General features: G+C 51.7%; 207 protein-coding genes, 1 tRNA gene, 1 pseudogene, 1 riboswitch and 1 other annotated feature (1 of these 211 cut by a window edge). Of the genes and pseudogenes, 112 read left to right on the forward strand and 97 right to left on the reverse strand.

Annotated elements, in window-relative coordinates; genetic code table 11:
* Positions 1-54: 54 nt before the first annotated feature.
* The 3 genes from JQ822_RS13185 to JQ822_RS13195 form a co-directional block, all read right to left on the reverse strand.
* Positions 55-131 (reverse strand) — tRNA-Pro (locus tag JQ822_RS13185).
* A 74-nt stretch (positions 132-205) separates the two neighbouring features.
* Positions 206-1,966, reverse strand: a complete 1,761-nt coding sequence (gene yejM, locus JQ822_RS13190; RefSeq protein ID WP_213133831.1) for an LPS biosynthesis-modulating metalloenzyme YejM — start codon at positions 1,964-1,966, stop codon at positions 206-208.
* Between the two features lie 31 nt (positions 1,967-1,997).
* Positions 1,998-2,225 carry a YejL family protein gene (locus tag JQ822_RS13195; protein WP_003027506.1) on the reverse strand — a complete coding sequence of 76 codons (228 nt, stop codon included), beginning with the start codon at positions 2,223-2,225 and terminating at the stop codon, positions 1,998-2,000.
* Between the two features lie 134 nt (positions 2,226-2,359).
* On the opposite strand from JQ822_RS13195, the gene yejK reads away from it, so the two are divergent.
* Entirely contained in the window at positions 2,360-3,367 is a 1,008-nt protein-coding gene (gene yejK / locus JQ822_RS13200; protein ID WP_135321258.1) for a nucleoid-associated protein YejK, read from the forward strand.
* A gap of 101 nt (positions 3,368-3,468) precedes the next feature.
* On the opposite strand, the gene rplY is transcribed toward yejK, so the two are convergent.
* Together rplY and JQ822_RS13210 are read right to left on the reverse strand one after the other, a co-directional pair.
* Entirely contained in the window at positions 3,469-3,753 is a 285-nt protein-coding gene (gene rplY / locus JQ822_RS13205) for a 50S ribosomal protein L25 (protein WP_045445132.1), read from the reverse strand.
* Between the two features lie 124 nt (positions 3,754-3,877).
* Entirely contained in the window at positions 3,878-5,638 is a 1,761-nt protein-coding gene (locus JQ822_RS13210; protein ID WP_213133832.1) for a DEAD/DEAH box helicase, read from the reverse strand.
* Positions 5,639-5,790: 152 nt separating this feature from the next.
* Between JQ822_RS13210 and rsuA the strand changes: the two genes are divergently transcribed.
* The 3 genes from rsuA (at position 5,791) to JQ822_RS13225 (ending at position 8,382) form a co-directional block, all read left to right on the forward strand.
* Entirely contained in the window at positions 5,791-6,498 is a 708-nt protein-coding gene (rsuA, locus tag JQ822_RS13215) for a 16S rRNA pseudouridine(516) synthase RsuA (protein WP_213133833.1), read from the forward strand.
* Between the two features lie 15 nt (positions 6,499-6,513).
* The gene (locus JQ822_RS13220) at positions 6,514-7,704 is read left to right on the forward strand and encodes a Bcr/CflA family multidrug efflux MFS transporter (RefSeq protein ID WP_213133834.1); all 1,191 of its coding nucleotides are present in this window, start codon (positions 6,514-6,516) and stop codon (positions 7,702-7,704) included.
* A 333-nt stretch (positions 7,705-8,037) separates the two neighbouring features.
* Positions 8,038-8,382 (forward strand): YejG family protein, encoded by a 345-nt coding sequence (locus tag JQ822_RS13225; RefSeq protein WP_029139605.1) that lies wholly within the window; start codon positions 8,038-8,040, stop codon positions 8,380-8,382.
* 3 nt (positions 8,383-8,385) lie between these two features.
* On the opposite strand, the gene yejF is transcribed toward JQ822_RS13225, so the two are convergent.
* From yejF to JQ822_RS13270, 9 genes are all read right to left on the reverse strand, one after another.
* On the reverse strand, positions 8,386-9,975 hold the full coding sequence (gene yejF, locus JQ822_RS13230) for a microcin C ABC transporter ATP-binding protein YejF (RefSeq protein WP_213133835.1): 1,590 nt from the start codon (positions 9,973-9,975) through the stop codon (positions 8,386-8,388).
* A gap of 1 nt (position 9,976) precedes the next feature.
* Positions 9,977-11,002, reverse strand: coding sequence for an ABC transporter permease (locus tag JQ822_RS13235; protein WP_213133836.1), 1,026 nt, complete (start codon positions 11,000-11,002; stop codon positions 9,977-9,979).
* A complete protein-coding gene (locus JQ822_RS13240) occupies positions 11,002-12,096 on the reverse strand; it encodes a microcin C ABC transporter permease YejB (RefSeq protein ID WP_196210400.1) in 1,095 nt (364 codons plus the stop codon). Before JQ822_RS13240 ends, JQ822_RS13235 begins: the two co-directional genes overlap by 1 nt.
* Positions 12,097-13,911, reverse strand: a complete 1,815-nt coding sequence (locus tag JQ822_RS13245) for an extracellular solute-binding protein (RefSeq protein WP_213133837.1) — start codon at positions 13,909-13,911, stop codon at positions 12,097-12,099. It lies immediately after the preceding gene.
* Positions 13,912-14,014: 103 nt separating this feature from the next.
* Complete coding sequence (locus tag JQ822_RS13250; RefSeq protein ID WP_213133838.1) at positions 14,015-15,574, reverse strand: cyclic di-GMP phosphodiesterase; 1,560 nt, start codon at positions 15,572-15,574, stop codon at positions 14,015-14,017.
* A gap of 174 nt (positions 15,575-15,748) precedes the next feature.
* On the reverse strand, positions 15,749-16,318 hold the full coding sequence (gene mepS / locus JQ822_RS13255) for a bifunctional murein DD-endopeptidase/murein LD-carboxypeptidase (protein WP_135321267.1): 570 nt from the start codon (positions 16,316-16,318) through the stop codon (positions 15,749-15,751).
* Positions 16,319-16,731: 413 nt separating this feature from the next.
* Positions 16,732-17,445 carry a phosphatase PAP2 family protein gene (locus JQ822_RS13260; RefSeq protein ID WP_213133839.1) on the reverse strand — a complete coding sequence of 238 codons (714 nt, stop codon included), beginning with the start codon at positions 17,443-17,445 and terminating at the stop codon, positions 16,732-16,734.
* Positions 17,446-17,478: 33 nt separating this feature from the next.
* A complete protein-coding gene (locus tag JQ822_RS13265; protein WP_213133840.1) occupies positions 17,479-18,465 on the reverse strand; it encodes a CobW family GTP-binding protein in 987 nt (328 codons plus the stop codon).
* Positions 18,466-18,584: 119 nt separating this feature from the next.
* On the reverse strand, positions 18,585-20,051 hold the full coding sequence (locus tag JQ822_RS13270; protein ID WP_213133841.1) for a mannitol dehydrogenase family protein: 1,467 nt from the start codon (positions 20,049-20,051) through the stop codon (positions 18,585-18,587).
* Positions 20,052-20,253: 202 nt separating this feature from the next.
* Between JQ822_RS13270 and uxuA the strand changes: the two genes are divergently transcribed.
* Positions 20,254-21,444: a mannonate dehydratase gene (gene uxuA / locus JQ822_RS13275; RefSeq protein WP_213133842.1), complete on the forward strand. Its 1,191-nt coding sequence runs from the start codon at positions 20,254-20,256 to the stop codon at positions 21,442-21,444.
* Between the two features lie 46 nt (positions 21,445-21,490).
* On the opposite strand, the gene pdxR is transcribed toward uxuA, so the two are convergent.
* Complete coding sequence (pdxR, locus tag JQ822_RS13280; protein ID WP_213133843.1) at positions 21,491-22,963, reverse strand: MocR-like pyridoxine biosynthesis transcription factor PdxR; 1,473 nt, start codon at positions 22,961-22,963, stop codon at positions 21,491-21,493.
* 166 nt (positions 22,964-23,129) lie between these two features.
* Between pdxR and torC the strand changes: the two genes are divergently transcribed.
* The 3 genes from torC to torD are packed head-to-tail and all read left to right on the forward strand — an operon-like array spanning position 23,130 to position 27,393.
* Positions 23,130-24,257: a pentaheme c-type cytochrome TorC gene (gene torC, locus JQ822_RS13285; RefSeq protein WP_213133844.1), complete on the forward strand. Its 1,128-nt coding sequence runs from the start codon at positions 23,130-23,132 to the stop codon at positions 24,255-24,257.
* A 15-nt stretch (positions 24,258-24,272) separates the two neighbouring features.
* Positions 24,273-26,771 (forward strand): trimethylamine-N-oxide reductase TorA, encoded by a 2,499-nt coding sequence (torA, locus tag JQ822_RS13290; protein ID WP_213133845.1) that lies wholly within the window; start codon positions 24,273-24,275, stop codon positions 26,769-26,771.
* Positions 26,761-27,393 (forward strand): molecular chaperone TorD, encoded by a 633-nt coding sequence (torD, locus tag JQ822_RS13295; RefSeq protein ID WP_213133846.1) that lies wholly within the window; start codon positions 26,761-26,763, stop codon positions 27,391-27,393. Before torA ends, torD begins: the two co-directional genes overlap by 11 nt.
* A gap of 56 nt (positions 27,394-27,449) precedes the next feature.
* Here the strand turns inward: torD and yeiP are convergent, their stop codons facing one another.
* On the reverse strand, positions 27,450-28,022 hold the full coding sequence (gene yeiP / locus JQ822_RS13300) for an elongation factor P-like protein YeiP (RefSeq protein WP_213133847.1): 573 nt from the start codon (positions 28,020-28,022) through the stop codon (positions 27,450-27,452).
* A gap of 157 nt (positions 28,023-28,179) precedes the next feature.
* On the opposite strand from yeiP, the gene JQ822_RS13305 reads away from it, so the two are divergent.
* Positions 28,180-28,434, forward strand: coding sequence for a YkgJ family cysteine cluster protein (locus JQ822_RS13305; RefSeq protein WP_213133848.1), 255 nt, complete (start codon positions 28,180-28,182; stop codon positions 28,432-28,434).
* On the opposite strand, the gene setB is transcribed toward JQ822_RS13305, so the two are convergent.
* On the reverse strand, positions 28,431-29,612 hold the full coding sequence (gene setB / locus JQ822_RS13310) for a sugar efflux transporter SetB (protein WP_213133849.1): 1,182 nt from the start codon (positions 29,610-29,612) through the stop codon (positions 28,431-28,433). The genes JQ822_RS13305 and setB overlap by 4 nt on opposite strands.
* A gap of 106 nt (positions 29,613-29,718) precedes the next feature.
* The gene (locus tag JQ822_RS13315; protein WP_244848895.1) at positions 29,719-29,940 is read right to left on the reverse strand and encodes a hypothetical protein; all 222 of its coding nucleotides are present in this window, start codon (positions 29,938-29,940) and stop codon (positions 29,719-29,721) included.
* Between the two features lie 39 nt (positions 29,941-29,979).
* Between JQ822_RS13315 and fruB the strand changes: the two genes are divergently transcribed.
* Genes fruB through fruA form a run of 3 tightly spaced genes read left to right on the forward strand, consistent with a single transcriptional unit; the run spans position 29,980 to position 33,753 of the window.
* Positions 29,980-31,110, forward strand: coding sequence for a fused PTS fructose transporter subunit IIA/HPr protein (fruB, locus tag JQ822_RS13320; RefSeq protein WP_213133850.1), 1,131 nt, complete (start codon positions 29,980-29,982; stop codon positions 31,108-31,110).
* Positions 31,110-32,048 carry a 1-phosphofructokinase gene (fruK, locus tag JQ822_RS13325; RefSeq protein ID WP_213133851.1) on the forward strand — a complete coding sequence of 313 codons (939 nt, stop codon included), beginning with the start codon at positions 31,110-31,112 and terminating at the stop codon, positions 32,046-32,048. Before fruB ends, fruK begins: the two co-directional genes overlap by 1 nt.
* A gap of 16 nt (positions 32,049-32,064) precedes the next feature.
* The gene (gene fruA / locus JQ822_RS13330) at positions 32,065-33,753 is read left to right on the forward strand and encodes a PTS fructose transporter subunit IIBC (protein ID WP_213133852.1); all 1,689 of its coding nucleotides are present in this window, start codon (positions 32,065-32,067) and stop codon (positions 33,751-33,753) included.
* A gap of 68 nt (positions 33,754-33,821) precedes the next feature.
* On the opposite strand, the gene JQ822_RS13335 is transcribed toward fruA, so the two are convergent.
* Both JQ822_RS13335 and JQ822_RS13340 read right to left on the reverse strand, forming a co-directional pair.
* Positions 33,822-35,120: an anaerobic C4-dicarboxylate transporter gene (locus tag JQ822_RS13335; protein WP_213133853.1), complete on the reverse strand. Its 1,299-nt coding sequence runs from the start codon at positions 35,118-35,120 to the stop codon at positions 33,822-33,824.
* A 77-nt stretch (positions 35,121-35,197) separates the two neighbouring features.
* Positions 35,198-35,917 carry an aspartate/glutamate racemase family protein gene (locus tag JQ822_RS13340; protein WP_213133854.1) on the reverse strand — a complete coding sequence of 240 codons (720 nt, stop codon included), beginning with the start codon at positions 35,915-35,917 and terminating at the stop codon, positions 35,198-35,200.
* Between the two features lie 352 nt (positions 35,918-36,269).
* On the opposite strand from JQ822_RS13340, the gene hypT reads away from it, so the two are divergent.
* The 4 genes from hypT (at position 36,270) to JQ822_RS13360 (ending at position 40,693) form a co-directional block, all read left to right on the forward strand.
* Positions 36,270-37,181 (forward strand): hypochlorite stress DNA-binding transcriptional regulator HypT, encoded by a 912-nt coding sequence (hypT, locus tag JQ822_RS13345; RefSeq protein ID WP_213133855.1) that lies wholly within the window; start codon positions 36,270-36,272, stop codon positions 37,179-37,181.
* Between the two features lie 300 nt (positions 37,182-37,481).
* Positions 37,482-38,423 carry a pseudouridine kinase gene (locus JQ822_RS13350; RefSeq protein WP_213133856.1) on the forward strand — a complete coding sequence of 314 codons (942 nt, stop codon included), beginning with the start codon at positions 37,482-37,484 and terminating at the stop codon, positions 38,421-38,423.
* The gene (locus tag JQ822_RS13355; RefSeq protein ID WP_213133857.1) at positions 38,411-39,346 is read left to right on the forward strand and encodes a pseudouridine-5'-phosphate glycosidase; all 936 of its coding nucleotides are present in this window, start codon (positions 38,411-38,413) and stop codon (positions 39,344-39,346) included. The genes JQ822_RS13350 and JQ822_RS13355 overlap by 13 nt, the downstream gene beginning before the upstream one ends.
* Positions 39,347-39,442: 96 nt before the next feature.
* Positions 39,443-40,693: a NupC/NupG family nucleoside CNT transporter gene (locus JQ822_RS13360; RefSeq protein ID WP_213133858.1), complete on the forward strand. Its 1,251-nt coding sequence runs from the start codon at positions 39,443-39,445 to the stop codon at positions 40,691-40,693.
* Between the two features lie 47 nt (positions 40,694-40,740).
* On the opposite strand, the gene JQ822_RS13365 is transcribed toward JQ822_RS13360, so the two are convergent.
* The 3 genes from JQ822_RS13365 to JQ822_RS13375 all read right to left on the reverse strand — a co-directional run bounded on the left by JQ822_RS13365 (position 40,741) and on the right by JQ822_RS13375 (position 43,810).
* Positions 40,741-41,829, reverse strand: coding sequence for a sugar kinase (locus JQ822_RS13365; RefSeq protein WP_213133859.1), 1,089 nt, complete (start codon positions 41,827-41,829; stop codon positions 40,741-40,743).
* Between the two features lie 2 nt (positions 41,830-41,831).
* Complete coding sequence (gene nfo / locus JQ822_RS13370) at positions 41,832-42,689, reverse strand: deoxyribonuclease IV (RefSeq protein ID WP_135321288.1); 858 nt, start codon at positions 42,687-42,689, stop codon at positions 41,832-41,834.
* A gap of 71 nt (positions 42,690-42,760) precedes the next feature.
* Complete coding sequence (locus tag JQ822_RS13375; protein WP_213133860.1) at positions 42,761-43,810, reverse strand: YeiH family protein; 1,050 nt, start codon at positions 43,808-43,810, stop codon at positions 42,761-42,763.
* A 190-nt stretch (positions 43,811-44,000) separates the two neighbouring features.
* Here JQ822_RS13375 and yieE point away from each other — a divergent pair, with 190 nt between their 5' ends.
* Both yieE and lysP read left to right on the forward strand, forming a co-directional pair.
* Positions 44,001-44,870: a DNA-binding transcriptional regulator YeiE gene (yieE, locus tag JQ822_RS13380; protein WP_213133861.1), complete on the forward strand. Its 870-nt coding sequence runs from the start codon at positions 44,001-44,003 to the stop codon at positions 44,868-44,870.
* Positions 44,871-45,029: 159 nt separating this feature from the next.
* Positions 45,030-46,505 carry a lysine-specific permease gene (gene lysP / locus JQ822_RS13385; protein ID WP_213133862.1) on the forward strand — a complete coding sequence of 492 codons (1,476 nt, stop codon included), beginning with the start codon at positions 45,030-45,032 and terminating at the stop codon, positions 46,503-46,505.
* Positions 46,506-46,572: 67 nt separating this feature from the next.
* Here lysP and JQ822_RS13390 read toward each other — a convergent pair whose 3' ends face one another.
* The 3 genes from JQ822_RS13390 to serB form a co-directional block, all read right to left on the reverse strand.
* A complete protein-coding gene (locus tag JQ822_RS13390) occupies positions 46,573-48,558 on the reverse strand; it encodes a ligand-gated channel protein (RefSeq protein WP_213133863.1) in 1,986 nt (661 codons plus the stop codon).
* A gap of 415 nt (positions 48,559-48,973) precedes the next feature.
* On the reverse strand, positions 48,974-50,296 hold the full coding sequence (locus tag JQ822_RS13395) for an MFS transporter (protein ID WP_213133864.1): 1,323 nt from the start codon (positions 50,294-50,296) through the stop codon (positions 48,974-48,976).
* A 32-nt stretch (positions 50,297-50,328) separates the two neighbouring features.
* Positions 50,329-51,216 (reverse strand): phosphoserine phosphatase SerB, encoded by an 888-nt coding sequence (serB, locus tag JQ822_RS13400; protein ID WP_213133865.1) that lies wholly within the window; start codon positions 51,214-51,216, stop codon positions 50,329-50,331.
* Positions 51,217-51,439: 223 nt separating this feature from the next.
* Between serB and JQ822_RS13405 the strand changes: the two genes are divergently transcribed.
* Positions 51,440-52,822: an L-serine ammonia-lyase gene (locus JQ822_RS13405; protein ID WP_213133866.1), complete on the forward strand. Its 1,383-nt coding sequence runs from the start codon at positions 51,440-51,442 to the stop codon at positions 52,820-52,822.
* On the forward strand, positions 52,800-53,189 hold the full coding sequence (locus JQ822_RS13410) for a helix-turn-helix domain-containing protein (protein ID WP_213133867.1): 390 nt from the start codon (positions 52,800-52,802) through the stop codon (positions 53,187-53,189). The genes JQ822_RS13405 and JQ822_RS13410 overlap by 23 nt, the downstream gene beginning before the upstream one ends.
* On the opposite strand, the gene fghA is transcribed toward JQ822_RS13410, so the two are convergent.
* The gene (fghA, locus tag JQ822_RS13415) at positions 53,190-54,026 is read right to left on the reverse strand and encodes an S-formylglutathione hydrolase (RefSeq protein ID WP_213133868.1); all 837 of its coding nucleotides are present in this window, start codon (positions 54,024-54,026) and stop codon (positions 53,190-53,192) included.
* Positions 54,027-54,347: 321 nt separating this feature from the next.
* Between fghA and folE the strand changes: the two genes are divergently transcribed.
* The 6 genes from folE to mglC all read left to right on the forward strand — a co-directional run bounded on the left by folE (position 54,348) and on the right by mglC (position 61,268).
* Positions 54,348-55,016 (forward strand): GTP cyclohydrolase I FolE, encoded by a 669-nt coding sequence (folE, locus tag JQ822_RS13420; protein ID WP_003027410.1) that lies wholly within the window; start codon positions 54,348-54,350, stop codon positions 55,014-55,016.
* A 14-nt stretch (positions 55,017-55,030) separates the two neighbouring features.
* A complete protein-coding gene (gene yeiB, locus JQ822_RS13425; RefSeq protein ID WP_213133869.1) occupies positions 55,031-56,188 on the forward strand; it encodes a DUF418 domain-containing protein YeiB in 1,158 nt (385 codons plus the stop codon).
* A 144-nt stretch (positions 56,189-56,332) separates the two neighbouring features.
* Complete coding sequence (gene galS, locus JQ822_RS13430) at positions 56,333-57,355, forward strand: HTH-type transcriptional regulator GalS (protein WP_213133870.1); 1,023 nt, start codon at positions 56,333-56,335, stop codon at positions 57,353-57,355.
* Between the two features lie 296 nt (positions 57,356-57,651).
* The gene (gene mglB / locus JQ822_RS13435) at positions 57,652-58,650 is read left to right on the forward strand and encodes a galactose/glucose ABC transporter substrate-binding protein MglB (protein WP_213133871.1); all 999 of its coding nucleotides are present in this window, start codon (positions 57,652-57,654) and stop codon (positions 58,648-58,650) included.
* A gap of 71 nt (positions 58,651-58,721) precedes the next feature.
* The gene (gene mglA / locus JQ822_RS13440) at positions 58,722-60,242 is read left to right on the forward strand and encodes a galactose/methyl galactoside ABC transporter ATP-binding protein MglA (RefSeq protein ID WP_196210430.1); all 1,521 of its coding nucleotides are present in this window, start codon (positions 58,722-58,724) and stop codon (positions 60,240-60,242) included.
* A 15-nt stretch (positions 60,243-60,257) separates the two neighbouring features.
* Positions 60,258-61,268, forward strand: a complete 1,011-nt coding sequence (gene mglC, locus JQ822_RS13445; protein ID WP_006683806.1) for a galactose/methyl galactoside ABC transporter permease MglC — start codon at positions 60,258-60,260, stop codon at positions 61,266-61,268.
* Positions 61,269-61,328: 60 nt separating this feature from the next.
* Here mglC and preA read toward each other — a convergent pair whose 3' ends face one another.
* The 7 genes from preA to JQ822_RS13480 all read right to left on the reverse strand — a co-directional run bounded on the left by preA (position 61,329) and on the right by JQ822_RS13480 (position 67,287).
* On the reverse strand, positions 61,329-62,564 hold the full coding sequence (gene preA, locus JQ822_RS13450) for an NAD-dependent dihydropyrimidine dehydrogenase subunit PreA (protein WP_213133872.1): 1,236 nt from the start codon (positions 62,562-62,564) through the stop codon (positions 61,329-61,331).
* Positions 62,558-63,799, reverse strand: a complete 1,242-nt coding sequence (locus JQ822_RS13455; protein WP_213133873.1) for an NAD(P)-dependent oxidoreductase — start codon at positions 63,797-63,799, stop codon at positions 62,558-62,560. The genes preA and JQ822_RS13455 overlap by 7 nt, the downstream gene beginning before the upstream one ends.
* Before the next feature lie 235 nt (positions 63,800-64,034).
* On the reverse strand, positions 64,035-64,274 hold the full coding sequence (locus JQ822_RS13460) for a DUF2542 family protein (RefSeq protein ID WP_213133874.1): 240 nt from the start codon (positions 64,272-64,274) through the stop codon (positions 64,035-64,037).
* Between the two features lie 2 nt (positions 64,275-64,276).
* The gene (sanA, locus tag JQ822_RS13465) at positions 64,277-64,996 is read right to left on the reverse strand and encodes an outer membrane permeability protein SanA (protein ID WP_016153714.1); all 720 of its coding nucleotides are present in this window, start codon (positions 64,994-64,996) and stop codon (positions 64,277-64,279) included.
* Positions 64,997-65,163: 167 nt separating this feature from the next.
* Positions 65,164-66,048, reverse strand: a complete 885-nt coding sequence (cdd, locus tag JQ822_RS13470) for a cytidine deaminase (protein ID WP_213133875.1) — start codon at positions 66,046-66,048, stop codon at positions 65,164-65,166.
* 148 nt (positions 66,049-66,196) lie between these two features.
* Positions 66,197-66,892: a CidB/LrgB family autolysis modulator gene (locus JQ822_RS13475; protein ID WP_213133876.1), complete on the reverse strand. Its 696-nt coding sequence runs from the start codon at positions 66,890-66,892 to the stop codon at positions 66,197-66,199.
* Complete coding sequence (locus JQ822_RS13480; RefSeq protein WP_135321303.1) at positions 66,889-67,287, reverse strand: CidA/LrgA family protein; 399 nt, start codon at positions 67,285-67,287, stop codon at positions 66,889-66,891. Before JQ822_RS13480 ends, JQ822_RS13475 begins: the two co-directional genes overlap by 4 nt.
* A 213-nt stretch (positions 67,288-67,500) precedes the next feature.
* Here JQ822_RS13480 and dusC point away from each other — a divergent pair, with 213 nt between their 5' ends.
* A complete protein-coding gene (gene dusC, locus JQ822_RS13485) occupies positions 67,501-68,439 on the forward strand; it encodes a tRNA dihydrouridine(16) synthase DusC (protein WP_213133877.1) in 939 nt (312 codons plus the stop codon).
* Between the two features lie 55 nt (positions 68,440-68,494).
* Here dusC and yohP read toward each other — a convergent pair whose 3' ends face one another.
* Together yohP and JQ822_RS13495 are read right to left on the reverse strand one after the other, a co-directional pair.
* The gene (yohP, locus tag JQ822_RS24565; RefSeq protein ID WP_000698460.1) at positions 68,495-68,578 is read right to left on the reverse strand and encodes a small membrane protein YohP; all 84 of its coding nucleotides are present in this window, start codon (positions 68,576-68,578) and stop codon (positions 68,495-68,497) included.
* A gap of 69 nt (positions 68,579-68,647) precedes the next feature.
* Positions 68,648-69,382, reverse strand: coding sequence for a class I SAM-dependent methyltransferase (locus JQ822_RS13495; RefSeq protein WP_213134083.1), 735 nt, complete (start codon positions 69,380-69,382; stop codon positions 68,648-68,650).
* A 172-nt stretch (positions 69,383-69,554) separates the two neighbouring features.
* On the opposite strand from JQ822_RS13495, the gene mdtQ reads away from it, so the two are divergent.
* A complete protein-coding gene (gene mdtQ, locus JQ822_RS13500) occupies positions 69,555-70,994 on the forward strand; it encodes a multidrug resistance outer membrane protein MdtQ (RefSeq protein ID WP_213133878.1) in 1,440 nt (479 codons plus the stop codon).
* A 24-nt stretch (positions 70,995-71,018) separates the two neighbouring features.
* Here the strand turns inward: mdtQ and JQ822_RS13505 are convergent, their stop codons facing one another.
* Positions 71,019-71,591 (reverse strand): DedA family protein, encoded by a 573-nt coding sequence (locus JQ822_RS13505; RefSeq protein ID WP_213133879.1) that lies wholly within the window; start codon positions 71,589-71,591, stop codon positions 71,019-71,021.
* 163 nt (positions 71,592-71,754) lie between these two features.
* Here JQ822_RS13505 and JQ822_RS13510 point away from each other — a divergent pair, with 163 nt between their 5' ends.
* Positions 71,755-72,342, forward strand: a complete 588-nt coding sequence (locus JQ822_RS13510; RefSeq protein WP_213133880.1) for a Yip1 family protein — start codon at positions 71,755-71,757, stop codon at positions 72,340-72,342.
* 180 nt (positions 72,343-72,522) lie between these two features.
* Positions 72,523-73,470, forward strand: a complete 948-nt coding sequence (gene pbpG, locus JQ822_RS13515) for a D-alanyl-D-alanine endopeptidase (RefSeq protein WP_213133881.1) — start codon at positions 72,523-72,525, stop codon at positions 73,468-73,470.
* 64 nt (positions 73,471-73,534) lie between these two features.
* Here the strand turns inward: pbpG and dld are convergent, their stop codons facing one another.
* Positions 73,535-75,247 carry a D-lactate dehydrogenase gene (gene dld / locus JQ822_RS13520; protein WP_213133882.1) on the reverse strand — a complete coding sequence of 571 codons (1,713 nt, stop codon included), beginning with the start codon at positions 75,245-75,247 and terminating at the stop codon, positions 73,535-73,537.
* A 232-nt stretch (positions 75,248-75,479) separates the two neighbouring features.
* Between dld and bglX the strand changes: the two genes are divergently transcribed.
* The 5 genes from bglX to JQ822_RS13545 all read left to right on the forward strand — a co-directional run bounded on the left by bglX (position 75,480) and on the right by JQ822_RS13545 (position 81,720).
* Positions 75,480-77,777, forward strand: a complete 2,298-nt coding sequence (gene bglX, locus JQ822_RS13525) for a beta-glucosidase BglX (RefSeq protein WP_213133883.1) — start codon at positions 75,480-75,482, stop codon at positions 77,775-77,777.
* A gap of 188 nt (positions 77,778-77,965) precedes the next feature.
* Complete coding sequence (osmF, locus tag JQ822_RS13530; protein ID WP_213133884.1) at positions 77,966-78,883, forward strand: glycine betaine ABC transporter substrate-binding protein OsmF; 918 nt, start codon at positions 77,966-77,968, stop codon at positions 78,881-78,883.
* A gap of 33 nt (positions 78,884-78,916) precedes the next feature.
* Positions 78,917-80,065 (forward strand): ABC transporter permease, encoded by a 1,149-nt coding sequence (locus JQ822_RS13535; protein ID WP_213134084.1) that lies wholly within the window; start codon positions 78,917-78,919, stop codon positions 80,063-80,065.
* Positions 80,058-81,005, forward strand: a complete 948-nt coding sequence (locus tag JQ822_RS13540) for an ABC transporter ATP-binding protein (protein WP_213133885.1) — start codon at positions 80,058-80,060, stop codon at positions 81,003-81,005. Before JQ822_RS13535 ends, JQ822_RS13540 begins: the two co-directional genes overlap by 8 nt.
* Positions 80,989-81,720 carry an ABC transporter permease gene (locus JQ822_RS13545; RefSeq protein ID WP_213133886.1) on the forward strand — a complete coding sequence of 244 codons (732 nt, stop codon included), beginning with the start codon at positions 80,989-80,991 and terminating at the stop codon, positions 81,718-81,720. Before JQ822_RS13540 ends, JQ822_RS13545 begins: the two co-directional genes overlap by 17 nt.
* Here the strand turns inward: JQ822_RS13545 and JQ822_RS13550 are convergent.
* Together JQ822_RS13550 and mlrA are read right to left on the reverse strand one after the other, a co-directional pair.
* Complete coding sequence (locus JQ822_RS13550; protein WP_003027354.1) at positions 81,701-81,808, reverse strand: protein YohO; 108 nt, start codon at positions 81,806-81,808, stop codon at positions 81,701-81,703. The genes JQ822_RS13545 and JQ822_RS13550 overlap by 20 nt on opposite strands.
* Positions 81,809-81,859: 51 nt before the next feature.
* Positions 81,860-82,591: an HTH-type transcriptional regulator MlrA gene (gene mlrA / locus JQ822_RS13555; RefSeq protein ID WP_213133887.1), complete on the reverse strand. Its 732-nt coding sequence runs from the start codon at positions 82,589-82,591 to the stop codon at positions 81,860-81,862.
* A gap of 226 nt (positions 82,592-82,817) precedes the next feature.
* Here mlrA and JQ822_RS13560 point away from each other — a divergent pair, with 226 nt between their 5' ends.
* From JQ822_RS13560 to JQ822_RS13570, 3 genes are read left to right on the forward strand one after another with little or no spacing between them, the layout of a single operon-like run.
* Entirely contained in the window at positions 82,818-84,503 is a 1,686-nt protein-coding gene (locus tag JQ822_RS13560; RefSeq protein WP_213133888.1) for a sensor histidine kinase, read from the forward strand.
* Entirely contained in the window at positions 84,500-85,219 is a 720-nt protein-coding gene (gene btsR / locus JQ822_RS13565; protein ID WP_213133889.1) for a two-component system response regulator BtsR, read from the forward strand. Before JQ822_RS13560 ends, btsR begins: the two co-directional genes overlap by 4 nt.
* A 46-nt stretch (positions 85,220-85,265) precedes the next feature.
* Positions 85,266-85,736 carry a DUF1456 family protein gene (locus JQ822_RS13570; RefSeq protein WP_213133890.1) on the forward strand — a complete coding sequence of 157 codons (471 nt, stop codon included), beginning with the start codon at positions 85,266-85,268 and terminating at the stop codon, positions 85,734-85,736.
* Positions 85,737-85,778: 42 nt separating this feature from the next.
* Here the strand turns inward: JQ822_RS13570 and JQ822_RS13575 are convergent, their stop codons facing one another.
* Together JQ822_RS13575 and metG are read right to left on the reverse strand one after the other, a co-directional pair.
* Positions 85,779-86,237, reverse strand: a complete 459-nt coding sequence (locus JQ822_RS13575) for a YehR family lipoprotein (RefSeq protein WP_213133891.1) — start codon at positions 86,235-86,237, stop codon at positions 85,779-85,781.
* 158 nt (positions 86,238-86,395) lie between these two features.
* Positions 86,396-88,429, reverse strand: coding sequence for a methionine--tRNA ligase (gene metG / locus JQ822_RS13580; protein ID WP_213133892.1), 2,034 nt, complete (start codon positions 88,427-88,429; stop codon positions 86,396-86,398).
* 164 nt (positions 88,430-88,593) lie between these two features.
* On the opposite strand from metG, the gene apbC reads away from it, so the two are divergent.
* The 6 genes from apbC to JQ822_RS13610 all read left to right on the forward strand — a co-directional run bounded on the left by apbC (position 88,594) and on the right by JQ822_RS13610 (position 95,375).
* Positions 88,594-89,703 (forward strand): iron-sulfur cluster carrier protein ApbC, encoded by a 1,110-nt coding sequence (gene apbC / locus JQ822_RS13585; RefSeq protein ID WP_213133893.1) that lies wholly within the window; start codon positions 88,594-88,596, stop codon positions 89,701-89,703.
* Between the two features lie 274 nt (positions 89,704-89,977).
* Entirely contained in the window at positions 89,978-90,259 is a 282-nt protein-coding gene (locus JQ822_RS13590; RefSeq protein ID WP_213133894.1) for a DUF2574 family protein, read from the forward strand.
* A gap of 319 nt (positions 90,260-90,578) precedes the next feature.
* Positions 90,579-91,109: a fimbrial protein YehD gene (gene yehD, locus JQ822_RS13595; RefSeq protein WP_213133895.1), complete on the forward strand. Its 531-nt coding sequence runs from the start codon at positions 90,579-90,581 to the stop codon at positions 91,107-91,109.
* A 62-nt stretch (positions 91,110-91,171) separates the two neighbouring features.
* Positions 91,172-91,852: a fimbrial assembly chaperone gene (locus JQ822_RS13600; protein WP_213133896.1), complete on the forward strand. Its 681-nt coding sequence runs from the start codon at positions 91,172-91,174 to the stop codon at positions 91,850-91,852.
* Between the two features lie 14 nt (positions 91,853-91,866).
* Positions 91,867-94,353: a fimbrial biogenesis outer membrane usher protein gene (locus JQ822_RS13605; RefSeq protein WP_213133897.1), complete on the forward strand. Its 2,487-nt coding sequence runs from the start codon at positions 91,867-91,869 to the stop codon at positions 94,351-94,353.
* Between the two features lie 11 nt (positions 94,354-94,364).
* The gene (locus JQ822_RS13610) at positions 94,365-95,375 is read left to right on the forward strand and encodes a fimbrial protein (RefSeq protein WP_213133898.1); all 1,011 of its coding nucleotides are present in this window, start codon (positions 94,365-94,367) and stop codon (positions 95,373-95,375) included.
* A 60-nt stretch (positions 95,376-95,435) separates the two neighbouring features.
* Here the strand turns inward: JQ822_RS13610 and JQ822_RS13615 are convergent, their stop codons facing one another.
* Positions 95,436-95,768, reverse strand: a complete 333-nt coding sequence (locus tag JQ822_RS13615; RefSeq protein WP_213133899.1) for an RcnB family protein — start codon at positions 95,766-95,768, stop codon at positions 95,436-95,438.
* 204 nt (positions 95,769-95,972) lie between these two features.
* Positions 95,973-96,069, forward strand: a riboswitch (TPP riboswitch).
* Between the two features lie 32 nt (positions 96,070-96,101).
* Between JQ822_RS13615 and thiM the strand changes: the two genes are divergently transcribed.
* The 3 genes from thiM to JQ822_RS13630 are packed head-to-tail and all read left to right on the forward strand — an operon-like array spanning position 96,102 to position 98,486.
* Positions 96,102-96,890 (forward strand): hydroxyethylthiazole kinase, encoded by a 789-nt coding sequence (thiM, locus tag JQ822_RS13620; protein ID WP_213133900.1) that lies wholly within the window; start codon positions 96,102-96,104, stop codon positions 96,888-96,890.
* Positions 96,887-97,687, forward strand: coding sequence for a bifunctional hydroxymethylpyrimidine kinase/phosphomethylpyrimidine kinase (gene thiD / locus JQ822_RS13625; protein ID WP_213133901.1), 801 nt, complete (start codon positions 96,887-96,889; stop codon positions 97,685-97,687). The genes thiM and thiD overlap by 4 nt, the downstream gene beginning before the upstream one ends.
* A gap of 52 nt (positions 97,688-97,739) precedes the next feature.
* Entirely contained in the window at positions 97,740-98,486 is a 747-nt protein-coding gene (locus tag JQ822_RS13630) for a GntR family transcriptional regulator (protein WP_213133902.1), read from the forward strand.
* Here JQ822_RS13630 and JQ822_RS13635 read toward each other — a convergent pair.
* From JQ822_RS13635 to JQ822_RS13645, 3 genes are read right to left on the reverse strand one after another with little or no spacing between them, the layout of a single operon-like run.
* A complete protein-coding gene (locus JQ822_RS13635) occupies positions 98,460-99,425 on the reverse strand; it encodes a PfkB family carbohydrate kinase (RefSeq protein WP_213133903.1) in 966 nt (321 codons plus the stop codon). The two genes, JQ822_RS13630 and JQ822_RS13635, sit on opposite strands and share 27 nt — an antisense overlap.
* The gene (locus JQ822_RS13640) at positions 99,422-100,426 is read right to left on the reverse strand and encodes an ADP-ribosylglycohydrolase family protein (protein ID WP_213133904.1); all 1,005 of its coding nucleotides are present in this window, start codon (positions 100,424-100,426) and stop codon (positions 99,422-99,424) included. Before JQ822_RS13640 ends, JQ822_RS13635 begins: the two co-directional genes overlap by 4 nt.
* Entirely contained in the window at positions 100,423-101,700 is a 1,278-nt protein-coding gene (locus tag JQ822_RS13645) for a nucleoside permease (RefSeq protein WP_213133905.1), read from the reverse strand. The genes JQ822_RS13640 and JQ822_RS13645 overlap by 4 nt, the downstream gene beginning before the upstream one ends.
* A 252-nt stretch (positions 101,701-101,952) precedes the next feature.
* Here JQ822_RS13645 and fbaB point away from each other — a divergent pair, with 252 nt between their 5' ends.
* Positions 101,953-103,005, forward strand: coding sequence for a class I fructose-bisphosphate aldolase (fbaB, locus tag JQ822_RS13650; protein WP_213133906.1), 1,053 nt, complete (start codon positions 101,953-101,955; stop codon positions 103,003-103,005).
* 21 nt (positions 103,006-103,026) lie between these two features.
* Here the strand turns inward: fbaB and yegS are convergent, their stop codons facing one another.
* The 7 genes from yegS to JQ822_RS13685 form a co-directional block, all read right to left on the reverse strand.
* The gene (gene yegS / locus JQ822_RS13655; protein WP_213133907.1) at positions 103,027-103,926 is read right to left on the reverse strand and encodes a lipid kinase YegS; all 900 of its coding nucleotides are present in this window, start codon (positions 103,924-103,926) and stop codon (positions 103,027-103,029) included.
* A gap of 130 nt (positions 103,927-104,056) precedes the next feature.
* Positions 104,057-104,788 carry an arginine ABC transporter substrate-binding protein ArtJ gene (artJ, locus tag JQ822_RS13660; protein ID WP_213133908.1) on the reverse strand — a complete coding sequence of 244 codons (732 nt, stop codon included), beginning with the start codon at positions 104,786-104,788 and terminating at the stop codon, positions 104,057-104,059.
* A 180-nt stretch (positions 104,789-104,968) separates the two neighbouring features.
* A complete protein-coding gene (artM, locus tag JQ822_RS13665) occupies positions 104,969-105,637 on the reverse strand; it encodes an arginine ABC transporter permease ArtM (protein WP_213133909.1) in 669 nt (222 codons plus the stop codon).
* On the reverse strand, positions 105,637-106,353 hold the full coding sequence (artQ, locus tag JQ822_RS13670) for an arginine ABC transporter permease ArtQ (protein ID WP_213133910.1): 717 nt from the start codon (positions 106,351-106,353) through the stop codon (positions 105,637-105,639). The genes artM and artQ overlap by 1 nt, the downstream gene beginning before the upstream one ends.
* Positions 106,354-106,359: 6 nt before the next feature.
* Positions 106,360-107,091 carry an arginine ABC transporter substrate-binding protein ArtI gene (artI, locus tag JQ822_RS13675; protein ID WP_213133911.1) on the reverse strand — a complete coding sequence of 244 codons (732 nt, stop codon included), beginning with the start codon at positions 107,089-107,091 and terminating at the stop codon, positions 106,360-106,362.
* Between the two features lie 16 nt (positions 107,092-107,107).
* Positions 107,108-107,836: an arginine ABC transporter ATP-binding protein ArtP gene (artP, locus tag JQ822_RS13680; RefSeq protein ID WP_213133912.1), complete on the reverse strand. Its 729-nt coding sequence runs from the start codon at positions 107,834-107,836 to the stop codon at positions 107,108-107,110.
* A 227-nt stretch (positions 107,837-108,063) separates the two neighbouring features.
* Entirely contained in the window at positions 108,064-108,579 is a 516-nt protein-coding gene (locus JQ822_RS13685) for a lipoprotein (RefSeq protein WP_213133913.1), read from the reverse strand.
* A 531-nt stretch (positions 108,580-109,110) separates the two neighbouring features.
* On the opposite strand from JQ822_RS13685, the gene cspG reads away from it, so the two are divergent.
* Positions 109,111-109,323: a cold shock protein CspG gene (gene cspG, locus JQ822_RS13690; RefSeq protein WP_046479624.1), complete on the forward strand. Its 213-nt coding sequence runs from the start codon at positions 109,111-109,113 to the stop codon at positions 109,321-109,323.
* Between the two features lie 10 nt (positions 109,324-109,333).
* Positions 109,334-109,522, forward strand: coding sequence for a cold shock small protein YmcF (gene ymcF / locus JQ822_RS13695; RefSeq protein ID WP_096759373.1), 189 nt, complete (start codon positions 109,334-109,336; stop codon positions 109,520-109,522).
* Positions 109,523-109,632: 110 nt separating this feature from the next.
* Here ymcF and JQ822_RS13700 read toward each other — a convergent pair whose 3' ends face one another.
* A complete protein-coding gene (locus JQ822_RS13700) occupies positions 109,633-110,277 on the reverse strand; it encodes a quinolone resistance pentapeptide repeat protein QnrB89 (protein WP_213133914.1) in 645 nt (214 codons plus the stop codon).
* A 67-nt stretch (positions 110,278-110,344) separates the two neighbouring features.
* Entirely contained in the window at positions 110,345-110,659 is a 315-nt protein-coding gene (locus JQ822_RS13705) for a hypothetical protein (RefSeq protein ID WP_213133915.1), read from the reverse strand.
* Between the two features lie 147 nt (positions 110,660-110,806).
* Between JQ822_RS13705 and JQ822_RS13710 the strand changes: the two genes are divergently transcribed.
* Together JQ822_RS13710 and JQ822_RS13715 are read left to right on the forward strand one after the other, a co-directional pair.
* A complete protein-coding gene (locus tag JQ822_RS13710) occupies positions 110,807-111,130 on the forward strand; it encodes a heavy metal-binding domain-containing protein (RefSeq protein WP_001160725.1) in 324 nt (107 codons plus the stop codon).
* Complete coding sequence (locus JQ822_RS13715; RefSeq protein ID WP_213133916.1) at positions 111,127-111,957, forward strand: N-acetylmuramoyl-L-alanine amidase; 831 nt, start codon at positions 111,127-111,129, stop codon at positions 111,955-111,957. Before JQ822_RS13710 ends, JQ822_RS13715 begins: the two co-directional genes overlap by 4 nt.
* Here the strand turns inward: JQ822_RS13715 and JQ822_RS13720 are convergent.
* From JQ822_RS13720 to poxB, 4 genes are all read right to left on the reverse strand, one after another.
* Positions 111,954-112,967: an NAD-dependent epimerase/dehydratase family protein gene (locus tag JQ822_RS13720; RefSeq protein WP_213133917.1), complete on the reverse strand. Its 1,014-nt coding sequence runs from the start codon at positions 112,965-112,967 to the stop codon at positions 111,954-111,956. The two genes, JQ822_RS13715 and JQ822_RS13720, sit on opposite strands and share 4 nt — an antisense overlap.
* A gap of 98 nt (positions 112,968-113,065) precedes the next feature.
* Positions 113,066-114,496: an SDR family oxidoreductase gene (locus JQ822_RS13725; RefSeq protein WP_213133918.1), complete on the reverse strand. Its 1,431-nt coding sequence runs from the start codon at positions 114,494-114,496 to the stop codon at positions 113,066-113,068.
* A 10-nt stretch (positions 114,497-114,506) separates the two neighbouring features.
* A complete protein-coding gene (gene ltaE / locus JQ822_RS13730; RefSeq protein ID WP_213133919.1) occupies positions 114,507-115,508 on the reverse strand; it encodes a low-specificity L-threonine aldolase in 1,002 nt (333 codons plus the stop codon).
* Between the two features lie 36 nt (positions 115,509-115,544).
* Entirely contained in the window at positions 115,545-117,263 is a 1,719-nt protein-coding gene (gene poxB, locus JQ822_RS13735; protein WP_213133920.1) for a ubiquinone-dependent pyruvate dehydrogenase, read from the reverse strand.
* A 152-nt stretch (positions 117,264-117,415) separates the two neighbouring features.
* Here poxB and JQ822_RS13740 point away from each other — a divergent pair, with 152 nt between their 5' ends.
* Positions 117,416-117,850 carry a DoxX family protein gene (locus tag JQ822_RS13740; RefSeq protein WP_213133921.1) on the forward strand — a complete coding sequence of 145 codons (435 nt, stop codon included), beginning with the start codon at positions 117,416-117,418 and terminating at the stop codon, positions 117,848-117,850.
* A gap of 73 nt (positions 117,851-117,923) precedes the next feature.
* Here the strand turns inward: JQ822_RS13740 and JQ822_RS13745 are convergent, their stop codons facing one another.
* The 5 genes from JQ822_RS13745 to aqpZ all read right to left on the reverse strand — a co-directional run bounded on the left by JQ822_RS13745 (position 117,924) and on the right by aqpZ (position 124,359).
* On the reverse strand, positions 117,924-119,540 hold the full coding sequence (locus JQ822_RS13745; RefSeq protein ID WP_213133922.1) for an FAD-NAD(P)-binding protein: 1,617 nt from the start codon (positions 119,538-119,540) through the stop codon (positions 117,924-117,926).
* Positions 119,541-119,705: 165 nt separating this feature from the next.
* Positions 119,706-120,674 carry an NADH oxidoreductase gene (gene hcr / locus JQ822_RS13750; protein WP_213133923.1) on the reverse strand — a complete coding sequence of 323 codons (969 nt, stop codon included), beginning with the start codon at positions 120,672-120,674 and terminating at the stop codon, positions 119,706-119,708.
* Positions 120,675-120,684: 10 nt separating this feature from the next.
* Positions 120,685-122,337 (reverse strand): hydroxylamine reductase, encoded by a 1,653-nt coding sequence (gene hcp / locus JQ822_RS13755; protein ID WP_213133924.1) that lies wholly within the window; start codon positions 122,335-122,337, stop codon positions 120,685-120,687.
* A gap of 155 nt (positions 122,338-122,492) precedes the next feature.
* On the reverse strand, positions 122,493-123,392 hold the full coding sequence (locus tag JQ822_RS13760; protein ID WP_213133925.1) for a lysine exporter LysO family protein: 900 nt from the start codon (positions 123,390-123,392) through the stop codon (positions 122,493-122,495).
* Positions 123,393-123,663: 271 nt separating this feature from the next.
* Complete coding sequence (gene aqpZ, locus JQ822_RS13765; protein ID WP_135321355.1) at positions 123,664-124,359, reverse strand: aquaporin Z; 696 nt, start codon at positions 124,357-124,359, stop codon at positions 123,664-123,666.
* Between the two features lie 372 nt (positions 124,360-124,731).
* Here aqpZ and JQ822_RS13770 point away from each other — a divergent pair, with 372 nt between their 5' ends.
* A complete protein-coding gene (locus tag JQ822_RS13770; protein WP_213133926.1) occupies positions 124,732-126,390 on the forward strand; it encodes an ATP-dependent endonuclease in 1,659 nt (552 codons plus the stop codon).
* Here the strand turns inward: JQ822_RS13770 and JQ822_RS13775 are convergent.
* Positions 126,387-127,334 carry a VirK/YbjX family protein gene (locus JQ822_RS13775; RefSeq protein ID WP_213133927.1) on the reverse strand — a complete coding sequence of 316 codons (948 nt, stop codon included), beginning with the start codon at positions 127,332-127,334 and terminating at the stop codon, positions 126,387-126,389. The two genes, JQ822_RS13770 and JQ822_RS13775, sit on opposite strands and share 4 nt — an antisense overlap.
* 160 nt (positions 127,335-127,494) lie before the next feature.
* On the opposite strand from JQ822_RS13775, the gene macA reads away from it, so the two are divergent.
* Both macA and macB read left to right on the forward strand, forming a co-directional pair.
* Entirely contained in the window at positions 127,495-128,610 is a 1,116-nt protein-coding gene (gene macA, locus JQ822_RS13780; protein WP_213133928.1) for a macrolide transporter subunit MacA, read from the forward strand.
* On the forward strand, positions 128,607-130,553 hold the full coding sequence (gene macB, locus JQ822_RS13785) for a macrolide ABC transporter ATP-binding protein/permease MacB (protein WP_213133929.1): 1,947 nt from the start codon (positions 128,607-128,609) through the stop codon (positions 130,551-130,553). Before macA ends, macB begins: the two co-directional genes overlap by 4 nt.
* An 84-nt stretch (positions 130,554-130,637) precedes the next feature.
* On the opposite strand, the gene cspD is transcribed toward macB, so the two are convergent.
* Positions 130,638-130,862: a cold shock-like protein CspD gene (gene cspD, locus JQ822_RS13790; protein WP_213133930.1), complete on the reverse strand. Its 225-nt coding sequence runs from the start codon at positions 130,860-130,862 to the stop codon at positions 130,638-130,640.
* Positions 130,863-131,184: 322 nt separating this feature from the next.
* On the opposite strand from cspD, the gene clpS reads away from it, so the two are divergent.
* The gene (clpS, locus tag JQ822_RS13795) at positions 131,185-131,505 is read left to right on the forward strand and encodes an ATP-dependent Clp protease adapter ClpS (protein WP_003036810.1); all 321 of its coding nucleotides are present in this window, start codon (positions 131,185-131,187) and stop codon (positions 131,503-131,505) included.
* Positions 131,506-131,535: 30 nt separating this feature from the next.
* The gene (clpA, locus tag JQ822_RS13800) at positions 131,536-133,812 is read left to right on the forward strand and encodes an ATP-dependent Clp protease ATP-binding subunit ClpA (RefSeq protein ID WP_135321361.1); all 2,277 of its coding nucleotides are present in this window, start codon (positions 131,536-131,538) and stop codon (positions 133,810-133,812) included.
* A gap of 247 nt (positions 133,813-134,059) precedes the next feature.
* On the opposite strand, the gene trhP is transcribed toward clpA, so the two are convergent.
* The 8 genes from trhP to JQ822_RS13840 all read right to left on the reverse strand — a co-directional run bounded on the left by trhP (position 134,060) and on the right by JQ822_RS13840 (position 147,029).
* The gene (trhP, locus tag JQ822_RS13805; protein WP_213133931.1) at positions 134,060-135,421 is read right to left on the reverse strand and encodes a prephenate-dependent tRNA uridine(34) hydroxylase TrhP; all 1,362 of its coding nucleotides are present in this window, start codon (positions 135,419-135,421) and stop codon (positions 134,060-134,062) included.
* A 159-nt stretch (positions 135,422-135,580) separates the two neighbouring features.
* Positions 135,581-135,913, reverse strand: a complete 333-nt coding sequence (locus tag JQ822_RS13810) for a YegP family protein (protein ID WP_213133932.1) — start codon at positions 135,911-135,913, stop codon at positions 135,581-135,583.
* A 134-nt stretch (positions 135,914-136,047) separates the two neighbouring features.
* The gene (gene baeR / locus JQ822_RS13815; RefSeq protein WP_213133933.1) at positions 136,048-136,770 is read right to left on the reverse strand and encodes an envelope stress response regulator BaeR; all 723 of its coding nucleotides are present in this window, start codon (positions 136,768-136,770) and stop codon (positions 136,048-136,050) included.
* Positions 136,767-138,170 (reverse strand): envelope stress sensor histidine kinase BaeS, encoded by a 1,404-nt coding sequence (gene baeS, locus JQ822_RS13820; protein ID WP_213133934.1) that lies wholly within the window; start codon positions 138,168-138,170, stop codon positions 136,767-136,769. The genes baeR and baeS overlap by 4 nt, the downstream gene beginning before the upstream one ends.
* The gene (gene mdtD, locus JQ822_RS13825) at positions 138,170-139,582 is read right to left on the reverse strand and encodes an MFS transporter (RefSeq protein ID WP_213133935.1); all 1,413 of its coding nucleotides are present in this window, start codon (positions 139,580-139,582) and stop codon (positions 138,170-138,172) included. Before mdtD ends, baeS begins: the two co-directional genes overlap by 1 nt.
* Entirely contained in the window at positions 139,579-142,659 is a 3,081-nt protein-coding gene (mdtC, locus tag JQ822_RS13830; RefSeq protein ID WP_213133936.1) for a multidrug efflux RND transporter permease subunit MdtC, read from the reverse strand. Before mdtC ends, mdtD begins: the two co-directional genes overlap by 4 nt.
* Positions 142,660-145,782: an MdtB/MuxB family multidrug efflux RND transporter permease subunit gene (locus JQ822_RS13835; protein ID WP_213133937.1), complete on the reverse strand. Its 3,123-nt coding sequence runs from the start codon at positions 145,780-145,782 to the stop codon at positions 142,660-142,662.
* Entirely contained in the window at positions 145,782-147,029 is a 1,248-nt protein-coding gene (locus JQ822_RS13840; protein WP_213133938.1) for an MdtA/MuxA family multidrug efflux RND transporter periplasmic adaptor subunit, read from the reverse strand. Before JQ822_RS13840 ends, JQ822_RS13835 begins: the two co-directional genes overlap by 1 nt.
* 279 nt (positions 147,030-147,308) lie before the next feature.
* Between JQ822_RS13840 and JQ822_RS13845 the strand changes: the two genes are divergently transcribed.
* A complete protein-coding gene (locus tag JQ822_RS13845; protein WP_136345439.1) occupies positions 147,309-147,368 on the forward strand; it encodes a type I toxin-antitoxin system Ibs family toxin in 60 nt (19 codons plus the stop codon).
* Positions 147,369-147,468: 100 nt separating this feature from the next.
* On the opposite strand, the gene yegD is transcribed toward JQ822_RS13845, so the two are convergent.
* On the reverse strand, positions 147,469-148,821 hold the full coding sequence (gene yegD / locus JQ822_RS13850; RefSeq protein WP_213133939.1) for a molecular chaperone: 1,353 nt from the start codon (positions 148,819-148,821) through the stop codon (positions 147,469-147,471).
* Between the two features lie 136 nt (positions 148,822-148,957).
* Here yegD and alkA point away from each other — a divergent pair, with 136 nt between their 5' ends.
* The gene (gene alkA / locus JQ822_RS13855) at positions 148,958-149,827 is read left to right on the forward strand and encodes a DNA-3-methyladenine glycosylase 2 (RefSeq protein ID WP_213133940.1); all 870 of its coding nucleotides are present in this window, start codon (positions 148,958-148,960) and stop codon (positions 149,825-149,827) included.
* Here alkA and JQ822_RS13860 read toward each other — a convergent pair.
* The gene (locus JQ822_RS13860; RefSeq protein ID WP_213133941.1) at positions 149,795-153,124 is read right to left on the reverse strand and encodes a diguanylate cyclase; all 3,330 of its coding nucleotides are present in this window, start codon (positions 153,122-153,124) and stop codon (positions 149,795-149,797) included. The genes alkA and JQ822_RS13860 overlap by 33 nt on opposite strands.
* A gap of 315 nt (positions 153,125-153,439) precedes the next feature.
* Here JQ822_RS13860 and udk point away from each other — a divergent pair, with 315 nt between their 5' ends.
* The 3 genes from udk (at position 153,440) to asmA (ending at position 156,634) form a co-directional block, all read left to right on the forward strand.
* Entirely contained in the window at positions 153,440-154,081 is a 642-nt protein-coding gene (udk, locus tag JQ822_RS13865) for a uridine kinase (RefSeq protein ID WP_005128328.1), read from the forward strand.
* Between the two features lie 91 nt (positions 154,082-154,172).
* Complete coding sequence (gene dcd / locus JQ822_RS13870) at positions 154,173-154,754, forward strand: dCTP deaminase (RefSeq protein ID WP_213133942.1); 582 nt, start codon at positions 154,173-154,175, stop codon at positions 154,752-154,754.
* Positions 154,755-154,780: 26 nt separating this feature from the next.
* The gene (gene asmA, locus JQ822_RS13875; RefSeq protein WP_213133943.1) at positions 154,781-156,634 is read left to right on the forward strand and encodes an outer membrane assembly protein AsmA; all 1,854 of its coding nucleotides are present in this window, start codon (positions 154,781-154,783) and stop codon (positions 156,632-156,634) included.
* Positions 156,635-156,682: 48 nt separating this feature from the next.
* Here asmA and JQ822_RS13880 read toward each other — a convergent pair whose 3' ends face one another.
* Entirely contained in the window at positions 156,683-158,269 is a 1,587-nt protein-coding gene (locus JQ822_RS13880; protein ID WP_213133944.1) for a TerC family protein, read from the reverse strand.
* 654 nt (positions 158,270-158,923) lie between these two features.
* On the opposite strand from JQ822_RS13880, the gene JQ822_RS13885 reads away from it, so the two are divergent.
* The 37 genes from JQ822_RS13885 (at position 158,924) to ugd (ending at position 199,984) form a co-directional block, all read left to right on the forward strand.
* A complete protein-coding gene (locus JQ822_RS13885; protein WP_213133945.1) occupies positions 158,924-160,063 on the forward strand; it encodes a polysaccharide export protein in 1,140 nt (379 codons plus the stop codon).
* 5 nt (positions 160,064-160,068) lie between these two features.
* Positions 160,069-160,518 carry a low molecular weight protein-tyrosine-phosphatase Wzb gene (wzb, locus tag JQ822_RS13890; protein WP_213133946.1) on the forward strand — a complete coding sequence of 150 codons (450 nt, stop codon included), beginning with the start codon at positions 160,069-160,071 and terminating at the stop codon, positions 160,516-160,518.
* The gene (wzc, locus tag JQ822_RS13895) at positions 160,515-162,677 is read left to right on the forward strand and encodes a tyrosine-protein kinase Wzc (RefSeq protein WP_213133947.1); all 2,163 of its coding nucleotides are present in this window, start codon (positions 160,515-160,517) and stop codon (positions 162,675-162,677) included. Before wzb ends, wzc begins: the two co-directional genes overlap by 4 nt.
* A 20-nt stretch (positions 162,678-162,697) precedes the next feature.
* Positions 162,698-163,540: a colanic acid biosynthesis glycosyltransferase WcaA gene (gene wcaA / locus JQ822_RS13900; RefSeq protein ID WP_213133948.1), complete on the forward strand. Its 843-nt coding sequence runs from the start codon at positions 162,698-162,700 to the stop codon at positions 163,538-163,540.
* A gap of 2 nt (positions 163,541-163,542) precedes the next feature.
* Positions 163,543-164,031, forward strand: coding sequence for a colanic acid biosynthesis acetyltransferase WcaB (gene wcaB / locus JQ822_RS13905; RefSeq protein WP_213133949.1), 489 nt, complete (start codon positions 163,543-163,545; stop codon positions 164,029-164,031).
* Positions 164,028-165,245 (forward strand): colanic acid biosynthesis glycosyltransferase WcaC, encoded by a 1,218-nt coding sequence (gene wcaC, locus JQ822_RS13910; RefSeq protein ID WP_213133950.1) that lies wholly within the window; start codon positions 164,028-164,030, stop codon positions 165,243-165,245. The genes wcaB and wcaC overlap by 4 nt, the downstream gene beginning before the upstream one ends.
* A complete protein-coding gene (gene wcaD, locus JQ822_RS13915; RefSeq protein ID WP_213133951.1) occupies positions 165,220-166,437 on the forward strand; it encodes a colanic acid polymerase WcaD in 1,218 nt (405 codons plus the stop codon). The genes wcaC and wcaD overlap by 26 nt, the downstream gene beginning before the upstream one ends.
* A gap of 5 nt (positions 166,438-166,442) precedes the next feature.
* Positions 166,443-167,189, forward strand: a complete 747-nt coding sequence (gene wcaE, locus JQ822_RS13920; protein WP_213133952.1) for a colanic acid biosynthesis glycosyltransferase WcaE — start codon at positions 166,443-166,445, stop codon at positions 167,187-167,189.
* A gap of 9 nt (positions 167,190-167,198) precedes the next feature.
* Positions 167,199-167,753 carry a colanic acid biosynthesis acetyltransferase WcaF gene (wcaF, locus tag JQ822_RS13925; RefSeq protein WP_213133953.1) on the forward strand — a complete coding sequence of 185 codons (555 nt, stop codon included), beginning with the start codon at positions 167,199-167,201 and terminating at the stop codon, positions 167,751-167,753.
* A gap of 24 nt (positions 167,754-167,777) precedes the next feature.
* Entirely contained in the window at positions 167,778-168,899 is a 1,122-nt protein-coding gene (gene gmd / locus JQ822_RS13930) for a GDP-mannose 4,6-dehydratase (RefSeq protein WP_213133954.1), read from the forward strand.
* Between the two features lie 2 nt (positions 168,900-168,901).
* Entirely contained in the window at positions 168,902-169,867 is a 966-nt protein-coding gene (fcl, locus tag JQ822_RS13935; RefSeq protein ID WP_213133955.1) for a GDP-L-fucose synthase, read from the forward strand.
* A gap of 2 nt (positions 169,868-169,869) precedes the next feature.
* Positions 169,870-170,349 (forward strand): GDP-mannose mannosyl hydrolase, encoded by a 480-nt coding sequence (locus JQ822_RS13940; protein ID WP_213133956.1) that lies wholly within the window; start codon positions 169,870-169,872, stop codon positions 170,347-170,349.
* Positions 170,346-171,569 carry a colanic acid biosynthesis fucosyltransferase WcaI gene (gene wcaI, locus JQ822_RS13945; protein WP_213133957.1) on the forward strand — a complete coding sequence of 408 codons (1,224 nt, stop codon included), beginning with the start codon at positions 170,346-170,348 and terminating at the stop codon, positions 171,567-171,569. The genes JQ822_RS13940 and wcaI overlap by 4 nt, the downstream gene beginning before the upstream one ends.
* 3 nt (positions 171,570-171,572) lie before the next feature.
* Complete coding sequence (gene cpsB, locus JQ822_RS13950; RefSeq protein ID WP_213133958.1) at positions 171,573-173,009, forward strand: mannose-1-phosphate guanyltransferase; 1,437 nt, start codon at positions 171,573-171,575, stop codon at positions 173,007-173,009.
* A gap of 126 nt (positions 173,010-173,135) precedes the next feature.
* On the forward strand, positions 173,136-174,506 hold the full coding sequence (gene cpsG, locus JQ822_RS13955) for a colanic acid biosynthesis phosphomannomutase CpsG (protein ID WP_213133959.1): 1,371 nt from the start codon (positions 173,136-173,138) through the stop codon (positions 174,504-174,506).
* 54 nt (positions 174,507-174,560) lie between these two features.
* Positions 174,561-175,955 carry an undecaprenyl-phosphate glucose phosphotransferase gene (gene wcaJ / locus JQ822_RS13960; protein WP_213133960.1) on the forward strand — a complete coding sequence of 465 codons (1,395 nt, stop codon included), beginning with the start codon at positions 174,561-174,563 and terminating at the stop codon, positions 175,953-175,955.
* 2 nt (positions 175,956-175,957) lie between these two features.
* Positions 175,958-177,436 (forward strand): MOP flippase family protein, encoded by a 1,479-nt coding sequence (locus JQ822_RS13965; protein ID WP_213133961.1) that lies wholly within the window; start codon positions 175,958-175,960, stop codon positions 177,434-177,436.
* A 21-nt stretch (positions 177,437-177,457) separates the two neighbouring features.
* Positions 177,458-178,738, forward strand: a complete 1,281-nt coding sequence (wcaK, locus tag JQ822_RS13970) for a colanic acid biosynthesis pyruvyl transferase WcaK (protein WP_213134085.1) — start codon at positions 177,458-177,460, stop codon at positions 178,736-178,738.
* Complete coding sequence (gene wcaL / locus JQ822_RS13975; RefSeq protein ID WP_213133962.1) at positions 178,735-179,955, forward strand: colanic acid biosynthesis glycosyltransferase WcaL; 1,221 nt, start codon at positions 178,735-178,737, stop codon at positions 179,953-179,955. Before wcaK ends, wcaL begins: the two co-directional genes overlap by 4 nt.
* 11 nt (positions 179,956-179,966) lie before the next feature.
* Positions 179,967-181,361, forward strand: a complete 1,395-nt coding sequence (wcaM, locus tag JQ822_RS13980; protein WP_213133963.1) for a colanic acid biosynthesis protein WcaM — start codon at positions 179,967-179,969, stop codon at positions 181,359-181,361.
* Positions 181,362-181,526: 165 nt separating this feature from the next.
* Positions 181,527-182,420 (forward strand): GalU regulator GalF, encoded by an 894-nt coding sequence (gene galF, locus JQ822_RS13985; protein ID WP_213133964.1) that lies wholly within the window; start codon positions 181,527-181,529, stop codon positions 182,418-182,420.
* Between the two features lie 398 nt (positions 182,421-182,818).
* Positions 182,819-183,763 (forward strand): NAD-dependent epimerase/dehydratase family protein, encoded by a 945-nt coding sequence (locus tag JQ822_RS13990; protein ID WP_213133965.1) that lies wholly within the window; start codon positions 182,819-182,821, stop codon positions 183,761-183,763.
* Positions 183,763-184,806 (forward strand): MraY family glycosyltransferase, encoded by a 1,044-nt coding sequence (locus tag JQ822_RS13995; protein WP_213133966.1) that lies wholly within the window; start codon positions 183,763-183,765, stop codon positions 184,804-184,806. Before JQ822_RS13990 ends, JQ822_RS13995 begins: the two co-directional genes overlap by 1 nt.
* Positions 184,799-185,359, forward strand: coding sequence for a PglD-related sugar-binding protein (locus JQ822_RS14000; protein WP_213133967.1), 561 nt, complete (start codon positions 184,799-184,801; stop codon positions 185,357-185,359). Before JQ822_RS13995 ends, JQ822_RS14000 begins: the two co-directional genes overlap by 8 nt.
* A gap of 38 nt (positions 185,360-185,397) precedes the next feature.
* Entirely contained in the window at positions 185,398-187,284 is a 1,887-nt protein-coding gene (locus JQ822_RS14005) for a polysaccharide biosynthesis protein (protein WP_213133968.1), read from the forward strand.
* 106 nt (positions 187,285-187,390) lie between these two features.
* Positions 187,391-188,476 carry a dTDP-glucose 4,6-dehydratase gene (gene rfbB, locus JQ822_RS14010; protein ID WP_213133969.1) on the forward strand — a complete coding sequence of 362 codons (1,086 nt, stop codon included), beginning with the start codon at positions 187,391-187,393 and terminating at the stop codon, positions 188,474-188,476.
* A complete protein-coding gene (rfbA, locus tag JQ822_RS14015) occupies positions 188,476-189,339 on the forward strand; it encodes a glucose-1-phosphate thymidylyltransferase RfbA (protein WP_213133970.1) in 864 nt (287 codons plus the stop codon). Before rfbB ends, rfbA begins: the two co-directional genes overlap by 1 nt.
* A 3-nt stretch (positions 189,340-189,342) precedes the next feature.
* Entirely contained in the window at positions 189,343-189,738 is a 396-nt protein-coding gene (locus JQ822_RS14020; RefSeq protein WP_213133971.1) for a sugar 3,4-ketoisomerase, read from the forward strand.
* Positions 189,738-190,199, forward strand: a complete 462-nt coding sequence (locus tag JQ822_RS14025) for an acyltransferase (protein ID WP_213133972.1) — start codon at positions 189,738-189,740, stop codon at positions 190,197-190,199. Before JQ822_RS14020 ends, JQ822_RS14025 begins: the two co-directional genes overlap by 1 nt.
* On the forward strand, positions 190,199-191,302 hold the full coding sequence (locus JQ822_RS14030; protein ID WP_213133973.1) for a DegT/DnrJ/EryC1/StrS family aminotransferase: 1,104 nt from the start codon (positions 190,199-190,201) through the stop codon (positions 191,300-191,302). The genes JQ822_RS14025 and JQ822_RS14030 overlap by 1 nt, the downstream gene beginning before the upstream one ends.
* Positions 191,303-191,304: 2 nt before the next feature.
* Positions 191,305-192,561: an O-antigen translocase gene (locus tag JQ822_RS14035; protein ID WP_213133974.1), complete on the forward strand. Its 1,257-nt coding sequence runs from the start codon at positions 191,305-191,307 to the stop codon at positions 192,559-192,561.
* A 159-nt stretch (positions 192,562-192,720) separates the two neighbouring features.
* Positions 192,721-193,878: an O-antigen polymerase gene (locus JQ822_RS14040; protein WP_274608456.1), complete on the forward strand. Its 1,158-nt coding sequence runs from the start codon at positions 192,721-192,723 to the stop codon at positions 193,876-193,878.
* On the forward strand, positions 193,862-194,740 hold the full coding sequence (locus JQ822_RS14045) for a glycosyltransferase family 2 protein (RefSeq protein WP_213133976.1): 879 nt from the start codon (positions 193,862-193,864) through the stop codon (positions 194,738-194,740). The genes JQ822_RS14040 and JQ822_RS14045 overlap by 17 nt, the downstream gene beginning before the upstream one ends.
* Complete coding sequence (locus JQ822_RS14050) at positions 194,740-195,408, forward strand: haloacid dehalogenase-like hydrolase (RefSeq protein ID WP_213133977.1); 669 nt, start codon at positions 194,740-194,742, stop codon at positions 195,406-195,408. Before JQ822_RS14045 ends, JQ822_RS14050 begins: the two co-directional genes overlap by 1 nt.
* Positions 195,409-196,191: 783 nt before the next feature.
* Positions 196,192-197,019 (forward strand): glycosyltransferase, encoded by an 828-nt coding sequence (locus tag JQ822_RS14055; protein WP_213133978.1) that lies wholly within the window; start codon positions 196,192-196,194, stop codon positions 197,017-197,019.
* 184 nt (positions 197,020-197,203) lie between these two features.
* Positions 197,204-198,610, forward strand: a complete 1,407-nt coding sequence (gene gndA / locus JQ822_RS14060) for an NADP-dependent phosphogluconate dehydrogenase (protein WP_213133979.1) — start codon at positions 197,204-197,206, stop codon at positions 198,608-198,610.
* A 207-nt stretch (positions 198,611-198,817) separates the two neighbouring features.
* The gene (gene ugd, locus JQ822_RS14065; RefSeq protein ID WP_213133980.1) at positions 198,818-199,984 is read left to right on the forward strand and encodes a UDP-glucose 6-dehydrogenase; all 1,167 of its coding nucleotides are present in this window, start codon (positions 198,818-198,820) and stop codon (positions 199,982-199,984) included.
* Positions 199,985-200,048: 64 nt separating this feature from the next.
* Here the strand turns inward: ugd and JQ822_RS14070 are convergent, their stop codons facing one another.
* A complete protein-coding gene (locus JQ822_RS14070) occupies positions 200,049-201,053 on the reverse strand; it encodes an NAD-dependent epimerase (RefSeq protein ID WP_213133981.1) in 1,005 nt (334 codons plus the stop codon).
* Between the two features lie 351 nt (positions 201,054-201,404).
* Here JQ822_RS14070 and wzzB point away from each other — a divergent pair, with 351 nt between their 5' ends.
* Positions 201,405-202,385, forward strand: a complete 981-nt coding sequence (wzzB, locus tag JQ822_RS14075) for an LPS O-antigen chain length determinant protein WzzB (protein WP_213133982.1) — start codon at positions 201,405-201,407, stop codon at positions 202,383-202,385.
* Between the two features lie 59 nt (positions 202,386-202,444).
* Here the strand turns inward: wzzB and hisIE are convergent, their stop codons facing one another.
* From hisIE to hisL, 9 genes are all read right to left on the reverse strand, one after another.
* Positions 202,445-203,056: a bifunctional phosphoribosyl-AMP cyclohydrolase/phosphoribosyl-ATP diphosphatase HisIE gene (hisIE, locus tag JQ822_RS14080; RefSeq protein ID WP_213133983.1), complete on the reverse strand. Its 612-nt coding sequence runs from the start codon at positions 203,054-203,056 to the stop codon at positions 202,445-202,447.
* Positions 203,050-203,826 carry an imidazole glycerol phosphate synthase subunit HisF gene (hisF, locus tag JQ822_RS14085; RefSeq protein WP_213133984.1) on the reverse strand — a complete coding sequence of 259 codons (777 nt, stop codon included), beginning with the start codon at positions 203,824-203,826 and terminating at the stop codon, positions 203,050-203,052. Before hisF ends, hisIE begins: the two co-directional genes overlap by 7 nt.
* Positions 203,808-204,545, reverse strand: a complete 738-nt coding sequence (hisA, locus tag JQ822_RS14090; protein ID WP_213133985.1) for a 1-(5-phosphoribosyl)-5-[(5-phosphoribosylamino)methylideneamino]imidazole-4-carboxamide isomerase — start codon at positions 204,543-204,545, stop codon at positions 203,808-203,810. The genes hisF and hisA overlap by 19 nt, the downstream gene beginning before the upstream one ends.
* Positions 204,545-205,135 (reverse strand): imidazole glycerol phosphate synthase subunit HisH, encoded by a 591-nt coding sequence (gene hisH / locus JQ822_RS14095; RefSeq protein ID WP_213133986.1) that lies wholly within the window; start codon positions 205,133-205,135, stop codon positions 204,545-204,547. Before hisH ends, hisA begins: the two co-directional genes overlap by 1 nt.
* Positions 205,135-206,202, reverse strand: a complete 1,068-nt coding sequence (gene hisB, locus JQ822_RS14100; protein WP_213133987.1) for a bifunctional histidinol-phosphatase/imidazoleglycerol-phosphate dehydratase HisB — start codon at positions 206,200-206,202, stop codon at positions 205,135-205,137. The genes hisH and hisB overlap by 1 nt, the downstream gene beginning before the upstream one ends.
* A complete protein-coding gene (gene hisC / locus JQ822_RS14105) occupies positions 206,199-207,278 on the reverse strand; it encodes a histidinol-phosphate transaminase (protein ID WP_213133988.1) in 1,080 nt (359 codons plus the stop codon). The genes hisB and hisC overlap by 4 nt, the downstream gene beginning before the upstream one ends.
* On the reverse strand, positions 207,275-208,579 hold the full coding sequence (gene hisD / locus JQ822_RS14110) for a histidinol dehydrogenase (protein ID WP_213133989.1): 1,305 nt from the start codon (positions 208,577-208,579) through the stop codon (positions 207,275-207,277). Before hisD ends, hisC begins: the two co-directional genes overlap by 4 nt.
* A gap of 5 nt (positions 208,580-208,584) precedes the next feature.
* Entirely contained in the window at positions 208,585-209,484 is a 900-nt protein-coding gene (hisG, locus tag JQ822_RS14115) for an ATP phosphoribosyltransferase (protein WP_213133990.1), read from the reverse strand.
* Positions 209,485-209,530: 46 nt separating this feature from the next.
* Positions 209,531-209,653, reverse strand: a sequence feature (His leader region).
* Positions 209,629-209,676 (reverse strand): his operon leader peptide, encoded by a 48-nt coding sequence (hisL, locus tag JQ822_RS14120; RefSeq protein ID WP_100250077.1) that lies wholly within the window; start codon positions 209,674-209,676, stop codon positions 209,629-209,631. (Overlaps the previous feature by 25 nt.)
* 174 nt (positions 209,677-209,850) lie before the next feature.
* On the opposite strand from hisL, the gene JQ822_RS14125 reads away from it, so the two are divergent.
* From JQ822_RS14125 to JQ822_RS14140, 4 genes and pseudogenes are all read left to right on the forward strand, one after another.
* Positions 209,851-210,675 carry an SDR family oxidoreductase gene (locus JQ822_RS14125; RefSeq protein ID WP_213133991.1) on the forward strand — a complete coding sequence of 275 codons (825 nt, stop codon included), beginning with the start codon at positions 209,851-209,853 and terminating at the stop codon, positions 210,673-210,675.
* A gap of 41 nt (positions 210,676-210,716) precedes the next feature.
* Positions 210,717-211,701 (forward strand): annotated as a pseudogene (locus JQ822_RS14130) (LysR family transcriptional regulator).
* A 161-nt stretch (positions 211,702-211,862) separates the two neighbouring features.
* The gene (yoeI, locus tag JQ822_RS14135; RefSeq protein ID WP_135324857.1) at positions 211,863-211,925 is read left to right on the forward strand and encodes a membrane protein YoeI; all 63 of its coding nucleotides are present in this window, start codon (positions 211,863-211,865) and stop codon (positions 211,923-211,925) included.
* Positions 211,915-213,276, forward strand: a complete 1,362-nt coding sequence (locus JQ822_RS14140) for an APC family permease (RefSeq protein WP_181596590.1) — start codon at positions 211,915-211,917, stop codon at positions 213,274-213,276. The genes yoeI and JQ822_RS14140 overlap by 11 nt, the downstream gene beginning before the upstream one ends.
* Before the next feature lie 63 nt (positions 213,277-213,339).
* Here JQ822_RS14140 and sbcB read toward each other — a convergent pair whose 3' ends face one another.
* Positions 213,340-214,764, reverse strand: coding sequence for an exodeoxyribonuclease I (gene sbcB / locus JQ822_RS14145; protein ID WP_213133993.1), 1,425 nt, complete (start codon positions 214,762-214,764; stop codon positions 213,340-213,342).
* 399 nt (positions 214,765-215,163) lie between these two features.
* Between sbcB and phsA the strand changes: the two genes are divergently transcribed.
* The 7 genes from phsA to JQ822_RS14180 all read left to right on the forward strand — a co-directional run bounded on the left by phsA (position 215,164) and on the right by JQ822_RS14180 (position 222,449).
* Positions 215,164-217,437: a thiosulfate reductase PhsA gene (phsA, locus tag JQ822_RS14150; protein WP_213133994.1), complete on the forward strand. Its 2,274-nt coding sequence runs from the start codon at positions 215,164-215,166 to the stop codon at positions 217,435-217,437.
* Positions 217,438-217,451: 14 nt separating this feature from the next.
* Positions 217,452-218,030, forward strand: coding sequence for a thiosulfate reductase electron transport protein PhsB (phsB, locus tag JQ822_RS14155; protein ID WP_213133995.1), 579 nt, complete (start codon positions 217,452-217,454; stop codon positions 218,028-218,030).
* On the forward strand, positions 218,027-218,794 hold the full coding sequence (gene phsC / locus JQ822_RS14160) for a thiosulfate reductase cytochrome B subunit (protein ID WP_213133996.1): 768 nt from the start codon (positions 218,027-218,029) through the stop codon (positions 218,792-218,794). The genes phsB and phsC overlap by 4 nt, the downstream gene beginning before the upstream one ends.
* A gap of 150 nt (positions 218,795-218,944) precedes the next feature.
* Entirely contained in the window at positions 218,945-220,117 is a 1,173-nt protein-coding gene (gene dacD / locus JQ822_RS14165; RefSeq protein ID WP_213134086.1) for a serine-type D-Ala-D-Ala carboxypeptidase DacD, read from the forward strand.
* A 124-nt stretch (positions 220,118-220,241) separates the two neighbouring features.
* Positions 220,242-220,709 carry a DNA gyrase inhibitor SbmC gene (sbmC, locus tag JQ822_RS14170; protein WP_213133997.1) on the forward strand — a complete coding sequence of 156 codons (468 nt, stop codon included), beginning with the start codon at positions 220,242-220,244 and terminating at the stop codon, positions 220,707-220,709.
* A 107-nt stretch (positions 220,710-220,816) separates the two neighbouring features.
* On the forward strand, positions 220,817-221,875 hold the full coding sequence (locus tag JQ822_RS14175) for an FUSC family protein (protein WP_213133998.1): 1,059 nt from the start codon (positions 220,817-220,819) through the stop codon (positions 221,873-221,875).
* Positions 221,876-222,113: 238 nt separating this feature from the next.
* On the forward strand, positions 222,114-222,449 hold the full coding sequence (locus JQ822_RS14180; protein WP_003834176.1) for a DUF496 family protein: 336 nt from the start codon (positions 222,114-222,116) through the stop codon (positions 222,447-222,449).
* Between the two features lie 42 nt (positions 222,450-222,491).
* Here the strand turns inward: JQ822_RS14180 and JQ822_RS14185 are convergent, their stop codons facing one another.
* The 9 genes from JQ822_RS14185 to pduO all read right to left on the reverse strand — a co-directional run.
* Positions 222,492-223,358 carry a GHMP family kinase ATP-binding protein gene (locus tag JQ822_RS14185; RefSeq protein WP_213133999.1) on the reverse strand — a complete coding sequence of 289 codons (867 nt, stop codon included), beginning with the start codon at positions 223,356-223,358 and terminating at the stop codon, positions 222,492-222,494.
* 92 nt (positions 223,359-223,450) lie between these two features.
* Entirely contained in the window at positions 223,451-224,665 is a 1,215-nt protein-coding gene (locus JQ822_RS14190) for an acetate/propionate family kinase (RefSeq protein ID WP_213134000.1), read from the reverse strand.
* A complete protein-coding gene (pduV, locus tag JQ822_RS14195; RefSeq protein ID WP_213134087.1) occupies positions 224,650-225,102 on the reverse strand; it encodes a propanediol utilization protein PduV in 453 nt (150 codons plus the stop codon). Before pduV ends, JQ822_RS14190 begins: the two co-directional genes overlap by 16 nt.
* A gap of 4 nt (positions 225,103-225,106) precedes the next feature.
* Positions 225,107-225,457: a propanediol utilization microcompartment protein PduU gene (gene pduU / locus JQ822_RS14200; RefSeq protein ID WP_181548697.1), complete on the reverse strand. Its 351-nt coding sequence runs from the start codon at positions 225,455-225,457 to the stop codon at positions 225,107-225,109.
* Positions 225,457-226,011, reverse strand: coding sequence for a propanediol utilization microcompartment protein PduT (gene pduT / locus JQ822_RS14205; protein WP_213134001.1), 555 nt, complete (start codon positions 226,009-226,011; stop codon positions 225,457-225,459). The genes pduU and pduT overlap by 1 nt, the downstream gene beginning before the upstream one ends.
* A gap of 2 nt (positions 226,012-226,013) precedes the next feature.
* Positions 226,014-227,369 (reverse strand): cobalamin reductase PduS, encoded by a 1,356-nt coding sequence (pduS, locus tag JQ822_RS14210; RefSeq protein ID WP_213134002.1) that lies wholly within the window; start codon positions 227,367-227,369, stop codon positions 226,014-226,016.
* Positions 227,366-228,478, reverse strand: a complete 1,113-nt coding sequence (locus JQ822_RS14215) for a 1-propanol dehydrogenase PduQ (RefSeq protein WP_213134003.1) — start codon at positions 228,476-228,478, stop codon at positions 227,366-227,368. The genes pduS and JQ822_RS14215 overlap by 4 nt, the downstream gene beginning before the upstream one ends.
* 10 nt (positions 228,479-228,488) lie before the next feature.
* Positions 228,489-229,874, reverse strand: coding sequence for a CoA-acylating propionaldehyde dehydrogenase PduP (pduP, locus tag JQ822_RS14220; protein WP_213134004.1), 1,386 nt, complete (start codon positions 229,872-229,874; stop codon positions 228,489-228,491).
* Positions 229,871-230,686, reverse strand: the 3' portion of a protein-coding gene (gene pduO / locus JQ822_RS14225; protein WP_213134005.1) for a two-domain cob(I)yrinic acid a,c-diamide adenosyltransferase PduO. It continues 192 nt past the right edge of the window; the window shows 816 of its 1,008 coding nt (coding positions 193-1,008); its start codon lies off the right edge, out of view — the gene reads right to left on this strand; its stop codon occupies positions 229,871-229,873. The genes pduP and pduO overlap by 4 nt, the downstream gene beginning before the upstream one ends.

The following is a 230,686-nucleotide window of genomic DNA, read 5'->3' on the forward strand; positions in this document are numbered from 1 at the left end:
ATGCGGGTTTCTAAGGGGTTTCCGTATGTATCCGATACATCCAGAATAAAGATTTGGTCGGCACGAGAGGATTTGAACCTCCGACCCCCGACACCCCATGACGGTGCGCTACCAGGCTGCGCTACGTGCCGACGCTATGGCTGCTAATACTACTGCTTTCCACGGCGAATGCAAGAGAATGCCTTGCTAACTGATTTATAATTAATCAGTTAGCGATAAATCGTTTCTCATCCGTCAGGACCTGTAGCAGCAGACTTAGCTGTGGTTTCTGGTCTTTAATTTTCTCACCGCGCAAATCATAGGTCTGATAACTACCGTTGTTATTGAGCACCAGCGTCATCTCTGGGGTGGTAATCGCCATCGTATTGCTGTCGGCTGCCGTTACCCAATAGTGGCGGCGCGTGGCATTGAACAGATCCTGACCCTGCGAATACTCATTTGCTGGCGTGCTGACGTGGAGCAGACGCTGCATCAGCGTGGTCATCAGGTCAGTATGATCGGTCAGGCTATTGATGCGCTGAGCGGGTGTACCCGGCCAGTGAATCACCAGCGGTACCTGGAGATGGCCGCGCGACCAGTCGAAGCGATTCTCATCCTGCGACAGCGGCACACCCCGGCCGGCGGTAATAATAACCACCGTATTGTTCAGCTTACCGGAGTCTCGCAGGGCGCCCAGGACGCGGTTAATGTTCGCATCTACGTCTTGCGCGGCGATGGCGTAGTGTTTAGCAAAATTCTTCTGGTTGCTGTCATCAATGTTGGTCCCGTTAAAGGAGACCCATGAGAACCAGCGGTTATCTTCCTGCGCGTAGCGGCCCAGCCAGTTGATCCATTGATTCGCCGTTTGCTCATCAGACTGCGTTTGTACGCTCGGCATGGAGAAATCTGACAGCAGCGCCTGACGATATAGTGGGCTGGTAAAGCCATCAGAGGAGAATAACCCCAGTTGATAACCTTGTTGGTTCAGCGCTGAGATCAGTGCAGCAGGCGTTCTGCTCGCCAGAATGCCGTCCATGTAGCTGGGTGACACGCCATAGAACAGGCCAAAAATACCGTTATCAGAGGTATTGCCGGAACTCATATGACGCGTGAAGGAAATATTCTGCCCGGCAAATTCAGCCAGGGCGGGCATCTGTTTTTCAAAGCGCGAGTAGTTCAGGCCGTCTACGGTGATCAGCAGGACGTTCTGACCAGTACCCATATCACGATAGCGCAAATCGCTAAGCGGGTACTGCACAGAGAGCGCTTCCGGATTACCCTGTTCGACCAGGCGGCGCTGATACTCTTGCGCGTCCAGCAAACCATGTTTTTCCAGAAACTTACGCGCGGTCATTGGGTAAGACAGCGGCAGGTTTGCGCGCTGCATGGTGATCGGGCGGTAGAAATTGGCATCCGCCCAGATGTACACCACATGCGAGGCAATGAATGATACGAAAAAGAAGGCGGCTAAGGGTTTCGCGAAATGACGGCGACGCGTCAGACTGCGCAGCTTTTGCCAGCTCCAGGTCGCAAACAGCATTTCTATCAGCAGAATCACCGGCACGCTGATGAACATCAGTTGCCAGTCACGCGCCGTTTCGTTCTGGTCAGGGTTAATGACCAGCTCCCAGACAATGGGATTGAGATGCAGGTGGAAGCGGGTGAAAACCTCGCTGTCTATCAACAGCAGCGTCATACCCACTGTCGCCAGGATGGCTGATAAGAATCGCATCAGCCTCTGGGACATGACGATAAACGTCAGGGGAAACAGGATCAGCAGATAGGCGGCAAACACCAGGAAGCTAAAATGCCCGACAACGCTCAGGTAAGAATAAACACGACCTGCAAGCGTTGTCGGCCAGTCTGCGACAAACAGGTAACGGCTACCAAGCACCATGGCCAACAGAATGTTGAACAGGGCGAACCAGTGCCCCCAGCTAACCATCTGGGAGACTTTCTCACGGTAGCGCTGACGATGAGTTACCATAAACTGTTGTTCGTTTCCCCGGAGCAGGCTCTTAGTGCGCTTGGTCGTCGTTTACCGAAGACTGCAATGCGCGGGCAAATGAATTCGCAATCGCCTGGCGTTGAGCCGGTGCGATGCTTGTATTGATAAGGTTAGTGACCATGTTTCCCAGAACCATCAGGGAAAGATCGGTCGGCGCCTTATGTTTTTCCAGTACGTTGAGCATTTCATTCAGCAATTGTTCAACGTGTTCGTCACTATAGCGGGAAATTTGTGGCATAAATCGAAATCAGTCTGTTCATGAAAGGGCAACATATTACCGTAGCGACAGTTTTTTTTCTGCTTTTTTATCTTCTATTGCGTCACTGCCCGGCAGGTGGTTGAATACCGCCCGGTCTTAAAGGAGAGTTTATCATGAGTCTGGATATCAACCAGATTGCCCTGCACCAGCTTATCAAGCGTGATGAGCAGAACCTTGAGCTGGTCTTGCGCGATTCATTACTGGAACCGACAGCAACCGTTGTCGAGATGATGGCTGAGCTGCATCGGGTATATAGCGCTAAGAATAAAGCGTATGGCCTGTTTAGCGAAGAGAGCGAACTGGCGCAAACGCTACGTTTGCAGCGTCAGGGCGAAGAGGATTTTCTGGCGTTCAGCCGTGCCGCAACGGGGCGTCTGCGCGACGAACTGGCGAAATATCCGTTTGCCGACGGCGGTATTGTGTTGTTCTGCCATTACCGCTATCTGGCGGTAGAGTATTTGCTGGTTGCGGTGCTGAACAATTTAAGCAGTATGCGCGTGAATGAAAACCTGGATATCAACCCAACGCACTATCTGGATATCAATCATGCGGACATCGTGGCGCGTATTGATTTAACCGAATGGGAAACTAACCCGGAGTCCACGCGGTATCTGACTTTCCTGAAAGGGCGGGTAGGGCGCAAAGTTGCCGATTTCTTTATGGATTTCCTCGGTGCCAGCGAAGGACTGAATGCCAAAGCGCAAAACCGTGGCCTGCTGCAGGCGGTCGATGACTTCACCGCCGAAGCTCAGTTGGATAAAGCTGAACGCCAGAATGTGCGTCAGCAGGTATATAGCTACTGCAACGAGCAGCTTCAGGCCGGTGAAGAGATTGAGCTGGAATCCTTGTCAAAAGAGCTTTCTGGCGTCAGCGAAGTTAGCTTCAGTGAATTTACCGCTGATAAAGGCTATGAGCTGGAGGAGACTTTCCCGGCAGATCGCAGCACGCTGCGTCAGTTAACCAAATTTGCCGGAAGCGGCGGTGGGTTAACGATAAACTTCGACGCCATGCTGCTGGGCGAACGTATTTTCTGGGATCCGGCAACGGACACCTTAACCATCAAAGGTACGCCGCCTAACCTGCGCGATCAGCTACAGCGTCGCACGTCGGGCGGGAAGTAAAACGTTAATGCCGGATGGCGGCGTAAAGCCTTATCCGGCCTACAGATAAGCCCCATAAAAAAACCCCGCCGAGGCGGGGTTTTTCTTCAACTTGTTGGCGATTACGCGCGTACGAAGTCGATGTGAGCCAGTTTCGGCTTGAACGGGTGACGCTGTACAGCCTGAGCTTTAACTTTAACTTCTTTACCGTCAACAACGATGGTCAGAACTTCGCTGTAAAATTCAGCTTTAGCTTGCATGTTCATGATTGAATCGTGGTCCAGTTCGATAGCAATCGGGGCTTCTGCGCCACCGTAGATGATTGCCGGGAACTTGTTAGCGGTACGCAGGCGGCGGCTCGCACCCTTACCCTGCTCTTTACGTACTTCAGCGTTGATAGTAAACATTTAAATCTCTCTTTAATAATTCCTGCTACAGGCGACCCAGCAACAGGTAAGTGATCTGCTTTGCGTATGCAAAAGCGGGCGAGATTCTATCCTCAAATGGCGGGTACATCAATCAAAAGTACGATTAACCGCGTAATTCATGTGCCCGTCGGAAGCGACCTTCATAATCGAAGACCTTTTCACGTACCTGCCAGTACTGACCTTTCATGCGTGCGACGACAAAATCGGGATGGCGTAACAGCGCCTGCTGCGCCAGGATATCGGCGGCGGTTATCCAGCGTAAAGGGATCCCAGGCGTTCGGGTGTGCGGACGAATAAACAGTTGTTCAAATGCAGTGCGCTGCGCGGGCGTGTGCAAACGAAAGCGTTCGCTGACGTCGGCCCCATCCTCGTCATAATAGGTAATTTTCAGCCATTCGCCTTTGTCATCCTGACCATGCTGTAACGCCATGCCGCTACAGCGCAGTACCAGCGCATCCTTGAGTCTGAGCGCCGCTTTCAGCATATCGTCCGGGTCCACCAGCACGGTATCGCATTCCCGACAGCGGCGAGCGGCAATGTCGTTTTCTGCATTGCACTGCGGACAGTTTTTAAAACGAAAGCGAAAATCACACTGTTCGCGATGACCGTCGTCATCTTCAAACCATCCCTGGCAGCGGCGACCAAAGTGTTCGATAAGCGTACCATCGGCCGCAGTCTTTCCCCAGAAGGTGTTAGCAAACCCGCAGGCAGGGCAGAATACCTGCACCGGGACGTTGTCGCTTTTCCCTTTTGGCGCGCCGACTTCCGGGGCGTACAGATCGTGAGGATTACCTGCGTAGTCGAGGATCAGGCAATCTGTTTTTCCCGGCGCAAGGCGCAGGCCACGTCCGACGATTTGTTGGTAAAGGCTGACTGACTCGGTAGGACGCAGAATGGCGATGAGATCGACGTGCGGGGCATCGAAGCCGGTCGTCAATACGGCCACGTTGACCAGATAGCGAAAACGCTGGACTTTGAAGTCTTCAATCAACACATCCCGCTCGGCGCCAGGCGTGTCACCGGTGATAAGCGCGGCATCATCAGCAGGCAGCAGGCCAACAATCTCTTTGGCGTGCTCCACGGTAGCGGCGAAAATCATGACGCCTTTTCGCGTCCCGGCAAATTCGACAATCTGGCTGATGATGTGCGGGGTTATGCGCTGCTGTTTTTTCAGCTCATGGTTAAGGTCGGCTTCGCTAAACAAACCATTACTCTGTGCCTGCAGGCGGCTGAAGTCATACTGGACGACCGGCATGTCGAGACGCTCCGGCGGCGTCAGATAGCCGTGCTTAATCATGTAGCGCAGTGGCAACTCGTAAATACAGTCGCGAAATAGCGCTTTTTCATCGCCGCGTACCATGCCGTGATAATGAAAATGGTAAATCCAGCCTTTGCCGAGGCGAAAAGGCGTGGCGGTAAGCCCGAGCAGGCGTAAGTGGGGATTTACTTTGGTCAGGTGAGTCAGGATTTGTTGATACTGGCTGTCTTCGTCGTCGCCAATACGATGACATTCATCGACGATGAGCAGGGAAAATTCTCCCTGAAACGCGTCCAGATTACGTGCTACCGACTGTACGCTACCGAAAACCACTTTCCCGTGGCTCTCTTTTTTCTTCAGACCGGCGGCAAAAATATCGGCCTCCAGCCCCAGTGCGCAGTATTTGGCATGGTTCTGCGCGACCAGTTCTTTTACATGCGCGAGCACTAATACACGTCCACGCGCCACGCGTGCCAGTTCGGCAATGACCAGGCTTTTACCTGCACCGGTTGGCAGAACGATGACCGCGGGCGTGCGGTGGTGGCGAAAATGGTTGAGCGTGGCATCCACGGCTTCTTTTTGGTAAGGACGAAGTGTAAAAGTCATGGTCTCACTATGGTAAGCAATAACAACGAATAGTATGCCACGAATCTTTTTCCCTTGAGGGAAGTTGTTAGCCCGCTATACTGAGCGGAAAACGGCTCCACTTTTCGGGCATAACGCTCGATTTCCGTATTGTTACAGGCAAAATCACACTCATGCGACTTGATAAATTTATCGCTCAGCAACTCGGCGTCAGCCGCGCTATTGCCGGGCGTGAAATCCGTGGTAACCGTGTTACCGTCGATGGCGAAATCGTCAGAAATTCCGCGTTTAAACTGTTACCAGAACATGACGTCGAATACGACGGCAATTCACTGGCTCAGCAAAATGGCCCACGCTATTTTATGCTCAACAAACCTCAGGGCTATGTGTGCTCAACGGACGATCCGGATCATCCGACGGTGCTCTATTTCCTTGATGAGCCTGTGGCGCACAAGCTGCATGCGGCAGGGCGTCTGGATATCGACACCACCGGACTGGTACTGATGACCGACGATGGTCAGTGGTCGCACCGCATCACCTCACCGCGCCACCATTGTGAAAAAACCTATCTGGTGACGCTTGAGTTGCCGGTGGCGGAAGATACCGCCGAACAGTTTACCCGTGGTGTACAGTTGCATAACGAGAAAGATCTGACCAAACCGGCGGTGCTGGAAATAATTACACCTACGCAGGTGCGTTTGACCATCAGCGAAGGGCGCTATCATCAGGTTAAGCGTATGTTTGCCGCCGTGGGCAACCACGTTGTGGAGCTGCACCGTGAGCGAATCGGTGCCATCAAGCTTGATGACTGCCTCGCGCCCGGTGAGTACCGTCCTTTGACCGAAGAAGAAATCGCCAGCGTTAACTTAACCCCGCGTTAATTTCAGGAGCTAAATGTGACCACCCGGCAGAACTCTTCAATTGCCATTGTTTTTATCCTTGGCTTGTTGGCCATGTTAATGCCGTTGTCGATTGATATGTATCTTCCGGCGCTGCCGGTGATCTCCGCTCAGTTTGGTGTGCCTGCGGGTAGTGCGCAAATGACCCTCAGTACTTATATTCTGGGGTTTGCGGTGGGGCAGCTGATCTACGGCCCTATGGCAGACAGCATCGGGCGCAAGCCGGTGATTCTGGGTGGAACGCTGGTGTTTGCAGCGGCGGCAGTCGCCTGCGCGCTGGCGCAAACTATCGATCAATTGATTACTATGCGTTTCTTTCACGGCCTGGCGGCTGCGGCGGCAAGCGTGGTGATCAACGCCCTGATGCGTGATATTTATCCGAAGGAAGAGTTTTCACGCATGATGTCCTTCGTCATGCTGGTCACGACAATTGCGCCGCTGCTGGCGCCGATTGTCGGGGGATGGGTGCTGGTATGGTTTAGCTGGCACTACATCTTTTGGATCCTGGCCGTGGCGGCGATCCTGGCTTCGGTGATGATCTTTACGCTTATCAAAGAGACCTTACCCGTTGAGCGACGTCAGCCGTTTCGTTTGCGTACCACGATAGGCAATTTCGCCTCGCTGTTTCGCCATAAACGCGTATTGAGTTATATGCTGGCCAGCGGGTTTAGCTTTGCCGGAATGTTCTCGTTTCTCAGCGCCGGTCCCTTTGTCTACATTGAGATCAACCATGTTTCGCCGCAGAATTTCGGCTATTACTTTGCGCTGAACATCGTTTTCCTGTTTGTGATGACCATTATCAACAGCCGCTTTGTTCGTCGGGTTGGGGCATTGAATATGTTCCGTACCGGGCTGTGGATCCAGTTTGTGATGGCGGGCTGGATGGTATTTAGCGCGTTGTTCGGGGTGGGTTTCTGGGCACTGGTGGTTGGCGTTGCGGCGTTTGTCGGATGCGTGTCGATGGTGTCATCTAACGCGATGGCGGTGATCCTCGATGAGTTTCCGCATATGGCCGGAACGGCGTCATCGCTGGCGGGAACCTTCCGTTTTGGCATTGGCGCGATTGTTGGCGCACTGCTGTCACTGGCGACCTTTAACTCGGCCTGGCCGATGATCTGGACGATTGCATTTTGTGCGACCTGTTCAATTCTTTTCTATCTCTACGCAAGCCGTGCCAAAAAACGGTGATCTAATACACAACCTGGAGGCCATAAGGCTTCCAGAGTTGATGTACATCAACCTCAAATCTATCATTCTCCCCAGTAATGTTTATTTTATGTAAAATCAATTTATGTAAAAAGTCACATCATTGTAGTTAAAAAGGTTGAGTTAGATCGCAGAAACGCGTACATATAGCCCGGAAAACTGCCAGAACCGTTGAATAAATTTAAATACTGGGTTCGGAAAGCGGCATAAGGACAGGGTGTAAACGTTTACGAACTGTATAAAGACGTATTGTCAATGATGTGTTAATATTGATGTAAAATAATTGTGAAGTGATTGTACTTCCAGGGAAAGAAAGTGATGACATTACAACTCTCAATCGTTCATCGTCTGCCGCAGTGTTATCGCTGGTCGGTGGGTTTCGCAGGTTCAAAAGTTGAACCGATTCCGCAAAATGGTCAGAGCAATGAGAACAGCCTGGTGGCCCTCAAATTGCTCAGCCCGGACGGTGACAGCGCGTGGTCGGTGATGCATAAACTCAGCCAGGCGTTGAGCGACATTGAAGTCCCGTGTTCCGTGCTGGAATGCGAAGGGGAGCCGTGTCTGTTTGTGAACCGTCAGGATGAATTTGCGGCAACCTGCAGACTGAAAAATTTCGGCGTAGCCATCGCAGAACCTTTTTCAAACAACAACCCATTTTGAGCGTCAGCTTAGCGCGAGCAGCTGACGCGTATAGGCCTGCTGTGGCGCGTTAAATACGTGCTCGCATTGCCCCTGCTCCACGACCTCTCCCTGCCGTAGCACAATAACCTGATGGCATAACGCGCGTACCACATGCAAATCGTGGCTGATGAAAATATAAGCCAGGCGATGTTTTTGTTGTAATGACTTAAGCAACGTCAGGATTTGCGCCTGTACGGTTCTGTCGAGTGACGACGTTGGTTCATCCAGAATAATCAGCGATGGTTTTAAAATCAGCGCTCTGGCAATGGCAATACGTTGACGCTGGCCACCGGAAAACTCCGCAGGGTAACGATGCCGCGTTTCGCTATCCAGACCCACTTCTGCCATCACTGCTTTTACCTGCGCTTCGCGTTGTTCGGCGGACAGCGCTGGTTGGTGAACGCGTAATCCCTCTTCAATAATCTGTAACACGCTCAGACGCGGGTTCAGCGACGAGTTAGGGTCCTGAAAGACAACCTGAATGCGGTGGCGCACCGGCAACAGCTGGCGACGGTTTAAGCTATGCAGTACCAGGCCGTCGAATACAATGCGGCCTTGTGAGGCGATGAGCCTCAGCAGCGCCAGACCGGTAGTACTTTTTCCCGAGCCTGATTCGCCGACCAGGCCCAACGTTTCCCCCGGCTTTAACGTAAAGCTGACGTTGTTGACCACTACGTTATGGTCCACCACGCGCTTAAGAAGCCCTTTACGGATGGGAAAAGCGACGCGCAGTTGCTCCACTTCCAGCAAGGGCGATTGTCCGGTGGGTAAAGGCACCGGATCGCCAGAAGGTTCACTGTTTAATAATTTCTGCGTGTAGGGATGCGTTGGCGCAGAGAGCAGCAGCGCGGCACGATTTTGCTCAACGCACTGACCGTTTTGCATCACCGCAACGGTGTCCGCCAGCTTTTTCACGATACTGAGATTATGGGTGATGAACAGCAGGCCCATATTCAGCTCGCGCTGGAGTTCGCGCAGCAGTTGTAAGATTTGCGCCTGCACGGAAACATCCAGCGCGGTGGTGGGTTCGTCAGCGATCAGCAGTTCAGGGCGCGTGAGCAGCGCCATGGCGATCATCACGCGCTGGCGTTCGCCGCCGGAAAGCTGGTGCGGATAATCTGCCAGGCGTTTGGCGGCCTGACGGATCCCGACGCGATCCAGACAGGTTAATATCTCTGCCCGTGCGGCTTCCCGACGCATTCCCCGATGCAGCGACAGCACCTCATAGAGTTGTTTTTCCAGGGTGTGTAGCGGGTTAAGCGATACCATCGGCTCCTGGAAAATCATGGCGATTTTGTTGCCGCGTACGCCGCGTAGCGCTTGTTCGCTGGCATGGAGTAAGGAGTCGCCGTGAAAGCGGATATCACCGGCAAGATAGACCGCAGGAGGTGTGGGCAGCAAACGCAAAATCGAGAGTGCGGTGACGCTTTTTCCCGAGCCAGACTCGCCCACCAGCGCCAGGGTTTGCCCCGCCTCCACGTGCAAAGAAATCGCATTGACCACGGTACGCACGGCTCCCTGCTGGCGAAAACCAACCGATAGATTGTCAATGGCTAACAGAGGTTGCGTCATCTTATACCGCCTTGTTGGGATCAAATGCGTCGCGTACCGCTTCACCAATAAAAATCAGCAGCGATAATAACAGGGCTACCGACACGAAGGCGGTGATCCCAAGCCACGGTGCCTGTAAGTTGTTTTTGCCCTGCAACAGCAACTCTCCCAGCGACGGGGAGCCGAGCGGTAAGCCGAACCCCAGAAAATCCAGCGAGGTGAGTGTGGTGATTGAGCTACATAAAATAAACGGTAAAAAGGTCAGGGTGGCAACCATCGCATTCGGCAGCATGTGGCGCAGGATAATACTGCGATCGCTCACGCCTAGCGCCTGTGCGGCACGAATATAATCAAAGTTTCGCGTACGTAAAAACTCCGCGCGCACCACACCAACCAGGCTCATCCAGCCAAACAGTACCGTAATGGCCAATAGCCACCAGAAGTTGGGTTGGACGACGCTTGAGAGCAAGATTATCAAAAACAGCGTCGGCATGCCGGACCAGACCTCAATGAAACGCTGTCCCCACAGGTCCACTTTTCCGCCGTAATACCCTTGTAGCGCACCGGCCATGACGCCCATGATGCTGGAGCACAGGGTTAACATTAAACCAAACAGGATGGAAATGCGGGTCCCGTAGAGGATGCGCGCCAGTACGTCACCGCCGTTGGCATCCGTCCCCAGCCAGTTTTGTGCAGACGGTGGAGAAGGGAAGGGTGTGTCGGTAGCAAAGTTAATGCTGGTGGCGCCAAAGCGCACTGGCGCCCACAGGATCCACCCCTGGCTTTCAAGACGCTGCTGCAACCACGGATCCTGATAATCAGCTTTGGTGGCTAGCGGGCCGCCGAAGTCGCTTTCACTGTAGTTTTTGACCAATGGGAAATACCAGCTGCCGTCATAGCGCACCAGCAGTGGTTTATCATTGGCAATCAGCTCGGAACACAGGCTGAGACCAAACAGTAGCAAAAAAATCCACAGCGACCAGTAGCCGCGGCGATTATGGCGAAAACGTGCCCAGCGGGCCTGATTGACGGGGCTTAATCGCGACATTAGCGTCCCTCAAAATCAATACGAGGATCGACCAGCGTATAGCTGATATCACTGAGGATATTGAGCAGCAGGCCAATCAGGGTGAAGATATAGAGTGTGCCAAACATCACCGGATAGTCGCGTGACACGGTCGATTCATAGCCCAGCAATCCCAGCCCATTTAGCGAGAACATCACTTCTATCAGCAGTGAGCCGGTAAAAAACATGCTGATAAACGTGGCCGGAAAACCGGCTATCACCAGCAGCATAGCATTGCGAAAAACGTGTTTGCGCAGAATATTTTTCTCACTAACGCCTTTGGCTCGCGCGGTGACGACATACTGTTTGCGAACCTCATCCAGAAAGGAATTTTTGGTTAGCATCGTCAGCGCGGCAAACCCGCCAACCACCGTTGCCAGTACCGGCAGGGTAATATGCCACAGATAGTCGGTGATTTTCTGATACCAGGGCAGGGCGTCAAAATTGGCGGAGACCAGACCACGTAGTGGGAAGAGGTCGTAATAGCTGCCGCCGGCAAAGAAGACGATCAATAAAATGGCAAACAGGAAGGCGGGGATAGCATAGCCGATAATAATGAATGCGCTGCTCCACACGTCAAAGCGGCTGCCGTTATACACCGCTTTGCGGATCCCAAGCGGGATCGACACCAGATAGATGATAAGCGTGCTCCATAATCCCAGCGTGACGGACACGGGCAGGCTGTCTTTGATTAACGTCAGCACCGAGGCGCTGCGAAACAGGCTGTCGCCAAAATCGAAGCGGATGTAGTCCCAGAGCATCTTGAAATACCGTTCGTGAATCGGCTTATCGAAGCCGTAGCGACGGGTGATCTCGGCGATCACTTCCGGATCCAGTCCCCGACCGCCACGATAATTACTGTCGCTAATATTCCCGACGCCGGTTTGCGCGTGGCTGGCACGAACGCCTTCACTGCCTGCGCCCGGCAGTGCCCCGCTTTGCCCGAACTCAATGGCGGCGACGGCCTGTTCGACAGGGCCGCCGGGGGCAATCTGCACAATAAAAAAGTTGATGGTAATGATGGCCCAGAGCGTCGGGATCACCAGCAGCAGACGTCGAATCAGATACGCGCCCATTTATTCTCCCAGTCGTCTGGCGGCGGGAAGTTTTGCCGCTTTGTTGACGTCATACCACCAGTTTTCTATGCCAATGGTATAAATCGGGCGAACGGCTGGCTGCGAAAATTTATCCCACCATGCCAGCCGATCTTCGGCCATAAACCACATCGGCAACATGTAATAATTCCAGGTCAACACCCTGTCCAGCGCCCGCCCCAGCGGGATAAGTTTTTCTTTATTACCCTGTACCGCAATGATCTGGTTAATCAGTTTATCGATGACCGGGCTTTGCACGCCGGGCGCGTTATAGCTGGAATCGATATATTCGGAGGACCACAGTATTTGCAGATCCGAACTTGGCCACGGCATTGCACGATACAGTCTTGGCATCATGTCATAGTCACGGTTGCGCAGGCGGTTAGTGATTTGCGAGTTATCGACCTGGCGGATGTTCATCGTAATACCCAGCCGCTGCAGGTTGTGCTGGAATGGCAACACCCACTGGCTGTTACTGCCAGCTGGAAGCAACAGTTCAAAGGTCAGGGCTTTGCCACTGATGCTGTTGACCCGCTGCTGCCCCTTTAACACCCATCCCGCTTTTTCCAGGAGTGTACTGGCCTTCAGCAGGTTTTCACGATCGTAACCATCGCCTTTTGACGTGGGTGGCTGATAGATTTGGCTGAAGACCTCCGGAGGCAGATCTTTTTTCATCGGAGCAAGTAGCACCAGTTCATCTGCGTCGGGGTAATTTTTGGCGGCATACTCGGTATTCTGGAAATAGCTGTTCGTGCGGCTCCAGGCATTATAAAACAACGCCTTGTTCATCCATTCAAAATCAAAGGCCAGCGTGATTGCTTCACGTACGCGCCGATCGCTGAACACTGGACGCTGAATGTTAAACGCTAACCAGCGCGTATCCTGCGCTGATTCATTTTTTTGTTCTGCTTTGACTATGTAATGTTTAGCGAAGTTCTTGCCGGTGTAACGCGTTGCCCAGTTTTTAGCATCGTTCTCGAGACGCAGGTCAAATGCCCCGGCCTTAAACGCTTCAAAGGCCACGTTATCATCCAGGTAATAGTCGTAGCGGATGGTATCAAAGTTCCAGCGCCCGCGATTAACCGGCAAATTAGCGGCCCAGTAATCTTTGACCCGTGAGTAGACAATATACTGTCCCATTTTCCACTGGGTGATGCGGTAAGGTCCGCTGGCGAGCGGTGGCGATGGTAAAGGATCGCTGAGTTTGTGATCTTTCCAGTATTTCTCTGGCATCACGGGTAATGAAAACAGGCTGAGCATGTCCTCTTTACCTGGCTTGGCTAACTCAATACGTACAGTTAACGGCGCGATCGCTTTGACGGTAGTCCCTTTGTATACCAGACGAAACTGTGGCACACCTTCGGTCATAAATTTGTGGAAGGTAAAGGCGACGTCGCGGGCGGTGATCGGCGACCCATCGTGAAAACGCGCGCGCGGGTTAATAGTGATTTCGACCCATGAATAGTCATCAGCGTAGCGTGCCCTGTCGGCGATGAGCGGGTAATAGCTGCCGGGTTCATCATCGGAAGTGGTAAACAAGGCATCGTAAAGCGATTCGGTGCGAGCGCCGGGGTTGCCGCGCATTGAATAGCGGTTGAAATTATCGAAAGTGCCGATGGATGACAGCGTAATTTGTCCCCCTTTGGGGGCCGCAGGGTTTACATAGTCGAAGTGAGTAAAATTGAACGCGTACTTGGGTTCGCCCAGTACGGAAAACGCATAGCTTTCTTTGATGGACTGAGCCTGAGCGCTAAAACCGATGACGGTGAATAACAGCAGCAGTACGCGAGCGATCATATACAAGTGGTTTCCTTATCTTGTCACTGGCCGGCGGACTTCATGTCCGAGCCCACAAGGATGTGCCGGCTAGTATAGCGCATAGGCGCATCGCACAGTGCGATCACCACTTTGGCATATCGGGTTTAGTCATCCAGCGAACGAAATCAGCCAGCTTTAACGGGCGGCTGATCCAGTACCCCTGGAAAAAATGCACCCCGCGATCGCGTAGCCATCGAGCTTGTTCCAGCGTTTCTACCCCTTCAGCAACCGTCAGCATATTAAGGCGTCTGGAGAGTGTCAACACGGCATCCAGTACCGGCGACGTCAGCGTCTCTGTACCAATGGCATTGATAAAACCGCGATCGATTTTCAGGTAATCGACCGTAAAGCGTTCCAGATAGATAAGTGCACTATGTCCGGTGCCAAAATCATCAATGGCAATTTCGAACCCGGCAGAATGCAGCCATTCAAATAACTTTGTTGCCTCGTGTTGATCGAGCATATCCCGTTCAGTTATTTCCAGCACTATCTGAAAATAGTGTGTGGGTAGAGTGGCGCTCAGAGCCTGAATATCCTCTTTAAAGCTTTCACCGTGCAGGTGCGTTGGCGCGATATTAATCCCCAGTTTTGCGCCTTTGGGGAGCACCTTTTGCAGGGTTGGGGCGTCTCGGGCCACCAGCTTAAAGAGATGCTGCGTGAGCGGCACAATCATTTGCTGTGATTCGGCGTAGTGAATAAATGCATCTGGCGGGATCTCGCCTGTTGTCGGATGACGCCAGCGTAACAGGATTTCTACACCTTTTACCTCCAGTGTTTGCATCTCCACTACCGGCTGATAGACCACATAAAACTGATCGTGTTTGATAGCGGTCAGGATATCTTTTCCGGGACGCAAACGGATAACGTAGATGTAATACCAGAGAAGGAGGGCGGCGATAATCCCCATCATACATCCTAGCATCACGGCATAGCCGACGTCTTTATACGACCATGTATCAGCGTAAAAGCGTACTTCCATCGGGAATTTCGCAAGAGTTGCACTATGCCATGGGGTGTCAGGGAGATCGGTCACGGGGACTAATTGTCTGGAAAATGTCGAGATAGCGGTGTTGTCGACGATGAGTGCCACGCCTTTGAAATCATCCTGTCTGGCGTTATAGAGAAGATAGGGAGCCAGGTTGACATTCAGGGAGGTAAAAACGCCACTGTTTTTCAGTGCCGGATTTCGATACCAAATCATTATTGCCGGTTTATTTGGCATCATTGGCGTGCCGGACTGTAAGTCCATATCGATATTTTTAGTGATATCCAGATTGGGAACCAGCTGCTTGATGGGGGTATCCATTGAACCGGTTGCCGAAGAGCAGAAAGCGATGCCATCTTTTACCAGTAAAAAGGCACGAACGTTCTGACTGAATGCTGCGCTGGAGGTGAGCTGAGCTGAGACTTGCGAACAGTCGTCTTTTATCAGAGGTTGTAGCGTGTTCGTGGTGTTTTCGAGGTCAGCGAAGAAAGTTTCAATATAGTTTTGTATGTTAGATGTTAGCGTTTCGTACTTAGCGTTTCGTTGGTGCCATGACGTGAAAAATTGCAGGCTACTCACGAGTAATGCGACGATTATCCCCGTTAAAACGCAGGTGAGCAGGAGTTTTTGGCCGGAAGAAGAGGTACGTTTGAACATAGGCCCTTAAGTTAACCTGGAGTAACCGCTTAATCTGTAAGAATATAACCTGGAATGACTCATATTGTGAGATTTTTCTTAGTCCGCGACAGAAAGCAGAAAACAAAAAGCACCGCCTAAGCAGTGCTTTTGATTTGTCTCATCAGGATAGCCAAGGGATAGCTGCCAAACGAATTAACTACGGCTCAGAACCCGGCGGGCTTCGTTGTAACGCTTTTTCCAGTAGGGCTCGTTCATACTGGAAATGACAACGCCGCTGCTAGTAGAGGCATGTACGAACTGGTTGTTACCGATATAAATACCGACATGACGGCCCGTAGAGCCAGCACGGAACAGCACCAGATCGCCGGTGCGCAGATTCGTGCGCGAAACGGATTTACCCGTTTCCTGTTGTTCGTAGGTTGAGCGAGGAAGCTCTAAACCAAATTGTTCACGGAATGTACGTTGTACAAAGCTTGAACAATCAATTCCTTTTTTGGTGCTGCCGCCAAGGCGGTAACGCACACCTTTCCAGTCAGCATACTGGTCCATAATACGCGACTTAACATCGATATTACGTACCATGTTTTCAAATTCATCCTGAGAGGCTTGCAGTGAAGAGTTATCTCTATTACCCACAGCATGCGTCTCAGAATGCATATTCTTGGCGGTGTTCGTTGTGCTACATGCAGAAAGCAGAACCGCAACTGCTATCGCGGGTATGCCCCGCAAGATATATCTCAAAATCGGTTGAGATTTGACCATGTTGTTTGTTTTCCCTTGAAGTCCTTAACGATAAATATCGTTATAAAAAATGCCAAACGTGACGAGACTAATTACCCACGCGCGATGAGACAATTCTTTATGGTCAAATCTGTGGCAGAACGCACAAATTTATTCGTAAAGAGAATAATTGTCCCGCGAGGCAAAACGTGTTCGAGATTACCCGATCGCTACAGCCATTGCGAGTGATTTTATGTGATTTCTTATAAGAAAAAGTGATACAGAAAGTGAATAGACGGCATTGGTCAAATTAAGAACAAACAGAGTAAAAATCATGCAATTCATTCATTTAAAACAGGAATAAGATGACAGGAGAATGACAGTTTTAATGATAGATCGTCGACAAACATTATCAGAGAATCAGAAGCATCTCTGATAATGTTAATTGCTATGCGTTATTTGTTTAAAAAATGTTTGTTTTTACCGGGGAGGTAATTTGCAAACAGAGTGACTAATCGGTCGCTTAATGGTGTCATTAGCCACCAGGGCAGGCCAATCAATACGACGGTCAGGGAACCCACCACGATATCGGTAAGCCAGTGAGCACCAATCATTACCCGCGGGAATGCAAAAACCATAGCGATAATAAGGCCGATTATTCCTGCGACTTTTCCGAAATAACGCAGCATAAATGCGGAAAAAATAAGCAGCATCATGCCGTGATCGCCCGGGAAGCTGTCTCTTGACGCATCTTTGGTCGGAATATGCAGCAGCTCACTGACGCGATGAATATTATCAAGCATCAGCGTCGGGCTGGCGCGTTTGACCGGAATTAGCGCCTGGCCCAACTGATTTAATACCACTGCGGTGAGCAACATAACCAGGCCAATAGCCACAATGCGTCGGCGACCTTCCGATGTTTCTTTCAGCCAAAAGTGCAGCATCAGTGCGCCCATTGCCAGCAATGAGCAGCCATCAAATGCCCGGTTATTGGTGATGGCAACAACCCACAGGAACAGCGGGCTTTCGACCAGTTTTTGATTGAAGAAGCGGAAGACGCCCGTATCCAGTGACGACCAGAACCCGTGTCCGGGGGGAATATACCAGGACAGAAACAGCGCCAGGCCTGCAATATTAAGCAGAAGGATAAGAGGGTATCGGGTTTTCATCGTCGTTCACCATTGCCAAAATCGCAGGCAACCTTACGCGTTAACGTCTAAACGAAGCTTCAACAATGCACTCTGTAACGTGTTCCAGTCAGTCTCGGTATTGGAGATAAGCTCAATACGGCTGTCCGGCGGCGCGACGTTTTGCGTTTCAATGTGCCAGTCATCCCCCTGACGGTTGATGCGTACTAATCCTTCTTTGATACGCATAACGCCTTTTACGCGTCCAACCGGGGCGAGGCGCGACCATTCCAGCAGACCGATGGTATCGAACACGGTATCTGCATCAAAAATCCAGCCGCAGGCCTGATGCCCCTGGCCGCTGTTCAGGCTACGACGCCAGCGCTGCTGTGCCGGCAGGCTTAGCGCCGCCAGCCCCTTTTTGTCGGCATGCTGATGGGCGTGCGCAGCGCTTGCGGGAAGCACCGCCAGATTCAGTCGGGGTAAATCCAGTAACTGCCCGTCAATGTGTCCGTGATCGGCGTGAACCAACTGACGGTTAGCACCATAGTTCTGCCACCAGGTTTGCAGGGCATTTTCACTTTCTGTCGTGGCGCGATCGGTTTTGTTGGCGACGATAACGTCGGCGGCGGCCAGCTGATCGCGGAAATTCTCATTGGCCACGCTTTTTTCATCCAGTAGCAGGCGAGGGTCGAGGATACAGAGCGTGGCGCGCAGATCGATCCACGGTTCGTAAACCGGGGCGGTGAGTAAATCCAGAATCTGTTTTGGATGCCCGAGGCCGGTCGGTTCGATCAGTAAACGGTCAGGCTTGCCCTGACGCAGCAGCGTATTGAGGCCCACCTGCATCGGCAAACCGTTAACACAACACATACAGCCACCGGGGATCTCTTTCAGCAACGCGCCGCTGTCGGCCAGCAGGGCGCCGTCAATACCCACTTCGCCAAACTCATTAACCAGCACGGCCCATTTCTCAGCAGGGTCTTTGTTGGCGAGTAAATGAAGAATAGAGGTGGTTTTGCCACTGCCGAGAAAACCGGTGATGAGGTTGGTTTTAGTCACGTTTGCTCCAGAATCATAAAATGCTGTTATAGCGTTCAACAATCCTGGCGAAAAAAGGACAAAAAGAGAAGGGCGGAGAGGACGAAGGCGCGCTTCGTCCCGTTTAATGGCAGAAATCGTTAATTTTTTAACATTTGTATGACGGCCTGATGCGCGCCGTACTGCGCAATACGCTGCCAGGCCTGCTCGATAGCCTCGACGAAGCGCGGGTTCTGCACCAGATCGGTGGCAAAAATCTCGTGCAGGGAAAGCAGGGCGTTGACGCGCTCTGATTCTGTGCTCTGTTCAACAAGAGTGCCAATTTTCTCACTCAGCGGATCGCGTACATCAATGGCTGTTCCTGTATCATCCACGCCGCTCACATAGCGCATCCATCCGGCAACGCCGAGCGCCAGCAGAGGCCAGTCGCTTTGCTGCGCTAAATGCACGCGGATCCCTTCCAGCATTCGCTGCGGTAATTTTTGGCTGCCGTCCATCGCGATTTGCCAGGTCTTGTGCTTCAGCGCCGGATTGGCAAAGCGTTCCAGCAGACTTTCGGCATACTGGGGTAAATCGACGTTAGTGATCCGCAGCGTGGGGGCTTGCTCCGTCATCATCAGGCGGTAAGCTGCTTCACGAAAGGCCTTGTCCTGCATGCAATCGCTGATGTGCTGAAATCCGGCCAGATAGCCAAGATAGGCCAAAAATGAGTGACTGCCGTTCAGCATCCGTAGTTTCATCTGTTCCCACGGCAACACGTCGTCGACCATCTGAACACCGGCGGTTTCCCACTGTGGGCGACCGGCAACAAAATTGTCCTCAATCACCCACTGGATAAACGGCTCGCAGCTGATGCCACAGGGGTCGGCTACGCCCAGTTCATGGGCAATTTCAGCCAGCGACTCCTCGGTCGCGGCAGGGACAATTCTGTCCACCATGGTGCCCGGAAAACTAACGTGCTCTTGTATCCACGTCGCCAGTTCAGATGAGCGTTTATGCGCCATTCCCAGAACCGCATTTTTCACCACATGACCGTTGTCCGGGATGTTATCACATGAGAGCACGGTAAACGGCGGCAGCCCGCGTTCGCGGCGGCGATGCAGGGCTTCGACAATAATACCCGGCGCCGAGTGGGGTTCATCCGGCGAGTGCAAATCATGAACAATGCGCGGGTTGGCGAGATCAAGCGATCCTGTGGCCGGATCAATACAGTAGCCTTTTTCCGTGATGGTTAACGACACAATCGCCACCTGAGGTTCACAGAATTTTTCAATAATGGCTGCCAGCGAATCAAGCCTGGCGTTCAGGCATTCGTTAACGGCACCGATCACGATCGGCTGATTGCCGTTCGGGCCTTTTTCTAACACGGTATACAGATGATCCTGCTCGCGAAGCTGACTCATCAGCCGATCGCCGCTGAACAGGCTAATCTCACAAATCCCCCAGTCTCCTCCCTGCGTATTGAGCACCCTGTCGGTTAACAGCGCCTGATGAGCGCGGTGAAAAGCACCGAAACCAAAATGTACGATCCGCGATTTTAACTGTTGGCGATCGTACTGTGGTATCCGTACATTTTCCGAGAGTGGAGCAGAGGCAATAGTCTTCATTAAATACACCTGATTAACCATTAATTAACAATAGCAGTATAAAGTTATATGACAACAAGTTAAATTGGTGTGCCTCATTTATCCGGGTAATGTGAGCTGGATCAATCAATGATGGGCGTTCTGTTGATCATTAACCCGATGCCTGTATGGTAGTCGTCATTCAGCTAATCTGATTTGGTATAACAACTTGTGAGGTGAAGTAATGGAACAAACCTGGCGTTGGTACGGACCTAACGATCCGGTATCGCTTGATGATGTGCGTCAGGCTGGCGCAACCGGTGTTGTGACCGCCTTGCATCACATTCCCAATGGTGAAGTGTGGCCCGTTGAAGAGATTCAAAAGCGCCAGGCCATTCTGGCTGAAAAGGGGCTGACCTGGTCGGTGGTGGAAAGCATTCCCGTTCATGAAGATATCAAAACGCACTCCGGACAGTATCAAACGTGGATTGCGAATTATCAGCAGAGTCTGCGTAATCTGGCGACCTGCGGCATTGATACCGTGTGTTATAACTTCATGCCAATCCTCGACTGGACGCGTACTGACCTTGAATATCAGCTGCCGGACGGCTCTAAAGCTCTGCGCTTTGATCAGATTGCCTTTGCGGCCTTTGAGCTGCACATCCTGCAACGGCCCGGCGCTGAGGCTGATTACACTGCAGAAGAGCAGCGTCAGGCGCTGGACTATTTCAATGCGATGAGCGAAGCCGGGGTGGAGAAGTTGACCCGCAACATTATCGCCGGTTTGCCAGGGGCTGAAGAAGGTTACACGCTGGACAAATTTCGCGCGCGCCTGGCGGAATATGATGGTGTCAGTAAAGATAACCTGCGTAACAATATGGCCGTATTCCTGCGCGCGATTGTGCCTGTGGCAGAGGAAGTGGGTGTCCGTCTGGCCGTGCATCCTGACGATCCACCGCGCCCGATCCTCGGCTTGCCGCGTATCGTTTCCACCATTGAAGATATGCAGTGGCTGAAAGAAACGGTAGACAGCATCTATAACGGTTTTACTATGTGTACCGGTTCATACGGCGTACGTGCCGACAACGATCTGGTGAAGATGATCGAAACCTTTGGCGATCGTATTCACTTCACGCATTTGCGTTCGACCTGCCGTGAAGATAACCCGAAAACCTTCCATGAAGGCGCTCACCTGCAGGGCGACGTGGATATGGTATCCGTGGTAGCTGCGATCCTGAGTGAAGAACAGCGTCGCAAGAAGGCGGGCGATCTGCGTCCTATCCCGATGCGTCCGGATCATGGGCATCAAATGCTTGACGATCTGCACAAGAAAACCAACCCGGGTTACTCCGCAATTGGCCGTCTGAAGGGGCTGGCAGAAGTTCGTGGCGTTGAGCTGGCGCTGAAACAAACGCAGTTCCGCGATCTGCTGTAATGCAATATACGGGGATTGGGCGAGTGGCCCGATCCCTGTTCAGTCATCAGGGCTGAATTAACGCCTGCTCCAGCACCCGCAACACCTTATTGATTTGCGGTAACTGCAACCCGCCAAAACCGAAAAATATCACCGCGTCGCAGTTCTCCTTGCGCCAGATTTCTTCTGAACCGTTCTCAATGTCCTGCAGCGTATCAAAGCGCACACCTGCCAACAAACAGCGCTGTTGTAGCGTGGTGATGAAGTCGGGCGACCGGTCAATGTGTAACGAAAGGTGTAGGCCCGCCGCGGCGCCACCGATTTTTCCATCGGGAAACAGCGCAGAAAGACCGTCCCGGAGAAGCGCGAGACGCGCCGCGTAACTGCAGGCCAGTTTGCCGAGGTGGGTATAAAACACCTGATTTTGCATTAATTCGGCTAAAAACTGCTGTAATAACCACTGACTGCCGTTGTTGTTTAACGCTTTCATATTTTGCACGGCTGGGAGCAGTTCATCAGGACAAACGAGATAGCCAAGACGCGCCCCCGGCCCCAGTGTTTTTGAGAATGTCCCCATATAGATAACCCGGTCGTGATAATCCATGGCTTTCAGCGCGGGAAGGGGATTCTCACCGTAAGTAAAAACGGCATCGTAATCATCTTCGATAATGTACGCCCCGACACGCTGCGCCCACGTCAGTAATGACAAACGCCGTTCCAGCGAAAGCACGCTCCCCATTGGGTATTGATGCGCGGGCGTCACGTAACAAAGCTGGGTTGCACATTCGGGTAATTGATCGGTGCGCAGGCCCTGGTTATCCACGGCGATTGGCGTAATGTTGGCACCGTAATAATTAAACAGATGCCATGCACCAGAATAACAAGGGGATTCGGTTACAACATGGCACTTTTTTTCCTGGCATGCAGCATGATAAATAATAAATATCTGACTGAGCAGCGATAAACCTTCCTGAATTCCGTTGGTAATGATGATGTTCTCAGCACGCGTATTAATCCCCCGGGATAAATTAAGGTATCGGACCATTTGCTCACGCAATGAAAATAATCCATTTGGTGAATGGTATCGGGTAAATAATTGCTCTTTAAGTACGCTGGGGGCGTTATTCCACTTCCGCCAGCTTGACCAGGGAAAAGCATTGGGATCGGGAACACCCATCCGGCAATAGAACTCCCGCCCCATCTCGCCGTAGACATCGGTAGAGGCCCCTGCGGGTTCAGGTTTCACCGGAGGAGCCCCCTGGACTGTAGGCACATGCGTCGGAGTTGTGCGTACCGGCGCAGTGAATATGACCTCATAGCCGATGCCCTTGCGGCTCTTAATAAACCCTGCCGCCATCAGCTTTTCATACGCCATGACGACCGTAATTTTGGCCACGTTTAGCGCCTGCGCCTGCTCGCGGATGGAGGGGAGTTTGTCCCCGCGCAGCAAATCACCCTGCTGAATAGCCTGAAAATAAAACTGAAAGATCTGCAACTGCAGCGGCATACGACTTTCTCTGTTGAGAGACAGTGTCAGCATGAGAAATTCCTTATTAAAACGATGGCGTCATATTACGAGCTTCTGTTTTTAACTATTTTGATTCGCCTCATAGAGTGAACGCTGTTCCTATACTCTGCCACCGGTGTCTCTATTCTCGCTTTTTAATATCCCTTAGCGTGTCGCTATTAAAATAATGGAGGCAAGTATGTCGTGGATAAGAAAAAACGCACTGTGGTGCGCATTCGGTGGAGCCGTTGCAATGGCCCTCGCCATTTGGGGAACGTGGCAAGGCGTACATTACACCAGCAGTACAGAGTTTTGTGTGTCGTGCCATTCGATGCGCACGGTGGGGGAGGAATATAAGACCAGCGTACATTTTCGTAATGCCTCAGGCGTGCGCGCCGAGTGTCAGGATTGCCATATCCCGCCGGGAGTTATTCCGACGCTTATCCGCAAAACGGAAGCGTTAAACGACCTCTACCATACGTTCATTTCGCCTTCGATCGATACCCCGGAAAAGTTTACCGCAAAGCGGGCGGAACTGGCCCAGCGGGAGTGGGTGCGAATGAGCGCTAACAATTCAGCAGCCTGTAAATCCTGCCACAGCTATGAAGCGATGGATCACGGCAAGCAATCGACGAATGCGGCGGTGCAAATGACCGCGGCGGCGGCGAAGGACAGCAACTGCATTGACTGTCACAAAGGCATTGCCCATCACAAACCCGATATGAGCAGCGGTTTTCGCGACCGGTTTAAGCAATTACAGCGCCAGGGAGAGGCGCCATCGGATGCGACTACGCTGTTTTCATTAAGCGAGAAAGCCCTGACGGCAACGGCAGGGAGCCCGGCAGGGAAAGCACTGCTTTTTCCTGCCACCGGGGTCAGAGTGCTGAAAAAAGAGGGCAGCGATGTGCAACTGGAGATAACGGGCTGGCGTGAAAGCAAAGGCCGTGGGCGGGTGATCACCCAGTATATGGGCAAACGCGTTTTCTCCGCCGTTCTTGATGATTCTCTGATGCCTAACGTAAAAGTCCTGCAAACCCAGGTTGATCCTGATTCCCATCAGGAGTGGCAGCAGGTGAGCGTGACCGCATGGACCTCCGCTCAGGGGCTTATCACCAGCATTGCACCGGTGTGGGAATACTCTGACCAGATGCTGCAATCCACCTGTAGTGCCTGCCACAGCACACCGCCGACTACCCGTTATACCGCCAATGGCTGGATCGCCGGACTAAAAGCAATGTCGACCTATTACCGGCTTAATCCAGTGGAAGAACGCACGTTGTTGAAATACCTCCAGACGCACGCCAGCGATGTGTCTGACCCCAAATAACAGAGAGGATAAAATATGGATATTCATGACTTTAATCCGTCCCGTCGCCGTTTCCTGACCGGTATGCTGGCGGTAGGGGCTGCCAGTGCGCTGGCGCCGAATCCGCTGATATCAAAAGTATGGGCGGCAGGAGAAAACCCCGAGCAGTGGATCCAGTCCGGCTCGCATTATGGCGCTTTTGAAGCCAAAGTCTTCAACGGCGAGTGGACCGAAACCCGCCCGTTTAAACACGACAAATATCCGTGCGATATGCTCAATGCGGTGCGTGAAGTGGTCTACAATCCTTCGCGGGTCCGCTACCCAATGGTTCGCCTGGACTGGTTACGTAAGCGTGAAAACTCAGACCGCAGCCAGCGCGGAGATAACCGTTTTGTGCGGGTCAGTTGGGATCAAGCGCTGGATCTGTTTTATGAAGAACTGGAGCGGGTGCAAAAAAATTACGGATCTTCCGGCGTATTTACCGGGCTGGCCGACTGGCAAATGGTGGGCAAATACCATAAAGCTGGCGGCGCAATGGACAGGGGGCTCGGCCTGCACGGTAGCTATGTTACCACCGTAGGTGACTACTCGGCGGCGGCTGCACAGGTCATTTTGCCGCATGTGATTGGCTCGCTGGAAGTCTATGAACAGCAAACCTCGCTGCCTCTGGTTATCCAGAACACCAATACCATTGTGCTGTGGGGCTGCGATCCGATTAAGAATTTGCAGATCGAATTTCTGGTTCCCGATCACGACGCGTTTGGCTATTGGCAGCAGATTAAAGAGGCGGTCGCACAGGGCAAAATGCGCGTCATCAGCGTTGATCCGGTGCGCAGTAAATCGCAAAACTTTCTGGGCGCTGAGCAACTGGCGCTGCGCCCGCAAACCGATGTCGCCTTGCTGCTGGCGCTCGCACACACGCTGTATGAAGAAAAGTTGTACGACACGGCGTTTATTAACGACTACACCGTCGGCTTCGGGCAGTTTTTACCGTACCTGATGGGAGAGACCGACAAGCAGCCGAAAAATGCCGAGTGGGCGGCGGAAATCTGCGGTCTGACGGCGGAACAGATTCGTGATTTCGCCCGTCTGTTGGTGAAAGGCCGCACGCAATTTATGGGCGGCTGGTGCGTGCAGCGCATGCACCATGGCGAGCAGTATCCCTGGATGCTGGTGGTGCTGGCCAGCATGGTCGGACAAATTGGCTTACCGGGCGGCGGCGTAGGATTTGGCTGGCACTATAACGGCGGCGGTACGGTGACGTCGGCCGGGCCTGTTCTGTCGGGGCTAGGAGGAATTAATAATCCACCAGAGGCGAAGTATAAAGCCGATTTTCGCGGCGTATCGGAGCATATTCCCACCTCGCGCATCGTCGACTGCTTGCTTGAGCCGGGTAAAAAGGTTGCGTTCAACGGCGAAACGTTAACCTGGCCTGATATCAAAATGGCGATTTACAGCGCGGCCAACCCGTTCCACGCTCAGCAAGATCGCAATCGCATGATTGAGGCGTGGAAGAAGCTGGAAACCGTTGTCGTGTTGGATCACCAATGGACCGCATCCTGCCGCTTTGCTGATATCGTCCTACCCGTCACCACGCGCTTTGAGCGTAACGACATTGAGCAGTATGGTACGCATTCGAATAAAGGGCTGATGGCACTGCATCAGGTGGTGAAACCGCAATATGAAGCACGCCACGACTTTGATGTGTTTGCCGGATTGTGTAAGCGCTTTGATAAAGAAGCGGTATACCGTGAAAACCGCGATGAAATGCAGTGGGTACAAGCGCTTTATGACGAAGGCGTGAAGATGGGCGCGTCGCTCGGCGTCACCTTGCCGGATTTTGACACCTTCTGGAAAGGGGACGGATACGTTGAATATCCGGCGGGGCAACCGTGGGTACGTCACGGCGAGTTCCGCGACCAGCCCGATCTTAACCCGTTAGGCACTCCATCAGGGCTCATTGAAATCTACAGTAAGACCATCGCCAGTTTTCAGTATGAAGATTGCCCAGGGCATCCGGTGTGGATGGAGCCGTTTGAACGCAGCCATCAGGGCAAGACAGATAAATACCCGCTGCATCTGCAATCCTGTCACCCGGACAAACGCCTGCACTCGCAGCTGTGCTCAAGCGATGCGTTTCGTAACACCTACGCGGTGGCCGGCAGGGAACCGCTCTATATCTGCGAGCAAGATGCAACCGCACGCGGTTTAAAAGCAGGAGATATCGCCCGCGTGTTTAATGCCCGTGGTCAGGTGCTGGCAGGCGTGGTGATTAGCCCGGATTTCACCCCTGGCGTGATCCGCATTCATGAAGGTGCGTGGTATTCCCCGCAGGAAGGTGGGAAAGCCGGGACGCTATGCACCTATGGCGATCCGAATGTCCTGAGTGCGGATATTGGTACTTCACAACTGGCGCAGGGCCCTTCTGCACATACTGTGCTGGTGGAGGTTGAACGTTATCAGGAGAAGGCCCCGCAGGTTACGGCATTCGGTGGGCCAGAGACCGTTAAAGAGGAGGGGGCCAGTGCTGCATAATCACATTCGTCAGCAGCGGGCAGCGGTGTATCAGTGGTTTTCGCAACTGCTGTTTCGTGAGCTGGACGAGAAGCAATTAGCCAGTCTAGAGGGCGGGGATAGTCGGGAGTGGATTGCATCACTGACGAGGATCCCCGGGCTGACCGCTGACGTCAAAAATTTTGAGTGTAGACTGGTGCAGGCACTGCGGCGTGAAAGCCGACAGTTGGAGCTGGCGGCGGATTTTGCTTCGCTGTTTCTGCTGGCACCTCCGGGCGGTGTTTCTCCTTATGCGGGGCATTACCCGCACACGACGGCACCTGAAGAACGGCAGCAAATGAATGTTCTGCTCGTTGAGCAGGGGCTGACGCCACGGGAAAATGAACCTTCCGATCATATTGCGGTACAACTGGCGTTAATGGCGCGGATGGTTGGCAAAGAGGAGAGTGTCGCCGCGCAATATTACTTTTTGCATCATCACATAACGTGCTGGGCGCCGCTGCTTCGCGACACTTGCCTGGCAAGGGATGAAGGGGGATTTTACCCTCAGGCGGTCAACGTGATAGTGAGTTTTATGCGTGAGGATGAGCAGTATCTGGAGTCACTATTGATGGATGATTTTTATCTCAGTAGCCAGCGCTGAAAATAACAAAGGGACAGTATTTTCTGTCCCTTTTTGATTTGCATCGCGGCAGGAAATTAATCCGCGCGACCCATATAGCGGCGCTCTTCGATATGAATGCGGATTTTCTCACCGGCACTCAGATACTCAGGAACCAGAATAACCAGACCAGTGCTCATGGTCGCCGGTTTGTTACGCGCACTGGCTGATGCACCTTTAATGCCTGGCGCTGTTTCAACGATCTCAAGGTCTACGGTCTGCGGCAGTTCAAGCGCCAGCAGTTGGCCGTCCCAAGTCAGCACTTGCATATCCGGCATCCCGCCTTCCGGAATGAACAGCAGCTCTTCTTCGATCTGGTCTTTGGTGAAGGTATACGGGGTATAGTCTTCTTTATCCATAAAGATATATTCGTTGCCATCGACGTAGGAGAAATCAACGCCACGACGGCTCAGAGTAACGGTATCCACGATATCGTCGCCTTTGAAGCGCTCTTCGACTTTCAGACCGGTACGGACATCAGAAAAACGCATTTTGTACAGCGTTGCTGCACCACGTGCAGACGGTGATTGAATATCGATATCTTTTACAATCAGCAGCTTGCCGTTGTAGTTCAGTACCATACCTTTTTTAATTTCGTTCGCTCTTGGCATCGAAAAAATCCTGTAGTGAGGAGTGTCTAAAATATCGCGTCAAACTACTCGCGCCGGGTCATTCAGGCAAGCGGAATTCACACTTTTGCATGTGCATAAATAGTGTTACTGTTCGCTACCTACACAATCCGCAGGTTTACCTTAAAGAGAATACTGTATGGAATGCCGTCCGGATTGTGGTGCGTGCTGCACTGCGCCTTCTATCTCCAGCCCCATCCCCGGCATGCCTGATGGCAAGCCTGCCAACACGCCATGCGTTCAGCTTGATGACTCCCTGCGCTGCAAAATTTTTGGTTCTGCGCTGCGCCCAAAAGTATGCGCCGGTTTACAGCCCAGCGCGGAAATGTGTGGCCAGACGACACGCCAGGCCATGGTGTACCTTATCGAGCTTGAAGCGCGTACCGCACCTTAAACGTCTTTGATGCGCGCCAGGCAAAATACCGTGGCGATAATCATCACCAGTGCAAACCAGAACACCGCATGATAATTCCAGATTTCAGCGGCGATACCCGCAAGCGATCCGGCAATAATCCAGCCCACGCGGATGGTATTGGTGTACAGGGTGGTTGCAGAACCCGCCTGTCCCGGCATTAAGTCCTGGAAATAGAGCATGCCAATACCGCCGAGGATGCCGATGTAAATTGCGTTCAGCAGCTGTAAGCTGAGCAAAATAACCGGCGAATGTGCCAGCAGCATCCCGGCATAAAAGAAAAATCCGGCGACCACGGCGATTCTCATCAACAGTCGTTTGCCCAGACGCTTAGCGAAGTATCCGGCAATTAACATGGTCGGGATTTCCAGCCCAGCGGCGGTGCCCATCATGATGCCTGCGAGTTTTTCCGGCAGGTGCAGTTCGTTGATGATAAACAGCGGCATATTAATGATGTACAGGCTGTTGGTGCCCCACATTAATGTGCAGATAGCAAACAGCAGCAGCGTATCGCGCCGATTACGACGCGGCGCTTCTATTGCGCCCGTAGCAAGGGACGCATTTTTGTTCATCGACGGTAAGAACAGCCAAACCATGATGCCGCAGACGATAAATGCGACGGCGGCACTCAGGTACATCACGGTAAAGCTGAAACCCATGGCCAGCGCGTAGGCCAGCGGCGGACCAATCACCCATGCCAGCGAAACCTGAGCACGTAAAATGGAGCTGAACATCACGGCTTCCCGGCCCGTGCGATCGGCATGTTCGCGGGCGAGGGCAAACATTTGCGGGTTAGCCGTCGATCCAAAACTACTGAGGAATACGCCAACAAACAGCAAAATAAAATAGTTACGGTTCCAGGCAAACAGCACGCAGGCCAGCATCCCCAGTACGCAGCAAAAAACGATCAGGTTTTTACGATCGCCTTTCTTATCAGAACGTCCAGCTAAAAACTGGCTCACCAGAATGCCGATAACGGCGCTGCCGGTAAAAAAGAAACCGACCATTCCCGGACGGGCATGAACTTCATCAGTCAGAAAAAGGCTGAGCGTAGGGGTCTGCAATGCGCCGGCGATACCCGTAAGAAAAGCGACAAGCAGGAACGCCGAAGACGTTAAATCAAACGACTTGGGGGTGGCGGCTACCGGGGTGTTATGCATGTTTCAATATCTGTGATGTGAAGAGACGCGGAGTTTACGCCGCCAGTCAGAAAATAAACAGGGCGCAAAATCAAAATCGGCATGAAAAATCAAAATAGCATTTCACTCAGGGAATACGGCTGCTGACGTTGCTGAATCTGACAAGCTGACGCCATTTTTGCGTCAGCAGTTTTTTCTCCTTATCTGGGAAAATGTGCGTCATATCTAAATTCAGCAAGTAAGTTGCTAACTTTGCTTGCGTGCTGAAGCAGAAAGAGCAAAACTTCTTGAAACGTTTCAGCGTCATCTCGCCATAACTGATGGGGTCAGGTGATGCCTTTTTTCTCATGTTAGCTGAATCGTTTCAATTCAGCAGGAGAGGAGAACCATGTTCCAGTTATCTGTTCAGGATATTCACCCGGGCGAACAGGCCGGAAACAAAGAAGAGGCCATTCGCCAGGTTGCAGCTGCGCTAGTGCAGGCAGGCAACGTCGCGGAAGGCTATGTTGACGGCATGCTGGCGCGCGAGCAGCAAACGTCTACTTTCCTCGGCAACGGTATTGCTATTCCTCACGGTACGACGGACACGCGTGACCAGGTGCTGAAAACCGGGGTGCAGGTGTTCCAGTTTCCACAGGGTATTACCTGGGGCGAAGGCCAGGTTGCGTATGTGGCTATCGGTATTGCGGCCAGCTCTGATGAGCATCTGGGGTTGTTGCGTCAGCTAACGCACGTACTCAGCGATGATTCGGTGGCTGAACAGCTGAAATCAGCCACTACCGCAGAAGAACTGCGCGCGTTGCTGATGGGCGAGAAGCAAAGCGAACAGCTGAAGCTCGATAACGAAACGTTGTCGCTGGACGTCGTTGCCAACTCGCTGGTGACGCTGCAGGCGCTGAATGCCGCGCGTCTGAAAGAAGCTGGCGCGGTTGATGCCAACTTTGTTGCCAGGGCGATCAATGAACAACCGCTGAACCTCGGTCAGGGGATTTGGCTGAATGATTGTGCGCAAGGCAATCTGCGCAGCGCTGTCGCCGTCAGTCGTGCGGCAACTGCGTTCGACATACAGGGCGAAACAGTCGCGCTCCTGATCACCGTCGCGATGAATGACGATCAGCCAGTGGCGGTGCTCAAGCGCCTTGGCGATTTACTGCTGGAGAATAAAGCTGACCGGTTGCTGAAAGCGGATGCAGCTACCGTACTGGCGCTGCTGACCAGCGATGATGCATTAACTGATGATGTACTGAGCGCAGAGTTTGTCGTGCGCAATGAGCATGGTTTACATGCCCGTCCGGGCACCATGCTGGTGAATACCATTAAACAATTTAACAGTGAAATAACCGTGACAAATCTTGATGGAACCGGAAAACCGGCAAATGGACGCAGTCTGATGAAAGTTGTGGCGCTGGGCGTAAAGAAAGGACATCACCTGCGCTTTACTGCAAAAGGTGAGGATGCTGAACAGGCGCTGAAAGCGATTGGCGACGCCATCGCAGCCGGTCTTGGGGAGGGCGCATAATGAGCAGACGTGTTGCAACCATTACCCTGAACCCGGCCTACGATCTGGTGGGTTTTTGCCCGGAAATTGAACGTGGCGAAGTCAACCTGGTAAAAACGACCGGTCTGCACGCCGCAGGTAAAGGCATCAACGTTGCTAAGGTACTGAAAGATTTGGGTATCGATGTCACGGTAGGTGGTTTTCTGGGGAAAGACAACCAGGATGGCTTTCAGCAACTGTTCAGCGAACTGGGCATTGCGAACCGTTTTCAGGTGGTGCAGGGACGTACGCGTATTAACGTCAAGCTGACTGAAAAAGACGGTGAAGTATCCGACTTCAATTTCTCCGGTTTTGACGTCACCCCGGCAGACTGGGAGCGCTTTGTGAATGACTCCCTGAGCTGGCTGGGTCAGTTCGACATGGTGTGCGTCAGCGGCAGTTTGCCGACCGGCGTGAGCCCGGAAGCGTTCACCGACTGGATGACGCGCCTGCGCAGTCAGTGTCCATGCATTATCTTTGATAGTAGTCGTGAAGCGCTGGTGGCGGGTCTGAAAGCGGCTCCGTGGCTGGTGAAACCAAACCGCCGTGAACTGGAAATTTGGGCGGGTCGTAAGCTGCCGGAGATGAAGGATGTGATTGAAGCGGCGCATGCGCTGCGTGAGCAGGGTATTGCACATGTGGTGATTTCGCTCGGCGCGGAAGGTGCGCTGTGGGTTAACGCTTCAGGCGAATGGATTGCTAAACCGCCGTCAGTTGAGGTGGTCAGCACCGTAGGCGCGGGTGATTCGATGGTTGGCGGCCTGATTTATGGCCTGCTGATGCGTGAGTCCAGCGAACATACCCTGCGTCTGGCGACCGCTGTCGCCGCCCTGGCGGTAAGCCAAAGCAATGTGGGTATTACCGATCGTCCTCAGTTGGCCGCAATGATGGCGCGCGTCGACTTAAAACCGTTTAACTGACAGCAGGAGATGCATAATGAAAACGCTGCTGATTATTGACGCTAATCTCGGCCAGGCTCGTGCTTACATGGCGAAAACCCTGCTTGGAGCGGCGGCGAAAAAAGCGCATCTGGATATTATTGATAATCCGAATGATGCAGAGATGGCGATTGTCCTGGGTGACACCCTCCCTAACGACAGTGCGCTGAACGGCAAAACAGTCTGGCTGGGAGACATCTCTCGTGCGGTGGCGCATCCTGAGCTGTTCCTGAGCGAAGCGAAAGGTCATGCGAAGCCTTACATCGCGCCAGCTGCAGCAGCGTCTGTGGCAAGCAATGGCCCAAAACACGTGGTGGCGGTGACGGCCTGTCCGACCGGCGTGGCACATACGTTTATGGCGGCTGAAGCCATTGAAACTGAAGCCAAAAAACGCGGCTGGTGGGTGAAGGTTGAAACCCGTGGTTCAGTAGGTGCAGGTAATGCCATTACCCCGGAAGAAGTGGCGCAGGCTGATCTGGTGATTGTGGCGGCGGATATTGAAGTGGACCTGGCGAAATTTGCCGGAAAACCGATGTATCGCACATCAACCGGTCTGGCGCTGAAGAAAACCAAGCTGGAACTGGATAAAGCGGTAGACGAAGCGACGCCGTACCAGCCTGCGGGTAAAGGACAGGCTGCGGCGACAGAAGGTAAGAAAGAGAGCGCAGGCGCGTACCGTCACCTGCTGACCGGCGTGTCGTACATGTTGCCGATGGTGGTTGCCGGTGGTCTGTGTATTGCACTGTCTTTTGCGTTTGGTATTAAAGCGTTTGAAGAGCCGGGTACGCTGGCTGCGGCGTTGATGCAGATTGGCGGCGGCTCGGCGTTCGCGCTGATGGTGCCGGTTCTGGCCGGTTACATTGCGTTTTCCATTGCCGACCGTCCCGGCCTGACGCCAGGCCTTATCGGCGGTATGCTGGCAGTGAGTACCGGTTCTGGCTTTATTGGCGGGATTATTGCCGGTTTCCTTGCGGGCTATGTGGCGAAGCTTATCAGCACCAAACTGAAGTTGCCGCAGAGTATGGAAGCGCTGAAGCCGATCCTGATCATTCCGCTGCTCTCAAGCCTGGTGGTTGGCCTGGCCATGATCTACCTGATTGGCAAACCGGTTGCCGGCATTCTGGAAAGTCTGACCCACTGGCTGCAAACCATGGGGACGGCGAACGCGGTACTGCTCGGCGCGATTCTTGGCGGCATGATGTGTACCGACATGGGCGGTCCGGTGAACAAAGCGGCGTATGCGTTCGGCGTGGGCCTGCTCAGTACGCAGACGTATGCACCGATGGCGGCCATTATGGCGGCGGGGATGGTGCCACCGCTGGCGCTGGGTCTGGCAACGCTGGTGGCGCGTCGTAAATTCGACAACGCGCAGCGTGAAGGGGGCAAAGCGGCTCTGGTGCTGGGCCTGTGCTTCATCACCGAAGGGGCGATTCCGTTCGCCGCCCGTGACCCGATGCGCGTTCTGCCATGCTGCATCGTCGGTGGTGCGCTGACAGGTGCACTCTCAATGGCGGTGGGCGCGAAGCTGATGGCACCACACGGCGGTTTGTTCGTGCTGCTGATCCCTGGCGCGATTACGCCGGTGGTGGGATATCTGCTGGCGATTATTGCCGGTACGCTGGTGGCGGGTCTGTCTTATGCCTTCCTGAAACGTCCGGAAGAGGATGCTGTTGCTAAAGCGGCATAATTAAATGTGGATAAAAGGGCAGAGATTTCTCTGCCCTTTTTTTGATTGGCTACACCGTAGTTATTATCTCAAGCAATCATTGGCGCAATGATAAAGCCAAAGGCAACGCCAGCAATGATGCCGCCTAATCCAGGCAATATAAACGGATGGTTTAAGACATATTTGCCCACACGCGTTGTCCCCGTGGTATCGAACTCCATTGCCGCCAGTGACGTGGGATAGGTAGGCAGGACAAACACACCGGTTACTGCCACATAGGAGGCCAAAATAGCCCATGTCGGCATGCCGAGGGCCACGGCGAGTGGGATAATCAGCGGCGTGGTTGCTCCTTGTGAATAGAGGAGCGCGCAGGTACCAAAGAGTACCAGTGCCAGCAGCATAGGATAAGCCCGTAAGATATCCCCCGCGATATCTTTAATCTCCGCCAGGTGAGCGTCAATGAAGGTTGTGCCCAGCGTAACAATCCCCAGAATCACCGCCAGCGAACTCATGCCCGCACGAAAAGTGGATGTCAGCACAATCGAATCTGTGGAGGTTTTGCATAACACCACCATCAGACAAGCGGCAGACAGCATGCAGATAATGATGATATCCCGCGTATTCATCGGGCTACCGACGTCGAATCCGGGGCGTAGCTGAGGACAGGCGGCAAGAATAACGATGGCAACCGTCGCCAGCATAAACAGAGCGACAGAGAGTACGGCGCCAGGCGTCGTACTGTTCTGTCCTTCATATTTACGGACCAGACCTTTTTGCAGACGTTCCAGATACACTTCATCATCCTGAAGCTCGCATCCCTGTCGTGAAGCGATAAATGCGGCGACCATTGCGGCAACGAACGAGGCTGGCAGACATACGGCCATGACCTGAATAAAGCTGACGCCGTTTCCTTCCATGATGGTCAGCATTGCCGCCATAGCGGCACTGATTGGCGAACCGGATATCGCGACCTGGGAGGCCACGACGGAGCCTGCGAGCGTACGGGAGGGGCGGATCCCGGACTCTTTGGCCACTTCTGCAATGACCGGTAGGGTAGAAAAAACAATAAATCCGGTCCCCGCCATAATGGTCATTGACCAGGTAATAATCGGCGCAATGATATTGATATATTTAGGGTTACGCCGCATAAAATTCCCGGCAATACGGACCAGATAGTCCATACCCCCTGCGGCTTGTAGTGTAGAGGCGGCCACGACAACCGTCATAATAATAAGAATGACGTCCACAGGAGGGGAGCCAATGGGGAGACCAAACCCCAGCGTTAGGATTGCCAGCCCCAGACCACCGCATAAGCCGATACCAATTCCGCCGAGTCGAATACCAAAGAATATTGCGCCTAATACTACGATAATTTCTAGCCAAATCATGATGGCCTCCGCCAGACAATTATTGTCATTAAAGGTGTGTGTTTATTAGATGTGATTATTAAATTGGATCGTGATTGTTATTGCGCCAGAAGATGGTGTTTACCTACTCTTTTTTCATACCATTTAATTCCGGCGCGAACTAATGAACCTGTTGAGTCAATATATTTATCAGGTAACTGTTTGACCGCATCAGCAAGAATGACGGGGACTTCCGTACAGCCCAGGACAATGACTTCAGCGCCACGTGAGAAGAGAATTTCAGCCTGTTCATTCATCAATTCATGAGCGCGTTTAATATCACCTGCTTTTAAGCAGTAAATACTTTTCATGACTTTTTCCTGACTTGCGGTATCAGGGCTGATGCAGGATAAGCCAAGCGACTCGATACCTTTTTGGTAGAGTCCCATGTAGAGCGTGGCGTTGGTTGCCAGCAGTCCGATACGGGATTTTCCGCAGTTCTCGACCTCATTCATTGTGGTTTCAACGATGCTAAGCAGGTCGATATGACAGGCATCTTTTAATTCTTTAAACCAAAAATGGGCGGTATTACAAGGGATCACAATACACTCTGCACCGGCGTCTTCGAGTTTATGCAGATAGTCGCGCATCGCCGGAAGCGGGGAACGTCCATGATGCATCAGAGCGTCAGTGCGGTCGGGAATGTCAGGTATAGACGAAATAATTAACGGGATATGTTCCTGATCGCGTTGCGCTGCGGTAAACGTGACAAACTTATTAAAGAGATCAACGGTTGCCGCAGGACCCATACCGCCAAGTACGCCAATTAAACCTTTCACGATTTATACCTCAATTGACTGTTGTTAATATCTGCGAGAGTTTTATTTCTTGCGTTATTGTTTAACAGCAGATACCACCGAAGAGAAATGCAATAATGTTTATGTTGATGCAAAACGTGCATAGCTGCGGTTTTGTTTGTATGCACAGAAAAGCAGTTTACAGCGGGAGGCGCAGCGCCCGGCGAGAAATGAGACGCAGTGACGGGGAGAGAAGCGCAAACTGTTAATGTCGAAAGTGAAGGTGTTATGCAAAAAACGAATCGTTAATTGCTAAGAGTCAATGCTCTTTGCTGATAAATTCAGGCATGATGTTTTATGCTAATCGACATATTTAAACATCGGCGTGACAGAAATGAAAAACATTGAGACAAAATGGTTATATGATTTCCTGACGCTGGAAGCCTGCCGGCATTTTTCCCAGGCCGCCGAGGCGCGCAATATATCCCAACCTGCATTTAGCCGGCGGATCAAGGCGCTCGAGTCAGCCGTTGGCGTGATGTTATTCGATCGTACAACTTCACCGCTACAGTTGACGGAAGAGGGGAAGTTGTTCCATTCGCAGACCCGCAGTCTTCTACAACAACTTGAATGCAATCTGGATGAGCTAAGCGGTCATAACCTGCTTGGCGTGCCGAATATAAAAATAGCCGCAGCACATTCTCTGTCGCTTACCATGTTGCCCAGATTAGTGCATGCGATGGCAGCTTACGGTGAAGAATTCGTTTATCACGTTGAGGCGATTGATGTTGTGCAGGCGGTAAATACCCTGCGAGAAGGAAAAAGTGATTTTATTATCTCATTTCGCGACGAAGACTTGATGCAATCGCCTTTCTGCGGCCTGAAAGTGTTTGAGTCGGAACTGTATCCCGTTTGTGCTGCTGATGAGCTGGGGAACCCTTTATTTGATATCTATCAGCCACAGGTGCCGGTGCTTAACTACACCAGCGCGTCTTATATGGGACGGTTGGTTAATCGGCATCTGGCGGAGGTTGGTGGTATTGCGGCGCGCACGTTATTGATGTCTTCGATGAGTGAATTACTGAAGAATATGGCGCTTGATGGGCATGGTATCGCCTGGCTGCCTGCCTGGTCGATCGCTAATGAACTGCGTGCTAAGCGCCTGGTTTGCCTGGCTACGCCGGAGCTGATGGTGCCAATTCAGGCCTATATTTACCGGATGGATACCCGGTTGAATAAAACGGCCGAACAATTCTGGCGTATCTTGCATAATCATATGCCAGAAGATCTGATTTCACTCGCCTGAAGCGCGCCGGTATATCCGGCGCATCTGAAAAACCTCGGCTATGGCGGAGGATACGTCCTTATCTGCTCAATTTGTGTCCTGGCTCTCAATTTTTTCCTCGCTTGCAAACTGTATCTAAAAAAAATTGTGATTCTGTTCATATCTATTCGCTTTTGATCTTGCGAATGGATTTACTTTGTCAAAAACACGCATATCATGAGCATGTGTTTAAAAACGAACATGTGCTCTAATAACCTCATTTGTGGTGTTGGTTATTTTTAACGAACTCATTTGTGGCATTTTATTGCCAGGGGGCGTGCTGTGCGTGAAAAGGAATACATAGTAACCATTGGTTCGGCCAATATGGATGTTGCCGGGTATTCGCATGCTTCTCTAAATTATGCGGATTCGAATCCTGGAAAGATAAAATTCACCCCGGGTGGCGTGGGGAGAAATATTGCACATAATTTAGCGTTGCTAGGGAAAAACTCATGGCTGCTGACTGCGGTGGGTAACGACTTTTATGGACAGTCATTACTGGCGCAGACCAATCAATCCGGCGTCTATGTTGATAAATGCCTGATTGTGCCAGGGGAAAATACATCAAGTTATTTATCGCTGCTGGATAACACTGGCGAAATGCTGGTTGCTATTAATGATATGAGTATTACCGATCACATTTCAGCCGCGTTTTTGTCGCAACATGTCGATTTTATTCGTGATGCGAAAGTGATCGTTGCCGATTGTAATATCAGTGAAGACGCACTGGCGTGGGTGCTGGAACATGCGGGAGAGGTTCCGGTGTTTGTGGATCCGGTATCAGCATGGAAATGCGTCAAAATTCGCGAACGACTCGGCAGAATTCATACCTTAAAACCTAACCGGCTTGAAGCAGAAACGTTGAGTGGCATTGCACTCTCTGGACGTGAAGACGTCGGGAAAGTGGCCTCATGGTTTCACGAACGCGGCTTAAATCGTCTGGTGCTTAGCATGGGCGGAGACGGTGTTTATTATAGCGATATCAGCGGGAATAGCGGCTGGTCGCTGCCGATTAAAACTAACGTAATTAATGTGACGGGGGCTGGCGACGCGATGATGGCCGGTCTGGCTTCCTGCTGGGTAGACGGCATGCCCTTTATTGATTCGGTTCGATTTGCGCAGGGTTGCTCATCAATGGCGTTGGCCTGTGAATATACCAATAACCCTGATTTATCTGTTGCGAATGTTAGCTCAATAGTGGAGAACACAGAATGTCTGAATTAACTCTTTCCTCTGAATTATTACAAATATCGCCAGAAGTGCAGGAAGCATTAAACAGTAAAAAACCGATTGTAGCACTTGAATCAACTATTATTTCTCACGGTATGCCATTCCCACAAAATGCGCAGACAGCGATTGAAGTAGAAGAAACTATTCGTAAACACGGCGCTGTGCCCGCAACTATCGCCATTATTGGCGGAGTAATGAAAGTTGGCTTGAGTAAAGAAGAAATAGAGCTGTTAGGCCGCGAAGGGCATAACGTGACGAAAGTGAGTCGTCGTGACTTACCGTTTGTGGTTGCCGCAGGAAAAAATGGTGCGACCACCGTTGCCTCTACCATGATTATTGCCGCTCTGGCGGGAATTAAAGTATTTGCGACCGGTGGTATTGGCGGCGTTCACCGTGGAGCTGAGCATACGTTTGATATTTCTGCTGACCTGCAGGAGCTGGCGCATACCAATGTGACGGTCATTTGTGCGGGGGCGAAATCTATTCTCGATCTCGGATTAACCACCGAATATCTGGAAACCTTTGGTGTGCCATTAATTGGTTATCAGACCACAGCGTTGCCGGCATTTTTCTGCCGTACCAGCCCGTTTGAGGTCAGTATCCGTCTGGACAGTGCGAAAGAGATTGCGCGCGCAATGGCGGTGAAGTGGCAAACCGGACTGAACGGCGGTCTGGTTGTCGCAAACCCGATCCCTGAGCAGTTTGCGATGGCAGAAGAGAAAATAAATGCGGCAATCGATCGGGCAGTGAAAGAAGCGCAAGAGCAGGGGGTGGTAGGTAAAGAGAGTACGCCATTCCTGCTGGCTCGGGTGGCGGAACTGACCGGAGGCGACAGCCTGAAATCGAATATTCAGCTGGTGTTCAACAACGCGGTACTGGCTTGCGAGATTGCGAAGGAATATCAGCGCCTCGTCTGACAGAATTTCTCGGGCAGAATGCGGTCGCCCGCGAATATCAAACCTACCAAAACCTGGCGCTAACGCCGGGTTTCCTGGCATGAAGGGAATTTCATTATGGATATAATGAGAAGTGTTGTGGGTATGGTGGTATTACTGGCCATCGCGTTTCTGCTGTCAGTAAATAAAAAACGTATTAGCCTGCGCACCGTTGGGGCCGCACTGGTACTGCAAATCGCAATCGGCGGTATTATGCTGTATTTCCCGCCGGGGAAATGGCTGGTTGAGCAGGCCGCGCTCGGCGTCCACAAGGTGATGTCATATAGTGACGCGGGAAGCGCATTTATCTTTGGTTCGCTGGTAGGGCCAAAAATGGATGTGCTGTTTGACGGTGCCGGGTTTATCTTCGCCTTCCGCGTTCTTCCGGCCATCATCTTTGTCACCGCACTGATCAGTCTGCTCTACTACATTGGCGTGATGGGGCTATTGATCCGCATCCTCGGCGGTATTTTCCAGAAAGCGCTTAACATCAGTAAGATCGAATCATTTGTCGCAGTAACAACGATTTTCCTCGGGCAAAACGAGATCCCGGCGATCGTGAAACCGTTTATTGACCGCCTGAATCGCAATGAGCTGTTTACTGCGATTTGTAGCGGGATGGCTTCTATTGCGGGTTCGATGATGATTGGTTACGCCGGAATGGGTGTACCAATCGATTATCTGCTGGCGGCATCGTTGATGGCAATCCCAGGCGGTATTTTGTTTGCCCGTATGCTGAGTCCGGCAACGGAAGAATCCAGCGTCACCTTTGAGAACCTGTCGTTTACTGAAACGCCGCCGAAAAGCATCATTGAAGCGGCGGCCAGCGGCGCGATGACCGGGTTGAAAATCGCCGCCGGTGTGGCGACGGTGGTGATGGCATTTGTGGCGATAATCGCGCTAATTAATGGCATTATCGGCGGCGTTGGCGGTTGGTTTGGCTTTGGTCACGCCACGCTCGAAGGGATTTTTGGCTATGTATTAGCGCCTCTGGCATGGATCATGGGTGTGGACTGGAGCGATGCGACGCTGGCAGGTAGCCTGATTGGACAGAAGCTGGCGATTAACGAGTTCGTTGCCTATCTCAACTTCTCGCCGTATCTGCAAACCGGTGGGACGCTGGATGTGAAAACTATCGCGATTATTTCGTTTGCCCTGTGCGGTTTTGCCAACTTCGGTTCCATCGGTGTGGTTGTAGGGGCATTTTCCGCCATTGCGCCACAGCGAGCGCCGGAAATCGCGCAGCTTGGGATGCGAGCGTTGGCTGCGGCAACGCTGTCCAACCTGATGAGCGCCACGATTGCCGGATTCTTTATCGGTTTAGCGTAGCCAGTGATATTGCCGGATAGCGGCTGATGCTTTATCCGGCAATATATCTAAGCTGTTTGCAGCAAATACAGTGCGTTATCGGCGGAGAGCGTTGGATTGTTGATACTGACGCTGGCACGCGATAATGCCGCGCAGGCCATCGCGAAATGAGCGCTGTCACGGAACTCGCTGCCTTCAAGAAAGCTGTACAACAATCCCGCCATAAAAGCGTCATCCGCCCCAAAGCTGTCTACCACTGTATGCTCGGGAGGCGTCAGTAAGAATTGTTCTCCATCCTTTTCGCTGCAAAAAACGGATTCATCTTGCAGGCAAACAAAGATTCGTTTTACCCCCTGCTGATGGAGGCTATTTACGGCCAGCAGGCGATCCGCATCAGAATGGATAGGCTGACCCCATAAAATCTCCAGCTCTTTCTGCGTCGGTTTTAGCGTATGAATCCGTGTAAACCAGGTTTTCATTTTTGCCGCTTTGAACTCTGAAACGGTATCGATAAACACTGGAATATCATCGGCTATAGTAAAGACCCACTCAATGGCTTCGGCAGTCAGATTACAATCCGCCAGCACGACACCACAATGGCGGATCAGATCCCGCGAGCCGTTCAACAGTTGCGGGGTCAACTGTTGCAGGATGTGGGTATCATTAATGGCCAGCACGGTCTCTTCCTGCTGAGTGGCGATCGACAGATAGGTTGATGTGTTATGCCCGTGCAGTCGAATACAGCTGGAAACGTTGACGCCTGCCTGGCGCGTCTGTTCCAGCAACGTTTCGCCATAGAAATCACTGCCGACGGCGGAAATTAAATGCACATCACGCCCCAGCAGCGCCAGGTTATGGGCGATGTTGCGGCCTACACCGCCAGCGGAACAGTGAATGCTGCCAGGGTGAGATGCGGCTTGCGGATAATGGATATCGGCGACGCCGCGAATATCCATATTGATAGCCCCAACCACCACGCAATAATCTTGTTCGGTGAGGATATAGCCTTTGCCTTTAATCATTCCTTTGCGCATCAGATCCATAATATGTGCGGCGACGCGCGAACGGCTGATCTGTAAAATATCCGCAATTTCATTTTGCTGAATTAACGGATTGCGACGCAGGATCTTAAGGATCTGCTTTTCCCTGTCGTTCATGATTACGCCACCGCTTTTTCTGTTTGCTGCGCTTTCAGCCAGGCTATCTCTTCCGCCCAGATATCCGGATTAATGGTCTCCAGTACCAGCGGAATGCCGTCAAAACGGTCGTCCTGCATGATCCAACGGAATGCGTCGTGACCGATATTTCCTTCGCCTAAGCTGTGGTGGCGGTCAACGCGGCTGCCAAACGTGCTCTTGGCGTCGTTCAGATGCATCCCACGTAAATAGTTAAAGCCGACAATACGTTCAAACTCGGCAAAGGTCTTTTCGCACTCGGCGGCACTACGCAGATCGTATCCGGCGGCGAAGGCGTGACAGGTATCAATGCAGACGCCGACGCGGGATTTGTCTTCTACGCCATCGATAATGGCGGCCAGATGTTCAAACTTAAATCCAAGGTTACTGCCTTGTCCGGCGGTATTTTCGATGACCGCCGTTACGCCCTGGGTCTGCGCGAGGGCAATGTTGATAGATTCGGCAATGCGCGCCAGGCATTCATCTTCCGGGATTTGCATTAAATGGCTGCCCGGATGAAAGTTAAGCAGGGACAACCCCAGCAATTCGCAACGCTGCATTTCATCAATAAAGGCATCGCGTGATTTTTCCAGCGCGTCGCTAACCGGGTGACCGAGGTTAATCAGGTAGCTGTCGTGAGGCAGGATCTGGGCGGAAGTATAGTGATACTTCTCGCAGGCAGATTTGAAATCATCAATGACTTCGGTGGTCAACGGCGCGGCGCGCCACTGGCGCTGGTTTTTGGTGAACAGGGCGAATGCGGTCGCTTCGATTTCTGCGGCTCGAATAGCGGCGTTAGCCAGACCGCCAGCGGCGCTTACGTGCGCTCCAATATATTTCATAAATTTAACCCGCCATACTCAAATATAAAAGGGGAGAGTATAGCGGGTCAGCGGGGGTTAGTCGTGGTCGATTATGCCATCAGGGCGTGGATGGCAACGTTGATTGCACCACCACCAACAATCAGCCAGGCAAACAGAACCAGCGCCATCAGTAACGGTTTGGCTCCGGCTTTTTTCAGGGCGCTGACGTGAGTGGTCAGCCCAAGTGCAGCCATCGCCATTGCCAGCAGTACGGTATCCAGCGTCACCAGCATGTTCACCACAGACTGCGGCAGCAGGTGGAACGAGTTAAAGATCGCCACCACAATGAACAGGATGGCAAACCACGGAATGGTGATTTTGCTCTTTTCGCCACCGTTAGCCGGAGACAGTTGCTTCACACGTGCAGCCAGGAGAATGAGGAACGGAGCCAGCATCATGACGCGCAGCATTTTGGCAATCACCGCGGCGTTTTCTGCATCCGGGCTAATCGCGTGTCCGGCAGCGACAACCTGTGCGACTTCATGCATGGTTGACCCAATGTAAATCCCGTAGGCTTCCGGGCTAAACCAGTGTGCCAGCAGCGGATACATCGCCGGATACAGGAAGATAGCAATGGTACCGAAGATGACCACGGTGGCGACAGCGACCGTCACCTTGCTGGCCTCTGCTTTCACTACCGGCTCTGTTGCCAGTACCGCCGCGGCACCACAAATGCTGCTCCCGGCACCAATAAGCCAGCTGGTGTGTTTGTCCAGGCCAAACACTTTCTGACCGAGGAAACAGGCAAGCATAAAGGTGCTGGTCAGCGTTAAGGCATCGATCACAATCCCGCTGACGCCAACGTCCGCAATCTGCGCAAAGGTGAGGCGAAAGCCGTAGAGGATTATCCCCAGGCGCAACAAATGTTGTTTGGCAAACAATACGCCGCCGTCACAGCTTTTCCAGATGTGCGGATAGACCGTGTTGCCGAGAACCATCCCCAGTAAAATGGCTAAGGTGAGGGCGCTGAACCCGGCACCCGCGACGGCGGGGATAGAACCACCCCATAACGCGGCCCCGGTGATTACTGCGCTCAGGGCAAGGCCCGGAATAAAATGCCACACTGTACGTCGATGATTCTGTAGGGCGAGTTCGGTCATAACCCCTCCTGTGAATGGAATGATTTCTTGGTGAAAATAGTAAGGTGAAGTGGCTTAAAAATAAAATTGATTATATATTTATAATTAATCTATATAAGTGGTATACCCGTCATACTTCACGTTGCATGTGCGTTGGCTGCAACTCGAATTATTTAGGGTATGAACGCGGGCCATCTGGAGGAAAACGACCATGCATATCACCCTGCGACAACTTGAAGTGTTTGCTGAGGTACTGAAAAGTGGCTCGACGACCCAGGCTTCTGTCATGCTGTCATTGTCGCAATCAGCGGTGAGCGCGGCGCTAACCGATTTGGAAGGGCAGCTTGGCGTGCAACTGTTCGATCGTGTGGGCAAACGTCTGGTGGTGAATGAGCACGGGCGTTTACTCTATCCCCGCGCGCTGGCGCTGCTTGAGCAAACTGCCGAAATTGAACAGCTCTTTCGTGATGATAATGGGGCGATTCGCGTCTTTGCCAGCAGCACCATCGGCAATTACATTTTACCTGCCATGATTGCCCACTATCGACAGGATTTTCCCGATCTGCCGCTGGAGCTAAGCGTGGGCAACAGCCTGGATGTGATTAATGCTGTACTGGATTTTCGGGTCGATATTGGACTAATAGAAGGGCCATGCCACAGCACGGAAATCATCTCTGAACCCTGGCTGGAAGATGAACTGGTGGTGTTTGCTGCGCCGACTTCTCCGCTGGTAAAAGGTCCCGTCACGCTGGAGCAACTGGCCGCTTCACCGTGGATCCTTCGCGAGCGCGGATCCGGTACGCGTGAGCTGGTGGATTACCTGCTGCTGTCTCATTTACCTCGATTTCAGATGGCCATGGAGTTAGGTAACTCTGAGGCCATTAAGCATGCGGTGCGCCATGGATTAGGGATTAGCTGCCTGTCGCGTCGAGTCATTGAAGAACAGTTACAGGCGGGAACGCTGAGTGAAGTGCCCGTACCGTTGCCCCGTTTAGTGCGTACCCTTTGGCGCGTTCATCACCGCCAAAAACATCTCTCAAACGCACTACTGCGCTTTTTACGCTACAGCGACCAGCAGTAGGAGGCGATGTTTTGTCAGGCAACATGCCTGCCATTTTCTGCTTTACTTATAATCCACGGCCAGTCATGAAGGTCTCTTATAACAGCGTATTTGTGCCGGAAGAATGCCGTTTCGTCTGCTACAATCGCGCCTCATTTTTTGGATGGATAGCATTTTCACATGGTTTCCGAAATTAAAACCACAGAAGCGCCCACGCTACGTCGTGAACTGAAGGCGCGCCACCTGACGATGATTGCCATTGGTGGCTCCATCGGTACGGGTCTTTTCGTTGCATCTGGTGCAACCATTTCTGCGGCGGGTCCAGGCGGCGCGCTGTTTTCCTATATTCTGATTGGCCTGATGGTGTACTTCCTGATGACCAGTCTCGGCGAGCTGGCGGCGTATATGCCAGTTTCCGGTTCGTTCTCCACCTACGGTCAGAACTATGTAGAAGAAGGCTTTGGCTTCGCGCTGGGCTGGAACTACTGGTACAACTGGGCTGTAACCATTGCCGTTGACCTTGTGGCTGCGCAGCTGGTGATGAGCTGGTGGTTCCCGGATACGCCAGGCTGGATCTGGAGTGCGCTGTTCCTGTGCGTGATCTTCCTGCTGAACTACATCTCGGTCAGAGGTTTTGGTGAAGCGGAGTACTGGTTCTCTCTTATCAAAGTCACCACCGTCATTATCTTTATTGCGGTTGGCGTGATGATGATTTTTGGTATCTTCAAAGGCGCTCAGCCGGTGGGCTGGAGCAACTGGACCACGGGAGACGCACCTTTTGCCGGCGGCTTTGCTGCCATGATCGGCGTGGCGATGATCGTCGGCTTCTCCTTCCAGGGTACTGAACTTATCGGTATTGCGGCGGGTGAATCTGAAGATCCAGAGAAGAACATTCCGCGTGCGGTGCGTCAGGTGTTCTGGCGAATCCTGCTGTTCTATGTGTTCGCGATTCTGATTATCAGCCTGATTATTCCGTATACCGATCCAAGCCTGCTGCGCAACGATGTGAAAGACATCAGCGTCAGTCCGTTTACGCTGGTCTTCCAGCATGCTGGCCTGCTTTCTGCGGCGGCGGTGATGAACGCTGTGATCCTGACGGCGGTGCTGTCGGCGGGTAACTCCGGTATGTACGCCTCAACGCGTATGCTCTACACCCTGGCATGCGACGGCAAAGCACCGCGTATTTTCGCCAAATTGTCTCGTGGTGGCGTTCCGCGTAATGCGCTGTATGCGACCACGGTGGTGGCAGGTCTGTGCTTCCTGACCTCCATGTTTGGCAACCAGACCGTGTACCTGTGGCTGCTGAACACCTCCGGGATGACGGGCTTTATCGCCTGGCTGGGGATTGCCATCAGTCACTATCGTTTCCGTCGCGGTTACGTGATGCAGGGGCGTGATGTGAACGATCTGCCGTATCGCTCAGGCTTCTTCCCGCTGGGGCCGATCTTTGCGTTCGTGCTGTGCCTGATAATCACCCTGGGTCAAAACTACGAAGCGTTCCTGAGAGACTCCATTGACTGGGGCGGCGTAATGGCTACCTATATTGGTATCCCGCTGTTCCTGATTATCTGGTTCGGCTATAAGCTGACCAAAGGGACGCGTTTCGTGCGTTACAGCGAAATGCAATTCCCGGATCGCGTGAAGAAATCGTCTTAAGAGATTTGGCAAGAAATAACAAAAAACCCCGACATGATAAATGCCGGGGTTTTTTATTGGGCCGAACTTAGAAGTTATATGTCAGGCCAACCGTGTAACGGCGCCCATCAAGTATGGTGTCGTAGGTATCGTAATCGATTTGCTTATCCAGCACGTTGTACACACCGGCGGTGGCGAGCACATCTTTGCTCACGTAGTAACGCACACCGACATCGACCTGGGTATAAGACGGCGTGCCCTGGGCCATCGAGGTACGGCTCAGGTATTCAGATGTTTTCCCGCGCAGATTCAGACGGCTCCAGAAACCGAGATCCTGCGTTGCCTGCCAGTCCAGCGTGGTGTTAAACATATGCTTCGGCATTTTGTTTAACGGCTGACCGGAGAACTGACCGCTTTTCTGCTCAGATTCCGTATAGGTATAGTTCGCCGTCCAGTTGAGATCGGTGGTGATTTTCCAGCCGAAGGTGGATTCTACGCCACGCATATTGGCTTTATCGACGTTAACGCGATCGCTGACGAAATCGTAGTGGGTATTGCCGATGGTGCAGGCCGGATCGGAACTGCTGTTGCAGCGGCGAACTTCGGTTATCTTGTCTTTGAAATCGGTGTTGAACAGCGTTACGCCCGCGTTGAGATCGTTGCCGTTATCCCACAGCAGACCGATTTCTTCGCTCAGGCTCTTCTCCGGTTTCAGATCCGGGTTGCCCACAATGATCCCGTTCAGACGACCGCCGCCGGTCACCTGTCCCCAGTTTGCTGACGACTGGCGCAGATCCGGTGCACGATAGCCCGCAGAGACACCGCCTTTCAACGTCCATTGATCGCTGAGATGCCATACGCCATAGCCGCGCGGCGTCCAGTTATCACCGTAGTTTTCATCTTTATCCATACGCAGACCGCCGGTCAGCGTGAAGGTATCAGTTACCGCCCATTCATCTTCAGCAAACAGCGCCCAGCTCCAGCGGGTCAGCTTATTCAGGCCATCAGCCGCTTGTAGCTGGTTACCGTTATCGCGCAGTTTTTCATAACGGTACTGCCCGCCCGCGGTCAGGGTATGCGCCCCGAGGAAAATCTGGTTCTGATTATTAAAGATGGTGTTGTAGGACTTCATCTGGCGACCCGGATTATCGGTCTCCTCCTGCTGAACATAGCTGGTGGTGTTGAAGTCGTCGTAGTAACCGCTGTGGGTTAATGAATAGGTGGTGTGTACATACTTGTTTTCGCTTTTGCTGTTTGGCTTACAGCTCCCGTTACGACAGGTTTCTTCTGCCATTGATTTGCCGGGCGTACTGTCGCGATCCTGCAGTTCACGTGCGTAATCGAAGTCAATGTCGTTTTTATCATCCGGTGTAAAGTTCAGGGTTAATCCCCCGTTACGCATACGCTGCTCATTGTAGCCATTGACGATTTCATCTTCCGCACGATGAGAGAATAAACCGGTGACTTTTGCGCCGAGTAATCCGTCAATCAGCGGCCCGGACGCATAGGCGTTAGTCTGGTAAATATCACCGGAATCGCGGTCTTCCTGGAAGGTGGCATCACCGTGTAAGGAACCGCTCCAGGCTTTGGTATTTGACACTTTTTTGGTGATCACGTTAATTACGCCGCCCATCGCATCGGAGCCGTAAAGCGATGACATGGGGCCACGGATCACTTCGATACGCTCAATTGATTCCAGCGGCGGTAGCCAGCCTTGTTCAATACCTGAGTTATCGCTGTTAGGGCGTGTGCCTCGTGTGCTGATGCGTTTCCCATTGACCAGGAAGAGCGTGTATTGTGAGGCCATCCCGCGAATGCTGATATCGCTGCTGCTACCGCCGCCTGTGACGACGACGCCAGGGACATCTTTGAGCGCATCGGTGACGTCGCGGTAAGCCTTATCCTCAATTTGCTGCTTGGTGATCACAGAAATAGAGGCGGGGGCGTCCTGAATTTTTTGCTCGAATCCGGTAGCGGTGACCACCACGGTATCCTGGTCAGCGGCATAAACGAGTGATGGGAGGCATGCCGCGCTGACTACGACAGCAATAGCCTTAACGTGAGGTATCGTCATTTGTATCATTCCATTTAAATGAATTTACCCGTCATACTTCAAGTTGTAGATGCGTTGGCTGTTGCAACCTGAACTATTGAGGGTACTGAACTGCGTGTCATGTGAAAGGCCATGACAATTGTATGTATTTGTCTTTTAAGCACTCTTTTCAGTAAAGAAGCGGGGGGATTGTACAAAAGTATGAAATTTTGTAAACACAAATGATAATAGAAATCATTTGTGTTTGATATGATTTTTAAGGAAAAGCTTTTATGGTCAATGAGATAGCGATGAAATAAAAAAGGAGAAAAAGTGAAGAAATGATGGAGAAACAAAGAGGGCTTGCGCCCTCAAGGGTTACTTTATGACCGAGGATTACTACTTCTGAATAGTTAATTAGTAACAGCGGCAGTATTCGCCGCTGTTATATGACGACTTAAAGCCGATGGAATTTGGCAAGTAACGCCAGTGACAGGGTGGTTAACAGAATCGCGATCACGGCATAGATATAGACACCAGACCATTCCCAACTGTTTTTCACTAATATTACCGGTACGCCTGCCATTGCTGCGCCAACATAGCTAAACAATCCCCGGAAGCCAGTGATAGAACCCGCCGCATCTTTGTGTGTAACGTCCAGACAGCCTACTGCAAAAAGCATATGCGGTCCGTACAGGGCGAATCCCATAATCGTGAAAAGTATGGCCGTAATGGTATATGAAGTATCCTGAACCAGCGGGATTAAGGTAATACACACGCACAGCATTAGGGCGAAAATTAAGCCGGTCATCCAGCGATTACTTTTGAACATAAAGTCAGATAAATAACCCGCTAAGAGTCCACCGGCAAGCCCGCCCGCTTCAAACCAGGAGATGATGGAGTTTGCTTTAATAAGACTCCAGCCATGTACTTGCGAATAGTAAATTTGCGGCCAGTCATTGAGGATGGTGCGGGCAATATAGACGGACATATCGCCAACGATAATTATCCAGACCAGCGGATTGATCAGAATATATTTAACGAATATCTGCCAAAAAGTGAGGTTGATCGGGCTGGCTTTGACCTGCGCAAGTTCAGTCGGGTCCTTGCGCCACTCGCCGACGTTGGGCAGGCCTAGCGTTCCAGGGCGGTCTTTAATGGTAAAGAGTGCGATAACCCCCATGAGCAGGGAAATCACCCCCGGAACATAAAAACCCATTTTCCAGCTACCGCTCCAGACAATCGCAAAGCTGGTCAGAAGTGGAGCGAGACTGCCGCCGATATTGTGCGCCGCTTCAACCACAGCCCACCAACGCCCGCGTTCATTCTTGGAAAACCAGGAAGCCATGATTTTCGCCATCGGTGGAAAACTGGTACCCTGGAGAATGGCATTAAGGCTGTACAACACATAAAACGCGGCCACGCTGTCGGAAAAACCAAACAGAATATTAACGATCCCAACGCCAATAAGTACCGGGCCGGTCATCGCTTTAGGGTTGATTTTATCTACCAGCATGCCGCCAACAAACTTCATCGATCCATACAGGATGTAGAAGAGGGAGGACATAATGGCAAAATCTTCTGCTGTCAGAGACGTTTCCGACAGCATTGCAGGCATGGCGGCAGAGAAGTTTTTACGTGTTAAATAAAAGACGGCGTAAGAGATAAAAACTGAGGTGATAATCTCTACACGAAATTTTTTATAGGTATGGTCAATCTCTTTTTTTTCTTTAACAACCGGCTTATCAGTCTGGCTGAAAATAAACGATTTCAAGTTCATTTTAAATATCCCTGCAGATTTTGCTGGTGGAGTTATAATTCATTTTCGATCAAGAAGAGAAGCGATTCGAATCCGTGAAAATTAATCTGGTTTGATATTATATCTCTGACAACCGGCTTGGCTTTCCAGGCAACGCCTGTTCCAGCATGTGTTAGCATGGGAATATCGTTGGCGCCATCACCACAGGCGATAATATGATGCTGTGGTATATGCAGTGTATCGGCAAGCTTGATCAACGTTGTCTTTTTGTGTTCGGCGTTCATGATGGGAAGGGAGATATTATCCGTCAGGGCATTATTTATGACTTCAACGGTGTTGGAAAAAGCATAGTCCAGCTGGTATTTTTCCTGAAGTCGGTGAGTGAAAATATCCAGACCACCGGAAATAATTGCGGTTTTAAAACCTTTCGCCTTGAGGAGCGGCAAAATTGTGGTGATGCCGGGGGAGGCGGTCATACGGTCGCATACCGCATTAAGCACATCGACAGGCGTCCCCTTTAGCATTCCGATACGGCGGGTAAAACTGCTATTGAAATCCAGTTTTCCTTCCATTGCCTGCTGAGTCAGTTCCGCTATCTGCTCAGAGATACCCAGAGTTCGGGCTATTTCATCGACACCTTCTTCCTCAACAAATGTTGAATCCATGTCAAAAGCGACAATTCCGTTCGCTGGGATGATTTGGGGCTTAATGAAAAAATCAAACTGCTGAGCGAATGATGTGGCTCTGAGTTCTATAGATATATCATGTGTGAATATTTCATCAGGTATAGAAAGCTTTAAGTATGTTTTATTGATTGAACTTATATATAACGGTTCCAGAGAGCAGTGATTGTGTTTTGTATTTGTATTGAGAAAAGTATTTTGCAGCCACGCCTGAAGTTTTTCAGGATCTTTTTTGGTGATGAAATAAATAATTGCCATTATGCCACTCCTGTTAACTGGGGGTTATTGTAGTGGAGGGGAGATGGCTATTGAATCCGGCTTAATCACAGATGTGAATGTTAAAGAAAAGATAAAATAGTATTGTTTTTCATACCGAAAAATAAAGGCGTGAGAAAAGTATCATTTTTGATATGCTAATCACGGTCTGCTGTTGTCAGAGGTATACGCTGTTATTTTTAACAGGGAAGTGAGAGATATAAAAATGGAGAGTTGTGTTGATATTTTCAAAATTGTCATTGGTCCTTCCAGTTCAAGAACCGTCGGACCGATGCGTGCTGCGTTTAATTTCATTTCACAATTAAAGCAGCAAGAGACCTTGTCGCTGACGCGGAAGATTGATGTTGAGTTATACGGCGCACTTTCGTTAAGCCGCAAGTGTCATAACGTTGATATCGCGCTTTATCTCGGGTTAATGGGCAATCAGCCGGATGATGTTGATTTACGTCTACAGATGGACGCGATTAAACGTGCGGAACATGAAGGCTCTCTGGTTCTGTCTCCAGGCGTTACCGTAACGATCTCAATTTTGTCTAACCCGCAGCCGCATTCCGGGCATCCTTATGCGATGACCTTTCGCGCCAGAGATGGTTTTTTTACGCTGTATGAAGAAACTTGGTTTTCAACCGGCGCCGGCCAGGTTCGCAAACTCGGCGAGCCGGTCCCGGTGAAACCTGAGCGCATAGCGGCGTTCCCATTTGCCTTTCGCAACGCGGAGCAGTTGCAGACACTGTGCCAGCATAACGGACTATCCGTTGCGGCGTTAATGATGAAAAATGAGCTGCGGGTGCATTCTCAGACCGCATTGCAGGAGCATTTTACGCAGATATGGGCGGCGATGAAGCAGGCGGTCCATCGCGGTCTGCATACTGAGGGGCTGCTGCCTGGGCCGTATCAGGTTCCGCGCAGGGCTTGTGCGTTGCATAAATCACTGGCGATGAAACCTACCGCGAACGATTTTCTTACTCACCTCAACTGGGTGAATGCGTTTGCGATTGCTGTTAGCGAAGAAAACGCGGCAGGCGGGATGGTTGTTACAGCCCCGACCAATGGCGCAAGCGGCATTATCCCGGCGGTGCTCTGCTGGTACGATAAATTTGTCTGCGAACTGGATAGCGCGTCGGTTATCCGTTTTTTCCTCACTGCGGGCGCCGTCGCCCTGTTGTTCAAACAGAATGCATCTATCTTGGGTTCGGAGGTCGGGTGTCAGGGGGAAATCGGCGTGGCGTGCTCAATGGCCGCAGCGGGGTTAGCTGAACTGATGGGCGCTTCTGTTGGACAGGTACTGAACGCCGCAGAAATCGCCATGGAGCACCATCTGGGCCTGACCTGCGATCCGGTCGGTGGGCAGGTACAAATTCCTTGTGTTGAGCGCAACGCCATTTCGTCCGTAAAAGCGATCAACGCCGCGACCATGGCGATGAGTCGTGTCAGTGAGCCGTGTGTTTCACTGGATGAGGTGATTGCCGCTATGTATGAAACGGGTAAGGACATGAGCGCGAAATATCGCGAAACGTATCATGGCTGCCTCGGGAAAATTCAACCGAGAAAAAGGGGAGGGAGGCATGAAATATCACACCATGAATAACGATGAAATTATCCTGTCACTCTGTTCGCGTATTAAGGAGACGCGGATTTCGCTAGCGCTGACGCAACAGCAGCTTGCCGACAATGCGCAGGTAGGGATCGCCACCATTAAACGCGTTGAGAAAGGAAGTGGCCTGAATCTGGATACGCTTATCTCACTGCTTCGGGCGCTGAATAAACTGCATCATCTGGATGCAATCTTATTCGAGTCTGAAATGCGAAATTTTAACGAAGGCCATGAGGGGGGCGAAAATACGGGACGATTGCAGGTACGCCAACAGGCTGCTGATTTAAATCGTAAAGCATCCGCGCCGCAATCCGAGGATATGAGCTACAGCGCGGCGATGGAAAATACGTTGTATTGGTGATTATTTCAGCAAATATTGGGCGTGAAAGCGCAGGTGATCCTCAATAAACGACGCAATAAAGTAATAGCTGTGGTCGTAGCCTGGCTGGATGCGTAACGTCATCGGCCACGCGGTTTGACGTGCCGTTTCAGCCAGCACCGCAGGTTGCAGTTGATCGGCGAGAAACTGATCGCTATCACCCTGATCAATCAGCGTTGGAATCGCATCTTCTGGCTTACTGGCTAACATCAACGCGCAGCTATCCCATTCGGCCCAGGTTGATTTGTCCTCGCCCAGATAGGCGCTAAACGCCTTCTCGCCCCACGGCACACGACAGGGATTTACGATCGGCGCAAAGGCGGAAACGCTGGTGTATTTCCCCGGATTTTTCAACGCCATAATCAGCGCGCCGTGACCGCCCATGGAGTGCCCGCTGATGGCGCAGCGTTCGCTGACGTTAAACTGCGACCGAATAAGCTGCGGCAGCTCATCGCGCAAATAATCATACATGCGAAAATGCGTGGCCCATGGCTGCTGCTTGGCATTGAGATAAAAACCGGCGCCCTGACCCAGGTCGTAGCCGTCGTCGTTGGCCACCTGTTCACCGCGTGGGCTGGTATCCGGCATCACCAGCACAATCCCCAACTCGGCGGCAATACGCTGCGCGCCCGCTTTAGTGGTGAAGTTTTCATCATTACAGGTCAGGCCCGATAACCAGTACAGCACTGGAGGCGGGCTATTATCGCGCGGCGGCGGGAGAAAAATGCTGAAGGTCATGGTGCAATTTAACGTGGCGGAATCATGACGCCAGCGTTGCTGCCAGCCTTCAAAACAGCGGTGCTCTTCGAGCATTTCCATGCGTGGCTCCTTGTTGTGTTGAACCTGAATATGTTTGCGAATTCACCATAATACAGATTATTCATGGCGCTGTGAGTAACTTTCACTTTCGCAATGGGCAAACATACTTCATCATCTACGTAACTTTACCTTAACACTTAAAACCACACGGTCGAACGATGCGTGAAAGCCGCACGCTGAAAGGCGGTGCCAATTTCAATAATTATCGCGGTGAATACTGGATTATGTGCGCCGCCTCACGCACAATGTTCTGGCTGTGACACAGCCTAAAAACTTTGCCCCACGCAGGGCGAAGGCGCCACACCTGCAGGAGAAAAATAAATGTCATCACTCAGTAAAGAAGCGGCCCTGGTTCATGAAGCGCTGGTTGCGCGTGGTCTCGAAACCCCGCTGCGCCCGCCCGTGCAAGAGATGGATAACGAAACGCGCAAACGTCTTATCTCCGGCCATATGACCGAGATTATGCAATTGCTCAATCTCGATTTGAGCGATGACAGCCTGATGGAAACTCCACATCGCATTGCGAAAATGTATGTCGATGAGATTTTCTCTGGCCTCGATTACGCCAATTTCCCGAAAATCACCGTCATTGAAAACAAAATGAAGGTTGACGAGATGGTCACGGTGCGTGATATCACGCTGACCAGCACCTGCGAACATCACTTTGTCACCATCGATGGCAAAGCGACGGTGGCGTACATCCCGAAAGATTCAGTTATTGGTCTGTCAAAGATTAACCGCATTGTGCAATTCTTCGCCCAGCGTCCGCAGGTGCAGGAGCGTCTGACCCAGCAAATTCTTACCGCGCTGCAAACGCTGCTGGGGACGAATAATGTGGCGGTGTCGATTGATGCGGTGCATTACTGCGTGAAAGCGCGCGGCATTCGTGATGCGACCAGTGCGACTACCACCACCTCACTGGGTGGATTATTTAAGTCCAGCCAGAATACGCGTCAGGAATTCCTGCGCGCTGTACGTCACCATAACTGACCAGGACAGGGACCATGGAGCGTAATGTCACGCTGGATTTTATTCGTGGCGTCGCCATCCTCGGTATCCTGCTTCTCAATATCAGCGCCTTTGGTTTGCCAAAGGCGGCATATCTCAATCCGGCCTGGGCTGGCAGCATTACCTTATCGGACGCCTGGACCTGGGCGGTGCTCGATCTCTTCGCGCAGGTAAAATTCCTCACGCTGTTCGCTCTGCTATTTGGCGCGGGCCTGCAAATGCTGCTCCCGCGCGGTAAACGCTGGATCCAGTCGCGACTGACACTGCTGGTCTTATTGGGCTTTATTCACGGCTTACTCTTCTGGGATGGTGATATCCTGCTGGCGTATGGCTTAATCGGCCTGATTTGCTGGCGGCTGATCCGCGATGCTCCCTCGGTAAAAAGTCTGTTTAATACTGGCGTGCTGCTCTATCTGGTGGGTGTTGGCGTACTGCTGTTGCTGGGCGTTATCTCCGGGAGTGAAACCAGCCGGGCCTGGACGCCGGATGCCTCCGCGTTGCTGTATGAAAAATACTGGAAGATTAATGGCGGCATGGAAGCGGTCAGTAATCGCGTGGATATGCTGTCGAACAGTCTGCTGGCGCTGGGGGCGCAGTACGGCTGGCAGCTGGCAGGAATGATGCTGCTTGGTGCGGCATTGATGCGCAGTGGCTGGCTGAAAGGCCAGTACAGCTTGCGGCATTATCGACGTACAGGGTTGCTGCTGGTGGCGACAGGAATAGTCATTAATCTGCCTGCGGTTATGCTGCAGTGGCATCTGGACTGGGCGTATCGCTGGTGTGCCTTCCTGTTACAAGCTCCGCGTGAACTGAGCGCGCCGTTTCAGACCGTCGGCTACGCTGCTTTGATGTTTGGTTTTTGGCCGCAGCTGAGTCGCTTTAAAATGGTTATCGCTATTGCCTGTGTAGGGCGCATGGCGCTGACCAATTATCTGTTGCAGACGCTTATCTGCACCACGCTGTTTTATCAGTTCGGCTTATTTATGCAATTTGACCGGCTGACACTGCTATTTTTCGTAATTCCTGTCTGGGCTGTTAACCTGCTTTTCTCTGTCATTTGGCTACGTTTCTATCGGCAGGGGCCGGTAGAGTGGCTATGGCGTCAATTAACCCTGCGTGCTGCCGGGACATCATTACCGCGAACATCCAGATAACGATCTGGATCACATTCATTAACAAAATGGATGTAACCGTTTTCATTCCTGTGACATGACTCACGCAGTCCTGTACCTCGTGCTGACAAAATAGCCAGACTGGGGTGTCCGTGGGCAACCGCAATCTTAAACAGGGCAGTGAATATGGTAACCATACGTGATGTGGCACGGCAGTCTGGCGTTTCTGTAGCGACGGTTTCCCGGGTACTGAATAACAGTGCGCTGGTGAGTCCTGACACCCGTGAAGCGGTAATGAAGGCAGTGACGTTGTTGGGCTACCGACCCAATGCCAATGCGCAAGCGCTGGCGACGCAGGTGAGCGACACCATTGGGGTCGTGGTGATGGATGTATCCGATGCTTTTTTTGGCGCGCTGGTAAAAGCCGTGGATCTGGTGGCCCAGCAGCATCAGAAATATGTGCTGATTGGCAACAGTTACCACGAAGCTGAAAAAGAACGTCATGCCATTGAAGTCCTGATCCGCCAACGTTGTAATGCCTTGATTGTTCACTCAAAAGCGTTGAGCGATCGCGAGCTCAGTGAGTTTATGGAAAGCATCCCGGGCATGGTGCTCATTAATCGCATCGTCCCGGGTTACGCCCATCGCTGCGTCTGTCTGGACAATATCAGCGGGGCCAAAATGGCGACCCGCATGCTGCTCAATAACGGGCATCAACGTATCGGCTACCTGGCGTCAAGTCACCGTATTGAAGATGATGCGATGCGCAAAGAGGGCTGGATGAGCGCGTTGCAAGAACACGGCATTACGCCAGCGGAAAGCTGGGTGGGTACCGGTGCACCTGATATGCCGGGGGGAGAGTCAGCGATGGTGGAACTGCTGGGGCGCAATTTGCAGCTGACGGCGGTCTTCGCCTACAACGACAATATGGCCGCCGGTGCGCTGACGGCGTTGAAAGACAATGGCATCGCTATTCCATTACATTTGTCTATCATTGGTTTCGATGACATCCCCATTGCCCGTTACACCGACCCTCAGTTGACCACCGTGCGCTATCCTATTGCGTCAATGGCGAAAATGGCGACAGAGCTTGCACTGCAAGGCGCGGCGGGCACGCTGGACCCGGCAGCAACGCACTGTTTTATGCCGACGCTGGTGCGGCGTCATTCTGTGGCGTTGCGGCAGAATGCGGCATCGATCACTAACTGATAATGTCACCTGATGTAACCGCTTTCAATCTGTGAGTAAATTCACAGTATCTTAACAATGCGATAGCTATGATGACACTGTTTGCTGCGCTGTAACTACTATGTAACGGTGAATAATCACTTTCATCGAGGTATAGGCGTCTTAAACAATAATTAAAGCCTGTTTTTGGAGCGTTGCCAGACACGGAAGAAATATTTTTAAAAGTGAGCTTCGGCGTTCAGTAACAGTTAAGTAACGTTCTGCCCCGCCGAGCATTTATCTCAAGTACTACCCTGCATAATAAAACCGGAGATACCATGAATAAGAAGGTGTTGACCCTGTCTGCTGTAATGGCAAGCATGTTATTCGGCGCGGCTGCGCACGCTGCTGATACTCGCATTGGTGTGACGATTTATAAGTATGACGATAACTTTATGTCCGTGGTACGTAAAGCTATCGAAAAAGATGCCAAAGCGGCGCCGGATGTACAGCTGTTGATGAATGACTCCCAGAACGATCAGTCTAAACAAAACGATCAGATTGACGTGCTGCTGGCAAAAGGTGTTAAAGCCCTGGCGATCAACCTGGTTGACCCGGCTGCGGCAGGCACGGTCATTGAGAAAGCACGCGGTCAGAACGTCCCTATCGTATTCTTCAACAAAGAGCCTTCTCGCAAAGCGCTGGACAGCTATGACAAAGCCTTCTATGTCGGTACTGACTCTAAAGAATCCGGTATCATCCAGGGTGATTTGATTGCTAAGCACTGGGCGGCAAACCCGAACTGGGATCTGAACAAAGACGGTAAAATTCAGTTTGTTCTGCTGAAAGGCGAGCCGGGACACCCGGATGCTGAAGCACGTACCACCTACGTGATTAAAGAGCTGAACGACAAAGGCATTAAAACCGAGCAGCTGCAGTTAGACACCGCCATGTGGGACACCGCTCAGGCGAAAGATAAAGTTGATGCGTGGATGTCCGGTCCAAATGCCAACAAAATTGAAGTGGTTATCGCTAACAACGACGCCATGGCGATGGGCGCAGTTGAAGCGCTGAAAGCACACAACAAAACCAGCGTACCGGTATTTGGCGTGGATGCGCTGCCAGAAGCACTGGCACTGGTTAAATCTGGCGCGATGGCCGGTACCGTGCTGAACGATGCTAACAACCAGGCGAAAGCCACCTTCGATCTGGCGAAAAACCTGGCTGCCGGCAAAGGTGCCGCTGATGGTACGACCTGGAAAATCGAGAATAAAATCGTTCGTATTCCTTATGTCGGCGTCGACAAAGATAACCTGGCTGAGTTCACCAACAAGTAATTACTCCGTCTGTGGGCGCAATGTCATTGCGCCCTTAATAACACGCTTTGCAAGGCCAACAAGGTATAATTATGGTCAGCACTAATACTCAGTCGTCAGGCGAATACTTGTTGGAAATGAGCGGCATCAACAAGTCCTTTCCCGGCGTTAAGGCTCTTGATAATGTCAATTTAAAAGTCCGCCCACACTCTATTCATGCCCTGATGGGTGAGAATGGTGCTGGAAAGTCGACATTATTAAAATGTCTTTTTGGGATCTATCAAAAAGATTCCGGCAGTATTTTATTCCAGGGTAAAGAAATCGATTTTCATTCTGCTAAAGAAGCGCTTGAAAACGGTATCTCGATGGTACACCAGGAATTAAACCTGGTCTTACAACGTTCGGTGATGGATAACATGTGGCTGGGACGCTATCCCACCAAAGGCATGTTTGTCGATCAGGACAAAATGTACCGCGACACCAAAGCGATATTTGATGAGCTGGATATTGATATCGATCCGCGTGCGCGCGTCGGTACCTTATCTGTTTCACAAATGCAGATGATAGAAATTGCCAAAGCATTTTCGTATGACGCCAAAATCGTCATCATGGATGAACCGACCTCATCGTTAACCGAGAAAGAGGTTAATCATCTGTTCACCATCATCCGCAAGCTGAAAGAGCGCGGATGCGGCATCGTGTATATTTCTCACAAGATGGAAGAGATCTTTCAGCTGTGCGATGAAATCACCGTACTGCGCGACGGTCAGTGGATTGCCACCCAGCCGCTGGAAGGGCTGGATATGGATAAGATCATCGCCATGATGGTGGGCCGTTCGCTGAACCAACGATTCCCGGACAAAGAGAATACGCCAGGTGAAGTGATTTTGCAGGTGCGTAACCTGACGTCGCTGCGTCAACCGTCGATTCGTGATATCTCTTTTGATCTGCATAAAGGGGAGATCCTCGGGATTGCCGGACTGGTCGGCGCAAAACGGACCGATATCGTGGAAACCCTGTTTGGTATTCGTGAGAAATCATCGGGTACGATTACGCTCCACGGCAAAAAAATTAATAACCACAGTGCAAATGAAGCCATTAACCATGGTTTTGCGTTGGTTACAGAAGAGCGTCGCTCAACCGGTATTTATGCCTATCTGGACATTGGATTTAACTCGTTAATCTCTAATATCCAGAACTATAAAAACAAAGTCGGCCTGTTAGATAATTCCCGCATGAAGAGCGATACCCAATGGGTTATTGACTCAATGAGGGTGAAAACACCGGGCCATCGTACGCAAATAGGTTCCCTTTCCGGCGGTAACCAACAAAAGGTGGTTATTGGTCGTTGGTTGTTAACGCAGCCAGAGATACTGATGCTGGATGAACCCACGCGCGGAATCGACGTCGGTGCGAAATTTGAAATTTATCAGTTAATTGCAGAACTGGCCAAAAAAGAGAAAGGGATAATTATTATTTCCTCTGAAATGCCGGAACTGCTGGGTATTACCGATCGTATTCTGGTTATGAGCAACGGTCTCGTGGCTGGAATTGTTGACACTAAAACAACAACGCAAAACGAAATCCTCCGTCTTGCGTCTTTGCACCTTTAAGATTAGGGGCTCCTCATGAGTGCGTTAAATAAGAAAAGTTTTCTTACTTATCTGAAAGAAGGCGGAATTTACGTTGTTCTTTTAGTTCTGCTGGCCATTATTATTTTCCAGGACCCCACATTCTTAAGTTTACTAAACCTGAGTAACATTCTGACGCAATCCTCGGTGCGTATTATTATCGCGCTGGGCGTCGCTGGGCTGATTGTCACCCAGGGGACTGACCTTTCTGCCGGGCGTCAGGTCGGCCTGGCGGCGGTGGTTGCGGCCACCTTGCTGCAATCGATGGACAACGCCAACAAAGTGTTTCCGGAAATGGCCACCATGCCGATCATCGTGGTGGTGCTGATCGTCTGCGTCATTGGCGCTATTATCGGCCTGGTGAACGGCATCATCATTGCTTACCTGAACGTGACGCCGTTTATCACCACCCTCGGCACGATGATCATCGTTTACGGGATTAACTCCCTGTACTACGACTTTGTCGGTGCATCGCCAATTTCTGGCTTTGACAGTGGATTCTCAACCTTTGCGCAGGGCTTTATTGCGCTGGGCAGCTTCCGACTCTCCTACATCACCTTCTATGCGCTAATTGCGGTAGCCTTTGTCTGGGTACTGTGGAACAAGACCCGCTTTGGTAAAAACATTTTTGCCATCGGCGGTAACCCGGAAGCAGCGAAAGTGTCGGGGGTTAACGTTGCGCTGAATCTGCTGATTATCTATGCACTGTCCGGGGTGTTCTACGCTTTCGGTGGTTTGCTGGAAGCAGGGCGTATCGGCTCGGCGACCAACAACCTCGGCTTTATGTATGAGCTGGATGCGATTGCAGCTTGCGTGGTTGGCGGTGTGTCGTTCAGCGGTGGGGTAGGTACTGTCTTCGGCGTGGTGACCGGTGTGATTATCTTCACCGTCATCAACTACGGTTTAACCTACATCGGCGTGAACCCCTACTGGCAGTACATTATTAAGGGCGGCATCATCATTTTCGCGGTGGCGCTGGATTCTCTGAAATACGCACGTAAGAAATAATGCGATAAAACAAAAATCCCGGTGCAGAGAAATTTGCACCGGGATTTTTTGTTTCTGCTGTTACAGCGTTAACGCGTGCTCTTTCTCACCTGTTTTGAATTTGACCTCGCCTAAATCGATGCAGGCGACCGGGCAAACGTGACCACATAGCAAGCAACCCACGCATTTTTCGGTGTTGCAGTGTGGGGTACGGGTTTGCTCATTCCATTCCATCGCCTGGTGCCCGCCGTCATAACAGGAGATGTAACAGCGTCCGCAGCCGACGCACTTATCGAGGTTGATATGCGGGTAGACGATGTAACTGCGATCAAGTTCCTCGGCGGGGATAATATTGGCATTGGCGAGACCCACCATCTCTTCCAGTGAATCAAACCCCTGGTCGGCAAGATAATGCGACAGCCCGCTGGTCATATCTTCCACAATCCGATAGCCATATTGCATGATCCCGGTGGTGACCTGCAGCGTGGCGGCGCCTAACAGCAAGAACTCGGCGGCGTCTTCCCAGGTTTCAATACCGCCTATGCCGCTAATCGGGAAATCATGCAGTTCCGGGTGCATGCGCAGTTGTTGGATAAAGCGCAGCGCGATAGGTTTTACCGCCTTACCGGAGTAGCCAGAAATGCTGGATTTCCCGTTGACCACTGGCATGCCGATTTTCCGCTTCAGATCGATATTGGTAATGGATTTAACGGTGTTGATGGTGGCGATACCGTCAGCGCCTCCGCGTTTAGCCGCCAGAGCCACTTCACACATATCGCCAATGTTCGGCGTCATTTTGGCTAACATCGGCAGGGAAGAACCGCGTTTTACTGCCCGGCAATATTTTTCGACCAGTTCAGGGCTTTGCCCAACATCGCTGCCCATTGCATGTGATGTCATCTGTGGACACGAGAAGTTGCACTCAATCATATCCGCACCGGCTTCTTCAACCAGACGAGCCAGCTCCTGCCATTGCTGTTCATTTTCTCCCATGATTGATGCAATCAGCACCTTATCCGGGTAATTTTGTTTCAGCTTACGAATAGCGGCCAGGTTTTCTTCCAGCGGATGTTCGGCAATTTGCTCCATGTTTTTAAAGCCAATAAAACCAGTGTCTTCTTTCGTCAGATGGTCAAATCGCGGAGAGACTTCATTGGCAATAAAGAAACCGATGGTTTTAAAAACAATGCCGCCCCAGCCAGTATCGTAGGCTTTGGCGCACATCTCGTAGCAGTTGCCCACCGGAGAAGAAGAGAGGCAAAACGGGTTAGGGAATTTGACGCCGCAAAAGGTAATAGAAAGATCTTTCGTTAACATGAGCAAGCTCCCTCTAAATAGTGATGAATGGCCTGAGCGGCTTCTTTTCCTGTTTTAACAGCGTACACCACGGTTTTATCGCCTTTGACAATATCGCCTGCAGCAAACAGAACCGGATCGATGGTTTGATAATTGTGCGTGTTGATAAGATTGCGTTCTGGCTTTAACGCGGCGAAGTCATCAAGCTGAGCATGCTGACCGACGGCGAGAATAATTTTTTCGGCTTCAAGCGAGAGCTCCCCAGGCAGCCGAACATGCTTAAAGGTGACTTTATTCCCGGCGACAGTTACCGGCGTGAAACCGTCGATGATCGATACGCCTAACGCTTGCGTACTGGTGAACTCTTTTTCACTGGCGGGGAATTCGCTCAGTTCTTCACGTGCGACGCAGGTGACAGACGGGCAGCCAAGGAGTTTCAACGTGCTGGCGACATCCATGGCTACATCACCGCCGCCGATGATTAACGCACTCTGCGGTACGGAAATATCGCCACTGGCCTTACGGGCGCGTTGCAGAAAATCGACCGCAATCTCAACGTTATTCGCCTGGTCAAACATGGGTAGCGTGGAGCCGTAAGACATCCCAACGGTGACCAGCACGGCGCGATTTTCAGCTTTGAGTTGTTCTACAGAGAGTGCGCTACCGACTTCGCAATTGCACTTGATGGTGACACCCATTTCAACGATACGGGCGATCTCGAGATCTAACACGGATTTCGGCAGGCGAAATTCTGGAATGCCATAGCGCAACCAGCCGCCAGGCTGCGCCTGTTTTTCGTAGACAGTGACATCATAACCAAGATTGCTTAGCGTGACGCTGGCCTGCAAGCCTGCCGGGCCTGCGCCGATAATAGCGACCTTACCCAAAGTTTTTGTCGCCGGTGGGTAAATTTTCATTGCGGTCTGCTGTTCAAAATCAGTAATAAAGCGTTGTAGACGCGCAATATCGATAGGTGTATCAATTCCTGAACGCGTACATCCGCGCTGGCATAATTTTTCGGTTGGGCAGACCCGGGCACAAACGGCGCCGAGCGCATTATTTTCACGAATAGTTTCGGCGGCGCCTTTAAAATTGCGGAAATAAATGGAGCGGATAAATTTTCCTGGGTCAGTTTGCGCCGGGCAATCCTGACTACAGGGGGCGTCGTGGCATAATAAACAGCGGGAGGCCTCTTTAATTGCTAATAAAGGAGTAAACGCAGGCGTAAGCTCATCCAGATAATTTTGTTGTGGCATATTTTCTTCCTTAATGCTTGAGTAAATTAAGGTGAACTGTTAATAACAAAATAGAAAAAATACAAAAGGTTATTCTTAAGGCTAAGCATTGCCGGGAGAGTATTCTGTGAAAGGATTCACAAATAGAGGAGGGCAGAAGGGAAATGCTGGCATACAGCATTAATCCCTTATATTGAAATGGTAATTGTTCTCATAATGTTAGCTATTCTCAAACGCTACTATTAATAAATGACCTTTATCGAAAAAAGATTAAATAAATAACCATACCGAAAGATAAACATCCACATCCGGCGTAAACAAGAACGTAGGACCAGAATTGCAGCGGCTCCTGATTACGATAGGCATAAACCGGTTCACGTGCGTTCTTTTTTATTTTATCAACAGCCCCGGAGCGCCAGCCTTTCCAGGCTTCACGGAAACAAAATACAGGGATTAATAGAAAGGCCAAAACGACGAAGAGAGTTTGTACATCCATGCTTATTTTCCTTGTTTTTTTTGTAGTTCAAGTAATTGTTCAGGTGTGACCGCCGGGTAGCCTTGTGCATCGTCCGGGACCTGATGCATGGTAGGAATTGGCACCAGTGGGCCTAAAAAGCGGGGTTCACGTTTGAAAATATAGAGATCGGCGAGTGCGCCAAAACGGGCGCCAAATTCACGGACCCGCACAGTGAGCATATCTTTTGGCGAAGGCACCGCGTAGCACTGGGCCTGAATGCCCATATGCAGCGCAATAAACAAGGCGCGTTCGCAGTGGAATCGCTGAGTAATAATGATGAAATCGTTAGTATCAAATACTTTGCGGGTACGCACAATCGAGTCGAGCGTACGAAACCCGGCGTAATCGAGCACGATGTCAGCCGGATCGACGCCTGCAGCAATCAGATCTTTACGCATCGTCATCGGTTCGTTATAGCTTTGCTGGGCATTGTCGCCACTGAGTAGCAGGTAATTTACTTTACCGCTGTTATACGCGTTTAATGCACCCTGAATACGGTAACGGTAATACTGGTTAATGACGCCGGTGCGATAGTATTTCGCCGTGCCCAGGACCACGCCGACCTGACGGTAAGGTAAATCCTGTAATTCGTCATAGATATAGGGGGCTGTTTTCCAGCTCATCCATCGGTCGAGGCCAAGCACAGTCAACAGCAGCAGGCCTACCAGGACTAACAGGCTGTAAAACACGCGCTTTAACATGCAGAAAACTCGTTATTTGGATGGAATTTCAATCAGGCTACTGTACCCGACGGCGTAGCGCAAGAAACAGCAGTCTGATTGAGGGGATTTTAGACACTCTGCGCATTGCCGGATGGCGTAGTAAACGCCGCATCCGGCCTACGGATTTGCGCCATGTCAGGTGGTAATCAACCGAGCAGTACGCGCTCAATATTATTGCAGCCCAGAGCGTTCAGGGTAGCGGATGTCGCATCCCACTGGATCAACGGCGCATCGGCTTTTTCAGCCAGCACGGCGCGTTGAATGTCCGGGTAATCGTAGCCGTTGAGATTCAACAGGTTTAACGCGCCCTGCAGCGGAGGCAGAGTTGGGTTGAAGGCGGCATTTTCAGCGTAGCTACCGCTGAATATTTTACCGTCTTTGCATTCCAGCGCTACACCGCTTGGGGAGTTACTGTACGGCATATGGCACCGGTTGGCAGCGGCGATCGCCGCCCGGGTCAGCGCATCACCTTGCAGCGTAAAGCCGTGATCCTGCTCATCCATCAATAATGTTTTGATGTCGAGATCTTTCGGGCCAAAAGCGTCCGGCAGGTAGTCACGCAGCGCGTGAGGCTCACGACCCGGTAGGTGAATGCGTAAATCCAGTCCGCTGTTCAGTTCGTTCATGAACTGACGGCAGTGGCCGCAGGGGGTGTAGTTGACGGTAATGGCGGCGAGTTCTTTTTCTCCGCGCAGCCAGGCGTGGCTGATGGCGCTTTGCTCGGCATGAACGGTTTGCTGCATAGTCGCACCAAGGAACTCCATGTTCCCCCCGAAGTACCAGGTGCCGCTGATGCCGCGCGCAATTGCACCAACGTTGAAGCTGGACAGTGGGGTACGTGCGCAGCTCGCCGCCAGCGGCAGCAGAGCGAATGCCAGCGCGTCTTCGTCCAGTCCCGATTCGCGTTTCAGCGAAGAGACCTGCTCAGCAGTCAGCATGGCGGGAAAATGCGCATCCGCCAGAACAGGGGCCAGAGCTGATTGCAAGTTATCCGCGAGTTGAGCAAAAGCAGTTTGAAAACGTGGATGCATGGCGATGCCTCATAACAATGTAATGGGATCGTAGTTTACGGGCCTGCTATGGCTTTATATGTGATCTAAATCTCATTGCGTATGCAACTAATGAAACTTAAATGAAAAATGTGCAACGCATCGCAAATAAATGAGCTAAAAACGGCGATTAACCTACCACGGCCAGAATCACCGGGAACAGGAAGGGGGCCACCAACGAGGTGATGATCCCGCAAATGACCAGCGCCAGAGAACTGAACGCGCCTTCCTGGTAATCGAGCTCCGCGCAGCGCGCTGTGCCCAGGGCGTGCGATGCGGTCCCCATTGCCAGTCCACGCGCCGCCTTGGTACGAATGCGCATAGCATTTAACAGGGTATGACCAAACACCGCGCCAAGGATCCCGACAAAAATAACGCAGACGGCGCTGATAGCCGGGATGCCGCCGATACTGCCACCCACCGCCATGGCGATAGGCGTGGTCACTGATTTCGGCATGATTGATGCGGCAATTTCCGGCGATGCTCCCATCAGCAACGCAATAGTGGTACCGGTGACCATTGCCACAATGCTACCGGCAAAACAGATAGCAATAATGGATTTCCAGCGGGCGCGGATTTGGTGCAGCTGTTCGTACAGCGGGTACGCCAGCGCGACCACGGCGGGTTGCAGCAAATCGTTCAGCACTTCGCTGCCTTTGAAATAGTGATCGTAGGGAATACCGGTCAGGATCAGAAAAGGGATGATAACCACCATGGCAACAAGCAATGGGTTCAGCAGCGGCATTTTAAACCGCGCCGCCAGCTTACGTGCGCCAAAAAATACCGCTAACGTGAGGGGTAACGACCACCAGATATACGACATCATTCTTTCGACCCTTTTTGCCCAACGATTTTGCGTTCACCGTGTACAAGGTGCGAGCTCCAGCTCACCACCAGGAAAACGACCAGCGTACTGATGGTGCAGGACACGACAACCGGCCCAAATTGTGCGCGCAGCAAGTCAAAGTACTGCATGATCCCGACGCCAATCGGCACAAACAGCAGCGCCATGTAGCGAATCAGGACATAACAACCGGGGTTAACCCATTTCGCTGGCAGTATCTGCAATGCCAGCAGTACAAATAGAATCAGCATGCCGATAATGCTGCCCGGGATGGTGATAGGCAGCAGTGAGGCAAGAAAAATACCCGCATAGAGGCAGGCATAAATCAGGACAAACGCGCGTAAATATTGCCAGATAATGTTCAGTGACTTGCTCATAGTAGAAACCCTTGACGAGACTGATTCATCATACAATTAAACTTAAAAACGTGCTACCGATCACATCATGAATTCTAAGCATAGTGGAAATAGATAACTGGAACATCAGGCAATAACCCCAATCAACAGAGCGACCTCTGTGCGCCGTTTGCGGTGCTTTGATCTATCGCACAGAGACGGTACCATAGCGCCTCTTTTTTTGCGGGTGACGATATGCGTGTTTTACTGGCACCGATGGAAGGTGTGCTCGACTCACTGGTGCGCGAGCTGCTGACCGAAGTCAATGATTATGATCTGTGCATCACCGAATTTGTTCGCGTGGTGGATCAACTCCTGCCAGCAAAAGTGTTTCATCGGCTCTGCCCGGAACTGCATAACAACAGCCGCACCCCATCCGGCACGCAGGTGCGTATCCAGTTGCTGGGGCAGCATCCACAATGGCTGGCAGAGAACGCGGCTCGTGCGGTTGAACTGGGATCGTATGGTGTTGACCTGAACTGTGGCTGTCCGTCAAAACTGGTTAACGGCAGCGGCGGTGGCGCGACGCTGCTGAAAGATCCTGAGCTAATCTATCAAGGCGCAAAAGCCATGCGTGAGGCGGTACCTGGCCATCTACCGGTGACGGTGAAAGTGCGCCTGGGCTGGGACAGCAGCGACAGGCGGTTTGAAATTGCCGATGCCGTTCAGCAGGCGGGTGCCAGCGAGCTGGCGGTTCATGGACGTACCAAAGAGCAGGGTTACAAGGCCGAGCATATCAACTGGCGGGCGATTGGCGAGATCCGCCAGCGACTGACTATTCCGGTTATCGCGAATGGTGAAATCTGGGACTGGCAGAGTGCGCAAGATTGTATGGCGGTCACCGGCTGTGACGCGCTGATGATCGGACGCGGGGCGCTAAATATTCCTAACTTGAGCCGGGTGGTGAAATACAACGAACCCCGGATGCCGTGGCCCGACGTGGTGACATTGCTGAAAAAATATACCCGTCTGGAAAAGCAGGGCGATACCGGGTTATATCATGTGGCGCGCATTAAGCAGTGGCTGGGGTATTTGCGTAAAGAGTATGCTGAAGCGACAACGTTGTTTCAGGAAATCCGCGCACTCAATAATTCACCGGATATCGCGCGCGCAATTCAGGCCATTAAGATTTAACCGGCCAGGGTGTTGCAGGCCGGATACGGCGTTAAGCCGCCATCCGGCATTGATGTCAGAAAATCATCTTAAACACGCCGGTTACCACCAACAATCCAATCAGAAAAATAATTAAAATAGCCCACAGCAGAATTTTCATTAGCTTTCCCTTTTTGGTGAGTTCAGATTGAGTATAGGAAACTATTAAAAACTCTGCCTGCAGGCTCAATTATGCAGGCTTACGTGCGCTGAGCAGAAACACCATCGGGCGCTCTTTCTCTTCATCCAGCGCGGGGTTGGTGGCAATCTGTTCGGCAGAAGGTCCCCACTCGTCAAGGCAGACAATCTCAAATCCGGCGCTAATCAACGCGTTGATCCAGGTTGCCAGCTTGCGGTGTTGTTTTTTAACCCCTTCAGCAAACCAGTTGCTGATACGCTCACCTTCTTGCTGATAATGATTCACCGGCCAGGACAGCTGCCCGGTTTTATCTTTTATCCAGCTCTGGGTGAGTGGCGCAGTATAAATAGGGTGTTCTGCAGAAAAGACCAACATTCCGCCCGGTGTTAATGACTGGTAAATCGTTACCAATAATCGCTCTATATCCTGTAAATAGTGCAGGGCGAGCGAGCTGTAAGCCAGGTCAAAGGAATCTGCTGCCAGCGTAAGCGCTTCAAGATCTTCGCGCTGGTACTGAATACCCTCTCCGGGCGTCATGCTGCGAGCCTGGGCTAACATCTTCTCTGAAATATCAAGACCGACGACACTTGTGGCGTGGTTATCGCGCGCGTAGCGGCAAAACCAGCCGTATCCACAACCTAAATCGAGAACACGCTTACCCTGCAACGAAGGGAGCATAGCCTGTAATGCTGGCCATTCGGGGGCGCCGTCGAGTCCTTTTACGGAGCGATCCAGCGTGGCATATCCGGCAAAGAACTCGGGGTCGTCATAGATATTCTGTGACATCATAATGTCTCCATTCATAAATTATTAAAATTATTTAATCTATATTATTTATGTGGTGTATATTTTGCCGATTATATATTTTTATTGCTAAAGATGTATTGCCACGCGTAACTAAAAAAGCATGTGCGACAAGTCGTAATCTCTGCGCATCATTTCTTACCTGTAAACCTCCATGAATCGTAATTCTGTTTTTGCCGCGACGGCATTATTGCCGCTTTTTATTCTGTTGCCCGGTTGTGCTCCGATGCACGATACCCGCCAGTCGCTCTCACAGCAGACGCCTGCTGCAAACGTTGATACCGCGTTACCCGCGGCATTAAAAAATGGCTGGCCGGATAGCCAATGGTGGAAGGCGTATCACGATCCCCAGCTTGATGCGCTGATTGACAGCACGTTAAAGAACTCGCCTGATATGCAGGTTGCAGAGCAGCGTATTCAACTGGCGGAGGCGCAGGCCAGGGCGGTTGAGGCACAGGATGGTCCGCAGATTGATTTTTCGGCGGACGTCGAGCGCCAGAAAATGTCAGCCGAAGGGCTGATGGGACCGTTTGCCATCACCGATCCCGCGGCGGGCACCACCGGACCGTGGTACACCAATGGCACCCTGGGGTTAACCGCGGGCTGGAATCTGGACCTGTGGGGCAAGAACCGGGCGGAGGTGACGGCACGTATTGGCGCCGTTAAAGCGCGCGAAGCCGAACGCGAGCAAACCCGCCAACTGCTGGCGAGCGGTGTCTCCCGTCTGTACTGGGAATGGCAGACGCAGGCGGCGCTGAAAACCGTGCTGACGCAGATTGAAACGGAGCAGCAGAACGTCATTACCGTCGATCGCGAACTGTATCAAAACGGCCTGACGTCCTCGGTAGAAGGCGTTGAGACCGATATCGATTCCAGCAAAACAGAGCAGCAGCTAAACGACGTCAACGGGAAAATGAAGGTGATCGAAGCGCGATTGAGCGCACTGACCAATACGCAATCCACGTCGTTGAAGCTGCATTCCACGGCGATGCCGGCAGTTCAAAGCCAGTTGCCGTCCCAGTTAGGCTATTCGCTGCTGGCCCGTCGACCGGACTTACAGGCAGCACACTGGTATATTGAGTCTTCACTGAGCAGCATCGATGCGGCGAAAGCGGCGTTTTATCCCGACGTCAACCTGATGGCTTTCCTGCAACAGGACGCCTTGCATCTGAGCGATCTGTTTAGTCATTCCGCCCAGCAAATGGGGGTAACCGCCGGGTTAACGCTACCGATTTTCGATAGCGGCAGGCTGAATGCGAATCTCGACATCACCAAAGCGCAGAGCAACCTGACCGTTGCCAATTACAACAAAGCCGTTGTCGAGGCGGTGAATGATGTCGCGCGCACGGCAACGCAGGTGGATACGCTGGCACAGAAAAATCAGCATCAGCAGCAGATAGAACATGACGCGCAGCGCGTAGTTGGGCTTGCGCAGGCGCGGTTTAACGCCGGGATTATCGCAGGTTCCCGCGTTAGCGAGGCCAAAATTCCGGCGCTGCGTGAACAGTGCAACGGCCTGATTCTACAAGGTCAGTGGCTGGATGCATCTATTCAGTTGACCAGCGCGTTGGGTGGTGGATACCACGCTTCGTAATATAACCACCCGGTAGACATTGCACTACCGGGTTGTACTTTCGCTGCTGCGTTTTTTTAACCACCAGCGTGCGCCTACAACCAGCACGATCACCACAACCAGCCATATCCAGTGCTTAATATGCTGATCGAGATTGTGCAACCACGGTGCGATGACTTCTCCCCCGACGTAGCCCAGGGTGGTAAATATCAATGCCCACACCAACGCGCCCAGAATGTTTAATGGCAGAAAAATTTTGGGCGGCAAATGGCTTGCGCCAATCAGTAACGGCCCGATCACGCGAAAACCATACATAAAACGGGTGCCAATCACGAACAGATACGGCCGACGCTGGATCATTTTCTGCGCCCGGCGGATCTTGTCTTGATGTTTTGAGAAACGACGTAAAATTTTTCCGCCGTAACGACGACCAAGCAGATACAGCAACTGATCGCCAATCATGCCACCCAGCGCCACAGAGATAACCACCAGAGGAAACTTGAGTAATCCCTGATGTGCTGCCACGCCGCCCAGCAGGGTAATGGTTTCACCTTCGGCCATACTGCCAATGACCAGTGCGGCATAACCGTAATGTGCAATAAGACTGTTTATATCCATACGTCTGGATGACCTCCTGACGTTAAGCATACACCCTGTGAATCATCAGTGGGGTAAAAGCCCTGAATTAGCGGTTCGTCATTTTTGGTGTTGTACAAAAAATAATCCAAAGCTGGATTATACTTGAACTGTTGAGGTCCGGAGCTGGCAAGAAGGGGGCGGTATGAACCATGTCTGGGGGCTATTTTCCCATCCCAATCGTGAAATGCACGTGATCAACAGCGAAAACGAAAGCGTTTCGCATCACTATACCCACCATGTCCTGCTGATGGCGGCAATCCCGGTTATTTGCGCATTTATTGGTACCACGCAAATCGGCTGGAATTTTGGCGACGGCAACGTATTACAGTTATCCCTGTTGACTGGATTTGTGATGGCAATTCTGTTTTACGGTGTGATGCTGGCAGGCGTGGCCGTTATGGGCAGGGTTATCTGGTGGATGGCGCGTAATTATCCGCAGCGTCCTTCGCTGGCACACTGTATGGTCTTTGCCGGTTATGTTGCCACACCGCTGTTTTTAAGTGGATTAGTGGCGTTGTATCCGCTGGTCTGGCTGTGTGCTTTAGTGGGAACGATCGCGCTGTTTTACACCGGTTATTTGCTCTATCTCGGCATTCCGACTTTCCTCAATATTACCAAAGAGGAAGGGCTGAGCTTTTCCAGCTCAACGCTGGCAATCGGCGTTCTGGTGCTTGAGGTTCTGCTGGCGATTACGGTGATACTGTGGGGGTATGGATACCGATTGTTCTAAGGTAACAACCTGTCTGCACTGCGTTGCTGGTGTAAAAGCCAGCAATGCAGCATTTCGAGATGATTCTCCTGTGGCGGCAACGCTGTCGGGTCGTTATGATGCCTGAGCTAGCTTGAGATTATTCTCTATCTCGGGCGGTGTGCGTTATGACGTGCGTGAACCATTATCAGAAATCTCATCATGCTTAAATTCCGAGTTTCATTATTAAGCCTTGCCCTGGTGCTGGCAGTTCCTTTTGCACCCCAAGCCGTGGCGAAAACGGCGGCTACCGCAGCGGCCTCTCAGCCCGAGATTGCGTCTGGTAGTGCGATGATTGTTGATTTGAATACCAACAAGGTCATCTATTCGAACCATCCGGATCTTGTGCGTCCGATTGCGTCGATCACCAAATTAATGACGGCGATGGTGGTGCTGGATGCACGACTGCCGCTGAACGAAAAGCTGAAAGTGGACATCAGCCAGACGCCGGAGATGAAAGGCATTTACTCTCGTGTGCGACTGAACAGTGAAATCAGCCGTAAAGATATGCTGCTGCTGGCGCTGATGTCATCAGAAAATCGCGCGGCGGCAAGCCTGGCGCATCATTATCCTGGCGGTTATAACGCCTTTATCAACGCGATGAACGCCAAAGCGAAATCACTGGGGATGACCCAGACACGTTTTGTGGAGCCGACTGGGTTATCCATTCATAACGTCTCGACCGCCCGTGATTTAACCAAACTGCTGATTGCCAGCAAACAGTATCCGCTGATTGGTCAGTTAAGTACGACACGTGAGGATATGGCGACCTTTGCCAACCCGGCGTATACGCTGCCGTTCCGTAACACCAACCATCTGGTGTACCGCGATAACTGGAATATTCAGCTCACCAAAACCGGCTTTACCAACGCGGCGGGTCACTGTCTGGTGATGCGCACGGTGATTAACAACAAACCGGTTGCGCTGGTGGTGATGGATGCCTTTGGTAAATACACCCACTTTGCCGATGCCAGCCGTTTACGCACCTGGATCGAAACCGGAAAAGTGATGCCTGTTCCAGCGGCAGCGCTGAGCTATAAAAAGCAAAAAGCCGCACAGATGGCGGCGACGGGTTCGGCGACGGGCGAGCAAACCGCGCAAAACGATTAAACCCTAGACCAGACAAGCGTAGCGCCTCCGGCAACGTACCCGGTGGCGCTTTTGCTTATCGAGCCTACGACTCTTTCCAGAACTTCTGCTTACTGGTCTTGCCGATGCCCGGGTTCATGCTGTTGGTCGGATCGTTTTCGCGATAAAAACGCGTCAATGTTTCCGGCGCTTTGTACAGATGCCCCACGTTATGCTCTGCCGGGTATTGCGCCCCGCGAGCCTGTAACAGTTCCAGCATGTGCTCTTTCAACGCGTGCGCATCCACGCCTTTCTTCACAATGTAATCCTGATGGAAGACGTAGCACATAAAGTGGCCGTAATAGAGCTTATGCACCAACTTACTGTCGATGTCTGCGGGCAGATGCTCATACCATTCGGTGTCGTTACGGCGCAACGCGATATCCAGCGCCAGAATATCTTCGACCTCATCTGCATGGACGGCCTGATAGCGAATGGCTGCGCCAGCCGCCGCAAAACGGTGCAAAAAGGCCTTGCTGCCTTCTTCTGGCGTACAGGCAAAAAAGTCACCTTCGGCGCTTTTGAAAAACTCGGTCAGCCAGCTTTGCGCCTCGGCTACACCGCCACCGGCCATTTTTAACAGCAGGTGGTGTTCGTATTTATCGCGCCAGCTTTTCATCCGTGCCGGTAAATGGCTGGGGAATAAATGACCAAATTTTTGCATTGCGCGGTCGGTGAAGTGCGGGCGGAAAATTTTTACTTTTTCCAGCATCGCGTCGGTGCGACCTTTCAGGGTAAAGAAGAACGGCATTTTGTCGGTGCCGAGCTTGTCGATCATCAAAAACGTATCTTTGCCGTATTGCTCGGCAATGTCGTAAATATCGCGGTGCATATATTCACCGGCGACCGGCAGGTGTTCAAACTTCGCCAGAATATGACGGCGGATCTCCGTCAGCACCTCTGGCTGATTGGTGCCGATATAAAATACCTGCTGATTTTTCTCGGCTTCAAAGGTGTCCAGACGCACCGCAAACACCGCGAGTTTGCCCGCGCAACCGGAGGATTCAAACAGTCGATCCGGATCGGCGTTATAGCGCGCAGGGGTATCGGCTTCAATGTCTCTGACGCGGGTAATGTAATCGTGGTCGTGCGCGTGACGCCCGTCGTGGCGAACATCGTCATCTTTAATGCGTTCGTCATCGAGTTTACTGAGGATCTGCTCCGGAGTCTGGCCCAGTTCGATACCCAGATGGTTGACCAGCTGTAGTTTGCCCTGTTCGTCAATACGCGCAAACAGCGACATCTCGGTGTACGCCGGACCGCGCTGCACCAGCGAGCCGCCGGAGTTGTTGCAAATCCCGCCAATAACAGATGCACCAATGCAGGAGGAACCAATGACCGAATGCGGCTCACGCCCAAATGGCTTAAGTGCTTTTTCCAGTGAATAGAGGGTTGTGCCGGGATAAGCCAGCACCTGTTCGCCTTTGCCTATGACGTGCAGCTTGTCGAGGCGCAGGGTGCTGATAATAACAATCTCGCGATCGTAGTCATTGCCGCTCGGCGTAGAACCTTCGGTCAGTCCGGTATTGGCGGCCTGCATCAGAATAATTTTGTCGGCGATGACGCAGGCGTTCAGGACGCGCCACAGTTCCAGCAGAGATCCAGGAAAGACGACGGCTAATGCGTCGCCCTGACCCGAGCGAAAGCCCTTGCGATAGCGGGCGGTTTTAGACGGATCGGTAAGCAGGTGTGAATGGCCCACCAGACGGGCCAGTTCATTAAGTAACGCTTTATTATCGGTTGTTGTAATGGAAGACATTCTCCACTCCTTGTGGTGGGACAAAATATCAGAAACAAGCATAGCGCCTGGTATGACAATACGCTTTCTCATTCAGGTTGTCTCTGAATTGGCTGTGCTTCATTTATCCCAGTATTGAAAATTAGGAGAATAACCTTAGCTTTCTTTACCTCTCCCGTTTAGGCTTACGGCAAACTGCGGTTTTTGTTATATTTTCGCTGCCTCGTCGGGAATAAATAAAGAGAGAATCAACATGAAATGGCTTTGTTCTGTAGGTATCGCGGTAGGCTTGGCGTTGCAGCCAGCGCTGGCGGACTCCTTGTTTGGTAACCATCCGCTGACCCCTGAGGCGCGGGATGCATTTGTTACCGATTTACTCAAACAGATGACCGTCGATGAGAAGATCGGGCAATTACGTTTGATAAGCGTCGGGCCTGATAACCCGAAAGAAGCCATCCGTGAGATGATCAAAGACGGGCAGGTCGGGGCGATTTTTAACACCGTCACCCGCGAGGATATCCGCAAAATGCAGGATCAGGTGATGGAACTCAGCCGCCTGAAAATTCCTCTTTTCTTCGCCTATGATGTGCTGCACGGCCAGCGTACCGTGTTCCCGATAAGCCTCGGTCTGGCGTCATCGTTTAATCTGGATGCGGTCAGAACGGTGGGGCGTGTCTCTGCCTATGAAGCCGCAGACGATGGCCTGAATATGACCTGGGCACCGATGGTTGATGTCTCCCGCGATCCGCGCTGGGGACGTGCGTCAGAAGGTTTTGGTGAAGATACTTACCTGACCGCCACGATGGGGAAAACCATGGTGGAAGCGATGCAGGGTAAAAGCCCGGCCGACAGATATTCCGTGATGACCAGCGTCAAACACTTCGCGGCCTATGGCGCGGTAGAAGGCGGGAAAGAGTACAACACCGTTGATATGAGTCCGCAGCGTTTGTTTAACGACTATATGCCGCCGTACAAAGCCGGACTGGATGCCGGGAGCGGTGCGGTGATGGTGGGGCTTAACTCGCTGAACGGCACACCTGCGACCTCTGATGCCTGGCTGCTGAAAGATGTGCTGCGCGATGAGTGGGGTTTTAAAGGGATTACCGTGTCCGATCACGGCGCAATTAAAGAGCTGATTAAGCACGGTACCGCCTCGGATCCTGAAGACGCGGTGCGCGTGGCGATCAAATCCGGCATTAACATGAGCATGAGCGATGAGTATTACAGTAAGTATCTGCCGGGTCTGATTAAGTCAGGCAAGGTGACGATGGCTGAACTGGACGATGCTGCGCGTCATGTATTGAACGTAAAATATGATATGGGGCTGTTTAACGATCCGTACAGCCATCTGGGGGCCAAAGAGTCTGACCCGCAGGACACCAACGCGGAAAGCCGTTTACACCGTAAAGACGCGCGTGAAGTCGCACGCGAAAGCCTGGTGCTGCTGAAAAACCGCCTGGAAACGCTGCCGCTGAAGAAATCAGGGACCGTAGCGGTCGTGGGGCCGCTGGCTGACAGCAAGCGTGATGTGATGGGCAGCTGGTCTGCGGCAGGCGTTGCCGATCAGTCGGTGACGGTGCTGACGGGGATTAAAAATGCGCTGGGTGATAAAGGCAAAGTGGTGTACGCCAAAGGGGCGAATATCACCAACGATAAAGGTATTGTTGATTTCCTCAATCTGTATGAAGAGGCGGTGAAAGTTGATCCGCGCTCGCCGCAGGCAATGATTGATGAAGCGGTCAAGGCCGCGCAGCAGTCTGACGTAGTGGTCGCCGTGGTCGGTGAAGCGCAGGGCATGGCGCATGAAGCGTCCAGCCGCACCGATATCACTATTCCGCAAAGCCAGCGTGATCTGATTACCGCGCTGAAAGCCACTGGCAAACCACTGGTGCTGGTGCTGATGAACGGTCGTCCGCTGGCACTGGTGAAAGAAGACCAGCAGGCCGATGCAATTCTGGAAACCTGGTTTGCCGGGACGGAAGGCGGTAACGCCATTGCCGATGTGCTGTTTGGTGATTACAACCCGTCGGGGAAACTGCCGATGTCTTTCCCGCGTTCTGTCGGGCAGATCCCGGTCTATTACAGCCACCTGAATACCGGTCGTCCGTATAACGCCGATAAGCCAAATAAATACACCTCACGCTACTTTGACGAAGCCAACGGTCCGCTGTATCCCTTTGGTTATGGCCTGAGCTACACCACGTTTACGGTTTCTGATGTGAAGCTCTCTGCGCCGACGATGAAACGTGATGGCACCGTCACCGCCAGCGTGCAGGTCACCAACACCGGCAAACGCGAAGGGGCGACGGTGATTCAGATGTATTTACAGGACGTAACCGCGTCTATGAGTCGCCCTGTCAAACAGCTGAAAGGCTTTGAGAAGGTCAATCTCAAACCGGGTGAGACGCAAACCGTCAGTTTCCCGATTGATATTGAGGCGCTGAAATACTGGAACCAGCGTATGCAATACGATGTCGAGCCGGGCAAATTCAACGTCTTTATCGGCGTGGATTCCGCCAGAGTGAAGCAGGGCGAGTTTGAACTGCTGTAATTGATTAGCGACGAAAAAGGCCGGTTTACCGGCCTTTTCTTTTGGTTCTGACCCGATGTTATCGATCGCCCGATAACAGCTAATCATTTCTCTCGTTATCACCCAATTACCAGGTTAAGGCCTAATTTTTCGACTATGCTTTTTCCTCAAGTCTCTGAAAAGGGCAGTAAAAGGATGAGGAGAGCAGCATGATAATCTCAAAGATCTGGACGGGTTCGCTGGCGCTGTTTGCCGCGATGAGCTTACCCCTACAGGCCGCATCACCCGTCACGGTGGGATCAAAAATTGATACTGAAGGGGCGCTGCTCGGCAATATTATCTTGCAGGTGCTCGAAAGCCACGGCGTGAAAACCGTCAACAAAGTTCAGTTGGGAACCACACCTGTCGTGCGCGGGGCCATCACCTCCGGCGAGCTGGATATTTATCCGGAATATACCGGAAACGGGGCGTTCTTCTTTAAAGACGAGAATGACCCGGCATGGAAAAATGCGCAGGCCGGTTATGAAAAAGTCAAAAAACTGGATGCAGAACAGAACAAACTGGTCTGGCTAACGCCTGCGCCTGCCAATAACACCTGGACCATTGCGGTTCGTCAGGATGTAGCCGAAAAGAATAAGCTGGTTTCGTTGGCTGACCTGGGACGCTACCTGAAAGACGGCGGGACGTTCAAACTGGCCGCCTCGGCGGAGTTTATCGAACGTGCGGACGCGCTGCCCGCGTTTGAAAAAGCCTACGATTTTAAGCTCAATCAGAATCAGCTTTTATCACTGGCAGGGGGAGACACCGCGGTGACCATTAAAGCTGCAGCGCAGCAAACTTCGGGTGTCAATGCCGCAATGGCCTACGGCACCGACGGTCCTGTTGCGGCGCTGGGATTGCAAACGCTAAGCGATCCCAAAGGCGTTCAGCCTATCTATGCCCCTGCGCCGGTCGTGCGCGAATCGGTATTGCAGGCCTATCCGCAAATGGCAGAGTGGCTGCAGCCGGTTTTTGCCAGTCTCGATGAAAAAACGCTGCAACAGCTTAATGCCAGTATCGCCGTTGAAGGGCTGGATGCGAAAAAAGTCGCAGCAGATTACCTGAAGCAAAAAGGATGGGTGAAGTAACGGAATTTGCATCAGGTGAGTGTGGTGTCAAAGATGTCTGTCAATCGGGTGCTGCTGCTGCTGGTGGTTTTAACCATGGCTGCGGCGGCGCTGCCTTTCATTAGCTACGCCCCCAATCGACTGGTTTCCGGTGAGGGCCGACAACTCTGGGAACTCTGGCCCGATTTCGTGTGGGGGGTGGCGGCGGTATTTTTGCTGCTGCTTGCTCTGTGTTTTATACCGGGAAACGCAGGCAACGTATTAACCCTGATGGTGGTGCAACTGCTGCTGATTGCGGTGCTGATTGCCGCCGGTAAAACGGCTACCGGGCTTGCGCAGACGGGAAGTCCTCTGGCCAGAACCAGCCTGGGCAGCGGATTCTGGCTTGGGCTGGGATTAATGCTGCTGGCTCTCAGCGACGCGATTCGTCGACTCACCGCAAGGCCACTGTGGCGCTGGTTATTGCATATGCAAATAGCCGCCGTCCCCGTTGCGCTACTGATGACCGGGATGTTCAACGACCTTTCACTGCTCAAAGAGTATACCAATCGCCAGGATGTCTTTGACGACGCGCTGGTGCAACATCTGACTATCTTGTTCGGAACCGTGCTGCCTGCGCTGTTGATTGGCATCCCGCTGGGTATCTGGTGCGCTTTTTCGACGTCTCGCCAGGGGCCGGTATTCGCTGTACTGAACATCATCCAGACCATCCCCTCCGTGGCGCTGTTTGGCCTGCTGATAGCGCCGCTTGCCGGGCTGGTTCAGCATTTTCCCTGGTTAGGTGCACTAGGCGTTGCCGGAACCGGGCTGGCCCCGGCGCTGATTGCGCTGGTGCTGTACGCGCTACTGCCGCTGGTGCGTGGCGTGGTGGCGGGATTGAATCAGGTTCCGCGCGATGTACTGGAAAGCGCCCGGGCAATGGGGATGAGCCCGCGTCAGCGTTTTTGCGCGGTACAGCTCCCGCTGGCATTGCCGGTCTTTTTGCGCAGTTTGCGGGTGGTGATGGTGCAGACGGTGGGGATGGGCGTCATTGCCGCGCTGATTGGCGCGGGAGGATTTGGCGCGCTGGTTTTCCAGGGATTGCTCAGCAGTGCCGTCGATTTAGTATTGCTGGGCGTGGCTCCGGTGGTGGTTCTGGCGGTGCTGATCGATGCCCTGTTTGATTTAGGTTTATCCCTGCTGAAGGTGAACGTTGATGATTGAATTTAACCATGTTAGTAAAACCTTTGCCCAGCAAAACGCGGTCAACGATCTCAACCTGCATTTTCGCGAAGGTAGCTTTTCGGTATTGATTGGGACGTCGGGTTCGGGGAAGTCCACCACGCTAAAAATGATTAACCGCCTGGTGGAGCATGACAGTGGGACGATCCGCTTTGCTGGTGAAGAAATCCGCAGTCTGCCGGTGCTGGAGTTAAGACGGCGGATGGGCTACGCCATTCAGTCTATTGGATTGTTTCCGCACTGGACCGTTGCGCAGAACATTGCCACCGTGCTGAAGTTACAAAAATGGTCGCGATCGCGTATTGATGACCGAACAGATGAACTGATGGCGTTGCTGGGGCTGGAAGAGGGACTGCGTCACCGTTATCCGCATCAGCTCTCCGGTGGGCAACAGCAGCGGGTCGGGGTGGCGCGTGCGCTGGCTGCCGATCCTCAGGTGCTGCTGATGGATGAACCCTTTGGTGCGCTGGATCCGGTTACGCGCAGTGCGTTACAGCAGGAGATGACCCGGATCCACCGCCTGCTGGGGCGTACCATTGTGCTGGTCACCCATGATATCGACGAGGCGCTAAGGCTGGCGGAGCATCTGGTGCTGATGGACGCAGGCCTGGTGGTGCAACAAGGCACGCCGCTATCGATGCTGACCGCTCCGGCGAACGATTTCGTGCAAAATTTCTTTGGCCACAGCGAACTGGGCGTACGGCTGCTGGCACTGCGCACCGTGGGTGATTTTACCCGTCGACATCAGCAATTAGGCGGTGAGCCGCTGGTGGATGATATGACGCTCCGTGACGCGCTCTCCGTTTTTGTGGCGCGAGGTTGCGACGTTTTGCCGGTGGTTGACGCACAGGGGGCGGCTTGCGGAACGCTTCATTTTCAGGATTTACTTTCACCGAGGCCGCACCGTGAAACGTCTGTCTGATCCGCTGCTGTGGTTGGTTATCTGCTTTCTGCTGCTGCTGGCGGGCTTACCGCATAGCCAGGTGCTGTTTAGCGCGTGGTTTCCACAGTTGCCGCGCCCGGTTTATCAGCAGGAGAGTTTTCTGGCGCTGGCGCTGGCCCATTTTAGTCTGGTCGGGGTCTCGAGCCTGGTGGCGGTGATCATTGGCATGGGGGCAGGGATTGCGGTGACCCGTTCATGGGGAACCGAGTTCAGACCATTGGTGGAAACCATTGCCGCGGTGGGGCAAACCTTTCCTCCGGTCGCCGTGCTGGCCATCGCCGTTCCGGTAATGGGATTTGGCCCGGAGCCGGCCATCATTGCGCTGATTTTATACGGCGTGTTACCGATTTTACAGGCGACGCTGGCAGGGCTGGGTGGGGTACCGGCCAGCGTGATGGACATTGCCAGTGGGATGGGAATGAGTCGTGGGCAACGGCTACGTAAAGTGGAGCTGCCGCTGGCCGCTCCGGTCATTGTGGCCGGAATTCGCACGTCGGTGATTATTAATATTGGTACCGCAACGATAGCCTCAACCGTGGGCGCAAACACGCTGGGCACGCCAATTATTATCGGGCTTAGCGGGTTCAATACCGCCTATGTGATACAAGGCGCGCTGCTGGTCGCATTGGCGGCGATCATTGTCGATCGCGGCTTTGAGCGCTTAGCGCAGCGCCTTACCCGGCACGTAAAATAAAGGTATAACCTGCAAGCATTACACCGCCGATACCGCCGATGGCCATCAGCAGGAAGAGGGTGATCACACCGATTTTAGCTGCGCTCATGATGTACTCCTTATGTTAATAGAAGGATTGTACACGTTTGTTAATGAAATATTAAATACCGAGTGGATAAATATCGTGGCCCAGCGCACGCCACTCCGTTAATTGCTGCTGTTGCGTCGGCGTCTGGTTATCGCCACACCAGACCAGTAATGTCCGGCCTTCAAACAGTTCCGGTCTTAGCTGATTTAGCGAGTGGGCCAGCACGTCAATCCGCCACCCCTGCTGGCTGGCGACCCAGCCTTCCAGCCATAGCCGGGTGGTATCGTGAATATTCCAGCCGACGACCAGCGCATCTTTACCCTGTTTCTTACGGGCTGAGGCGAGGCAAATCGCAATGTAGTTAATAAGCACGCCGTCGAGGATACCAAGCAGTGCCTGAAGAATAGGTTGCTGGCATTGCAGGCGTCGGCGCAAAGGAATGAACAGATGGGTGTTAAGCGTTTGCGCGGGATAATCCTGGCCACGCTCTTTGATCCACAGTCTGAGGCTATGCAGATTATTACTTTGCAAATAGCTCAACAGCGTTTCTTGCTGCTCACGCCAGCCGTTGTGTACATCAATGCTCTCGTTGCTGAGCAATGTTTTCACCTTGCTAACTTGAACACCGTTGTTTATCCAGCGTTTTATCTCACGGATCCTGTCGATGTCCGCATCGTTAAACAGACGATGACCGCCGTCTGTACGCTGTGGTTTCAGTAATCCATAACGCCTCTGCCACGCACGTAAAGTGACAGGATTGATATCACAAAGCAAAGCCACTTCACCTATGGTGTAAAGCGCCATTTGTCGTCTCACTCTTGCTCGCGAGGTCCCAGTTTTACTTTAGACGCTCTTTTGCGAACCAGGTAGTTTTGTTTGTTTTTTGCTCAGAGAACGGGTGATTTTGTAATCACACCCACGCTTTTGAGTGATCGTTCTCACAATTTCCTTTTTTTTTGCAACAGTTCAAAGAAAGTTACGCGCAGCCCATGTATGTTACGCGCTTTTAAGAAGACTGTGGTTGGCGGGTATGTACGAGTTTAATCTGGTGTTGCTGCTGCTACAGCAGATGTGCGTGTTTCTCGTTATCGCGTGGCTGATGAGCAAAACGCGTTTATTTATCCCTCTGATGCAGGTAACTATCCGACTGCCGCACAAACTCCTTTGCTACGTCACCTTTTCTATCTTCTGCATTCTCGGCACCTATCTGGGGCTGCATATTGAAGACTCCATTGCCAACACCCGTGCTATTGGCGCGGTGATGGGCGGCTTGCTTGGCGGTCCGGTTGTTGGGGGGCTGGTCGGTCTGACCGGTGGTCTGCATCGTTATTCGATGGGCGGGATGACGGCGCTGAGCTGCATGATCTCAACCATTGTCGAGGGGTTACTCGGAGGACTGGTACACAGCGTACTGACTCGTCGAGGTCGTACCGATAAAGTCTTTAGTCCGTTGACGGCTGGTGCTATCACCTTTTTTGCCGAACTGGTGCAGATGCTGATCATTTTATTGATTGCACGTCCCTTTGATAATGCGCTACATCTGGTGAGCAATATTGCCGCGCCGATGATGGTCACCAATACCGTGGGTGCGGCATTGTTTATGCGCATTTTGCTCGACAAACGGGCCATGTTTGAAAAATACACTTCGGCTTTTTCTGCCACCGCGCTAAAAGTTGCCGCCTCAACGGAAGGGATTTTGCGGCAGGGATTTAACGAGGTTAATAGCATGAAGGTCGCCCAGGTGCTGTACGAGGAGCTGGACATCGGCGCAGTCGCCATCACAGATCGTGATAAGCTGCTGGCTTTCACCGGAATTGGTGACGACCATCATCTGCCCGGTAGGCCGATTTCTTCCTCTTATACCCAAAAGGCGATTGAAACCGGAGAAGTGGTTTATGCTGACGGGAACGAAGTGCCTTACCGTTGCTCGCTGCATCCGCAATGCAAATTAGGTTCGACGCTGGTGATCCCTCTGCGTGGTGAAAACCAGCGGGTGATGGGGACCATTAAACTGTATGAAGCCAAAAACCGCTTGTTTAGCTCGATTAACCGCACGCTTGGCGAAGGGATTGCGCAACTGCTGTCGGCACAGATCCTCGCTGGGCAATATGAGCGCCAAAAAGCGATGCTCACGCAGTCAGAAATTAAGCTCCTGCATGCGCAGGTAAACCCTCACTTTCTGTTTAACGCACTCAATACGATTAAAGCCGTGATCCGCCGCGACAGCGAACAGGCCAGTCAGCTGGTGCAATATCTCTCGACCTTCTTTCGCAAAAATTTAAAACGCCCGTCAGAGATTGTGACGCTGGCCGATGAGATTGAACATGTAAACGCCTACCTGCAAATTGAAAAGGCACGATTCCAGTCGCGTCTGCAGGTCACGTTAACCGTACCGGATGAACTTTCGCATCAGCAACTGCCTGCCTTTACCCTGCAGCCCATCGTGGAGAATGCCATTAAACATGGCACCTCGCAGTTGCTCGACACCGGAGAAGTCTCTATTACTGCTCGACGCGAAGGGCAGTATCTGATGCTGGATATCGAAGATAATGCTGGGCTGTATCTGCCGACAACCGAAGCCAGCGGACTGGGGATGAATCTGGTGGATAAACGACTGCGAGAGCGGTTTGGCGATGATTTTGGCATCACCGTACTGTGTGACCCCGACCACTTTACCCGAATCACTTTACGACTTCCCCTGGAGGAACTGGCATGATCAAAGTGTTGATTGTGGATGACGAACCGTTAGCGCGGGAAAATCTGCGGATCCTGTTGCAGGAGCAAAGCGACATTGAGATTGTGGGGGAATGTTCGAATGCGGTGGAAGCCATCGGCGCGGTACATAAATTACGCCCGGATGTGCTGTTTCTCGATATTCAGATGCCGCGCATTAGCGGCCTGGAAATGGTCGGCATGCTCGATCCAGAACATCGCCCGTATATCGTTTTTCTGACCGCTTTCGATGAGTACGCGGTGAAAGCCTTTGAAGAGCATGCTTTTGATTATTTGCTCAAGCCAATAGAAGAAACCCGGCTGGAGAAAACGCTGGTCCGTTTACGTCAGGAGCGCACGAAGCAGGATGTGTCGGTGTTGCCGGAAAACCAGCAGGCGTTGAAATTTATCCCGTGTTCCGGACATAGTCGCATTTATCTGCTGCAAATGGATGATGTCGCTTTTGTCAGCAGCCGTATGAGCGGCGTCTTTGTCACCAGTAGCGACGGTAAAGAAGGCTTTACCGAGCTTACGCTGAGAACGCTGGAGAGTCGTACACCGCTGTTGCGCTGCCATCGACAATACCTGGTTAACATGGCGCAGTTGCAGGAAATTCGCCTGGAAGATAATGGTCAGGCTGAGCTGATTCTACGTAACGGTCTGACCGTGCCGGTGAGTCGCCGTTATCTTAAAAGCCTAAAAGAGGCGATTGGCCTGTAAAACTGATACACTGCGCGCCATTGCATCATCGACAGTTGAAGGCTCTATGCTAAGTAACGACATTCTTCGTAGCCTGCGCTACACCCTGAAAGCGAACAATAACGACATGGTGCGGATCCTTGCGCTTGCTGACATGGAATCCACCTCCGCAGGTTTCGATACCTGGATGACGAAAGAAGATGAAGACGGGTTTGTTCGCTGCCCGGACATCATTCTCTCCGGTTTTTTAAACGGCCTGATCTACCATTTGCGCGGTAAAGATGATTCGGCGCCTGAACTGGCGCTTGAGCGTCGTGTGAATAACAATACAGTACTGAAAAAGCTGCGTATCGCCTTTTCACTGAAAACCGATGATATTCTGGCTATTATGACCGAGCAGAAATTCCGCGTGTCGATGCCGGAAATTACCGCCATGATGCGCGCGCCGGACCATAAAAACTACCGCGAGTGTGGGGATCAGTTTTTACGCTATTTCCTGCGTGGTTTGACCAGGCGAGTGCACAGCGCGAAAGCGTAAAAAAAGCTGGCGACCACGGATAAAACCGGGTCGCCGGTGTGATTATTTTACTTCTTTAAATCCCGCCGCTTCCATTACCGTTTGCATTTGTTTCATGCTGATATTTTTATCGGCTTCCTCAGAAACCTTCATCCCGGAAATCGCCTGCAACGCTTTCATATCGATTTTTTCCATATCAATGGAAACATTTTCCTGCGCGTAGGTGTCTGCGTAGGTGAGCTTTTCTTCTACGCCAGCAATATTGCGATATTTGGCGCTTAATGCGTCGAATATTTTTGCCGCATCTTCTTTATTGGTGGCGCCCACAGATGCATAGCTGATTTTGCTTTCTGACGTTTGCTTCAGAACTTTGTCGCCCTTATAAGTATAAATAATTGTAATGTCCGCACCGTTAAGGTTGGCGTTGAATTTTTTGGTTTCTTCTTTCTCGCCACATCCTGCCAGGGAAAAAACCAGAACCGACGCTACGGCCACCGTAAATAATTTTTTTAACGCTTTCATGTAAAACTCCATTTTATGATTATCGAATATCAGTGCGGCATAGGATAAGGCGAATACCTGTGACGGAGCAGTCCGGAAATGGAGTAGGGGGAGTATTTCAGATTAGGGAACTCATGCGATAAAAAAGCGCTGCGGTTGCAGCGCTTGAGATGTTTAATTTATTTCACCTGTTGACCCGGTTTTGCGCCTTCGTCAGGGCTTAGCAGGAAGATATCTTTCCCGCCAGGACCTGCCGCCATCACCATCCCTTCAGAAATTCCGAAGCGCATTTTGCGCGGTGCCAGGTTAGCAACCATAATGGTCTGGCGACCAATCAGCACCTGCGGGTCCGGGTAAGCTGAACGGATACCGGAGAAGACATTACGCTTTTCACCGCCCAGATCCAGCGTCAGACGCAGCAGTTTGTCAGAACCTTCCACGAACTCGGCGTTTTCAATCAGCGCTACGCGCAGGTCAACTTTGGCAAAGTCGTCAAAGGTGATGGTTTCCTGAATCGGGTCATCCGCCAGTGGGCCAGTTACCGGTGCGGCAGCGGCTTTCACTTCTTCTTTGGACGCCTCAACCAGCGCTTCAACCTGTTTCATGTCGATGCGATTGTAGAGTGCTTTGAAGGTGTTAACCTTGTGGCCGAGCAGCGGCTGCTGAATGGCATCCCAGGTCAGTTCGCTGTTCAGGAACGCTTCGACACGCTCGCTCAACGTTGGCAGAACTGGCTTCAGGTAGGTCATCAGGACGCGGAACAGGTTGATACCCATGGAGCAAATTGCCTGCAGATCGGCATCACGGCCCTCCTGTTTAGCAACAACCCACGGAGCCTGTTCGTCAACGTAGCGGTTAGCCACGTCGGCCAGTGCCATAATTTCACGAACGGCTTTACCGAATTCACGGTTTTCCCATGCTTCACCAATCACCGCTGCGGCGTCGGTAAAGGTTTTGTACAGCGCCGGGTCGGCCAGTTCAGCCGCCAGCACGCCGTCAAAACGCTTACTGATAAAGCCCGCGTTACGGGAGGCCAGGTTGACCACTTTGTTGACGATATCAGCGTTGACGCGCTGGACAAAATCTTCCAGATTCAGGTCGATGTCATCAATACGTGAAGAAAGCTTCGCCGTGTAATAGTAGCGCAGGCTGTCGGCGTCGAAGTGCTTCAGCCAGGTGCTGGCCTTAATGAAGGTACCGCGAGATTTTGACATCTTCGCACCGTTCACCGTCACATAACCGTGGACGAACAGGTTGGTCGGCTTACGGAAGTTGCTGCCTTCCAGCATGGCAGGCCAGAACAGGCTGTGGAAGTAGACGATATCTTTGCCGATGAAGTGATACAGCTCGGCATAGGAATCTTTCTTCCAGTACTCATCAAAACTGGTGGTGTCGCCGCGCTTGTCGCACAGGTTTTTGAACGAGCCCATGTAGCCAATTGGCGCATCCAGCCAGACGTAGAAGTACTTGCCTGGCGCGTTCGGGATTTCAAAACCGAAGTACGGTGAGTCGCGGGAAATATCCCACTGCTGCAGGCCGGATTCAAACCATTCCTGCATTTTGTTCGCTACTTGCTCCTGCAACGCGCCGCTGCGCGTCCATGCCTGCAGCATTTCGCTAAATGAAGGCAGATCAAAGAAGAAGTGTTCGGAGTCACGCATTACCGGCGTAGCGCCAGAAACTACGGATTTCGGCTCGATAAGTTCGGTTGGGCTGTAGGTCGCGCCACAAACTTCACAGTTATCGCCGTACTGATCCGCAGCCTTACATTTCGGGCAGGTGCCTTTGACGAAACGATCCGGCAGGAACATGCCTTTTTCCGGATCGTACAGCTGGGAGATAGTGCGGTTTTTAATAAAACCGTTCTCCTTCAGGCGCGTGTAAATAAGCTCGGACAACTCACGGTTCTCATCGCTGTGCGTGGAGTGATAGTTGTCGTAGCTGATGTCAAAACCTGCAAAATCAGTCTGATGCTCCTGACTCATTTCACCGATCATCTGCTCAGGTGTAATGCCAAGCTGCTGGGCTTTCAGCATGATTGGCGTACCGTGTGCGTCGTCTGCGCAGATGAAGTTTACCTGGTGGCCGCGCATTCGCTGGTAACGGACCCAGACATCAGCCTGGATGTGCTCCAGCATATGGCCGAGGTGGATAGAGCCGTTGGCGTACGGCAGCGCGCACGTTACCAGAATTTTCTTCGCGACTTGAGTCATAGTGGGCAATTACTTCTTTTGTAGTGAAAAGGGCTTTGATAGTACCAAAATGGTAATTACTGCGCCAAGTGATAAGGGCATTTATCCTTAAATGAATAATTGTCGCGGTTGGAGTAAACTACCCGATGACAATCGTCTTTTCAGAACAACAAAAAGGAGTCGGGATGAACGCACAATCCCAGGCCAAATCACCAGAAACCCTGCGCGCGATGGTCGCCGGGACGCTGGCGAATTTTCAGCATTCAACCCTGAAGCATAATCTGACGACGCTAAAAGCGTTGCATCACGTCGCCTGGATGGATGACACGTTGCACGTTGAGCTGGTGATGCCGTTCGTCTGGCACAGCGCGTTTGAGGTATTAAAAGAGCAATGCAGTGCCGATTTATTGCGCATCACCGGCGCGAAAGCCATTGACTGGAAGCTGTCGCACAATATCGCGACGCTGAAACGCGTGAAAAACCAGCCGGGCATCAACGGTGTGAAAAACATTATCGCCGTCAGCTCGGGTAAAGGTGGCGTAGGGAAATCCTCAACAGCCGTAAACCTGGCGCTGGCGCTCGCCGCGGAAGGGGCGAAGGTGGGTATTCTCGATGCCGATATTTATGGCCCGTCTATTCCAACAATGCTCGGGGCAGAAAATCAGCGTCCAACCTCACCGGACGGCACCCATATGGCGCCGATCATGTCTCACGGTCTGGCAACCAACTCTATTGGTTATCTGGTCACTGATGATAATGCCATGGTGTGGCGTGGCCCGATGGCCAGTAAAGCGCTGTTGCAGATGCTGCAAGAAACCTTATGGCCGGATCTCGATTATCTGGTCCTGGATATGCCGCCCGGCACCGGTGACATCCAGCTGACGCTGGCGCAGAACATTCCGGTAACGGGTGCGGTTGTTGTGACCACTCCGCAGGACATTGCATTGATCGATGCGAAAAAAGGCATTGTGATGTTCGAAAAAGTCGAAGTGCCGGTGCTGGGTATTGTTGAGAATATGAGCATGCATATTTGCAGCAACTGCGGTCATCATGAGCCGATCTTCGGTACCGGTGGTGCGCAGAAGCTGGCCGAGCAATATCGCACTCAGCTGTTGGGACAAATGCCGCTGCATATCTCCCTGCGTGAAGATCTCGATCGCGGTACGCCGACGGTTATCAGTCGTCCAGACAGCGAATTCACGGCAATTTACCGCGACCTGGCGGGACGTGTAGCCGCACAGCTCTACTGGCAGGGGGAAGTTATCCCTGGTGAGATTGCCTTTCGCGCTGTCTAAATAGCCATTTACCGTTTTGTTTTTATTATTCACCGCATCAATACATATTGATGCGGTGAATGGGTTATTCATAAAATACCCTTTCTTTATTGTTTGGTTTTTCTTATCAAAAAGTGCGTTATTCCGAAAATAATCGCCAATGCATCATTTAAATTGATCAAATAAACAAAACCAATCTATTATCTAAATTAGTCATAAGGCTGAATTCAGCCATACTGCTAACTAAAGGCAATCCACATTCTGTTCCACACTGATTACAGGAGTTTTGCCCAAAATGAATAAAAACATACTGTTGGGAATCATAGTTCTGACTTATGGATTAAGTACCTCTCTTTTTGCTTCCGACACCGCAACATTGACTATCGATGGGCGTGTTGCAATGCCGACCTGCAGTACCGATATCATTGACACTCAGTTGCAACTGCGTTGCGGTGCTCGTGTTCAGCAACTGAGTACAACCGCAAACACGATGGCACCCACAAAAGGGGTTGTGACAGAAATCATTGCTATTCCTGATGATGATAGCAGGCGAGTTGTTTTAAACCATTACGACTAAAACATGTGCTGTTAATTTATACGATGTGCTGTTTAATTAATCCTTTCATTGTTTTTTTCATCAATAATTAGTTTGGTGAATGATATGTTTTTCTATATTCCCTCTTTGAATTCCTCTTAATAAAAAAACAGCAATACTCATTCTTCAAAAATATATGTTCATTGTTATGTATTTGTTGTGTTTATATTATATTGGCTAGTTTGTTTTAAATCAATAAAACAACGCGTTTACATTGCGGTAACGTTTTTCATATGAGAATTTAAATACAAGAGATAAACAACTCTTAACAAATGCAAATTACTTTATTAAGGAAGATATTATGAAGCGTTCAATTATTTCTGTTGCTGTACTGTCTGCTGTATTTATGAGCGCTGGAGCTTTCGCTGCTGATTCTGATCAGGGGGAACTTGTTATTACTGGTAAGGTTGTAGGAACCACCTGTAAGTTTACTGGTGATACTACCGCGACCATTGGTATGAACCAAATTGGCGCCGATAGATTAAATGCTTTGAATCCTGGTGGCGTTTATGACGGCTATTCAAATAAAACAACGGTGCCATTGACAGTTGAATGTACAGGTTCTGCAGCACCGAAAATTACTTTTTCAAGCTCTCAATTTGATAGCACTAATAAATATATCACACGAAATACTGCAGTGAGTAATGGCGCTGGTTTTGCCGTCTATTATGGTGATACACAGGTTAATCCTGAGTCCGGTATTCAGTTAGCTAAAACATCCGACAATAAATATGTACTGGACTTTAGTGCACGTTACGCGAAAGTGGGGTCTACCACTGTCACCGGTGGTGACGTTGCCTCTTCGCTGACCATGACCGTTGTTACTGATTAAGATTTATATCCTGTTTGTCGGCGGCTGCGGCCGCCAATTTTTTCTGTAGTAAGGTAATTATAATGAAAAAATTATTAGTATTATTGCTGGCTGGCTCAGTAATGCCAGCGTGGGGAGGCATCTATATTTATGGCACCCGGATCATTTATCCGGCGCAGAAAAAAGAGATTACCGTGCAGATCATGAACGAAGGCAGTCGTGGCGCGCTGGTACAGTCCTGGATAGATGACGGTGATACCAGTCTACCGCCAGAGAAAATTCAGGTTCCGTTTGTGATAACGCCACCAGTGGCGCGTGTTAGCGGTGGTTCCGGTCAGCAGCTAAAAATTAAGCAGCTGGCGAATACGTTGCCGCAAGATCGCGAAAGTCTGTTCTTCCTTAACGTGCTGGATATTCCACCTAATTCCTCGGAATCCGAAGGTAAGAACATTATAAAATTCGCTATGCAAAACCGTATCAAATTTATTTATCGGCCACAGGGTATCACCAGTGTGGATAAAAATAGTTTTTCCCGTCTGAATGTCAGTTATGCCGGAGGTGGTATCAATATTAAAAACAATTCGGCCAACTGGATAACTATTCCTGAACTGGTAGGTAATTCAAAAATTAATAAGGAAACGCTGTTACTTGCACCATGGTCTAACAAAATGATTACTACACCCGCTGTTGTTAATCATTACAACGTTACGCTTATTGATGATCACGGCAACTATTTGAGTGAAAAAATTAAAACTGAAAAATAGCTCAAGGATGGGTTATGTCAAAGATCAATTCGATTACACTGGCTATCTTGTCGGTGCTGGCAACTTCATCATCTGCATGGGCCGAAGAAGAAACGTTTGATACGCACTTTATGATCGGCGGTTTAAATGGTGAAAAAATCTCCCGCTATCAAATTGCTGGTGATAAGCCAATGCCCGGCATGTATGAAATGGATGTTTATCTGAATAACCATTGGCGCGGCCATTATGATATTAATATTAAAGCCGATCCAGATGAGACATGTTTATCCTGGGCACAGTTACAGCAAATTGGTATTCGTACTGACGGTATTAAAGCTGATAAAAGTGTGGATTGTGTGCCGCTACGAGCTGCGGTACAGGGCGGTAGCATTAGTTATGATATCGGGCAATTTGTACTAAATTTAAGCGTACCACAAGCCTATGTGAATGAACATGAGCCGGGTTATATGCCGCCCGAAACCTGGGATCGCGGGATTAATGCGTTCTACACGTCTTATTATGCCAGCCAGTATTACAGTAATTATAAGAATGGTGGCGATGATAAAAGCAATTATGTGAGTCTGAACAGCGGATTGAACTTGCTGGACTGGCAGTTGCATTCGAATGCCAACTATACGAAAGGCAACGAGGGCAGCGGCGAGTGGAAAAGTAATACCGCGTATATGGAACGTGGTATTCCCTCGATCCTTGGTACATTGCGCGCCGGGGATATGTACACCGGAACGGATGTTTTTGACGCGGTACGGTTTCGCGGTGTACGTATCTGGCGCGATATGCAAATGTTACCTAACTCAAAACAACGTTTTACGCCGGTAGTTCGTGGGATAGCGCAGAGCAATGCGCTGGTGTCTATTGAACAAAACGGTTTTATTATTTACCAGAAAGAGGTCTCTCCGGGTCCGTTCGCTATTGATGATTTGCAGCTTGCCGGCGGTGGTGCGGATCTGGACGTCAGTGTGAAAGAAGCCGATGGTTCGATAAGACATTACCTGGTGCCTTATTCCTCGGTACCCAATATGTTGCAGGCGGGTGTAGCAAAATATGATTTTGCCGCCGGACGGAGCAACATTGAAGGTGCGAGCAATCAGTCTGATTTTATACAAGGTAGTTATCAGTATGGGCTGAATAATCTGCTGACGGTGTATGGCGGTTCAATGTTGTCGGATAACTACTCTTCATTTGTACTCGGCACGGGATGGAACACGCCGATTGGTGCGATTTCGGTGGATGGAACGCGCTCGCACAGTGAACAGGATAACGGCGTTTTTGACGGGCAGAGTTATCAGATTGCGTGGAATAAATATGTCGCACAGACTGGAACCCAGTTTGCGCTGGCGGCCTATCGCTACTCTTCGCGGGATTATCGTACCTTCAACGATCACGTGTGGGCGAATAACAAAAATAATTATGACCGTGACGAAAATGATACTTATGACATTGTGGATTATTACCAGAATGACTTCGGTCGTAAGAACAGTTTCTCCCTAAATATCAACCAGACATTGCCTGCTGACTGGGGATTTCTGGCGGTTAGCGGACTGTGGCGCGATTACTGGCAACGTAGCGGGACGGGCAAAGATTATCAGTTGAGTTATTCGAACTCCTGGCAACGTGTCAGCTATACCTTTTCCGTTAGCCAAACGTACGATGAGGATAACCACGAGGATAAGCGTTTTAACCTGTATATCTCTATTCCGTTCTCGTGGGGTGATGGCATTTCTACACAGCGGCGCGATCTGTTTGTCTCTAACTCGACGACGTTCGATGACGACGGTTATCAGTCGAATAACACCAGCTTAAGCGGTGTGGCAGGTAATCGCGATCAATTCAGCTACGGTGCTAACCTCAGCCATCAGCGGCAGGGGAACGAGACAATTGCGGGGGGAAGCCTGGTCTGGCGGGCGCCGATGGCGACGCTCGGCGGCAGTTACAGCCAGTCGAATAAGTATCAACAGGCCAGCGGCAATATTCAGGGCGGTGTAGTGGTGTGGTCTGACGGCGTGGCACTGACTCCCCGGCTTTCAGATACTTTTGCCATTGTTAAAGCGCCAGGATTACAGGGTGCCGCGGTGCAGGGACACCGTTATTTAACAACGGACAGCAAAGGTTACGCTGTTTATGACGGTCTGACGCCGTATCGTGAAAACATGCTGATGCTGGATCTTTCCGACAGTAAAAGCGACGTGGCGTTGCTGGGCAACCGTAAAGGCACAGTACCTTATCGCGGCGCTGTCGTTATGGCAGAGTTTGAAACCGATCGGCGCAAACCCTGGTATTTTCTCGCCCAACGACCGGATGGCGCTCCGTTATCGTTTGGCTATGAGGTGGAAGATAACAGCGGTAATAACGTTGGTCTGGTCGGCCAGGGCAGTCGGTTATTTATTCGCACCAACGACATTCCCGCATCGGTACGCGTTGCGGTCAATAAACAGCAGGGACAATTCTGCACGATTACCTTCGATAAGGCGATTGATGAGAACAAAGTCTATATTTGTCGATAAGGAATTCGTTTATGAAAAAATATTGGTTTTTAATTTTACTGTTGATCCCATTTTGGGGACAGGCTAAATGTACTCCCAAAGGAAGTCCGAGCGCTACACAGCCAATTATATTGGATTTGACCGCTGGATCAACAACGGTGAGTTTTAACCCTAATTTCCAGGGAACGTTTGACTGTAATACTGCTGGCGATAAAATGTATTATGCGACAAAACTAAAGAATTATATTGTTGAAATGAAGGATAGTGCCAGTAGTAAGTCTATCTTTATAAAATTGACACTTACAGGAACAGGGTTTCCAGAAGATACCGGTGGGTCTTTTTTTTCTCCTAGCACCTACATGGTAAATGATATTATTAATAATAAAAAAATGTCTATTGAGGCATCATATGTGGCATCAACCACGTATAGCTCAGATAGCGGTGAAATAGTATATGGTAATTCATTTGGATTATCCCATCCTGCAGTTAATTTTTTATCTGATAATTCCTGTAATTCAAATATTCTAGCATGGTGGATTTGCTCAACATTTGGATTATTAAATAGTGGTAATGCTTATTCACAACATTTGACGTTTACCATCAAGCACAAACCAACGACCTGTCGTTTCTCTCAGGCGATATACGAAATTAAAATGCCAGATACAACGTTAAACGAAATGCTAAGTGCGAGCAATACCAAGTCAGGTTCTACGAATCTGGTACTGAATTGTGAAAGCATCTATAACGTCACTTCAAACCCGGTAAATTTCAAAGTGGCACGCGGTGACTGGGATGGGAGCGGAACGATACTGAAGAATACTGTAACGAATGGTGCAAAAGGGGTGGGATTCCAGATTTATAACGGCACTGCGACCACTCCGTTAAAATTGGGAGACACGCTGATGAATAAGATAGCTAAATTGGCGACAATCAATAATCAGTATACTTTCCCCATCACCGCGAAATATGTTCGTGTAACAGGGGAATCATTACAGCCCGGCGATGTACAAAGTAAAGTGATCTTTGCGGTATCTTATGATTGAATCGACGATGTTTTCCTAAGATTTCACGTACTTTCTTGCTGAAAGTACGTGTTTTTTTTCTTACCGGTGATAAAAAATCTCGCCATCGTAGGCTTTAATGATTTTGCCGTCGGCATCGTTAATCAGCACGTAGGCACCGCCCATATAGGTCCAGTGTGTACCTGCTGCCGGTGCTGGCAGGTTACGTTGATTCCACTGCTTAATCGCATATTCATCGGTACGATACAGCGCCGGGACCGTGTCGCCCGGTTTGAAATGGGTGAAGTCAGCAATAAAGCCGCTCAGCTCATATTTATCGATGCCCTTAGGGGCTGCAATGGCGGCAGGCGCTGCCCAGACGGCGCTGGTCACGAGCAGCAATGCGCCCAGCAATATTTTATTCTTCATACCCATCCTCTCTACTTATTCGGGTCGTCAAAATCAGTCGTGTATCATTTCTGGCTTACAGGACATCTGACAAGCACTTTTTTGTTATTACTCCGCTCATTTCGTAAAAAGTGTAAATGAAGTACAGATATGCGGCAACGTTGGCCTGCAATTTACAACATGGCGTGCAGACAGTATCCTGTCGCTGAAACCGGTGTAACATGTTTCGGTTTTAACGACTCGGGGTGCCCTTCCTGGTGAAGGCTGAGAAATACCCGTACCACCTGATCTGGATAATGCCAGCGTAGGGAAGTCTGACACTGCTCGTGTCCCTTCTTTCACGCGGGCAGGAGCTGAACTATGCAGCCTGACCTGCACAGCCGCGCACTTGCGGCCCACACCTTGCACCAATTTAGAACGCTTTCCCCCCTCACGCATTGTATGACCAATGAGGTCGTGCAGAACTTTACGGCCAATACGCTTCTGGCGTTGGGCGCGTCGCCGGCCATGGTGATTGAGCCTGAAGAGGCCAGCCAGTTTGCGGCTATTGCCAATGCGCTGCTGATTAACGTGGGTACGCTGACCGAGAATCGCGCCATTGCCATGCACACGGCGGTCGTACAGGCGCTGCGGGCTAATACTCCCTGGACGCTCGATCCCGTTGCCGTTGGTGCGCTGGAGTTTCGTCGCCGTTTTTGCCTGGAATTACTCTCGCTACAACCTGCCGCTATTCGCGGTAACGCCTCTGAAATACTCGCTCTGGCAGGGATGACCACGGGTGGTCGTGGTGTGGATACCACTGACTCAGCAGCCGCTGCTCTGCCTGCAGCGCAGGCGCTGGCGCGTCAGGTTGCCACTATCGTGGTAGTGACCGGCGAAGTGGACTATGTCACCGATGGCCAGCGTACCGTCTGCGTGAACGGCGGTGACCCGTTGATGACCCGTGTAGTGGGTACCGGATGCGCGCTATCGGCGGTTGTTGCAGCCAGTTGCGCACTGAAAGGTGACAGGCTGGATAACGTCGCCTCTGCCTGTAGCTGGATGAAACAGGCCGGGCAAATAGCCACGGAGCAATCGACGGGACCGGGCAGCTTTGTCCCGGCATTTCTCGACGCCCTCTATCAACTTAATGCGCAGGAGCAGGCATGAAACGGATTAATGCATTGACGATCGCCGGAACCGATCCCAGCGGTGGGGCGGGTATCCAGGCCGATTTAAAAACCTTCTCGGCGCTGGGCGCTTACGGCTGCTCGGTTATCACGGCGTTAGTGGCACAAAATACGCTCGGGGTGCAGTCGGTGTATCGCATTGAACCTGATTTTGTCGCCGCACAGCTGGACTCCGTGTTCAGTGATGTGCGTATTGACACAACTAAAATCGGCATGCTGGCGGAAACGGATATTGTCGAAGCGGTCGCCGAGCGTTTACGCCGTCATCAGGTACAAAACGTGGTGCTTGATACGGTGATGCTGGCGAAAAGCGGCGACCCGTTGTTGTCTCCCTCGGCGGTTGAAACGCTGCGTACCCGCCTGTTGCCGCAGGTGTCGATTATCACGCCAAACCTGCCGGAAGCCGCTGCGTTGCTTGAAACAACGCATGCCAGAACGGAGCAGGAGATGCTAGAGCAGGGTAGAGCGCTGCGGGCGCTGGGCTGCGAAGCGGTGCTGATGAAAGGTGGTCATCTGGATGACGCGCAAAGCCCGGACTGGTTGTTTACCCGCGACGGCGAGCAGCGCTTTACCGCGCCAAGGGTGATGACCAAAAATACTCACGGCACCGGCTGTACGCTGTCGGCGGCGCTGGCGGCGCTGCGTCCGCGCCATGCAAACTGGGCCGATACGGTACATGAGGCCAAAATGTGGCTGTCGGCGGCGCTGGCACAGGCTGATACCCTGGAAGTGGGCGGGGGGATTGGTCCGGTTCATCATTTCCACGCGTGGTGGTGACGAACATAAATGCGTATACTGGCTGCAGAAACGGCTGCCAGGAAAAAGATAAATGGAACAAGCGCATACCCAGCTTATCGCGCAACTGAATGAACGTATTTCAGCAGCGGATAACACGCCGCTGTACATGAAATTCGCGCAAACGGTCAAAAACGCTGTACGCAGCGGCATCCTGGAGCATGGCAATATTCTGCCTGGCGAGCGCGATCTTAGCCAGTTGACCGGCGTCTCTCGTATTACGGTGCGTAAAGCGATGCAGGCGCTGGAAGAAGAGGGGGTGGTGACTCGCGCCCGCGGTTACGGAACGCAGATCAACAATATCTTCGAGTATTCGCTAAAAGAAGCGCGCGGCTTTTCTCAGCAGGTTGTGTTACGCGGTAAAAAACCGGATACGCTGTGGGTCAATAAGCGCGTGGTGGCGTGCCCGGAAGAAGTGGCCCAGCAGCTGGCGATTGCCGTCGGCAGTGACGTCTTCCTGCTTAAACGTATTCGCTACGTGGATGAAGACGCGGTTTCTATTGAAGAATCCTGGGTCCCCGCACATCTTATTCATGATGTGGATGCCATCGGCGTCTCGCTGTACGACTATTTCCGCAGCCAGCATATTTTCCCGCAGCGCACGCGATCTCGCGTCAGCGCCCGCATGCCGGATGCGGAATTCCAGTCGCATATTCAGATGGACAGCAAAGTACCGGTACTGGTGATCAAGCAGGTTGCGCTTGACCAGCAGCATCGGCCCATTGAATACAGCATCAGCTATTGCCGCAGCGACCTATACGTCTTTGTGTGCGAGGAGTAACGCCTCACGCGAGGGTGCGCAATCACCGCCGCGATGCCCAACCACCCAAGATCCCACCGCGTTACCCAGTAGCACGGCATCGGCCAGCGGCCAGCCTGATGCCAGCCCGGCCAGCATGCCGCCGGCGTGACTGTCCCCTGCGCCAATGGTGTCAACAACAGTCGTTGGAAATGCAGGCACGCGGCCGGACGTGTGTTCGCTGAAATACCATGCGCCGTCTTTATCGTGGCGAACCACAACCGGCGTGGCAAAGCGGGTCACCCACTCGGCGCCAAAACTTTCGACATCCGTGCTTAACCTGAATCGCTCGGCGGCAATTTCCGCCTCCTGGCGATTGAGTGATACCAGCGGGCGGCAGGTCATAATACGGGTCATCAAGACCTCGGAAATGTCACCTATACGTGGTCCAAAATCGATAAACGGCGTTACCTCATCCAGGCCTTCCAGCCACTGTACCAGTAGCTCACCGCACGGTGAGGCCAACTGATAACCTGAAAGGTAGACCAGGCTGTGGCGCGGGATCATTAGCTGAGCCAGCCAGTCGGCGTTCCACTGATTTTCAACGCCGCTAAAGGACATAAAGGTGCGTTCGCCATCCGGTTCGACTAACGCCAGGCACCAGCCGTTATCGCCTTCGGCATTGTCGATCAGACTGCGTAATCCCTCTTTTGCCATCCGGTTGCGGATAATATCGGCCCACACCCCCTGACCTAACGGCAAGGCATTACTGGCGTCAATACCTAAACGTTTAAGCGCGACGGCAATGTTCAGCGCACAACCGCCGACGTTCACACCTTGCTGCTTGAGTTCAATGTCACACCCGCGCCAGGGGAGGGCATACGCATCGGCAATCACATCGATCACCGCCGCGCCCACCACCGTCACCGGCCGCTGCATGTGCAACTGCGGGAGAAGCGCTTGCAGACGCATCGTGTTCATAGCGCCTCCCGCTGCTCGCGCAGGCGCAGTAATCCGCTGGCGTAGCGGTTAAAATCCAGCTGATTGACCGCGTCCAGTTCCTGCTTCAATACTGGGTTAATCGCGCTTACGCCGTGCAACGCGCCGCAAATTGCCGTCGCCATCGCCCCAATGGTATCGGTGTCGCCACCGAGGTTCGCGCACAGAACGGCGCAGCGGTTGGGATCGGTCTGCGCCAGTTCTACCATCGCGATGGCGCAAGGCACCGATTCAATGGTGCTGGTTCCGGCCCCAACGACCTGATACAACTGCTCGCTGGCAGATTCTGCGCCGTTAGCCTCGCGCACGATTTTCAGCGCCAACTCGAGGCGCGCTGAGAGCGAGGCGCTAAAGGTGGTGATCCGTTTTTGCTGCGCATGCCGGGCAATGGCAGGCAGCGCCTCAACAATATCGGACCAATTTGCGCCGTCGACAGCGCGCGACACCGCCCACGCGACAACCACAGCACCGGCTACCGCCAGATCCGATTTATGCGTCGGGCTGGAGGCCAATGCCACGTCATCGATAAAGGCATCGAGATCGCGTGCGGGTAGCAGGCAGCCTAACGGTGAAACGCGCATTGCCGCTCCGTTAGTTACACCATTGTTTTCCAGCTCAGCGACGGGTTTGCCGTCGCGGATGGCGTTTAACGCAATTTTTGAGGTAGGGCCGAGTACGTTTTTATTGAAGGCATCAAAACGTTCGGCCCAGGCCAGAATATTGCGGCCAATAATGTCGGGTACAATTTCTCCGTTACACTCAAGCAGGGCATCCGCCAGACACAGCGCCATGGACGTGTCATCAGTGAACTCCGCTTGGTTAAAATAACAGGCGGCATTATTTTCTGCAGGTCCCGGTAAAAACCGGTCGATCCAACCGAAGTGGGCTTTAACCCGGGTTCTGGGCCATAATTCCGACGGCATGCCCATCGCATCCCCTAACGCCTGCCCATAAAGAGCACCGAGAATACGCTCTGCTTTCATTTTACTTCCCCTTGTTTCAACGCTACATCGCGATCGTCCACCTTAATGGCGGTGATTTCTTTGTCTGATTCGCGAAAGAAAATCATAAACAACACGGCAATGACGGCGATCATGATCGCGCCAAATCCCCACATGCCCGCCCAGTTAAAGGTGAGACCGTTGACTGGCTCTTTATAAGCGAACATTTTCTCCATCATCACCCCGCCCAGGCGGTAACCGAGCAGGCTACCGAATCCCTGACAGCAGAGGGTGATTAAACCTTGTGCGGCAGTACGCATATGTACCGGCGCTTTTTTATCCACATAGATATAAGCCGTGACGTAGTAGAAGTCGTAACTGACGCCGTGCAGCAGAATGCCGAGAAACAGTAGCGCGTAAGTGAAATATTCTTCTGAGCCGCCGTAAACGAAAAAGCCATAGCGGATCGCCGCGGTAATAAGACCAAGTAATAATACCTTTTTAATGCCAAAGCGCTTAGTGAAGAACGGTAGCGCCAGCATAAAGAAGATTTCCGAAAACTGACCCAGCGTCATCCAGCCGGTGGCATTTTTCATCCCGACTTCTGTCAGGTAGCCGTTGGCGAAGATGTAATAGAACGCCAGCGGCATCGCAAACAGGAAAGAGCAGAAGAAAAAGACAAGGAAGTTTTTATCACGCAGCAGGATCAGCGCATCCAGACCCAGCATGACCTTGAAATCCATCTTGCCGGTACTTTTCGGCGGCGTATCCGGTAAAAAGAAGGCGAAGACACCCAGCACGGCTGAACTACCGGCAGCGATCAGCAGCGGGATGTTGGTCGGCGAGATATCGCTGTAGCCCAGCATCTGAGGTAAAAACCCACAGGCTAAACCGGAGGCAATCCAGCCAATGGTGCCCATCACGCGAATGCGCGGGAAATCACGCTCGACGTCCGGGACGTTGGCAAAGGCAATGCTGTTGGTCAGCGCAATGGTTGGCATGTAGGTGAGTGAGTAGGCCAGCAACAGCGGGAAGAAGCCGCTAAATGTGGTCTGCTGCGCGGCGAAAAACATCAGAATTGCGCCGACGAACATCAATACGGCCAGCACTTTTTGCGCGGAGAAAAAACGGTCTGTTAGTGAACCAACGAAAATCGGCGACAGGATCGCGGCGATCGCCGTACAGGCGTACGACCAGCCAATTTCCCCGGCGGTAAATCCGCTTTTACTCAACCATAACCAAAGCGGTACAAACCAGGCGCCCCAGATAAACCACTCCACAAACATCATGAACGACAGCTTTGCTGTAGTTTTCATCTTTAAATCCTTCATGACAGGTAAGGTACGTCGAGATAGTACCACTTGATAATACCTTTGAAATACCTTTGTGTTTTAATTTTGACCGCCGTAACGTTTTTTATGCCTGAATCGAGCCAGCAGAAGTTGCTGAAAAGTGCGCTAAAGATGGAAAAAAAGTGCGGTTGGTACCAGGCTTATGGCTGCCCGCAACAAGGCGGGCCAGGACAATCCACATTCCGGTATCCAATCGGAACTTACGGGAGCATAGCTATGACTGATATTGCGCAGTTGCTTGGCAAAGATGCCGACAACCTTTTACAGCATCGTTGTATGACCATTCCTTCTGACCAACTTTACCTGCCAGGACATGATTACGTCGACCGCGTGATGGTGGATAACAACCGACCGCCAGCCGTACTGCGTAATATGCAGACGCTGTATAACACGGGCCGACTCGCTGGCACGGGATACTTGTCTATCTTACCTGTGGACCAGGGCGTGGAGCATTCCGCCGGGGCTTCGTTTGCGGCTAACCCGCTGTACTTTGATCCGAAAAATATTGTTGAGCTGGCTATCGAAGCGGGCTGTAACTGTGTGGCGTCAACCTATGGCGTGTTGGCTTCCGTTTCCCGCCGCTACGCACACCGTATTCCGTTCCTCGTGAAAATTAACCACAACGAAACGCTCAGCTACCCGAACACATTTGACCAGACGTTGTATGCCAGCGTGGAGCAGGCGTTCAATATGGGCGCGGTGGCGGTCGGGGCGACAATCTATTTCGGTTCTGAGGAATCCCGTCGCCAGATTGAAGAGATTTCTGCGGCGTTTGAACGTGCCCATGAGCTGGGTATGGTGACGGTACTGTGGGCCTATCTGCGCAACTCCGCGTTTAAAAAAGACGGTGTGGATTATCACGTTTCCGCCGACCTCACCGGGCAGGCAAACCATCTGGCGGCCACAATCGGGGCGGATATCGTCAAGCAAAAAATGGCAGAGAATAACGGCGGGTATAATGCGGTTAATTTTGGCTATACCGACGATCGCGTCTACAGCAAGCTGACCAGCGACAACCCGATTGATTTGGTTCGTTATCAGCTGGCTAACTGCTATATGGGTCGTGCCGGATTAATAAACTCTGGCGGTGCTGCAGGGGGCGAAACCGATCTCAGCGATGCGGTTCGTACGGCGGTGATTAACAAGCGTGCTGGTGGTATGGGGCTGATCCTCGGGCGTAAAGCGTTCAAGAAAACCATGGCTGATGGCGTTAAGTTGATTAACGCCGTGCAGGATGTTTATCTGGATAGCAAAGTCACTATTGCCTGAGTCATTGCGGGCGGTTGTGTATTAACGCAACAACGGGCAGCCCGGTGGTAACCGACAGCGCAATGCGGCGGGGAGGATTTCGATGTGAAATTCCTGTCCGCCGAGCGGTTCGCCATCGAGATTAAAGGTGATTTCATGCGGGGCGCGGATATCAAACCATGATGACGCGCCATCAATAATATTAGGATTGTCAGCGGATTGGGTGAGCGCTGAGAGCAGCGCCGGAAGAAGCTCATCGCCGGTAAAAATGCGCAGCTGTAGCAAACCGTCGTTGATAAGCGCCGTGGGGCAAAGCTGCTGTCCGCCGCCCGCCTGACGACCATTACCGATGCCGATCACCAGTGCGTCACCCTGCCAGTGAAAGTTTTCCCCACGAATTTCGCAGCTGTCGGGCTTCAGCGTGTCCATACGCATTAGTCCATGAATAAAGTACGACACGCCACCCAACGCCGCTTTGAGTTTCTCCGGCGTTTCTGTCGTTACCCGCGTACCGAAACCACCCGTCGCCATATTGATAAAACAGGTCTTATCGTTGACCTGTACCATGTCTATCTCAACCGCATTGCCGGCGATGGCCAGCTTCAATGCTTTATCCAGCGTCTCGGGAATACCTGCACTTGTGGCGAAGTCATTGGCGGTCCCCAACGGTAAAATCCCTAGTGCGGGAATATCTTCCCCCTCGCAGTGGATTAGCGCGGTAGAGACTTCGTTGATGGTGCCATCGCCGCCGCCCGCAATGACGGTGGCAACGCCCAACTGTCGGGCCTCATCAACGTAGCGGCGGGCATCGCCTTTTTCCCAGGTGACGCGCACGTGGATTTCCACACCCTCATCGCGAAGCACAGCAATCGCCTCGCGCAGGGGGAGATTATCAGCACTTTTTCCGTTCAGGATCAGTAAGCTGGCAGGGAATGCTATCATCCTATGGCCTCACTTTTATTGTTTTAACAAGTGTATGCCAGGAATGCGTTTATGGCGTAAGAACTGACTGAAAGCGCGGGCGTTAAACGTAAAAAAGCCGCGATAAGCGGCTTTTCAGGTAGGTCAGGAATTACTGCGGGAACCACTGGTCGCTAATTTTCTGGTACGTACCGTCAGCTTTAATGGCGGCCAGCGCGGTATTCAGTTTTTCCAGCAGCGCTTTGTTATCCGGGCGAACGGCAATGCCAAGACCGGTGCCGAAGTATTGCGGATCGGTAACTTTGTCCGTTGCCACGCCTAACTGCGGGTTGGTTTTCAGCCACTCGTTAACTACGGCGGTGTCGCCAAATACACCATCAATACGGCCATTTTTCAGGTCGATAATCGCGTTCTGGTAGCTGTCGTAGGCCACGGTTTTCACTTCAGGATGTTTGTCCTGCAGGTATTTCTGGTGCGTAGTGCCGTTTTCCATACCAATGCGTTTACCTTTCAGGTCGGCAAAGGTTTTATAGGTATCTTTTTTCGCAATGACCAGCGCTGAGTTAGCATAGTAGGGCTGGGTAAAGGAAACCTGTTTGCTACGTTCTGGTGTGATATCCATACCGGAAATCACCGCATCATATTTTTTGAATTTCAGCGCGGGGATTAGACTGTCGAAAGCATGATTAGTAAAAGTACAGTCAGCCTGCATTTGTTTGCACAGCGCCGTTGCCAGGTCGATGTCAAAACCGACGATTTTATTGCTCGCGTCCAGCGATTCAAATGGCGGGTAGGTCGCTGAAACACCGAAATTGATTTTATCAGCAGCTGAGGCGCCAGCGGCGAAAGTTGCAAGTAATGCGGCCAGGACTAACTTTTTCATGGTGGAACTCCCGTCTGTCAATCTTATGATGATTCACCGTGTCTGCGGCGTTGATTTACAATGCCATTTAATGAATTTGTATGCAATAAAAATGATTAAATATTTTTAATGACATAAAAAAAGACGGGCAGTTGTGAGACTTGCCCGTCTTATATTTTTGGGGTTATGCAATTATCCAGCTTAATTGCGGTGTTCAAACGCCAGCGCTTTACGCTCGATTAAGCGCATCATTAACGTCAGCAGTCCGTTAACAATCAGATAAATCACACCCGCCGCGCCGAAGACCATGACGTCATAGGTGCGACCATACAACAGCTGGCTGTAGCCCATGACTTCCATCAGCGTGATGGTGTAGGCCAGGGAGGTACTTTTAAACACCAGTACCACTTCATTGGAATACGAGGAGAGGGCGCGTTTAAAAGCGTACGGCAGCAAAATGGCCAGCGTGTCTTTTTTGCTCATCCCCAGCGCACCGCAGGATTGCCACTGACCTTCCGGGATCGCACGGATAGCACCGTAAAACAGCTGCGTGGTATACGCGGCACTGTTTAACGACAGCGCAATCAAGGCGCACAGCCACGGTTCGGAAAGCAGATGCCACAGTACCGGATACTCCTGCAACGCAGGAAACTGCCCCGGGCCGTAGTAGATCAGGAAGATTTGCACCAACAGAGGCGTACCGGTAAACAGCGTGATATAGGCGCGAACCAGCCACACCAGTACCGGTGTTTTCAGCGTCAGGATGACGGTGAAAATCAGCGCCATGATCAGCGCAACCACGATGGAGGCGACCGTCAGCGTCAGGCTGGTATGCAGCCCTTTCATCAGTTCAGGTAAATACTCAAGCATCAGCCCGGTCTCCGCTCAAAACGTGTCGCGCGCAGGTCAATGCGTTTGAGAATGTACTGACTCACCAGCGTAATCACCAGATAAATGGCCGCTGCCACGATGTACCAGGTAAACGGCTCCTGGGTACGCGTAGCAATGCTTTTGGTTTGCAGCATCAGATCGTTGACGCTGATAAGGCTGACCAGCGCGGTATCTTTCAGCAATACCAGCCACTGGTTGCCCAGACCCGGCAAAGCGTGACGCCACATCTGCGGCATGACCAGGCGAAAGAAGATCGCGGTTTTAGACAGCCCCAGCGCCTGGCCTGATTCCCATTGCCCGAGCGGAACGGCTTTCAGCGCGCCACGCAGCGTTTGCGACGCATAGGCCGCATACAACAATGACAGCGCGATAACCCCGCACAGGAACGGGCTGACGTCGAAGTTTTCGATCTGCATCTGTACCGGGATCTGCACGAACCCAAGATTTACCGTAAACCCGTCCGCCAGCGTCAGCAGCAGCTGTGAAGAACCGAAATAGATAAACAGAACCACCAGAATTTCAGGTAGCCCTCGCAGGAGTGTGACCAGGGCCGAGCCTGTCCATGCCACCAGGCGCCATTTTGCAGACTCCCAGACGGCAAAAAGCATCGCGAGTGCCAGGCCAATGATCAGCGCACAAACGGCAAGGCCGACGGTCATCCCGGCGGCGCTTGCTAAAGGAAAAAATTCATTCATCTAATATTACTTCTGGAACCATTTGTTATAGATGGTTTCGTACGTTCCATCTTTCTTCACTTTTTCCAGCGCAGTGTTGAATTTCTGCTGCAGCTCGGTATTGCCCTGGCGCACCGCGATGCCCAGACCGGTACCGAAGTAATCTTTATCGGTGACTTTATCACCCACGGCGGCCAGTTTCGGATTGTCTTTCAGCCATTCAGTTACGACGGCAGTATCACCGAAGACGCCATCAATACGCCCGTTCTGCAGGTCAAGTTTGGCATTCTGGTAGCTGTCATACGGAACGGTGGTGACTTCCGGATGTTTATCCATGATGAATTTCTGGTGCGTGGTGCCGTTTTGTACGCCGACTTTCTTGCCTTTCAGCTGGTCAATACTGGTGTATTTACCCTGTTGACCAACAAACAGCGCGGAGTTGTCGTAGTAAGGCGTGGTGAACAGCACCTGCTTTTCACGCTCTGGCGTGATGTCCATACCGGCCATCACTGCGTCAAAACGACGGAATTTCAGGCTGGGGATCAGGCTGTCGAAGGCCTGGTTAGTGAAGGTACAGGTAGCGTCGATCTCTTTACACAGCGCGTTCGCCAGATCAACGTCAAAACCCACGATGTTGTTATTGGCATCGATGGATTCAAACGGAGGATAAGACGCTTCGGTTGCGAAACGAACGGTTTGGGCTGCGGTAGCGGAAAGGCTAAAACCTGCGATTAGCGCGGCAATCAGAACTTTTTTCATTGTATTGTCCCGAATCTTAGTGAGAAAGATAGTTTTTAAACGCTTCGGTTTGCGGGTTGGCAAAGCAGCTCGCATCCCCAAACTCGACGATATGACCGTTTTCCATATACACCACACGACTGGCCGTTTTACGAGCCACTTCCACTTCGTGGGTGACGATCACCTGAGTAATTTTGGTTTCTGCCAGCTCACGGATGATGCTGACGATTTGTGCGGTAATTTCCGGGTCAAGGGCTGCAGTCGGTTCATCAAACAGCAGCACCTGCGGCTCCATCATCAACGCACGGGCAATAGCCACACGCTGTTGCTGACCGCCGGAGAGATGCAGTGGGTAACGATCGCTGTAGGGCTTCAGACGCAGACGTTCCAGCAGCTTCTCGGCGCGCGCCAGTGCCTGATCTTTTGTCAGACCCAGCACGCGGCAGGGGGCTTCGATCAGGTTCTGCTGCACCGTAAGATGCGGCCAAAGATTGTATTGCTGAAAGACCATACCCACGTTCTGACGCAGCTCACGAATGGCTTTATCGGACGGAGTTTTCGTGAAGTCGAAACGGTTACCGGCAATAGAGAGCGTGCCCGAACGCGGCATCTCAAGCAGGTTGAGTACGCGCAGCAGCGAGCTTTTCCCGGCTCCGCTTGGGCCAAGTAACACCAGTGTTTCGCCCTGAGGGCAATCCAGCGTGATATCGAACAGCGCCTGATGTGCGCCGTAGAAGCAATTAATGCCGTTTAATTGAATACTCATTGACACTCGTATACTGGCAGTCTGATAGCTATTGAAGCCGCAGATACTACCTTTGACAGAATAGTTATGCAATATTTATGCGTTAAAAGTTAAATGCAAACCGCATTCTTCTCTAAACATAGCACAAAATAGCGGGGCCACCAGCGGGCAAGAATAATTGTCGGCATTCTATGCAGAATGCCAGACAATTTATGGGGGTTATGATTTTAGCGGTTGAATGACGTGGGTTAGCGGTTTTCTACAGACTGGCGCAGCGTCCCGGCTGGCGCGTGTACGCTGCCGCCCAGATAGCGTACATCATCCACGACCCAGCATTGGCCTTCACGGATCATCAGCACTTCGTCACGCCAGCTCTGGTCACCCTGCTTAAGCTCTACGCGTAGCGGAATATTGCGTGCATCACTATTCGGAATAGTTGATGCACTGGCAACGCTGGCGCTGTCCGGCAAGGTAGTGCGACTGGAGAAAGGATCGCTGTTCAGCAGTTCGCGGTGTGAGTTATCGCGGCTGGCATCGGTCAGCAATTTTGCCAGGTCGTCACTTAAGTATGGACGCAGGGCGGTGATGTCGTTGCTACGATGCTGAATGCGATAATCATAAAACTGTTGAGCCACGCTGTCCGGCCCGCCTTCCACGCAGGCGCCGCTACGCGTGCCGTTGTCTTTATAGGCCGGGGTGACGGTGGTACAGGCGCTGAGAAGAAGTGCACAGGGGACCAGCAGAGAGAGTTTCGAGTAGCGCATAATGATTTCCTTATAAGCTTTCTACTAATAGTGTTCTACGGGGGACAATTCTATCCTTTCAATAACTGTATAATCATTCAACAGCTTGTTTTGTCATACATAAATTCGCAGATTGCACCTTTTAGAGCATCTGTGGGTTCTTACTGCTAACCTCGGTTAAGTATATCAAACTGAGACGTGGTGTTGTCGCCATCGATGCTCCCTATAGTGTATAGGCCATCTACGTATCTGCATGCTTATTTACGAGACGATAAAATGTGGGATAACGGATTGCGGCCTGTAGGCATAAAAGTGTCGCGTACGCTATCAGGATATCCGGATGGCTAAAATAAGAGTTGATTAATCCGTATACCCATGCGTTAATAGCGGAGTCGGTTTGAAGAACAGACGATTTACAAAGTAGTTTACTCAAGCAGTTCTCATTTTCAGGTTTATCCAATTATCCCTTCTTTGAGTCTCTCCGCTAAGCACTAAGTCGATTCTGTAATAAAACCAAATATGCCTAAAGGCTCAAATTAAGGAATAAAATAGATGTCTAATAAAATGACTGGTTTAGTTAAGTGGTTCAATCCTGAAAAAGGTTTCGGATTCATCACACCAAAAGATGGTAGCAAAGATGTGTTTGTTCATTTTTCTGCTATTCAAAGTAACGACTTTAAAACGCTGAATGAAAATCAGGAAGTCGAATTTAGTGTGGAGCAGGGACCTAAAGGCCCATCCGCTGTTAATGTTGTGGCGCTCTAAGGTAACTATTATTACTAATCATATTCACTTTCGTTGCCCATGTTGCCATGGGTCACAGTACAGAACATCGAGCTTCGATGTTACTGATGGAAATCCTTTCGGCGCGAAATGTATTTTTTGCAAATCTAAAATGATCACATTTGATAACGTTGCAATGTACATTCGTTCTGGCCAAACGCCATTGGATTTCAGAAAATAAATGTTTAAGGCTCTTTTTGGGGCCTTTTTAACGACTTAGCAGGTACATTTCTATTACAATTAACCCGTTGTTGGGTTCAGTATGTGTATCTATTACCATAAATAAAATAACTAACCAATAATCGCGATCCCAAGGCGCTCCATTATTAATGACGCCTGATAGCTGTCCAACTTGACGCCTTGTAAATCAACTCCACGCACATCTAAATCACCAAGCTCGGAATTTGTGAGATCGCAATGGGTAAAGTTTGCTGCCCGCCAGTCTAATGATGAGAATTCACCTCCTGAGAGGTCTGAACCGCTAAATGTTGCTCCAGGGATCTGAGTGCCAATCCAACGGTTTTCCCACAGTTCACACTTTTCGAGTACGACTTTCGAAAAATTGGCATAGCTCAGATTGGTGTTAGTGATATAAGCACTACAGAACCAGGTGCGTGTTGTTATCATGTTCATAAAACTCGCGCCACGAAAATCAGCACCTTGAGCGCGACAGGCGCGAATTTCTATTCCAAGCGCACTGATATTCCTGAAATCCGCCATGGATAAATCGCAACTTTTGAAAATGGCATCTTTCAGGATGGCGCGGTTGAAATTACATCCCTTTTGGCTTTCGCGGTCATAGAACTGGCAGCCAATAAATTCAGTACCGCTAAGATCTGCGCCCGAAAAATCACAGTTAAAAAACGTGCTGTTTTCAATTCTCGCGCCAGTAAAGCGATTTCTGTCAATTCTTTCGCCATCTAAAGCCAGGGTCATAGTTGTATGCCTGTTTTTTTATACAGTACAACGATACTAAACTGATTTAGCGCCGAGCGTCAAACCTTCAGTCATCTTTTTCAACATCCGCTTCTGGCCTCTGCTCATTGGGCTTGGTTGAGGAAACTTTATATGGGAATATATGCAAGGCATTGGCTGCCATGGGGTAAACACCGAGGCACTCAGTTTTGGTTATAATTTCTTCTTCTGACAGGAAAGAGGAAGGTTCTCGCCCGCCCCACAGGTTAATCCCTTCAGGAATATCGTTTCTGCTGTATTCCTCGGCAATTTCGATGGTTCTGCCATTATTCAGTTCAATGACCACACTTTTCCCGTCGACCGGAATCAAATTTCCATCATTGTCAGTTGTGTAGATCTTCATTACATCTCCTTAACGTGCTGAAAAATAATATGCCTCTGGGCAAACTTAGGTCATTTTGAAAATTATACAATCAGAACCTTTCAATGATAGTGTTTCGGTTCGATAATGCCTTAAGACTGTGTTCTTAGCGCAACAAGGAGATGTACCATGCAGTTTTCGACAACCCCTACGCTGGAAGGGCAGAGCATCGTGGAGTACTGCGGTGTGGTGACCGGCGAAGCCATTTTAGGCGCGAATATTTTCCGCGATTTTTTTGCCGGCATTCGTGACATTGTTGGCGGTCGCTCCGGCGCGTATGAAAAAGAGCTACGCAAAGCCCGTGAAATTGCCTTCCAGGAACTCGGCGAACAGGCGAAGGCGCTGGGCGCGGATGCGGTTGTCGGTATCGATATTGATTACGAAACCGTGGGCAAAGACGGCAGCATGCTGATGGTGAGCGTCAGCGGCACTGCGGTGAAAACTCGCCGATGAAGCGTCTGCTGTGTCTGCTGGCATTTGCCGTGCTACTGACGGGATGTGCCAGCGAAAAAGGGATTGTCGACAAAGACGGGTATCAACTTGATACCCGCCGTCAGGCGCAGGCTGCTTATCCGCGCATTAAAGTGCTGGTTATTCACTACACAGCCGATGATTTTGACTCGTCTCTGGCTACGCTGACCGATAAAAACGTCAGCTCGCACTATCTGATCCCGGCCGTACCGCCGCTGCATGGCGGTAAGCCGCGTATCTGGCAACTGGTTCCGGAAAAAGATCTGGCCTGGCATGCGGGAATTAGCTTCTGGCGCGGTGCCACCCGTATTAACGATACCTCGATTGGCATTGAGCTGGAAAACCGTGGCTGGCAGAAATCAGCGGGCGTGAAATATTTTGCTCCGTTTGAGCCGACGCAGATCCAGGCGTTGATCCCGCTGGCAAAGGATATTATTGCCCGCTACGACATCAAGGCGCAAAACGTGGTGGCTCACGCGGATGTTGCGCCGCAGCGCAAAGACGATCCCGGCCCGCTGTTTCCCTGGCGTGAACTGGCGGCACAGGGCATTGGCGCCTGGCCAGATGCGCAGCGCGTTGCGTTTTATCTCGGCGGACGCACGCCCCATACGCCGGTAGAAACCGCAGCGTTGCTTGATCTGCTGTCGCGCTATGGTTACGAGGTGAAACCGGACATGACGCCGCGTGAACAACAGCGGGTGATTATGGCGTTCCAGATGCACTTCCGCCCGGCGTTGTGGAACGGCGTGGCGGATGCAGAAACTCAGGCGATTGCCGAAGCGTTACTGGAGAAATACGGGCAGGGCTAGCGCGGTAACTTACCGTGGTCGCGCAGCCAGGCCGCGGTACGCTCAATTCCTGCATCCAGCGTCACTACCGGCTGATAGCCCAGCTCTTCCTGGGCGCGGGTGGTATCCAGCGTAAAGTCAAAATTGAGCTTCGACACGCCGTAGTGCGTGAGTTTAGGCTCTTTCGCCGATTTATTCCCCAGACGCTCCATACTGCGGGCAATCATGTCGAGCATCGGATAGGGAACAGAGCGGATGCGGCAATCAATATTGAGCTCGTCAATCAGCTTCTGCACGATGCTACGCAGAGTGCGATGCTCGCCATTGGTGATGTTATACGCGCGACCTGACGGCAGATTGTCACAGGCTTCCTGGCTTGCCAGCCACATCGCGTGAATCGCATTTTCATAATAGGTCATATCGACCAGCGCACTCCCGCCATGTGGGAGCAGGACGCTGCCGTAGTGGTACATCATGTGCGCCAGGCGGGGAATAAAAACCTTATCGTGTGGGCCGAACAGACTTTGCGGGCGTAAAACCGTAAACCGGGTCTGTGGGTTAGCCTGGGCTAACAGCGCAACCACGTCTTCGCCAGCCGCTTTACTGCGGGCGAATTCGTTGGCGAAGCGGTGTGGACGAAAGTCCTCTTTGATATCGCGATGATGGTGATAATCAAAATAGAGCGACGGGGAGGAAATATGAATAAAGTTACGTACACCCCAGGCAACCGCCCATTCACCCAGACGGCGGGTGGCCCGGACGTTAGCCAGATCAAAGGCTTCTTGAGTTCCCCACGGTGAGGTAAAACTGGAACAGTGCCACAGCGTGTCGATGCCTGCGAGCATGACTTTCGCCTGCGAAGAGACCAGTTCGGTCAAATCCGCATGCACAAATTCTGCGCCCATTTTCTCCAGCAGCTTACCCATCGCTTCATTGCGACCGGTGGCTCTGACGCTGATGCCTTTCTTGCGTAAAAACTCAACCGCGTTTCGGCCTAAGCCGCTGGTGGCTCCGGTAACCAGTACCTTCATATCAATCCGCTGTGTTTAATAGAACTTCACGCGCATTCTTCCGTGAAATACGCCTGTATGCAATGGGAAACATGAAAGAATACAGTCTCTTTTTGTCTTTAGTCTGTGATTTGTTCTGCAAGTTTGGCGATACGCTTTGCCATCCCTCTGAAAATAAACAGGTGCGCCGGGATCATCAGCAGCCAGTAGAACAGGCCGGGCATGCCGTGCGGGTGCCACCAGGCGCGCACGTCTATGCGTCGGCGATCGCCTTTATCTTCCAGGGTAAAACTCAGACGACCGAGTCCGGGAGCCTTCATACCAAATAACAACGTCAGCTGCTTTTCCGGCTCGACGATGATGACCTTCCAACTATCCACCGTATCGCCGACTTGTAAAATCGGGCGCTCCGGTCGACCTTTTGCCAGTTTATGCCCCACCAGCAGGTCCATTACTGCGCGTGTCTTCCACAGAATATTGCCAAAGAAATAGCCTTCTTTGCCGCCGAGGCGATTGACCACCTGCCATAAAGACTTCAGGCTGGCGGAGGTATCGACGCTAAATCCGGCCTGTTTGGCGAAATAGCCATATTCCGGCCGCCAGCGGGCAAATGCCTGTGCGTCGTAACCCCATTCGCTTGAGTCGACCAATTTTTCTTCTTCCTTGAGCGTGCTGCGTACCGCATCGTCAAAGACGATGAGCTTTTGGGGTATCAATGCCTTCAGTTCAGTGTCATCGGCCAGCAGGTCGTGTTTCAGGCCCTGTATCAGCGCTTTTGCGGTGGTCGGTGGAACCGAGGTGATCACATTTAAAAACCACACCGAAATCCAGCGGGTCGGAAAGGGGATAGGGATGAGCAGGCGATGCTTGCCGCTGACCGCCATAAAATGTTCGAACTGTTCCTGGTAGCTTAATACCTGCGGGCCTGCCGCTTCGAGTACGCGATGGCCGCTGGCCGGGTGTTCCAGCAGTGCAACTAAATAGTGCAGCAAATTCTCCAGCGCGATAGGCGTGGTGCGTGAACGCACCCAGCGTGGCGGGGTCAGCACCGGCAGGTTGTAGACCATATCACGCATCACCTCAAAGGCTGCAGAGCCTGCCCCGACGATAATACCTGCCCGTAACTCCGTAACCGGCACGCCAGATTCGCGCAGCGTGTCTGCCGTTATCTGGCGGGCGCGCAGGTGATCGGACTGTTCATGTTTAGGGGCTTGCAATGAGCTCAGGAAAATCAGCTGTTTGACTGGCGTGTTCCGTAGCGCATCGCGGACATTCAGCGCCACCTGACGCTCGTGGGCGATAAAATCACCGCCTTCACCCATCCCGTGCACCAGATAATAGACCGTATCAACGCCCGTCAGCAGTGGTGTCAGGTTATCAGGCCAGTTTAAATCGACCTTATAGCAACTGACACCCGGCAGTTGCTGCTTGTCCAGTCGCTCAATGCGACGTGCCGCCGCCAGCACCTGATGCCCCTGCTGGCTGAGCGCCTGTACCAGATGTTGACCAATGTAGCCACTGGCACCAAGTACCAAAATCCGTTGCGGCACGCCTGTCTCCTTATTGGTTTAAGAACGCGCGCCAGTGGGCGGCGACTTCAGCAAGTTGCTCACGTGAGACGTCAAGATGCATCACCAGACGCACAATCGGCGAGGCGTTAATCAGGACGTCTTTAGACTTCATATACTCGCCCAGCGCGGCGGCGTGTTCTTCACCCACGCGGACAAACAGCATATTGGTGTCGTGACGCATAACGTCAGCACCCGCTTCACGCAGTTGCTCTGCCATCCATGCCGCGTTGTCGTGATCGTCTTGCAAACGCGCCACGTTATTTTTTAACGCATACAGCCCGGCTGCTGCCAGAATACCGGCCTGGCGCATACCGCCCCCGGTCATTTTACGCCAGCGAATGGCGCGTTTGATGTAATCATGGCTGCCGACCAGCAGTGAGCCGACCGGTGTCCCCAGACCTTTGGACAGACAAATGGTGAACGAGTCGCAGTATTGCGTGACATCTTTTAACTCACAGCCGTAGGCGACGATGGCGTTAAAAATACGCGCACCGTCGACGTGCAGCGCCAGATTCCTCTCACGGGTGAATTCCCAGGCATCCTTCAAATACTCACGCGGCAGCACTTTGCCGTTATGGGTGTTTTCCAGGCTGAGCAGGCGGGTACGGGCAAAGTGAATATCATCGGCTTTGATTTTTGCGGCGACTTTGTCCAGCGGCAGAGAACCGTCCGGCGCGGCGTCGATAGGCTGCGGCTGAATGCTGCCGAGCACCGCTGCGCCACCGGCTTCGTATAAGTAGTTATGTGCCCCCTGGCCGGCGATGTACTCTTCGCCGCGCTGACAGTGGCTCAGCAACGCTACCAGATTCGCCTGGGTGCCGGTAGGTAAGAAAATAGCCGCTTCTTTGCCAGAAAGCTCAGCGGCATACTGCTGAAGGGCATTGACGGTAGGGTCGTCGCCGTACACATCGTCCCCGACCGGGGCGGCCATCATTTCTTCGAGCATGGCGCGACTCGGACGGGTGACAGTATCACTGCGTAAATCAATCACGGGCATTCCTTGGTAAGTGAGGTAATGCCCTCTGTTTTACCTTAGCCAGTTGGTTTTCGCCAGTTCGATCACTTCATCCCCGCGTCCGCTGATGATGGCGCGTAGCATATACAGGCTGAAACCCTTCGCCTGCTCGAGTTTAATTTGCGGTGGAATGGCGAGCTCTTCTTTCGCCACCACCACGTCGACCAGTACCGGACCATCAATCGACATAGCCCTTTGTAGCGCTTCATCGACCTCTGAGGATTTCTCCACGCGAATGCCCGTAATGCCACAGGCTTCGGCAATCCGTGCGAAGTTGGTGTCATGTAGTTCTGTTCCGTCGGTCAGATACCCTCCGGCTTTCATCTCCATCGCCACAAAACCCAGTACGCTGTTATTGAACACGATGATTTTTACCGGCAACTTCATCTGCACAACCGACAGAAAATCGCCCATCAGCATGCTGAAACCACCGTCGCCGCACATGGCGACCACCTGGCGTTCGGGTTCCGTTGCCTGCGCACCCAGCGCTTGTGGCATGGCGTTAGCCATCGAACCGTGGTTAAACGATCCGAGCAGGCGGCGTTTGCCGTTCATTTTCAGATAGCGTGCCGCCCACACGGTCGGCGTGCCGACATCGCAGGTAAAGATAGCGTCGTCAGCGGCGAAATGGCTGATCTGCTGCGCCAGATACTGTGGATGAATGGCTTTATCGCTGGGTTTGGCTAAATCATCCAGCCCTTTGCGTGCATCACGGTAGTGTTCCAGCGCTTTGTCGAGAAACGTTCGGTCAGTTTTTTCTTCCACCAGCGGCAGCAGGGCGCGAAGCGTGGCTTTAATATCGCCGACCAGCGCCATATCAACTTTACTGTGCGCGCCAATGCTTGCCGGGTTGATATCAATCTGAATAATTTTGGCGTCAGTGGGGTAGAACGGACGATAGGGGAACTGGGTACCAAGCAAAATCAGCGTGTCGGCGTTCATCATGGTATGAAATCCGGATGAAAAACCAATCAGCCCGGTCATGCCCACGTCGTAAGGATTGTCGTACTCGACATGTTCTTTGCCGCGCAGGGCGTGAACAATCGGCGCTTTGATTTTCGCGGCAAACTCCACCAGTTCTTTGTGCGCACCCGCGCAACCGCTGCCGCACATCAGCGCGATATTGCTGGAATAGCGCAGCAGTTGTGCCAGTTTTTTAATCTCTTCTTCCGCCGGGGTGACCACCGGTAATGGCGCGTGATACCAGTGTGTACTGGCGCTTTCCGGTGCGGCTTTCAGCGCAACATCGCCCGGCAATACCACCACGGAAACGCCCCGATTCAGTACCGCTTTGCGCATAGCAATTGCCAGCACCTGTGGGATCTGCTCAGGGCTGGAAACCAGCTCGCAATAGTGGCTACATTCGCGGAACAACTCTTGCGGGTGGGTCTCCTGAAAATAGCCGCTGCCAATCTCACTGGAGGGAATATGTGCGGCAATCGCCAGCACCGGGACGTGGTTGCGGTGGCAATCAAACAGGCCGTTAATCAGGTGCAGGTTTCCCGGTCCGCATGAACCTGCGCAGACAGCCAGTTCGCCCGTCAGTTGCGCTTCTGCGCCCGCGGCGAAGGCGGCAACCTCTTCATGACGGGTCGGCATCCAGTCAATTGTTCCCATGCGATTGAGACTATCGCTGAGACCATTCAGCGAATCACCCGTTACGCCCCAAATGCGTTTTACGCCAGCTTGTTCAAGGGTTTTAGCAATAAAAGCGGCAACCGTTTGTTTCATGGTTTTCCATCTCCTTAAATGTGATACCGCTTACAAGTTTAGATGAAGATAATAGTTATGCTTCTCATTCCCCCTTATTTCCGGCAGGTTTCATTTAACCTGTATAAAGCGTAGTTTGTTATTGGACATGGTGAAACAAGGAATGAATTCAAATGGTTACAAATCTATTAAATGCAGTGAATCGCATGTTGGCGCATGAGGATTTTGGCAAGTTTTTGTTACGCCTTGCCGTTGGGGGGCTGATGCTGTTTCACGGTCTGCATAAACTGTTCGCCGGGATTGATGGCATCAGTGGCATGCTGATAGCGAAAGGTTTCCCAGGCTTTATCGCTTACGGCGTTTTGCTCGGAGAAGTACTGGCGCCGTGCCTGATTATTCTCGGCATTCTGACGCGCCCGGCCGCGTTAGGGCTGGCATTTACGATGGTTGTCGCATGGCTGATGGTCGGGATGGGAGAAACCTGGTCGCTGGATAAAACCGGCGCGTGGGCGATTGAAAGCCTGGTGTACTTTTTTATCGGCGCACTGGCAGTGGCGTTTTTAGGTGCCGGGAAATACGCGCTGGGTGGTCATTCGGCCTGGCGGTAGTGTGCAGTGAACGAGCAATGTGGCGGCGAGTACAGGCCAGATTTTCTGCTCGCCTCTTCACTGGAGACGATCGTTAGTCGATGTCGTCACAGTTCCACAGCTTGCGCCTGCGTCGCACCGCGCCTTGCGTCAACGCGTTCGCCATGGCAGCGCCGATTTCAGCGCTGACCACAAGGCCCTGGATAAAAGGACGGTCGTGCATTAACCACGGTAGCCCGCCAAAGGCGATGCGACCACATGCATTTTCCGGCGCTTGCAGCGTGTAATCGTCGCCAACATCTGGGATCTCATCGCCGCAGGCCAGCAGTTGGCTGCGTAGCGTGGGAAAGGGAATATCTTTGCTTTTCAACGCCCGCTGTCCTCTGGCGTCAATAAACACATCAAATTCGCTGCGCTGGTTGTGGTGGCAGATAACCGTTATATCCTGCTCATTCTGGCGTTGATAATCTGAGCCCAGCGCCAGGATCTTAATTAACCCGGCATCGTGCAGCGCCAGCAGTCGGCGGATGGATTCCGAAGGGATCGCCGCATAGTTATCGATAAACACGCGTCCCAGTCCGCGCTTGAAGCGTTCTTTGTCTGAATCGTCAAGATGAGGCACGACCTGTTCGATAACCTCGTGTAGTCGCAGAAGGGTATAGCGCCACGTGATGGTTCGCTGTTCGCGCTTATTGCGCTCGACTTCCAGCAGGTTGCGTTTTGCCCAGTCAAAAGGATCGTGCTGTATCCTGTCTGCAAAGTAGACCCCGGAAAAAGTATCTGCCGTCAGTGTCTCAAGTGCGACTTGCTGACTCCACTGCGGTGCCGCGTTTTGCAACTGCTTGACGATAAGCTGGAAGATTCGTTCCAATAATCCGTGTTGACCTTGTGCGATGATGTGTTCAATTGCCTGCCCGGTGGCGATATTCAGCGGCTCATAAGGAAGGGGGCAGTAAAAATCGGCTTCCGGCAGCACGCCGGTGCGCGACATCAGGGTCAATTTCAGGTTTTGGCGACCAGGTTTGCACGTAAAATGGAGGGTGTTGTCAGAACCGGTAGTGAAGGCACCATGCTGACTGACCACGGCAACCGCTGCGTCGATTGCGCTTAACGAGGTTCCCAGTATGCCCACTCTACAGGCGTTAATCTGTGCGTCCATCAGACCGGTCCACGGGCTGGGGAAAAACTCCCGTGGTGAGCCGTCGTTTTCAGGCCACAGATGACCCGTGGCGATAACAGCGAAATCCACCTCGACAGGCTTTTGAGCGTGGTTTATCCATAAAGTAACACCCTCCGGGTTTGCGCGCAGGTCGGTGACTTCGCTTGATTCATTAACGGAAACCTCAAAGCCAGATCCACGCGCCTTATCAACAATGGCTAAGAAGCGATCGCGATAATAATCGCCGAGGATCACGCGGGGCAAAAATTGCCGTTCATGAAGAGAAGCGCGCTCAATGCCAAACTGCGCCAGGTAGTCATCGTTTTGATTCTGTAACCACGTCAGATAACTGATATAAATCGGTGGGATCTCAATGCTGGCAATATTTGCCAGCATGTGGGCTGCATTATTGTCGCTGTTGTACGGCATGCCCACGCCTGCCTCTTCAGCTTGCTCGTAGAGCTGCACCGCCAGCGGTTCGCCGCGTTCAACCAGGGCATGAAACGTATAGATTCCAGTGGGTCCGACGCCGACGATGGCCACTTTTTTCATGGGGATCCTTATTTTGCCAGCTCGACGTTGTGGTCTGGGTTTTGGATAAGTTGACGAAGAATAAGTGTGGTCGATAAATCACTGGGGGGAGAGTTTATTTCGGCGAGGCAAAAAAAAGGCCGCCCTGTATAACCAGGCAGCCTTTTCACATCAGAGGCGGAACAACTACGCCAGCACTAAATCACCCTGCGGATGGCAGGAACAGGCCAGTACGTAACCTTCAGCAATTTCTGCGTCCGTCAGCGTCATGGTGCTGCTGACTGTGTAGTTGCCGTCAACCACTTTGGTTTTGCAGCAGCCGCAAACGCCTGCGCGGCAGGCGGCGACAACCGGAACTTTGTTGCTTTCCAGTGCCTCCAGTAGCGTGGTGCCGACCGGCGCGTAGAACTCTTTCGCCGGTTGCAGTTTGGTGAACTTCAGCCCGCTGGTGGCCGCAACGGCAACCGGCGTGAAGAACTGCTCTTTAAAGAAGCGCGTCACGCCAAGCGCTTTCACTTCTTTTTCGACCAGATCCATATACGGCGCCGGGCCACAGGTCATCACGGTGCGCGAGGTCAGGTCCGGTACGCTTTTCAGCAGCTCGGTAGTCAGTCGGCCAGAAACAAAGCCATGGGTGGCATTGTTTTCAGCGACTAACGTCACCGGATACTCACGCCATTCGTCGGCAAAAATGACATCTTGCGGTGAACGGACGTTAAAGATCACCTGCACATCGACCTCTGGACGGTACTTTGCCAACCAGCGACGCATCGACATGATGGGCGTCACGCCACAGCCGGCAGCCAGCATCAGGAACTTGTCTTCCGCTTTATCTTCACAGGTAAATTCACCCATGGCATCGGACAGCCAGATATAGTCGCCGCGTTTCACGTCATGGGTCAGCCACTGTGAACCTGCGCCATCATCAATCCGGCGGATGGTCAGCGTGATGTACTCGCTAACGCCCGGCGTTGAAGAGAGGGTGTAAGCACGTAGCGTCTCTGCTGAATTACGTACACTAACCAGTGCATACTGCCCGGCGCGGTACGGATAATAGTCGTGGCACAGCAACGAAATTGTCCATACATCCGGCGTTTCCTGATGGATGTGATGAACCTGCATCCGCCATGGGCACTGATGGGTTGGCATTGTCATTCTTTACTCCTTACGCGCTCAGCAGCTGCTTCATGTCTTCTTCAACGGTGGTCACGGAACGCAGACCGAATTTCTCGTTGAGAACTGCCAGCAGATCCGGCGTGAAGAAGCCCGGCGCAGTCGGGCCGGTGACGATGTTTTTCACGCCCAGAGACAGCAGGGTCAGCAGAATAACAATCGCTTTCTGTTCGAACCAGGAGAGCACCAGAGACAGCGGCAGATCGTTCACGCCGCAGCCCAGTTTTTCAGCCAGGGTGACGGCCAGGATGATGGCAGAGTAAGCATCGTTACACTGGCCGGCATCGACCAGGCGCGGCAGGCCTTCGATATCGCCGAAATCCAGTTTGTTGAAACGGTATTTACCGCATGCCAGGGTCAGGATCAGGCAGTCGTCCGGTACGCTGGTCGCGAAGTCGGTGAAGTAGTTACGTTCGCCGCGTGCGCCGTCGCAGCCGCCGACCAGGAAGATGTGACGCAGTTTTTCGCGGCTTACCAGGTCGATCAGCGTATCGGCAGCACCCAGCAGCGTCTGACGACCAAAACCTACGGTAATCAGATGTGGGATTTCGCTGTACGGGAAGCCTGCCATTTGCTGTGCCTGAGCGATAACCGGACCGAAGTTGTCGCCTTCGAGGTGGCTCACACCCGGCCAACCGACGATGCTACGCGTCCAGATACGGTCATCATACGCGCCAACGGTTGGGTCGATGATGCAGTTAGAGGTCATCACGATTGGGCCAGGGAAGCGGGCGAACTCAACCTGCTGGTTCTGCCAGCCGCTGCCATAGTTACCAATCAGATGTTTGAACTTACGCAGTTCCGGGTAGCCGTGGGCGGGCAGCATTTCACCGTGGGTATAGACGTTTACGCCAGTGCCTTCGGTCTGCTCCAGGAGGTTGTACAGATCTTTCAGGTCGTGACCAGAAATCAGGATGCATTTGCCTTCGGTCGCTTTGACGTTGACCTGAGTCGGCGTTGGGTGACCGTATTTGGTGGTTTCACCCGCGTCCAGAATGCTCATTACTTTGAAGTTCATCTGGCCGATTTCCATAGAGCACTCCAGCAGAGCGTTCATATCGGAAGGCCAGGTGCCCAGCCATGCCATAATTTTGTGGTATTGCGCGTAGATGTCGTTGTCGTACTGACCAAGAACGTGCGCGTGCTCCATGTAAGCTGCCGCGCCTTTCAGGCCGTACAAGCACAGCAGACGCAGGCCGAGAATGTTCTCGCCGATGGTCGCTTTGTCTTTGTTCGGGGTAAATTCAGCCGCCTGACGCTGCAGGTCGCCCAAATCGTCGCTCACCAGTTGCAGGTCAGCCATTGGGTTATCAACCGTTGCGCTGGCATCAATGTTCAGACACTGCGCTTTCAGTGCGTCACGCATGGCGATAGCTTCACGGGCATAGCCAACAATGCGCGGAGAGTCGAAGTTAACGTTGGTCAGGGTAGAGAAGAATGCGCGCGGGGCAAAGTTATCAATTTCATGATCGATGATACCGTATTCACGCGCTTTAACGGCCCATGCAGACAGACCTTGTAGGGAAGCAATCAGCAGATCCTGCAGATCGGAGGTTTCCGCTGTTTTACCGCACATACCCTGCGCGTAAGAGCAGCCGTTCCCTGCCGGAGTACGGATGGTTTGTTCACATTGCACACAAAACATGGTCACACCTTTTAAAGTTATATTTAATATACATGTTTAAGGTTATGCCTGCGCGCGAAGGGATTAAAGGAATTTCTGCTACAACTTGCAGGGATATTGATTTAGCGCAATTTTGGCGGTAGATGGCTACCGCCAGAGAGGTACGTAGCGGAGTGTCAGGCGGAGAAAAAGGCCATTAACAGAGGCACTAACAGACTAAGAATAAAGCCGTGAACGATGGCTGCAGGCACCATTTCCAGACCGCCACTGCGTTGTAAAACGGGCAGGGTGAAATCCATTGAGGTGGCGCCACAGAGTCCTAATGCGGTGGAGCGGCTGCGACCCACTAAACCTGGAATCAACATAATGGCGACCAGTTCGCGAGCCAGATCGTTAAAGAAAGCCGCGCTACCAATTACTGGCCCGAATGATTCGGTCAACAGAATGCCGGACAGGGAATACCAGCCAAAACCCGAGGCCATCGCCAGTGCGGTTTTCAGCGGCAGACCGAGAATTAGCGCATTGATCACGCCTGCCAGCATTGAGCTTGCTACCACGACGACGGCAACAATCATCCCCCGGCGGTTCAGCACTATTTGTTTTAAGGTCATGCCGCTGTTGCGCAGTTGAATACCCACCAGGAACAGCAAAAAGATCAGCGTATATTCGCTGGCTTCAGTGGCGTGTTGCAAGAATGACATCCCGGTGAGGCCAAGCAGAAAACCCAGCACGACAACGCCGCAAAGCTGTAATGACTCCAGCGCCATGGCAATGCGTGACGGGAGTTTCTCTTGTCGGTGGTTATGTCGCCAGGGAAGCGAACGCTCGAGCCACAGCAGCGCGGCAATATTACACAGCAGAATAACCGTCACGCTGACGGCTGAATAATGAAGTATCGATAACAGATTGCTGGCGAGGTTATCGAGAAACGCCAGGCTGATACCCATAAAAAAGAGAATAAGGTAGACGATCCAGCTCAACAGGCGATTGATGAGTTTTAAGGCGGCCCTGTGCCGAAGCGGAATAAGATAGCCCACAATAAGGGGTACCAGAATGATTAACAGCCCTGAAAACATGAAAACCCGGTCCTTGCTGAGAAGTAAGACGAAATGCGCCAATATACCCTAAATAATTCAAGTTGCAGGAAGGCGGCAAGGGAGTGAATTCCCGGGAGCGTACATAAGTACGAGACTGGGGTGAACGAGCGCAGTCAACGCATCTGCAACTTGAAGTATGACGGGGATACACACTACTCAATGCAAAGAGGAGAGTAAAGTTGCAAATAAAAGGAAATAAAGCGGGGGGAAGAAAAGACCTGATAAACTATCAGGTCTTTTTTGTTATCGATTAATCACGTTTTTCCAGTAGCGTGCGGTAAATCAGGCCACCGAGGATCCCGCCGATAATCGGCATAACCCAGAACAGCCATAGTTGTTGTAACGCCCAACCACCCTGGAAGAGGGCAACCGCGGTGCTACGCGCCGGGTTTACGGAAGTGTTAGTGACCGGAATACTGATCAGGTGAATCAGCGTCAGCGCGAGACCAATAGCGATCGGCGCAAAACCTGCCGGGGCATGTTTATCGGTCGCACCGTGGATCACTAATAAGAAACCTGCGGTCAGTACAATTTCAATAACAATGGCAGAAAGCATGGAATAACCGCCAGGTGAATGTTCACCATAGCCGTTTGATGCAAAACCACTGGCTGTTGCGTCAAAGCCTGCTTTACCGCTGGCGATCAAATACAATACCGCTGCCGCGACAATCCCGCCGATAACCTGGGCAATAACATAGCCAATAACATCTTTGGCCGGGAAACGACCGCCAGCCCATAAGCCGAATGTCACTGCCGGGTTAAAATGGCCCCCTGAAATATGACCAACGGCGAATGCCATAGTCAATACTGTCAGGCCGAATGCCAGCGCAACACCGGCGAAGCCAATCCCTAACTCCGGGAATGCTGCGGCCAGCACGGCACTCCCGCACCCACCAAAAACAAGCCAAAACGTACCGAAGAATTCAGCTGCTAATTTCCTGAACATAACCACCTCAATTAAAAGTTCCGGGTTCGTTTTCCTAATCCGGTATTTCATCGCTAAAAGGGACGATGATTAAAGAGCGTGTATTTTAGAAAAAAATCTCATCCCTTTGCCACTTAAATTAATGAAAAAATTTGATTTAAGGCAATATGATGTGAATCCTTTTTGGCGTTCAGGTGAATAAAGCATAGTTCAATTAGCGAAAAGCAAATGGTTGTCCGCTGTAATAATATCCGGGGTAAATTTTAAGAAGAATATTCTTACTTTTTTTTAGCGCTTATGATTATGTCTTTGCGCTCTCGGGTGTTCTGCACGCCTGGTTGACGTTATACTCCTGATAACTTGAAGGAAAAAGTTAGCATTTCCGGAGGCTATATGATTCTCGAACGCGTTGAGATTGTTGGGTTTCGTGGTATTAATCGGCTGTCGTTGATGCTGGAGCAGAACAACGTGCTGATTGGGGAGAACGCGTGGGGGAAGTCCAGCCTGTTGGATGCGCTAACCCTGCTGTTGTCGCCGGATTCAGACTTGTATCATTTTGACCGCGAAGATTTCTGGTTCCCACCTGGTGATACTCAGGGCCGGGAACATCATCTGCATATTATCCTCACCTTTCGTGAATCTCAGCCGGGTCGTCATCGGGTACGCCGTTATCGGCCGCTGGAAGCCTGCTGGTCGCCGTGCCACGATGACTATCACCGTATTTTTTATCGGCTGGAAGGCGAGTGTGCGGATGACGGTAGCGTCCTGACGCTGCGCAGTTTCCTCGATGGCGAAGGCCGTCCGCTAGCGCTCGACAATATTAACGATCTGGCGTGTCATCTCGTGCGTCTGATGCCGGTGCTGCGGTTGCGTGATGCGCGCTTTATGCGGCGGATCCGTAATGGCACGGTGCCAAATCTGGCGGAAGTCGAAGTGACGGCCCGCCAGCTGGATTTTCTGGCGCGTGAACTGGCAACCCGGCCACAAAATCTGACTGACGGGCAAATTCGTCAGGGGCTGTCGGCGATGGTACAACTGCTGGAGCACTACTTTTCTGAGCAGGGCGCAGGTCAGTCCCGCCATCGCCTGATGCGTCGACGTTCCAATAACGAGCAGCGTAGCTGGCGCTATCTGGACATTATTAACCGTATGATTGATAAGCCTGGAGGACGCACGCATCGTGTGATCCTGCTGGGACTGTTCTCGACGCTGTTGCAGGCCAAAGGTACGCTCAGGCTGGACAAAGATGCGCGTCCGTTGCTACTGGTCGAAGATCCAGAAACGCGTTTGCACCCCATTATGCTGTCGGTCGCCTGGCAGTTGCTGAATCTGTTACCTCTGCAGCGCGTGGCAACCACTAACTCCGGTGAACTGCTGTCGCTCACCCCCGTGGAACACGTTGTCCGTCTGGTGCGTGAATCTTCCCGTGTTGCCGCCTGGCGACTGGGGCCGGGAGGTTTGAGTGCGGAAGACGGGCGGCGTATTGCCTTTCATATCCGCTTTAATCGCGCCTCGTCGTTGTTTGCCCGCTGTTGGCTGCTGGTGGAAGGTGAAACGGAAACCTGGGTTATCAACGAACTGGCCCGTCAGTGCGGGCATCACTTTGACGCCGAAGGGATTAAAGTGATTGAATTTGCCCAGTCTGGCCTTAAGCCGCTGGTGAAGTTCGCCCGGCGAATGGGAATCGAGTGGCATGTGCTGGTCGACGGTGACGAAGCCGGGAAAAAATATGCGGCAACGGTGCGTGGTTTGTTGAATAACGACAGAGAGGAAGAGCGCGATCATTTAACCATGTTGCCCGCGCTGGATATGGAACACTTTATGTACCGGCAGGGGTTCTCAGATGTCTTTCACCGGGTGGCGCAAATCCCGGAAAACGTGCCGATGAATATGCGTAAAATCATCTCGAAGGCGATTCATCGTTCGTCAAAACCTGACCTGGCGATTGAAGTGGCGATGGAAGCAGGGCGGCGTGGCGTCGATGCCGTTCCCACCCTGCTGCGAAAAATGTTCTCGCGCGTGCTGTGGCTGGCACGCGGACGCGCTGATTAGTGGCGGAACATCAGCGACAGCTGTGTGTGGATAGTGTCCAGTAACTGATAGCGGCGGCGGTATTCTGCGCGTTTTTTGCTGGCAATATCCGCCTCGCTTTTTCGCGCCAGCGTGCGCGGAATATGATAGTACCCGTGGCTGTCGCATTCGCCGCCAACCGCTTCCCAAAAAGCATTATAGTCGGAAAGAATAACCTTGTTTTTATCATGGTAACGCGGGCTGCGAAAGATATGCTGTTCATTACTGACAGCCATAACGTGTTCGATATTCAACTGTTCTGCTAAACGGCAAATGGTTTCCATCACCATACGTTTCGGGAAAATTCCGTGGCAGGACTTTGTCGCTTTCTGTATTGCCTCGTGAGGGAGTTGTGAATTGCCCTGTACGCCGCCAATAAAAAGCGTACTTTTCCCATTATATTCGCAGAACGTAAATGTCATTTTAGTCAGGATATCTCCGGCGCCATTCTGCACCATAATGGTGCTTTCTCCTTCTTTATCCAGTACCGGGAACATCATCATGGTGACGGTAAATAACTCGCCGTCTTTGCCTTCAATTTGCGCGAGGCGCAGGCCGTCATTACTTAACAACGCGTGAAATTCAGCAGGTAAGAAGGCATTGCGAATAACATGATAGTGAAAACGCACGGCATTTAAGCGCATCTCACGATCGAAATTTGCGGCAAGGTAAGGACGGTGCAGGCGAACCGGCAGACGGGGCTGGCGGGCGAGCAGGTTTTCAAGATCCGGCCATTGAGCCAGTTCACTCATCCATTCCTGGGTGAGGCGGGGTATCAGTAATGAACGCCAGATAAACTTACGACGAAAACTCCGTTTATCCCAGCATGCTCCGGGTTGTAAATGGCCGGATGCCAGGCCATAAAAAAGGCTAAAACTTGTTGCTGGTTTGGTAGAAAGAAAAGTGCTTTCAGTTAGTTGACTCATAATATAAATCCGATTGATACCCTGGTACTAATTTCAGCACAGCGGATCTTAACCATTCATCAATAACTCTGTTATTCTTGGCGTTTTTCAACGGCTATTTATTTATCGTTGACGTTTAACACTCCACTCTGGTGGACGTATCGGGGACATTGGGACTTTTATGAAGCTCAAGGGAAAAATCAAAAAACGTTATTTTATCTTCGCCGTCATCATCATTGTGGCGATAATTGCACTTTGGCGAACGCTTAATGCGCCATTACCTCAGTATCAAACATTAATTGTTCGGCCGGGCGATCTTCAGCAAAGCGTGCTGGCAACGGGGAAACTGGATGCGCTGCGCAAAGTTGACGTCGGGGCGCAGGTGAGCGGGCAGTTAAAAACGCTGTCAGTGGCCATTGGCGATAAAGTCAAAAAAGATCAGTTGCTCGGCGTTATCGATCCTGAACAGGCGCAGAACCAAATTAAAGAAGTTGAAGCAACGCTGATGGAATTACGCGCCCAACGTATGCAGGCCGAGGCCGAGTGGAAACTGGCGCGGGTGACGCTTTCTCGGCAACAACAGTTGGCGAAAACGCAGGCGGTTTCGCAGCAGGATCTCGACACGGCAGCAACGCAGCTGGCGGTCAAACAGGCTCAAATCGGCACCATTGATGCGCAAATTAAGCGTAATCAAGCCTCTCTCGATACGGCAAAAACAAACCTCGATTACACCCGTATTGTAGCGCCGATGGCCGGTGAAGTGACGCAAATTACTACCCTGCAGGGGCAAACCGTGATTGCCGCCCAGCAGGCACCGAACATTTTGACGCTGGCGGACATGAGTACCATGCTGGTCAAAGCACAGGTTTCCGAAGCCGATGTCATTCATCTGCATCCGGGGCAAAAAGCCTGGTTTACCGTGCTGGGCGATCCGCAGACGCGCTATGAGGGTACGCTCAAAGATGTGCTGCCTACGCCTGAGAAAGTGAACGACGCGATTTTCTACTATGCCCGCTTCGAAGTTCCGAACCCGAAAGGGATCCTGCGACTGGATATGACTGCGCAGGTACATATCCAGCTGACGGATGTCAAAAATGTACTGACGATCCCGCTGTCGGCGCTGGGCGATCCTATTGGCAACAATCGCTATAACGTCAGGTTGCTACGAAACGGCGAAACCCGCGAGCGTGAAGTGTCTATTGGCGCGCGTAACGATACCGATGTGGAGATCGTGAAAGGTCTGGAAGAGGGTGATGAAGTCATCATCAGTGAGGCGAAACCTGGAGCGGCACAATGACGGCATTGCTTGAACTGAGCAATATCCGCCGCAGTTACCCGTCAGGCGAAGGGCAAGTTGAGGTGTTAAAGGACGTATCCTTGAGCATCCATGCCGGCGAAATGGTGGCGATTGTCGGGGCGTCTGGCTCGGGGAAATCGACGCTGATGAACATCCTCGGGTGTCTGGATAAGCCTTCCAGTGGCACGTATCGGGTGGCAGGTCGCGACGTTTCAACGCTCGATAGCGACGCGTTAGCCCAATTGCGGCGCGAGCACTTCGGCTTTATTTTTCAGCGCTATCATTTGCTCTCGCATTTGACGGCGGCGCAAAACGTTGAGGTACCTGCGGTCTACGCCGGAACCGAACGTAAGCAACGCCTGGCTCGGGCGCAGGAATTACTCCAGCGACTGGGACTGGGCGACAGGGTGGACTATCAACCTTCTCAGCTATCCGGTGGGCAGCAGCAGCGCGTCAGTATTGCGCGTGCGCTGATGAACGGTGGACAGGTGATTTTAGCCGATGAACCTACCGGTGCGCTGGACAGCCATTCCGGCGAAGAGGTGATGGCGATTCTGCATCAGTTGCGCGATCGCGGGCATACGGTGATTATTGTCACGCACGACCCGCAGGTTGCGGCGCAGGCCGAGCGGGTGATTGAAATTCGCGATGGCGAGATTGTGCGCAATCCGCCGTCGCAAACAGCCGCGGGGGGACGCGGTATTGCCGAACCCACGGTGAAGACATCTTCTGGCTGGAGCCAGTTTGTCAGTGGTTTTCGCGAGGCGCTGACCATGGCCTGGCTGGCAATGGCCGCCAACAAGATGCGTACGCTGCTTACAATGCTGGGCATCATTATTGGTATTGCGTCGGTGGTGTCGATTGTGGTGGTTGGAGACGCGGCTAAACAGCTGGTGCTGGCCGATATTCGCGCCATCGGGACGAACACCATCGATATCTATCCCGGTAAAGATTTCGGTGACGATGACCCGCAATACCAGCAGGCGCTGAAGTATGACGATTTGACGGCAATTCAGAAGCAACCGTGGGTGAGTTCGGTGACGCCTGCGGTGTCGAAGAATTTACGGCTGCGTTATGGAAATATCGACGTGGCAGCCAGCGCTAACGGCGTGAGTGGGGACTATTTTAACGTCTATGGCATGACGTTCAGTGAAGGCAATACCTTTAACGCCGAGCAGCTCGCTGGCCGGGCGCAGGTAGTGGTTCTGGACAGCAACACCCGACGCCAGCTGTTCCCTAATAAAGCGAAAGTGGTGGGCGAGGTCGTGCTTGTCGGCAATATGCCCGCCACCGTGATTGGCGTGGCGGAAGAGAAGCAGTCGATGTTTGGCAGCAGTAAGATCCTGCGGGTCTGGCTGCCTTACAGCACTATGTCCGGGCGCATTATGGGACAATCCTGGCTGAACTCCATTACCGTGCGCGTGAAGGACGGGTTCGATAGCACCCTGGCGGAGCAGCAGCTTACCCGGCTGCTGTCGTTGCGGCATGGCAAAAAAGACTTCTTCACCTGGAATATGGACGGCGTCCTGAAAACCGCTGAAAAAACCACGCGTACCTTACAGCTGTTTCTGACGCTGGTGGCCGTGATTTCGCTGGTGGTCGGCGGGATTGGCGTGATGAATATCATGCTGGTTTCGGTAACCGAACGAACGCGCGAGATTGGTATTCGTATGGCGGTTGGCGCACGCGCCAGCGACGTGCTGCAGCAGTTTTTGATTGAAGCGGTGCTGGTGTGTCTGGTTGGCGGGGCGTTAGGTATCAGCTTGTCGATGCTGATTGCCTTCACTCTACAGCTTTTTCTGCCCGGTTGGGAAATCGGATTCTCACCTTTCGCGCTGTTGACGGCTTTCCTGTGTTCAACGGCGACCGGAATTTTGTTCGGCTGGCTCCCGGCGCGCAACGCGGCAAGGTTGGATCCGGTTGATGCCCTGGCACGGGAATAACGTGTTGTATTGAAAAAGAAATAAAAATGCCAGCTCGAGGGGCTGGCATTTTGTCTGCGGGATGTACACAATGAAACAGAAGAGTTATGCGACAGCTTCTGCTTCAAGCACAGGCACAATAAGACTGGCGTGATTGCCTTTGGGCCCCTGGTGGACATCAAAATGGACAGATTGTCCGGCTTTTAGTGTTCTGTAACCATCCATCTGAATGGTGGAGTAATGGGCGAAAATATCTTCGCCACCGCCTTCGGGGCAGATGAAACCGAACCCTTTAGCATTGTTGAACCACTTAACAGTACCCGTTTCCATACTTCGACATCCTTCGTAAATCTTATATAAGTAAGATGGAATGAACCGGTGGCGGAGTGGGGGCTGTTCAAAACCTCGCCAACTCTCGAGTCTACAATTTAGAGAAATCAGGCGGGGCGTCAAGCGCCAGGCTTGTGGAATCGGATAAAAATGCATCAAAATTTGAAGCAGTTAACGCTATTGTCGGTTATGTGACAGATGTCTCGGATGACACTGATAGATGATAGTTATCTAATAATTGAGGTAGATTGATTGTGCGCATAGGCTCTTGTCAGCGGCAAGTTATTCTGCCGGTAACCGTAACTGAAGATGACGACTGACAATGGGTAAGACGAACGACTGGCTGGATTTCGATCTGCTGGCGGAAGACAAATTGCGCGACGCGCTAAAACCGCCATCTATGTATAAAGTGATATTAGTCAATGATGATTACACTCCGATGGAGTTTGTTATTGACGTGTTACAAAAATTCTTTTCTTATGATGTAGAACGTGCAACGCAGCTGATGCTTGCCGTTCACTATCAAGGTAAGGCTATCTGCGGCGTATTTACCGCTGAGGTGGCTGAGACCAAAGTGGCGATGGTGAACAAATATGCAAGGGAGAACGAGCATCCGTTGCTGTGTACGCTGGAAAAAGCCTGAATACAGGCATTAATATTGGGGGAGGTGCCTATGCTCAATCAAGAACTGGAACTCAGTTTAAACATGGCTTTCGCCAGAGCGCGCGAGCACCGACATGAGTTTATGACCGTCGAGCACTTGTTACTGGCGTTGCTCAGTAACCCATCGGCCCGCGAAGCGCTGGAAGCGTGTTCTGTGGACCTGGTGGCGCTTCGTCAGGAACTCGAAGCCTTCATTGAACAAACCACTCCCGTATTACCTGAAAGCGAAGAAGAGCGCGACACGCAGCCAACGCTGAGTTTTCAGCGTGTGCTGCAACGTGCTGTCTTCCATGTTCAGTCCTCGGGGCGTAATGAAGTGACTGGCGCCAATGTGCTGGTTGCCATCTTCAGCGAACAAGAGTCTCAGGCGGCTTACCTGCTGCGCAAGCACGAAGTCAGTCGTCTGGATGTGGTGAATTTTATTTCACATGGCACGCGCAAAGACGAACCAAGTCAGTCTTCTGACTCTGGTAATCAGCCAAATAGCGAAGAGCAAGCTGGCGGGGAGGACCGTATGGAGAACTTCACCACTAATCTTAACCAGCTCGCTCGCGTGGGTGGGATTGACCCGCTCATTGGCCGAGAAAAAGAGCTGGAGCGAGCCATTCAGGTACTGTGCCGCCGCCGTAAAAACAACCCGCTGCTGGTGGGTGAGTCTGGTGTCGGTAAAACCGCGATTGCCGAAGGTCTGGCCTGGCGTATTGTCCAGGGCGATGTACCGGAAGTCATGGCCGATTGCACGCTTTACTCACTCGATATCGGCTCGTTGCTGGCGGGCACCAAATACCGCGGTGATTTTGAAAAACGCTTTAAAGCGCTGCTGAAACAGCTGGAACAGGATACCAACAGCATTCTGTTTATCGATGAGATCCACACCATTATCGGTGCGGGTGCGGCATCTGGCGGCCAGGTGGATGCGGCAAACCTGATCAAACCGCTGCTTTCCAGCGGCAAGATCCGCGTGATTGGCTCAACCACCTATCAGGAATTCAGTAATATTTTCGAGAAAGACCGTGCATTAGCGCGTCGCTTCCAGAAAATCGATATTACGGAACCGTCGGTGGAAGAGACCGTGCAGATCATCAACGGGCTGAAACCGAAGTACGAAGCACACCATGACGTTCGCTACACCGCAAAAGCCGTGCGTGCAGCGGTGGAGCTGGCGGTGAAATACATCAACGATCGTCACCTGCCGGACAAAGCGATTGACGTGATCGATGAAGCGGGTGCGCGGGCGCGTCTGATGCCGGTCAGCAAGCGTAAGAAAACCGTTAACGTGGCGGATATCGAATCCGTTGTGGCTCGCATTGCGCGGATCCCCGAGAAGAGCGTTTCGCAAAGCGATCGCGATACGCTGAAAAATCTGGGCAACCGACTGAAAATGCTGGTCTTCGGACAGGATAAAGCCATTGAGGCGCTGACTGAAGCCATCAAAATGAGCCGGGCTGGCCTGGGTCATGAACACAAACCGGTCGGTTCATTCCTGTTTGCCGGCCCGACCGGTGTCGGGAAAACCGAAGTCACGGTGCAGCTGTCCAAAGCGCTGGGCATTGAACTGCTGCGGTTTGATATGTCCGAGTATATGGAACGCCATACCGTCAGTCGTTTGATTGGTGCGCCTCCAGGATACGTCGGTTATGACCAGGGTGGCTTGCTGACGGATGCGGTCATTAAGCATCCGCATGCGGTGCTGTTGCTGGATGAAATTGAAAAAGCGCACCCGGATGTCTTTAACCTGCTGCTGCAGGTGATGGACAACGGTACCTTGACCGACAATAACGGGCGCAAAGCGGATTTCCGCAACGTGGTGCTGGTGATGACCACCAACGCCGGGGTGCGTGAAACCGAGCGTAAATCGATTGGGCTGATTCATCAGGACAACAGTACTGATGCGATGGGCGAAATCAAAAAAGTGTTTACGCCGGAATTCCGTAACCGCCTCGACAACATCATCTGGTTCGATCACCTCTCAACCGAGGTTATCCATCAGGTTGTTGATAAATTTATTGTCGAACTGCAGGTGCAGCTGGATCAGAAAGGCGTCTCTCTGGAAGTGAGTCAGGAAGCCCGTGACTGGCTGGCGGAGAAAGGCTATGACCGTGCAATGGGCGCACGTCCGATGACGCGTGTGGTCCAGGACAACCTGAAAAAACCATTGGCCAACGAGCTGCTGTTTGGCTCACTGGTTGATGGCGGACAGGTGACCGTTGCGCTGGATAAAGAGAAAAATGAGCTGACCTATGGCTTCCAGAGTGCGCAAAAGCACAAGCCAGAAGCTGCACATTAACCTCGTATCACATAACAGACCGGGCGTAATGCCCGGTTTTTTTTCGCCTGATGCCAGAGAACAGGTGAATTACAGGCAAAAAATAAGCCTGCGTAAGGGAGATTACGCAGGCTAAGGAGGTGGTTCCTGGTACAGCTAGCATTTATGGGTTATGTTTTTCAGCGAAACGGATAATACCCTTATTGAGCGAAGCGGTATGTGATCGATTTCTAAGAATCTTCCGAACGCTGAAAATAACCGTAATTCTCTATTTCTCGTGCGGGTTGCGCGTGGACTCACCGGCAAAATTACGCATTAACAAGGCATAATTCAGATCGATATCCTCCGGGACTGGCATCCAGACGGTGTAGCCATCGCCCGGTGCCACCGGCATTGCTTCACCTTTGGCATTTTCCATCTGCTCAAGCGTGAAATTGACGTTACCCTGTGGGGTCATCAGCTCCAGGCTGTCACCGACGGTGAATTTATTCTTCACGATAACAGCGGCCAGTTCACCTTTACGCTCGCCGGTGAATTCACCAACAAACTGCTGGCGCTCCGAAACGGAGAAACCGTATTCGTAGTTCTGATAATCGTCGTGCGTGTGGCGACGCAGGAAACCTTCGGTATAACCACGATGCGCCAGACCTTCCAGCGTTTCCAGCAGCTGTGGATCGAATGGTTTACCGGCTGCGGCATCATCAATCGCTTTACGATACACCTGCGCGGTGCGCGCGCAGTAGTAATAGGACTTGGTGCGGCCTTCGATTTTCAGCGAGTGCACACCCATCTGGGTCAGACGCTCAACGTGGGCAATGGCGCGTAAGTCTTTGGAGTTCATGATGTAGGTGCCGTGCTCGTCTTCAAACGCGGTCATATATTCGCCCGGACGCTGGGCTTCTTCTATCATAAACACTTTGTCCGTCGGCGCGCCAATTCCCAGCGTCGGCTCAACGTTTTGTACCGGGATGGGCTCGTACTTGTGCACGATATTCCCCACCACGTCTTCTTTGCCTTCCTGCACGTTGTATTCCCAGCGGCAGGCATTGGTGCAGGTACCCTGGTTCGGGTCACGCTTGTTGATGTAGCCGGAGAGCAGGCAGCGGCCGGAGTAGGCCATGCACAATGCACCGTGAACGAAGATTTCAAGTTCCATATCCGGTACCTGAGTGCGGATCTCTTCAATTTCTTCCAGCGACAGTTCGCGGGACAGGATCACGCGGGTCAGCCCCATCTGTTTCCAGAACTTCACCGTTGCCCAGTTTACGGCGTTCGCCTGAACGGACAGGTGAATATCCATCTCCGGGAAGTTTTCCCGCACCAGCATAATCAGACCCGGATCGGACATGATTAATGCATCCGGCCCCATTTCCACTACCGGCTTCAGGTCACGAATGAAGGTTTTCAGCTTGGCATTGTGCGGGGCAATGTTGACCACCACATAGAATTTTTTACCCAGTTCATGGGCTTCATTGATGCCGAGCTGTAAGTTTTCATGGTTGAATTCGTTGTTGCGTACGCGCAGGGAGTAACGCGGCTGGCCCGCATAGACGGCATCTGCACCATAGGCAAAAGCGTAACGCATGTTCTTCAGCGTTCCCGCCGGGGAAAGGAGTTCCGGTTTAAACATAATTTTCTCGTTCTGATGACAGGTCAGACTCGCCTCACTTAATGAAGCGGTTAGGGGAGTGCCCCCATATTAAGGGCGGGCATTGTAGCGCTGCGGGGAAGGCAGGTAAAGAAAAACGCCGGGCGACAGCGTTACGTTACCCGGCTGAGCGAGTAATTATCAGGTCTTATCTTTTATCGTCTGACTTACACCATTGGTCTTAACTGAAGCAATACCGGTCTCGCGCGACTGTTCATTCGCATACAATTGGCTGCTACCAATAATCTGGTGGTTTGCAGCTTTCAGATTAAAATGTAATTTGCCATTGGCTGCTGTTTTTTTCTCATAACGCTCGCCCAGAGGGCTGTTAGCCTGGACAGATGCGATCCCTTTTTCTGCAGCGCCTCTTGTCGTGTAAAGCTCACTGGTAAGGATTGTTTCTCCGTTTCCAGCTTTAAGAACAAAGCGGTACTGATCATCGCTACTCTTACTTAATTCAAACCAACCAGCCATATGAACTCCTTGATTAAAAGTTTTATATCAAACAGTTATTGACGACAGTGTTACCACAAAGAGTATGAGCGATATTTGGAGAGTTGCTAGTCACCAGGGCTCCACGAAGCTGCGGGACCCTGGAGGGGGAGTGTTTATGCAATTCGGCAGGCATCGGCTTCCCAGCGATACCCCACACCGTACACCGCGCGGATAAATGACTGCTCGGCGTCCAGTGACTCCAGCTTGCGGCGTAGGTTCTTGATATGGCTGTCGATGGTGCGATCGGTGACGACGCGATAATCATCGTAGAGGTGATTAAGCAACTGTTCGCGGGAGAACACTTTTCCCGGCTCATGCGACAGCGTTTTCAGCAAGCGGAATTCCGCAGGGGTTAAGTCGAGCATCTTCCCACGCCAGGATGCCTGGAAACGGCCTTCATCGACGATGAGCGGGCTGGCGGCATCCAGCTGCTGCAGTTCGCGCAGAGGTTTGCAGCGACGCAGGATCGTCTTCACACGGGCTACAACTTCGCGTGGACTGTAGGGTTTACAAATGTAGTCATCGGCACCGATTTCCAGCCCCAACAGGCGGTCAATCTCTTCGATTTTGGCGGTAACCATCATGATGGGCACTTCCGAGAATCGACGAATTTCCCGGCACAGGGTCAGGCCATCGGTGCCTGGCAGCATCAGATCCAGCAAAATCAGATCGGGTGGCGTCTGGCGCACGTAAGGTAATACCAAATCACCGTGGCTGATGAGCGTCGGGGCATAGCTTGCGGCGCGCAGGTAGTCGATAAGCAGTTGTCCCAGCTTGGGTTCATCTTCCACGATCAGGATCCGCGGCGTGTTTTCATCAATGGGTAACTCAGTCATACATCTCTCTGTAAATCGCGTTCCAGCGGTAACTCTACTGTAATGCTAACCCCGCCAAAAGGCGAATGGGCGGCACGGATATGCCCATTATGCGCCTCGACGATATTGACGCAAATCGCCAGACCCAGGCCGGAGCCTCCGCTGGCGCGGTTCCGGGAACCTTCTGTGCGGTAAAATCGTTCAAACAGCTTTTGTAGCTGGTCGTCACTCACGCCGGGAGCCGAATCCGCGAAGGTTAACAACACCATACGTTCACGTTGTTCAGCGCTGATATGCAGCCCACCGCCGCTGTCGGTATAGCGCAGACTGTTTTCCAGCAGGTTATTAAACAGTTGCATCAGCCGGTCTCTGTCGCCAAACACCGTCATGCTGTCCGGTAGCGAGAGTTGTATCGTGAGTCCGCGGCTGGCAAAGCGTTCACGAAACGCGCCGCTTGCCACTTCCAGCAGGGGGATCAGATCCAACGAGGTTTTTTGGTAGGCCAGGGCGCCTTCATCAGACATGGAGAGCTGATGGAGATCGTCCACCAGCTTGGTCAGCGTGCCCACTTCGGCCTGTAGTGACGTCACGGAATCCGGGGTGAACTGGCGAACACCATCCTGAATCGCTTCCAGCTCACCGCGCAATACCGCCAGCGGCGTGCGCAGTTCGTGAGAAATATCGGCCATAAAATCACGGCGCATCTGCTGGTTCTTTTCCAGCGTACTGGCGAGTTGGTTGAAATCCTGCGCCAGTTTACCCAGCTCATCCGTACTGGTCGGCGCAACGCGGGTGGTGAAATCACCTGCTGCCAGTTTGTGCGTGCCTTCCACCAGCCGTTTGACCGGGGCCAGCAGGCTGCGCGCCAGCGTAAATGTTGCCAGCGCTGCCAGGATCGTGGAGAGCGCAACGATCAGCCAACTCGAACGTCTTTGCTGCATGTCGAAATTAATATCTGTATTACGCGTTAAGCGCTCGACGGGGGAGGCGATCACGGCGCCCACTTCGATCCCATTAACCTTGATTGGGCGGCGTGTGCCGTCGCCGGGTACCGGCCCGCGCGGGCCGACCAGTACGCGGGCGTTTTGGTCGACGACCCAAAACTGGGTGCGCCAGCCGTGCGGCGGCATGCCTGGACCCGCTTTATCATCGTCATTGTCGTGTTCAAAAGATCGCAGAATTTGAAAAACAAACCGGTCATTGTTGCGTAAAAATCGCCAGTTGCCGTGCTGCTGATACTGTTCGCCCAGCGCGTCGCTGAGCATTTGCAGGCGCTGTTCGTTACCGTGCTTGATGTAGTCAATAAATCCGCGTTCGAAGCTGACACGTACGGCCCAGTGCATACTGATCAGCAACACAATGCAGGTGGTGAAAATCGCCAGAAACAGTTTGCCGGTGATACCGGGTCGCCAGAACGTCATCAGTTGCTCCTTTTGCGCCGTGAAATCACCGCGTTGGTTTGCGTGTCGTTCGGCACGCGGGCAAAAATAATGGCAGGCAGCGCAATAATGAGCGCAATACACAGCCAGGTGTACATAAAGACGGTATGCGTGGTGCCGCTGTCGATGGCGATATGCTGTTGACCAAACATGCCCAACAGCAGGCCGGCGATGGTCACCCCGATACTCATCGATAGCTGCATGGTCATCGACAGCAGGCTGTTTCCGCTGCTGGCGAGATCGTCAGGCAGGTCTTTTAACGTCAGGGTATTCATCGATGAAAAACGGGTGGAGTTGACCATTCCTTGTAAGAACAGCACGAAGGGCAGGGCGTAATACCAGCCGAGCAGCGCGGTAGCCATCAGCAGCAGGCTGACCAGCGACAGGCCAAGCGTAGTGGCAACCAGTACCCGACGGTAGCCGAACCGGTTAACGACCTGTACCACAATGCGCTTCATACCCATGCTGCCCAGCACCATCGGGATCATCATCAGTCCGGCATGAAAGGGCGAAAATCCCAGCCCAATCTGCAAAAATACCGGCGTCATAAACGGCAACATACCGCTGCCTATGCGCCCGGCAAAACTGCCAAACAGGCCTAGCGAGAAAGTCGGCGTACGAAACAGATGCAGACTGAACAGTGCGCGCGGGTTGTTTCTGGCGTGCTTGATATATAACAGGATCGCCAGTACGCCACAGATAACCAGCGCCGCCAGCGTAATGTCAGAGATCCCACTGCCTTTGCTGCCATCCAGCGCCAGCGTCAGTACCGCCATGCCAACGGCCAGCAGCATGAATCCTGAAAGATCGAAGCGTCGGGTTTGCATGGTGTAGTTGGGCATCAGCATTAATGTGGCAATTGCCCCGACGATACCAACCGGAATGTTAATCAGGAAAATCCAGTGCCAGGACGCGTACTCTACCAGAATGCCGCCTAACGCCGGACCGAGCAACGGGCCAATTTGACCCGGCAAGGTGACGAAGGTCATCGCCGCCATATACTGCTCGCGTGGGACAATTTTCATCACCGTTAGCCTGCCGACGGGCACCATCATCGCGCCGCCGACGCCCTGTAATACACGGGCCATAATCAGCTCATTGAGCGTGCTGGACCAGGCGCAAAACAGCGATCCCAGCGTGAACAGAATGATGGCGGTGAAGAAAATATTACGCACGCCAATCTTGTCCGCCAGCCAGCCGCTGGCGGGCAGCATCACCGCTACGGTTAATACATATGACACAATGACCATATGCATATGCAATGGGCTTTCCCCGAGGCTTTTGGCCATCGAGGGAAGCGCGGTGTTGACGATGGTGGTATCCAGCGATTGCATAAAAAAGCCAAATGCCACAATCCAAAGCTGCCAGCGGGTGCTGTCGGGAAGTTCTGTCATAATTCTGCTACCGGGTTGCTGTTTTTACGCGAAAAACGCACTCGCAGACGGTCGAAAAAGAGATACACCACCGGTGTGGTGTACAACGTCAGGAGCTGACTCACTACCAGCCCGCCGACAATGGTTATCCCCAACGGCTGGCGCAGTTCAGAGCCATCGCCTGCCGATAACACCAACGGCAGCGCGCCAAAGAGTGCCGCCAGCGTGGTCATCATTATTGGGCGAAAACGCAGCAGGCAGGCCTGGAAAATCGCCTCTTCCGGTGTCAGTTTGCCGTTTCTCTGCGCATCCAGCGCAAAATCGACCATCATGATGGCGTTTTTCTTCACAATGCCAATTAATAGCATGATCCCTATCAGGGCGATTAGGCTGAACGGGGCATTGAACAGCTCCAGCGCCAGCAGCGCACCGACGCCGGCAGAAGGCAGCGTTGAGAGGATGGTCAGCGGATGAACGTAGCTTTCATACAACATGCCCAGCACGATGTAGACCGTCGCGATGGCGGCGATAATCAGGATCACCTGTGAGTTCATGGTGTCCTGAAAAACCTGCGCCGTTCCGGCGAAACTGCCGCGCACCGTTGAGGGAACGCCAAGTTGGGTCATGGTTCTGTTAATGGCTTCTGTTGCCTCAGAAAGCGAAGCACCGGTCGGCAGGTTAAACGATACGGTTGAGGCGGCAGACAGCCCCTGATGGTTCACCGACAGCGGGGCATTCGCCGGTTGCCATTTGGCAAAATACGATAACGGGATAGCCTTTCCGTCGCTATTAATGACGAACATCTTATCCAGCGCGCTGATGTCCTGGGTGTAGCGCGGGTCGACCTCCATCACCACTTTGTACTGGTTCATCGGCTGGTAGATGGTCGATATTTGCCGCTGACCAAAGGCATTATTCAGCAGGCTGTTGGCGGCCTCAACGTCGATCCCCAGACGTGACATGGTGTCACGATCGTAGGTCAGATTCATCTCTGCGCCGTTATCCTGCTGATCGGAATTGACGTCAGCCAGTTGGGGCAGGGCGGCTAGCGCTTTACGGATTTTTGGTTCCCATTCCCGCAGTGCGGCAAGGTCATCCGACAGCAGCGTGTACTGATAGCTGGCGTTGGCCTGACGCCCGCCGACGCGAATATCCTGCACTGCCATCAGAAACAGGTTTGCCCCCGGCTCTTTGGCTAACTTGATGCGCAGCCTGTCGATCACCTGCTGAGCAGTTTGCTGGCGTTCATCACGCGGCTTGAGGGTAATAAACATCATCCCGCTGTTGACGCGGGAGCCGCCGGTAAAACCGGTGACGTTATCCACCGCGGGATCGTCACGAATGATCTTCATAAAGTCCTGCAATTTCCCGCGCATCGCCTGAAACGAAATGCTCTGGTCGGCCTGGATCCCGCCCATCAGTACTCCGGTGTCCTGCTCCGGGAAGAAGGTTTTGGGGATGGAAATATACAGCCAGATATTCAGCGCAATAGTCGCCAGTAACACGACGCCGACCATCCGCGTATGACGTAATACCCACTGCAGTGAGGTGGCGTAACTCTGCTGCAAAGCGACCAGCACCCGGCCAAATCCTCGCTTACGTGACTGCTCACGTGGGGCGCTGGATTTGAGCATCCAGCCGCACATCATTGGCGTGAGCGTCAGTGAGACCAGCAATGAGATACCGATGGCAACCGACAGGGTCACGGCAAATTCGCGCAGTAGTCGACCCGGCAGGCCACCCATGAGCAGCAACGGCAGGAAGACCGCCACCAGCGACAGGCTCATGGAGAGAACCGTAAAGCCCACTTCGCGCGTACCCTGTAACGCCGCCTGGAGTGGCTTCATTCCCGCTTCCAGGTGACGGGATATATTTTCCAGCACCACAATGGCGTCATCGACCACAAACCCCGTGGCAATGGTCAGCGCCATTAACGACAGGTTGTTCAGGCTGAAACCACACAGATACATGGCGGCAAACGTGCCAATCAGCGAGACCGGAACCGCCACGGCGGGGATCAGCGTCGCGCGACCGGAGCGCAGGAAGACAAACACCACCAGGATAACCAGCGCGACGGAGATAACCAGCGTCTGCTCCACTTCCTCCAGCGACGCCCGAATAGTCGGCGAACGATCCTGGGCAATTTGCAAATCGATGGCGGCCGGGATCAGCGTTTGTAATTCCGGCAGTTTGGCCCGAATGCTGTCCACTGTCTGAATAATATTGGCTTCCGGGAGCTTGCGGATTATCAACAGAATGGCAGGTTTAGCGTTGGTCATCCCGGCGTTACGCACGTCCTGCACTGAGTCAGTAACGGACGCAACGTCACCCAGACGCACGGCGGCACCGTTGTTGTAGTGAATTATCAGCGGTTGATATTCAGACGCGGTTTTGAGCTCGTCGTTGGTTTGCACCTGCCAGCGGCGGGTTTTGTCTTCCAGCGCTCCCTGGGGCTGTCGTACGTTGGCGCTATTGATAGCGCGACGTACGTCGTCCAGCGATACGCCCTGGTTAAACAACGCCTGTGGATTCAGGCCAACGCGCACGGCGGGTAAAGAACTGCCGCCAACGTCCACGTCGCCAACGCCGTCAATTTGCGCAATGGTCTGCGCCAGTTGGGTTGAGGCGAAATCGTACAGTTCACCCTGCGAATACGTATCCGACGTGAGCGTCAGGATCATGATCGGCGCATCGGAAGGGTTAGCCTTCCGGTACGTCGGACGGCTGGGCATTCCGCTGGGTAGCAGGCTTTGCGCGGCGTTAATGGCGGCCTGAACGTCCCGCGCTGCGCCGTTGATGTCGCGATCGAAGTTGAACTCAAGGATAATGCGTGTGCTGCCAAGCGAACTGCTTGAAGTCATTTCGTTCACGCCCGCGATGCGCCCGAGTGAGCGTTCCAGCGGTGTTGCGACGGACGACGCCATGGTTTCGGGGGACGCCCCGGGCAGCGATGCGCTCACCATGATCACCGGAAAATCAACCTGCGGTAGCGGGGCGACCGGTAACAGGCGAAAACCCAGAATACCGCACAGGGTAATGGCGACGGAAATAAGGATGGTCGCCACCGGACGATGAATGAAGAGAGCGAAAAATTTCATTTACGCTTCCTCTTCCTGACGTGGGAAGCGGTTTTTCACATACAGCGACAACCGGTCAAACAGCAGGTAAATCACCGGCGTGGTGAACAGTGTGAGCACCTGGCTTACCAGCAGACCGCCGACCATGCCAATCCCTAATGGGCGGCGCAACTCCGCGCCTACGCCGGTACTTAACATCAGCGGCAACGCTCCCAGCAGCGCCGCCAGCGTGGTCATCAGGATCGGGCGAAAACGCAGCAGACACGCCTGGAAAATGGCGTCGCGCGGCGCCATGCCCTGTTCGCGCTCAGCGGCAAGAGCAAAGTCGATCATCATGATGGCGTTTTTCTTGACGATCCCGATCAGCAAAATAATGCCAATGATCGCGATAACGTCCAGTTCACTGCCGGCAATCATCAGCGCCAGCAGCGCCCCAACGCCCGCCGTTGGCAGCGTGGAGAGAATGGTGATGGGGTGAATAAAGCTTTCATACAACACGCCGAGCACGATATACATCGCGACCACTGCCGCCACAATTAGCCAGATGGTGTTGCCCAGTGCAGCCTGGAAGGCCAGCGTACTGCCCTGGAACTGGGTCGTAATACTTGACGGCAGATTTAGTGTTTTTTCGGCCTGCAGAATCGCGTCTACCGCATTGCCCAGCGACTGGTTGTCCGGCACGTTGAACGAGATAGTCGTGACCGGAAACTGATCGAGATGGTTAATTGACAGCGGGGCAAAACGTTGTTCGACGCTGGCGATGGTGCTCAGTGGTACGATCCCGCCGTCGCTGCTGGTCAGGCGAATGGTGTCCAATGCGGAAAGCCCCGGCGTGCTGGCGGTGTCATGTTCCAGCACCACCCGATACTGGTTTGCCTGGGTGTAGATGGTTGAAATCAACCGTTGCCCGAAGGCGTTATACAGCGCGTTATCGACATCTGCCATACTGATGCCTAAACGGCTGGCGCTGTCACGATTAACATTCACATAGGCTACCAGTCCCTGGTCCTGCCAGTCGCTACTGACATCAGAAAGCTGCGGCAACTGCTGCAGTTTTTCCAGCAGTTGCGGAACCCAGGTACTGAGTGCGTCCAGAGAGGTGGCCTGCAGCGTAAACTGGTACTGTGTCCGGCTCACCTGGGTATCAATCGTCAGGTCCTGGGTCGGCTGAAGATAGAGGTCGACGCCGGGAACGTTATCCACCGCGTTCTGCAAACGTTCAATCACTTTTTGCACGCGGTCATCGCGTTCGTCCAGCGGCTTAAGGTTAATTTGCAGGCGCGCGCTGTTTAGCGCCGGGTTGGTGCCGTCAACGCCGACAAACGAAGTCAGGCTTTCCACCGCCGGATCCTTGAGGATCACATCAGAGACCTGGCGCTGGCGCTGAGCCATGCTGGCAAATGAGCTGGACTGCGGCGCCTGCAGCGTACCCTGAATAATGCCGTTGTCCTGGATTGGGAAGAAGCCTTTTGGAATAAAGACCCACAGCATGATGCTGAGCACCAGCGTGCCGAGTGCGACGCCAAGCGTCAGCCACGGGTGGTTAAGCACTTTTGCCAGCCAGTGACCGTATCCGGCGATGACGCGTTCAAACATTCTCTCCGAGGCGCGGGAAAAGCGGTTTTGCTTACGTAATGACGCCTGGCTGAGCATGCGGGCGCACATCATCGGCGTGAGGGTCAGCGACACCACGGCGGAAATCAGAATCGCGACCGCCAGCGTGACGGCGAGCTCACGGAACAATCGCCCGACGATATCGCCCATAAACAGCAGTGGGATCAATACCGCGATCAGGGAAAACGTCAGGGAGATGATGGTAAAACCAATCTCGCCCGCGCCTTTCAGGGCAGCGGTCAGCGGTTTTTCCCCTTTTTCGATATAGCGCGAGATATTCTCGATAACCACAATGGCGTCATCGACCACAAAACCCGTGGCGATGGTGAGCGCCATCAGCGTCAGGTTATTGATGGAAAAATCGAGAAAAACCATCACCGCAAAGGTGCCAATCAGCGACAGCGGCACGGCGACAGCGGGAATAATCGTTGCCGGAATATTGCGCAGGAACAGGTAAATAATCATCACCACCAGCGCAATCGCCAGCATCAGTTCAAACTGGGTGTCTGAAACGGAAGCGCGGATATTGGTCGTGCGATCCGAAAGTACCGTAACATTGACCGATTTTGGCAGGCTTTCCGTCAGTGCCGGTAGCATCTGGCGAATGCTGTCTGCGGTGGAGATGATATTCGCACCGGGCTGGCGCTGAACGTTCATCACAATGGCTTGCTGCTTATTAGCCCACGCGCCCAGCCAGCTGTTTTCCGCCCCTTGTTCGACGGTGGCGACATCGCCAAGGCGCACCGGCGCACCGTTTTTATAAGCAATAATTAACTGTCGATATTCATCGGCAGACTGCATCTGGTCGTTGGCTGACAGGGTGACGGCGCGCGTTGGGCCGTCAAGGCTGCCTTTTGCTGAATTGACGTTGGCACCGGTGATGGCGGTGCGGATGGTTTCGCTGGTCAGTCCCAGTGCAGCAATGGCCTGAGCGTTAAGTTTGACGCGCACGGCCGGACGTTGCCCGCCTGACAGTGTGACCAGACCCACGCCGGAGACCTGAGAAATTTTCTGCGCCACGCGTGTTTCGACCATATCTTCCACCTGCGTCATTGGCAGGGCGGTAGAGGTGACAGCCAGCGTCATGATCGGCGGATCTGCTGGGTTGACTTTGCTGTATACCGGCGGGTTGGGCAGATCGCCCGGTAATAAATTGGTGGCGGCGTTAATCGCGGCCTGGACTTCCTGTTCGGCGACGTCCAGCGGTAGCGTTAGCTGGAACTGCAATGTCACCACCGATGCGCCCCCGGAGCTTTGCGAGGACATCTGTTTCAGGCCTGACATCTGACCGAACTGGCGCTCAAGCGGGGCGGTAACGGCGGAGGTCATTACATCCGGGCTGGCACCAGGGTAGAGCGTCACCACCTGAATGGTCGGGTAATCCACTTCCGGCAACGCCGCGATGGGCAGAAAGCGATAGCCTATAATCCCGGCGAGTAAAATCGCCACCATCAGCAGCGTGGTGGCGACAGGGCGCAGAATAAACAGGCGCGATGGGCCGCCTGTGTTGCCCGGAGGTAACACCTGCATCAGGAACGCGCTCCTTTTTTGCCGTACTCGCGAGCGGTGGCTTTATCGTCTGCGGCCGTGGCGGTATGCGCCTCTACAACGTCAACTTTTGCCCCTTCCGTCAGGCGGTCAATACCGTCGGTGACGACGCGATCGCCTGCCGACAACCCGGCAGTAATCACCACTTTTTGACTGTCCTGAATACCCGGTTTGACCAGATGTTTACTGACCTTATTCTCTGTATTTAGCACCCAGACAAAGTGACCTTCATTGCCCATTTGCAACGCAGCAGAGGGGATCACGACGGCGTTTTGTTCGGTGTCGACCAGCATACGGGCGTTAACGAACTGGTTCGGGAACAGCGTGTCGTCCTGATTGTTAAAACGGGCTTTCGCCTTGATGGTGCCGGTGGTGACGTCAATCTGGTTGTCCAGACTGAGCAGAATGCCTTCGCTAAGTTTCTGTGAATTGGTGCGATCCCAGGCCTCGACCTTTAGCGGGTTGCCCGATTTTTGCGCCCGTAGCACGGTTGCAATATCATTTTCAGGCAAGGTGAAGATCAGGTCGATGGGATGGGTTTGCGTAATGACGACAATCCCGGTGGTATCTCCGCTGGAGATTTGGTTGCCTACATCGACCTGTTTCAGACCGACGCGCCCATCAACAGGCGCAGTGATGCGACTCCAGTCGAGCTGCAACTGTGCGCTGGCGACGCTGGCCTCATCGGCTTTGATCGTCCCTTGCGTTTCGTTCACCAGCGCCTGCTGTGCGTCCAGTTCCTGGCGAGAGACCAGATTGGTTTTTACCAGTTGTTGATAGCGGGCGAGATCGCGACGGGCATTTGCCAGCGTGGCTTTATCTTTGGCTAACTGTCCCTGCGCCTGGGCCAGAGCGACTTTGAACTGGCTGGGGTCTATCTCTGCCAGCAGATCGCCGGCTTTCACCTGCTGTCCTTCCTGAAAGTGTAACGCGATGAGTTGACCATCGACGCGACTTCGTACCGTTGCGGTGTTAGCCGCAGTCACGGTGCCGAGCCCCGTCAGGTAGCGCGGAACGGCTTCCTCGGTGGCGGTGGCAGCCTGCACGGGAGCCAATGGACCGGAACGCATTCCGCGACGGGCCGAGCCTGCGGCGTGCTGTGCTTGCCCGGTAGCTCCGGGGGCGCTCCCCTGAGATTCACTGCGGCTCTGCCAGAACCAAAATGCGACGATGGCGGCCACGACGATCACGATTGCTATCACCCAGCGGGATTTGTTACTGCCTTTCATTGTTATAAGTTTCTCATCCTGAAACGTTTCGCGGAATGATACTAGTTTAGCCAGCGATCAAGGGAGAAAGATGGAGGAATTATGAAACACTGTCGGGATTCGTCTGAATGACGGCGCGGCTTTGCGAGGCGTTACGCAACAATTAGCGGCGAAAATAGCGAACGCGTAATAGTGCGATAGAGTGCGGACAAGGCAAAAGGAGGTAAGCCAGAGATTTCAGCCGGACGCTGAAACGGGAAAGCCCCTCCCGAGGAAGGGGCCCAAAATAAGGAAAGGGTTATGATGAAGCACGTCATCATACTGGTTATACTCTTAGTGATTAGCTTACCGGCTTACTAAGACACCAGGGGGAGGGAAAAACCCTCCCTAACCCTCACTCCTGAAAATAATCCACAGTGACGATGATGTCAATACGCGCACTTTTCAGCCTGCGAGCCACTTAGCGGAAAACCACTTCCGCCCAGCGCGCCAGACCTGCGGTAACCGAGCCGAAATCATCGCCCCCGGCAATCGGGATCCCCGGCAGCTGTTCGGCAAGTGCTTTTTTGATAAGCGGCGAGCGCGCGCTGCCGCCGGTCAAATAAATGACATCCGGTTTTTCCTGAGCATTATCCAGTGCCAGCTGCACCTGCTCCAGAATGCGTGTCAGTGGTTGATTGAGCGCCGTCTCCAGCCCCTGCTGGCTGATTGCGGTAGCTAGTTCATCGCTGATAAACGGCAGTGCCGCCGTGACGTTTGCCTGAGCGGAAAGCGCAATTTTACTTTCTTCGGCGCTGCGAACCAGGCGATAGCTCAGACGCTCGCGCCAGACTTTGAGCAACAGAGCGACTTTGTCTGCTTCACGCGCGTCGCGGATCAGATCGTTTAACAAGCGTCTGTTGGCGGTACTGTAAAAATCACTTTGCGCAGGGACGTCGTTAATGGCGACGGCGTTCCACCACGGCAGAATAGGTAATGCGATCCCTTTTTCGGTTTCGCCCCCCATGCCGAGCAGCGGCATCAGGTGTTTAAAGGCCAGCGCGATATCCAGATCGTTACCGCCTACGCGACATCCACTGTGACCTAACAGGCTGTTTTCGCGATCGGCTCGCTTGTGCCACTGCGGTCCCATCAGCAGCAATGAGCAGTCGGTGGTGCCGCCGCCGATGTCCACCACCAGTACGCGTTTTTCGTCCTGAAGAGTTGCTTCGTAATCCAGACCTGCTGCTACCGGTTCGTACTGGAAGACCACGTCCTGAAAACCAGCGCGTTTTGCCGCGCGCTCAAGAATACCCTGCGCCTGGACGTTGGCGTCGTCGCCGCCTAACCCCTGGAAGTTTATCGGGCGGCCAATGACGGCCTGGGTAATGGCTTCGGGGAGCTGATTCTGCGCCTGGTTGCGGATGTGTAGCATCATCGCGCAGACTAAATCCTCAAACAACGCAACCTGCTGTGGTTTAAGCCCGCTGGCACCCAGAAACGATTTAGGGGATTTAACGAAGTAGACCTCTTCAGGGTCGTCAATATATTGACCCAGAGATGCCAGACCAAACTGCACGCTGTTGGCGTTAACATCGATGTCTTCTTCGCGGTTATAGCGCATCGCGCGGCGTAGCAGCGCCTGCGTTTCCTCATCCGTTGTGGGGACGTCGTGATGGCGATACAGCCATTCGCTGACCGCTTCACGTGTAGGAGCGCAAAGCATCGAGGGCAGCAGCGTGCTGTCATTTTCCATTTTGAGCAATTGAGGCTGCCCATCACGCATGACGGCCACTGAACAGTTCGCCGTACCGTAGTCAAAACCAATAAACACGTAAAAACTCCCCAGGGCAGTGAAGAAGGGGCGAGACTTTAGCGAAATGTTGTCGCCCCGACAACTGGAATATGAAAGCAAGGCGCATCGTCGGGATAACGTTTATGCTGTAGGCTGGCAAAAAAAGGAAGCGTACATGTTTATTCTGAGCTGGCAATCGCCCTACGACTGGCCCTGGATGCTGGGGTTTCTGGCTGCTCGTGCCGTTGATGGCGTGGAAACCGTAGGCACATTGCATTATGCAAGAAGTCTGGCGATTGGCGAGTATCGCGGGGTGGTGAGCGTCGTCCCGGACCTGGAGGCCAACGTGCTGCAGGTGACGTTAAGTCCCGGGCTGCAACCCGTTGCCTACGAGTGTCTGGCAAAAATTGAACGGTTGTTCGATCTGAACTGCTGCCCGCAACACATCGTCAGCGCGTTGGGGAGTCTGGGTGCGGCGCGTCCTGGACTGCGGCTACCGGGCTCGGTTGATGCGTTTGAACAGGGTGTTCGCGCGATTTTGGGTCAGCTGGTCAGCGTGTCGATGGCAGCGAAACTGACGGCGAAAGTGGCGCATCTGTATGGCGATACGCTTGCCGACGCGCCAGAGTATGTCTGCTTTCCCACTCCAGAGGCGCTGGCAGCCGCACAACCGCTGCATCTGAAAGCGCTAGGCATGCCGCTCAAACGTGCTGAAGCACTGATTCACCTGGCCCGGGCGATGCTGGATGGCACGCTTGAGTCCGTTGCCCCGCCTGATATCGAGCAGGGGGTGAAGCAACTACAAACGTTTCCGGGAATTGGGCGCTGGACGGCCAACTACTTTGCGCTGCGCGGGTGGCAGGCGAAGGACATTTTTCTTCCGGATGATTACCTGATTAAACAGCGTTTTCCGGGCATGACGCCGGCACAAATCCGGCGCTACGCAGAACGCTGGAAGCCCTGGCGATCCTACGCACTGCTGCATATCTGGTATACGGAAGGCTGGCAACCGTCAGTTGATGGCAAAATTGCTGGTGTTGACTAGCAGATCCAGCGGTTGAGCGTCGGCAATGATATCGCCATAAATCATATCGATACCGATGCCGGACAGGGCATCCATAATCAGTGGGATTTGTACCGGACCGGCGATAGTTTTGATATCCAGACGTTGTGCGTGGCCCTGAATAATTGATACCCACATTTCGTCCGTCAGATTGCCGTGCGCGCTGGCGCTCAGTTCGCTGTCGAGTAACAGATAATCGGCTACGTGATACTTGAGATTTTCAAACACCTCTAAATCACGACCTACGTGGCTTAAAATGATGCGACAACCCGCCTGACGTAGCCGGTGGATTGCGGAAACGGCCTGGGTGGAATGGGTTTTCATCACTTCTGCCGGCACGCTCAGATGCAATAACCGTGGCGGTAGTGGGCTACTTTCCACCCATTCCAGCAGTTCATCAACCAGCACGGGATTGAGTAACCCGGCGGCGGAAAGAGGCAGGGCAATACTGAGACCTTTACCGGCAACTGCAGACGCTGAATGCTGGAAAAATTCATTCAATACCCGACGGTCCAGGGCATGATTAAGTGCGGGATCGACCAGACCGGCACGGAAAGCCTGTTCCTCAATGACTTCCCCTTCGCTGCTCCATAAGCGTAGAGAGAGAAGCCAGAAGCTAAACGTCTCAGGAATGCGCGGAGACGCGACGCCGCGGGCGACCATCAGCATCGGGTTGTGGGTAATGACCTTGCGCTGTTCATCCGGTGACAGCAGTCCACGCGCGGCATGTGTCTGACTCTGCTGTGGTTCATAGACGCATACCCGCCCACGGCCGCTGTTTTTAGCCGCATAGCAGGCGATATCCGCCTGGGACATCACCTCGGTGGCGACATGGTTTTTGTCATCAATCAGCGTGATCCCGGCGCTGGCACCAATACGGTGTAAGCGGCCTTCCCACGTAAAGTGGTAATCATTGATGGCGCTAATGATGCGACCAGAGATAAAGCGGGCGCTTTCGATATTACAATCCGGCAGCAACAGTCCGAACTCATCGCCGCCAAGACGCGCCAGCACATCGCTGGAACGCAGCATGCTGAGCATCAGTGAAGACAGCTCGCGCAGCAAGGCATCGCCTGCGGCATGACCGGCGCTATCGTTGACGGCTTTAAAACGATCCAAATCGATAAAGACCAGCGCATGACGTTGATGTGAATTGTGTACCGCATGCAGCAATTGTTTCAGATGGTTCTCGAAGCTGACCCTGTTGGCCAGATGCGTGAGGTCGTCATGCGATGCGCTGTAGCTGAGTTGACGCAACATTTTGCGCGACTCGGTGACATCCTGAATGACCAGCACTGAGCCGATACTCCCGCCGTCGAGGGTGCTGAGCGGCGTGATGCTGTACTGAATATCGTAACTGGCACCGTTACGACAATGCAGGACCACCTCTTGCTCTATGGCTGTACGCGACATGTCGGCGCTGTAGATATTTTCCATCAGTGGGCCGCTATCGCCGAAGGTAATACGCAGTACTGTCAGCAGCGGGATCCCCAACGCGCTCTCCTGCGACCAACCGCTCATTTTTTCGGCCACCGGATTCATAAAGGTGACGTTCAGCTCGACATCAATACAAATCACCGCTTCGCCGATAGAGTCCAGCGTAATATGCAAACGCTCTTTTTCCTGATACAGCGCCTCGTTCAGTTGCTTCACCTCGGTCATGTCCAGGTTGATGCCGAGCAAACGTTCAACTTCGCCGTCTTTATTCAGTACCCGGTTAGCCAGCGAGCGGATATGCCGAATGCCGTCTTTGACCGCAATGCGGAATTCGAGTTTGAAAGGAATGCGCGCCGCCAGGGAATCGCGAATCACGCTCTCGGCATGTTCGCGATCTTCAGGCACCACGCAGTCATACCAGACCTGCCAACTGGGTTTGATGTGCGCAGGGACCTCATAGAGATCAAACATGCGTTTATCCCAACTGATCACATCAGGCTGCAGCTCCCATTCCCAGATGCCAATGCCGCCGGCTTCATTCGCCAGCGTGATGCGCTCCATCAACCGCTTATTGATCCACTCCGTGTGTTTCAGGTCGTTAATGTCCTCAACCTGGGCAATAAAGTAGAGCGGGGTGTTATCGCTATGACGGACCAGTGAAACGGCCAGCAGTGCCCACACGACTTCACCTGCGCGGGTGTAATAGCGTTTTTCCATCGAGTAGCTATTGATTTCGCCGCGTGCCAGCATTTGTAGCTGCTCAAGGTCATTGTTCAGATCTTCCGGCCAGGTCAACTGCTGGAAGGTCAGCGAGCGCAGCTCTTCCTGGCTGTAGCCCAGAAACTGACACAAGGCTTTGTTGGCCTGTAGCCATTGTCCTTCGGTGCCCACCAGCGCCATACCGATGGCGGAGTATTCCATGGCGTTGCGAAAACGCGTTTCGCTTTCTGAGATGTGTTTACGTTCGGCTCGAAAGGCGTACATCACCATGGTCATCATGTTGGCCGGTAACAGAATCATCAAAAACGGCAGCCACGGCATGCTGGACATAACGAACGTTTTCGAGGTGGAGAGCAGTGAAGGGTTCGCGGCCAGCATCAGCGAGACCATCATCACGGTGCTGAGGAAAATCAGAAACGCTTCCATACGCGGCAGACGCACGGCGCTCCACATCAGCAGAACAATCACGCAGGTAAACGGCCATGGAATGTACATCATCGACAACCAACTGAATGTTAACGTCACCAGCAGGGTGATCAGCGTCTCAAGCAATAAACGGGGATTGCGGTGGCGTAGCAGATAATGCGGCTTAAACAGCAAACCTAACGGCACCAGCGCGAGTGCGCCGATGGATTCTGAAAGCACCCAAATGAGAAACGTATTTAACGAGGTTTCACCCGGAAGCAGCAGCCACATCAAAAAACCGCCCAACAGCGGAGGGACCACGGCGCTGCCGAACGCCAGACGCGCCCAGTCATTCAGATTTTGTAAGGGATTGTACCAGGGCAACAGCTTGCGCAATAACATGGCGCCCGCAATGGCCTCGATAATATTGATGGCGGTGTAGGTGAAATTTAGCGTTGCGGTCGGGAAGAACAACAACGACGCGCCGATACTGCCAAATGAGCACGCCAGCGCGATCCCCGGCCACATCCTTCCTGCATGACGGTAAAAGGCCACCATCATGATCGACGTCGGGAACCACAGCGGCGCCAGCTGCGTACCGTAGCGCGACAGTTCCAGCGAGAATAAGGTAAAGATAAACGCCACCAGACCTAAACTGGCCAGGCGCAGTAGAGGATGCGGTAAGGTAACTAAAACATGTTGGGATTGTTTACTCATTACCGCTTTACCCGAATAGCCGATGTCGCCGTAGCGAAGATGCCGGACGCATCATGTTTAATCTGTGATTATGCTAGTACAAACATTTTACAATTTATACGCCAGCTGCTCATAAAATAACACTCTCAAGCTATTAATTCCTAAGGCGGGTGAATAAATATTGCGCCTGCTTTAAAACTGACCATTTTAATTTGCGACAGGGACAGCATTGGTGCAGCCTGGGCTGGCATCGCGCCGCTGAAATCCCTATAATTGCCGCGTTTGGCGTTTCGACGCCCCCTTCCTAACATCCAGGTTAATCAGGTCGCTAAATTTATGACTGATCAGTCTCATCAGTGCGTCATTATCGGCATTGCCGGCGCATCGGCTTCCGGCAAGAGTCTTATTGCCAGTACTCTCTATCGCGAATTGCGTGAACAAGTGGGTGACGAACATATTGGCGTTATTCCCGAAGACAGTTATTACAAAGATCAAAGCCATCTGTCGATGGAAGAACGTGTAAAAACCAACTATGACCATCCGAACGCGATGGATCACAGTCTGCTGTTCCAGCATTTGCAAACGCTGAAACGCGGTTCGGCGATTGAATTGCCCGTCTATAGCTATGTTGAACACACGCGTACGCAAGAGACCATTCATATCGAACCCAAGAAAGTGATTATCCTGGAAGGCATTTTGCTGCTGACCGATGCACGTTTACGTGATGAGATGAACTTTTCTATTTTTGTTGATACTCCGCTCGACATTTGCCTGATGCGCCGTATCAAGCGGGACGTCAACGAGCGAGGTCGCTCTATGGATTCGGTGATGGCGCAATACCAGAAAACCGTGCGTCCAATGTTCCTGCAATTTATTGAACCCTCAAAACAATACGCTGATATCATCGTGCCGCGCGGGGGTAAAAACCGCATTGCCATCGATATTCTGAAGGCGAAAATCAGTCAGTTCTTTGAATAAGTTCAGCGAATTGTGTACCGTTCAGTGATAACCTGGTTCACCCTTAACGCGCCTGGCGTTAAGGGATTGAAGCACGAAAGGAGAAAGTGCCATGCGTTTATGTGACCGAGATATTGAAGCCTGGCTGGATGCAGGTCGTCTGTCGATCGAACCCCGTCCTCCTGTCGAGCGTATTAATGGCGCAACGGTAGATGTGCGTCTTGGCAATAAATTTCGTACGTTCCGCGGTCATACGGCGGCGTATATCGATTTGAGCGGGCCGAAGGCTGAAGTCAGCGCTGCGCTCGATCGCGTGATGAGTGATGAAATCGTCCTCGACGAAGGCGAAGCGTTTTTCCTGCATCCCGGTGAGTTAGCCCTGGCCGTGACCTTTGAATCCGTGACGCTTCCGGCAGACCTGGTTGGCTGGTTAGACGGACGTTCATCGCTGGCGCGTTTGGGTCTGATGGTTCACGTGACCGCGCACCGTATCGATCCGGGCTGGTCAGGCTGCATTGTGCTGGAATTTTACAACTCCGGGAAATTACCGCTGGCCCTGCGTCCGGGCATGCCGATTGGTGCGCTGAGCTTTGAACCGCTTTCCGGTCCGGCTGCGCGTCCTTACAATCGTCGTCAGGATGCGAAGTATCGCGACCAGCAGGGCGCAGTAGCCAGCAGGATTGATAAAGACTGATAAGTTTTCAGTCCTTTGGGGATAGCATGAGACGATTTCTGACGACGCTGATGATTCTTCTGGTCGTGCTGGTGGCCGGTTTTTCTGCGTTAGTAATGTTGGTGAATCCAAATGATTTTCGCGCGTACATGGTGAAGCAGGTTGCTGCACGTAGCGGATATCAATTGCAACTGGACGGCCCGCTGCGTTGGCACGTATGGCCCCAGCTTAGCATCCTCTCCGGACGCATGGTGTTAACGGCTGAAGGGGCCAGCGAACCGCTGGTTCGAGCCGACAATATGCGCCTGGACGTCGCGTTATGGCCGTTGTTGAGCCACCAGCTTAGCGTTAAGCAAGTGATGCTCAAAGGGGCCGTCATTCAACTGACGCCACAGACCGAAGCGGTGCGTGGCGAAGACGCGCCGATTGCCCCGAAAGACAATATGTTGCCCGATGTCGCTGAAGACAGAGGATGGTCATTTGACATCGCTCGCCTGCGCGTTGCCGACAGCGTGCTGGTATTCCAGCATGAAGACGATGAACAGGTAACGGTTCGCGATATTCACCTGGAAATGGAACAGGACGCTCAGCACCGCGGCACGTTTGACTTCTCTGGCCGCGTAAACCGCGATCAGCGCGATCTTGCCCTGGCCTTTAACGGTACCGTTGATGCTTCTGATTACCCGCATAACTTAGCGGGCAGTATCGAAAAATTCAGCTGGCAGCTGCAGGGCGCTGATTTGCCGCCGCAGGGGATCCAGGGGCAGGGTAAGCTTCAGGTTCAGTGGCAGGAAGAGAATAAACAGCTCGCGTTTAGCCACATCAATTTGACAGCCAACGACAGTTCACTGGCCGGGCAAGCCCGTGTCTCGCTATCTGATAAACCGGACTGGTCCGTCGATCTGCGTTTTGGTCTGCTCAATCTGGACAACCTGCTTGTGCAGCGCGACGCTACGGCGGCGGCAAACGGTGGGGCACAACAGGGTCAAAGCCAATCGACGCTCGCGCGGCCGGTGATTGCGTCCCAGGTCGATGCCGTCTCGTATCAGGGACTCAAGGGGTTTTCTGCTGACATCGCGTTACAGGCAGACAAAGTTCTCTGGCGGAAAATGGCCTTTGATAACGTCTCAGCAAAGATGGCGAATCAGTCTGGCTTGTTGAACATAACCGAGTTACAGGGAACAAATAATGGTGGGCTGATTTCGCTGCCCGGCAAGCTGGACGCCAGAAAGACACAGCCAATTGCAGTCTTTCACCCGCGTCTGGAAAATGTCGAAATCGGTACCATCCTGAAGGCCTTTAACTATCCGATTGCCCTCACCGGCAAGCTGTCGCTGGCGGGCGATTTTTCCGGTTCCGATATTGACGCTCAGGCGTTCCGCCACAGCTGGCAAGGGCAGGCTCACGTTGATATGAGCGACACGCGAATGGAAGGAATGAACTTCCAGCAGCTGGTGCAGCAGGCCGTTGAGCGCAGCGGCGGCGACGTGAAATATCAGCAGAATCTGGATAACGTGACCCGACTGGATCGTTTTGTCACCGATCTGGCGCTGGATAACGGCAAGGTTACATTGGATGATATGCAAGGGCAGTCCGCAATGTTGGCGCTTTCAGGTCAAGGTATGCTGGATCTGGTTAAGCAGACATGCGACACGCAGTTTAACGTACGCGTACTGGGCGGCTGGAATGGGGAAAGCAAGCTGATTGATTTCCTGAAAGCTACGCCGGTTCCGCTGCGCATCTATGGCCCGTGGCAGGCGTTGAACTACAACCTGCAAGTGGACCAGTTGCTGCGTAAGCATCTGCAGGATGAAGCAAAACGTCGGCTGAACGACTGGGCCGATCGCAACAAAGAGTCCCGCAGCGGCAAAGATGTTAAAAAACTGCTGGATAAACTCTGACAGAGAATGTCGGATGGCGGCGCGTAAGCGTCCCATCCGACACGTCACCTACACTTCGTAATCCATCTCTTCATCATTATTGTGCAGCGGTATCAACTGGACCTTTTGCACCCGGTGGTTTTCCACCTGTAACGTTTTCAGCCGATAGTCTCCCACCTGCACTTCTTCCCCGGTTTTTGGGATGCGCTGCAAATATTCCATCAACAGCCCGGCAATGGTGTGATATTCCCGTTTCTCATCGAGGGGAATTGGGATGTACTGCACCAGATCTTCCAACGGCATATGCCCGTTAGCCGTCCATGATCCGTCGGCATTTTTCTGAATGTCGTGGCGGGCGTCGATCTCTTCCACTTCATTAGGCAGGTTACCGGCGATGGTCTCCATCACGTCGCTCAGCGTCACAATTCCTTCTACAGAACCAAACTCATCCGCCACAAATGCGAAGTGGGTGCGGGCGTTACGAAACTGCTCCAGCGCCGGCAGCAGCGGCAAGGTCTCCGGGAACACCAGCGGCTGGCGGATCAAGGCGCGCAGGTTGAGCGGTTCGCCGTGCAGCGACTGTTGCAGCAGGTCGATAACGTGCACCACACCGAGCAGTTCTTCTTGTTCGTCTTCCCCGGTGACCACCAGACGCGTGTGCTGATTTTTCTCCAGCAGGGCGCGGACCTCGGCTTCGGGCGCGTTAAGATCGATGTGCTCAATATCATGGCGCGAGGTCATAATGCTGCTGACGGTCCGTTGATTGAGATTCAGCACGCGCTCAATCATCCGTCGTTCCTGCGGAGCAAAAATCTGACCTTCATGGTGGTCTGCCAGCATAGCGGCGGTTTGTGCATCCAGTTCAGCGTCTTCTTTTTGTCCGCTCAGCAGGCGCATCACCGCTTCGGCGGTGCGCTGGCGCAGGGTTTGATTGGCTGACAGAAAACGGCGGCGGTTAAAGATAGCCAGCTGATTTAATGCCTCAATCATGACCGAGAAGCCGATAGCCGCATACAGGTAGCCTTTTGGAATACGGAAGCCAAACCCTTCAGCGACCAGGCTGAAACCGATCATCAGCAGGAAGCTAAGACACAGAATAACGATGGTAGGGTGGCTGTTGACAAAGCGGGTCAACGACTTGCTGGCCAGCACCATCAGGCTAATCGCAATAATGACGGCTGCCATCATCACGGCCAGGTGATCGACCATCCCCACGGCGGTGATCACCGAGTCGAGAGAGAAGATGGCATCCAGCACGACAATTTGTGCGACCACGCCCCAGAACTTCGCCCCTTTACGCTGGGTGGGGTTATCGCTGTCTTTCCCTTCCAGCCGCTCATTGAGTTCCATTGTGGCTTTGAACAGCAGGAAGAAGCCCCCGAAGAGCATGATCAGGTCTCGCGCGCTAAAGCTCAGATCCCGAATACTAAACAACGGTGTCGTGAGCGTCACCAGCCAGGAGATTGAGGCCAGCAGCAGCAGGCGCATCACCATCGCCAGCAGGAGCCCGGTAATACGTGCCTTGTCCCGCTGGGCAGGAGGCAATTTCTCCGCGAGGATGGCAATAAAAACAAGATTATCAATGCCAAGAACGAGTTCGATCACGATTAGCGTGACGAGTCCGGCCCAGATTGACGGATCGGCAATCCATTCCATAGTAAAAGCTATACCCATAGTTGTATGACAATTGTCACAATTCGATCATGGATAAAGCCAGCGAAAAATGCAATGCCGGGAACGGATTTCTCTGCCATTTATATCAGGTAGGCAGTCGGGAAAATAGCCTTAATGTTACTGCAGGAAATAACTTTTTAACGCTGACTATATTTAGGAAATATCGCACGTGGAATATTTAAATATTATCACTGTCAATATCAATAAAATCCTAAAAACATTCTGTTTTCACTCTTAATATTAATCTTAAAAGCAACTGGCAGAGGTGTTGTTATCTTGCCTGCTATTCTTTTAACTGCAACAATTCTTTCCGTATTCTAAAAATAGACATATTTCGTCCTCACACTGCGTTGCATTTCCTGATGTGCGCAATTCTGGATGTGATGAAAATACAGGAGAAAGTGAAAATTTAAATTAATCAGTGCATTGGTAGCTAACTAAGCCAGGGGCGGTAGCGTACCTGGACGCCTGATGACCCGCCTGAATTATTCAGTCAATAGACCGCGGATGAATTCAATATTTTAGGATTGATGCCAGTTAATTTTCTTTTCAATTAACGGCAAGGTAAAGGTGAACAGGCGAAATTGCTATTTAGAAAGCACGTGATAATTACTCTGTCAAAGTGATAAATAATCAATGATGAAATCCAAACTTAAATTGATACCTGTCCTGGTGTCGGTAATCTTGATAAACGGTTGTACCGTACTACCGGGCAGTAATATGTCGACGATGGGTAAAGACGTGATTAAACAGCAGGACGCTGATTTCGATCTCGACCGCATGGTGAATGTTTATCCACTGACGCCCCGACTGGTAGAACAGTTACGCCCGCGACCAAACGTCGCCCAGCCCAATATGTCGCTGGACCAGGAGATCTCTGGCTACCAGTATCGCGTCGGCCCGGGTGATGTATTGAATGTGACCGTCTGGGACCACCCGGAATTGACCACGCCTGCGGGGCAGTACCGCAGCTCCAGCGATGCCGGCAACTGGGTTCAACCCGATGGCACCATGTTTTATCCCTACATTGGCAAAGTCAATGTGTCCGGGAAAACGTTGGCAGAAATCCGCAGTGATATTACCGGGCGCTTAGCGAAGTACATTGCTGACCCGCAGGTGGACGTTAATATCGCCGCTTTCCGCTCGCAAAAGGCTTATGTCTCCGGGCAGGTGAACAAATCCGGTCAGCAGGCCATTACCAACGTGCCGTTAACCATTCTCGACGCCATTAATGCCGCAGGCGGCCTGACCGAGGCGGCGGACTGGCGCAACGTCGTGCTAACCCATAACGGGCGGGAGCAGCGTATCTCTCTACAGGCGCTGATGCAAAACGGCGACCTTAGCCAGAACCGGCTGCTCTATCCTGGCGACATCCTGTTTGTTCCACGTAACGACGATCTGAAGGTCTTCGTGATGGGCGAAGTGAAGAAGCAGAGCACCCTGAAAATGGACTTCAGCGGTATGACGCTGACCGAAGCGCTGGGCAATGCGGAAGGTATCGACCTGACCACCTCCAATGCCAGCGGTATCTTCGTCATTCGACCATTGAAAGGCGAGGGCGGGCGCAACGGCAAGATTGCCAACATTTACCAGCTTGATATGTCCGATGCCACCTCTCTGGTGATGGCGACGGAATTCCGCCTCCAGCCTTACGACGTGGTGTATGTCACTACCGCACCGGTCGCCCGCTGGAACCGTTTGATCAATCAGTTGCTGCCGACCATTAGCGGTGTTCGTTACATGACGGATACGGCCAGCGACCTTCACAACTGGTAATCGACATGTTTAACAAAATCTTAGTTGTCTGCGTGGGGAATATTTGCCGTTCCCCTACGGCAGAGCGCCTGTTAAGGCAATTTCACCCGGCGCTGACGGTCGCGTCTGCAGGCCTGGGAGCGCTGGTGGGCAAAGGGGCAGATCCGTGCGCCATCAGCGCGGCGCAGGCACATAATCTGTCGCTGGAGAATCATTGTGCACGGCAAATCTCGGGAACAATGTGCCGGGATTACGACCTGATCCTGACCATGGAGAAGCGCCACATTAGCGCGCTGTGTGATATGGCACCGGAGATGCGCGGCAAGGTGATGCTTTTCGGCCACTGGGACAGTGAGCGCGAAATACCCGACCCGTATCGTAAAAGCCAGGACGCGTTTGACGCGGTGTACACCTTACTTGAACGGTCTGCCCGCCAATGGGCCCAGGCACTGAACGCGGAGCAGGGAAAACAATGACAGAAAAAGTAAAACAGTCTGCTGCGCAGGTAACGGGCAATGATGAAATTGATATTGGGCGTCTGGTCGGGACGGTGCTGGAAGCGCGCTGGTGGGTGCTGGGTATTACCGCGGCCTTTGCGCTGTGTGCGGTTATCTACACGCTGTTTGCCACGCCTATCTACAGCGCCGATGCGCTGGTGCAGATTGAGCAAAACACCGGCAATTCGCTGGTGCAGGATATTGGCTCGGCGTTGTCGAATAAACCTCCTGCCTCGGAAGCCGAAATTCAGCTGATTAAGTCGCGACTGGTGCTGGGGAAAACGGTGGACGATCTGGATCTGGATATCGCCGTCACCAAAGAGACGTTTCCACTGTTTGGCGCGGGATGGGAGCGGTTGATGGGTCGCCAGAACGAAACGGTTAACGTGACAACGTTCACCCTGCCAAAGGCGATGAGAGATCAAACATTCACTCTTAACGTGCTGAATGATAAAAGCTATCAGCTGGTCAGCGACGGCGGTTTTAGCGCTCAGGGTCAGGTTGGACAGACGTTAAACCACGGCGGCGTTACCCTGCAGGTGAATGCCATTCATGCCAGCGCGGGCAGCGTTTTTACCGTCAGCAAATTCTCCACGCTCGGCATGATCAACGCGCTGCAAAACAACCTCAGCGTGACGGAAACCGGCAAAGACACCGGCGTACTGAGCCTGACGTTTACCGGCGAAGATCGCGAGCAGATCCGCCAGACTCTCGACAGCATCACCCGTAACTACCTTGAACAAAACGTAGTGCGCAAATCTGAAGAAGCGGCTAAAAGCCTGGCATTTCTGGCCAGACAGTTGCCGGAGGTGCGTAACCGTCTGGACGTTGCTGAAAACAAACTCAACGCCTTTCGTCAGGATAAAGACTCCGTAGATTTACCGCTGGAAGCCAAAGCGGTGCTGGATTCGATGGTCAACATCGACGCCCAGTTGAATGAACTAACGTTCAAAGAGGCGGAAATCTCCAAGCTGTTCACCAAAGCGCATCCGGCCTACCGTACGCTGCTGGAAAAACGCCAGGCGCTGGAAGATGAAAAAGGCAAACTGAGCGGTCGGGTGACGGCGATGCCGAAAACGCAGCAGGAAATTGTCCGTTTGACCCGCGATGTGGAGTCCGGTCAGCAGGTCTATATGCAACTGTTGAACAAACAGCAGGAGCTGAAGATCACCGAAGCCAGTACGGTAGGGGATGTGCGTATTGTTGATCCGGCCATTGCCCAGCCCGGCGTGCTGAAGCCAAAGACTGCGCTGATTATTCTCGGCAGTATTATTCTTGGTTTGATGCTGTCGGTGGTTGGTGTGCTGCTGCGCTCGCTGTTCAATCGCGGTATCGAAAGCCCGCAGGCGCTGGAAGAACACGGGATCAATGTGTATGCCAGTATTCCGCTTTCGGAATGGCAAAAAGCACGCGATAACGTCCAGACCATTAAAGGTATCAAGCGCTACAAGCAAAGCCAGCTGCTCGCGGTGGGGAACCCGACCGATCTGGCGATAGAAGCGGTACGCAGCCTGCGCACCAGCCTGCACTTCGCCATGATGCAGGCGCGCAACAATGTGTTGATGCTAACCGGCGTCAGCCCGTCGATTGGTAAAACCTTTGTTTGCGCCAACCTGGCGGCGGTCATCAGTCAGACCCACAAACGCGTGCTGCTGATCGACTGCGATATGCGCAAAGGCTACACGCACGAGCTATTGGGCACCAATAACATCAATGGTCTGTCCGATATCCTCGCCGGTAAGGGCGATATGACCGCCTGCGCCAAACCGACATCTGTCCCTAATTTCGATCTGGTCCCGCGCGGTCAGGTGCCACCCAATCCCTCTGAACTGCTGATGAGCGAACGCTTTGGCGAGCTGATTGCCTGGGCCAGCGCGCACTACGACCTGGTGCTGATTGATACCCCGCCAATTCTGGCGGTAACCGATGCGGCTATTGTCGGCCGTCATGTTGGCACCACGCTGATGGTCGCGCGTTATGCGGTCAACACCCTGAAAGAAGTGGAAACCAGCCTGAGCCGCTTTGAGCAAAACGGTATTCAGGTTAAGGGCGTGATCCTCAACTCCATCTTCCGACGCGCGAGCGGGTATCAGGATTACGGCTATTACGAATACGCGTACACGTCGGACTCGAAATAGATAACTAACTGGGAATGAACATGACTACAGACAACCCGCTCATTTCAATTTATATGCCGACCTGGAACCGTCAGCAGTTGGCGATCCGGGCGATTAAATCGGTGCTGCGTCAGGACTATCCGCATTGGGAGATGATCATCGTGGATGACTGTTCTTCCGAGTACGAGCAGCTCCAGCAGTATGTCGATGCGCTGAACGATCCGCGCGTGACTTATATCCATAATGCGACCAACGCTGGCGCCTGCGCGGTGCGTAATCAGGCCATTATGCAGGCCAGTGGGCAATACATTACCGGTATTGATGACGATGACGAGTGGACGCCGAACCGCCTGAGCATCTTCCTCAGGGATCGCCATCAACTGGTGACGCGGGCGTTTTTGTATGCCAATGATTATATCTGCGAAGGCGAGGTCTATTCACAGCCTGCCAGCTTGCCGCTGTATCCCAAGTCGGTGTATTCGCGGCGCAAGTTCTATAAACGCAATATTATTGGTAATCAGGTGTTTACCTGGGCCTGGCGGTTCAAAGCCTGCCTGTTTGATACCACGCTGAAAGCGGCGCAGGATTACGATATTTTTCTGCGCATGGTGGTGGCCTATGGCGAGCCATGGAAGGTCAATGAAGCCACGCAGATCCTGCATGTGAATCACGGTGAGATGCGCATCACCTCATCGCCGAAAAAATTCTCCGGTTACTTCCAGTTTTACCGCAAGCACAAAGGCAAATTTGACCGCGCCAGCAAAAAATATCAGCTGTTCACGCTGTACCAGATCCGTAACAAACGGATGAACTGGCGCACGCTGTTGACCTTGCTGTCGCTGCGTAACGGTAAGCGACTGGCCGACGGCCTGCGGGGGCGCTAAGTATGCTGGAAGATTTACGCGCTAACGGCTGGAGCCTGCGCCCGTGCTGCATGGTGATAGCTTATCGGGTTGCCCATTTTTGCTCCGTCTGGCGCAAAAAAAACGTGCTGAACAATCTGTGGGCGGCACCCGCACTGGTGGTGTATCGCCTGATTACCGAATGTATTTTTGGCTATGAAATCCAGGCGGCTGCGACCATTGGCCGCCGCTTCACCATCCACCATGGTTATGGTGTGGTGATCAACAAACGCGTGGTGGCCGGGGATGATTTTACCCTGCGCCATGGCGTGACTATCGGCAACCTCGGCGCAAACGATCTGGCCTGCCCGACGATCGGCAACGGCGTTGAGCTGGGCGCGAATGTCATCTTGCTTGGCGACGTTGTGATTGGTCATAACGTGACAATTGGCGCCGGCAGCGTCGTTGTCGACAGCGTGCCTGACAATACGCTGGTGGTGGGCGAGAAAGCGCGAGTAAAGGACGTAAAATGAATATCCTGCAATTTAATGTCCGACTGGCAGAAGGCGGTGCGGCAGGAGTGGCGCTGGATTTGCACCTGCGGGCGCTGGAGCAAGGGCTGTCGTCGCGCTTTATCTATGGCTACGGTAAAGGCGGTAAGAAAAGCGTCAGCCACAATCACTATCCGCAGGTGTTCAAGCATACGCCACGTCTGACGTCGGCGATGAACATTGCGCTGTTTCGCCTCGCGAACCGCGATTTGTTCGGCAACCTCGACAATCTGTATCGCACCGTTACTCATACCACTGGCCCGCTGGTGCTGCATTTTCACGTGCTGCACAGCTACTGGCTGAATCTGGAAGAGGTGGTGGCGTTTTGCCAAAAGGTGCAGGCGCATAAACCGGATATTACCTTCGTCTGGACGCTGCACGATCACTGGAGCGTCACCGGGCGCTGTGCGTTTACGGACGGCTGCGAAGGCTGGAAAACTGGCTGCCAGCAATGCCCGACGCTGAGCAATTATCCCCCGGTAAAGGTCGATAAAGCACATCAACAACTGCCCGGCAAGCGCCAGATGTTTCGCGCTATGCTGGCGCTGGGCTGTCAGTTTATTTCTCCCAGCCAGCACGTGGCCGACGCGTTTAACAGCCAGTACGGTGCGGGACGCTGCGCCATTATCAACAACGGGATAGATGTCGCGACCGAAGCTATTCTCAGCGATTTGCCGCTCAACGATGCCCCTCGCAGCAGGCCGAAAATCGCCATCGTGGCCCACGATCTGCGCTATGACGGGAAAACCAGCCAACAACTGGTGAGGCAGATGATGGCGCTGGGCGAGAGGATAGAGCTGCATACCTTCGGTAAATTCTCGCCGTTTAGCGGCGCGAACGTGGTTAATCACGGATTTGAAACCGACAAGCGTACGCTCATGAATGCGCTTAATCAGATGGATGGGCTGGTCTTCAGCTCGCGGGTGGATAACTACCCGCTGATTTTATGCGAAGCGCTTTCTATTGGCGTGCCGGTGATCGCCACGCACAGCGAGGCAGCGCAGGAAGTGCTGGCAAAATCAGGGGGACAAACCTTCAGTGAAGAGGATGTCCTGCAACTGGTGCAGCGGAATAAAACGGAGATCGCGCAGGCGGTATTTGGCACGTCGCTTGCAACATTTCGCCAGCGTAGCCGAAGCGCCTACAGCGGCCAACAGATGCTGGAGGAGTATGTCTCGTTCTATCAGACTCTGTAGCTACCTGATGCTACCGCTGCTTTATCTGTTGGTTAACGTCAAACTGGCGCAACTGGGGGAAAGTTTTCCGGTCACTATCGTCACTTTTTTGCCGCTCCTGCTGTTGTTGTTCGTTGAACGTATTAACATCAAAAAGCTGCTGATTGCGCTGGGGATTGGCGGCGGTCTGACCGCCTTTAACTACCTGTTTGGTCAGTCGCTGGACGCCAGCAAGTATGTGACTTCCACCATGCTGTTTGTCTATACGGTGATCATCATTGGCATGGTCTGGAGTATTCGCTTCAAAACCGTCTCCCCGCATAACTATCGTAAGATTTTGCGTTTTTTCTGGCTGGTGGTGGGACTGGTGGTCGCGCTTGCTGCGGTTGAGATGGCGCAGATTATTCTCACCGGCGGCAGCAGTTTAATGGAAGCAATTTCGAAATATCTTATTTACAGTAACAGTTATGTTCTGAACTTTATTAAGTTTGGCGGCAAGCGTACCACTGCACTTTATTTCGAACCTGCGTTCTTTGCTCTGGCGTTAATCTCAATTTGGCTCAGCATCAAACAGTTTGGTATCAAAACACCTAAGGCCGATGCTATGATTCTGTTCGGGGTAATATTATCAGGGTCGTTTTCAGGGGTGATGACGTTTATTTTATTTTATCTGCTGGAGTGGGCATTTCAGTATCTGAATAAAGAGGCGATAAAAAAGAAATTGCCGTTGGCGATAATCTCACTCAGCGTGTTTATGGTTGGCGTGGTGTTTGCCTTTCCCTATATTGCAACACGGCTTGGCGATTTAGGTACGGAAGGGTCGTCATCGTATTACCGTATCGTTGGGCCGCTGGTAATGGTCGGCTATTCATTACTCAATATTGATGGTGTAGTCAGATTCGGCTCGCTTTATGAATATGTGGCGTCATTCGGAATTTTTAACGGTGCAGACGTCGGTAAAACAATAGACAATGGTTTGTATCTGCTGGTTATTTATTTTTCATGGTTCGCCGTAGTATTAGCGCTATGGTACATGGGGAAAGTTCTGAAAATGATGCTGAATGCGTTTGGCGATAATCAGAATTATCAGGTGCAGCTTTATCTTTTTACACCGATGTCGCTGTTCTTTACCGGCTCGGTATTTAGTCCGGAATATGCGTTTTTAATTGTTTGTCCGTTTATTTTGCGCAAGGCGCTGAATATCGCGAGGTAATTCATATGCTGCTCACTATTATCACCGTCGCCTTTCGTAATCTGGAAGGGATCGTCAAAACCCACGCGTCGTTAGCACATCTGGCGCAGGCGGGCGACATCAGCTTTGAATGGATTGTCGTTGATGGCGGTTCCGCCGACGGCACGCAGGAATTTCTGGAAAACCTTAACGGTGAACATAGGTTACGGTTTGTCAGCGAGCCGGATAACGGCATCTATGATGCGATGAACAAAGGTATTGCGATGGCGCGCGGGCGGTTTGCGCTGTTTCTGAACTCCGGGGATATTCTGCATGCGAATGCCGCGCATTTTATTCGTCAACTCAAAACGCAAAGCGATAAGGTGATGGTGACTGGCGATGCGCTGCTGGATTTTGGCGCTGGTCATAAAATTAAGCGCCGCGCCAAGCCCGGTTGGTATATTTATCACAGTCTGCCGGCCAGTCATCAGGCGATATTTTTTCCGCTCAGTGGACTTCATGCCTTTCACTATGACCTGCAATACAAAGTGTCATCCGATTATGCGCTGGCGGCCAAATTATATAAATCCGGTTATGCCTTTAAAAAGTTAAGCGGGCTGGTCTCTGAGTTTTCTATGGGCGGCGTATCGACGACAAATAATCTGCAGCTATGTCGGGATGCCAAAAAAGTCCAGCGACAAATATTACATATGCCGGGTTTTTGGGTCGGTTTGTCAGAATATTTACGCCTGCGCACCACCGGCAAAACAAAAACCTTATATGGCAAAACGTAAAGGCGAAATATGCAGGATTTAAACGGCTTCACGCTGCCAAAAGGCTTTCGCGGTGGTGGTGCGATTAAAGTGCAATTATGGTGGGCGGTACAGGCAACATTATTTCGTTTATCGCCGCAGGTGATGTATCGCTGGCGTGCGTTTTTATTACGAATGTTTGGCGCGAAAATAGGAAAAAACGTAGTCATTCGACCTTCAGTAAAAATTACCTATCCGTGGAAGTTAACCCTGGGAGATTACGCCTGGGTCGGTGATGACGCGGTGTTATATACGCTGGGTAATATTACGATTGGTGCGAATGCGGTTATTTCGCAGAAAAGTTATTTATGCACCGGGAGTCATGATTATGCCAGCCCGCATTTTGATATTAACGCCACGCCTATTGTGATTGGCGAGAAATGCTGGCTGGCGACAGATGTTTTTGTCGCACCCGGCGTGACGATTGGCGCTGGCACCGTCGTCGGGGCGCGAAGCAGCGTATTTAAATCGCTGCCCGCTAATGCCGTTTGTCGGGGAAATCCCGCAGTCGTGACGCGCGAACGCGTTGAGAAAGTTACTCCCTGAGGGGATCATTTAAGAGGTGAAAACATGTCAAAAGTCGCTCTCATTACTGGCGTAACCGGGCAGGATGGTTCTTACCTGGCAGAACTTCTGCTGGAAAAAGGTTATGAAGTTCATGGGATTAAACGTCGTGCGTCGTCGTTTAACACCGAGCGTGTGGACCATATCTATCAGGATCCGCACTCGGGTAATCCAAAATTCCATCTGCACTATGGCGATCTGACGGATACCTCCAACCTGACCCGTATTTTACAGGAAGTTCAGCCGGATGAAGTCTACAACCTCGGGGCAATGAGCCACGTGGCAGTGTCGTTTGAGTCACCGGAATATACCGCGGATGTCGATGCGATCGGCACGCTGCGCCTGCTGGAGGCGATTCGCTTCCTCGGTCTGGAAAAGAAAACGCGTTTTTATCAGGCCTCCACGTCTGAACTGTACGGCCTGGTGCAGGAAACGCCGCAGAAAGAAACCACCCCGTTTTACCCGCGTTCGCCGTATGCCGTCGCCAAACTGTACGCCTACTGGATAACCGTCAATTACCGTGAATCTTACGGTATGTTCGCCTGTAACGGCATTCTGTTTAACCATGAATCCCCGCGTCGGGGCGAAACGTTCGTGACCCGCAAGATCACCCGTGCAATTGCCAATATAGCGCAAGGGCTGGAGTCGTGCCTGTATCTCGGCAACATGGACTCTCTGCGTGACTGGGGTCATGCGAAAGATTACGTGCGGATGCAGTGGATGATGCTGCAGCAGGACCAGCCGGAAGACTTTGTCATTGCCACCGGTGTGCAGTACTCCGTTCGCCAGTTTGTGGAGATGGCGGCCGCACAGTTGGGTATTAAATTGCGCTTTGAAGGTCACGGCGTTGAGGAGAAAGGCATTGTCGTTTCGGTAACCGGACACGATGCGCCGGGCGTGAAGCCGGGCGATGTGATGATTGCGGTCGATCCGCGCTATTTCCGCCCGGCAGAAGTAGAAACGCTGCTCGGCGACCCGGCAAAGGCGCACGACAAACTGGGCTGGAAGCCGGAAATCACTCTGCGTCAGATGATCGCCGAAATGGTTGCTACTGACCTGGAAGCGGCGAAGAAACATTCCCTGCTGAAATCTCACGGTTATGAGGTCGCCATCGCGCTGGAGTACTAAGGATGCTGAAACAACGTATTTTTGTGGCGGGCCATCGCGGGATGGTGGGGTCTGCCATCGTCAGACAGCTGGCCCTGCGCGATAACGTGGAACTGGTGCTGCGTACTCGCGATGAACTCAATCTGCTGGACGCACGCGCGGTGCAGCAGTTTTTTGCCACTGAGCATATCGACCAGGTGTATCTGGCGGCGGCTAAAGTGGGTGGGATTGTGGCGAACAATACCTATCCCGCTGATTTCATTTACGAAAACATGATGATTGAGAGCAACATCATTCACGCGGCGCACAGCCATAACGTGAATAAGCTGTTGTTCCTCGGTTCATCCTGTATTTACCCGAAGATGGCCAACCAGCCGATGCGCGAAAGCGAACTGTTGCAGGGAACGCTTGAGGCCACTAACGAGCCCTACGCGATTGCCAAAATCGCCGGGATCAAGTTGTGCGAGTCGTATAACCGCCAGTATGGCCGCGATTACCGCTCGGTGATGCCAACCAATCTTTACGGGCCGCAGGACAACTTTCATCCGAATAACTCGCACGTGATCCCGGCGTTGCTGCGCCGCTTTCATGAAGCCTGCGAGCAAAATGCACCGGACGTGGTGGTGTGGGGGAGCGGAACGCCGATGCGCGAGTTTCTGCACGTGGATGACATGGCAGCCGCCAGTATCCACGTGATGGAACTGGACCGCGAAGTCTGGCAGGAACACACCCAGCCGATGTTATCGCACATCAACGTGGGAACCGGCGTGGACTGCACCATTCGCGAACTGGCGCAGACGGTTGCGAAGGTAGTGGGCTACAAAGGCCGCGTGGTGTTTGACGCCAGCAAACCCGACGGCACGCCGCGTAAATTGCTGGACGTCACGCGCCTGCACCAGTTGGGCTGGTATCACGAAGTGTCGCTGGAGGTTGGGCTTGCCAGCACGTATCAGTGGTTTCTTGAAAATCAGCAGCGCTACCGGGGGTAAGCATGTTTGTACGTCATGAAGATTTCGCCACGGTAGTGCGCTGTACTCCGCTGATTTCCATTGATTTGCTGGTGGAAAATGCGCGCGGTGAGTTCCTGCTGGGCAAGCGCCTCAACCGTCCCGCCCAAGGATGTTGGTTTGTCCCGGGCGGTCGGGTGCAGAAAGATGAACGGCTTGAGGGCGCGTTTGAGCGCCTGACGCTGGCGGAACTGGGCTTACGTTTGCCTCTGCCATCCGCGGAGTTTTATGGCGTCTGGCAGCACTTCTATGACGATAATTTTTCCGGGGAGGATTTCTCAACGCATTACATCGTGCTGGGATTTCGTCTGCGGGTGTCGGAAAACGATCTGCAACTGCCCGATGTTCAACATGATGCGTACCGCTGGCTGACGCCACAGGCCGTGCTGGACAGCGACAACGTGCACGATAACAGCCGGGCGTACTTTTTACCGCAACGCCAGTCCGGGGTGCCGGGCTTATGAAAATTCTGGTGTATGGCATCAATTACTCACCGGAACTGACCGGTATCGGCAAGTACACTGGCGAGATGGTGGAGTGGATGGCGCAAGCGGGGCATGAGGTTCGGGTGATCACTGCGCCGCCTTATTATCCGCAGTGGAAAGTGAACGGTCGCTATTCTGCCTGGCGTTACCGTCGGGAAGAGGGTGATGCCACCGTCTGGCGCTGTCCGCTGTATGTGCCAAAGCAGCCCTCAACGCTGAAACGCCTGCTGCATTTAGGCAGTTTTGCCGTGAGCAGTTTTTTCCCGCTCATGGCGCAGCGGCGCTGGAAGCCCGATCGCATTATTGGCGTAGTGCCGACGCTGTTTTGCACGCCCGGCATGCGCCTGTTGGCGAAACTTTCCGGGGCGCGCACGCTGTTGCACATTCAGGATTACGAAGTTGACGCCATGCTCGGCCTTGGGATGGTCGGGAAAGGTGGAGGCGGCAAAATGGCAACGCTTGCCAGCGCGTTTGAGCGCAGCGGCCTGCATAACGTCGATTATGTCTCAACCATCTCGCGCTCGATGATGAACAAAGCGCAGGAAAAAGGCGTAGCGCAGGAAAAGGTCATTTTCTTTCCTAACTGGTCGGAAGTGGCGCGTTTTCGTGAGGTGACTGAGGATGACGCGCGGGCGCTGCGTCAGCAGCTCGGTTTGCCTGAAAATCAAAAAATTATTTTGTACTCGGGCAACATCGGGGAAAAGCAGGGGCTGGAGAGCGTGATTGATGCCGCCGCAGAACTGAGCACTCAGCCCTGGCTGTTTGTGATTGTCGGGCAGGGGGGTGGCAAAGCGCGGCTGGAAAACATGGCCCGCGAACGTGGCCTGAGTAACGTGAAATTTTTCCCCTTGCAGCCTTACGACGCGCTGCCTGCGCTGCTAAAGATAGGCGATTGCCATTTAGTGGTGCAAAAGCGCGGTGCGGCGGATGCCGTACTGCCCTCCAAGCTGACCAATATCCTCGCCGTTGGCGGCAACGCGGTGATCACCGCCGAGCCTGAAACCGAACTGGGCCAGCTCTGCGAGAACCATCCGGGAATTGCGGTATGCGTGGCGCCAGAATCGGTGAGCGCGCTGGTGGCCGGAATTACCCAGGCGCTCTTTATGCCTGAAACCAACACGGTGGCACGTGACTATGCCGAGCGCACGCTGGAAAAAGACCGCGTGCTCAGCCAATTTATTGCAGATATACGGGGATAAATCATGAGTCAACGTACCCTCTTTCCGGTCGTGATGGCCGGTGGCTCCGGCAGCCGTTTGTGGCCGCTGTCCCGCGTCCTGTATCCCAAGCAGTTCCTGTGCCTGAAGGGCGATCTCACCATGCTGCAAACCACAGTATGCCGTCTGAACGGCGTGGCATGCGAAAGCCCGGTGGTTATCTGCAACGAGCAGCATCGCTTTATTGTTGCCGAGCAGCTTCGACAGCTTAATAAGCTGACTGAAAACATCATTCTGGAACCCGCCGGACGTAACACAGCACCGGCGATTGCGCTGGCTGCACTGGCGGCAAAACGTCACTCCCCGGACGCTGACCCGCTGATGCTGGTGCTGGCGGCGGATCATGTGATTACTGATGAAGAGGCGTTTCGCGAGGCGGTTCGCAAGGCCATGCCGTATGCCGAAGCAGGCAAGCTGGTGACGTTTGGTATCGTCCCGGACGCTGCGCAAACCGGATACGGCTATATCCGCCGTGGCAACGTCTGCCCTGCAACCACCGATGTGGTTGCTTTTGCGGTGGCGCAGTTTGTGGAAAAACCGGATCAGGAAACCGCGCAAGCCTACGTGGCAAGCGGTGACTATTACTGGAACAGCGGCATGTTTCTGTTCCGTGCCGGGCGCTATCTGGAAGAGCTGGAAAAGTATCGTCCCGATATTCTGAGCGCCTGCGAGAAGGCGATGAGCACGGTCGATCCCGATCTCGATTTTGTCCGCGTCGACGAAGAGGCGTTTCTCGCCTGCCCGGAAGAATCGGTGGATTATGCGGTGATGGAGCATACCGCAGACGCGGTGGTGATGCCGATGGACGCGGGCTGGAGCGATGTGGGTTCCTGGTCATCGCTGTGGGAGATAAGCGCGCATACCGCCGAGGGCAATGTGCATCACGGTGACGTCATTAGCCACAAAACCGAAAACAGCTACGTCTACGCGGAGTCCGGACTGGTGACTACCGTTGGGGTGAAAGATCTGGTGGTGGTGCAGACCAAAGACGCGGTGCTGATTGCCGATCGTAACGCGGTACAGGATGTGAAAAAAGTGGTGGAGCAGATTAAAGCAGACGGTCGCCATGAGCATCATATTCACCGCGAGGTGTACCGCCCGTGGGGCAAGTATGACTCCATCGACGCCGGAGAGCGTTACCAGGTTAAGCGCATTACCGTAAAACCTGGCGAAGGATTGTCGGTGCAGATGCACCATCACCGCGCAGAGCACTGGGTGGTAGTGGCTGGAACGGCGAAGGTGACGATCGATGATGACATCAAACTGCTCGCGGAAAACGAGTCTGTCTATATTCCGCTCGGGGCGACGCACTGCCTGGAGAACCCCGGAAAAATCCCGCTCGATCTGATTGAAGTCCGCTCGGGATCTTACCTTGATGAGGATGATGTTGTGCGGTTTGCGGATCGCTACGGTCGGGTTTAACACGACATCATCGTTGTCGGATGGCGGCTGAACGCCTTATCCGGTCTACGAACGAATGGTTATTCATTTTGTGAAAAACATCTCCTGTCGGGAGAGGGCTTCCTGTTGCCTGAAAAAGGGTAAATCATGACAAAACTGACCTGTTTTAAAGCGTATGACATTCGCGGCCGACTGGGCGAAGAGCTCAATGAAGATATCGCCTGGCGCATTGGTCGTGCTTATGGCGAACTCCTGAAACCAAAAATTATTGTCCTGGGTGGCGATGTCCGTCTGACCAGCGAGACGCTGAAGCGCGCGCTGGCAAACGGGCTGCAGGACGCAGGGGTGGAGGTGCTGGATATTGGCATGTCAGGCACCGAAGAGATTTACTTTGCCACCTTTCACCTCGGCGTGGACGGCGGTATCGAAGTGACCGCCAGCCATAATCCGCTGGATTATAACGGCATGAAGCTGGTACGTGAGGGCGCTCGGCCCATCAGCGGTGATAGCGGCCTGCGTGAGATCCAGCGGCTGGCGGAAGCCAACGACTTCCCGCCCGTCAATATGGCAAATCGCGGTAGCTACACAACGATCAATCCGCGCGCAGCTTACATTGATCATCTGCTTGGCTACATCGACGTTAACAATCTGCAACCGCTGAAGCTGGTACTTAACGCCGGTAACGGCGCGGCAGGTCCGGTGGTGGATGCCATTGAGGCACGATTTAACGCGCTCGGCGTTCCCGTCGAATTGATCAAGATCCACAACGTCCCGGATGGCTCCTTCCCGAACGGTATACCTAATCCGCTGCTGCCGGAATGTCGTGCGGATACCCGTAACGCGGTGATTGAACACGGCGCGGATATGGGGATTGCCTTTGACGGCGATTTTGACCGCTGCTTCCTGTTCGATGAGAAAGGCCAGTTTATTGAGGGCTATTACATTGTCGGCCTGCTGGCGGAAGCGTTTCTGGAGAAACACCCGGGGGCGAAGATCATTCACGACCCGCGTCTGTCGTGGAACACGGTCGATGTGGTGACGGCGGCGGGCGGTAAGCCGGTGATGTCGAAAACCGGGCATGCGTTTATCAAAGAGCGGATGCGCCATGAAGATGCGATCTACGGCGGCGAGATGAGCGCCCATCACTATTTTCGCGATTTTGCCTACTGCGACAGCGGAATGATCCCATGGCTGCTGGTCGCGGAGTTGTTGTGCCTGAAAGGTCAGTCGCTTGGTGAACTGGTTCGCGACCGGATGGCAGCTTACCCGGCGAGCGGGGAAATTAACAGCACTCTGGCAGAGCCTGTGGCGGCTATCGAGCGGGTGGAGCAGCATTTCTCCGGCGAAGCGCTGGCGGTTGACAGAACCGATGGCATCAGCATGTCGTTTGTTGACTGGCGCTTCAATTTACGTTCCTCCAATACTGAACCGGTGGTGCGTCTGAACGTGGAATCGCGCGGAGACATTGCGTTGATGGAAGCGCGAACGCGCACTCTTCTGGCGTTGCTGAATCAGTAATGCCGGTGCTTCCCTTGTCCGACAGTGGGCAAGGGGCGACTAACAGGAACCACGATGACACATCTAAAAAAGCGCCAACGCGCGAAAACCAATGCGTCGTTAATCTCAATGGTGCAACGCTTTTCAGATATCACCATCATGTTCGGCGGGCTATGGCTGGTCTGCGAACTGAGCGGCTTGCCCTTCCTGTACATGCACCTGCTGGTAGCGCTGATCACGCTGGTGGTTTTTCAGATGCTGGGGGGGATCACCGATTTTTATCGCTCCTGGCGCGGTGTCAAAATTTCTACCGAGCTGGTGCTGCTGCTGCAAAACTGGACGCTGAGCCTGATTTTCAGCGCGGGGTTAATTGCCTTTAATAACGATTTTGACAACCGGCTTGCGGTCTGGCTGGCGTGGTATCTGCTGTCAAGCGTTGGCCTGCTGCTGTGTCGTGCGTTCATTCGCTACGGCGCAGGATGGTTACGCAACCGGGGGTACAACACCCGCCGGGTGGCGGTAGCGGGCGACCTTCCTGCCGGACAAATGTTGCTGGACAGCTTTCGCCATGAACCGTGGCTGGGCTTTGAGGTCGCGGGTGTCTATCACGACCCCAGGCCCGGACGTAATTCCCGGGATTGGGCCGGAAATCTACAACAGCTGGTGGAGGATGCCAAAGCTTCACGCATACACAACGTCTATATCGCCATGTCGATGAACGATGGCGCGTGTGTGAAAACACTGGTGCGCGACCTGGCCGACACCACCTGTTCGGTGATCCTGATCCCCGATGTCTTTACATTCAACATCTTGCATTCGCGTATTGAAGAGATGAACGGCGTGCCGGTGGTTCCGCTGTATGACACGCCGCTGTCGGGCATTAACCGTTTGCTGAAACGCGCGGAAGATATCGTGCTGGCCTCGCTGATCCTGCTGCTGATTTCCCCGGTGCTGTGCGGCATTGCGCTGACGGTGAAGCTGACCTCGAAAGGGCCGGTCATTTTCCGCCAGACCCGCTATGGCATGGACGGTAAGCCGATCAAGGTGTGGAAGTTTCGCTCGATGAAGGTGATGGAAAACGACGCGGTAGTGACCCAGGCGACGCAAAACGATCCGCGCGTTACCCGCGTGGGTAACTTCCTGCGCCGCACGTCGCTCGATGAACTGCCGCAGTTTATCAACGTGCTGACGGGCGGCATGTCGATCGTTGGGCCGCGCCCCCATGCGGTGGCGCACAACGAGCAATACCGTCAACTGATTGAAGGCTACATGCTGCGCCATAAGGTGAAACCGGGCATTACCGGCTGGGCGCAAATCAACGGCTGGCGCGGTGAAACCGACACGCTGGAGAAAATGGAAAAACGGGTGGAATTTGACCTCGAATACATCCGCGAATGGAGCGTGTGGTTCGATATCAAGATTGTTTTTCTGACGGTATTTAAGGGTTTTGTTAACAAAGCGGCGTATTAAACATGAGCTTACGAGAAAAAACCCTTAACGGCGCGAAGTGGTCAGCGATCGCCACCGTGATCATCATTGGCCTTGGGCTAATCCAGATGACTGTGCTGGCGCGCATTATCGATAACCATCAGTTTGGGCTGCTGACCGTGTCGCTGGTCATTATTGCGCTGGCCGATACGCTGTCTGATTTCGGTATTGCCAACTCAATTATCCAGCGTAAAGCGATTGGGTATCTCGAACTTACTACCCTGTACTGGCTGAACGTTGGGCTGGGGATGGTGGTGTGTCTGGCGATGTTCCTGCTCAGCGATGCAATTGCCGAGGTATTGAAGAATCCCGATCTGGCACCGCTGATTAAAACGCTGTCGCTGGCGTTTGTGCTGATCCCGCATGGGCAGCAGTTTCGCGCGCTGATGCAAAAGGAAATGGCCTTCAACAAGATTGGCATGATCGAGACCAGCGCGGTGCTGGCCGGGTTTAGCGTTACCGTGGTCAGCGCCCACGTCTGGCCGCTGGCGATGACCGCGATTGTGGGATATCTGGCGAACTGCGCGCTACGCACGCTGTTGTTTGGCTATTTTGGCCGCCAGATTTATCGCCCCGGCCTGCATTTTTCACTTTCATCGGTGACGTCGAACCTGCGCTTTGGCGCGTGGCTGACGGCAGACAGCATCATCAATTATGTGAATACCAACCTTTCCACGCTGGTGCTGGCCAGAACGTTGGGCGCAGGCGTGGCGGGGGGATTCAATCTCGCCTGGAACGTGGCGGTGGTCCCGCCCATCAAACTGAACCCGATTATCACCCGCGTGCTGTTTCCGGCGTTTGCCAAAATTCAGGATGACAGCGAGAAACTGCGGGTGAATTTCTACAAGCTCCTGTCGGTTGTCGGCATCATCAACTTCCCTGCGCTGCTGGGCCTGATGGTGGTGTCGAACAACCTGGTGCCGCTGGTGTTTGGCGAGAAGTGGAGCGCCATCGTCCCCATTCTGCAACTGCTGTGCGTCGTTGGGCTGCTGCGATCTGTGGGGAATCCGATTGGTTCGCTGCTGATGGCAAAAGCCCGCGTTGATATCAGCTTCAAATTCAACATCTTTAAAACCTGTCTGTTTATTCCGGCCATTCTCATTGGCGGACATCTGGCGGGCGCGATGGGCGTGACGCTGGGCTTTTTGCTGGTGCAGGTGATCAACACCATCCTGAGTTACTTCGTGATGATTAAACCGGTGCTTGGCAGCAGCTACCGACAGTACATGCTCAGCCTGTGGCTGCCGTTTTATCTCTCCTTACCTACGCTGGTCGTCAGCTATCTGCTGGGTATTGCGCTGCAGGGCCAACTGACGTTAAGCCTGCTGCTAGGTCTGCAGATTGCGTCGGGCGCGCTGGCGTTTGCCGGGGTAATTGTCCTGTCGCGCCACCCGCTGGTGGTGGAGATCAAGCGCCAGTTCTGCCGCAGTGAAAAAATGAAAACCCTGCTCCGTGCAGGGTAAAAAATGTTTTAAGAGGTCATGATGAAATTATTAATTCTCGGCAACCATACCTGTGGTAACCGTGGCGACAGCGCCATTCTGCGCGGTTTGCTGGATGCGATTAACATGCTGCAACCCGCAACGGAAGTCGATGTGATGAGCCGTTATCCGGTGAGTTCTTCGTGGCTGCTGAACCGTCCGGTGATGGGCGATCCGCTGTATTCTCAGATGAAGCAGCATAATAACGCCGCTGGCGTAGTGGGACGGGTGAAGAAAGTTCTGCGCCGACGCTACCAGCATCAGGTTCTGCTCTCCCGTGTGACTGACTCCGGCAACTTGCGCAACATCGCCATCGCCCAGGGGTTTACCGATTTTGTCCGTCTGCTGTCACGCTATGACGCCATCATCCAGGTGGGTGGATCGTTTTTTGTCGATCTGTACGGCGTGCCGCAGTTTGAACATGCCCTGTGTGCGTTTATGGCGAAAAAGCCGCTGTACATGATCGGTCACAGCGTCGGGCCATTCCAGGATGCACAGTTTAACCAACTGGCGAATTACGTCTTTGGTCACTGTAATGCGCTGATTTTGCGTGAGTCCGTCAGTCTGGAACTGATGAAGCGCAGTGCGATAACCACCGAGAAAGTGGAGCACGGTGTGGATACCGCCTGGCTGGTTGATAATCATCAGGATGACTTTAAGCCCAGCTATGCCGTCCGGCACTGGCTACACACGGCGGCACAGCAACAAACCGTCGCCATCACGCTGCGCGAACTGGCTCCGTTTGATAAGCGGCTGGGAACCACGCAGCAGGCCTATGAGCAAGCGTTTGCCGGGGTGGTAAACCGGATCCTCGACGAAGGCTATCAGGTGATGGCGCTGTCAACCTGTACCGGTATTGATAGTTACAACAAAGATGACCGCATGGTGGCGCTGAATCTGCGTCAGTATGTCAACGATCCGGCCCGTTATCACGTGGTTATGGACGAGCTGAACGACCTCGAGATGGGGAAAATTCTCGGGGTATGTGATTTAACGGTGGGAACCCGCCTGCATTCCGCCATCATCTCAATGAACTTTGACACCCCGGCGATTGCAATCAATTACGAGCATAAATCAGCGGGGATTATGCAACAACTGGGACTGCCGGAGATGGCGATTGACATCGGTCATCTGTTGGACGGCAGCCTGCAAACGCAGGTTGCGGATGTGCTCGGGCAGTTACCGGCGCTCAACTTGCGGCTGAGCGAAGCCGTGCAGCGTGAGCGCGCACAAGGCATGCGCATGGTGCAGTCGGTATTGGCGCGTATTGAGGAGCAAAAATGAAGGTTGGTTTTTTTCTGCTTAAATTTCCACTCTCATCCGAGACCTTTGTGCTCAACCAGATCACCGCATTTATCGACATGGGATATGACGTCGAGATTGTGGCGTTGCATAAGGGTGATCTCGAGAACACCCATGTTGCCTATGAGGCTTATCGTCTGGCAGACAAAACGCACTGGCTGCTCGACGAGCCGCAAGGTAAGCGGGCAAAGCTGCAATATCGGGGCACGGCGGCCTTGCAGGGCATCACCCGTCCGGCGACCTGGAAAGCGCTGAATATCTCTCGCTATGGCGACGAGGCGCGCAATCTGATTCTGGCGGCGATATGCGGGCTAACTCGCAAAACGTTTCACGCCGACGTGTTTATTGCTCACTTTGGACCCGCAGGCGTGACGGCGGCGAAACTCCGTGAGCTTGGCGTGATAAGCGGCAAAATCGCCACGGTGTTTCATGGCATTGATATTTCTCACCGGGAAGTGCTCGCCCGCTATGCGCCGGAGTATCAAAAGCTGTTTCAGCGCGGTGATTTGATGTTGCCCATCAGCCATCTGTGGGCCGGGCGGTTAAAAAAAATGGGCTGCCCGGCGGAAAAAATTGCCGTATCGCGGATGGGAATTGATATGACGCGCTTTACCCCGCGTGAGGTGAAAGCGCCCGCTGAAGCGCTGGAAATCCTCTCGGTTGCGCGACTCACCGAGAAAAAAGGGCTGCATGTGGCTATCGAAGCCTGTCGTCAGCTAAAAGAGCAGGGCGTGGTGTTTCGTTATCGTATTCTGGGGATCGGCCCGTGGGAGCGACGTCTGCGTACGCTGATTGAGCAGTATCAACTTGATGATGTGATTGAGATGTCCGGCTTTAAGCCGAGCCATCAGGTGAAAGAGATGCTGGAACAGGCGGATGTGTTCCTGCTGCCGTCCATCACGGGAACGGATGGTGATATGGAGGGGATCCCGGTGGCGCTGATGGAAGCGATGGCGGTGGGGATCCCGGTGGTCTCTACCGTTCACAGCGGTATTCCTGAGCTGGTGGAGTCCGGTAAATCTGGCTGGCTGACGCCTGAAAATGATGCACAGGCACTCGCAGCACGGCTGGCGGCGTTCAGCCAACTCGATGACGAAGAGATTACGCCGATTGTGGGGCGCGCACGTGAAAAGATCGTCACGGAATTTAATCAGGCAGTAATCAATAAACAGTTAGCCAGTCTGCTGCAAACCCTGTAAAGCGAGGTTGTATGCCAGAGAACAAACTCACCCGACGTACCTTTCTGACGGCAGGCACTGCGCTTGCTGTGCTTCATTCTCCCGCTGTTAGGGCGCTGGAAACCGGACGCAGCGTCAATATTCAGGATTACAACCCCAAAGACTGGGTCGCCTCTTTTCGTCAGGCCTTCTCAGAAGGGCAAACCGTCGTTGTACCTGCGGGTCTGGTCTGCGAAAACATGAATACCGGGGTATTCATCCCGCCGGGTAAAACGTTACGCGTACTCGGGCGAGTGAGCGGCAACGGACGCGGCCGGTTTGTTCTGCAGGAAGGGAGCCAGGTAACAGGCGAGGGCGGCGGGAGCCTGCACAATATCACCCTCGACGTACGGGGTTCGGAGTGCGTAATCAAAGGGATCACTATGAGCGGTTTCGGCCCGGTGACGCAAATTTATATCGGCGGTAAGACGCCTCGGGTGATGCGGAACCTCATCATTGATGATATTACCGTCAGCCATGCTAACTATGGCATCCTGCGCCAGGGGTTTCATAATCAGATGGACGGTGTGCGGATCACCAACGGGCATTTTAGTGATTTACAGGGCGATGCCATTGAGTGGAATGTGGCGATAAACGACAGCAACATCCTTATCTCAGATCATGTCATTGAGCGCATTAACTGTACCAACGGCAACGTCAACTGGGGCATTGGCATCGGACTGGCGGGCAGTACCTATGACAATAACTACCCGGATGCGCAGGCGGTGAAAAACTTTGTGGTGGCGAATATCACCGGCTCTGATTGTCGCCAGTTGGTCCACGTAGAAAACGGCAAGCATTTTATCATTCGTAACGTTAACGCGCGCAATATCACCCCGGATTTCAGTAAGAAAGCGGGCATTGATAATGCCACAATTGCTATTTACGGCTGTGACAATTTCGTAATTGATAATATCAATATGAAAGAGAGTGCGGGCATGTTAATTGGTTATGGCGTCATCAAGGGCCGTTATTTATCTATTCCGCAAAACTTTAAGCTTAATAATATTCACCTAGATAATAATAAGCTCGACTCTACATTACGCGGCATTCAAATTTCATCAGGTAATGCAACGTCGTTTGTCGCCATCACCAACGTGGAGATGACGCGGGCGACGCTGGAACTGCACAACCAACCGCAGCATCTTTTTTTACGTAATATCAATGTGATGAAACAATCTACCGTTGGGCCTGCCCTGAAGATGCACTTCGACCTGCGGAAAGACGTGCGCGGCAAATTTATGGCTAAACAGGACACGCTGTTGTCGCTGGCTAATGTCCATGCGGTGAATGAAACCGGGCAAAGTTCGGTCGATATCGACAGGGTGAATCATCAGGTGGTGAACGTTGAGGCGGTGAATTTTCGGCTGCCGGAGCGGGGGAGGTAACTTTGCGACCATTCCTGGCTCAAGTTGCACTTACTTGAGTTTAAGATTACTGCATTCTGCAGATAAGCGGCGTAACATATGCACCAACTGAGCGGTGTAATTCATACTGGCTAAAACAAGCTAAAAAGCTATAATTCAGCAACTATAGAATAGGTGAATGACTTAATGGTTAATTTGAAAGCAGTTATTCCGGTAGCAGGTCTGGGGATGCACATGTTGCCTGCCACAAAGGCAATCCCTAAAGAAATGCTGCCGATCGTTGATAAGCCGATGATTCAGTACATTATCGACGAGGTTGTGGCTGCTGGGATCAAAGAAATCGTTCTGGTGACGCATGCATCCAAGAATGCCGTGGAGAACCACTTCGACACCTCTTATGAATTAGAGTCACTCCTTGAACAGCGCGTTAAGCGTCAGTTGCTGGCTGAAGTGCAGTCCATCTGCCCGCCGGGCGTGACTATCATGAACGTGCGTCAGGCGCAGTTGCTGGGCCTGGGCCATTCAATTCTTTGCGCTCGTCCTATCGTTGGCGATAACCCTTTTGTGGTGGTGTTGCCCGATGTCGTGCTTGATACGGCGAGTGCCGACCCGCTGCGTTACAACCTCGCCGCGATGGTGGCCCGTTTTAATGAAACTGGGCGCAGCCAGGTGTTGGCTAAGCGTATGGAAGGCGATCTTTCCGAATACTCGGTTATTCAAACCAAAGAAGCCTTAGACAATGAAGGCAAAGTCAGCCGCATCGTCGAATTCATTGAAAAACCCGATCAGCCACAAACGCTGGATTCCGATCTTATGGCTGTAGGGCGCTATGTGCTGTCAGCTGATATCTGGGCAGAACTTGAAAAAACGACTCCGGGAGCATGGGGACGTATCCAGTTAACGGATGCCATTGCCGAACTGGCGAAAAAACAATCTGTTGATGCCATGCTGATGACCGGCGACAGCTACGACTGCGGTAAAAAAATGGGCTACATGCAGGCATTCGTTAAGTACGGACTGCGCAACCTGAAGGAAGGGGCAAAGTTCCGTAAAGGCATTGAGAAGTTGCTTACGGAGTAAGATTTGGTGACGATATTAGGCATTGATTGAATGTATCTTTATTAACGGCAGTTGGGTGTTCAGAAACCTGTTAGGTTTTTAGAATGCTGCTGCCGTTTTTTCATTTAAATCAATCACTAAAAAAAGCAGTTGCATTTATTTTTGATGATTGTACGTAGGAATTGTCCTTGTCATAAAGTGCGATTAGGACCACAATGCGTCATCAAATTTTAACATGTTCTGACTGCGTAAAAACGCCGCAGGGCAGCAGACTTTCTATGCGTTTAGTGCACTGGTAGCTATTGAGCCAGGGGCGGTAGCGTATCTTGCATTAGCGAATGAACGTAACACATTGTTTCGTGGCTGATAAAGCATATCGTGGTTAAAAACTATCAGAGCGAGCAGATAGGGGATTGGCAATGAAAGTATTGGTGACTGGTGGTACCGGGTTTCTTGGTACTGCTTTAGTCCAGGCGTTGAAATCATCGGGGCATCAGGTGATATTAACAACGCGTCGGCAAGAAGATATTGAACAGGGAATTTACAACCTGGGTGATATTTCAGCGGAAACCAACTGGATAAACCTTCTGCAAGGATGCGATACCGTCATTCATACCGCGGGAAGGGCGCATGTCTTGAATGATAATGCTCAGGATGCATTAGCGGAATTTCGTCGTGTTAATCGCGACGCGACATTGAAGTTAGCTAAAGACTCGGCCAGCTGCGGCGTAAAGCATTTTATTTTCGTCAGTTCGATTGGGGTGAACGGCAATGCCACATCAGGAACCCCCTTTACTGAAGCGTCAGAGCCTCGGCCAACTTCTGACTACGCCATTTCTAAATTTGAGGCTGAGCAAAGTCTGCGGCAAACCTTTACCAATAGCGAAATGGCGGTAACCATTGTCCGTCCGGCGCTGATCTGTGGTGAAAATGCGCCAGGTAATATCCAGCGCCTGTTAAAACTGGTGTCGAAAAATCTGCCGTTACCGTTTAAAAACGTCAAAAACAAACGTGCGCTGGTGTCGCTGGACAACGTTGTCAGCTTTATTAATGAATGCGTCGTGAATGATAAGTCGAAAAATCAGCTCTACCTGCTCGCCGATGCAGAGCGACCTTCAACCGAGGATATGATTAACGCCTTTGCGACTGGAATGGGTATTCACGCAAAAATTATCTATTTCCCGAAGAACGTCCTGAAATTATTACTTTCGGCCGTGGGGAAAGCTGGAATTTACGATCAGTTATTCGGTGATCTTGAAGTTGATGCCAGTAAATCGAGAGATCAACTGCACTGGACACCGCCGATAACGTTGCATGAAACTATGAAAAAAACGGCGAAATATTATATCGAAGGTAATAAATAATGTTGGATTTAGGGATCGTAATATTCGCATTTTTAGTGTCATGTGCACTGACCTGGGGATTACGCGGTTATGCGATTAAACATAACGTGATTGACCGACCAAACCAGAGAAGCTCGCATTCTGTGCCGACTCCGCGTGGGGGGGGGGTGGCTATTGTCCTGACGCTTTTAGCCGCGCTGATGTGGTTTTATTTCAGCAACTCGCTGACGGTAGATGGCTTCTTAGGTTTGTTCATTCCGGGGTTAATTGTAGCCGTAATCGGGTTCCTGGATGACCACGGTCATATTGCGGCACGCTGGCGTCTGCTGATGCATTTCCTGGCTGCGGCAATTGGCCTGTATTTCTTAGGTTCTTTCCCGATTATTACTCTGTTTGGTTACGATCTCTCCTTATCATGGATTGGGATGACTCTGGGCTGCTTCTATTTGGTCTGGATGTTGAATTTATACAATTTCATGGATGGGATTAACGGTTTAGCCAGTTCGGAAGCGATCACCTTTGCGGCAAGCAGTGCGATGTTAATGGTCGTCAACCAGTATATGCTTGCTCCTGGTAGCATCTATCCGCTGACGCTTGCCCTGGCCGGCGCTGCTGCAGGTTTTATTGTCTGGAACTTCCCGGCTGCCAAAATCTTTATGGGGGATGCCGGAAGCGGTTTCCTCGGAATAACCATCGGGCTGATGATCCTCCATATTGCAAAAGTCGATTCACACTTCTTTATTGCAGAGTTATGTTTGCTGGGTGTCTTCATCGTCGACGCTACAACCACACTGCTGCGTAGAGTGGTTGCCGGTAAGAAAGCCTATGAAGCGCATGCGAGCCATGGTTATCAGAACTTGGCCCGGAAATATGGTAGTCATGTTCCGGTGACGCTGATGGCGGTTGCCGTTAACCTGCTCTGGCTCTTACCAATTGCTTATCTGATTGCAGCTGCCAAAATTGATGGCCTTGTGGGACTGATTATCGCCTGGTTACCACTGTTCTTTGTTGCATTCAAATGTGGTGCTGGCGTGAAAGACAAAGAGAGCAACGTCAATGCATGACCTGATGATTTTGGGGGCTGGTGGCCATGGACGCACGCTATGCGAAATGGCCAGACTACTGGGCTATGCGGATATTGTGTTTCTCGATGAGAATGCATCCCTTTGCCATGAGACCAACAAACTCATCATTGGTAAAATTTCAGAGCTACCGTTACACATCAACAGTGCTAATAACGTCGTTATTGGCATTGGAAATAATAAAGTCAGAGAACAACTCTATCAGCAGGTTATTAGCCTAGGTATCCAACCTGCCACGCTTATACATCCGTCTGCATTTGTTAGCCCGTCGGCAACGATAGCTGATGGTTCAGTGGTATTAGCGGGAGCGGTGGTGGGTGCCAACGCAACATTAGGTGCGGGTACAATTGTAAATAGCCATTCGACGGTAGATCACGATTCTATTCTCGGCGATTTTGCTCACTTAGGTGTTGGTGTTCATCTTGCCGGCAGTGCTGATATTGGGAAATCAGCTTTTCTGCAGGCTGGTACAGTGGGTGGCTATAATGCAAAAGTGGACGATTACTCAGTGTGTCCTGCTGGTACTATTTTATAAACTGAAGGCAAGCTTTAACGAGGCGGCTAGTTTTTAGTATGCTAACTTATTTAATATCTTTACCAAGACCGATAAAACGAATTATCACGTTATCTATTGATATTGTACTGCTCTTATGCGCATTTTGGTTTGCGTTTTGGGTCCGTATTGATTCGATGACACCGATATATAGTACTTCACATTGGTTATTTATTTTTTCAATAATATTTGTCACTTTGGCAATCTTTATCAAGCTGGGGCTTTATCGCGCGGTTATCCGATATATTACGGCTAAAATCCTGCTGGTGGTTGCCGTTGGGATGTTTACATCATCCGTACTGCTTGTTATTGCGGCGTTCTATACCAATTTATATCTGCCAAGAACTATTCCATTCATTTACTTCTCATTCGGTGTACTTTTAATTGCTGGGTCAAGGCTTGGAATGAGAATGTTAGTCAATCGCGGATTGAACTTGGGGACTCGAGTGGTAATTTATGGCGCGGGTGCATCGGGCCGTCAGTTGCTACCAGCACTGAGCCAGATGGATGAATACTATCCGGTCGCTTTTGTTGATGATAATCGTGCTTTGCAAGGACAGGTGATTCACGGTGTTAGTGTATTTGCGCCTGAGAAACTCGCGTGGCTAGTTGAGAAATACGAAGCGAAGAAAATTCTGCTGGCAATGCCAAGTGCGAGTAGGGCAAGAAAGAATGAAGTGATCAAAACGCTGGAGGGTTTACCTTGCGAGGTACTTTCTATTCCCGGGATGGTCGATCTTGTAGAGGGTAAAGCACGTATTGATGCCTTACGCAAAGTGGTTATTACCGACCTATTGGGACGAGACCCGGTATCACCGATTCCTGAATTAATATCCCGCAATATCACCGGGAAAACGGTTATGGTTACAGGAGCGGGTGGATCTATTGGCTCTGAATTATGTCGGCAGATTATAAAAAATAATCCTACTCAGCTTATTTTATTTGAGCTGTCAGAGTTCTCACTTTATTCCATTGATTCTGAACTAAATAGCCTAATACGCAGTCAAAAGTTACACGTTAAGATTTACCCAATTCTTGGGAACGTACAGGATAAAGAACATCTTGAAAGGTTAATCAAGGCATTCAACGTCGATACTATTTATCACGCAGCGGCGTATAAGCATGTACCGCTCGTTGAGTTCAATGTTATCGATGGTGTTCGTAATAATATTTTCGGCACTCTGTGCTGTGCTCAAGCGGCAGCTCAATGTGGCGTTGAAAATTTTGTCTTAATTTCTACAGATAAAGCGGTACGACCTACAAATACAATGGGTGCGACCAAACGTATGGCGGAGCTGGTGCTGCAGGCATTAGCGAAGGAACACAGCAAGACCTGCTTTAGCATGGTTCGTTTTGGCAACGTGCTGGGTTCGTCGGGCTCGGTTGTGCCACTGTTTGAAAAACAAATTGCCAGCGGTGGGCCGGTTACACTCACTCACCAAGATATCACGCGCTACTTTATGACCATTCCAGAGGCCGCACAGTTGGTGATTCAAGCGGGCGCCATGGGGACTGGGGGGGATGTTTTCGTACTGGATATGGGAGAACCGGTGAAAATACTGGATCTCGCGCACCGGATGATTGCGCTGCAAGGTCTCTCTATTTGTGATGAAAAGAATCCGTATGGCGATATTGCTGTCAAAACAACGGGTTTACGACCAGGTGAAAAGCTTTATGAAGAATTGCTTATCGGCGACAATGTGTCCACCACACAGCATCCGCGTATAAAAACCGCTAATGAAGTTATGCTGCCGTGGAACGAGATGAGCAATATCCTTGCAGAACTCGACAACGCCTGTCGTGAATTCGACTATGAGCGTGTACGTGAGATACTTTTACAAGCACCTGCAGCTTTCAATCCAACCGATGACATCTGTGATTTACTCTGGAAAGAAAAAATGAGTTAAAATAACAGATTGGCATTTTTACCAATCTGGTGTACTTGACGATAGTCACCAGGCGTGTTGGCGTGTAATTCATTGTTTCTGAAAACTTTAAGAGCGAAAAAAAAACGTGAAAATTTTGGTCACTGGTGGGGCAGGCTTTATTGGGTCTGCAGTTGTACGACATATTATCAATAATACGCAGGATTCCGTCGTCAACGTCGATAAACTGACTTACGCAGGTAATCTTGAATCGCTGGCCGACGTCGCGCACAGTGATCGCTATCGTTTTGAACATGCCGACATCTGCGACAGTAGTGCGATGGCGCGCATTTTTGCCGATCACCAGCCAGATGCGGTGATGCACCTGGCGGCAGAGAGCCATGTTGACCGTTCGATCACCGGCCCGGCAGCTTTTATTGAAACCAACATTGTGGGTACTTATGTACTGCTGGAAGCCAGTCGCCAGTACTGGTCAGCATTAGGCGCTGAGAAGAAAGCCGCATTCCGTTTCCACCATATCTCTACCGATGAAGTGTACGGTGACCTTCCTCACCCTGATGAAGCAGCGAAGGGCAGTGAACTGCCGCTGTTTACTGAAAAAACAGCCTACGCACCAAGCAGTCCTTACTCCGCTTCAAAAGCATCCAGTGACCACCTGGTTCGCGCCTGGCTGCGTACCTACGGTTTCCCGACTATTGTGACCAACTGTTCTAACAACTACGGTCCTTACCACTTTCCGGAAAAACTGATCCCGTTGGTTATCCTCAACGCCCTGGAAGGCAAAGCCCTGCCGGTATACGGTAAAGGCGATCAGATCCGCGACTGGTTGTACGTTGAAGACCATGCACGCGCGCTCTATACAGTGGTGACACAGGGTAAAATTGGTGAAACCTACAACATCGGCGGCCACAACGAGAAGCAAAACCTGGATGTGGTACACACTATTTGCTCTCTGCTGGATGAAATAGTTCCGAAAGAAGGTTCGTATTGCGACCAGATAACCTACGTTGCTGACCGCCCGGGGCACGATCGTCGCTACGCCATTGATGCCGAGAAAATTGGTCTGGAACTGGGCTGGAAACCGCAGGAAACCTTTGAAAGTGGCATCCGTAAAACTGTGGAATGGTATCTGGCCAACAGCCAGTGGGTGGAGAATGTGAAAAGCGGTAGCTACAAATCCTGGATTGAGGAAAACTACGGGGATCGTGGGTAATGAAAGGAATTATTTTAGCGGGTGGTTCAGGAACCCGGTTATATCCAATTACAATGGGTGTATCAAAGCAGTTGCTGCCAATTTACGACAAGCCAATGATTTACTATCCTCTCTCGGTATTAATGTTGGCTGGTATCAAAGAAATTCTCATCATTACTACATCGGAAGATCAATCAGGGTTTATCCGTTTACTTGGTGATGGGAGCCAATTTGGTATAGAAATACAATACGCAATTCAACCGAGCCCTGATGGTTTAGCACAGGCATTCATTATTGGTGAGAGTTTTATTGGTAATGATTCTGTTTGTCTTGTTCTTGGCGATAATATTTTCTTTGGACAAGGGTTTACTCCAAAGTTGAAACTTGCTAGTGAGCGCCCTTGTGGTGCTACGGTATTCGGTTATCAAGTAATGGATCCTGAGCGGTTTGGTGTTGTTGAATTTGATCAGGAATTCAAAGCATTAAGTATTGAAGAAAAACCAACTAAACCAAAATCAAATTGGGCTGTGACTGGTCTATATTTCTATGATAATGATGTAATAGAAATAGCTAAGAATATCAAGCCATCATCGCGCGGCGAGCTTGAAATAACTACCGTTAATGAAATTTATTTAAAAAATAACGCTTTGAGTGTTGAACTGCTTGGCCGTGGTTTTGCTTGGCTTGATACTGGGACTCACGATAGCTTGATTGAAGCAGGAAGTTTTGTAGAGACTGTTCAGAAACGGCAGGGGATGATGGTAGCATGTCTCGAAGAAATAGCTTGGCGAAATGACTGGCTGACTAAAGACAGTTTATACGAAAGGGGTCAGCAACTCTGTAAAAATCATTATGGTCAATATTTATTAAAATTAGTAGGGTGAATTATGAATGTCCAACTTATTCCATTACAGATCCATGGTGATGATAGAGGTGCTCTTGTTTCTTTAGAAAGAGATAAGAATATAGATTTTGAGATTAGACGTGTTTACTACATTTTCAATACAAAAAGAGGGGTTGTTAGGGGCTATCATGCACATAAAAACCTGAAGCAGTTAGTTGTTCCCGTCAGAGGTTCATGCCGCTTTACTTTAGATAATGGTTGTGAACGAGTAAGTATCCTCTTGGATAATCCTGCGCAAGGGTTGCTTGTTGACTCGTTAATCTGGAGGGAGATGTCAGACTTCTCTGACGATTGCGTATTAATGGTATTAGCCAGTAATGAATATGATGAATCTGATTATATCAGAGATTATGATGTATTTAAATTGGCGGTGAAATAATGTTTATACATAAGTTAAGTGATGTACAGTCACAATCTATAGGTGAAGGTACGAATATATGGCAGTTTGTTGTTGTTCTTAAGAATGCAGTAATAGGCAAGAATTGTAATATCTGTACTAGTTGCTTTATAGAGAATGATGTTGTAATTGGTGACTCAGTGACTGTTAAATCTGGAGTTTATATCTGGGATGGGGTAAGGATACATGATAATGTATTTATTGGTCCCTGCGTTGCTTTTACTAATGATAAATATCCGCGCTCAAAAAACCACAATGCCAATCTCTTTGAAACAATAATTGGTGAAAATTCATCGGTCGGTGCGAACTCGACTATTCTCCCAGGGGTTAGAATTGGGCGTAATTGTATGATTGGGGCAGGTTCAGTCGTAACTAAAGATGTGCCAGACAATGCACTAGTTTTAGGTAATCCAGCAAACATTGTGAAGTTTTTGGAGGCATAATGATTGATTTTCTTAACTTACAGAAGTCTAACTCTCGTTATAATGATGAATTAATTAAAGCTGCAGTGAGAGTTATTGAAAGTGGGTGGTATATCTCTGGCTCAGAATTAGATTCCTTTGAAGAGAATTTTGCAAAGTATTGTAACACCACATATGCAATCGGTGTTGCTAATGGACTTGATGCCTTGACATTAACACTTAAAGCATGGCTAGAATTGGGAAAAGTAAGACCAAATGATGAGGTGATTGTCCCTGCGAACACATACATAGCATCGATCCTTGCCATCAGTGAAGCTGGTCTAAAACCTATTTTAGTTGAGCCGAGTGAGTCTAGCTATAATCTTTCAATTGAGAATATTAAATCCCAAGTTACTCCCAAGACGCGAATCATACTTCCTGTTCATCTCTATGGTTTGATCTCTCCAATGGATGAAATCATGAGTTTTTCAAGGGATAATAACTTTTTAGTATTAGAAGATAGCGCTCAGGCTCATGGATCTTCAATTAATGGCAAAAAAGCAGGAAGTTGGGGGGATGCAGCCGGATTTAGTTTCTATCCGGGAAAAAATTTAGGAGCACTTGGTGACGCTGGTGCTATAACGACTAATGACACCGAATTAGCCGAAACTGTTAGCTATTTGAGGAATTATGGGTCAAGAGTAAAATACAAACATGAATTTAAAGGTGTAAATAGTCGTCTGGATGAGATTCAGGCGGCATTTCTTAATGTAAAACTGAAGTATTTAGATGAAGATACTCGCATTAGGAGAAGTATCGCTAATCGTTATATAAATGAAATCAACAACGAATTAATTATACTCCCAAAGACTACCTATGAAGAAAATCATGTTTGGCACCTTTTCGTTATTAGAGTGAAAAACAGAGATGCGCTTCAACGGTACCTGAGCGATAACAATATTCAAACGGTAATTCATTATCCAACACCTCCCCATCGTCAACAGGCGTATAAAGAGTTCAAGGGGTTGAGTTTCCCTTTGAGTGAAGAATTACATCGTGAAGTAATTTCTATTCCAATGGACCCTACTCTCACAGAAGAACAGGTTAGCTATATCATTGGTGTATTGAATAAATTTAGTTGCTAATCATGAATTTAATTAAAGTCAGTTTTTATAATGGAATCTCTGTAATAATTAAAATGCTGACTATGCTGGGACTTAACAAAGTCCTAGCTATTTATGTCGGCCCCAGTGGTTATGCCATAATAGGTCAGTATCAAAGTTTTATTCAAACACTTGCTACATTTTCCGCGGGCTCAATTGCAAATGGAATTACAAAATATACTGCTCAGAATGCAAATGAGGACCAAGAATTAATACGGGTATGGAAAACAGCAGGGACTGTCAGTATCATTTCGAGTTTATTTATTTCAGTGATGATATTGTTTCTGTTTAAAAATATAAATGCTAGATTTTTTAATAATACAATAGACAATAACCTATCATATTGGCTTGCTGTTTCGTTTTTATTTATGATGTTGAATAGTTACTTTATGGCTATTCTGAATGGAATGAAAGCAATAAAACCTTATGTATTGCTTAATATATCCAGTAGTGTGTTAGTGTTAATTGTTACTGGCCTTTTTGCATTTAGCATGGGGCTAAAAGGAGCACTGATAGCATTAACCATAAATCAATCATTGAATTTTATAATAACTTTTTCATATTTTGTTAGACAGAAATGGTTCCAGGTTAGTTTTTTGGTGGGACGTTTAGATAAAGTCATAATTAAAGGTCTTAGCCGATTCTTCTTTATGGCGTTGTTCTCATCTTTAGCTGTTCCTTTAACACAGATGTTCCTGAGAAATTTTATTGGTTCTAATGTTTCTTGGGAGGTTTCTGGTTATTGGGAAGCCATTAACAGGATAAGTGCAATAAATATAATGCTGGCAACAACCACACTAACACTTTATTATTTGCCAAAATTATCTGAAATAAATGAGAAAGCAAAATATAAATATGAATTAATCAACATATCAAAACTTTTAATACCAGTTACTGCTATTGGGTGCTTTGGCGTTTTTTATTTTAAATTTTACATCATAAATATACTCTTTACACCTTCATTTATTAACATGTCGCCATTGTTCGGTTGGCAAATGCTTGGGGATTTTTTCAAAGTTTTCAGCTGGATTTTCTCGTTTGCCTTATTGACGAAAGAAAAATGGAAAATCTTTATAGCGTGTGAAATCTTATCTGCGATTGTCTTGACTGTGTCAACAAGTACGATCGTGTATTTTATGTCGTGGCATTATCTTTCTTTGGCATACGCAGCAACATATTTGATATATCTAATATTCACATCTATATTTTTCTATTATTTTATATATAAAAAGGCAATCTAGATGGAGTTTACTCTAAACCTTCTTATAATAATGTTGAGTTTTATTCCTGGATACTATCTGGGTGTATTTAGATTCAAACAACTCAATTATTATTGTGTGCTTTATTGGTCTATGTTGATATTCTGTGTTGTTGGTTCGTTTATTATATATTCCGGTGCTATGGATGATTCATTCTTTATCGAACCAATTGCAAATAATGTTGAAGCGAAAAGTCTGGGCATATTAATCACTACCCTTTCTTTTTTAATATTTTTTGTATCTGCTTTTATTATTGAGGTTTTTTATTCTTTATATACGCGTTATAGATTTGAAAAAGTAAAATGGGAACTTCATTACTCACGCCCAATAATCATGAGCAGTAATACGGTATTACTAGCACTGTGTGTTTTATCAATTGTACTAGTTATATATTATATTGTGTCTATTTATCCTGCGCCATTACTTATTGTTTTTCAAGGAGCTTCAGCAGATCAGGTTGCTGTGCGCCGATTAGAGGTAACAAAAGATTACTCGGGAATTGGTTATTTTAAAACGTTAGCAGGTATCTTACCTGTAATTTTATCTTATTACTGTTTTATCTCATATCTAAAATTCAAAAAACACCTTCCTCTTTTTATTTTTATTGCTATCATCTCGATGCTGACGTTGACAATAAATGGTGAGAAGGCGCCTCTTGTCTTCTATTTTTTGGGGCTTTTAGTGTCGTATTCTTCGGTCAGGGAAGTTAGCAAGAAAGTTTATGTGTTTTCATTGTTATTGATTTTTTCTTTTATATTGACAATGTATATCATTCTTTTCCAATTTGATGATCTGGAATATATTCTTAATATTCTTACTGAGAGATTATTTATAGCTCAGGAAGCCGCTGTTTTTTATGCTGCAGACTACTTTTCTACCCACAGCGCGCTGGGTTTATCCAGCATGGATACCGTTTTTAACAAAATACTAAATATTATCCCTGCGCCCAGAGCGTCAGAGTTATTTATGTACCAATATTTGCCAGGCATGGTTGAAAATGGTGGCTGGAATGTGAATGGCTTTTTTGCTCATGAGACTTTCTCAAATTTCGGTTTTATGGGCGTTATTTTTGGAAGTACATATGGTGGTATTGTAAATAGCTTGCTATGCATATATTTTAGAACAAGAGAAAAAACGTTATTAACAATGAGTTTTTATAGCTTTTACATTGTATCTATAACAACAGTACTCAGTAGTTTCAATGCAATGCTTTTTAATACACAATTAATACTTGTATTCATCATTTATATATTATTGTCATTTATCGATAGGGGGAAAAAACATGCTGTACCAAAGTGACAGGGTTTCTATCATTATAATATCATATAATCATGATCAATTTATAGAAGATGCCATTGAAAGTGTATTGTGTCAAACTTATAAGAATATTGAGCTTATTATCGTCGATAACAATTCATCAGACTCCACGCCTTTGATTCTGAGAAAATATAATAGTAAAGATAACATAAAAATTATTCATCTTGAAGAAAATATTGGTATTACTGGTGGCATCAATGAAGGATTAAAACATTCTAGTGGAGAATTTGTCAGTTTTTTCGCTAGCGATGATATTATGATGTCGAATAGAATCGAATTGCAGGTTAATGCGTTAAAACATGAGCCTGAGGCTGTTGCTTGTTTTGGTAATATGATGAGAATTAACGGAGATGGTTCGATCAATAAGCGAGGTTTGCTGCCAGTTGTGGATTTTAAATGGTGGACTTTTGACGACTTACTAACAAATAGGATATGTCTGTACTCTCCAACTCAACTATATAGAGCTGATATCTTTAGGGATAACTCAATAATTTTTCCGAAAGACATAAGAATTGAAGATATTTGGATTTATTTCAAACTTCTCAATATGGGCTACAAGTTCATTACCATACCATATCTTTTGACCATGTACCGAGTTCATAATAATAACACTCATACCCGGTACAAAATGATGATGCTTGAGAAAATAAAAATATTGGATGAATATAATGATAAGGATTTTTATCAAAAAGCGCTTCGTTTTATCTATCTCGAACATTTCTCTAATTTTGGCTCAACTTCCAAGAAAGATGCATTAAGGTTGCTTCCTAAGGTTATATTAAGTATTAAATCTAAATATTTGTATATCGGTCTAGCTAGGCTTTTTTTCGATTGGAGGAAGTAATGTTTAAACATGTATACGTTGATTTGTGTGATACTTTAATTAAAGGAAACACGACGTTCATGTTCTTGGATTCCTTTTTTAGTCGACATTATAATAATCGTTATTGGTTTTATAGAAAGATTAGCACGTCATTAATAATGAGAGTTCTATTCAAATTATTGCTCTCAGCTAAAATTGATCTAAACAGAAGAATCGCCATTCGTTATTTAAATGGATACAACATAGATTCTCTTAGAGAACATGTGAAATGGATGCTAGATAATAATGTTTTTGTGGAGAATAAGGAACTTGTTGAAATCATACATTGTGCTAAAAGCAAACACATTCCAGTAACGATTATTTCTGCCTCTTTAGATTTCATTGTTGAAGTAGTAGCATCTTGTTATTCAACTGATTATTTCAGTAGCAAACTTTTGTATAAGGATGGATGCTGTCAGGGACGTATCATGCTTGACCTTCTCTTTGAAAAGGATAAGGTTTTTAATAATGTTGAGAAAGCCAGCGATACTTACTGTTTTATAAGCGATAACATTCAAGATGTTAAAGTGCTAAAATCTTGTAAGTATGGTTTTGGCGTTCCGAATTTAAAAAATAGAAAGGTATTCATTGATAATGATATTGAGCTTATCAATTATGATAAGCTTATTAACCTGATTAAGAGTGAATGATTGTGAAAGAATATAGTATTTTTTATATTCCATTCTGGTATTCGATACAAACCAGATTTCGAACAATTCCAAGATTTTGTTCATGGGTTATAATCTATTTAATTCCTGTTTTATTGTGTTTCTTTTTTGTTTCCTCGATCTTTAATTATATTTTTTTGTTGAAATCATTTTTGGGCGTTGTATTAGTCTACAATTTATATGAGATTGGATATATATATAATGATGCAGAGACAATAAAAAAAGAATCATCACCTACGATGAGGCTTAGCAACTCTCAAATACAATTTTATGAAAATAACAAGAGGAATATTTATAACTTCCGTTTTTTTGTTGCAGCAGTGATAACATTTTGTCTGTCTTTCTATGATGGGGTATTGCTATTCTTGCTTGCTGCTTGGGCAATAATTCCAGCTTACATGTTGTATAACTCCGTCAGGAGTAGATTAAATCTACCATTGCATTTCGTGTTGGTAACGCTGAGGTATTGTTCACCAGTATTACTATTTACGGGGTGCGATAATATTTATATCGGTTTTGTAATGATTTTATTGTTCCCACTTATAAATACACTTGAAAGATGTGCTGAAAGTAGATTTAAGCTGAATTTTTTTAAAGATTTTTTTCTAGTAAATAGGAAAAGTGGACGTTATATATATTACTTCACTTTACTTGTTATGGGACTTGTCTGCATATATGTGTTTGGGGATTACATATACTTTGTTTTTTCTTGCTATGCTTTGTATTATATGATTTTTAGGTTCTTATCCGCACAGGTAAATATTAATGAATGATAGTCCGCAATCATTTAGTGTATTGATGTCTTTATACGATAAAGAAAAACCAGATTATCTTGACTCATGCTTTGCAAGTATTGCAAATCAAATATTGTTGCCTGCGGAGGTTATTTGTGTTTTTGATGGCCCACTTAATGCTGAGTTAGAAGATGTTGTTTCAAAATGGATTAAGGTTTTGAATATAAACATTGTGAGACTTCCTGTTAATGTTGGATTGGGTAAAGCTCTTAATAAAGGACTTGAACATTGCTCTTTTAACATTGTGGCTCGAATGGATTCAGACGATATTTGTTTGCCAGAGCGTTTTCAAAAACAAATCCCCCTTTTCTTTAGTGATGAAGAACTTGTCTTGCTGGGAGCTGGCATTGATGAGTTTGAAACATGTGAAAACATAGTTAAATCTGTCCGCAGTGTTCCATCATCTCATTCTGAAATTCGAGAGATATGTAAGGTGAAAAACCCGTTCAATCATATGACTGTGGTTTTTAGGAAAAATGAAATTTTATCACTTGGTGGTTATAAACATCATTTTTTAATGGAGGATTATAACCTTTGGCTTCGAGTTATTGCTAAAGGATATAAAGTAGGAAATATTAATAGTTCACTTGTTAAAGCTCGGGTTGGTAATGGGATGGTCGGTAGGCGAAAGGGAATTAAATATATTAAAAGTGAGTGGAAAATTTTTCTGCTAAAGAAGAACCTTGGACTGCAATCTTTTTTTCCCGGGGTAGGTGTTTTTTTGATGCGCTCGGTCCCTCGCTTGCTTCCTAAAACTTTGCTCTCAATGCTTTACAGTATGTCAAGGACTAAGAGCTAAATATATTCGGGTCTCAGCTATAAAATAAGTATCCATAGGTAAATGGGCGAAAATTGCTGTTAGCAATGTCAGTTTGTGATCTTAAATGACTATACTATCAAGCGAAGCAATACTAGGTTAACATCAACGATATATCCAAGCCGCGCATAAGTCGCGCGGTGACCACACCTGACAGGAGTATGTAATGTCCAAGCAACAGATCGGCGTCGTCGGTATGGCAGTGATGGGGCGCAACCTGGCGCTCAACATCGAAAGCCGTGGTTATACCGTCTCCATCTTCAACCGCTCTCGTGAAAAAACTGAGGAAGTTGTTGCCGAGAACCCGGGTAAAAAGCTGGTGCCTTATTACACGGTGAAAGAGTTCGTTGAGTCTCTGGAAACCCCACGTCGTATCCTGTTAATGGTGAAAGCAGGTGCAGGTACAGACGCTGCTATTGATTCCCTGAAACCGTATCTGGATAAAGGCGACATCATTATTGATGGCGGTAACACTTTCTTCCAGGACACCATTCGTCGCAACCGCGAGTTGTCCGCGGAAGGCTTTAACTTCATCGGTACCGGTGTTTCCGGTGGTGAAGAGGGCGCACTGAAAGGGCCTTCTATCATGCCTGGTGGCCAGAAAGAAGCGTACGAACTGGTTGCGCCGATTTTAACTAAAATCGCTGCGATTGCTGAAGATGGCGAACCGTGTGTGACCTATATTGGCGCTGACGGTGCGGGCCACTATGTGAAGATGGTTCACAACGGCATCGAATATGGCGACATGCAGCTGATTGCAGAAGCGTACTCTCTGCTGAAAGGCGGTTTGAACCTGTCTAACGACGAGCTGGCAAGCACTTTCACCGAGTGGAACGAAGGCGAGCTGAGCAGCTACTTAATCGACATCACCAAAGACATCTTCACCAAAAAAGATGAAGAGGGTAAATACCTTGTTGATGTGATTCTGGATGAAGCGGCGAATAAAGGCACCGGAAAGTGGACCAGCCAGAGCTCTCTGGATCTCGGTGAGCCGTTGTCTCTGATCACGGAGTCCGTATTCGCGCGTTATATCTCTTCCCTGAAAGAGCAGCGCGTTGCGGCTTCTAAAGTCCTGACAGGTCCTAAGGCCAAGCTTGCAGACGACAAAGCCGAATTTATCGAGAAAGTGCGTCGTGCACTGTACCTGGGTAAAATTGTCTCCTACGCTCAGGGCTTCTCCCAACTGCGTGCAGCGTCTGACGAACACAACTGGGATTTGAACTATGGTGAGATTGCCAAAATCTTCCGTGCTGGTTGTATCATTCGTGCACAGTTCCTGCAGAAAATAACCGATGCGTACGCTAAAAATGCTGGTATCGCCAACCTGCTGCTGGATCCGTACTTCAAAAATATTGCCGATGAGTATCAGCAGGCGCTGCGTGATGTTGTCGCGTATGCCGTGCAGAACGGCATTCCTGTTCCGACCTTCTCCGCTGCGGTTGCCTACTACGACAGCTATCGTGCAGAAGTACTGCCTGCTAACCTGATCCAGGCACAGCGTGACTACTTCGGGGCGCATACTTATAAACGCACTGATAAAGAAGGTGTGTTCCACACCGAATGGCTGGATTAATCTGATTTAGCCTAACTGTAAATCCAGGCCCGGAGCGCTCCTCCGGGCTTTTTTTTGGGCAAAAAACGGCATTCGGTCAGGTCTGATAGGCGTAGCCCCCCTAAATCGCGATATAATGCGCTTACGCTGATCCGATACGACAACGTTGGGTCTAACGATGGTGATTTGTTCACCCTTTAAATGTTTAACCGGAAGAAGTTAGAGCTAATGAAAATAACGATTTCAGGTACAGGTTACGTAGGTCTGTCGAACGGCATTCTGATTGCCCAGCACCACGAAGTGGTTGCACTGGATATCGTGCAATCCAAAGTAGACATGCTGAATCAGAAACAGTCACCGATTGCTGATAATGAAATTGAAGAGTATCTGGCCACAAAAGATCTCAACTTCCGCGCAACCACCGACAAGCAAGATGCATACCGCAATGCGGATTACGTCATTATTGCAACGCCAACTGATTACGATCCTAAAACCAACTATTTCAATACCTCCAGCGTGGAGTCAGTCATCAGTGACGTACTGGAGGTGAATCCACAGGCGGTGATGATTATAAAATCAACCATCCCGGTTGGTTTTACCCAGTCTATTAAAGAGCGTTTGGGCACGGATAATATTATTTTCTCACCGGAGTTTTTGCGCGAAGGGAAGGCACTTTATGACAATCTTCATCCTTCACGAATTGTGATTGGTGAGCGTTCTGCGCGCGCAGAGCGATTTGCGGCCTTGTTGCAGGAAGGGGCAATTAAGCAAAACATCCCCACGTTATTTACCGATTCTACTGAAGCCGAAGCGATTAAACTTTTTGCCAATACTTACCTCGCCATGCGCGTGGCGTATTTTAACGAACTTGATAGCTATGCGGAAAGCTTAGGTCTTGACACCCGCCAAATCATCGAAGGTGTATGTCTGGATCCGCGAATTGGCAATCACTATAACAATCCGTCATTTGGTTATGGCGGGTATTGCCTGCCGAAAGACACCAAACAACTGCTGGCGAACTATCAGTCGGTCCCTAATAATCTCATCTCAGCCATTGTGGATGCCAACCGTACGCGTAAAGATTTTATTGCTGACTCCATCCTTGCGCGCAAACCGAAGGTTGTGGGCGTTTATCGCTTAATCATGAAAAGTGGTTCAGATAACTTCCGCGCATCGTCCATTCAGGGGATCATGAAGCGGATTAAAGCCAAAGGTGTGCCGGTGATTATTTATGAACCGGTAATGAAAGAGGATGAATTCTTTCACTCGCGGGTTGTACGTGATTTAGATGCCTTTAAAAATGAAGCGGACATTATCATTTCCAACCGTATGACGCCGGAACTGAGTGATGTCGCCGATAAGGTGTATACTCGCGATCTGTTTGGTAATGACTAATTCTTTTCGATACTAAAAGAGGCCCTTTCGCAAGGCCTCTTTTAAAACTCAGAATCGAATTGCTTTATACCGCGTAGAAGTCGCGGTACCAGTCAACGAAGTTTTTCACACCGTCTTTAACGGTGGTTTCGGGTTTAAAACCAATCACGTCATACAGTGCTTTAGTGTCCGCACTGGTTTCCAGCACATCACCGGGTTGCAGCGGCAGCATATTTTTAGTGGCTTCAATGCCTAACGCTTCTTCCAGGGCTTTGATGTAATCCATCAGCTCGACGGGGGCGCTATTGCCAATATTATACACGCGATAGGGGGCAATGCTGGTAGCCGGGGTGCCAGTTTCAACAGTCCACTTTGCGTCAGTCTGCGGAATGACATTCTGCAGGCGAATAATCGCCTCGGCAATATCATCAATATAGGTAAAGTCACGCTTCATTTTACCGAAGTTATAGACATCAATAGTTTTCCCTTCCAGCATCGCTTTAGTGAACTTAAACAGCGCCATATCCGGGCGACCCCATGGGCCGTAAACGGTGAAGAAACGCAGTCCTGTTGTCGGCAACCCATACAAATGTGAATAGGTATGCGCCATCAACTCATTCGCTTTTTTAGTTGCCGCGTATAAGGAGACCGGATGATCGACGGAATCATCCGTTGAAAACGGCATTTTGCGGTTCAGGCCATACACTGAACTGGAGGAGGCATAGAGCAGGTGTTTTACGTGATTATGCCGGCACCCTTCCAGCACGTTCAGGAAGCCGGTCAGGTTGGAGTCTGCATAGGCGTGGGGATTTTCGATTGAGTAGCGGACGCCCGCTTGTGCGGCGAGATGGATCACGCGATCAAAACGCTCGTTTGAGAAGAGTGCCGCCATGCTTTCCCGGTCAGCTAGATCAACTTTGTGAAAATGAAAACCAGGCTGTACCAGTAAATCCAGCCGCGCCTGCTTAAGGCTGACATCGTAGTAATCATTGAGATTATCAATACCGACCACCTGATGACCAGCTTCCAGCAGGCGTTGGCTAACATGGAAGCCGATAAAACCGGCGGCACCCGTAATCAGGTATTTCATTTGTGTTCCTCTGTCAGGCTTAATTATCGCCAGGTACCAACGGGCACCACAAAAGAGAGAATCATACCGCCAGACGGCAAAAAAGCTAATTGTAATCTTGATTAGCTTGTCCTATTTTACTGGTTATGCCTTTTTAATTCATGGTGTGAATTGATTGCACAAACAGAAAGATAGCCGTTGTCTGGTTTTTGCTGTTGACAACGATGATTACCCACGTCACTTTTCCAGTAGTGATTAAAATACCAATCAATATCAGTTAAATAATCTGTCATTTTTATCAATAGTCCTATGGCATTAACTATATTTATGACTAAACTATTGGCGTTAAGTCTTTCCTCATTTAGGGTGTTTATGTCTGTCGGTGATAACAACATATCCGGGCGTAGTAACGATCCGGAACAGATTGATTTAATTGATTTAGTGATGCAGTTGTGGCGTGGAAAAGTAACCATCGTTACCGCAATTGTTGTTGCCATTGTGCTGGCTGTGGGCTATCTGGTCGTTGCTAAGGAGAAATGGACCTCTACAGCGATTATTACTCAACCGGATGTTGGACAGATTGCCACGTATAACAACGCACTCAATGTGTTGTATGGTGTCAGTGCCCCTAAGGTTACTGAGTTACAGGCAAACGTGATTGGCCGTTTTAGTACGTCATTCTCTGCATTGGCGGAAACGCTGGATAATCAGGAAGAACCAGAAAAACTATCGATTGAGCAGTCTGTAAAAGGGCAATCATTGCCGTTAGCGGTCTCTTATGTGGCAGGTTCTCCAGAAGAAGCTCAGCGTCAGCTGGCTGAATACATTCAACAAACAGACGAAAAAGTTGCCAAAGAGCTGGAGCTTGACCTGGCTGATAACATCAAGCTGCAAACCAGTACTCTTGAAGATTCTCTAAAGACTCAGGAAGTGGTCGCTCAGGAACAAAAAGATTTGCGAATCAAGCAAATCCAGGAAGCGCTGCGTTATGCGCAGCAGGCGGGCGTCACTAAGCCGCAAATTCAGCAAACTCAGGATGTTACACAGGATAGCATGTTCCTGTTGGGTAGCGATGCCCTGAAATCCATGATTGAGCACGAAGCGACTCGCCCGTTGATTTTCTCAGATAATTACTATCAGACTAAACGAAATCTGCTGGATATTAAGGCGCTTAAGCTTGAAGGTACTGAATTGCATACCTACCGCTACGTGCTGAAACCGACTTTACCGGTTCGTCGAGACAGTCCGAAAAAAACGATCATCCTGGTGCTGGCGGTGCTGCTTGGTGGGATGATTGGCGCGGGCGTGGTACTGGGACGCAATGCGTTACGTGGTTACAAAGCGAAAGCGTAGTAATCTACTGAGCTGAAAAGCAAAAACCGGGCATCGCCCGGTTTTTTTACGCCTGAAGATCACTGATGACGCTGGCGTAAATTCTCAATCACCGTCGTCAGGTCGAGGTCCTGGTCTTGCAGCAGCACCAGCAGATGATACATCAGATCAGAGGCTTCATTTGTCAACTCGAAACGGTCGTTTACGGTCGCTGCCAGTGCGGTTTCTACGCCTTCTTCGCCCACTTTCTGTGCGATGCGTTTGGTGCCGCTGGCATAGAGTTTCGCCGTGTAAGAGCTTGCCGGGTCAGCGGTTTTGCGTTCAGCCAGCAGTTGCTCCAGTTGATACAGAAACAGCCACTGATGGCTAGCCTCGCCAAAACAGCTGCTGGTCCCTTTGTGGCAGGTTGGCCCAATCGGGTTCACCAGCACCAGCAGGGTGTCGTTATCGCAATCGGGTGTAATGCTGACCACATTGAGGACGTTGCCGGAGGTTTCACCCTTGGTCCACAGGCGTTGTTTGGTGCGCGAGTAAAAGGTCACTTTGCCGCTATCAAGGGTTTTATCCAGCGCTTCCGGGTTCATATAGCCCAGCATCAATACTTCGCCGGAGACTGCATGCTGGACCACGACTGGTATCAGTCCGTCGGTTTTTTCCCAGTCCAGTTCACGGCATTGTTGCTTCGTTAACATATCCTGATCTCCACGCCCTGCGTTGCCAGGTACGTTTTTAATTCACCAATATTGATAATTTGCTTGTGAAAGACGGAGGCGGCAAGTGCGCCGTCAACGTCGGCATCCCGGAAGGCGTCGAGGAAGTGTTCCATCGTTCCTGCGCCGCCGGAGGCGATCAGCGGGACGTGGCAAACGTCACGCACTTTTCTCAACTGTTCCAGGTCGTAGCCGTTGCGCACGCCGTCCTGGTTCATCATATTAAGGACGATTTCCCCCGCGCCGAGTTTCTGCACCTCCTGTACCCAGTCGAGCGTTTCCCACTGGGTGACACGGGTACGGCTTTCATCGCCAGTGTACTGATTAACGTGATACTTCCCGGTCTCAGCGTCATGCCAGGTATCGATACCCACCACGATGCACTGCACACCAAAGCGGTCAGCAAGCCGGGTGATCAGCGTCGGGTCAGCCAGCGCCGGGGAGTTAACCGAAATTTTATCGGCTCCGAAGGTCAGTATTTTGGCAGCGTCTTCCACCGACTTAATCCCGCCCGCCACACAGAACGGAATGTCGATCACTTCCGCCACGCGTGATACCCAGCTCTTATCCACCACGCGACCATCGCTGGAAGCGGTAATATCGTAGAACACCAGTTCATCTGCGCCTTCGTCGGCATAACGTTTTGCCAGCGGGACGATGTCACCGATTACCTCGTGATTGCGGAACTGGACGCCTTTTACTACCTGACCATCGCGAACGTCCAGACAAGGAATTATGCGTTTTGCCAGCATTGGATGGCCTCCTCAACGGTGAATTTTCCTTCAAGCAGCGCACGGCCGACGATCACGCCGCGCACGCCGGTTCCGCGCAGGGCGGCAACGTCGTCGATGTCACCAATACCGCCGGATGACTGAAAGGCTACCTGCGGGTATCGGGCACACACTTCTTCATAAAGCGACACGTTCGAGCCTGCCAGCGTGCCGTCGCGGGAGATATCGGTGCACAGCACATGCTTCAGACCAACGGGTAAATAGGTTTCAACCAGCTCTTCCAGCGAAACGCCGGAGTCTTCCTGCCAGCCGCTGACCGCCACTTGCTTATTGCCTTGATCGTCAATACGCACATCCAGTGCCAGTACCAGAGCATCCGCGCCAAAACGTTCAAACCAACTTTTAACGACTTCTGGTGATTTCACCGCCGTCGAGCCGACAACCACACGAGCCACGCCGGCCGCCAGCAGGGCCGCAACGTCTTCTTCCGTACGCACACCACCGCCAACCTGTACCGGCACGTTGACGCCAGCGACCAGCGTTTGAATCAAAGGGATCTGTCGCTTGAGCGGATCTTTTGCGCCGGTTAAATCCACCAGGTGCAGAACCTGAGCACCCTGGGCGGCGTAATCCTGCAAACGCGGCAGGGGGTCATTGCCGTAATCACGCTGCGTGGCGTAATCGCCCTGGTGGAGACGCACAACCGTGCCGTCGATTAAATCTAATGCTGGAATAATCATCACATCTCCAGAAAGTTTTTCAGCAACTGTGCCCCAGCGGCACCGGAACGCTCAGGGTGAAACTGGACGCCGAAGAAATTGTCCTTTTGTACCGCCGCGGTGAACGGTTCGCCGTAATGACACTGGGCGATGGTCCACGGGTTCACAGGCATAGCGTAGCTGTGTACAAAATAGAAATACGCGCCATCGTCAATTCCACGGAACAGACGATTTCCTGCCTGTGGATACACCCGGTTCCAGCCCATATGCGGCAGCGGCAGGCCGAAGTCGGTCATTTTAGGCACGTCCTGCTCAATAATATCTAACAGGTCAACGCCGTGGCTTTCTTCACTACGGCGGCCGAGCAGTTGCATGCCCAAACAAATCCCAAGTACCGGCTGTGTACAAGCTTTTATCAGCTCAATCAGGTCACGCTCCCGGAGTTGATCCATTGCGGCCTGCGCAGTACCAACGCCGGGCAGAAAGAGCTTATCGGCGCGCAGTACCACGTCGGCGTCGCGGCTGACTATCGGGTCATAACCATGACGTGCCACGGCGGATTTCACCGAGTTGAGGTTGGCGCAGCCGGTGTCGAGGATCACCACGTTCATCACAGCACTCCTTTTGAGGAGGGAAGGGTATCGCCTTCAACGCGAATAGCCTGGCGCAGCGTGCGGCCAAAGGCTTTGAACAGGCTTTCCACACGGTGGTGATCGTTCTTGCCCTTGGTTTTCAGGTGCAGCGTCACGCCCATGGTGTAAGAGAGCGAACGGAAGAAGTGCTCGATCATCTCGGTGCTCAGATCGCCGACGCGCTGATAGGTAAACTCAGCCCGGTATTCCAGGTGCGGGCGCCCGGAGATATCCAGCGCGCAGCGGGCCAGGCATTCGTCCATCGGCAGCACAAAACCGAAGCGGCTGATGCCACGCTTGTCGCCCAGGGCCAGTTTTAAGGCTTCGCCCAGCGCCAGGCCGGTATCTTCCACCGTGTGGTGATCGTCGATATACAGGTCGCCCTTGACGGTAATTTCCATGCAAAAACCGCCGTGGGTCGAGATTTGATCCAGCATGTGGTCAAAGAAACCGACGCCGGTATTTATTTTGCTGCGACCTTCGCGGTCCAGCCAGACTTTGACGTCAATCTGGGTTTCTTTAGTATTGCGCTCAACGTGGGCGTACCGGTCACGCTTAGTCAGCTGTTCACCAATCATCGACCAGTTCAGGGTGTCACGGTGGTAACGTAACCCGTTAATTCCCATGTTTTCAGCTAGTTGAATGTCGGTTGCGCGGTCGCCAATCACGTAGCTATTCGCAGCATCCAGCGCCTGCTCAACCAGGTACTGTTCGACCAGTTTCACCTTTGGTTTACGGCAGTCGCATTCATCCGCTGGCAGATGCGGGCAGATTAACACCTCATCAAACACCACGCCCTGCGAGGTGAAAATCTGCATCATCAGATTATGCGGACCGTCAAAGTCAGCCTGCGGGAAGCTTTGCGTTCCCAGCCCGTCCTGATTGGTAATCATCACCAGCTTAAAACCGGCTTTTTGCAATTTGAGAAGAGCGGGGACAACCTCCGGCTCAAAGGCCAGCTTGTCAAAGCGATCAACCTGAAAGTCACTTGGCGGTTCTGAAATCAGGGTTCCATCACGGTCAATAAAAAGATACTTCTGGCTCATACTTGCTCCGCACGTAAGGCGTCAATGACGCGCTGGCTCTCTTCACGGGTTCCGACGGTGATACGCAGGCAGCCGCTTAATGAAGGTTGTTTATTCTGGTCTCGTAAGATAATGCCCTGATCCCACAAAGATTTAAACACAGAACTGGAGGCGGTAAAGCGGGCAAGAATATAGTTAGTTTCAGAGGTGAAAATCTGCTCTACGCAGGGGATAGTTTTCAGCGCATCCACCAGATACTGACGCTCTTGCAGGATCTGCGCCACGCGTTCACGCATGGCGGCAATGCCTTGTGGTGTCAGTGCTTGTGCGGCAATGTCTGCTACCGGTGTAGAAAGCGGGTAGGGCGCAATCACTTTCAACAGCAGGTTGATAATTTCTTCATTGGCCAGCGTAAACCCGCAGCGCAGGCCTGCCAGGGCAAACGCCTTGGAAAGGGTGCGCAGAACTACCAGATTTGGATATTCAGCCAGCCACCCGGCCAGTGTCGCCTGCGGGCAGAACTCAATGTAAGCTTCATCGGCGACGACGATGGCTTTACCCTGGGTCATTTCAAGCAGCGAGCGCAGGTCCTGCGGGTTAATCAACTGACCGGTCGGATTGTTAGGGCTACAAACGTAAACCACCTTCACGCCATCAAGCTTGTCGGCAATGCCCTGTAAGTCGAGCTGCCAGTCAGCAAGCGTGGGCACGGTACGGCACTCAACGCCGATGGTCTCAGCGCTGACGCTGTACATGCCGTAGGTCGGTGGACAATAGAGAATGGAATCTTTGCCTGGTTCACAAAACGCGCGAACCAGCAGCTCAATACCTTCATCCGCTCCACGGCTGACCAGCACCTGCTCCGGTTTAACCCCCGCGTACTGCGCGTAATTCTCAATCACCGCTTTCGGCTGACATTCCGGGTAGCGGTTGAGCGTCTGCTGGCTGAGCTGAAACTCAACGGCAGTCGGAAACTCGTTAGCGTTCAGCCAGACATCGCCATTACCGCCCAGACGACGGGCAGACTGATAGGGCGTCAGTTCGCGGACATTTTTACGTGCTAAATCGGTAACGCTAAGAATGTTGTCAGTACTCATGCTTGCTCCTTGAGGGCGTTAACACGCAGGGTGACGGCATTTTTGTGGGCGGTCAGTCGTTCGGCGGCGGCCAGCGTTTCGATAGTTGCGGCCAGGGCTGAGAAACCTTGCGGTGATAATTCCTGAACGGTCATCCGTTTCTGGAAATCAGCCAGCCCAAGGCTTGAACAAGTCGCCGTGTAGCCGTAGGTTGGCAGCACGTGGTTAGTTCCTGACGCATAATCACCGGCGGATTCCGGTGACCAGTCACCGAGAAACACTGAACCGGCGCTGGTGATGTCATCGACCAGTGCGCGGGCGTTACGAGTCTGAATAATCAGATGCTCCGGACCGTACTGATTAGAAATCGCGATGCATTGCGCCAGATCCCGGGTCACAATCAGGCGACTGGCGCTCAACGCCTGACGCGCTGTTTCCGCGCGCGGCAGTTCGGCAAGCTGGCGTTCAACTGCGTCAGCAACGCGGCGGGCCATACCGGCATCCGGCGTCAGCAGGATCACCTGAGAATCCGGGCCGTGTTCGGCCTGCGAGAGCAAGTCGGAGGCGACGAAATCCGGGGTTGCGCCACTGTCGGCAATCACCAGCACTTCGGAAGGACCGGCTGGCATATCAATTGCCGCGCCGTCCAGACGCTGGCTCACCTGGCGCTTGGCCTCGGTCACCCAGGTATTACCGGGGCCGAAAATTTTGTCCACCTTCGGGACGGATTCGCTACCAAATGCCAGGGCTGCAATCGCCTGGGCGCCACCGACGTTAAACACTTCCTGTACGCCGCACAGCTGCGCGGCATACAGAATTTCGTCAGCGATGGGCGGTGGCGAGCATAGTACCACGCGCTGACAACCGGCAATACGGGCTGGGGTGGCGAGCATTAATACCGTAGAGAAAAGCGGTGCAGAGCCCCCCGGAATATACAGACCAACAGAGCTTACCGGACGCGTCACCTGCTGGCAGCGTACGCCGGGCTGCGTTTCAATATCTACCGCGGGCAGTTTTTGCGCATTGTGAAAAGTTTCAATGTTTTTCACCGCGACCGCCATCGCTTGTTTGAGGTCATCGCCCAGACGCGCACTGGCGGCGGCAATATCTTCGGCGCTGACTTTCAGCGCATTGACAGTGGTTTTATCAAACGTTGCACTGTATTCACGCAGCGCCGCATCGCCACGTGACTTGACGTTATCCAGAATGTCGCTGACGGTACGGGTAATGCTGTCCGAAGCAGAGATCGCCGGGCGCATCAGTAATTCGCGTTGCTGCTCGGGGTTACAGTTATTCCAGTCAATGATTGTGTTAAAGCTCATGGCTATCACTCCATCATCTTCTCAATCGGCAGCACCAGAATCGAACTGGCACCGAGCGCTTTCAGTTTTTCCATGGTTTCCCAGAACAGGGTTTCGCTGCTGACCATGTGCATCGCAACGCGCTGCTGATCGCCTGCCAGCGGCAGAATGGTTGGACGCTCTGCGCCTGGCAGCAGGGCGATGACTTCATCCAGACGTTCGGTTGGGGCGTGCATCATGATGTACTTGGATTCGCGAGCCTGGATAACGCCCTGAATACGGGTCAGCAGTTTATCAATCAACTGCTGCTTGGCTTCGGCCATCTCGCCGTCGCGCTGAATCAGACAGGCTTTGGAGCGGTAAATGACCTCCACTTCACGCAGGCCGTTGGCTTCCAGCGTGGCGCCGGTTGAGACCAGATCGCAAATCGCATCGGCCAGGCCCGCACGCGGTGCAACTTCTACCGAGCCGTTTAACAGGCAGGATTTAAACGTGACGCCTTTCTGATCGAGATAACGTTTAAGCAGGTGCGGATAAGAGGTGGCGACACGTTTACCGTTCAGCGAGGCCGGGCCTTCCCAGGCTTCGTCTGCCGGGGTGGCTAACGAGAGGCGACAGCCGCCGAAGTCCAGACGACGTAGCGTAAAGTAACGCGGATCTTCGCCCTGCGCCCGACGGTTGAGCAGTTCTTCTTCCAGAACGTTTTCACCAATGATGCCGAGGTCAACCACGCCGTCCATCACCAGACCCGGAATATCGTCATCACGCACGCGGAGAATATCAATCGGCATATTCTCTGCCATCGCAATCAGGCGCTGGGTGTGAAGATTAATTTTAATGCCACAGCGAGCCAGTAATTCGCGTGAATCATCGCTTAAACGGCCTGATTTCTGCATAGCTATGCGTAAACGGGTGTTATCTAACATTCTCTTGTCCTCGTTATCCTGTCTGAATCGGTCTGGGTTACGCACCAAAAAAAAGCCCCCGGAAGAATTCTTCCGGGGGCTTTCTCATACGCTCATGCACCACTGGAAGATTTAAATGTCTCCCAGCACACATCGCCTGAAAGACTAGTCAGGATGATGGTGATGATGGTGTTTAAATTGAGCGCGTGTCATAAATTTTCTCGATGAATGTTTATTCATTTGATGTCTTTTAACCTAAACCACTTTAGTCACCGAAAGCAAGGGCTTTTTTTGATCATTAATTCATTTCATATTGATACTATGAATTGTCAGTCACCGTGGGCTGGCGTAGCCTTGGGTAATAGGCCAAAAGTCAGGAGAGAAGGCATGAAAAAGGTCGCAATTGTCGGATTAGGTTGGTTAGGCATGCCGTTAGCCATGTCGCTTGCGGCGCGAGGCTGGCAGGTCACCGGCAGCAAAACCACGCTGGATGGGGTGGAAGCGGCCCGCATGAGCGGTATCGAAAGCTACTCGCTGCGCCTTGAACCTGAACTGGTGTGTGAGTCAGACGATCTCGATGCGCTGATGGATGCCGATGCACTGGTCATCACGTTGCCCGCCCGCCGAAGCGGACCGGGTGAAGATTTTTATCTGCAGGCGATGCAGGAGCTGGTTGACAGTGCGCTGGCATATCGTATCCCACGGATTATTTTTACCAGCTCGACGTCAGTCTATGGTGATGTGCAGGGAACCGTGAAGGAGAGCTCGCCGCGCAATCCGGTTACGGCAAGCGGTCGCGTGCTGAAAGAGCTTGAGGACTGGCTGCACAACCTGCCGGGGACGTCGGTGGATATTGTGCGCCTGGCCGGCCTGGTTGGGCCGGGAAGACATCCTGGTCGTTTTTTCGCCGGTAAAACGGCACCGGATGGGCAACATGGCGTCAATCTGGTGCATCTGGATGATGTGGTTTCTGCTATCTCTCTACTGTTGCAGGCACCGAAAGGGGGACACATCTATAATATATGTGCGCCTATGCATCCGGCGCGTAATGTGTTCTACCCTCAGATGGCTCGTTTGTTGGGGATGGAGCCGCCGGAATTCCGGGACGGTGTGGATAACGGTAAAGGTAAAGTCATTGACGGCAATCGAATTTGCAATGAACTTGGGTTTGAGTACCAGTATCCCGACCCGCTGGTGATGCCGATGGAGTGACAGACCAGCAGCGTGCCGTCATATGCCGCCAGGGGGCGAGTATGAAACCACTGCTGGACGTTCTGATTATCCTCGATGCACTAGAGAAAGAGGGAAGTTTCGCGGCGGCGTCGGCAAAATTGTTTAAGACGCCGTCAGCGCTAAGCTATACCGTTCATAAGCTGGAAAGCGATCTGAATATTCAATTGCTGGATCGCAGTGGGCATCGGGCGAAGTTCACCCGCACCGGTCAGATGCTGCTGGAAAAGGGGCGGGAGGTACTGCATACCGTCCGCGAACTCGAAAAGCAGGCCATCAAATTGCATGAGGGCTGGGAAAATCAGCTTGTTATTGGCGTGGATGACACCTTTCCCTTTTCACTGCTTGCCCCACTTATCGAATCCTTCTACCAACACCACAGCGTCACGCGGCTTAAGTTTATTAATGGCGTACTGGGCGGCTCCTGGGAGGCGCTCACCCAGGGGCGAGCCGATATTATCGTTGGGGCGATGCACGAACCGCCTTCGGCGAGCAACTTTGGTTTTGCGCGTTTAGGTGACCTAGAGCAGGTCTTTGTGATTGCTCCGCATCATCCGCTGGCGCAGGAAGACGAGCCGTTGCAACGCCTTACGATTAAACGGTTTCGCGCCATTGTGGTGGGTGACAGCACGCACCAGGCGAGTTTGTCTGGTTCTCAGTTGCTTGACGATCAGGATGCGATTACCGTTTTTGATTTTAAAACCAAACTGGAGCTGCAAATTACTGGCCTTGGATGTGGATATTTACCGCGCTATCTGGCGCAGCGTTTTCTGGACAGCGGTGCCCTTATCGAGAAGAAAGTGGCCGCACAAATCATGTTTGAGCCGGTGTGGATTGGCTGGAATGAACAGACGTCCGGATTAGCCAGCGTCTGGTGGCGAGATCAGATTTTAGCAAATAGTGCTATCGCGGGTGTCTATGTAAAATCGGGTGTCGATAAATCAGACAGTTAGGAAAAAATATTTATTTTTGGCCGTCTCAATCTCTTGTTATTTCTCTTCAATTTAGTGCAAAATACGCCGCTTGCAAAAAATGACATTAACCGACGTTTTAATACGCGTCGGTTATTTTTTTGCATCAAACCAATCATTCATAAAAGAGGCCGGGCTTCGTACCGGATAGATACTTACTAAAAACCGACAGTTGTTGTCGCTGAGGAATCCGTAAAAATGGGGCAATTTTTTGCTTACGCGACGGCGTTCACCGTAAAGGGGAATGACCATGTCGCATAACGTTACTCCAAACACCTCTCGCGTGGAATTACGTAAAACGCTTACGTTGGTTCCGGTTGTTATGATGGGCCTTGCCTATATGCAGCCGATGACGCTGTTCGATACATTTGGTATCGTTTCGGGCTTGACCGATGGTCACGTCGCGACGGCTTATGCTTTTGCATTGGTTGCAATTCTCTTTACTGCGTTGAGCTACGGTAAACTGGTTCGCCGTTTCCCGTCTGCTGGCTCGGCGTACACCTATGCTCAGAAATCCATTAGCCCGACCGTAGGCTTTATGGTGGGCTGGTCATCGCTGTTGGACTATCTGTTCATGCCGATGATCAACATCCTGTTGGCCAAAATCTACTTTGAAGCGCTGGTGCCGTCGGTTCCGTCGTGGATCTTTGTTGTCGCGCTGGTGGGCTTTATGACCATCTCTAATCTGCGCAGCATTAAGGCCGTAGCGAACTTCAATACCCTGATCGTTATTTTGCAGATGGGTATTGTGGCGGTAATTGTTGGCCTGATTATTTACGGCATTATGCACGGCGAAGGCGCGGGTACGCTGACCAGCACTCGTCCGTTCTGGTCTGAAGGCGCGCACGTGGTGCCGATGATCACCGGTGCGACTATCCTGTGCTTCTCGTTCCTTGGTTTTGACGGTATCTCTTCTCTGTCGGAAGAGACCAAAGATGCAGAACGCGTGATCCCGAAGGCTATCTTCCTGACCGCGCTGATTGGCGGCCTGATCTTTATCGGTGCTTCCTACTTCCTGCAGCTGTATTTCCCGGATATCTCGCGCTTTAAAGATCCGGACGCGTCACAGCCTGAAATCATGCTGTACGTAGCGGGTAAAACCTTCCAGTGGGGCGTGCTGGTATTCTCCAGTGTTACCGTACTGGCATCCGGTATGGCGGCACATGCGGGCGTTTCTCGTCTGATGTACGTGATGGGGCGTGATGGCGTATTCCCAAGCCGTTTCTTCGGCTATATTCACCCGAAATGGCGTACTCCGGCATGGAACGTGCTGCTGGTTGGCGCGATTGCGCTGCTGGCAATCAAATTTGACCTGGTGACGGCGACTGCGCTGATCAACTTCGGTGCGCTGGTGGCGTTTACCTTCGTGAACCTGTCTGTGATTTCGCAGTTCTGGATCCGCGAAAAACGCAACAAGACGCTGAAAGACCACTTCAACTACCTGGTAATGCCAGTGTGCGGCGCACTGACCGTTGGCGCGCTGTGGGTTAACCTGGAAGAAAGCTCGATGGTTCTGGGTCTGATCTGGGCGGGTATTGGTCTGGTTTACCTGGCTTGCGTGACCAAAAGCTTCCGCAACCCAGTACCGCAGTACGAAGATATCGCGCAGTAAAAAGTATTAAGCACAAAAAACCGGAGACGTGTAGAGTGTCTCCGGTTTTTTTATGCCTGTGCGTTACACAATCTCTTCTGCGTATTGCCAGAGTGATTTCAGTAACGCCAGCTTCTCTTTGTTATCCGCATACTGCTGACTCAGCATCTGCAATTCATTGGCATAGCTTTGTAAAAATTCTGCAGTGAACACCTGACGGCGATGGTCCAGCCAGCGCTGCTGTTCGGTCTCATCCAGCGATCCGGGGAAGTTACGCGCACGGTAATTAAACAGCAGCTTTTCAATACGCTTATCGACAAAGGTGATATCCAGTGCTGGTAAATTACGTGGGTCGGTTTCCAGAACGATTTTCATTGCGGCGCGGTCAGCATCGCTGAAAAAACCGTCATACAACTGAGCATCAACGTTGTCTGATGGCGCAAAAGGTTCCGCTTCAGCAAATATGGCCACCACTTTATCGCGAACCTGTGGGTTTTCGCGCAGGATTTTAAGATTATCCAGACAATGCTGGCGGTTAATCCCCAGCCGGTCGGCATCTTCCGGGCGTAGCGTGTTGGCCTGCGCCAGGACCGGACATTTGTTGATGTGCACCAGTTTCACCGGTATCGCTACGTTATCGCCCAGGTCGGCTTTAGCCGTGTAAAGACGTTCACGCAGAGTGTCGCTGTCCAGCTCAAGTAGAGGGGAGATATCACCGGCTAAATCAACCATGATGACCGCATTGCGATTGTCCGGGTGCCAGGCGAGCGGAGCAACCCAACTGGTATTGCCGCGCCATGCGCCGAACATGCCGGAGACATGCACAAGGGGTTTCATTTGTGGGACGTCGATCAGGGCGGCCAGTTTATGTTTGTTTCTATGGCTATAGAGATAGTCAAACAGGCGAGGCTGACGTGACTTGACCAGTTGCGCCATCGCAATGGTGGCGTACACATCGGCCATAGCATCGTGGGCGTTAGCGTGTTCAATGCCGTTGGCTTTGGTCAAATGCTCAAGACGAAAACTGGGTAACCCGTCGTCGTTTTCTGGCCAGTTAATGCCTTCCGGGCGCAGGGCATAACAGGCGCGCATAACATCCAGTAAATCCCAACGTGAATTATCGTGCTGCCAGCTCCAGGCGTAGGGATCGTAAAAATTGCGGTACAGGATATTGCGCGTCACTTCGTCGTCGAAGCGTACGTTGTTATAGCCCACAATACAGGTTTTGGGCACGGTAAACAGTGAGTGAATGCGGGCAGCAAACGTCGCTTCGTTCTCTCCTTTTTCACGCGCTTCCTGCGGCGTAATACCGGTGATGAGAACCGCTTCAGGATGCGGAAGATAGTCGTCCGCAGGCTTACAATAAAAGACCTCCGGGTCACCAATAATGTTGAACTCGTTATCCGTGCGAATGGCTGCAAATTGCGCGGGTCTGTCCAGCGCCGGATGGGTACCAAAGGTTTCGTAATCGTGGAAGAGAAACGTAGGGTGCTGCTTACCGTCATTCATTGTTCAGTTATGTCCGGGATCAATTTAGCGCTTTCCTAAGAATACCAAAAATGAGCGAGGTAATCAGCAAAGCGATTATCAGTTCGGGAAGTATGGCCGCAATAAAATTGAGATAATCGATGTTTATATATATTTTTTTAATTAATTGAGCGCTCTTAACCCTATTTATTAGAGTAAATTCTCCAAAAAATAATTCGCTTATAATAAGTTGACTGAGAACCATTATTGTTATTTTTACGGTTAATTGTTGAGTTTTGGAAGTTTTAAAAGTCTTTGTAAACAATAGGTTCTGAATTGTCAGGTTGCGCTTATCTCATTGTAAGGAAATGTGAGTGAGGTTAAAAATTAATAATATAAACTCCATATAATAATTGGATATATCTAATAACAGGAGGTTATATGAGCATTAGTCGGCGTAACTTTTTACGCGGTGTGGGCATTGGCTGCTCCGCTTGCGCAATAGGGACTTTTCCACCTGGGGCACTGGCGCGCAATTTGCCAGAGAGCATCAAAGGGAAAACTACACTCACGCCAAGTTTGTGCGAAATGTGTTCATTTCGCTGCCCCATTCAGGCTCAGGTCATTAATAATAAAACCGTTTTCATTCAGGGGAATCCCAATGCACCGCAGCAAGGAACCCGGGTCTGTGCCCGTGGGGGCAGCGGTGTGAGCCTGGTTAACGACCTGCACCGTATTGTTAAACCGATGAAGCGCACCGGTCCGCGTGGCAGTGGAGAATGGCAGGTTATTAGCTGGCAACAAGCCTATCAAGAAATTGCCAAAAAAATGGGCGCCATAAAAACGCAATATGGTCCTCAGGGTGTCGTCTTCTCCTCTAAATCAGGCTCGCTTTCCGGCCATTTATTTCACCTCGCGACGGCCTTTGGTTCGCCGAATACCTTTACCCACGCTTCGACCTGTCCCGCCGGGAAATCCATTGCTGCGAAAGTGATGATGGGCGGCGATCTGGCTATGGACATCGCCAATACCCGCTATATGGTCTCTTTTGGCCATAATCTCTATGAAGGCATTGAGGTCGCCGACACGCACGAGCTGATGACCGCGCAGGAGAGGGGCGCGAAGATGGTTAGCTTCGACCCGCGTTTATCCGTATTTTCCAGTAAAGCGGATGAATGGCATGCAATAAGGCCTGGCGGTGACTTACCGGTACTGATGGCGATGTGTCACGTCATGATTAAAGAAAACCTGTATGACGCGCAGTTCGTTGAACGTTACACCACGGGATTTGAACAGCTGGCAGAGGCTGTACAACAGGCAACGCCTGAATGGGCGGAAAAGCTGGCTGATGTTCCCGCTGAGGTGATTACCCGGGTTACCCGGGAAATGGCGGCCAGTGCGCCTCGCGCCATCGTCAGTCCAGGGCACCGCGCGACGTTTTCTCAGGAAGAGATCGACATGCGGCGTACTATCTTCACCCTCAATGTGCTGCTGGGCAATATTGAACGTGAAGGCGGCATGTACCAGAAAAAAGCGGCGGCAACCTACAACAAACTGGCCGGAGAAAAGGTTGCTCCGGTGCTGGCAAAACCGGATGTAAAATTGCCGAAGCCAACCGCGCAGCGTATTGATCTGGTTGCTCCGCAGTTTAAGTACATCGCCGCGGGCGGTGGTGTTGTTCAGAGTATCATTGATGCCGTGTTAAAGCAGACACCCTACCCGGTGAAGGGATGGATCATGTCCCGGCATAATCCTTTCCAGACCGTGACCTGCCGGCCCGATCTGGTCAAAACGGTTGAACAACTGGATCTGGTGGTCAGCTGCGACGTCTATTTAAGCGAAAGCGCGGCCTATGCCGACTATCTCTTACCGGAATGCACTTATCTTGAGCGTGATGAAGAAGTCTCTGATATGTCAGGGCTAAATCCGGCTTATGCATTGCGCCAACAGGTGGTCGAGCCAATTGGTGATGCGCGTCCGAGCTGGCAAATCTGGAAAGAGCTGGGTGAGCAGTTGGGCCTCGGGCAATTCTACCCATGGCAGGATATGCAGACGCGTCAGCTGTACCAGCTTAATGGCGATCACGCCCTATCCGCAGAATTGCGTCAGAAAGGGTATCGTGAGTGGGGCGTTCCGCTGCTGCTGCGCGAACCTGAAGCTGTGCGTCAGTTTGTTGAGCGCTACCCTGGCGCGGTGGCGGTGGACAGCGACGGTACCTACGGCGAGCAGCTGAGATTCAAATCCCCGTCAGGCAAAATCGAACTGTACTCCGCAGAACTGGAATCCTTGCTCCCCGGCTACGGTATTCCACGCGCCCGCAATTTTGCCCTGAAGGAGGACAATGAACTCTATTTCATCCAGGGCAAGGTGGCGGTTCACACCAACGGTGCGACGCAATATGTGCCGTTACTCAGTGAACTGATGTGGGACAACGCGGTGTGGATCCACCCGACAACAGCGCGTGAAAAAGGGATAAAAAGCGGCGACGACATCTGGCTGGAAAACGCCACCGGTAAAGAAAAAGGCAAGGCGCTGGTCACCGCCGGTATTCGGCCCGATACGCTGTTCGTCTATATGGGATTTGGCGCCAAGGCTGGCGCGAAAACGGCCGCGACAACGCACGGTATTCACTGCGGCAATTTACTCCCGCATGTGACCAGTCCGGTTTCCGGCACGGTGGTCCACACCGCTGGCGTTACGCTGAGTCGGGCATGAACAAGGAGAACATCATGAATCAATCCACTAACCCCTATGTCATGCTGCATGACGAAAAACGCTGTATTGGCTGTCAGGCCTGTACGGTTGCCTGCAAGGTACTGAACGATGTGCCTGAAGGATATAGCCGCCTGCAGGTGCAGATCCGCACCCCGGACAGTGAATCCGACGCCCTGTCGCACTTTCAGTTTGTGCGTGTCTCCTGTCAACACTGCGAAGATGCGCCCTGTGTGAGCGTTTGTCCGACCGGCGCCTCCTTCCGTGACGAAAATGGCATTGTACAGGTGGACAAATCGCGCTGTATTGGCTGCGACTATTGTGTTGCCGCCTGTCCGTTCCATGTTCGTTATCTGAATCCGCAAACGGGTATTGCTGACAAATGCAATTTTTGTGCGGATACCCGCCTCGATGCCGGGCAATCACCTGCCTGTGTTTCCGTTTGTCCTACCGATGCGCTGAAATTTGGTCGTCGCGATGACCCGGAAATTCAGCACTGGATAAGTCAAAAAGAGGTTTATCGCCAGCAGGATACGCGTAGCGGTGCGGTGAGCCTTTATCGGCGTAAAGAGATTCATCAGGAGGGGAAAGTATGAATTCTATCTGGGGAGCAGAACTTAACTATGCGCCGGATTACTGGCCGCTGTGGCTCATTTACGCAGGTGTGGTCATCCTGCTGATGATTGTTGGTTTGGTAGCGCATGCGCTGCTGCGCCGGATGCTGGCACCCAAAACGGCAACCGGTGAAGAACATCGTGACTATCTCTACTCGTTGGCGGTTCGTCGCTGGCACTGGGGAAATGCACTGCTGTTTATTCTGCTGTTGTTGAGCGGCTTGTTTGGTCACTTTTCTGTTGGACCCGTGGCGCTCATGGTGCAGGTACACACCTGGTGTGGCTTTGCATTGCTGGCCTTCTGGATTGGCTTTGTGCTGATAAACGCCGCCAGCGGCAACGGCTGCCACTATCGGGTGAAATTTAGCGGGCTGATTTCGCGCTGTCTTCAGCAGACACGTTTTTATCTGTATGGGATCATGAAAGGGGAAGCGCATCCTTTCGCCGCGACGGCGGAGAGTAAATTTAACCCTCTGCAACAGTTGGCCTATCTGGCCATCATGTACGCGCTGGTACCGCTATTGATCATCACCGGTTTGCTCTGTCTTTACCCGCAAGTGGTAGGGGCTGGGCCGGTAATACTGGTGCTGCATATGGTGTTGGCGGTTGTCGGCATCCTGTTTATTTGTGCCCATATTTACCTGTGCACGCTGGGCGACACGCCGGGGCAAATTTTCCGCAGCATGATTGATGGTTATCACCGGCATTGTAGCCGTCACGCAGACGTATCACCACGGAAAGGGTAATGTAGTGGGGATTTCTCACTATCCGTTTATCTGATACTTGCATTCCATTGCAAGAAAATGGTCCTTAAGTCACATTTTCTTGCAATTTATCCCTGTTTGTTCGTCAGAATTTCCGTAAAAAGAACGGCCATTTCTTCAATTTCTAAGGATATTCTGTTGAAACGCCGTTTGTTTATTGCCGCTTCATTATTCGCGATGAGCTTTTCGCCTGCCTGGGCGACTGATGTCACCAACTTTGCCCCTCAGCCTCCCGCCATTAATGCTGGCGCGTGGGTACTTATGGATTACACCACGGGCCAAATACTGACCGCCGGTAATGAACACCAGCAACGCAATCCGGCCAGCCTGACCAAGCTGATGACCGGCTATGTTGTTGATCGCGCAATCGACAGCCAGCGTATTAGCCCGACAGATATTGTCACAGTCGGGCGTGACGCGTGGGCGAAAGACAATCCGGTATTCGTCGGCTCATCGTTGATGTTCCTGAAAGAAGGCGATCGTGTTTCGGTGCGTGATTTAAGCCGTGGTTTAATTGTTGATTCTGGCAACGATGCCTGCGTTGCACTGGCTGATTACATCGCCGGCGGACAGTCGCAGTTTGTCGCCATGATGAACAGCTATGTGCAGAAACTGAAGTTGCAGGACACCCATTTCGAAACGGTGCACGGACTGGATGCCCCAGGTCAGCACAGCTCGGCTTACGATCTGGCCGTGTTGTCCCGGGCTATCATTCACGGCGAACCTGATTTCTACCATATGTACAGTGAGAAAAGCCTTACCTGGAACGGGATCACCCAGCAAAACCGTAACGGCTTGTTGTGGGATAAGACCCTGAACGTAGATGGGCTGAAGACGGGCCACACTTCTGGCGCCGGATTTAACCTGATTGCGTCTGCCGTCGACGGACAGCGGCGATTAATTGCCGTTGTTATGGGGGCCGAGAGTGCGAAGGGGCGTGAAGATCAGGCGCGTATACTGCTGAAGTGGGGGCAGCAAAACTTCGACACGGTACAGGTTTTGCGCAGCGGCAAGCAGGTTGGCGTGGAGCGGATCTGGTATGGCGATAAAGAAAAAATCAGTCTCGGTACTGAGCAAGATTTTTGGATGGCGCTGCCTAAAGCCGAAGTGCCGAATATTAAAGCAAAGTATGTGCTTGATAAAAAAGAATTGGTGGCACCTATTGCCGCGCATCAGCGCGTGGGTGAAATTGAACTCTACGACAGAGATAAGCTGGTGGCGCATTGGCCGCTGATGACGCTGGAGTCAGTTGGTGAGGGCGGAGTGTTTTCGCGTCTGAGCGATTATTTTCACCATAAGGTATAGATTCCTGTTTGTGCACCAGACTGGCAAGAGTGCGAATCTGCTCACATAATAATCACTGTTTCCTTGTGGCCAAAATACGAAAAAATTACACTGTATATAAATACAGTGTAATAACGGAGGTTATATGGAGTACGAGATAAAGCGGGTCGATAAACGCAAGATTGCCGGTTTTCACATGGTTGGACCATGGGAACAAACGGTAAAGCAGGGGTTTGAGCAACTGGTGATGTGGGTTGACGGTAAACAGATTGCACCGCTGGAATGGATTGCTGTCTATTACGACAACCCAGACGAGGTTCCGGCAGACAAACTGCGCTGCGATACTGTCGTTTCCGTTCCGCAGAATTTTGTCATCCCGGAGAACAGTGAAGGGGTGATCCTGACTGAACTGGCGGGAGGCGAATATGCTGTGGCTGTTGCCCGCGTTGAAAATCATGACTTTGCCACGCCCTGGTACCAGTTCTTTGAACGCCTGATGCAGGATTCGACCTATGCGATAGCGGCTAAACCCTGCTTTGAAGTTTATATGAACAATGGCATGGAAGACGGATACTGGGACATTGAAATGTACGTGCCGGTGCAGGCGAAGTAACTGTTTTTGGTGTTAATCAGGATAAAAGTCTTGTTGAAAACGGTGATATTTTCACTGAAAAAGCAGGTACAATTCCGTTCTTTGCTATTCCCTGACGGAGTGCATGAGTGCGTGCAGATAAGTCACTGAGTCCTTTTGAAATTCGTTTGTATCGTCATTATCGTGTGGTGCATGGTATTCGCATCGCGCTGGCGTTTCTTCTTACTTTTCTGCTGGTTCGCCTGCTGAACATCCCTGAAGGTACCTGGCCTCTGATCACGCTGGTGGTGATCATGGGGCCGATTTCTTTTTGGGGTAATGTGGTCCCCCGGGCTTTTGAGCGCATTGGCGGAACGATTCTGGGCTCGGTTCTTGGTCTGGTGGCGCTACGGTTGGAGCTCTTTTCACTGCCGCTGATGCTGATATGGTGTGCGGTGGCGATGTTCCTGTGCGGCTGGCTGGCATTAGGCAAAAAGCCGTATCAGGCACTGCTGATCGGCATCACGCTTGCCGTCGTGGTCGGGGCACCTGCGGGTGATATGAACACGGCGCTCTGGCGCGGTGGGGACGTGATTCTCGGCTCGCTCCTGGCGATGTTGTTTACCTGGATCTGGCCGCAACGTGCATTTATACACTGGCGTATTCAACTGGCACACTGCATTACCGGCTATAACCGGGTGTATCAGGCTGCGCTATCACCCAACCTACTCGAACAACCCCGGCTGGATAAACACTTACAGCAACTGCTGAGTGACGTCGTTAAAATGCGCGGATTAATCATCCCTGCCAGCAAAGAAACCCGCATTCAAAAGTCTGTTTTTGAGGCTATTCAAACGATTAATCGCAATCTGGTGTGCATGCTTGAGCTGCAAATCAACGCGCTGTGGGCAACGCGTACCAGCCATTTTGTGATGCTGAACGCACATACGCTGCGTGAAACTCAGCTCAGAATGCAACAGGCGTTGCTGACAATAACGCACGCCTTGTATGAAGGTAATCCGCAGCCGGTGCTGGCCAACACCGAAAAATTAAACGACATCGTGACCGAACTTCGTCTACTGATTGATGCACATAAGGGCGATCGTGTAGCCGAAACGCCCATTCACGGCTACGTCTGGCTGAATATGGAGATGGCGCGGCAGCTGGAGCTGCTCTCGCATTTAATCTGCCGTGCTTTGCGCAAATAAAACGCAGATGAGGGGATTGGTTCTACTGCTGCTTCGATTCAGCAAAGATTAAGGGTATGATACTGAAAAAGGCTAAAACCATTGGTAACTGCAATGGCTTTACCCTCGATAACTCAGGTTTCAACCGTGCATTGTCGATGCAGATGCAACTTGAAGTATGGCGGGCATGAAAGTAATGTTGACCCACTTTAGCCGTTGTTTAAACGAATCCGAATCTCACATTATCAGGGGTGTAAAAATGGAAACTACCAAGCCTTCTTTCCAGGACGTGCTGGAATTTGTTCGTCTGTTCCGTCGTAAGAACAAACTGCAACGTGAAATCCAGGACGTTGAGAAAAAGATCCGTGACAACCAGAAACGTGTCCTGCTGCTGGACAACCTGAGCGACTACATCAAGCCTGGCATGAGCGTTGAAGCGATCCAGGGCATTATTGCCAGCATGAAAAGCGACTATGAAGATCGTGTGGATGATTACATCATCAAAAATGCCGAGATCTCGAAAGAGCGTCGCGACATTTCTAAAAAGCTCAAAGCCATGGGCGAAGTGAAAAACGGCGAAGCGAAAGCAGAGTAATACTGCACAACGGTAAGGGTCGCTATCTGGCCCTTACCGCTCTTATTGTAATTCAACTCCACCCGTAACCATCCGCAGCAAATGCTGCTCCGGCCAGTGTTTAGTCAGCTGTTTCTGCGCCAGCATCCATTTGATGTAGTCAACGTCGTGACGCGTTCTGTCCAGCATCAGGCCAACCACGCTGCCGCTGTGTGCAACATTCACACCGTATAAATCACACTCTTCAACCAGCGACAATAACGAATCGAAATCCGGTTTTGGCAACAACATCTGGCTGGCAATGGCGCTTAGCGTGGCTGCTTCGCCCAACCGATAAGGGTTTTGACTAATACAGGCTTCCTGTACTTTTTCCCATGCTCGTTTGAGAGCGGGCGCGCCTGCCTGTAACCCGGCGTGGCGGGGAATACGGTGATAGTCTGCCGTGCGTAATGTTTCCGGGCTTTCGAGAACCAGCAGGTCGAGTTGGGGCTGTGCGACACAGGCAATCTGGGTGGACGCGTCGTTATGATCAAAAAGCGTTAACTGGCGAAAAACGGTGCTGTCGGTAGGTTCGAGTGAAACGCACAGTTGAGCCAGCGTGGCTTCATCTAACTGGTGGCCCAGATGGTGCGCGGTAGCGATAGCAGTGGCGGCAATATCTGCCGTGCTACTGGCCATTCCTTTGGCGATAGGGATTGTGGAGTGGATATCTATGCGAATATCCTGGCTGAAATGCGCCGGATATTGCCAGTGCTGCAACAACGTATCAACCATCGCCCGAGAAAGAGGACGCTCATCTTCCAGCGGCGAACCGGAACTGACTTCAACCGTGCTGTACCATTCAACCGGGCAGGAGACCAATTTCTCGCTGCCCAGAATCCAGCCCTGGATAAGTTCCCCGCATGATGCGGGGCATTGCGTAACAGCCACGTCTTCACCTTTGTGATTAGCAATCCTCGGCGCATAGTGTCACGGCGATCGCGCTATTACCATGATTTGCCGCAATTTGCGGTGCGGCAATACTAAGCAGGAATGTCCAGTGTCACAGTTTCTGCTATCGCTATACGCATCACATCCTGTGCGATCATCAGCTCTTCATTGGTATTAATCACCGCCACCTTGACCAGCGCATTTTCTGTCTGAATGAAGGTTGCATTACGCAGGTTTTTGTCCTCATCTACGGCCAGCCCTAAGAAATTCAGGTTGCGACAAATCGCCGCCCGGGCACGGGCCGAGTTTTCGCCGATGCCTCCGGTAAATACCAGCGCATCCAGACCGCCCATTTGCATAATATAACTGCCGATGGTGGCGCGAATACGTTCGGCAAACAGCGTCAGCGCCAGTGCCGCCTGATGATTTCCGCTATCTGCCGCCTGTTCCACGTCACGGTAGTCAGGGGAGATGCCGGAAACGCCAAGCAACCCCGACTCGTTGTTGAGTAACTGATTCAACTGCTGTGGAGTTTTGCCTTCACGCTGGGCGATCCACGGCAAAATAGACGGATCGATGTCGCCACTACGGGTGCCCATCATCACGCCAGACTGTGGGGTAAATCCCATTGAGGTGTTAACTGATTGTCCGCCCTTGATGGCGCAGATACTGCTGCCGTTGCCCAGATGGCAGCACACAACCCGCAGTGCACTGAGTGGAACCCCCAGTTTTTCAGCCAGAGCGTGGCTGACATATTTGTGGCTGGTACCATGGAAACCGTAGCGACGAATACCCAGCTCCGAATAATACCGCCAGGGCAGGGGATAGATAAAAGAGGGTTCGTCGAGCGTTTGATGAAAGGCCGTATCAAAAACTGCCACAGCAGGCGTTGCGGGTAACAGTTGGCGAAAGACCGCAATGCCCAGCGCATTAACCGGGTTATGCAGCGGCGCCAGTTCTGCAAGGCGTTCTATTTCTGCCAGCGATTCATTGGTGACTAAGGCGGAATCTTTAAACGATTCGCCACCGTGTGCGACGCGATGCCCGACGCCATCGATATCTTGTAGGCTATTGATGATTTTGTGGCTGAGCAGTTTTTCCAGGAGCAGCGTTACCGCTTCGCGGTGGTCGGCAACTGGTACAGTTTCCTGCCATTTATGTGCCGGGGTTTTTATCGTGACCTGCGCGTCAGGCATCCCGATACGCTCGATCAGCCCCTGACAGAGCATCTCACCTTGCGGCATTGCCAGTAGCTGAAATTTCAGTGAAGAGCTGCCTGCGTTAATGGCCATTATTTTGTGAGACATGACGGTTCCTTTACGTGCAGAAAATTGAATATCTCATCAACGCCGGTATTGTTCACCGCGCTGGTAATAAAGACTTTTTGCGCTCCTGCCTGTACTAACCAGCTTTCGACGAGGGCAATGCGCTGCGCGTTAGCTACATCGGATTTGGTCACCAGACCGATTACAGGCCGGTTCATAGGGCCTGTAAATCCGGGCGAAAAAGGTGACCATGGGGCGTCAGCATTAAGCACCAGTGCGATAACGTCTGCTTCGCAGGAACTGGCCAGCAGCGCACTGTACAGGCAGCGGTTCTCAAGGTATTCACCGGGCGTGTCTATTGTCGTAGGAGACCAGACAATGGCCTGGGTTTTCTGATAATGAAGCGCTTCGCCACGCATACATTGGGTGAGCGATGTTTTCCCGCACTGGCTGGGACCAATTAGCATTATGCGTTTCATCACGTCACGTCCGCGTAATTGGGCAGGCGGTAAAACGCATCATTTCACCCAATGTACGGGTAACCTGTTTCAACGCGTACTCTACGGCTGAGACATCGCCGGTTAATACGACTGCGCCGGTAAAGCGGTCAAGAAAGCCAATTTCCACCGCACCCGATTTGGTGGCGATATCACAGGCGATGATCGAGGCTTCGCTAGGCGTAATGGTTAAAATGCCAATCGCCGAGACCGAATCCTGCAAGCCCAGTTTCTTGAACAAATCTTTACCGGGATTAGCGATAAGATGCGCCAGCGTGACCTGCTTGCCGGGTACGTATTCCTGAATCATACGATCCGTCGTCGGTTGTATTTCCATCACCCCTCCACCATCTGTCGCCACATGCTTTCATGCGGGCGTGGGATCACAGAGCGATAGACCAGCAGACCTTTTTCACCCGCACTTTCGCTGGCGACCGTCACGGCGTTATTCACATCGGAAACATCGCCCGCGACAACCATGTAGCACTTACCGCCAATACCAAATGCCATATGGACCCGTACCAGCGTGACATTGGAGGCTTTAACCGCGCGATCGGCGGCACAAATGCAGGCTGCTACGCTCCAGGTTTCGACAATTCCCACCGCCTGACGTTTTTCTACACTGTTAAGGCCACTGATCGCTGGCAGAACGCTGGCATGAATGTTGGGCAGTACCAGGCTGTCGACGAGCATATCCCCGGCAAGAGAGGTCCCTGCGGCAATCGCCTGCTGTATTGCGCCAACGTCGCCACCGAGCATGAGCAAAAATTTTCCCGGGCAGATTGTTTTACTGACCAGCAAATTCACATTTGCACTTTTCAGCATCGCATCGCCGGCTTCCATCCCTTTGGCAATGCTGGTGAGTTCTAAAATCCCTATAGCCTGAGACATGGTTAACCTCTTATTACCGTGATGGACTGTTCCGTGATCTCGCTGACAATACCGTCAATGCTGGCGTGAATCGGAGCACCTAATGCACCTTCGGGGACATCGGCAACACATTGACCGCGTGTAACGTGTTCGCCTTTTTGTACGCATGGGATAGCGCTGGTACCGATATGCTGGCGCAACAACAGCGTTGTTTTTTCAGTGGAATGATCGGCCAGGTCTAACGGCGCATCGTGATACCAGTCACTGAGACCCAGTTTGGTTATTAATCGTTGCACCGGGATCAACCGGTATTTCGCCATTTCATCTTCAGGGTTTAGCGGCCCTTCGTAACGATGGTTGAGCGCACGCAGTTCGCGTTTTAGCATGCGGTTAATACGCATCGGAGAAATCCCCACCGGACAGGCCACGCTTTCACAGACATTGCATTCAGAGCAGGTCAGGGCAGTAAGCAGCAATTGCGGCGTGGCGGCCTGCTGATAGTTAACTGCACGAACCAGCAGATGTGGAGAAAGCTCATGACCAATCAGGTGCCTTGGGCACAGATCCGTGCACAAGCGACACTGCTCGCAGACGGTTTTTGCTACCGAAAGCACGGTGCGCTCATCCTGCATCCGTCGCTGGATCAGCGCATGGGATTTTGGCAAAACCAGCAAGCCTCCGGTGGTCTTGCTGACCGGTGTATCCAGTGAGGTAATCAAACTGCCCATCATCGGTCCGCCGTTAATAAATCCGGGTGACTCGACGGTGGCGCCGCCCGCAAATGCCAGAACTTCGCGTAACGACATACCGACAGGTACAGTCAGAGTGACGGGTCGGGCAACCGCTCCGTTGACAGTCAACGTGCGACGCGTAACGGGGTACTGCTGTTCAACGGCTCTGGCAATGTTAAGCACGGTCTGGACGTTATTGACCACCACGCCCACGCTAACCGGGAGCGCGGCGGGAGGCACACGCCGTCCGGTTGCCATCCAGATCGTCAGCACCTCATCGCCAGCCGGATAGACATCAGGCAAAATGTGCAATCTGATATCGGCGGGCAGCAGAGGCGTTAAGGCATTGATCGCGCTCTGATACTTTTCTTTAAGGGCAATGATGCCGGCGCTGGCCCCGGTGGCCTTCATGGCATACTGTACGCCGCGTATCAGCCGGTCTGCCTGCAAGGCCATTAATTGCTGATCAACCTTCAGCATCGGCTCGCATTCTGCTGCATTGACCAGAAACGTATCGACCTGCGCCTGCAGTTTTACGTGTGCAGGAAAACCAGCACCACCGGCTCCCACCACACCGGCTGCCCGCACGCGTTCGCGTATCGTTTGCGCGTCACAAAGAGATGTTTCCGCCGTCATGGCTGTATTCATAGTAATTCCTCAAGCAGTTCCTGGATGGCACCGGCATCAGCAGCACGTGGATTCGTTTGCAGCGTAGCATCTGCCAGCGCAGCCTGAACCATCGATGGGATACGCTGTGACCAGGTTTGCTTTCCGTCTTTGAGCGCGTCAGTGAAAGAGGGCAACGCACACTGTTTTTTGAGTTGCTCAATATGATGAATTAGCGCATTGAGTGCCGCCGTATCGTTTGCGATATCAGGGCACAAGTGGCAAGCCTTCGCGAAGCGGGCATAGCGTTTCGCGGCTCTGGGATCGCGGGCATTAAAGTGAATAACAGACGTCAGGAGTAGTGCGTTGGCAAGGCCGTGCGGCATATGAAACTGACCGCCAAGCTGATGGGCTATGGCATGGTTAATCCCAAGACCCGCCTGGCTAAATGCCATTCCTGCGAGCGTCGAGGCGTTGTGCATTTTCCCCCGGGTGGCCAGACAATCGCCTTTGCTGACGGCGACGGGCAGATACTGAAAGACGATTTGTGCGGCTTTTTCAGCCAGCGCGTCGGTGAAGTCGCTGGCCTTTGTGGAAACGTATGCCTCCAGCGCATGTGTCAGCACGTCCATTCCGGTATTTGCGGTGATGGCGGGCGGTACGCTGACGACCAGCATTGGATCAAGGATCGCCATATCCGGGTAGAGCGCGTTATTAAATAACGGATATTTAATGCCTTTATCCGGATCGCTGATTACGCAGGCGCTGGTCACTTCAGAACCTGTGCCGCTGGTGGTAGGGATTGCCACACAGGTTTCGATTTCGATGCCAAACTGACGGCTGAACCAGACAATAGCTTTCGCTGCATCAAGCGCCGATCCCCCACCAAAACCAATCACGACGTCCGGTCGCAGGGACTGCATTTGCGCAATCCCTTGTACTACCGTATTGATGGTGGGATCGGGGGTGATATCACTGAATACGCTAACGCGATTATCCGCAGGCAGCGCAGCGCGCAGCGTTTCAATCAATGGCGAACGCGCAAGAAAACCATCGCAAATAATCCAGATATGTTTATTCGTGAAGCGTTTGAGTACGCCCAGACTGCCCTGGCCGCTGTACAATCGAGTTTGCAGTGAAAAGCGATTCATAACGGCCTCATTAGCGGATAGAAAAACCGTTGGTCAGTACGCAACGACGAGAGCGTGCGAAAGTCCGCGCAGACGTTGTTCCTTCACCGGTCGGAGTTGCGATGGTGAAGGTCGTAAAGCCTTCACCACCCACGCCAATCCCGGCGTAAGAGGGGCCATTTTTCACAAAAATTGACGTCTGCAGCGTGCGAGCAGCAAGATTCAAACGTGACACATTTTGCGAGTGCATAATGGCGGTATGGTGCAGTCCCTCTTCAACCTTCAGCGCCAACGTTAGCGCACTGTCAAAATCGTTTACGGTTACGACGGGCAGCATAGGCATCAACTGTTCGCTGGTGACCCATGGATCGTCCGCGTTGACGATGCCAATCAACAGGCGAGGTGCTTTTGCCGGAACCGGTATCCCTGCGGCTTCTAATAGCGCTGCGGGGCTTTTCCCAACCAGCTTTTTATTGGCCGCGCCTTCTGGCAAACAGGCTGCGCGCAGTTTGTCTGTCTCTTCGCTATTGAGAAGCATCGCGCCAAAAGACTGCATTTGCTGAACAAGACGTTCGGCCACGGCATTGACAACAATCAAGCTCTTCTCAGCAATGCAAGGCAGGTTGTAATCAAATGATGCGCCGTTGATGATGTCTTCAGCAGCTTTAACCAGGTCGGCAGTTTCATCAACAATACAGGGTGGGTTGCCTGCACCTGCGCCAATGACTTTTTTCCCGCTTTTCATACCCATGGCTACAATGCCCGGGCCACCGGTAATCGCCAGAACTGCGATTTTAGGGTGCGCCATCATCTGCTGGGTAGCTTCAAAAGTAGGTTCTGTGACCGTGACGACAAGATTCCGAATCCCGCAGCAGCGGAAGGCAATATCTTCAATCATGGCGATCAGCTTGAGTGAAACGGTTTTAGCACCCGGGTGCGGACTGAAGTAAACGCTATTTCCCGCAGCCAACATACTGATACTATTATTAATAATGGTTTCCGTTGGGTTGGTGCTAGGGGCGACGGAACCTATTACGCCAAACGGAGAATACTCGAATAACACCATGCCGCCGTCACCGGTCAGCGCCGTTGTGGTCAGATCTTCGATACCGGGGGTGTTATCCAGTGCGGCTTTATTTTTGAGGAACTTATCCTCTTTGTTGCCCATCCCCGTTTCGGCTGCGCTTTCTGCCGCCAGCGAGGCAAGATGAGGCGTCAGTTCTTCCCGCATGGCGCTAATGATGGCGCTACGGGTTTTCAGTGGGCATTGCTGATAACGTAAAAAGGCCTGATGTGCGGCATCTATTGCTTCACCGACGGACGGAAAAATACCGTTACCTTTTATTTCTGCTTTTGCCGGTACGAGTTGTTCAGTCAAAATGGTGCGGATAAGGGTTTCAAGTTCTGACGTATTCATTGATGTGTTCTCACGTTAATCGCCGCAATGGCGGTTTCTGCAATGTCCATATCCTGCTCAACGCTTCCTCCGCTGATGCCAAGACCCCCAAGGAGTAAACCCTCTCGCCACAGTGCGTACCCGCCACCAAACGTGACGACTTTTCCCTGCATATGGCTTTCCAGGCCGTAAAGTGCGGCGCCCGGTTGTACCGCAGAACTCAGTTCGTGCGTGGCGGTTTTCATCGCCACGGCGGTCCAGGCTTTTTTTGGTGCAAGCTCGCTACTGACGAGCAAGGCGTCAGGCATGCGCCAGGTCACCGTTTGAGTTCCGTTCGCATCAACAATGCTGATGACGACCGGAACCTGAAGTTCTTCTGCTCTCGTCACCGCAGCGCGAGTGAGCTGATGGAGTTCCTGAAAAGACAATGACATAGCAGACTCCTGAATGGCTGATGTCTGGGTCGCTGCTACGTAACGCTCAGCCACCTTTTGGATAATAGTGCTTTGATGGGCGTCATAATCTTCAGCGCGCGCCAGTGCATACAAGCAGTCGGACAGGCGGTTGATATAACGCATCAATACATGTCGGATGGAGACATCTGCTGAGAGTTCGACAAGCCGCCTTTCGGCGCGGCGAGTAAGCGTACGGGCGAAGTGCAGACGGCTGGCGGCTTCACAGCGCCCGGGTAAAATAAAGCTGCGTAGGGGAGGAATTCGCCCCATAGCGTTATCGATGGCGACCTCAAGTGCCGAAATTTCTTCCGAGCTGATGTAGCGCTGATCGGGCGTTGGCTGCTCGCTTTCACTGGCAAGTTCTGCACTGAACCAAAA

It is taken from the genome of Citrobacter sp. FP75, from assembly GCF_018342065.1.
Taxonomy (GTDB): Bacteria; Pseudomonadota; Gammaproteobacteria; order Enterobacterales; family Enterobacteriaceae; genus Citrobacter.

Coding starts and splice junctions, on each gene's coding strand:
- JQ822_RS13715 (WP_213133916.1), top strand. CDS start 111,127: ATGAAGCGTCTGCTGTGTCTGCTGGCATTTGCCGTGCTACTGACGGGA.
- cdd (WP_213133875.1), bottom strand. CDS start 66,048: ATGCATCCACGTTTTCAAACTGCTTTTGCTCAACTCGCGGATAACTTG.
- yeiB (WP_213133869.1), top strand. CDS start 55,031: ATGGAGCGTAATGTCACGCTGGATTTTATTCGTGGCGTCGCCATCCTC.
- clpA (WP_135321361.1), top strand. CDS start 131,536: ATGCTCAATCAAGAACTGGAACTCAGTTTAAACATGGCTTTCGCCAGA.
- wcaD (WP_213133951.1), top strand. CDS start 165,220: ATGTCTCGTTCTATCAGACTCTGTAGCTACCTGATGCTACCGCTGCTT.
- JQ822_RS13365 (WP_213133859.1), bottom strand. CDS start 41,829: ATGAACGACAGGGAAAAGCAGATCCTTAAGATCCTGCGTCGCAATCCG.
- mglB (WP_213133871.1), top strand. CDS start 57,652: ATGAATAAGAAGGTGTTGACCCTGTCTGCTGTAATGGCAAGCATGTTA.
- JQ822_RS14070 (WP_213133981.1), bottom strand. CDS start 201,053: ATGAAATACCTGATTACGGGTGCCGCCGGTTTTATCGGCTTCCATGTT.
- JQ822_RS13375 (WP_213133860.1), bottom strand. CDS start 43,810: ATGACCGAACTCGCCCTACAGAATCATCGACGTACAGTGTGGCATTTT.
- aqpZ (WP_135321355.1), bottom strand. CDS start 124,359: ATGTTCAGGAAATTAGCAGCTGAATTCTTCGGTACGTTTTGGCTTGTT.
- JQ822_RS13810 (WP_213133932.1), bottom strand. CDS start 135,913: ATGGCTGGTTGGTTTGAATTAAGTAAGAGTAGCGATGATCAGTACCGC.
- torA (WP_213133845.1), top strand. CDS start 24,273: ATGGATATTCATGACTTTAATCCGTCCCGTCGCCGTTTCCTGACCGGT.
- JQ822_RS13645 (WP_213133905.1), bottom strand. CDS start 101,700: ATGAAAACTACAGCAAAGCTGTCGTTCATGATGTTTGTGGAGTGGTTT.
- JQ822_RS13995 (WP_213133966.1), top strand. CDS start 183,763: ATGTTGGATTTAGGGATCGTAATATTCGCATTTTTAGTGTCATGTGCA.
- JQ822_RS13240 (WP_196210400.1), bottom strand. CDS start 12,096: ATGGGCGCGTATCTGATTCGACGTCTGCTGCTGGTGATCCCGACGCTC.
- JQ822_RS14025 (WP_213133972.1), top strand. CDS start 189,738: ATGTTTATACATAAGTTAAGTGATGTACAGTCACAATCTATAGGTGAA.
- hisG (WP_213133990.1), bottom strand. CDS start 209,484: ATGTTAGATAACACCCGTTTACGCATAGCTATGCAGAAATCAGGCCGT.
- pduT (WP_213134001.1), bottom strand. CDS start 226,011: ATGTCTCAGGCTATAGGGATTTTAGAACTCACCAGCATTGCCAAAGGG.
- dcd (WP_213133942.1), top strand. CDS start 154,173: ATGCGTTTATGTGACCGAGATATTGAAGCCTGGCTGGATGCAGGTCGT.
- JQ822_RS13335 (WP_213133853.1), bottom strand. CDS start 35,120: ATGATTTGGCTAGAAATTATCGTAGTATTAGGCGCAATATTCTTTGGT.
- JQ822_RS13745 (WP_213133922.1), bottom strand. CDS start 119,540: ATGAAAAAAGTGGCCATCGTCGGCGTCGGACCCACTGGAATCTATACG.
- JQ822_RS13305 (WP_213133848.1), top strand. CDS start 28,180: ATGGAATGCCGTCCGGATTGTGGTGCGTGCTGCACTGCGCCTTCTATC.
- JQ822_RS13195 (WP_003027506.1), bottom strand. CDS start 2,225: ATGCCACAAATTTCCCGCTATAGTGACGAACACGTTGAACAATTGCTG.
- wzzB (WP_213133982.1), top strand. CDS start 201,405: ATGTCTGTCGGTGATAACAACATATCCGGGCGTAGTAACGATCCGGAA.
- JQ822_RS14180 (WP_003834176.1), top strand. CDS start 222,114: ATGGAAACTACCAAGCCTTCTTTCCAGGACGTGCTGGAATTTGTTCGT.
- JQ822_RS14125 (WP_213133991.1), top strand. CDS start 209,851: ATGAAAAAGGTCGCAATTGTCGGATTAGGTTGGTTAGGCATGCCGTTA.
- yieE (WP_213133861.1), top strand. CDS start 44,001: ATGCATATCACCCTGCGACAACTTGAAGTGTTTGCTGAGGTACTGAAA.
- wcaF (WP_213133953.1), top strand. CDS start 167,199: ATGCAGGATTTAAACGGCTTCACGCTGCCAAAAGGCTTTCGCGGTGGT.
- fcl (WP_213133955.1), top strand. CDS start 168,902: ATGCTGAAACAACGTATTTTTGTGGCGGGCCATCGCGGGATGGTGGGG.
- pduS (WP_213134002.1), bottom strand. CDS start 227,369: ATGAATACAGCCATGACGGCGGAAACATCTCTTTGTGACGCGCAAACG.
- JQ822_RS13390 (WP_213133863.1), bottom strand. CDS start 48,558: ATGACGATACCTCACGTTAAGGCTATTGCTGTCGTAGTCAGCGCGGCA.
- JQ822_RS13705 (WP_213133915.1), bottom strand. CDS start 110,659: ATGAAGATCTACACAACTGACAATGATGGAAATTTGATTCCGGTCGAC.
- JQ822_RS13835 (WP_213133937.1), bottom strand. CDS start 145,782: ATGCAGGTGTTACCTCCGGGCAACACAGGCGGCCCATCGCGCCTGTTT.
- JQ822_RS13635 (WP_213133903.1), bottom strand. CDS start 99,425: ATGAACACGATGCGTCTGCAAGCGCTTCTCCCGCAGTTGCACATGCAG.
- yejF (WP_213133835.1), bottom strand. CDS start 9,975: ATGACGCAACCTCTGTTAGCCATTGACAATCTATCGGTTGGTTTTCGC.
- metG (WP_213133892.1), bottom strand. CDS start 88,429: ATGACTCAAGTCGCGAAGAAAATTCTGGTAACGTGCGCGCTGCCGTAC.
- mglC (WP_006683806.1), top strand. CDS start 60,258: ATGAGTGCGTTAAATAAGAAAAGTTTTCTTACTTATCTGAAAGAAGGC.
- JQ822_RS14055 (WP_213133978.1), top strand. CDS start 196,192: ATGAATGATAGTCCGCAATCATTTAGTGTATTGATGTCTTTATACGAT.
- JQ822_RS14140 (WP_181596590.1), top strand. CDS start 211,915: ATGTCGCATAACGTTACTCCAAACACCTCTCGCGTGGAATTACGTAAA.
- hcr (WP_213133923.1), bottom strand. CDS start 120,674: ATGACAATGCCAACCCATCAGTGCCCATGGCGGATGCAGGTTCATCAC.
- JQ822_RS13990 (WP_213133965.1), top strand. CDS start 182,819: ATGAAAGTATTGGTGACTGGTGGTACCGGGTTTCTTGGTACTGCTTTA.
- JQ822_RS13475 (WP_213133876.1), bottom strand. CDS start 66,892: ATGATGTCGTATATCTGGTGGTCGTTACCCCTCACGTTAGCGGTATTT.
- wcaC (WP_213133950.1), top strand. CDS start 164,028: ATGAATATCCTGCAATTTAATGTCCGACTGGCAGAAGGCGGTGCGGCA.
- wcaL (WP_213133962.1), top strand. CDS start 178,735: ATGAAGGTTGGTTTTTTTCTGCTTAAATTTCCACTCTCATCCGAGACC.
- JQ822_RS13535 (WP_213134084.1), top strand. CDS start 78,917: ATGTCTGTCAATCGGGTGCTGCTGCTGCTGGTGGTTTTAACCATGGCT.
- macA (WP_213133928.1), top strand. CDS start 127,495: ATGAAGCTCAAGGGAAAAATCAAAAAACGTTATTTTATCTTCGCCGTC.
- JQ822_RS13615 (WP_213133899.1), bottom strand. CDS start 95,768: ATGGGTATGAAGAATAAAATATTGCTGGGCGCATTGCTGCTCGTGACC.
- JQ822_RS13860 (WP_213133941.1), bottom strand. CDS start 153,124: ATGAGTAAACAATCCCAACATGTTTTAGTTACCTTACCGCATCCTCTA.
- rsuA (WP_213133833.1), top strand. CDS start 5,791: ATGCGACTTGATAAATTTATCGCTCAGCAACTCGGCGTCAGCCGCGCT.
- JQ822_RS13720 (WP_213133917.1), bottom strand. CDS start 112,967: ATGAAGGTACTGGTTACCGGAGCCACCAGCGGCTTAGGCCGAAACGCG.
- JQ822_RS14035 (WP_213133974.1), top strand. CDS start 191,305: ATGAATTTAATTAAAGTCAGTTTTTATAATGGAATCTCTGTAATAATT.
- mdtC (WP_213133936.1), bottom strand. CDS start 142,659: ATGAAATTTTTCGCTCTCTTCATTCATCGTCCGGTGGCGACCATCCTT.
- fghA (WP_213133868.1), bottom strand. CDS start 54,026: ATGGAAATGCTCGAAGAGCACCGCTGTTTTGAAGGCTGGCAGCAACGC.
- galF (WP_213133964.1), top strand. CDS start 181,527: ATGGTTAATTTGAAAGCAGTTATTCCGGTAGCAGGTCTGGGGATGCAC.
- udk (WP_005128328.1), top strand. CDS start 153,440: ATGACTGATCAGTCTCATCAGTGCGTCATTATCGGCATTGCCGGCGCA.
- pdxR (WP_213133843.1), bottom strand. CDS start 22,963: ATGCTGACACTGTCTCTCAACAGAGAAAGTCGTATGCCGCTGCAGTTG.
- wcaI (WP_213133957.1), top strand. CDS start 170,346: ATGAAAATTCTGGTGTATGGCATCAATTACTCACCGGAACTGACCGGT.
- setB (WP_213133849.1), bottom strand. CDS start 29,612: ATGCATAACACCCCGGTAGCCGCCACCCCCAAGTCGTTTGATTTAACG.
- JQ822_RS13965 (WP_213133961.1), top strand. CDS start 175,958: ATGAGCTTACGAGAAAAAACCCTTAACGGCGCGAAGTGGTCAGCGATC.
- JQ822_RS13360 (WP_213133858.1), top strand. CDS start 39,443: ATGGATATAATGAGAAGTGTTGTGGGTATGGTGGTATTACTGGCCATC.
- hisC (WP_213133988.1), bottom strand. CDS start 207,278: ATGAGTACTGACAACATTCTTAGCGTTACCGATTTAGCACGTAAAAAT.
- JQ822_RS13250 (WP_213133838.1), bottom strand. CDS start 15,574: ATGTTCAAACGTACCTCTTCTTCCGGCCAAAAACTCCTGCTCACCTGC.
- JQ822_RS14045 (WP_213133976.1), top strand. CDS start 193,862: ATGCTGTACCAAAGTGACAGGGTTTCTATCATTATAATATCATATAAT.
- apbC (WP_213133893.1), top strand. CDS start 88,594: ATGAACGCACAATCCCAGGCCAAATCACCAGAAACCCTGCGCGCGATG.
- poxB (WP_213133920.1), bottom strand. CDS start 117,263: ATGAAACAAACGGTTGCCGCTTTTATTGCTAAAACCCTTGAACAAGCT.
- JQ822_RS13550 (WP_003027354.1), bottom strand. CDS start 81,808: ATGAGCGCAGCTAAAATCGGTGTGATCACCCTCTTCCTGCTGATGGCC.
- yejM (WP_213133831.1), bottom strand. CDS start 1,966: ATGGTAACTCATCGTCAGCGCTACCGTGAGAAAGTCTCCCAGATGGTT.
- clpS (WP_003036810.1), top strand. CDS start 131,185: ATGGGTAAGACGAACGACTGGCTGGATTTCGATCTGCTGGCGGAAGAC.
- pduP (WP_213134004.1), bottom strand. CDS start 229,874: ATGAATACGTCAGAACTTGAAACCCTTATCCGCACCATTTTGACTGAA.
- lysP (WP_213133862.1), top strand. CDS start 45,030: ATGGTTTCCGAAATTAAAACCACAGAAGCGCCCACGCTACGTCGTGAA.
- JQ822_RS13605 (WP_213133897.1), top strand. CDS start 91,867: ATGTCAAAGATCAATTCGATTACACTGGCTATCTTGTCGGTGCTGGCA.
- hisB (WP_213133987.1), bottom strand. CDS start 206,202: ATGAGCCAGAAGTATCTTTTTATTGACCGTGATGGAACCCTGATTTCA.
- JQ822_RS14040 (WP_274608456.1), top strand. CDS start 192,721: ATGGATGATTCATTCTTTATCGAACCAATTGCAAATAATGTTGAAGCG.
- yohP (WP_000698460.1), bottom strand. CDS start 68,578: ATGAAAATTCTGCTGTGGGCTATTTTAATTATTTTTCTGATTGGATTG.
- yejK (WP_135321258.1), top strand. CDS start 2,360: ATGAGTCTGGATATCAACCAGATTGCCCTGCACCAGCTTATCAAGCGT.
- fbaB (WP_213133906.1), top strand. CDS start 101,953: ATGACTGATATTGCGCAGTTGCTTGGCAAAGATGCCGACAACCTTTTA.
- JQ822_RS13610 (WP_213133898.1), top strand. CDS start 94,365: ATGAAAAAATATTGGTTTTTAATTTTACTGTTGATCCCATTTTGGGGA.
- dld (WP_213133882.1), bottom strand. CDS start 75,247: ATGTCTTCCATTACAACAACCGATAATAAAGCGTTACTTAATGAACTG.
- thiD (WP_213133901.1), top strand. CDS start 96,887: ATGAAACGGATTAATGCATTGACGATCGCCGGAACCGATCCCAGCGGT.
- phsA (WP_213133994.1), top strand. CDS start 215,164: ATGAGCATTAGTCGGCGTAACTTTTTACGCGGTGTGGGCATTGGCTGC.
- galS (WP_213133870.1), top strand. CDS start 56,333: ATGGTAACCATACGTGATGTGGCACGGCAGTCTGGCGTTTCTGTAGCG.
- JQ822_RS13685 (WP_213133913.1), bottom strand. CDS start 108,579: ATGCGCTACTCGAAACTCTCTCTGCTGGTCCCCTGTGCACTTCTTCTC.
- JQ822_RS13235 (WP_213133836.1), bottom strand. CDS start 11,002: ATGTCGCGATTAAGCCCCGTCAATCAGGCCCGCTGGGCACGTTTTCGC.
- hisA (WP_213133985.1), bottom strand. CDS start 204,545: ATGATTATTCCAGCATTAGATTTAATCGACGGCACGGTTGTGCGTCTC.
- osmF (WP_213133884.1), top strand. CDS start 77,966: ATGATAATCTCAAAGATCTGGACGGGTTCGCTGGCGCTGTTTGCCGCG.
- pduU (WP_181548697.1), bottom strand. CDS start 225,457: ATGGAAATACAACCGACGACGGATCGTATGATTCAGGAATACGTACCC.
- JQ822_RS13640 (WP_213133904.1), bottom strand. CDS start 100,426: ATGAAAGCAGAGCGTATTCTCGGTGCTCTTTATGGGCAGGCGTTAGGG.
- mdtQ (WP_213133878.1), top strand. CDS start 69,555: ATGAATCGTAATTCTGTTTTTGCCGCGACGGCATTATTGCCGCTTTTT.
- cspG (WP_046479624.1), top strand. CDS start 109,111: ATGTCTAATAAAATGACTGGTTTAGTTAAGTGGTTCAATCCTGAAAAA.
- folE (WP_003027410.1), top strand. CDS start 54,348: ATGTCATCACTCAGTAAAGAAGCGGCCCTGGTTCATGAAGCGCTGGTT.
- preA (WP_213133872.1), bottom strand. CDS start 62,564: ATGTTAACGAAAGATCTTTCTATTACCTTTTGCGGCGTCAAATTCCCT.
- wzb (WP_213133946.1), top strand. CDS start 160,069: ATGTTTAACAAAATCTTAGTTGTCTGCGTGGGGAATATTTGCCGTTCC.
- hisF (WP_213133984.1), bottom strand. CDS start 203,826: ATGCTGGCAAAACGCATAATTCCTTGTCTGGACGTTCGCGATGGTCAG.
- mlrA (WP_213133887.1), bottom strand. CDS start 82,591: ATGGCGCTTTACACCATAGGTGAAGTGGCTTTGCTTTGTGATATCAAT.
- thiM (WP_213133900.1), top strand. CDS start 96,102: ATGCAGCCTGACCTGCACAGCCGCGCACTTGCGGCCCACACCTTGCAC.
- sanA (WP_016153714.1), bottom strand. CDS start 64,996: ATGTTAAAGCGCGTGTTTTACAGCCTGTTAGTCCTGGTAGGCCTGCTG.
- rplY (WP_045445132.1), bottom strand. CDS start 3,753: ATGTTTACTATCAACGCTGAAGTACGTAAAGAGCAGGGTAAGGGTGCG.
- JQ822_RS13495 (WP_213134083.1), bottom strand. CDS start 69,382: ATGTCACAGAATATCTATGACGACCCCGAGTTCTTTGCCGGATATGCC.
- gndA (WP_213133979.1), top strand. CDS start 197,204: ATGTCCAAGCAACAGATCGGCGTCGTCGGTATGGCAGTGATGGGGCGC.
- dusC (WP_213133877.1), top strand. CDS start 67,501: ATGCGTGTTTTACTGGCACCGATGGAAGGTGTGCTCGACTCACTGGTG.
- sbmC (WP_213133997.1), top strand. CDS start 220,242: ATGGAGTACGAGATAAAGCGGGTCGATAAACGCAAGATTGCCGGTTTT.
- JQ822_RS13245 (WP_213133837.1), bottom strand. CDS start 13,911: ATGATCGCTCGCGTACTGCTGCTGTTATTCACCGTCATCGGTTTTAGC.
- artQ (WP_213133910.1), bottom strand. CDS start 106,353: ATGAATGAATTTTTTCCTTTAGCAAGCGCCGCCGGGATGACCGTCGGC.
- JQ822_RS13540 (WP_213133885.1), top strand. CDS start 80,058: ATGATTGAATTTAACCATGTTAGTAAAACCTTTGCCCAGCAAAACGCG.
- phsC (WP_213133996.1), top strand. CDS start 218,027: ATGAATTCTATCTGGGGAGCAGAACTTAACTATGCGCCGGATTACTGG.
- JQ822_RS13455 (WP_213133873.1), bottom strand. CDS start 63,799: ATGCCACAACAAAATTATCTGGATGAGCTTACGCCTGCGTTTACTCCT.
- JQ822_RS13510 (WP_213133880.1), top strand. CDS start 71,755: ATGAACCATGTCTGGGGGCTATTTTCCCATCCCAATCGTGAAATGCAC.
- JQ822_RS14000 (WP_213133967.1), top strand. CDS start 184,799: ATGCATGACCTGATGATTTTGGGGGCTGGTGGCCATGGACGCACGCTA.
- hisH (WP_213133986.1), bottom strand. CDS start 205,135: ATGAACGTGGTGATCCTCGACACCGGCTGCGCCAACCTCAACTCGGTG.
- gmd (WP_213133954.1), top strand. CDS start 167,778: ATGTCAAAAGTCGCTCTCATTACTGGCGTAACCGGGCAGGATGGTTCT.
- ugd (WP_213133980.1), top strand. CDS start 198,818: ATGAAAATAACGATTTCAGGTACAGGTTACGTAGGTCTGTCGAACGGC.
- JQ822_RS14030 (WP_213133973.1), top strand. CDS start 190,199: ATGATTGATTTTCTTAACTTACAGAAGTCTAACTCTCGTTATAATGAT.
- JQ822_RS13775 (WP_213133927.1), bottom strand. CDS start 127,334: ATGAGTCAACTAACTGAAAGCACTTTTCTTTCTACCAAACCAGCAACA.
- alkA (WP_213133940.1), top strand. CDS start 148,958: ATGTTTATTCTGAGCTGGCAATCGCCCTACGACTGGCCCTGGATGCTG.
- sbcB (WP_213133993.1), bottom strand. CDS start 214,764: ATGAATGACGGTAAGCAGCACCCTACGTTTCTCTTCCACGATTACGAA.
- yegS (WP_213133907.1), bottom strand. CDS start 103,926: ATGATAGCATTCCCTGCCAGCTTACTGATCCTGAACGGAAAAAGTGCT.
- JQ822_RS13355 (WP_213133857.1), top strand. CDS start 38,411: ATGTCTGAATTAACTCTTTCCTCTGAATTATTACAAATATCGCCAGAA.
- hcp (WP_213133924.1), bottom strand. CDS start 122,337: ATGTTTTGTGTGCAATGTGAACAAACCATCCGTACTCCGGCAGGGAAC.
- hisD (WP_213133989.1), bottom strand. CDS start 208,579: ATGAGCTTTAACACAATCATTGACTGGAATAACTGTAACCCCGAGCAG.
- wcaK (WP_213134085.1), top strand. CDS start 177,458: ATGAAATTATTAATTCTCGGCAACCATACCTGTGGTAACCGTGGCGAC.
- JQ822_RS13270 (WP_213133841.1), bottom strand. CDS start 20,051: ATGAAGACTATTGCCTCTGCTCCACTCTCGGAAAATGTACGGATACCA.
- JQ822_RS13710 (WP_001160725.1), top strand. CDS start 110,807: ATGCAGTTTTCGACAACCCCTACGCTGGAAGGGCAGAGCATCGTGGAG.
- JQ822_RS13395 (WP_213133864.1), bottom strand. CDS start 50,296: ATGAACTTGAAATCGTTTATTTTCAGCCAGACTGATAAGCCGGTTGTT.
- nfo (WP_135321288.1), bottom strand. CDS start 42,689: ATGAAATATATTGGAGCGCACGTAAGCGCCGCTGGCGGTCTGGCTAAC.
- JQ822_RS13630 (WP_213133902.1), top strand. CDS start 97,740: ATGGAACAAGCGCATACCCAGCTTATCGCGCAACTGAATGAACGTATT.
- serB (WP_213133865.1), bottom strand. CDS start 51,216: ATGGCAATTATTTATTTCATCACCAAAAAAGATCCTGAAAAACTTCAG.
- JQ822_RS13770 (WP_213133926.1), top strand. CDS start 124,732: ATGATTCTCGAACGCGTTGAGATTGTTGGGTTTCGTGGTATTAATCGG.
- uxuA (WP_213133842.1), top strand. CDS start 20,254: ATGGAACAAACCTGGCGTTGGTACGGACCTAACGATCCGGTATCGCTT.
- wcaA (WP_213133948.1), top strand. CDS start 162,698: ATGACTACAGACAACCCGCTCATTTCAATTTATATGCCGACCTGGAAC.
- JQ822_RS13760 (WP_213133925.1), bottom strand. CDS start 123,392: ATGTTTTCAGGGCTGTTAATCATTCTGGTACCCCTTATTGTGGGCTAT.
- JQ822_RS13410 (WP_213133867.1), top strand. CDS start 52,800: ATGAAATATCACACCATGAATAACGATGAAATTATCCTGTCACTCTGT.
- JQ822_RS14050 (WP_213133977.1), top strand. CDS start 194,740: ATGTTTAAACATGTATACGTTGATTTGTGTGATACTTTAATTAAAGGA.
- fruK (WP_213133851.1), top strand. CDS start 31,110: ATGAGCAGACGTGTTGCAACCATTACCCTGAACCCGGCCTACGATCTG.
- JQ822_RS13315 (WP_244848895.1), bottom strand. CDS start 29,940: ATGAGAAAAAAGGCATCACCTGACCCCATCAGTTATGGCGAGATGACG.
- JQ822_RS13505 (WP_213133879.1), bottom strand. CDS start 71,591: ATGGATATAAACAGTCTTATTGCACATTACGGTTATGCCGCACTGGTC.
- cpsG (WP_213133959.1), top strand. CDS start 173,136: ATGACAAAACTGACCTGTTTTAAAGCGTATGACATTCGCGGCCGACTG.
- wcaE (WP_213133952.1), top strand. CDS start 166,443: ATGCTGCTCACTATTATCACCGTCGCCTTTCGTAATCTGGAAGGGATC.
- wzc (WP_213133947.1), top strand. CDS start 160,515: ATGACAGAAAAAGTAAAACAGTCTGCTGCGCAGGTAACGGGCAATGAT.
- pduV (WP_213134087.1), bottom strand. CDS start 225,102: ATGAAACGCATAATGCTAATTGGTCCCAGCCAGTGCGGGAAAACATCG.
- JQ822_RS13480 (WP_135321303.1), bottom strand. CDS start 67,287: ATGAGCAAGTCACTGAACATTATCTGGCAATATTTACGCGCGTTTGTC.
- JQ822_RS13210 (WP_213133832.1), bottom strand. CDS start 5,638: ATGACTTTTACACTTCGTCCTTACCAAAAAGAAGCCGTGGATGCCACG.
- JQ822_RS13740 (WP_213133921.1), top strand. CDS start 117,416: ATGGTTACAAATCTATTAAATGCAGTGAATCGCATGTTGGCGCATGAG.
- macB (WP_213133929.1), top strand. CDS start 128,607: ATGACGGCATTGCTTGAACTGAGCAATATCCGCCGCAGTTACCCGTCA.
- JQ822_RS13700 (WP_213133914.1), bottom strand. CDS start 110,277: ATGACCCTGGCTTTAGATGGCGAAAGAATTGACAGAAATCGCTTTACT.
- JQ822_RS14190 (WP_213134000.1), bottom strand. CDS start 224,665: ATGTCTCACAAAATAATGGCCATTAACGCAGGCAGCTCTTCACTGAAA.
- JQ822_RS13405 (WP_213133866.1), top strand. CDS start 51,440: ATGGAGAGTTGTGTTGATATTTTCAAAATTGTCATTGGTCCTTCCAGT.
- torC (WP_213133844.1), top strand. CDS start 23,130: ATGTCGTGGATAAGAAAAAACGCACTGTGGTGCGCATTCGGTGGAGCC.
- fruB (WP_213133850.1), top strand. CDS start 29,980: ATGTTCCAGTTATCTGTTCAGGATATTCACCCGGGCGAACAGGCCGGA.
- JQ822_RS13560 (WP_213133888.1), top strand. CDS start 82,818: ATGTACGAGTTTAATCTGGTGTTGCTGCTGCTACAGCAGATGTGCGTG.
- JQ822_RS13575 (WP_213133891.1), bottom strand. CDS start 86,237: ATGAAAGCGTTAAAAAAATTATTTACGGTGGCCGTAGCGTCGGTTCTG.
- phsB (WP_213133995.1), top strand. CDS start 217,452: ATGAATCAATCCACTAACCCCTATGTCATGCTGCATGACGAAAAACGC.
- cpsB (WP_213133958.1), top strand. CDS start 171,573: ATGAGTCAACGTACCCTCTTTCCGGTCGTGATGGCCGGTGGCTCCGGC.
- btsR (WP_213133889.1), top strand. CDS start 84,500: ATGATCAAAGTGTTGATTGTGGATGACGAACCGTTAGCGCGGGAAAAT.
- wcaB (WP_213133949.1), top strand. CDS start 163,543: ATGCTGGAAGATTTACGCGCTAACGGCTGGAGCCTGCGCCCGTGCTGC.
- cspD (WP_213133930.1), bottom strand. CDS start 130,862: ATGGAAACGGGTACTGTTAAGTGGTTCAACAATGCTAAAGGGTTCGGT.
- artI (WP_213133911.1), bottom strand. CDS start 107,091: ATGAAAAAAGTTCTGATTGCCGCGCTAATCGCAGGTTTTAGCCTTTCC.
- mglA (WP_196210430.1), top strand. CDS start 58,722: ATGGTCAGCACTAATACTCAGTCGTCAGGCGAATACTTGTTGGAAATG.
- artP (WP_213133912.1), bottom strand. CDS start 107,836: ATGAGTATTCAATTAAACGGCATTAATTGCTTCTACGGCGCACATCAG.
- JQ822_RS13590 (WP_213133894.1), top strand. CDS start 89,978: ATGAATAAAAACATACTGTTGGGAATCATAGTTCTGACTTATGGATTA.
- yeiP (WP_213133847.1), bottom strand. CDS start 28,022: ATGCCAAGAGCGAACGAAATTAAAAAAGGTATGGTACTGAACTACAAC.
- JQ822_RS14020 (WP_213133971.1), top strand. CDS start 189,343: ATGAATGTCCAACTTATTCCATTACAGATCCATGGTGATGATAGAGGT.
- artJ (WP_213133908.1), bottom strand. CDS start 104,788: ATGAAAAAGTTAGTCCTGGCCGCATTACTTGCAACTTTCGCCGCTGGC.
- JQ822_RS14215 (WP_213134003.1), bottom strand. CDS start 228,478: ATGAATCGCTTTTCACTGCAAACTCGATTGTACAGCGGCCAGGGCAGT.
- yehD (WP_213133895.1), top strand. CDS start 90,579: ATGAAGCGTTCAATTATTTCTGTTGCTGTACTGTCTGCTGTATTTATG.
- JQ822_RS13840 (WP_213133938.1), bottom strand. CDS start 147,029: ATGAAAGGCAGTAACAAATCCCGCTGGGTGATAGCAATCGTGATCGTC.
- mepS (WP_135321267.1), bottom strand. CDS start 16,318: ATGGTCAAATCTCAACCGATTTTGAGATATATCTTGCGGGGCATACCC.
- hisIE (WP_213133983.1), bottom strand. CDS start 203,056: ATGTTAACGAAGCAACAATGCCGTGAACTGGACTGGGAAAAAACCGAC.
- JQ822_RS13570 (WP_213133890.1), top strand. CDS start 85,266: ATGCTAAGTAACGACATTCTTCGTAGCCTGCGCTACACCCTGAAAGCG.
- mdtD (WP_213133935.1), bottom strand. CDS start 139,582: ATGACAGAACTTCCCGACAGCACCCGCTGGCAGCTTTGGATTGTGGCA.
- wcaJ (WP_213133960.1), top strand. CDS start 174,561: ATGACACATCTAAAAAAGCGCCAACGCGCGAAAACCAATGCGTCGTTA.
- JQ822_RS13460 (WP_213133874.1), bottom strand. CDS start 64,274: ATGGATGTACAAACTCTCTTCGTCGTTTTGGCCTTTCTATTAATCCCT.
- baeS (WP_213133934.1), bottom strand. CDS start 138,170: ATGACGTTCTGGCGACCCGGTATCACCGGCAAACTGTTTCTGGCGATT.
- JQ822_RS13600 (WP_213133896.1), top strand. CDS start 91,172: ATGAAAAAATTATTAGTATTATTGCTGGCTGGCTCAGTAATGCCAGCG.
- rfbA (WP_213133970.1), top strand. CDS start 188,476: ATGAAAGGAATTATTTTAGCGGGTGGTTCAGGAACCCGGTTATATCCA.
- wcaM (WP_213133963.1), top strand. CDS start 179,967: ATGCCAGAGAACAAACTCACCCGACGTACCTTTCTGACGGCAGGCACT.
- JQ822_RS13260 (WP_213133839.1), bottom strand. CDS start 17,445: ATGAAAACCCGATACCCTCTTATCCTTCTGCTTAATATTGCAGGCCTG.
- pbpG (WP_213133881.1), top strand. CDS start 72,523: ATGCTTAAATTCCGAGTTTCATTATTAAGCCTTGCCCTGGTGCTGGCA.
- fruA (WP_213133852.1), top strand. CDS start 32,065: ATGAAAACGCTGCTGATTATTGACGCTAATCTCGGCCAGGCTCGTGCT.
- JQ822_RS13940 (WP_213133956.1), top strand. CDS start 169,870: ATGTTTGTACGTCATGAAGATTTCGCCACGGTAGTGCGCTGTACTCCG.
- baeR (WP_213133933.1), bottom strand. CDS start 136,770: ATGACTGAGTTACCCATTGATGAAAACACGCCGCGGATCCTGATCGTG.
- hypT (WP_213133855.1), top strand. CDS start 36,270: ATGAAAAACATTGAGACAAAATGGTTATATGATTTCCTGACGCTGGAA.
- JQ822_RS13880 (WP_213133944.1), bottom strand. CDS start 158,269: ATGGAATGGATTGCCGATCCGTCAATCTGGGCCGGACTCGTCACGCTA.
- trhP (WP_213133931.1), bottom strand. CDS start 135,421: ATGTTTAAACCGGAACTCCTTTCCCCGGCGGGAACGCTGAAGAACATG.
- asmA (WP_213133943.1), top strand. CDS start 154,781: ATGAGACGATTTCTGACGACGCTGATGATTCTTCTGGTCGTGCTGGTG.
- JQ822_RS13885 (WP_213133945.1), top strand. CDS start 158,924: ATGATGAAATCCAAACTTAAATTGATACCTGTCCTGGTGTCGGTAATC.
- artM (WP_213133909.1), bottom strand. CDS start 105,637: ATGCTTGAGTATTTACCTGAACTGATGAAAGGGCTGCATACCAGCCTG.
- bglX (WP_213133883.1), top strand. CDS start 75,480: ATGAAATGGCTTTGTTCTGTAGGTATCGCGGTAGGCTTGGCGTTGCAG.
- JQ822_RS14005 (WP_213133968.1), top strand. CDS start 185,398: ATGCTAACTTATTTAATATCTTTACCAAGACCGATAAAACGAATTATC.